This is a genomic window from Mycobacterium noviomagense (genome assembly GCF_010731635.1).
In the GTDB taxonomy this organism is placed as follows: domain Bacteria; phylum Actinomycetota; class Actinomycetes; order Mycobacteriales; family Mycobacteriaceae; genus Mycobacterium; species Mycobacterium noviomagense.
Genome location: NZ_AP022583.1, coordinates 1085769 through 1310723, shown reverse-complemented (window position 1 = coordinate 1310723; position 224955 = coordinate 1085769). Strand labels below are relative to the sequence as shown.

Sequence of the window (224955 nt, the reverse complement as noted above, 5' to 3'; positions counted from 1 at the left end):
GCCTGCCGACAAGTTCACCAGGTCGCCGTGAGTGCGCTGGCGTTCGGCGGCTGCCAGCCAGACATCCATCACGTAGAACGGCGGTATCCCCGCCCGTAGTGCGACAGAAGGGTTCACGTGTTGCTATTCAACACTTCCGGCTCGAGCCGGCGCAGGTGTTCGCGCGGCGGCCCGAGCAGCTGGGAAGTGCCGTGTGCGCGTTTGAAGTACAGGTGCATGTCGTGTTCCCACGTGATCGCGATCCCGCCGTGCAGCTGGATGGCCTCGGCGGCCACCGTGCTGAACGCTTCGCTGGCAGCAACACGGGCCAGAGCTGCTGCAGTCGCCGACGGTTCAGCGATTGCGTCGTTGACCACTGCGCGGGCGGCCTGCAGCGCGACGTACAGGTCCGCCATCCGGTGCTTGAGCGCCTGGAAGCTGCCGATCGGCCGCCCGAACTGCACCCGCTCCTTGGTGTAGTCGACGGTCAGCTCCAGGCAGCGGCCGGCCGCGCCGATCTGTTCGGCGGCCAGCAGGATCGCCGCAATGTCGCTGATGCCCGGATCATCCCCCAGGGGCACTGTGCTCTGCGGGGCTACTCGTCCCAGCCGTCGGGTCGGGTCCAAGGTGTGAACGGGCTCGGCGCTGAACTGCGTCCACCGAACGAGCTTGTCACCGTCGGCCGCCACGACGATATCGGCGACGTCGCCATTGATCACGTAGTCGGGGTCGAACACCACTGCGCCGATCGCGGTGCCCTCGGCCAGCGCCGCGAGCACGTCGGCGTCGGGTTCGTCGGCGGCCAGCAGCGCCACCTCGGCCAGCGTGGTGCCCAGTAGCGGCGTGGGCACCAGCCCCTTGCCGAGTTCCTCGATCACGACGGCGGCATCGCCGAGATCGCCGCTGGCGCCGCCGAGTTCTTCCGGTATTACCAGCGCAGCCGCGCCCACCTGCTCGCAGAGCAGCCGCCACAGCGATTCGTCGTAACCGCGCTCGGATTCCATCGCCGTCCGCACGGCCTCTGGACCGGCGTGCTTGGCCACCAGCGCGGCGACCGTCTCCCGCAGTAGTTCCCGTTCGTCTGTGGTCATGTCAGCGCCTCCAGCACCCGTCTCCGATGCACGGTCGGGTCGCCCCACGCCGGGCGCAGCGCTTGCACGCGCAACAGCCACAGTGACAGGTCGTGTTCGGCAGTGAAGCCGATTGCGCCGTGGGTCTGCAGCGCGGACCGGGCCGCCAACAGAGCGGCGTCGGCGGCGGCCACCTTTGCGGCGCTGACATCTCGGCGCGCGTGCGGGGAATCATCGGCCAGCGACAGCGCGGCCCCGTGGACCAGCGGGCGAGCCAATTCGACAGCGATATGCACGTCCGCCAGTTTGTGCTTGATCGCCTGATACGAGCCGATCACCCGCCCGAACTGGCTGCGCTGCTTGGCGTAGTCGACTGCCGCGTCCAGCAGCGCCTGGCCGGCACCGACCAGTTGCGCAGCGGTGGCCAGCGCGCCGAACTCGTAGGCGCGCGCGACATCGGCGTCCCATCCGTCGCCGGCCGCTTCCACGTCGAACAGGCGTCGGCTCGGATCGATGCACTCGTGACGCGCGCCGACGTCCGCCTCACTGGCCCGGCCATCGCCGGCCAGCAGCACCAGCCCGGCGGCATCGGCATCCACAGCGCGTGGGACCTGCGGCGGCAGCGCGACCGTTGCGATCAATTCACCGGCTGCCAGTGCTGCACACCGTTCATCGTCGGCCAACAGAAGGGGCGCCACCGCAACGGATTCCGTAACAGGCCCCGGCACACACCAGCGGCCGAGCCGCTCCAGCGCGACGACGAGGTCCACCGGGTGTGCGTCGATGCCGTCGAACCGCTCCGGCACCAGCAACGCGGTCACACCCAGATCGGCCAAAACGGCCCAGACCTTGCGGCCGGGCCCGGTGTCGCCAGCGGCCCAGGCGCGCACCGCCCCCGGAACATCGGCCGCCGCCAGCGCGGCGTCGATGCTGGCCGCGAAGTCGCGCTGCTGCGCGTCTAAGTCGAATTTCATCGGCTGTTCTCCCGGGGCAGGCCCAGCAGCCGCTCTGCTATGATGTTGCGCTGAATCTCGTTGGTGCCGGCGTAAATCGGGCCACCGAGTGCGAATAGCAAGCCGTCGCTCCACGCATCGGCCAACTCGCCGTCGGCGCCGCGGATTTCCAGCGCGGTCTGGTGCAGGGCGACGTCGAGATCCGACCAGAACACCTTGGTCACCGACGACTCGGCGCCCAGCTCGCCGCTTTCGGCCAACCGGGTCACCGTGCCGAACGTGTGCAGCCGGTAGGCCTGGGCCTTGATCCACGCGTCGGCAACATGGTCACCGAAGGCACTGTCGCCGTTGTCTTTCCACAACTGGGCGAGGCGTTCAGCGGCAGCCAAGAAGCGGGCCGGGCTGCGCAGTGACATTCCGCGCTCGTTGCTCGACGTGCTCATCGCCGCTCGCCAGCCCTCGTTCACCTGCCCGATCACGTCGCGGTCGGGGACGAAAACGTCGTCGAGGAAGATCTCCCCGAAACCGGTGTCGCCGTTGAGCTGCTTGATCGGGCGCACGGTGATGCCATCGGCACGCAGGTCGAACATGAAGTAGGTCAGGCCGCGGTGCCGCTCCGCAGCCGGATCCGAGCGGAACAACCCGAACGCCCTGTCGCCGAACGGTGCTCGCGAGCTCCAGATCTTCTGACCATTCAACAGCCAGCCGCCCTCGGTCTTCGTGGCGGTCGACCGCAGCGACGCCAGGTCACTGCCGGATTCGGGTTCCGACCAGGCTTGCGCCCAGATCTCCTCACCGCTGGCCATCTTGGGCAACACCCGATCCAGTTGCTCTTCGGTGCCGTGCGCGAACAACGTCGGCGCCAGCATCGACGTGCCGTTGGCGCTGGCCCGGCCCGGGGCGCCCGCGCGGAAGTACTCTTCTTCGAAGACCACCCACTGCAACAGTGTCGCGTCGCGACCGCCGTACTTTCGCGGCCAGGTGATCACTGACAGCCCAGCGTCGAAAAGCACCTTGTCCCACCGTCGGTGCTGTTCGAAACCTTCGGCGGTATCGTACGACTTGGTGGGAAACGACGCCCGGTTGGCCGCCAGGAACTCGTGCACTTCACGCTGGAACGCCAGCGTTTCTTCATCGAAATCAAGGTCCATCTATGGCATCTCTCGCAGTAGGGGCTTGACCACCTTGCCGCCCGCGTTGCGGGGCAGCTCCTCGACAAACCGCACCGAGCGGGGCGTCTTGAAGTTCGCCAACTGCTCACGTGCGTATGTGATTACCGCCGCTTCGTCCAGGCGGGAGTCCGGGCGCTTCACCACAAATGCGCGGCCGACTTCGCCGAGCCGCTCGTCGGGCATGCCGATCACTGCGGCATCCAGCACGCCGTCCAACCGCGCCAGCACCTGCTCGACCTCGGCGGGGTAGACGTTGAAGCCGCCGCAGATGTACATGTCCTTGAGCCGGTCGGTGATCTGCAGATTGCCTGCGGCGTCCAGCTTTCCGACGTCGCCGGTGTGCAGCCAGCCGTCGGCGTCGATGGCCGCCGCGGTGGCCTCCGGGTCGTTGAGGTAGCCCAGCATGACGTTGGGCCCGCGTAGCAACACCTCGTTCTGCTCGCCGATGCGCAGTTCGAAATCGGCGATGGGGCGACCGCAGGTGGTGGCGACTGTGACGGCGTCGTCATCAGCGCGGCACATGGTGCCGAACCCGTTGGATTCGGTCAGGCCGTAGGCGGTCAGCACGATGTCGATGTCCAGCTCGGTCTGCATCCGCTCGATCAACACCACCGGCACCGTGGCCGCACCGGTGACTGCGAAACGCAGTGAGCGCAAGTCGTATTCGCGGCGTGCGGGATGATCGAGCAGCGTTTGATAGATGGTCGGCGGCCCGGGGAGCACCGTGATGCGGTGCTCGGCCACCGCCCGCATCGCCCGCTGCGGGTCGAACGTCAGCAACGGAAATAACGTCGCGCCGGTCTGCAGGCAAGCCAAAATGCCGGCCTTGTAACCGAAGTTGTGGAAAAACGGGTTGATGCAGAGGTAGCGGTCGTCGCTGGTGATCTTGCCGCAGGCCGCCCACGCCGCGGAACCGGCCAGCGATTGTTGGTGTGCGCACAGGACGCCTTTGCTGCGGCCGGTGGTACCTGAGGTGAACAGGATGTCGGAGACGTCGGCGGGGCGCACCGCTGCCGCGCGGGCGTCGGCGGCTTTCAAATCGACGCCGCCTGCCACGAACTCGTCCCACGTGCCGTCGCTGCGGTCCACCGGCACCCGCACGATGTGGCGCAATTCGGGCAGCGCGGCACGGTCGAGGTCGGCGAGCTTGTCGGCGCCGAGGAACTGGCCCATCGCGATCAGCAGTGGAGCGCCAGTGCGCGTCAGGATGTCGGCGGCCTCGGCGGCGGTGTAGCGGGTATTGATCGGCACCATCGTCGCGCCGGCGTAGTGCGTGGCCAGGCACGCCACCACCCAGTGCCAGGTGTTCGGCGACCAGATCGCCACCCGGTCACCGGCTCGAACATCGAGGCTGATCATCGCCGCCGCGGCCTGGCGAACCTCTTGGCGCAGCTGCCCGAAAGTGAGCGTGCGATCGGCCGTGACCAGCGCCGGGTGGTCGGCAAGCTCGCGCGCGATGCGATTTAACACCGCAGGAATGGTCTGCGGATCGCTCGACATCGACGCTCCCGGGCCGCCAGGCTACAAAGCAAGTGCTTGGTAGGTTAGCCTACAGGGATGCAGGACGTCGAGGAGTTCCGGGCTGAGGTCCGCGAGTGGCTCGCCGAGAACCTGGTCGGCGAATTCGCCAAGTTGAAGGGCCTCGGCGGGCCCGGCCGCGAGCACGAGGCCTTCGAGGAGCGGCGCGCCTGGAACCAGCATCTGGCGAAAGCGGGCCTGACCTGTCTGGGCTGGCCGGTCGAGCACGGTGGCCGGGGCCTGTCGGTGGCGCACCGGGTCGCGTTCTACGAGGAGTACGCGATCGCCGATGCGCCCGCCAAGGTCAACCATTTCGGCGAGGAACTGCTCGGGCCGACGCTGATCGCCTACGGCACGCCCGCACAGCAGCAGCGGTTTTTGCCGAAGATTCTCGATGTCACCGAGCTGTGGTGCCAGGGCTATTCGGAGCCGGGCGCGGGCAGCGACCTCGCTAATGTGTCGACCACCGCGGTGCTCGACGGCGATCAGTGGGTGATCAACGGGCAGAAGGTGTGGACCTCGCTGGCGCACTGGGCGCAGTGGTGTTTCGTGTTGGCGCGCACCGAAAAGGGCTCCAAGCGCCACGCCGGGCTGTCGTACCTGTTGGTCCCGCTCGACCAGCCGGGGGTGCAGATCCGTCCGATCGTGCAGTTGACCGGCGATTCGGAGTTCAACGAGGTGTTCTTCCACGACGCCCGCACCGACGCCGACTTGGTGGTTGGCGCACCCGGCGACGGGTGGCGGGTCGCGATGGGCACGTTGACCTTCGAGCGCGGTGTTTCGACGCTGGGCCAGCAGATCGTCTACGCGCGGGAGCTGAACGGCATCGTCGAACTTGCCAAACGGACTGGCGCCGTGGACGACCCGCTGATCCGGGAACGCCTGACCGGCGCCTGGGCGGGCCTGCGAGCGATGCGCTCCTACGCCTTGGCGACCATGGATGTCGAAGGTGGCGGCCAGGCCGCCGGGAAAGATAACGTGTCGAAGTTGTTGTGGGCCAACTGGCATCGCCAACTCGGCGAGATCGCGATGGAGGTGCGCGGCAAGGCCGGCATGGTCCTCAAGGACGACTTCGATGAATGGCAGCGGCTCTACCTGTTCACCCGGGCCGACACCATCTACGGCGGCTCCAACGAGATCCAGCGCAACATCATCGCCGAGCGGGTGCTCGGCCTGCCCCGAGAGGTCAAAGGATGACGCTTGCCGTCCCGCCGAAAGAGGTTGCCGGACACGGTCTTTTGACCGGGAAGGTCGTCGTGGTCACGGCGGCTGCCGGCACTGGGATCGGATCGGCCACCGCACGGCGTGCACTGATGGAGGGCGCCGACGTCGTCGTCTCTGATCACCACGAACGACGCCTGGGTGAGACGGCGCAGGAACTTTCCGCCCTGGGATTGGGCCGCGTCGAGCATGTGCTGTGCGACGTCACCTCCAGCGTGCAGGTCGACGCCCTGATCGCGTCGACCACCGCGCGGATGGGCCGCATGGATGTGCTGGTCAACAACGCCGGCCTTGGCGGGCAGACCCCGGTGGTCGACATGACCGACGAGGAATGGGACCGCGTGCTGGATGTGACGCTGACGTCGGTGTTCCGGGCCACCCGGGCGGCGCTGCGCTATTTCCGCGAGGCCGACCACGGCGGGGTGATCGTCAATAACGCCAGCGTGCTGGGGTGGCGGGCCCAGCACTCCCAAGCTCACTATGCGGCGGCCAAAGCCGGGGTGATGGCGTTGACGCGGTGCAGCGCAATCGAAGCCGTGGAATATGGGGTCCGGATCAACGCGGTATCGCCCAGCATCGCCCGGCACAAGTTCCTCGACAAGACATCCTCGCCCGAGCTGCTGGACCGATTGTCCGCGCAGGAGGCCTTCGGCCGCGCCGCCGAACCGTGGGAAGTGGCGGCCACCATCGCGTTTCTCGCCAGCGACTACTCCAGTTACCTGACTGGAGAAGTGATTTCGGTATCGAGCCAACATCCATGAATCGGCGCGACGAACTGCTGGAGCTGGCGGCGGCGATGTTCGCCGAACGCGGCTTGCGCGCGACCACGGTGCGCGACATCGCCGACGGCGCGGGCATCCTGTCCGGCAGCCTGTATCACCATTTCTCTTCCAAGGAAGAGATGGTCGACGAAGTGCTGCGCGGCTTTTTGGACTGGCTGTTCAACCGCTACCAAGAGATCATCGACACCAAACCCAACCCGCTGGAACGGCTCAAGGGGCTGTTCATGGCGTCGTTCGACGCGATCGAGCACCGGCACTCCCAAGTCGTCATCTACCAGGACGAGGCCAAGCGGCTGTCGTCGCAGCCCCGGTTCTCCTACATCGAGGACCTGAACAAGAAGCAGCGCCAGATGTGGGTCGATGTGCTGCACCAGGGAATAGAGGAGGGGTATTTCCGGCCCGACCTCGACGTCGATCTGGTCTACCGCTTCATCCGTGACACCACCTGGGTGTCGGTGCGCTGGTATCAGCCCGGCGGGCCGCTCACCGCCGAACAGGTCGGTCAGCAGTATCTCGCCATCGTCTTAGGCGGAATCACCGCGAACAGAAAAGGAGTCTGACATGGCTGAAGTTTCCCAGGCGTACGTCGTCGACGCTGTACGTACCGCCGTCGGCAAGCGCAATGGATCGCTGGCCGGCGTACACCCAATCGACCTGGGGGCAACGGCTTTTCACGGCCTGTTCGACCGCGTCGACGTCGACCCAGCGGCTGTCGACGACGTGATCGTGGGCTGTGTGGACGCCATCGGCGGGCAGGCCGGCAACATCGGGCGGCAGGCTTGGCTGGCCGCGGGCTATCCGGAGGAGGTCGCCGGCGTCACCGTCGACCGCCAATGCGGCTCCAGCCAGCAGGCGATTTCCTTTGGGGCGCAAGCCATCATGTCGAGAACCGCGGACCTGATCCTGGCCGGTGGCATCCAGAACATGAGCCAAATCCCGATTGCCGCGGCGATGGAGGTCGGCAAGCAGTTCGGCTTCACCACACCCACCGCGGAGTCGAAGGGATGGCAGCACCGCTACGGCGACGAGGAGATTTCACAGTTCCGCGGCGCGGAATTGATCGCCGAGCGGTGGAATCTGTCGCGGGAGGAGATGGAGCGCTACGCGCTTTCCAGCCACCAAAGGGCACTGTCAGCGATTCGCACCGGGCACTTCGACAACGAGATCGTCGCAGTCGATGATTTCCGGATCGACGAGGGGCCGCGGGAAACGTCGCTGGAGAAAATGGCCGGGTTGGCGCCGCTGCGTGAGGGCGGCCGGCTGACCGCCGCGCTGGCCAGCCAGATCTCCGACGGCGCAAGCGCGGTGCTGCTGGCCTCAGAAAGCGCAGTGCAGGCGCACAAGCTCACACCGCGGGCGCGCATTCACCACATCAGCGCGCGGGGTGCCGATCCGGTGTTGATGCTGACGGGTCCGATTCCGGCCACCCGCTACGCCCTGGAGAAGACTGGGCTGTCGATCGACGACATCGACACCGTCGAGATCAACGAGGCGTTCGCGCCGGTCGTGATGGCCTGGCTCAAGGAGATCAAGGCCGACCCGGAAAAGGTCAACCCCAACGGCGGCGCGATCGCGCTGGGTCATCCGCTGGGCGCCACCGGGGCAAAGCTGTTCGCCACCATGCTCAACCAGCTGGAGCGCACCGGCGGCCGTTACGGCCTGCAGACGATGTGCGAGGGCGGCGGCACCGCCAACGTCACGATCATCGAGCGGCTCTAGTTCTTCTTTCGCCGCGAGCGGGCGTGTTTGTACGTCGACACGCCTGAAATGCCGTACAACTGTGCCCGCTCGCGGTCTACTCCTGCACGAGCGCCGACGCCGACTGCAGTTGCTTGATCGCATCGCTGACGATCGTGTGGATCAACCCCGCGCACGACGGCAGGTCCTCGAGCATGCCGGCTACCTGGCCGGACGCCAGCACCCCGGCTTCGGTGTTGCCCTCAACCAGCCCGGCTTTCAACAGCATCGGCGTGTTGGCCGCCATTACCACCTGCGACCAGGTCATTTCCTTACCGTGGCGCATCGCCAGCCCGTCGCGGATCATCGATCGCCACGTCATGCCCGACAACTTCTTGAACTTGGCGGCATTGCGCACTGCAGCAGCGAAACCCCTTGCCGGCGAGCCGCTTTCCAGCTTCTCGACCAGCTCGGTGCGCAGCACGCGATGCGGCATACCGTCGACCCGGGTGGTGACCACAGTCCCATCCAGGCCCGCTTCGAGATAGCGGCGTTTGACCGCGTCGGGCACGGTCGAATCAGACGTCAGCAAAAACCGGGTGCCCATCGCCACACCCGCTGCGCCATAGCACAATGCGGCGGCCAGCCCGCGACCGTCGAAGAAGCCGCCCGCGGCAACGACCGGGATATCGACGGCGTCGAGCACCGAGGGCAGCAGCAGGGTGGTCGCGATCGGGCCGGTGTGCCCCCCGCCCTCGCCCCCTTGCACGATCACCGCGTCGGCGCCCCACGAGGCCACTTTGCGTGCATGCTTGGCCGCGCCTACGGATGGAATGACCACCGGCCCAGCCTCTTTCAGGCGAGTGATCAACTCCTGCTTGGGTGCTAGAGCAAATGACGCCACCTTCACGCCTTCGCGGATCATCAGCTCAACCCGGTCGCCGGCGTCGGCGGCGTCGGCGCGGATGTTGACGCCGAACGGCTTGTCGGTGGCTGCCTTGACCTTGCTGATGGCGGTCGCCAGCTCGTCGAGCGTCATCGTGGCCGACGCCAAGATTCCCAGTCCGCCCGCATTGGCGGTGGCCGATACCAGCCGAGCGCCGGCTACCCAGCCCATCCCGGTTTGGACCACCGGGTGCTCGACACCGACCAGCTCGGTCAGCGGTGTGCGTAGCCTCATTACCGTACCTCTTTGTCGCGCAGCGACTTCGGATCGAGGACATCTCGAATCAGACGCAACTCGTCGTCGGAGGGCGGCCGAGTTTCCTCGGCGTCGTCCAGCCCGTGTACCTCGAACGATGTTGCGTCACGAACATCGCCAGCTGAGACGCCCGGGTGCAGGCTCAGCGCCCGCATGCTGTGATCCGGTCCCCCGAAGTCGAATACACCCAAGTTGGACACGACCCGATAGACGTTGACGAACCGGAACGCCGGATTGCCGGGATCTACCTTGTCGTAGCCGATCCCGGACACCACGTCGACGGCTTCGCAGAACACCCGCGGCGAGTGGTTGCCCACCCAGTAGCTGGTGGCGTGATTGATGGTGTTGCCGGGCGCGCCGCGCACGCCGAACATCTGTCGCTTCGGCTGCTGCAGCGGCCCGAACGCCGAGATGTTCTGGTTCCCGTAGCGGTCAACCTGATTGGCGCCCATCACCACATGTCGCCGTCCCCACGCCAGCGTCTCGAACACGCGGCCGAAAGGCATCCAGCCCTCGATCGCGCCGGAAGCACCCAGGGCGGGGGTGTCCGCCAGCAGCTGGGCTTCTCCGTCGGTCAGCAGGATGTCGGGCGAAAACGTCAGGCGAGCCAACCGCGCCCCAATCAACGCCACAGTTGCCATCGGGCTGATCAGGATCTCGCCGGCATCGCGAAACAGCTCGGCGCACGCCATGACGCAGACTTCTGCTCGGCTGATCATGAGGGGGCTCCAAACCGGCGTACCGCCGCTTGATAGTCGGATTCACTGCCGGACAAATAAGTCGCCACGAACTCCCGCCAGCTCTCTTCCGACCCGGCGGCCTCGACGTAATGCCGCTGGAACTTCTCGTCGCGGCCGTAATCCGGTGCAGCGGTCGTGAAGTGGGCACCACCCGGGGCTTCGACGACGGCGTCGACCATCATCCGGTTCACGAGCAGCGCTTGCGGTGGCACCGCCTTGACCAGCTCCTCGGTGCTAACCACGCGCTCCACCGACATGAAGCGTTTCTCTGCGGCCATCAAGTACAGGTCGTCGAAGTACGGATCGATGCCGGTGTAGGCCGCATTGCCTTGGGCATCACCCAGATTGAGATGTGCGAACGCGGCGTCTAGCCGCAAGGCCGGCATCGCGATCAACGTCTCGTGCCCGCCGCCCGGCGCCGGATAGGGGGAGGTGACGGTTGCGAGCTCGCCCTCCCAGAAGTCGACGACCGAGCTACCCAGCCCGGCGCGGATCGGCAGGAACGGCAGCCGCTGTGCAGCCGCTTGCAGCCCGCAGCGCAGCATGCCCTCGTCCATCTCGCGGGCCTCGATCGAACCGCTGGTGCGGGCTTTAGCGAACCACGGGTCGTAGAACGGCGGCGAATCCAGCGACACGAAGCCGTAGTAAACGCGGCGCACCTTGCCCGCCGAACACAGCAGCCCGATGTCCGGTCCGCCGTATGTGACCACCGTCAAGTCGGTGACATCGGTGCGCAAGATCGCCCGCACGAACGCCATCGGCTTGCGCCGCGATCCCCAGCCGCCGATACCGATCGTCATGCCGCTGCGCAATTCCGATACGGCCTCGTCGAGTGTGGTCAATTTATTGCTCATGACTTCTTGTCCGCCTTGGCCGTGCCGGCAAACGCGTCGCGATGCTCGTCGGAGACCCCCGCGAGGTTGAGCTCGAACGTGAAGCCTTGCTCCATACGGTAACTGGAGTTCACCCGCTGCACGTCGATGAAGTTCAGCGCCTCTTTGGCGGCCCGGATCACCCGGGTGTCCTTGGCCGCGATGTCGCGGGCGACTCGTAACGCGGCCTCGTCCAACTCCTCTCGAGGCACCACCTCGTGCACCGAACCGAAGTGGTGCAAGGTTGCGGCGTCGACTGTGGCGGCGGTGAAGAAGAGTCGGCGCATCATGTGCTGCGGCACCAGCCGCGACAGATGTGTCGCCGCCCCCAGCGCGCCCCGTTCCACTTCTGGGAGCCCGAACGTGGCGTCATCGGAGGCCACGATGACATCCGAGTTGCCGACCAGCCCGATACCGCCGCCGACACAGAATCCGTTGACGGCGGCAACTACCGGGACCGCGCATTCGTAGACGGCCTTGAACGCCGCGAAGCAGCCGCGGTTGGCGTCGATCAGCGCGGTGAATCCCTCAGTGCGCTGCATCTCCTTGATGTCGACCCCGGCATTGAAGCCGCGGCCTTCGGCGCGCAGGATCACCACGTGGGTGTCCGGGCCGCGGCCCGCAGCCGTCACAGCATCGGCGAGTTCGAACCAGCCGCGCGACGGGATGGCGTTGACCGGCGGATAGTCGACCGTGACGGCGACTATGCCCGGCTCGGTTTTCATGGACGTGATCGGCATGGCACTTCCCGGGGGTCGACTACCTAAGCAAGCACTTGCTTGGTACGCTAGCACAGTGACCCCCGCCAAAGGAGACCCCGAGTTCAACTTGGGACTGGCCGGGCGGGTGGTGCTGGTGACCGGCGGGGTCCGAGGAGTGGGCGCCGGAGTCAGCGCCGTCTTCGCCGAACAGGGTGCGACCGTGGTGGCCTGCGCGCGCCGTGCGGTCGAGGGCTTGCCCTATGAGTTCCATGCCTGCGATGTGCGTGACGAAGATGCGGTCGCCCGGTTGATCGAGGCGATCGGCGAACGGCACGGGCGTCTCGACGTCCTGGTCAACAACGCCGGCGGCTCGCCGTACGTGCTGGCTGCCGATGCGACGCACACCTTTCATCGCAAGATCATCGAGCTGAACCTCCTTGCACCGCTGCTCGTTTCGCAACGTGCCAATTCGCTGATGCAGCAGCAGCCCAACGGCGGCTCGGTCGTCAACATCTCGTCGGTCAGCGGACGCCGGCCGTCACCGGGCACCGCGGCCTACGGCGCGGCCAAGGCGGGCGTCGAAAACCTCACTGCCACATTGGCGGTCGAGTGGGCGCCGAAGGTGCGGGTGAATGCACTCGTGGGAGGCATGGTCGAGACCGAGCAGTCGGAATTGTTCTACGGCGACGCCGAGTCGATCGCCCGGGTCGCGGCCACCGTGCCTTTGGGCCGGTTGGCGCAGCCTGCCGATATCGGTTGGGCTGCAGCATTTCTGGCATCGGATCTGGCGTCGTACATCAGCGGGACGACGATGGCGGTCCATGGCGGCGGTGAGCCGCCGCCATACCTCGCCGCGTCGAGTGCCAACAAGTAAAGGAGCAGACGGGTATGGGTTTGGTCGACGGCCGAGTGGTCATCGTCACGGGAGCGGGCCGCGGTATCGGGCGTGCCCATGCGTTGGCGTTCGCCGCCGAGGGTGCTCGCGTGGTGGTCAACGACATCGGGGTCGGGCTCGACGGCACGGCTGTGGGTGACAGCAGCCCGGCGTACGCCGTTGTGGAGGAGATCAAGGCGGGCGGTGGGGAGGCCGTCGTCAACGGCGACAACGTGGCGGACTGGGACGGTGCGGCCAACCTCATCCAGACCACGGTCGACACCTTCGGCAGGCTCGATGTGTTGGTGAACAACGCCGGCATCGTGCGCGACAGGATGATCGCGAACACCAGCGAGGAGGAGTTCGACGCCGTCATCGCCGTGCACCTCAAGGGCCACTTCGCCACGATGCGGCACGCCGCTTCCTATTGGCGCGGGCTGGCCAAAGAGGGCCAACCCGTTGACGCGCGGATCATCAACACCAGCTCGGGTGCCGGCCTGCAAGGCAGTGTCGGGCAAGGCAACTACAGCGCCGCCAAAGCCGGTATCGCGGCGCTGACGCTCGTGGCCGCCGCGGAATTGGCCCGCTACGGCGTCACGGTGAACGCCATCGCCCCGGCCGCCCGCACCCGGATGACCGAAAAGGTGTTCGCCCAGACCATGGCCAAGCCCGAGGACGGATTCGACGCGATGGCGCCGGAAAACGTTTCGCCGCTGGTGGTCTGGCTGGGCAGCGCCGAATCGAAAGACGTCACCGGCAAAGTCTTCGAGGTCGAAGGCGGCCTCGTCAGGGTGGCTGAGGGCTGGGCGCATGGGCCGCAGGTCGACAAGGGCGCGCGGTGGGATCCCGCCGAACTCGGTCCGGTGGTCAGGGATCTATTGGCCAAGTCCCGGCCGCCGGTGCCGGTATACGGCGCTTAGCCGCCAACCTCAGCTGGCTACCTCAGCCGGCTCGCAGACCACCAGGGGGATCACCCGGTCGGTGGCCTCCCGGTATCCCTTATACGGCGGATACATCCTGATCAGCGGCGGCCAGTAGCGATCCCGCTCTTCGTCGGTGGCGTCACGTGCCACCAGCTTCAACTGCTCGTCGCGAATCTGGACTTCTACCTTGGGGTTTGACTTCAAGTTCAGATACCAGCCAGGATTCTCGGCGCGGCCGCCGAAAGTGGCCGGCACGATCACCCGGTCACCGTCGCGCAGGTACAGCGTCGCGGTGGTCCGCGGCTGGCCGGACTTGCGACCGATCGTCGTCAGCAGTGCCGCGGGGAACCACAGCAGCTTTGCGCCGAGCTTGCCGTTGGTGCGCCGATACACCCAGATGTGGGCGCGAGCGAAGTACTTCATCAACAGCGCCAGCAACTTTGAGTTGCGTATCCACCGTCGCTGGGTCATGTGGCAAGCGTAGTTAGGGCTCGCAGATGACTATCGGGATTTTCCGGTCGGTCCAGGACTGGTAGTCCTCGTAGGACGAGTACATCTCGACCAGCCGCGGCCAGTATTTGGCGCGTTCTTCTTCGGTGGCGTCGCGCGCGGTCAGGTTGAGCACTTCTTTCTTGATCTGAACTTGCACTCGGGGATTCGCCTTGAGGTTGAGGTACCACATCGGGTTCTTCTCGCGTCCGCCATGCGATGCCACCACTACCACGCGGTCGCCGTCCCGCAAGTACAGCAGCGGACTGACCCGCGGCTGACCCGTCTTGCGGCCGGTGGTCGTCAACAGCGCCACCGGTGCACCCTGCAGGAACTTGCCGCCGATCCTGCCGCCGCTCGCCTTGTACAGCCACGTGTTGATCCGTGACATCCATTTGATGACGACGCCCGTGCCGGCGGAGTTGAGCGCGCGTGGGGGATTGGTCATTGGTGATCCCTCTGTCGATGGCCCGGCTCCTCCTCGGGCCTATTGGTCCAAATCGTCACCGGGCGCGCTTGATACTCGGGCGCAGCTGCGCGCGGATGTGGTGGATCTTGCCATCACTGGCCGGGATCAGAAAAGTCTCGTCGACGTGCGCGCACACCCGCCGGCCACCGAGCGACGGTTTGGTGATCACGTCGAACCGCGCCCGCACCAGGTCGCCGTCGACGCTGAACTCCGGCGTCGTCGTCGCCGCAATGATCCGGAACTGCGGCCCGCGATTCAGGCTGCGCCGCAGGTGATTTCCAGAAAAACCGGTCCGCACACCCTGCTCGATGCGCACACAATCGGGAGCGAACGGAACCGAGTCTGCGTCATGGCTGACCAGCGCGTCGATATAGGCTTGCGCGGCCGCGATGCGGTCCTCGTCCGAAACCGAGGCCACTAGATTCGCTCGATGATGGTGCCCGTCGACAGTGCACCGCCGGCGCACATGGTGATCAGCGCGGTGCTCTGGTCGCTGCGCTCCAACTCGTGCAGCGCGGTTGTGATCAGCCTGCTGCCGGTGCAGCCCACCGGGTGACCCAGCGCGATCGCGCCGCCGTTGACGTTGACGCGTGCCATGTCGGGGTTGTGCACCCGCGCCCAGGACAGCACCACCGAGGCGAACGCCTCGTTGATCTCGACCAGGTCGATGTCGCCCATTTTCATGCCGGCCTTCTCGAGCACCTTCGCAGTCGACTGGACCGGGCCGTCCAGGTGGTAGTACGGCTCGGCACCCACCAACGCCTGGCTCACGATCCGCGCCCGGGGCCGCAAACCCAGCGCATTGGCCTTATCTTCGTCCATCCACAGCACCGCGGCCGCACCGTCAGAAATCTGCGACGACGTGCCCGCAGTGTGAATGCCGCCCTCCAGCACCGGCTTCAGCTGGCTCAAGCCCTCCAGCGTGGTGTCGCGCAGCCCTTGGTCGCGCGACACCATATGCCGGTCGCTGGTGGGTTGCTTGTTCTCGTCGAGCACCGGCGCCTCGATCGGGCTGATCTCCCGGTCGAAGCGGCCCTCCTCCCAGGCCTGCTTGGCCTTCTGCTGAGACGCCAGGCCGAACTCGTCGATGTCTTGGCGGGTGATGCCGCGCCGCTTGGCGATCCGCTCGGCGGCCTCGAACTGGTTGGGCAGGTCGATGTCCCACGACTCGGCCCGCCAGTTGCGGTCCGGGCCGGCATTGGCGCCCAGCCCCACCCGGCTCATCGCCTCGATACCGCAGGCGATGCCGATGTCGATGGCGCCGGCGGCAATCAGCCCCGCGACCAGATGGTTGGCCTGTTGCCCGCTGCCGCACTGACAGTCGACCGTGGTGGCGCCGACGTGCTCGGGCAGGCCCACCGTCAGCCACGCCGTGCGGCTGATGTTGTTGGACTGCTCGGCGAACTGAGTGACGCAGCCGCCGACGACCTGCTCGACGTCGCCGGCGGCAAAGTCGGTCTCCAAGCCGGCTTTCTCGACCAGAGCCTTCTGTACCGCCCCCAGCAACTCGGTGGCGTGCAGCCCCGACAACCATCCATTGCGTTTGCCGATCGGGCTGCGGGTGGCTTCAACGATTACCGGGTTACCCATGCGGTCAGGCTAGAACACGTTTCATTACTCTGACAAGCGACGATGCTTTCGCGCCTTTCGTCTGCGGTAGAGGCATGTTTTACTGGCACTAGAACACGTTGTAACGAGGAGCTCAGCGATGCCTAACGTCAATCTAGCCCCCGGGTTCGACTTCCTTGACCCCGACCTGAACCTGCGGGGTCTGCCGGTCAAGGAGTTCGCCGAGCTACGCAAGGCTGAGCCGATCCGCTGGATCGAGCAGCCCCCCGGTAAGGGCGGCGGCTTCCACGACGGGGGCTACTGGGCGGTCACCAAGCACAAGGACGTCAAGGAGGTGTCCCTGCGCAGCGACATCTTCTCCAGCTACGAGAACTGCGTCATTCCGCGCTTCCCCGATGACATGCCGCGCGACGGCATCGACGTACAGCGGTTCGTCATGCTGAACATGGACGCGCCGCACCACACCCGGCTGCGCAAGATCATCTCCCGCGGGTTCACCCCGCGCGCCATCGGCCAGCTGCGCGATGAGCTCGACCGGCGCGCCCAGAACATCGCCGAGACCGCCGCCGCCCAGGGGCAGGGCGATTTCGTCGAGCAGGTGTCGTGCGAGCTGCCGCTGCAGGCCATCGCCGACCTGCTCGGGGTGCCGCAGGACGACCGCGACAAGCTGTTCCGCTGGTCCAACGAGATGACCGGCAACGAGGATCCGGAATACGCCGACATCGACCCCAGGGCATCGTCATTCGAGTTGATCCAGTACGCCATGCAGCTGGCAGCCCAGAAGGCCAAAGACCCCGGCGAGGACATCGTCACCACGCTGATCAACGCCGACATCGAAGGCGAGAAGCTGTCCGACGACGAGTTCGGCTTCTTCGTGGTGATGCTCGCGGTGGCCGGCAACGAGACCACCCGCAACTCCATCACCCACGGGATGATCGCGTTCTCCGAACACCCCGACCAGTGGGAGCTGTTCAAGAAGGAACGCCCCGAGACGGCCGTCGACGAGATCGTCCGCTGGGCCACCCCGGTGACCTGTTTCCAGCGCACCGCGTTGGAGGACTACGAACTGTCCGGAGTTCAGATCAAGAAGGGCCAGCGGGTGGTGATGTTCTACCGCTCAGCCAATTTCGACGAGGAGGTCTTCGAAGACCCCTACACCTTCAACATCCTCCGGGATCCCAACCCGCACGTGGGTTTCGGCGGCACCGGTGCGCACTACTGCATCGGCGCGAACCTGGCGCGCATGACGATCAGCCTGATCTTCAACGCGGTCGCCGACCACATGCCCGAGCTCAAACCGATCTCCGCACCCGAGCGGCTGCGCTCGGGGTGGCTGAACGGCATCAAGCACTGGCAGGTCGACTACACCGGCAAGTGCCCGGTCGCCCACTGATGGACTTCACCCTGGACTCGGCACAGCAGGCTGTCGCCGACGTCGTCACCTCTGTCCTCGAACGCAATTTAACCTGGGAGGCGCTGGTCGACGGCGGTGTGACCGCGCTGCCGGTGCCGGAACGCCTCGGCGGTGACGGTGTCGGCCTGGCCGAAGTCGCGACGGCGTTGACCGAGCTCGGCCGACGTGCCGCCGTCACTCCGGCCTTGGCCACCTTGGGATTTGGTGTGGTGCCGCTGCTGGACCTGGCGTCCGACGAGCAGCAGAACCGCTATCTGGCGGGCGTGGCCAAGGGTGCGGTGCTGACCGCCGCATTGAACGAACCGGGCGCGGCCTTACCCGAACGTCCGGCGACGACGTTCGTGCACAGCCGGCTCTCGGGGACCAAGGTGGGCGTCGCATATGCCGACCAAGCGCAGTGGATGCTCGTCACCGCTGACAGCGCCGTGGTCGTGGTGTCGCCGAAGGCCGACGGTGTTCAGCTCGTCCGGACCCCGACCTCCAACGGCAGCGACGAGTACGCCGTCACGTTCGCCGACGTCCAGATTCCGGACGACGATGTGTTGACCGGTGCGACCAGCCGCCGGGTCAACCAACTGGCGTTGGCGATGATCGGCGCCTACGCCGACGGGCTGGTGGCCGGGGCACTGCGGCTGACCGCCGACTATGTGGCCAATCGGCACCAGTTCGGCAAGCCGCTGTCGACGTTTCAGACTGTCGCCGCACAACTCGCCGAGGTTTACATTGCCTCGCGCACAATCGATTTGGCCGCCAAGTCGGCTGTTTGGCGGCTGGCCCAAGGGCGTGACGCCGACGACGACCTCGACGTGCTCGGGTACTGGGTGACGTCGCAGGCGCCGCCGGTGATGCAGATCTGCCACCACTTGCACGGCGGCATGGGCATGGACATCACCTACCCGATGCCGCGGTACTACTCGACGATCAAGGATCTGACCCGGCTGCTAGGTGGGCCGTCGCATCGTCTCGATCTCGTGGGAGCCCAATGTTCATCGACCTGACGCCCGAGCAGCGGCAGTTGCAAGCCGAGATACGGCAATACTTTTCCAATTTGATCTCGCCCGAAGAGCGTAAGGAGATGGAGGCCGACCGCCACGGGAAGGCCTACCGCGCGGTGATCCGGCGGATGGGTCAGGACGGCAAGCTCGGTGTCGGATGGCCGAAGGAGTTCGGCGGGCTGGGCTTCGGTCCGATCGAGCAGCAGATCTTCGTCAACGAAGCTCATCGCGCCGACGTGCCCTTGCCCGCCGTGACGCTGCAGACAGTGGGTCCCACCCTGCAGGTATACGGCAGCGAGATGCAGAAGAAGAAGTTCCTGCCCGCGATCCTGGCGGGCGAGGTGCATTTCGCTATCGGCTACACCGAGCCCGAGGCGGGTACGGACCTTGCGTCGTTGCGCACCACCGCAGTTCGGCATGGCGACGAGTACATCGTCAATGGGCAGAAGATCTTCACCACCGGCGCCCACGACGCCGACTACATCTGGCTTGCGTGCCGCACGGACCCTGAAGCGGTTAAGCACAAGGGAATTTCGATCCTGATCGTCGACACGAAGGATCCGGGCTACTCGTGGACACCGATCATTCTGTCCGACGGTGCACACCACACCAACGCGACGTACTACAACGACGTCCGTGTGCCGGTGGACATGCTGGTCGGCAAAGAGAACGACGGGTGGCGGCTGATCACCACGCAGCTCAACAACGAGAGAGTGATGCTCGGCCCGGCCGGTCGGTTCGCCGCCATCTACGACCGCGTGCACGCGTGGGCGTCCAAGCCGGGTGGTGACGGTGTCACGCCGATCGATCACGGCGACGTGAAACGCGCGCTGGGTGAGATCCATGCAATCTGGCGGATCAACGAGCTGCTGAACTGGCAGGTAGCGGCCGCAGGTGAGGACATCAACGTGGCCGACGCTGCCGCGACCAAAGTCTTTGGCACCGAGCGGGTTCAGTACGTCGGCCGGCTCGCCGAGGAGATCGTCGGCCGGTTCGGCAACCCCGCGGAGCCCGAGACCGCCGAGCTGCTGGAGTGGCTGGATGTGCAGACCAAACGCAACCTGGTCATCACGTTCGGTGGCGGAGTCAACGAGGTAATGCGCGAAATGATCGCAGCTGCCGGTCTCAAGGTTCCGAGGGTCCCGCGATGACCGGGGTGAGCGACATCCAGGAAGCGGTCGCGCAAGTCAAAGCCGCCGGACGCAGCAAGCCGCGGGCGGGCCGCGATCCGGTGAACCAGCCGATGATCAACAACTGGGTGGAGGCCATCGGCGACCGCAACCCCATCTACGTCGACGAAGCGGCCGCGCGCGCCGCCGGCCATCCCGGAATCGTGGCCCCGCCGGCCATGATCCAGGTCTGGACGATGATGGGCCTGGGCGGTGTTCGTCCCGACGACGACCCGCTGGGCCGGATCATCCAGCTCTTCGACGACGCCGGCTATATCGGCGTGGTGGCCACCAACTGCGAGCAGACCTATCACCGCTACCTGCAGCCCGGTGAAGAAGTCAGCGTCAGCGCCGAACTCGGCGACGTGGTCGGGCCCAAGCAGACCGCGCTCGGCGAGGGCTGGTTCATCAACCAGCACATCGTTTGGCAGGTCGGCGACGAGGACGTCGCCGAAATGAACTGGCGCATCCTCAAATTCCGGCCCAAGGACAGCGACAAACCGGCAGTGCCAGACGACTTGGATCCCGACACGATGATGCGGCCGGCGGCATCACGCGACACCAAGTTCTTCTGGGACGGCGTCAACGCCCACGAGCTGCGCATCCAGCGCCGACCCGACGGCAGCCTGCAGCACCCACCGGTGCCCGCGGTATGGCAGGACAAAGAAGCTCCGATCGACTACGTGGTGGCCAGCGGCAAGGGCACGGTGTTCAGCTTCGTGGTGCACCACGCACCCAAAGTGCCCGGTCGCACCCTGCCGTTCGTCATCGCGCTGGTCGAGCTCGAGGAAGGTGTGCGCATGCTCGGCGAGCTGCGCAACGTCGACCCCGCGAAGGTTGAGGTCGGAATGCCCGTTCGCGCAATCTATATCGACTTCCCCCAGAGCCCGAGCGGTCCGGCGTGGACCCTGTATGCGTGGGAGCCCGACGCATGAGCGCGCCAACTGTGGAAGTCGGGACCAAACTGCCCGAGCTGTCAATCTACGGCGATCCCACCTTCATCATCTCAACGGCCTTGGCCACGCGCGATTTTCAGGACGTGCACCACGACCGCGACAAGGCGCAAGCCAAAGGCTCGAAGGACATCTTCGTCAACATCCTGACCGACACCGGGCTGGTGCAGCGGTATGTCACCGATTGGGCCGGCCCGTCGGCGTTGCTCAGGTCCATTTCACTGCGGCTCGGTGTGCCGTGGTATGCGTACGACACGGTGACCTTCTCCGGAGAAGTGACCGCGATCGAAGACGGGCTGGTCACTGTGAAAGTAGTGGGTAGCAATAGTCTTGGCGATCATGTGGTCGCGACGGCGACGCTGACGATGGGGGATGCGTAGTGCTGTCCGGTAAAGCTGCGATTGTCGGCATCGGCGCGACCGACTTCTCGAAGAACTCCGGTCGCAGCGAATTACGGCTAGCCGCTGAGGCGGTGCAGGATGCGCTCGACGATGCGGGGCTCAGTCCGTCGGACGTCGACGGACTGACCACGTTCACGATGGACACCAACACCGAGATCGCCGTCGCGCGCGCGGCCGGTATCGGCGAGCTGACGTTCTTCTCGAAGGTGCACTACGGCGGCGGCGCGGCGTGCGCGATCGTCCAGCAGGCCGCGATGGCCGTCGCCACCGGGATCGCGAATATTGTTGTGGCGTACCGGGCGTTCAACGAGCGCTCCGGCATGCGATTCGGTCAGGTGCAGACCCGGCTCACCGAGAACGCCGATTCCACCGGCGTCGACAACTCGTTCTCGTACCCACACGGCCTTTCGACACCGGCGGCGCAGGTCGCGATGATCGCGAAGCGCTACATGCACTTGTCCGGTGCCACCAGCCGGGACTTCGGCGCCATCTCGGTCGCGGACCGCAAGCACGCCGCCAAGAACCCGAAGGCCTACTTCTACGAAAAGCCGATAACGATTGAGGACCACCAGAACTCGCGATGGATCGCCGAGCCGCTGCGGTTGCTGGACTGCTGTCAGGAGACCGACGGCGCGGTCGCGATCGTGGTGACTTCGGCCGAGCGGGCCAAGGACCTCAAGCACCGGCCGGCTGTCGTCGAGGCCGCGGCGCAGGGCTCTAGCCCCGACCAGTACACGATGGTCAGCTACTACCGGCCCGAGCTCGACGGCCTGCCCGAGATGGGCTTGGTCGGCCGGCAATTGTGGCAACAATCGGGCCTGAACCCGGCCGATATCCAGACCGCCGTTCTCTACGACCACTTCACGCCGTTCACGCTGATCCAGTTGGAGGAGTTGGGTTTCTGCGGTAAAGGCGAGGCCAAGGACTTCATCGCCGATGGTGCCATCGAGCTCGGCGGGCGGTTACCCATCAACACCCACGGCGGCCAGCTCGGCGAGGCCTACATCCACGGCATGAACGGCATCGCGGAGGGTGTTCGTCAACTGCGCGGCAGCTCGGTGAACCAGGTGCCGAACGTCGAGCACGTCCTCGTTACCGCCGGCACCGGGGTCCCCACGTCGGGCCTGATCCTGGGCTAGCCCAGCTCGCGGAGCACGCACGTCGCCCAGCGTGAAGTTAGGTGCACTCTCGGCGCCCCGCGGTGAACGTAGCTTCATGCTTGCGCGGGGGACCGTCGGTGAAGTGACGTAATTGCCCAGTCGTGCCAGCCTTCGCACATGGGGGAGCCATTCATCGGCAGCGAAGCCCTCGCTGCAGGCGCGCTGACCAAGGGCCAGTTGGCCACGTACCACACGCGGTTGTTTCGCGACGTCTACATATCGCACCACAGCGAGGTCACCGCCGTCCACCGCGCCACGGCCGCGTGGCTATGGTCAGGTCGTCGCGGTGTAGTTGCCGGATTCTCCGCCGCGGCGCTGCACGGCAGCAAATGGGTAGAGGTGACGCGGCCAGCCGAGCTCATCCACGACAATCGGCATCGCCTCAGCGGTCTGGCGGTACATACCACCGCGTTCGAGCCTGATGAGACCCAGACCATTGCCGGCGTGTCAGTGACTATCCCGCCCCGCACGGCACTTGACCTGGCCTGCTGGTACCCCACCATGGTGGCTGTACCCGCGATGGACGCACTGGCCCGCGCAACCGACCTCAAACTCGCCGACGTGGAGTTGCTGATGCAGCGGTACAAGGGCCGCCGTGGCCTACGCCGCGCGAGGGTATCGCTGGACCTGGTCGATGCGGGAGCAGAGTCTCCGAAAGAAAGCTGGCTGCGGCTCATCCTGATTCGTGCCGGACTGCCCAAGCCAAAGACGCAGATCCGGGTCTATGACGAGCTCACCGGTAGGGTGGCCTATCTCGACATGGGGTGGGAGGATCTCAAGGTCGCGGTCGAATACGACGGCGAACACCATCAAAGTGACCCACGCCAATACCGGTACGACGCCAAACGCCATGAGATGCTCCAACGTCTTGGCTGGATCGTCGTCCGAGTGCTCGCAGGCGACCGGGAACCTGACATCATTCGCCGCCTCCGGGCCGCGCGGGCTCGACATACCCCACTGCCAACGCGACAGTGAAGTTAGGTTCACCCGCGGGCGTCCGCAGTGAACCTAATTTCACACCCGGCGGTTCGGCCGCAAGGACGTTAGGCGGCGACCAACTCCACGCCGCTGAGCACCACCGCGTTGTCGCGGGTGGGCACCGTGACGCTGGCCACGATGCGGCCGTCGTCGCGCCACATGCGCGCCAGTAATGTCTCGCCGGGAAAGACCACACCGGCAAAACGTGCACCGTATGAGGCGACGCGGCTCACGTCGCTATCCAGGCAGGCGTCGACGATCGCCTTGCAAGTAATCCCGAAGGTGCACAAACCGTGCAGGATCGGTCGCGGAAACCCTGCCGCCGCAGCGAATTCGGGATCCGAGTGCAGCGGGTTGCGGTCGCCGCAGAGCCGATACAGCAGCGCCTGCTGCGGCAACGTGGGCAACTGCACCTCTACGTCGGGATCCCGCTCCGGCGCCTCGACCGACGTCGACGGGCCGCGCTCGCCGCCGAATCCGCCTTCCCCGCGGGCGAAGATCGACCGCCGCTGCGTCCACAACGGAGTGCCGTCGGGCGCCGTCACCGACGTTTCGAGGACGACGACCGCGGCCTTGCCTTTGTCCCAGACCTCGACGATGCGGCTCGAAGCATGAGCGCTGCCGGACGGCGGCAGCGGCGCGGGCACGCTGATTTGCTCGGAGGCATGCAGAATTTTCGCCAGGTCGATCTCCACACCTGGCCAGCTGACGCTCGGCGGTTCGATCTGGTGAAACGATGCCGCCACACAGCCGAACGTGGGCAGCACCTGCGGCTTGTGGTCGATGACGTAGCTGAGCTCACGCGGACTCACCGGGTCGGCGCCGGCTCCCAGTGCCAAGTTGTAGAGCTGCACATCGGTTGCAGTCCAGGAAAATTCGACAGCACCGAACTCGGCACCGAGCGCGACGTCTGGGTTGATCGGCATCTCAGTTCTCCCCTGCGACGTGTAGAGCAGCGAGGTAACCAAATGTCATCGCCGGGCCGATGGTTCCGCCCGGGCCCGGATAGGTGTGTCCCATTACCGGGGCGCTGACGTTGCCCGCGGCGTAAAGCCCTTCGATGACGCTGCCGTCGTCGCGCAGCGCACGCCCATGGACGTCGGTGCGAATACCACCTTTGGTACCCAGGTCGCCGGGAACCATTTTGGCGGCGTAGTACGGCGGATGCCTGATCTCGCCCAGGTTCGGGTTGGGCTTGTTGGTCGGGTCGCCGTAATAGCGGTCGTAGGCGCTTTCGCCGCGGTGGAAGTCCTCGTCGATGCCCGACCGCGCAAAGCCGTTGAAACGCTGCACGGTTGGAAGGAAAGCGTCGACCGGCAGCCCGGCCTTGGCGGCCAGCGCCTCCAACGTGTCCGCCTGGATGATCACACCCGAATCCAGCCATTTACGCGGAATACGTTGCCCAGGCTGCAGTCCCGCGAAAATGTAGCGGTTCCGGTATTGCTGGTCGAACACCAGCCACGCCGGGATGTTCTCGCCCGGCCCGGGGCCTTGGCCATATTCCCCGCCGTACATGTGGTGGACGGCCTCGACGTAGGGCATCGATTCGTTCATGAACCGCTTGCCCGACATGTTGACGATGATCGACCCCGGTGAATTGCGCTCCGACAACGCGAACCATGGTGCACCCACGAGGGGAACGGTCGGGCCCCACCAGGCGTCTTCCATCAGATCCAAGGTGGCGCCGAGCTTTTCGGCTGCAACAATGCCGTCACCCGTGTTGGCTTTGGCCCCAACGGTCCATTCCGTGGTGATGGGAGCCCGCTGGTATTTGACCCGCATCTGCTCGTTGTGCTCGAATCCGCCGCAGGCCAAAATCACTCCGCGTCGGGCCCTGATCAGGTGCGGCTCGGATGCCTCCGAAGTGCTGTCCACGACGTACACGCCGCGAACCGCGCCGTCCTCGACGTAAAGGTCTGTCAACGCGGTGTTGAGCTGCACCGGAACGTCGGCCTGCCGCAGCCCGATGCGCAGCGGGCCGATCAGTGCGCGCCCCATGCCGACCAGGTTCTTGCCGGTCGCCTTGGCCCACATCGTGCGTGCGCCTACCTTCAGGCTGCGCAGCACACCGCGCGGGTGGCGCTTGAGCATGTTCAAGCGTACGTAGTCCTGTTGCATCACAACGACATTCAGCGGCACCTTGCCGTACGGCGGCTCCAGCCCCGGCAGGTCGGGCCCGAGTTTTTTGGCGTCGAACGGCTTCGGCTCGATCGAACGGCCACTCGGGCGCCCGCCCGGCGCCTCGGGGTAATAGTCCGAATAGCCGGGCACCCAGCACATCTTCAATGGGGTGTGCTTGAGCACGAACGACAGCATCTCCGGCCCGCGCTCCAGATAGGTGTCGATGCGCTGCGGTTCGACGATGTCGCCGATGATGCTGTGCAAATAGGTCCGGGCGGCCTCCGGGGTATCCCGAACGCCGTCGCGCTTGAGGACCTCGTTGTTCGGAATCCAGACGCCGCCGCCGGAGCGCGCCGTCGACCCGCCGTAATGCGGAGCCTTCTCGATAACTATTGTCGAGAGGCCCCGGTGAGCGGCGGTAAGGGCGGCAACCATGCCGGCGCCGCCGCTCCCGACCACGACGACGTCGAACTCCTGAGCTGTCATGTAGAACACGTTATAGAATTGCCAGGGGCGGGCGCTACTGCCCCGGTCACACCCACGAGGGGACTTCGGTAAATGCTTCCACCCGCCACCCGCGAGGCGCTGGCCGCCGACCTGGCGCAGGCCGAGCGCAGCCGTCAGCCGATCCCACCGTTGACCGCTGCCCACCCGGAGATCGACGTTGTTGACGCCTACGAGATCCAGCTGATCAATATCCGTCAGCGGGTGGCCGCCGGTGCGCGGGTGCTCGGGCACAAGGTAGGCCTCTCGTCGCTGGCGATGCAGCAGATGATGGGTGTCGACGAGCCCGACTACGGCCATTTGCTCGACGACATGCAGGTGTTCGAAGACACCCCGGTCCAGGCGGCGAAATACCTGTATCCGCGGGTCGAAGTGGAAGTCGGATTCATCCTGGCCGCCGACCTGCCCGGTGCGGAGTGCACCGAGCACGACGTGCTGGAGGCGACCGCCGCCTTCGCCCCGGCGATCGAGTTGATCGACACCCGGATCACCGACTGGACGATCGCGTTGTGCGACACCATCGCCGACAACGCCTCCTCGGCGGGCTTCGTCCTCGGCGAGGCACGGGTGGCGCCGGCAGATATCGACATCACCGGAATCGAAGCGGTGCTGTCCCGCAACGGTGAGGTGGTGGCCAAGGGCCGCAGTGACGCCGTGTTGGGCAATCCGGTCACCGCGGTGGCGTGGCTGGCGCGCAAGGTGGAGAGTTTTGGTGTGCGGCTCAAGGCCGGCGACATCGTCTTACCCGGCTCGTGTACCCGAGCCATCGACGTCCGGCCCGGCGATCATTTCGTCGCCGAGTTCGGCGGGCTCGGCTCGGTGCGGTTGACTTTCAAATAGAGGAGCGTTCATGCCATCCAAAGCTTCCGTGGCGATCGTCGGGTCGGGCAATATCAGCACCGACTTGCTGTACAAACTGCTGCGCTCGGAATGGTTGGAGCCGCGCTGGATGGTCGGCATCGACCCGGAAAGCGAAGGCCTGGCCCGAGCCCGCAAGCTCGGACTGGAGACCACCCACGAGGGCGTGGACTGGCTGCTGGCCCAACCGGAGAAACCGGACCTGCTGTTCGAGGCCACCAGCGCCTACGTGCACAAGGCGGCAGCTCCGAAGTACGCCGAAGCCGGCATCCGGGCGGTCGACTTGACGCCGGCCGCGGTCGGCCCGGCGGTGGTGCCCCCCGCCAACCTGCGTGAGCACCTCGACGCGCCCAACGTCAACATGATCACCTGCGGCGGCCAGGCCACGATCCCGGTCGTGTACGCGGTATCCCGGGCCACCGAAGTGCCCTACGCCGAGATCGTCGCATCGGTTGCGTCCGTGTCGGCCGGACCCGGCACCCGGGCCAACATCGACGAGTTCACCAAAACCACGGCCCGCGGTGTCGAGACCATCGGCGGGGCGCAGCGCGGTAAGGCGATCATCATCTTGAACCCCGCCGACCCGCCAATGATCATGCGCGACACCATCTTCTGCGCGATCCCCGAGGACGCCGACCGCGACGCGATCGCCAAATCCATCCATGACGTCGTCGCCGAGGTGCAGACCTACGTGCCGGGATACCGGTTGCTCAACGAGCCGCAGTTCGACGAGCCGTCGCTGAACTCCGGCGGTCAAGCTTTGGTCACCACCTTCATCGAGGTGGAGGGCGCCGGCGATTACCTGCCCCCCTATGCGGGCAACCTGGACATCATGACCGCGGCGGCCACGAAGGTCGGCGAGGAGATCGCGAAGGAGACGCTGTCGGTCGCAGGAGGCACACGATGAGTACCCGCGCCATCGACGATGCAGAGCGAAGCGATGAGGAGGAGTGACGCCCATGAGTGAGGTCTTCTTCAATCCGGTGTGGGACATCCGAATCACGGACACCTCGCTGCGGGACGGTTCCCACCACAAACGCCACCAGTTCACCAAAGACGAAGTCCACTCGATCGTGGCGGCCCTGGACGCTGCCGGGGTGCCGGTGATCGAGGTGACCCACGGCGACGGCTTGGGCGGATCGTCGTTCAACTACGGCTTCTCCAAAACCCCTGAGCAGGAACTGATCAAACTCGCCGCCGAGACCGCAAAAGAGGCCAAGATCGCGTTCTTGATGCTGCCCGGGGTCGGCACCAAAGACGACATCAAAGAAGCCCAGGACAACGGTGGGTCGATCTGCCGGATCGCCACCCACTGCACCGAGGCCGACGTGTCCATCCAGCACTTCGGGCTGGCCCGCGAACTGGGCCTGGAAACCGTCGGGTTCCTGATGATGGCCCACACGATTCCGCCGGAGAAACTGGCCCAACAAGCCCGGATCATGGCGGACGCCGGCTGCCAGTGCGTCTACGTCGTCGACTCCGCGGGCGCCCTGGTCCTCGAAGGCGTGCGCGACCGGGTCGCCGCTTTGATCGCCGAGCTCGGCGACCACGCCCAGGTCGGTTTCCACGGGCACGAGAACCTCGGGTTGGGGGTGGCCAATTCGGTGGAGGCCGTGCGCGCGGGCGCCAAGCAGATCGACGGCTCGTGCCGGCGCTTCGGCGCGGGGGCGGGCAACGCTCCGGTCGAGGCGTTGATCGGGGTCTTCGACAAGATCGGCGTGAAAACCGGCATCGACTTCTTCGACATCGCCGATGCCGCCGAGGACGTCGTGCGCCCGGCCATGCCGGCCGAATGCCTGCTGGACCGCAACGCGCTGATCATGGGCTACTCCGGGGTGTACTCCAGCTTCCTCAAGCATGCCGTCCGCCAGTCCGAGCGCTACGGAGTGCCGGCGCATCAACTGTTGCACCGCGCGGGTCAGCGCAAGCTCATCGGCGGCCAAGAAGACCAGCTCATCGACATCGCGCTTGAGATCAAGCGCGAGCAGACCCAGGATCGGGCCGTCGCCCCTTAGTCCGCTGCTGGCTATCCTCGAGGGCAGTGGCAACGGTGCACCAACCGGCTAAGAGGAGTAGTCCCATGACCAGTCTTCCCCGCAGACGCCCCGGCCTGCTTGCCGCGGCGCTGTTGAGCCTCATCGCCCCTGCTGTGATCGCGTTGCCAGTGGCCGGCGCCGATCCTGCGCAGCCGTGCAACCAGACCGTCGGCGATTCGATCGACCAGTACCTGCAAAAGCACCCGGCCCTCCACCAGCAGCTGCAGGCCAGGGCGCAGGCGGAAGACGGCAACGGCAACGTCATCGACTACCTGAACCGGCATCCGGATGTGCGGCAGCATCTGATCGATCTGTCGCAGCAGTGCGCGCCGTAGTGAGTCGGTCTCGTCGGTGAGCGCTGTGGCGGACACCCGGGAATGTTCGCCCATTGACGAAAACTAGAACACGTTCTAGCGTCTAGTCGTGTCCGCTCGCCTCTTCTCTGAGCCGCTTGCCTCCGCGATCGCCGAGGCCGAGGAACTTGTCGCCGCCGCCCCGCACATCGAGACCGAAGCCGACCTGCTCGAGGGACTGCAGTACCTGGCGGGCTGTGTCGAGGCCTGCACGCATATGGCGTTCAACTACGAGCGCGATCATCCGTTTCTGCTGTCGGGTACCGGCCCGTTCACCAAGATGGGCCTGGACAACCCGGACACCCTGTACTTCGGCACCCGCGTGCTTCCCGACCACGACTATGTGATCACCGGCAAGCGCGGCACCACAACCGACTTGAGCTTTCAGCTGCTCGGCGGCGAGTACACCGATGACAACGTGCCCGGTAGCCAGGTCGCCTTCGACGACCGCGAGCTCGACATCGCCGAGGACGGCAGCTTCGGGTGGCGGCTGCGCCCAACCACGCCGGGGCAACTGGTGATCCGTGAGGTGTACGGCGACTGGTCGCAGCAGCGCGGCACGGTGGCGATCGCCAGACTCGACACCGCCGGAACCGCACCACCGCCGTTGACCCGCCAAACCATCGAAAAGCGCTATGCCACAGCGGGAAAGCAACTGGTCCAACGGGTGAAGACTTGGCTGCAGTTCCCGCAGTGGTTCTATCTCAACATCCCGGTCAATACCATGGTGGCGCCCCGGCTGACGCCCGGCGGGCTGGCCACGCAGTACTCCTCGGCCGGGCATTTCGACTTGCAGCCCGGTCAGGCGCTGGTCATCACGGTGCCGGTGAGCGACGCACCCTATCTGGGCTTCCAGCTGGGCAGCATGTGGTACATCTCGCTGGACTACATCAACCACCAGACGTCGCTGAACGCCACTCAGGCCCAAGCCGATTCGGACGGCAAGATCCGCATCGTGGTTGCCGACCAGAATCCGGGCGTCACCAATTGGGTGGAGACACTCGGGCATCGCCGCGGTTTCCTGCAGTTCCGCTGGCAGCGCGTGTCACGTGAGCTCACCGAGGCCGACGGGCCCACCGTCGACCTCATCGACTTCGACGCGATACCGGCCGCGCTGCCGTACTACGAGCACAACAAGATCTCCCAAGAAGACTGGCGCTCACGAATTGCCTTGCGCCAACAGCAAATCGCCAACAGGATGCTGGGGTAACGATGGCCGGAATGCTCGACGGCAAGGTAGTGGTGATCAGCGGTGTGGGTCCCGCGCTCGGCAGCACGCTGGCACGCCGATGTGCCCGCGACGGCGCGGACCTTGTGCTGGCGGCCCGTACCGCCGAACGCCTGGACGATGTTGCCAAGCAGATCACCGACACCGGGCACCGCGCGGTAGCGGTGGCCACCGATATCACCGACGACGAGCAGGTGAAAAACCTCGTTGACTCCGCGCTGGCCGCCTACGGCAAGGTCGACGTGCTGATCAACAACGCGTTTCGGGTGCCGTCGATGAAACCGTTGGCGGGCACGTCGTTTCAGCACATCCGCGACGCGATCGAGCTCACCGTGCTGGGTGCGCTGCGGCTGATCCAGGGTTTCACCCCGGCGCTGGCGGATTCCCAAGGCGCGATCATCAATGTCAACTCCATGGTGATCCGGCATTCGCAGCCGAAGTACGGCGCTTACAAGATGGCGAAGTCCGCCCTGCTTGCCATGTCGCAGTCGCTGGCCAGCGAACTCGGCGAGCAAGGCATCCGCGTTAATTCCGTTGCGCCCGGCTACATCTGGGGGGAAACGCTCAAGGGCTACTTCGAGCACCAGGCTGGCAAGTACGGCACCACAGTGGAGCAGATCTACACCGCCACCGCGGCCAACTCCGACCTCAAGCGCCTGCCTACCGAAGACGAAGTTGCTTCAGCCATCGTGTTTTTGGCGAGCGATCTGTCCAGCGGCATCACCGGGCAGACCCTGGACGTCAACTGCGGGGAGTACAAGGCGTGACTGAGCGCACCGACGTCGGCACGGTCGACGAGCTGCACGCCTCGGCCACCAAGATGACCGGGCTCGACGATTTCGGCAGCGACGACGACAACTACCGTGAAGCGCTGGCGGTATTGCTCGACTCCTATCGGCGCGAGGCGGACCTGACGCCGTTGGGCAGCAAAATGAACCGCTACTTCCTGCGCGGTGCGCTCGTGGCCAGGCTGCTGTCGGAGGCGGCCTGGAAGCAGTACCCCGAGCACGCCGACGTCGTGATCGAGCGGCCGATCTTCGTCACCGGTTTGGTGCGCACCGGCACCACCGCGCTGCACCGGCTGCTGGGCGCCGACCCTGCCCATCAGGGTCTGCAGATGTGGCTGGCCGAGTACCCGCAGCCTCGCCCGCCGCGCGACAGTTGGGAATCGAATCCGGTGTATCGCGAGCTCGATGCGCAGTACACCCGGCATCACGAGGAGAATCCCGGCTACACCGGGCTGCATTTCATGGCCGCCGCCGAACTCGAGGAGTGCTGGCAGCTGCTGAGGCAGTCGTTTCATTCGGTGTCGTATGAAACGCTGGCCCACCTGCCCAGCTATGCGCGATGGCTGTCCGAGCAGGACTGGACGCCGGCATATCGCCGGCACCGCAAGAACCTTCAGCTGATCGGTCTCAACGACGCCGACAAGCGGTGGGTGCTCAAAAACCCCAGCCATCTGTTTGCGCTGGACGCGTTGATGGCGACCTACCCCGACGCGCTCGTGATCCAGACCCATCGGCCGGTCGAGACGATCATGGCTTCGATGTGCTCGTTGGCGCAGCACACCACCGAAGGATGGTCGAACACCTTCGTCGGCGCCCAGATCGGCTACGACTCAATGGAAACCTGGTCGCGAGGTTTGGAGCGGTTCAACGCCGCGCGCGCCAAATACGATCCGGCCCAGTTCTACGACGTCGACTACGCCGATTTCATCGCCGATCCTATTGGCACCGTGGAGGCGACCTACCGACACTTCGGGCTGACGCTCACCGACGAGGCGCGGGCCGCCATGGAAAAAAGCCACGCCGAAAGCAAGAGCGGCCCGCGGGCGCCGAAACACACGTATTCGCTTGGCGATTACGGGCTGACCGCGGAGTCCGTTAAGGAGCGCTTCGCCGGCCTGTAGCGGACGACGGCGAGCAGACGCAAAAGCCCCTATTTCCCTCGGAAATTAGGAGCTTTTGCGTCTTCTCACGCACGCAACTAGCCGTCGCCCGGAGGCGGAGCGGACGGCGCCGGCTCCAAAATGCCCTCGGCGATCGCATGATCGATGCTGTCGGCCAGCTTCGGGCACGTCGGAATGCGCGCGGTATCACCACCGGTTTCCCGTACTTCGGCGAAGTAGGCACAGCGCTCGGCAGCATGCGAATTCCATTGCACCGATGTATGTCCTGGCCCGAGCTTCCTGACGAGCACCGAGACGTGGCAGTAGCGGCAATCAACGGGTTGCAGACCCCAGCTGAGATACCGCTCCCGGTCGCGCTGGGTGGCTTCGCGCAGCGCCGCAGCATGTTTCGGGTCGGTGGGGACGGCGGGCGCCGTCGAGCCGCTGCTACCGGGCTGCGGCGCCGGTTGTTCATCGCCGTGGGCGCCATGCAGGGCAAGCATCGACCGTGCCAGCTGATCGACGTCGGGAACGTTCGGCTCGTTGTCCGGGGTCATCGTGACGGCTCGGTCGCTTGCCCTTTCGCTTCTTCTTCGGCCCTGCGCCGCAGGTTCTCCTCGACCTCGGCGTGCCAGAACTCGTTCGCCTTGGTGGTGTCCACCTCGATCTCGAACCGGTCGGTCATATCCGGTGTGACATCGGCGACGTCGACGTAGAACTGCTGATACCACCGACGCATCTGGTAAACCGCGCCGTCTTCCTCGACAAGCAGCGGGTTGTCGATGCGGGTCTTGTGCTTCCAGATCTCGACATCCTGCAGGAAGCCCTTGCTGACACCCTCGGTGAACGCCGCCGCAAGCTTGTCGGTGGTCGCGTCGTCGAGGCCTTTGGGCTTTTCGACGATGACACCCCACTGCAACACGAACGAGTTCTGGGTCACCGGGTAGTGGCAGTTGATCAGGATCGACTCGGCCTTGTAATCACCGTAGGTGTTGTGCAGCCAGTTGATCATGAACGACGGCCCGAAGTAGGACGCCTCCGAATCCAGGTGCGCCTCGCCGTAAGTGGTGCCCATGTCGTCGACGTCGGGGCGACCGACATTGTGCAGATACTGCGACGCGATGTGACCCTCGAAGACGTTCTTGAAATACGTTGGCAGACCGAAATGGATGTAGAAGAAGTGCGCCATATCGGTGACGTTGTCGATGATGTCGCGGCAGTTGCTGCCCTCGATCAGAATCGAGTTCCACCGCCAGCCGGTCCACTCGTCGCTGTGCGCCTCCGGGATCTCCGGAATTCGCACCTCGGGCTGCGGCGGGTTGCGCTCGTGGTCGTGCCAGACAAAAAGCAGGCCGCCGCGCACATCGGTGTGCCAGGACCGGGTGCGGGCCAGCTTCGGGGTGCGCTTGGCGTAAGGCACCAGCTTGCACCTGCCGTCGCCACCCCAGCGCCAGTCGTGGAACGGGCAGGCGACCTCGTCGCCCTTGATCGTGCCCTGGGCGAGGTTCCCGCCCATGTGCCGGCAGTAGCCGTCGAGGACGTGCAACTCGCCCTGTGAGTCGGCGAACACGACCAGATGGGTTCCGAACGCCTCGATGCCGTGCGGCTTGCCGTCCAGATAGTCCTTGACCGGGCCGAGGCAATGCCAGCCGCGGGCGTACCGGCCGGGCAGGGCCCCGGCGTCAATCTCGCGGATGGCGGCCGTCTCGGTAGCCATGACACCTCCAACATTCTGAGCTTCTAACTAGAACACGTTACAGTTTTGGCCCCGGATCGTGCAATGACGGTGGCCGCCCGGCGACGACGCTCACCACGGGCGGTCTGAGGAGGAGATGGGCAATAACACCGGGTCTGCGGCTATATCCGGCCTGCGGTATATGTGAACGATGCCGCTGTTTGCCTTCGAGGGCCGATCGCCGAAAGTCGATCCGACCGCATTCGTCGCCCCGACCGCGTCGCTGATTGGCGACGTCACGATCGAGGCGGGGGCGTCGGTGTGGTTCAACACCGTGCTGCGGGGCGACTACGCGCCGATTGTGGTGCGCGAAGGCGCAAATGTCCAAGACGGATCGGTGCTGCACGCGCCCCCTGGCATCCCGGTCGACATCGGTCCAGGGGCGACGGTGGCGCACATGTGCGTGCTGCACGGCGTGCATGTGGGTGCTGAGGCGCTGATCGCCAACCACGCCACGATCCTCGACGGCGCAGTCATTGGGCCTCGCAGCATGGTCGCAGCCGGAGCGCTGGTGCTGGCCGGTACGCAGATTCCCGCCGACGTGCTGGTGGTGGGATCACCTGCCAGCGTCAAAGGCCCGCTCGCCGGGACCAGCGCTGAGACATGGGTGAAGGTGAACCCGCAGGCTTACCAGGACCTGGGCCGCCGCTATCTGACCGGTCTGGAGCCGATTTAGCTTGGCGAGCAGACGCAAAAGCACCCATTTCGGCACGAAATAGGGTGCTTTTGCGTCTGCTCGGCCTACACGGGCCGCGCGGTGGCGGCGGCGCGGTCCATCTCCCAGTAGGCGCGCAACGCGACCAGCTTGCCGTCGTCATTGGCCTTATAGGTGAAGACTCCTTCGGCGGTGATCTGGTGTCCGCCCATGGTGATGACGATGTTGCCGACGTTGGCTTCTTCGTTGCCGCACTGGAAGGTGTCGAGGAAGTCAAACTCGATCTTGTCGGTGGGGGCAATCGCCTTGTCCCAGAACGCCGAGATCGCGTCGCGGCCTCGGTGGCCTTTTCCTTCGGGGTCGTAAGCCGAGGGGCCGATCGGGTCTTCGACGATGGCGTCGTCGGCGAATACCTCCAGCCAGGCCTGTTTGTCCTTGGCCTGCACCGCTTCTCGTGAGCGGCGGCCGGCCGCGTGCGCGGGATGCTCGGTCTTGGTCTGCGTGTCGGTCATAGTCAGTCCTGCCAGCCGGAGTGGATGTAAGTGTCGGCGAAGCGCTTCAAGGAGTCGCGTTTCTTGTCCAGCGGTGCATTGAAGCCCAGGCCCTCGAGAACCCAGGGGATGACGATGTTGTCGGTGACGCCGATCTGCGCGAGCTCTCGGTGCCCGTCAACGCCGAACTTATCGATGCACACCGCTTGGTACTCGAATGGCTGGTCGGCGCGACCGTATTCGGAGCGCAACTCGCCCAGCCGGCCGATGGTTTGGGCGAGTTGCTCGGCAGTCATCATCGCGCTGGTCCAGCCGTCGCCGACCCGTGCCGCGCGCTTCAAAGCGACCTCGGTGTGTCCGCCGACATAGAACGGCACCGGCTGACTGGGCGCCGGGCTCATCTGCAGCCTGTCGAAGTCGTAAAACTCGCCGTGGAATTCAACCATGCCGCCGCCGAGCACCAGCTTGATGACCTCGATCATCTCGTCGACCCGGGCCCCGCGACGCTTGTACGGCTGCCCACACCATTCGAATTCCTCTGGTGCCCAACCTATGCCGACTCCGAAACCGAACCTGTTGTTGGTCAGGTTGGCGACCGAGCCGACTTGGCGGGCCAGCAGCAGCGGGTTGCGGGAGCCGAGCTTCATCACGTTGGTGTAGAACCGCAGCCGTGTAGTCACCGCTCCCATCGCGGCGGCGGCGATCAACGGGTCGACCCACGGAGTGTTCTCGTCCCACATCCGCGACCCGTCGGCGGTGTAGGGGTAGTCGGCGGCCGCCTTTTCCATGTAGAACAGCGAATCCGGCAACGCGATCGCGTCGAAGCCGACTTCCTCAGCGATGCGGGCGATGTCGAGCAGTTCGTCGATCGGCCCCATCGCGATACTGCAGGTGTACTTCATGTGACCGGTCACGGCTTGTCGGCCCCTACCACCCACATGGAGTAGTACTGGGAGCCGCCGCCATAGGCGTGGCCCAGGGCTTTTCGTGCACCGGGGACTTGGTGCGCCTCGCCCTTGCCCATCACCTGGATGGCCGCCTCGGCGAACCGGATCAGGCCCGAGGCGCCGATCGGGTTGGACGACAGCACGCCGCCAGAAGGGTTCACCGGCAGCCGCCCGCCGATGGCGGTCTCGCCGGCCTCGGTGAGCTTCCAGCCTTCGCCCTCGGGGGTAAATCCCAGATTCTCCAGCCACATCGGCTCGAACCACGAGAACGGCACGTAGATCTCGGCGGCATCGATCTCGTCGATCGGGCTGGTAATGCCGGCCGCTTTCCACAGCGCGGCCGCGCAGTCCCGGCCGGCCTGCGGGTTGACCTGGTCGCGCCCGGCGTATGCGAGCGGCTCGGTGCGCAGCGCGGTGGCGTGAATCCATGCCACTGGGTGACCCTCGGCGACACGCTGATCGGCGATCTCCTCGTTGCCGATGACAAGCGCGCAGGCGCCGTCTGACGAAGGACAGGTCTCGTCGAATCGGATTGGATCCCAGAGCATTTGGGACGACAGCACCTTCTCCAGGGTGATGTCGGGCTGCTGCACGTGCGCCAGCGGGTTCTTGGCGCCGTTGAGGCGGTCTTTGACCGCGACCATGGCGCCGATATGGGTCGGGGCCCCCGAGCGGCGGATGTATGCCCGGACGTGCGGAGCGAAGTAACCACCTGCTCCTGCGCCGACGGGTTTGGTGAACGGCACCGGAATCGACAGCGCCCACATCGCGTTGGATTCCGACTGCTTTTCCCAGGCCATCGCCAGCACGCGACGGTACTTGCCTGACTGCACAAGGCTGGCCGCGACGACGCCGGTCGAACCACCCACCGAACCGGCGGTGTGCACACGGATCAGCGGCTTTCCGCTAGCGCCAACGGCGTCGGCCATGAACAGTTCGGGCATCATGACGCCCTCGAAGAAGTCGGGTGCCTTGCCCACCACGACGGCGTCGATGTCGTCGAACGTGACGCCGGAATCGGCCAGTGCCCGGTCGATGGCCTCGCGCACCATGCCGTTCATCGAGACATCCCGGCGCTCTTTGACGTATTTCGTCTGCCCGGTGCCGAGGACGGCGGCGACTTGCTTAGTCATCCGCGCCACTCCTCCTCATCGCGCTCCGCGCTCTGCATCGTCGTTGGCGCGCCATCAGTTCTTCCTTTCCATCACCGCGACCAAATTCTGTTGCAGCGCAGGGCCGCTGGTGGCGTGTGCCAGCACCCGCCGCGCCGAGCCGTTCCAGATGTGTTGTGCGGCGAACCCGATTCGCTCAAGGCCGGCGACGAACATCGGATTGGCCGCCAGCGCACCGCCCGACGGGTTCACCTGGGCCGACGCCGGTATCCGCATGGCCTCAGTGAGGATGAGGTGCTGGTGGGTGAACGGGGCATGGATTTCGGCGACGTCGATCGTGCGCATCGTGCCGCCGGTAGCGATCCTGGTCGCCGCCCTTGTCGACGGCGACTCCGTGAGGTCACGGGCACCGAGTACGGGAGATTCGATGCGGTGCTCGAAACCGGTGATCCAGGCGGGGTTTTCGCGTAGCTCACGAGCGCGGTCGTCGGCGGCGAGCACGATCGCCGCGGCGCCATCGGTGATCGGTGCGACGTCGTGTCGGCGCAGCGGCTCGGCGAAGAACGGTTCGTTCAGCAGGTCATCCAGACTCTTGGCTGGCAAGCGGTCCACCCGCTGCGCAGCCGCGAACGAGTCGTAGGCTACCCGGGCCATCTGGTCGTAGCTCCACTTTTCAGCCTCAAGGCCGAGCCGGGCCTGCAGACCGGCGATCGACACGGAATCCGGCCAGAGCGGCGCAACCGTGTACGGATCGGTCTGCCTCGACAGGATGCGGCGCAATATTCCCGCCGATGACTTGCCGAACCCGTAGACCAGCGCGGTGTCGACCTCGCCGGTCAGCAGCTTGATGTAGGCCTCGTAGGCCGCCCATGCCGCGTCCATCTCGACATGTGATTCGTTGATGGGCGGCACCGCGCCGATCGAGTCGACCGCGGAGATGAACGAAAATGCCCGGCCGGCAAGGTAATCGGAGGATCCGGAGCACCAGAAGCCGATATCTGCCTTGGTGATGCCGAGCTCGTCGTACAGCTGGGCGAAGCACGGCATCAGCATCTCGACGCCGTTGGTGGTGCCGTCGGTGCGGCGGACATGCGGGGCGTGGGCGAAGCCGACCACCGCAACATTGCGAGCGCTCATAGGTAACGAAGCCCTTTACAGGTGGTGCTTGTAGGTGTCGTAGTCGGCGTCGGGTTCGCCCGTCGGCCGGAAATGCGAAATGTTGTCGATGCCCAGCCCCCATTCCTCGCGGGGCCGCCACACCGCTTCGACGCGCATGCCCATCCGCACCTCCGAGGCGTCGATCTCGGTCACCAGGTGCAAAAACGGAATGTCGGCCCCGTCGAGCAGCACATAGGCCGCGACATAGGGCGGCTTGATGCGCTGCCCGGCGAACGGGATGTTGATGATCGCGAACGTGGTGATCGTGCCCTTGTCCGACACCTCAACGTAGTTGTCGAGAGGTAATCCGGTGGCCGGATCGGCTTCTCGCGCAGGGAAATAGACCTTTCCGTTCTCGCCGGTCCGGGCGCCGAGCAACTTGCCTTCCTGCAGCGCCCGTAGATACGCGCTTTCCGGATGCGAAGCGGTGTGCTGGATCTCCATGTGGATCGGGGTGACGATCATCGTGACCGGATCCCGGTCGTCGCCGGATTGCGAAGATTCGGTTTGCGGTTCCCCCTCGCCGACAGCGAAATACGCGATGTCGGTGATGGCGCCGACCGGCTCGTCAACCCAGTGCGCGTGCACTCGCATGCCGGTGCGCATTGCTTTGGCCCCGTCGGCTCCGGCATCGACGGCGTGCAGCAGGGTGGTGTCGGCGCCGTCGAGCTTGATCAGCGCCCACGCGAACGGGCGGTCCAGTGGCTGGCCCTCCAGCGGTTCGGGTTGCCACGTCCAGGACTCGACGGTGCCGACGCTGGACACCGGTACCATCTCGCCCAGCGGTTCGTAGGTGACCGGGTCGTATTCGGCCGGCGGCACATGCACCCGGCCATCGGACCCGCGCACCCCGACGATGCGTCGGTCACGTAAAGCGGTGAAGAACTTACCGAGCGTCGGACCCACCGAACGGGTGTAGTCGAAGGACAACGTCAGCGGTGCCGAAAGAGGCGGCTCGGGTTGATCGATCAGGGTCAGGCGACTTGAGCTGGCTGTCACGGCTTCGAGTAGAACAGGTTCTAACAATCGTGGCAAGAATCGGTCGAAAGGTAATCTAATGAAGCTCGGCTTGCAGCTCGGATATTGGGGCGCTCAACCGCCGGACAACGCCGGCGACCTGGTGGCTGCGGCCGAGGACGCCGGCTTCGACGCGGTGTTCACCGCCGAGGCGTGGGGCTCGGATGCCTACACGCCGCTGGCCTGGTGGGGCGCCTCCACCCACCGCGTGCGACTGGGTACGTCGGTGGTGCAACTGTCCGCGCGCACCCCGACCGCATGCGCGATGGCCGCGCTGACGTTGGATCACCTCTCGGGCGGCCGGCACATTCTCGGACTCGGCGTCTCCGGGCCGCAGGTGGTGGAGGGCTGGTATGGCCAGCGCTTTCCCAAGCCGCTGGCACGCACCCGCGAATACGTCGACATCATCCGCCAGGTGTGGGCCCGGGAAAAGCCGGTGACCAGCGCCGGTCCGCACTACCCGCTGCCGCTGACCGGCGAGGGCACTACCGGATTGGGCAAGGCGCTCAAGCCGATCACGCATCCGCTGCGCGCCGACATCCCCATCATGTTGGGCGCCGAGGGGCCCAAGAACGTGGCGTTGGCCGCCGAGATCTGCGACGGCTGGTTGCCCATCTTCTACGCCCCGCGGCTGGCCGGCATGTACAACGAATGGCTCGACGAAGGCTTCGCCCGACCGGGTGCACGCCGCACGCGGGAGGACTTCGAGATCTGCGCGACCGCGCAGGTGGTGATCACCGACGACCGCGCCGCCGCGTTCGCCGGCATCAAGCCATATCTGGCCCTCTACATGGGCGGCATGGGCGCCGAGGACACCAACTTCCATGCCGACGTCTACCGCCGGATGGGCTACTCCGAGGTGGTCGACGACGTCACCAGGCTGTTCCGCAGCAACCGCAAGGACGAGGCCGCGAAGGTCATTCCCGACGAGCTGGTCGACGACGCCGTGATCGTCGGCGACATCGACTACGTGCGTAAGCAGATCACCGTGTGGGCGGCCGCGGGCGTCACCATGATGGTGGTCTCCGCGCGCAGCCCAGAGCAGGTCCGCGAGCTTGCCGCCCTGGTGTGACTAGTCCTTGCCAGGCGATTAGAACACGTTCTAGATTGACCGGGTGACCTGGTCAGATCGCGCGGGCGTCGCCGAAGGTCATCTCGACGTTGCGCACCGATCCCGACACCAGCGCGCGCTTGGGCAGCCCCAACGACGCCAGCTCCTTGGCGTAGGTGTGATCGCCGAGCCGCAGCGTGGCGCCCCCGATGCGGCCACGCACGCCGGTCGTGTTCATCTCCCAGGGCACTTCGCGGGTGTTGCCCTCGGCGTAGGTGTAGGTCTTCAGCACTTGTGGCCGCGAGGTGAACACCGCCGGCACCGGCAGGCCGGGGCTGAAGTCGATGTGCGCGATGTGCGAGCCGTCGGCGCTGACGTCGAATCCGAAGTGGCGCTCCTCCCGCACGGTGAAGTCGGCCATGATTTTCGGGAAGCCCCAGATGCGGCGGCCGGCTTCCAACGTGAACGACTGGTCGACCGGCAGGTGATGGATGAACGCTGCGGCCGATCCCAGTGCCCGCAGCCCGCGCGCATGCGAGCCCGGCGGGTTGACCATGACCGCGGTACCGAATTCGTGATACTGCCCGAGGTCGCCGTCGAAGTAGCGGGCCAGCATCAGGTTGACCACGGCGCGTCCGGGCCGATACTGGCAGACCTCCAGGCCGCTGTAGTCGATGAGCCGCTGCGCGGCATCGGCGGCGACCGAGAACATCGCGCTATGCACATCGGCTTTGCGGATGCGGACCGGCATGGTCAACACCGTGCCGGCGATGGTGTGTTGCGAGGCAGACATGACGCTCACTGTAGTGGGGAGGGTGGCGATGACTGAAGCGATCGCAGTTCCTGACGTAGACCTGACCGACGGCACGTTTTATGCCAGTGGAGGGGCCCGGGCTGCATATCGCTGGATGCGGACCAACCAGCCCGTGTTTCGCGACCGCAACGGTCTGGCCGCCGCATCGACGTATCAGGCCATCATCGACGCCGAGCGCAATCCCGAACTGTTCTCCAACACCGGCGGGATCCGGCCCGACCAGGACGCGCTGCCGATGATGATCGACATGGACGATCCGCCACATCTGTTGCGGCGCAAGCTTGTCAACGCCGGCTTTACCCGCAAGCAGGTGAAGGACAAAGAACGGTCGATCGCTGAGCTTTGTGACACGCTGATCGACGCCGTGTGTGAACGCGGCGAGTGTGACTTTGTCCGAGACCTCGCCGCTCCGCTGCCGATGGCGGTCATCGGCGACATGCTCGGAGTGCGCCCGGAACAGCGCGACATGTTCCTCAAGTGGTCCGACGATCTGGTGGCGTTCCTCAGTTCCCATGTTTCGCAAGAGGATTTCCAGGTCACCATGGACGCCTTCGCCGCCTACAACGAGTTCACCAGGGCCACTATTGCCGCGCGCCGGCAAGAGCCGACCGAAGACCTGGTCAGTGTGTTGGTGAGTTCTGAAGTCGACGGCGAGCGGCTCTCCGACGACGAGCTCGTCATGGAAACACTGCTGATCCTCATCGGCGGCGACGAGACCACCCGGCACACGCTCTCCGGCGGCACTGAGCAGCTCCTGCGTAACCGTGACCAGTGGGAGATGCTGCAACGCGATCCGGATCAGTTGCTGCCCAGCGCAATTGAGGAGATGCTGCGCTGGACCTCGCCGGTGAAGAACATGTGCCGCACCCTAACGGCGGACACCGAATTCCACGGCACCCAGCTGTACAAGGGCGAGAAGATGATGCTGCTCTTCGAGTCCGCCAACTTCGACGAAGCGGAGTTCGACGAGCCTGAGCGCTTCGATATCACCCGAAACCCCAACAGCCACTTAGCGTTCGGTTTTGGTACGCATTTCTGTCTGGGTAATCAGCTGGCCCGGCTGGAGTTGACGCTGATGACCAGGCGAATCGTGGAGCGGCTGCCGGACCTGCGACTGGCCTCCGACGACAGGCTGCCACTGCGGCCCGCGAACTTCGTCAGCGGCTTGGAGTCGATGCCCGTGGTGTTCACCCCGACGGCCCCTCGACGGCGCTCGTGAACGGGTTGCGCATTGCGGTAACGGGCGGAACTGGATATGTGGGCGCTCACACCGTCAGCGCGCTGCTCGACGCCGGCCATGAGGTGAGGTTGCTGGTACATCCGGCGGAGGCCGACGCCGCCGTCATCGACCGGTTGCGGGGCCTCGGACCGGTCACAGTAATGGTCGGTGACCTGCGAGCCGCGCCGACGATCAGCAATCTGCTCGCCGATGTCGACGCGGTGCTGCACGCCGCGGGAGTAGTCGGCACAAGCGAGCGCCACAAACGGTTGATGTGGGAGATCAACGCCTACGCGACCGAAGCTGTGCTGACGCGTGCGGTTGATCTCGGGCTCGACCCGGTGGTGTTGGTGAGCAGTTACAGCGCGCTGTTCCCGCCGCCGGATGGCGTGATTTCCGAGAAGTCCCCAACGGCGTCTGGCCGCAGCGCCTATGCCCAGACCAAGGGTTATGCCGACCACGTCGCGCGCCGGCTGCAGGCCGCCGGCGCACCGGTTGTGGTGACCTATCCCTCCAGCGTGGTCGGCCCGGCGTTTGGTACGGCCCCCGGTGTAACCGAACGCGGCTGGGCGCCGATCGTGCGCTGGTCGGTTGCACCGTCCGTGCGCGGCGGCATGCAGATGGTCGACGTACGTGATGTCGCCGAGGTGCACGTGCGCCTGATGGAACGCGGCCGCGGCCCGCGTCGCTACGTCTGCGGTGGGCTGATGCTCACCTTCGACGAGGTGGTGGACGCGCTCGAAGAGGGCCTCGGGCGTCCGGTGCGCCGGATCCGGCTCTCGCCGCGAACTTTCCGCGTTCTGGGTCGCGCCGCCGATGTCGCCAACCGCTACGTTTCGCTGGCCGACGGACTGAGCTACGAGGCAGCGATGCTGCTCACCGCCGCCACACCGACCGACGACAGCACAACGCTGAAGGAACTCGGTATGACGTGGCGATGCCCGAAGGCTGCCATCGTCGAGTCAGTGCGCGCGATGCACGGGTCGACGCCCTCAACCGGTTTGATTCCGAAACCGCCGGAGGTAGCCCACTAGCCGGCGGGTGGGTACCGGCCGCGGCCAGTCGTCGGGGCGGAAGTGGGCGTCGGTGCCGCCGTCGACGAACACCACGCTGCCGCACATAAAGTCGGCGGCGTCGGAGAGCATGAAACACACCCATTCGCTGAGCTGTCCGGCGTCGCCGAAACCGCCGACAGGGACCGGGAACCGCCGGACTGCCTTGCCCTGCCGCGGATCCGACAGCTGCTCTTCCAGAAGTGGCGTCATCACCGCACCCGGAGCCAACGCGTTGAGACGAATACCGGCGCCGGCCCACTCCGGCCGAATCGCGTGGCGGCGCACCCACCGGCTGACCGCAATTTTCGATGCGGCATACATGATCGCCGGGCGCGCCGGCCCCAACACGCGCATGCTGCGCACCGCCTTGTCGACGTCGCCCGACAACAGCGCTCGCACCGTACGCGCCGGAACTGCGGGCGTTGTCGTCGTCGAATTACTGGACAGCACAACCACTTTCGCCTGGTTCGTCGCTGCGAGTGCCGATAGCCACCGCTCGAGCAGCTCCACCACACCCAGGTAGTTCACCTCAGCGATGCGGCGCAGACGATCGGCACCGCGGCTTGGACCGAGCCCGGCAGCCAGCACGGCTCCGTCAAGCCGGCCGTCGGCGGCGGCGAGCACACGCGAAGCGGCCTGCGTGCGACCGTCGGGTGTCGACAGGTCCGCGACCACGTCGGCGTCCTTGATATCCACGCCGATGACAGCGTGACCTCGCTCGCGCAGCCGCTGCGCGGTCGCCCGGCCCATTCCCGACGCCGATCCGGTGACTGCATAGGTGCCCATAGGGTGCCTTCCAGATCGGAAATCGGCGAAGTCAGCGACCTTTGAACTGCGGGGTGCGTTTCTCCTTGAACGCCAAGGGGCCTTCCTTGGCGTCGTCGGACAGGAACACCTTGATCCCGAGCTGGGTGTCGATCTTGAACGCCTTGTTTTCTGGCAGGCCTTCGGTATCCCGGATGGACCGCAGGATCGCCTGCACGGCCAGCGGACCGTTGTTCGAGATGACCTCCGCGATCTCCAGCGCCTTGGTCAGCGCCTGCCCGTCGGGCACCACATAGCCGATCAGCCCAATCTCCTTGGCCTCGGTGGCTGTGATGTGCCGGCCGGTCAGCAGCAGGTCGCAGGCCACGGTGTAGGGGATCTGCCGCACCAGGCGCACCGCCGAGCCGCCCATTGGATACAGGCTCCACTTGGCCTCGGAGATGCCGAACTTGGCGCTCTCACCGGCGACCCGGATGTCGGTGCCTTGCAGGATCTCAGTCCCGCCGGCGATGGCCGGGCCCTCGACCGCGGCGATCAGCGGTTTGTTCAGCCGACGGCCCTTGAGCAGCGCGTCGATGCGCGACGGGTCGTAGCTGCCGTCCTTGAACGAGTCGCCCGGTGGCCTGGCGGTCGCGGCTTTGAGGTCCATGCCCGCGCAGAAGTAGCCGCCGGCGCCGGTCAGGATGCAGCAGCGGATGTCGGGATCGTTGTCGACGCGGTCCCACGCCTCGACCATGATTTGCATCATTTCGGTGCTCAGCGCGTTGCGAGCCTCGGGCCGGTTCAGCGTGACGACGAGGGTGTGTCCGCGCTGCTCAACGAGGGCGTCGGGTTGTTTTTCAGGCTCGCTCACCGGTGTCTGCCTTCCTGCATGTCGACCCCAGACTTGTCAGGAAATGTAACACGTTCTAATTTGGGGGCCGTGGCCCTGAATATCGCCGACCTCGCCGAGCACGCCATCGACGCCGTGCCTGACCGCGTCGCCCTGATTTGCGGCGACGACCAGCTGACCTACGCGCAGCTGGAGGACAAGGCCAACCGTCTGGCCCACTACCTGATCGACCAGGGTGTCAAGAAAGACGACAAGGTCGGCTTGTACTGCCGAAACCGCAACGAGATCGTGATCGCGATGCTGGGCATCGTGAAGGCGGGCGCGATCCTCGTCAACGTCAACTTCCGCTATGTCGAGAGCGAACTGCGCTACCTGTTCGACAACTCCGACATGGTGGCGCTGGTGCATGAGCGTCAGTACGCCGACCGTGTCGCCAACGTGCTGCCGGAGACTCCGAACGTCAAGACGGTACTGGTCGTCGAGGACGGCAGTGACAAGGACTACCAGCGCTACGGCGGCGTCGAGTTCTACACCGCGCTCGAGCAGGGCTCACCCGAGCGCGATTTTGGCCCCCGCAGCGCGGACGACATCTACCTGCTCTACACCGGCGGCACCACCGGCTTCCCCAAGGGCGTGATGTGGCGCCACGAAGACATCTACCGGGTGCTGCTCGGCGGAACCGACTTCGCCACCGGCGAATACGTCAAGGACGAATACGACCTGGCCAAGCAGGCCATCGCCGGGCCGCCCATGGTGCGGTTCCCGATCCCGCCGATGATCCACGGCGCAACGCAGTCCGCTACCTGGATGGCGCTGTTCTCCGGCGGAACCATCGTCCTCGCACCGGAATTCGACGCCGAAGAAGTCTGGCGGACAATTCACAAGCACAAGGTCAACCTGCTGTTCTTCACCGGCGATGCGATGGCGCGACCGCTGCTCGACGCTTTGAGCAAGGACAACGACTACGACCTGTCCTCGCTGTATCTGCTCGCCAGCACCGCGGCGCTGTTCTCGCCGAGCATTAAGGAGAAACTGCTCGAGCTGCTGCCCAATCGGGTTATCACCGACTCTATCGGCTCCTCGGAAACCGGCTTCGGCGGGATCAGTGTCGTCGCCAAAGGCGAGGCACACACCGGCGGGCCGCGGGTCACGATCGACAAGTGGACCGTGGTGCTCGACGAGGACGGCAACGAGGTCAAGCCAGGGTCCGGTGTGCGGGGCGTCATCGCGAAGCGCGGTCATGTCCCGGTCGGCTACTACAGGGACCCAGAGAAGTCCGCGGCGACGTTCAAGGAGATCAACGGCGTGCGCTACGCGATCCCCGGCGACTATGCGACCGTCGAGGAAGACGGCACGGTGACCCTGTTGGGCCGCGGCTCGCAGTCCATCAACAGCGGTGGGGAGAAGATCTATCCCGAAGAAGTCGAGGCCGCTCTGAAAGGCCACCCCGACGTGTTCGACGCCCTGGTGGTCGGCGTGCCTGACGAGCGCTACGGCCAATGTGTGGCCGCCGTCGTGCAACCACGACCCGGGAACCGCCCGACCTTGGCCGAACTGGACCAGTTCGTGCGCAGCGAGATCGCGGGATACAAAGTGCCGCGCAAGCTTTGGTACTTCGATGAGATCAAGCGATCACCGGCGGGCAAACCGGACTACCGCTGGGCCAAGGAGCAGACCGAAGCCCGGCCCGCCGACGAGGTGCATGCCAACCACGTAAGTGCCTGAGGGCGGCACTCGCGACAGCTAGCCTGCGTCTACAGTCGAGGCGACATGACCATCGACGTGTGGATGCAGCACCCGACTCTGCGGTTCTTGGGCAGCGACATGCTCGCCTCGCTTCGGCGCTGGACGGGCGGCGCGATACCCGATGCTGAGGTCCCGATCCAGGCCACCATCGCCTCCATGGATGCGGGGGGAGTGGATCTCGGTCTGCTGTCGGCGTGGCGTGGCCCCAACGGCCACGACCTGATCAGCAACGACGAGGTCGCCAACTGGGTCAGGTTGCACCCCAACAGGTTTGCGGGCCTGACCACTGTCGACTTGGATCGCCCGATGGATGCGGTGCGCGAATTGCGCCGACGAGTGCGCGACGACGGGTTCGTCGGCCTGCGGGTGGTGCCTTGGCTGTGGAACGCGCCGCCCACGGATCGTCGCTACTATCCGTTGCTCGCCGAATGCGTGCAGTTGGGTGTGCCGTTCTGCACCCAGGTCGGCCACACCGGCCCGCTGCGGCCCTCGGAGACCGGGCGGCCCATTCCCTATATCGACCAGGTCGCCCTCGACTTTCCCGAGCTTGTCATTGTGTGCGGTCACGTCGGCTATCCGTGGACCGAAGAAATGGTCGCCGTCGCCCGCAAGCACGAGAACGTCTACATCGACACCTCGGCCTACACCACCAAACGGCTGCCCGACGAACTCGTCCGGTTCATGAAAACCGGGACCGGACAACGGAAAGTGTTGTTCGGCACCAACTATCCGATGATTGCGCACGCGCATGCCTTGGACGGGCTCGACGAACTCGGGCTCGACGACGAAGCCCGCCGCCAGTATCTGCACCGCAATGCCGAACGCGTCTTCAAGCTTTCGGTGAAGGAGCCCCGATGAACGGCGCCCACGCCTTGATCAACACCCTGGTCGACGGCGGAGTCGACGTGTGCTTCGCCAATCCGGGCACTTCGGAAATGCACTTTGTGGCAGCGCTGGACAGCGTGCCGAGGATGCGTGGCGTGCTGGGCCTATTCGAGGGTGTGGCTACCGGTGCCGCCGACGGCTATGCCCGCATCGCCGGTCGGCCCGCCGCGGTGCTGCTGCACCTCGGGCCGGGGCTGGCCAACGGGTTGGCCAACCTGCACAACGCGCGTCGCGCCCGGGTACCAATGGTGGTGGTTGTCGGTGACCACGCCACTTATCACAAGAAATACGACGCCCCACTGGAATCCGACATCGACGCGTTGGCCGGCAGCGTGTCCGGCTGGGTACGGCGAACCGGTGCCACCGCCGACGTCGTGGCCGACACGGCGGAGGCGATCGCGAAAAGCCGAGCGGGGAGCCAGATCTCGACGTTGATCTTGCCGGCGGATGTTTCGTGGTCAGACGGGGCCACAACCACTGTGGCGGCGCCGAGGCAACCGCGCCCGTCCACCGTCGACACCGACGCTGTCGCGCTCGCCGCCAAGGTGCTGCGATCCGGAGAGCCCGCGGTGATCCTCGTCGGCGGTGACGCCACCCGCGCGCCCGGATTGAGCGCGGCCGCCCGTGTCGCCGCGGGTACCGGCGCCCGCTGGTACTGCGAAACCTTCCCCGCGGTGCTGCAGCGCGGCGCTGGCGTCCCCGCGGTCGATCGCCTCGCCTACTTCGCCGAAGCCGTCGCCGGCCAGTTGGAGGGTGCCAGACACTTGCTGCTCGCCGGGGCCGCATCACCGGTGTCGTTCTTCGCTTACCCGGGAAAGCCCAGCGATCTGGTGCCGGAGGGTTGCCAGGTCCACCAGCTCGCCGGCCCCGCCGGCGCCGCCGATGCGTTGGCTGTCTTGGCCGACGAGCTGGCGCCGGGTCTACCGGCACCGCTGGCTGCGCCGTCGCTTCCGACACTGCCGACCGGTGCCCTGACCGCCTTGTCGGCCGCCGACGTGGTCGGCGCGCTGATGCCCGAAGACGTGATCGTCGTCGACGAGTCCAACACCTCCGGTCTGCTGTTGGCGCAGGCCACCGCTGGCGCGCCGGCGCACGACTGGCTGACGCTGACGGGCGGCGCGATCGGCTATGGCATCCCCGCCGCGGTGGGCGCAGCGATTGCCGCCCCGGATCGCCGGGTGCTGTGCCTGGAATCGGACGGCTCGGCGATGTACACGATTTCGGGGTTGTGGACGCAGGCGCGGGAGAACCTCGACGTCACCACCGTGATCTACAACAACGGCGCCTACGACATCCTGCGGCTGGAGCTAAAGCGCGTCGGCGCCGAAAGCACACCCGGCCCCAAGGCACGCGAACTGCTCGACTTGACCCGTCCCGCAATCGATTTCGTCAAGCTAGCCGAGGGAATGGGCGTCCCGGCGCGCCGCGTTACCACTGCCGAGGAATTCGCCGACGCGCTACAAGCCAGCTTCGCAGAGCCCGGCCCGCATCTAATCGAGGCAGTGGTCCCCTCGATGTTCGGCTAATCCCGGCCGAGCAGACGCAAAAGTCCCCGACGCGCCGGGCGAGTTGGGGCTTTTACGTCTGCTCGCGCAGTTGGGCCATGCCGCTGACCGGCTACTGGATCGGCTCGTCGCCGAGCACCGTGGTGCGCAACATCTCTCGCGGCGAATTCGGATCGTAGGGCGCCGCCCGGTGCAGCACACCGCGGTTGTCCCAGATCACCGTGTCGCCGACCGACCAGCGGTGGCTGTAGACCTTGTCCGGCACGGTGGCGCGCTCAAGCAGCTCCGCCAGCAGCGCGCGGCCCTCGTCGCGGTCCATGCCCACCACATAGTCGGCTGAGGCGCCCAGCACCAGCGACTTTCGGCCGTCGTTGTGCGTCCACACCAGCGGGTGTTCGTGGACAGGCCGCGCGCGCCACTGCGCCAACTGCTCGGGCGTCGGATCGGGGGTGACGCGCCGCTGCGAAGCTTCCAGGGAGTGAACGACTTTCAGTGATGCGAACCGCTGCTTCTCGTCGTCGCTCAACGCGTCGTAGGCCGCGTACGTGCTGGCGAACTCGGTTTCGCCGCCCTGCTCGGCGACCTGCACCGCCGACAGCACGGTGGCCTTCTGCGGGCATTCGTCGCCCATCGGGGTGCAGCCGTCGATATGCCAGTCGAAGGTCGCGCGCAGATAAGTCGCCGACGAGTTCTTCGCCGGGTCCAGCGTGATCGGGTAGATTCCCGGCACCGGGTGATGGCCGTCGGAGGAGTGGTCGACCTCGCCGAGCCGACCGCAAAACGCCACCTGCGCGTGAGGATCCAGGTGCAGATCGGGGAAGACCACCACGCCGTTGTCTTCCAGCGCCTCGAGGACGGCTTGGGCGAGCGCGTCGTCGGTGGCCAGCCGCTCGGGGTCGAGACCGTTGACTTCGGCGCCCACCGACGAGGTGAGTTTGTTGACGGTAAGCAGACTCATGGCATCTCCTTTCACGGCACCGGTTCGCTGATGCGAGTCATGACTGCGTCGGCGGCGTCAGTGGGTCTGACTTGATGCATGATCTCCACCGACATCGCAACCATGATCAGCGAATAGACCAGGTGCAGCAGGTTCAGTGCGTCCTCGGGAAGGTCGTCAAGGGAGAACTTGTCGCAGTATTCGATGGCCTCTTCCAACCGGGGGAAGAATGCGTCGTAGAACTCCCGCATCTCTGCCATGCTGCTGGCCATCCGCCGGTCCCACCGCTCGGCTTCGGTTGGCAGGCACCAAATTTGGGCGAACGGCTCGAGTTCGGCGAAAGCGCTTGGCAGCAAAGTGTCAGCCATGGCTGGCCCCCACCGGTGTGCGTTCGGCCTGATAGTCGGCCACCCAGTCGCAGACCACCTTGTGCAGATGGCGAACCAGGATCTCCTGGTCGCTCAGCGGAAATTCCTCGACGATGCCGGTTTCCAGCGCGGCCTGGGTACCGCCCAGCATGCCGGCGTCCTGCAGCGCGAACTCTTTGAGCACCACCGCGGCGACCTCGTGCTCGATGCGTTCTCGCACGCTGCGGGCGGGAGAGAAATAGGTGTAGGCCTCGAACCGGTGTGTGTTGTGTGACGTCGGCCAATACCGGTACAGCAGATACCAGCCGCCGTAGATCAGGATCTCCAGGTTCGGGAAGATCTGGAAGTTGCTGATACCCCACGACTCGATGCCACCCGGGTTGAGCCCTGCCGGCAGCTCGCCGATGTCGGGGGTGCGCCACGGCCCGACAAGTCCACTGCGCGTTACCCGTTCGATCGGGTACATGTACTCCGGCGCCAGCAGCCAGCGGCGGGTGCCGGCCGTCGACACCAGGCGGTGCGGCCCATCGATCTGGAAATGCGCGCATTCGAAGCCGGCGTTGGGATCGCGCACCTCGGGCGGAACCTGCTGCGGGTGCAGCGACGGCACGTGGTAGTACTCCTGGAACGCGTCAGCGAAGATCTTCCAGTTGCTGTTGTTGTCAGCGACCCACTCGTAGCGCTCGGTCAGCTTGTCGAACGGGTAGCCGTCCAGCCCAGTGATCATCGGGCCGAGGAACTCCCGCAGAGTCTGCCGTGGCTCATCGTCGAAGTTGACGAAGATGAAGCCGTTCCAAACGTCACAGTGCACCGGACGCAGACCGTAATCGGCGCGATCGAAGTCGAAGAACTCCGCCTCCTGCTGCACGAACGTCAGCGCGCCGTCGAGGTCGTAACGCCAGCCGTGGTATTTGCAGGTGAACTGCCGGCAGGCCCCTTTGGTTTCCTCGTCGGGAAAATCGTTCCACACCAATTTGTTTCCGCGATGCCGACAGATGTTGTGGAAAGCCCGGATCGTCTGGTCCTTGCCCTTGACCACGATGATCGACGTACCGGCCGCCGCGATGTCTTTGGTGAAGTAGCTACCCACCCGGGGGAGTTCTTCGACTCGGCCGACATTGAGCCAGGCGCGTTTGAAGATTGCCTCGCGCTCCAGTTCGTAGAACTCCGGCGACGTCGAGTCCCGGAACGATACCGGTCCCGTGCCCAGATCCGAATAGTGTTGCGTCCAGCTGCCTTCTGCTGGTTTAGGCCATCGCGCCACCTGAACCTCCTGTCACATCACTGCTCCGCCGTTGACGCCCAGCACCTGGCCGGTGATGAAGCCGGCCTCCTCTGAGCACAAAAACCCGACCGCGGCCGCGATATCGTCGCCGGTGCCGAGGTGGCCCACCGGAATTCGGCTGGCCAACACCTCATTGGATGCCAGCTTGCCCGCGGCCTGCGATTGGTGTTGCATCGGGGTTTCGATGCCTGACGGCGGGATGTTGTTGACCGTAATGCCCGCCGAGGCGTATTCGTGCGCCAGCGATTTGGTCAACGTGATCACCGCGCCCTTGGATGCGGCGTAGTGGGCCATGCCGGGGGAGCCGCGCTGGGCGGACGACGACGAGATCATCACGATGCGGCCCCAGCCTGCGGCCACCATGTCGGGTATCGCGACCTGGCAGCAGTGGAACGTGCCGGTGAGGTTGACGTCGATGATCCGCTGCCACGCCTCCGGGGTGATCTCGGTGAATGGGGCGAAACCCACCATGCCCGCGCTGGTCACCAAAATGCCCACCGGGCCGAGCTCGCTGCGCACTTTGGCGAATGCCTCCTCGACCGCGCGCCGGTCGGTCACGTCCACCTCGGCCGCCACCGCGGTCACTCCTTCGCCACGCAGCTCGTCGCAAACACGCTGCGCGGCTGGGCCATTGATGTCGAGAACCGCGACCTTGTTTCCGCGCCGGCCCAGCTCGTGGCAGGTCGCCTCACCCATGCCCGATGCGCCACCGGTCACCACCGCCACCCGCTCGGTCACTCGTACACCACCTTCAGTGTCCGAGTAATCGGCAGCGATTGGCACGTCAGCACCCAGCCCTCGGCGACCTCCTCCTCGGTGAGCGCGTCGTTGTTGATCATCCGCACACTGCCCTCCACAAGTCTCGCCATACATGTTCCGCACGAACCGGTTTCACACGACGACGGCGGTTGCAGCCCGGCCAGGCGCGCGGTCTGCAGCACGGTGTTGCCCGCCCGGTACGGCACCGCCGTTGTGCGCCGGTCCAGCCGGATCGTCACTTCTTCGGTGACCGTCGCTGCCGCAACTGATGCGTCGACGACGTCGAACCGCTCCAGATGGATTCGGTCGGTAGCCACCCCGGTTCGGAGCACCGTGTCTTCCACGGTGTCCATGAACTCCCGTGGCCCGCAGAGGTAGAACTCGGCGTCACCGGCGTCGGCGACGAACGACTTGATCTCCTCCGGTTGCACTACGCCGCTGTCCTCGTCGAGATGATGGTGGATGAGCAGCCGATCCGGGTGCTGCTCGGCCAGCCGGGCCAGCGAGTCGGCGAATATCACCGAGTCGCTGCTGCGGTTGGCGTAGAACAGCCGCACCCGCCGCGGGGTCACCGCCAAGGCCGAGCGGATCAACGAGTACACCGGGGTGATCCGGCTGCCTCCGGCGAATGCGACCAGCTCCCGATCGGAATCGCCGAGGACGAAGCGGCCCTCCGGCGGAGCGGCATGGATCTCGTCGCCGGGGGAGGCGGTGTCGTTCAGCCAGTTCGACACGACACCACCCGGGTCGCGCTTGACGGTGATGCGCAGGTCATCGGCGACCATCGGCGATGACGACATCGAATAGCAGCGCCGATGCTCCTGGCCGTCCACCTGCACCCGCAGGGTGAGGAACTGCCCCGGCTGGTAATGGAAACGCTGTGAAAGCGGTTCCGGCACATCGAAAACCAGCGAGACAGCATCGGCGGTCTCGCGTACCACTCGTTTGACCCGAAGCGGCGCGAAGCCGTCCACTGTCTGGTCCATCGCAAGGCAGAATATCAAGTACTTGCGATAGGTATCAAGTACTTGACTCATCGTGATCCGTGAACAGTGGGTTGCCGGTGCCTTCTTCGACGACGCGGGCCAGGAGATCGTGCAGCAGCTGCCGCTCGTCGGTGTCCAGCACGCCGAACACCCGCTCGTGGGCGGCCAGCGCGTCGGCGAGCACCGCGGAAACCACCGCGCGGCCCTGGTCGGTGAGGTAGGCCTGCAAGATCCGGCCGTGCTGGGGGTCTTGCTTGCGCTCCACCAGACCGCGGCGCTCCAGTGCGGTGATTGCCAACTGCACGCCCTGCGGACTGATCATCAGCCGGCGGGCCAACTCCGCGCCGGATAGGCCCGGCTCGTTGGCCAGCTGGCGCATCAGACCGATCTGTGCGGTGGTCACCCCGTGGCTGCTGATCGCGTCGTTGACGGTTTTCAACGAGAAGTGGAAGGCCTGCTTGAGCAGCCACAGGATGTTGTCGGTGAGTTCCATGCCTGTCCTAGGGACGCTTGTACACGTGGCCGTCTTTCATCACGAACCGCACGTCCAGTGTGGTCGCGATGTCGTGCGACGGGTCGCCGGGGACGGCGATGATGTCGGCGAGGTAACCGGGGGCCAGCCGGCCCAGTTCGTGGTCGGCTTCGATGAGTTCGGCGCTGGTGACCGTGGCTGCGCGAATCGCCTGCATCGGCGTCATGCCGCGGTCCACCAGCGCGCACAGTTCCTTGGCGTTCTGGCCGTGCGGGACCGCCGGCGCGTCGGTGCCGCAGGCGATCCGGACTCCGGCTGCAATCGCCTTGGGCAGCATGGCTTTTGCTCGTGGGAACACCTCGGCTGCTTTCTTGCGCAGCTCGGGTGCCACCCGGTCGACGGCCATGGCGTCGGTCAGATACGTCGTGGAGACCAGGAAGGTCCCGTGGTCGACCATCATCTGGATGGTGTCGTCGGTGGCGAGGAAGCCGTGCTCGATGCAGTCGATTCCGGCTTTGATGCAGGCGCGGATCGCGCTGTCGCCGATGGCGTGGGCGGCCACCCGGATCCCGGCGCGGTGGGCCTCGTCGGCGATCGCGGCGAACTCCTCGTCGGAGTACTGCTGAGAACCCGGCGACGTGCTGTGCGACATCACCCCACCCGACGCGGACACCTTGATCACCTTGGCGCCGTGGCGGATCTGGTAACGCACGCAGGCGCGCACGTCGGGCACTCCATTGGCGATGCCTTCGGCCACCGACAGCGGCATGATGCCCGGCGCCAGCCGCTGGAACACGGTCGGGTCCAGGTGCCCGCCGTAGGGTGTGACGGCATGTCCGGCCGGCACGATCCGGGGACCGATGTGCCAACCCTGGTCGATCGCGCGCTGCAGCGCGACGTCGAGCAGATATCCGCCGGTCTTGACCATCAGGCCTAGGTTGCGCACCGTGGTGAAACCGGCCTCCAAGGTGGTACGGGCGTTGACCGCGCCGCGCAGGGTGCGATACGCCGGGTCGTCCTGCACGCCGTGGATGGGGCTCGGTAGTCCTTCCGGCCCACCGGGACCGCCGATGAGCAGGTTCAACTCCATGTCCATCAGCCCGGGCAGCAGCGTCACATCGCCAAGGTCGATCTCGGTTTCCGAATTCATAACCGGCTCAGAGGGATTCACTGCTGCGATCCGGTCGCCCTCGGCCACGACCAGCGCCGGTGATCGGACCTCTCCGGAGTCGACGTCCGCCCAGCGGGCGGCCCGCAGCACGATCACGGCACCGGTTCGCTAACGCAATCCAATGTCGATGCACCCGAATCGGGGATACGGGGCTGCTTCCAGCACTCGATCGGGAAGGACACCATGATCATCGAATAGAGCAGGTGCATCAGGTTCAGGACATCGTCGGGCAGGTCGTCGAGGCTGAACTTGTCGCAGTAGGCCAGCGCATCTTCCGCCCGCGGGGTGATCGCGTCGTAAAAGGCTTGCATTTCGGCCATCGAGCTGGCGAGCCGCTTCTGATAGCGCTGCGGCTCGGTGGATAGGCACCAATCGGAAAACGGCTCCAGGTCGGCGAATTCGGGCGGCAGCTTGGCGGTCATCGAATCAGACCCCCACGGTCTTTCGCTGATATTCGTCGACCCAGTTCGCCGTCTCTTTGTGCAGGTGCCGGATCAGCACCTCCTGGTCGTTGAGGAGGAACTTGTCAACCGCACGCGTTTCGATCATCGATTGGGTGGCCTCGAGTGTGTTGGCGTCCTGCATGCCGTATTCCTTGAACGTCACCGCCGCCAACTCCTGGGCGACCCGCTCGCGCGGAGTGCGCGGCGGCGGGAAGTACAGCGTGCCTTCGAAGATGTGGCTGTTGTAGGACGTCGGCCAGTAGTGGTAGGTCAGGTACCAGCCCTGCCCCCAGATCAGGATCACGAAGTTGGGGAAGAGCTGAAACGAGTCCAGCCCCCACGGGTCGCACTTGGCCGGGTTGACGCCAGCGGGCAGCTCGCCGAGGTCAGGACTGTCCCACGGCCCGAAAAGCCCGCTGCGACAGATGTCTTCCATCGGCTTGCGCATCTCGGCGTCCATCTCCCACGCTCGCACACCCGAGGTGCTGACCAGCCGGTGTGGCCCGTCGATGCGGTAGTGCGGCGCCTCGAAACCGGCTTCGGCCGCCGCCTTGGAGTAAGTGGTCGGGGACTGGTTCGCGTGCAACACCGGCGCATGGTAGAACTCCTGGAACGCGTCCAGGTAGAGCTTCCAGTTCGCCTTGACCTCCGAGCGGTAATACCACCGCGACGTCAGCTGCCCGAACGGATAGCCTTCCAGCGCAGTGATCATCGGGCCGAGGAACTCTCGCAGCGACTGTTCGGGCTCTTTGGTGAAGTTGACGAAGATGAAGCCTTCCCACACGTCGCAGTGCACCGGCACTAGCCCGTAGCGGTTCTTGTCGAGGTCGAAGAACTCGCTTTCCTGCGGGACATGGGTCAGGTGGCCGTCAAGGTCGTAGCGCCAGGCGTGGTACTTGCAGCGGAACTGCCGGCAAAAGCCACTGGTCTCTTCGGCCGGCATGTCGTTCCACACCAGCTTGTTGCCACGGTGCCGGCAGATGTTGTGGAACGCTTTGATCTCGCCGTTCGTGTTGCGCACCACGACGATCGAGGTGTTGACGACCTTCAGTTCCTTGGTGAAGTAGCTGCCCTTGCGTGGAAGTTGCTCTGCGCGACCGACATTCAGCCACGCCCGTTTGAAGATTGCAGCCCGCTCCAGTTCGTAGAACTCCGGGGAAATGGAGTCCTCGTAGGACACCGGGCCGGTTCCCAGCTCGGGGTAGTGCTGGGTCCAGCTGCCTTCCGGTGGCTTGGGAAAACGAGGCACCTCTACTCCTGTCGAAAACGACCACTGCCCGCAGCGCTGACGGTATATGCTCGAAGGCACAATCGCAAGTAGTTGATATTCAGCGTGGAGGTTGGCGTGCAGCGGCGAGACGAGCTCTTCATCGGCGGGACGTGGGCGGCGCCCAGCAGCGACGCCGTCATCGAAGTGATCTCACCGTCCACCGAAGAACTGGTCGCGCAGGTCGCCGCCGCCGGACCAGCCGACGTCGACGCCGCGGTCGCGTCCGCGCGAAAGGCGTTCGACGACGGTCCTTGGCCGCGGCTCGATCCGTCCGAGTGCATCGATGCGGTGCGGCGGCTGGCCGCACTCTATGACCAGCGGCGCTCAGATATTGCTGAGCTGATCACCGCCGAGATCGGTGCTCCGATCAGTTTCGCCCAGCGCGCCCAGGTCGGTCTGCCGTGGATGATGATGACCGCGTTTTGCTCGCTGGCCGAAGGGTTTCCATGGGAGGAAACTCGCCGCGGTTGCTACGGCGCCGATATCCGGATCCGCCGCGAACCGGTGGGCGTGGTCGCCGCGATCGTGCCGTGGAACATGCCGCAGTTCCTGATCGTCACCAAGCTGGTGCCCGCGCTGCTGGCCGGCTGTTGCGTGGTGCTCAAGCCGGCACCGGAATCGCCGCTTGACGCGCTGCTGCTCGCCGAACTGATCGAACAGCTCGAGCTGCCGCCCGGTGTGGTCAGCGTGCTGCCCGGCGGTGCCGACGTCGGCGCGTATCTGGTCGGGCACCCGGGCGTGGACAAGGTGTCGTTCACCGGATCCACCGCCGCCGGAAAGCGCGTGGCTGAGGCGTGCGCGGCCGGCTTGAAGCGGGTGAGCCTGGAGCTCGGCGGCAAGTCCGCGGCAATCGTCCTCGACGACGCCGATCCGGCGGCGGTGGCTACGGGTGTCCGATCGGCCAGCCTGTCCAACAGCGGGCAAATCTGCAATGCGCTCACCCGAATCCTGGTGCCCGCCAACCGAAGCGACGAGTTCGTTGATGCGCTATCAACAGAAATGCACGCGCTTCGGGTTGGTGACCCGAGCGATCCGGCTACCCAGCTGGGTCCGCTGGTGTCGCAGCGGCAGCAGCAGCGGGTGCTCGGCTACATCGACAAAGGCCAACAGGAGGGTGCGCGCTTGGTTACCGGCGGCGCCGGCATGCCCGACGGCCTCGAACGCGGATGGTACGTGCGGCCGACACTTTTCGCCGACGTCGACAACAGCATGCGCATCGCGCGCGAAGAGATCTTCGGCCCAGTGCTGACCGTCATCGTCTACCGCGACGACGACGAGGCGATCAGCATCGCCAATGACTCCGACTACGGGCTGGCCGGCTCGGTGTGGACCGGCGACACCGAGCGCGGGGTGGCGCTGGCCGCACGTGTCCGCACCGGCACGTTCGGGGTGAACCAGGGCTACACCATGGACCCCTTCGCGCCGTTCGGCGGCGTCAAAGGCAGCGGCTACGGCAGGGAATTGGGCCGCGAAGGCATCGAAAGCTACCTCGACACCAAATCGATTTCGGTGGCCGGCGGCTGAGCCGCCGTGCTGCTAGCTGAAGTCAACGACAGCACCGGAGGTTGGCATGGCAACCTTGACGATCCGCGACTTGGATGACGAACTCAAAGCGGCGCTACGTGTGCGTGCCGCGAAGAAGGGCCGATCCATGGAAGCAGAGGTGCGCGAGATCTTGCGAGCAGTGCTGACGCGTCCGTCGTCCGGCATCGGGATGGGAACTCGGATTCGGCAGCGGTTCTCCGGCGGCGAGAACGCGGAGATTGAACTTCCCGCGCGCACTGAGCTTCCGCGAGCCGCGGAGCTTCGTGGTTGATCGTTCTCGACACCAACGTTGTATCCGAATTGATGCGCAAGGCACCAGACCCTGGTGTGGTGCAATGGGTGGACGCATTTGACGCGTCGGACGTGTTCATAACCGCAGTGACGGCGGCAGAACTGATGTACGGCGTCTCATGGCTGCCAGAAGGGCGCCGCAAGCGGGACTTGTTCTCCAAAGTTGGTGCGCTGCTGGTGGAAGATTTTGCCGAGCAGATTCTGCCCTTCGATGGGCCGGCAGCAGTCCACTATGCCGACATCGTCGCGTCAAGGGAATTGGCTGGACGGCCGATCAGTATGGCGGATGCACAGACCGCGGCAATTTGTCGGCAGTGGAGTGCTGGCGTAGCGACGCGCAACGCCGCCGACTTCGAAGGCACAGGCATCCAAGTGGTCAACCCGTGGGGTGGCACGTAGCAGTAGAAGTCGGCATCACGCGAAAACCTTCGGCAACGGGCCGCGAAGTTATCGAAAGCTACCTCGACACCAAACCGATTTTGGTGGCCGGCCCGGCAGCGCGCAAGTCGTAGTTTTCAAGCTTCGGCTTGGCGAGCATGGCGCGGTGTCGAGCCGGTGTGAACGGCCACACTTCGGGCAGACCGTTCTTGCCGAGATACCAGCTGTCGCAACCGGTGGTCCATACGGTGTCGGGCATCGCCGCCGTCAATGCGTCGTTGAACGCCTGGGTCGCCGCTTGCGTCGGCTCCACAGTGTCGAAGTCTCCACGCTGCCAACGCTTTAGCCAACCCAGGATGTGATCGGCCTGCGATTCAGCGACTGCGGTCAACGGGAAGTTGCCGACGGGGCTGTGCGGGCCCAGCAGCATGAAGAAGTTTGGGAACCCCGGTAGGGCAACGGTTTCGAATGCGCGCGGCCCGTCGCGCCAGGCATCTTCGAGGCGAAGGCCGTCGCGGCCGATTACCCGCATGGGGCGCATGTAGGCGTGGGCGTCGAATCCTGTTGCCAGCACGATGACGTCGGTGTCGTGCAGGACGCCGTCGTCGGTGACGATACCGCGCGATTCAACGTGATCGATCCGAGCAGTGACGAGCTCGACGTCGTCGCGCTGCATCGCCCGGTAGAAACCGTTGGAGATCACCAGCCGCTTGCACATGGGTGTGTAGGTCGGGGTCAATGCCTCTCGAAGTTGCGGGTCCCGCACCGTGCGCAGGTTCGCCCGGCATAGGGCTGCCACGAACCGTCGACGCCAGCCCGGTTTGACCAATGCGGCCGAAAAGATCTCCATCGGTATCCGGTATCCGTGGTAGCCAAGACGATCCAGCAACGGAAACGCCCGATGGGTGCGGTGCGTCAGCCGCGGGTAGCGGGGATTCGGCATCGGCATGATCCACTGCGGGGTGCGCTGGAACAGGGTGAGCCGGGCCGGGGTGCCCGCGAGCCGGCTGACGATCTGCACTCCGGTCGAGCCGGTCCCAATCACCGCGACCCGGCGGCTCCGCAGCTCGACGCTGTGGTCCCACCGCGCGGAGTGAAACACCGAACCCGAAAAGTCGCCGAGTCCGCGAATGTCCGGAATCTTCGGGTGGTGCAGCACACCTGTCGCCGATATCAGGAAGTCAACTCGAGATTTCTCCGCGTTGCTGGTGTGCACAACCCAGCCCCGCCCGTCGAACTCGGCGCTGACGACTTCGGTACCGAACCGGATCCGCTCGTAGACGCCGGTTCTTTTGGCCACGTCGGTGAAGTACTGCTGTATCTCGCCGCCGGGTGAAAACAGGTGGCTCCAGCCCGGATTCGGCGCGAAGCTGAACTGGTAGAAACGCGACGGCACGTCGCAGGTCAGGCCGGGATAGGTGTTCTCCCGCCAGGTGCCGCCGACCTGGCCGGCCTTCTCATACAGGGTGACGTCGTCAATGCCGGCCCGCTGCAGGATGATTGCAGCGCACAATCCGGACATCCCGGCTCCCACTATCGCGACTGTCGGCTGGCGCTTCGTCATTCGACCCCGCCTCCCACGTCGGCAAGCTATCGCCGAATCTGCCACACCGGGTCGGCGCAGTCGAGACCCTGGGCCGAGAGCTCGCGTTTGACCACCTTGAACGTTGCGGTACGCGGCAGTGCCGTGCAAATCCGCACATACGCCGGCCACTGCTTGGGTCCGAGGTCGGGCTGCTCGGCCAAAAACGCGCGGAACTTGTCGGGATCGAACTCCGCACCCGGCGCCATCACCAGTGCCGCCATCACCTGGTCGCCGACGGCAGGGTCGGGCACCGCGTACACCGCCACCTCGGTCACTTCGGGATAGCGGGCCAGCACCCGCTCGATGGGCGCGGTGCCCAGGTTCTCACCGTCGACCCGCAACCAGTCACCGAGTCGGCCGGCGAAGTACACGTATCCGTTCTCGTCGCGGTAGGCCAGGTCGCCGCTGTGGTAGGCGCCGCCGGCCATGCGCTGCGCATTGGCCTCGGGATCGTTGTAGTAACCCTCGAAACGACCGGCGCCGGCGGTGTTGACCAGTTCACCCACCACTCCCGGTGGGCAGGGTTTACCGGTATCGACGTCGACGATCTCGACACCGTCGGGCAGCGGGCCCAGCGCGCCCGGGGGCGTGTCCGGGGTTCGACCGATTGCCACCCCGCCTTCGGTCGAGCCGAACCCGTCGATGACCACGCACCCGAATCGGCGGGCGAAGCGCTCGATGTCGGCGGGTGCGCCTTCGTTGCCGTACACGGCCCGCAGCGGGTTGTCGGCATCGTCGGGCCGCTCCGGGGTGGCCAGCACATACGACAACGGCTTGCCCACGTAATTGGCATACGTGGCGCCGTACTTGCGGACGTCGGGCAAAAATTGCGACGCAGAAAACTTGCGCCGCAACACCATTGACCCGCGACAGGCCAACGCCACCGACCAGCCGACCAGCACTGCGTTGGAATGAAACAGCGGCATCGACACGTAGCACACGTCATCGCGGCCCAGGGAAAACCGCTCGGTCATCGTCACACCGGCGATCCCGACCTTGCCGTGACTGCACATCACCGCCTTGGGATCACCGCTGGTGCCGGAAGTGAAGATCAGCATGAACAGGTCGTCGGGACGCGCCTGCGCAAACCGCACCTTTGCGTCGCGATGGGCGGCGACCTCGTCGGCCCACTCGGGCGAGTCGGCATTGACATGCTCGATATCACCGAGGGCCGCAGCAGACTTCGAGTCGGCCAGCACGAGTTGGCAGTCGGCGTGGCGGATGTCGCGGGCCAGCGCCGCACCGCGGCGCACCGGGTTCAGGCCCACCGGCACGATGCCCGACATCCCGGCCGCGGCCAGCACCGCGGAAAAGAACGGAGTGTTCTCCAGCAGTACGCCCACGTGCGGCGGCTTGTCCGGATCCAGGCGTGTGCGCAACGCAGCCGCTATCGCCGCCCCGTGCCGAATGTGGTCACGCCAGCTGACAAACGATTCCTCGAAGTAGACGCCCCGGTCCTCGACGTCGACCAGCGGTCTGAGCAAGTCGACGACGGTGGGCAGCACCTCGGCCATCAGTTAAACGGGTGTGTCGGCCAGTTCCCGGCCGATCTTGCGCAGCGCTCCGGTGGCGCTCCCCAACGCGAACTCGGTCTGCTTGGCCGCCAAGAAGTACCGGTGCACTGGGTGGTCGATGTCGATACCGACACCTCCGTGCACATGGACGATGGTGTGCGCCACCCGATGCCCGGCATCGGCGGCCCAGAACGCCGAGGTCGCGACTTCAGTGCCCGCCGGTAAGTCCTCGGACAGCCGCCACGCCGCCTGCGTCAGTGTCAACCTCAGCCCCTTGACGTCGATGTAGCCATCGGCGAGCCGCTGCGACACCGCTTGGAAACTGCCGATCGGCCGGTCGAACTGCTCACGGGTGCGGGCGTACTCGGCGGTCAACTGCAACCCGCGGTCGAGCACGCCGAGTTGAAAAGCGCTGCGTCCCAAGGCGGCAAGCGCGGAAAGCCAATCGATGACTTCGTGGCCGCCGACCACCCGTTCGTCGCTGACTTCGACGCCCGACAGTTCGAGATGCCCGACACTGCCCAGACCGGTCGTCTCCAGAGCGGTCACCGACACGCCGGGGTCATCGGTACTGATCAGGAAAACTACGGTGCCCGAATCGTCGGCGGGCACCAAAAAGGCATCCGCCACCGGTCCGTAACCGACCTGGGTGCGCGTGCCGGTCAGACGATAGCCGTCACCGGAGCGGGTGGCCTGCACCGGCCCTTCACCCATGTCGCCGTCCAGCGCGGCGGTGACAACCTTCTGACCGCTGACCGCCGGTGCGCCCCACTGCTGCTGAAGCTCCTCGGAGCCGAAGCGGCCCAGCGCCCCGGCGGCCAACACCACCGACTCCAGATACGGCACGGCGGCCAGCCCCCGGCCCAACGCAACCAGCACCGCGGTCTGCTCGAGCACCCCATACCCGCCGCCGCCCAGCGACTCCGGTGCCGCGGTACTCAAAATGTCGGCGTCGATCAGCTTGTCCCACAGTGAGCGGTCGAAGCGCTGTTCAAGCCCGTCGAGCTCGCGCTGATGTTCCGGTGTGCACACCGCGGCCACAATGGTGTCGACCAGACCGCCGAGGTCCTGTGCTGCTTCGGTTGTCGAGAAGTCCATCAGTACGTCCTTTGCGGGTCAGCGGTTGGCTCGAGGCAGGCCCAGCGCCACCATGCCGATGATGTCGCGCTGGACTTCATTGGTGCCGCCGCCGAAGGTCAAGATCAAGCACGCGCGGTGCATCCGCTCGATCCGGCCGCGCAGCACCGCTCCGGGCGAATCCTGGCGCACGGTGGCGCCCGTGCCCAGCACCTCCATCAGCAGCCGGTAGGCCTCGGTGGCCAGCTCGGTGCCAAACACCTTGGCCGCCGACGCATCCGCCGGCGACGGGGCGGCTTCGTTCGACGAGGCCAGCTCCCAGTTGATCAGCTTGAGCACCTCAACTTTCGCGTGCACCCGCGCCAGATTGAGCTGCACCCACTCCGAGTCGATGAGCCGCGCACCCGAGGCATCCTTGGTGTTCTGCGCCCATTCCCGAACCTGGTTGAGCGCCAAGATGATCGGCTGTGCGGACACCAATGCCACGCGCTCGTGGTTGAGCTGGTTGGTGACCAGCTTCCAGCCGCCGTTTTCTTCACCGACGCGGTTAGCCACCGGAACACGAACATCGGAGTAATAGGTGGCGCTGGTGTCGGGACCGGCCATGGTGTGCACCGGAGTCCACGAAAAACCTTCGGCCGTGGTCGGCACGATCAACACCGAGATGCCGCGGTGCTTCTTGACTTCGGGGTTGGTGCGCACCGCCAGCCACACGTAGTCGGCGTACTGGATCAGGCTCGTCCACATCTTCTGCCCGTTGACGATGTAGTCGTCGCCGTCGCGCACCGCGGTGGTGCGCAGGTTCGCCAGATCGGTGCCTGCCCCGGGCTCGGAGTAGCCGATCGAAAAATGGATCTCGCCGGCGGCGATCTTGGGCAGGTAGAACTTCTTCTGCTCCTCGGTGCCGAACGCCATGATCGTCGGCGCGACGCTGTTGATGGTCAAGAACGGTACCGGCGCACCGGCGATGGCGGCTTCGTCGGTGAAGATCAGCTGGTCCATCGCCGAACGGGCCTGTCCGCCGTACTCCTTGGGCCAGCCCAGCGCCAGCCAACCGTCACGGCCCATCTCGGCGACCGTCTCCCGGTAGACGTTGCCGCTGCCGATCTCGCCCGACGTCGAGCTCAGCGCTTCCCGGCGTTCCGGAGTGATCAGCTTGGCGAAGTACGACCGCAGTTCGCGACGCAGCTCTTCCTGCTCAGGGGTGTAACTGATGCGCATTGGCCGTCCCTTCGCAATCCGGTCTACCTCCCCGGTTGTAACACGTTCTAGTCTGGGGGTCCAGCGAGCCGTCGTCGTATGGTGGTGCTACCGGCAGTCGGACAAGGCCAAGCAGGCTTGGCAGCTGAAGGGAGAGAGCCGTGCGAGTGATAGTGGACCGCGATCGGTGTGAGGGCAACGCGGTGTGCATGGGAATCGCGCCGGATATCTTCGAGCTGGATGACGAGGACTACGCCGTGGTCAAAACCGACCCGATTCCACCCGACCGGGAGGAGCTCGCCGAGCAAGCGATCGCCGAATGCCCGCGGGCGGCGTTGAGCCGCGAAGACTAGAGGTATTCATAAATTGACTAGCAACGTGAACGCGACCGATCTGTCCGGGAAGGTCGCGGTGGTCACCGGTGCGGCCGCGGGGCTGGGCCGCGCCGAGGCCATCGGTTTGGCACGCGCCGGCGCCACCGTCGTCGTCAACGACATCGCCACCGCGCTGGACGCCTCCGACGTCATCGACGAGATCACTGCCGCCGGTTCGAAGGCCGTCGCGGTCACGGGCGACATCAGCCAGCGCGCCACCGCCGACGAGCTCATCACCTGCGCCGACGGGCTGGGCGGCTTGAGCATCGTGGTCAACAATGCGGGGATCACCCGCGACCGGATGCTGTTCAACATGTCCGACGACGAGTGGGACGCCGTCATCGCCGTGCATCTGCGCGGCCACTTCCTGCTGACACGCAACGCGGCGACCTACTGGCGGTCCAAGGCGAAGGAATCCGGCGGCTCTATCTACGGCCGCCTCATCAACACCTCGTCGGAGGCGGGGCTTGTCGGCCCCGTGGGGCAGGCCAACTATGCCGCAGCAAAGGCGGGCATCACCACATTGACGCTGTCGGCGGCGCGGGCGCTGGGCCGCTACGGGGTCTGCGCCAACGTGATCTGCCCGCGGGCCCGCACCGCGATGACGGCCGAGGTCTTCGGCGAGGCACCCGAGACCGGCGAGATCGATCCGCTTTCGCCCGAGCATGTGGTCACCCTGGTCCGCTTCCTCGCCTCCCCGGCTGCCGAGGCGGTCAACGGCCAGCTTTTCATCGTCTACGGCCCGCGCGTGACGCTGGTGGCAGCGCCCACGGTGGAGCGTCAGTTCTCGGCGGACACGCCCGCCTGGGACCCCGAAGCGCTCAGCACCACGCTGCACGACTACTTTGCTGGACGCGACCCGGAGCTGGGCTTCGCAGCGACCGGGCTGATGGGTTCGTAAACTGCTCGATGCGCAGCGGATAGCAAGGTGAGAAGCAATAGCAAGCGGTCGCACAATTGCGTTCGTCAGAAGCGGTGATCGCGCGGGGAACGCCAAGACACTCCGATCCTGCCGTCACGCTTATCGAGCCCGTTATACGCCGCGTCTCATCGGCGTTTGCCCCGGACCCATTGAATAGTACCGACATTTTTAGTCCGCACGCTGACGAAGCCATGGTCTTCAAGGATGTCGCCCAGTTCGTCGTTGCCGAACGCACGGGACCCGGCGATCGGCAGTAGCTTCCCCGAATACCGGAAAGCACGCCCGGCGGTGGGCACCATCACGGCCAGTCGTCCGCCCGGTCGCAGCACCCGCGCCATTTCCGCCAGCGCCGCCACCGGATCCGGTATCAGCATCAGCACGGCGATCGAGACAACCGCGTCCACGGTCTCATCGCGTAGGGGAAGCCGCTGCGCATCCGCCCGCATGAAGCCGACTTGAGGGCCAGCTTGGGCCTGCACCGCCCGTGCCAGCATGGGCTCGGAGACGTCCACGCCTAAGGCCAATCCGCCTGGACCCGTGGCGTGGGCCAGCGATGCGGTGACATTACCGGGGCCGCAGCCGACGTCCAGAACGATGCCGCCCTGCGGGATGTTCAACCACTCGGTGGGCTGCTGCCATGCGACAAGCAGCCTGCGCATCACGGCTTGGGTGCGGTCCCACAGCATCGACCCGACCGCTGAGGCCCATAAGGCTTGGATCGCGCCGGTGTTCTTCGGCATAACATCGTGCTCGACCGGTCCAGTGCCCAGTAGATCTAGATAGCCCTTACTGACATCTGGTTGCGCCGGCGGATGGGCGAGGAGCTCGAGCGCGCGGCGCAACGCGGGGGGTAACGTGGTGTCCAGATCGGTCATGCGAATTCCTTCGAGCAAATCAGATCAACGGGGTAGGGAGCCGGGAAAAGGCGCACTGATCGCCAATGGTATGGAATACCTAACCATTTGGGCCAAAGCCCTGCGACACCGAAGGTCCCGCCTCTTTCCGGCATTCGTCACATCATCAGCTGACCTGACTCGCAGGAAGATCTACGGAGCCGACCGGGTCAGCCGCGATCCCCATCGTCGCGCCTTTCCGTGTCAATTGACGTCTGCGCGGCTCCGGGTAGCCCAGGTGATGGGCAGCGACAGATAGCCGCGGATGGGGCCGGATCGCAGCCGCACGGCGGAGTCATAGTCGATCTCCCAGTCCGGCACCCGCGTCAGAAACGCGCGCAGCGCGATCCTCGCCTCCATGCGCGCTAGTCCCGCCCCGAGACAAAAGTGGATTCCCCGACCGAACGCGACCTGGTGCTCGGGTTTTCGGTCGATGTCGAAGACGTCAGGATTGCTGAACACGCGTTCGTCACGGTTGGCTGACCCGAACAACAGCAAAATGGAATCGCCATGCGACATTGTGGTGCCATGCAGTGTCACGTCGCGGGACAGGGTTCGCCCCAACCCTTGGACTGGGGAATCATAACGAAGCAGCTCCTCGATGGCGGCGCCCAGCATGGTGTGCTCAACGAGCAGCCGATGGCGACTGTCAGGGTGGTTTGCCAGCACCACCGCGGCGTTGCCGAGGAGGTTGGTGGTGGTTTCATGGCCGGCGATCAGCAGCAGCAGGCAAAACCCGAGCAGCTCGTCATCAGATAGCTTGCTGCCGTCGATCTCAGCCTCTACCAGCGCCGACATCAGATCGTCGCGTTGCTTACATCGACGTTCGGCCAGGAAATCGGCGAAGTACGCATATACCGCGGCTGCGGCCGCCAGTCCTGCCCTCGAGTGGCCGCGAGTGGGGTTGGCCTGGATCAGCGCAGTGGACCACTGCCTGAAAAGCTCTCGGTCGCCACGCGGGATGCCCAGCAGATCGGCGATAACCATCGCGGGCAGTACGCCGGCGAAATCGGTTACGAAATCCGCGGCGCCTTCACTCTGCTCGAGCCGCCGGCTTAGGTCGCCGGCCACCTCCTCGATGCCGTCGTTGAGTGCGGCGATGCGCCGCGCGGTGAATGCTTTGCTGACGAGGGCGCGCAGCTGATCGTGGCGGGGCGGGTCCATCGCAATGATCATGGGCAGGAACCACTCGCCGAAGCTTCTTCCGGGTGGAGTCGGGAAGATTCCGTTCGCCGAAGAGTAACTGTGGTGATCCAACAGGGCGGCGGTGACGTCATCATGGCGGCTGAGCACCCACGCGTTGCAGTTTTCCGCTCGATACACCGGGGCCTCATCGCGCAGCAGCCGGTAGGTGGGGTAGGGATCATCGATGATGTCGGCGTCGAATGGGTCGTAGCGAATCCGCACCTTCGGCATCGGCGTCTCCCTACGTTCGGACCTCTGGTTTAAACTGAAAGTTTAAACCGGTCTACAGGGAGCGGCAATGCGCGAAATCCCGGCTTCTATCGCCGAACGGTTGCCTGCGGCAGCTCAGCTCTTCGCCGAGCGCGGCCTCAACGACACCAAGATCGAAGACGTCGCGGCGGCCACCGGCATCGCAAAAGCCACCCTCTATTACTACTTCGCCGGCAAAGACGAGATCTTGGCGTTCCTGCTTGAAGACGTCCTGCAACAGATCGCCAACGTGGTCAACGAGATCGTGCGTGCCGGCGGCAGCGGCGCAGACCGTCTGCGGCTAGTCATCGCCGCGCAGCTACGGGTCATGGCCCAGCGCCCTGCGGCGTGCCGCGCACTGATTGGAGAGTTGGGCCGCGCCGCGCGAATGCCTCTTGTCGCCGGTATGATCAGCGCCGCCTATGTTCAGCCAGTCGAGGCCTTGCTTCTCGACGGCGCCGCTGACGGCTCTTTGGTGACTGTTGGCAACGCCAGGGCCGCGGCCGTCGCACTCTTTGGTGCCGTTACTACCAGCGCATTGAGTTATCTCACCACCCGTGACGCGCTTGATGAAGACCTCGTAGCGCGCACCATCGACGACATGCTGTTCATCGGCCTACGGCCGCGAGACTGCGGTAACGGAGCCCGGCCATGACGACCTACGGCATCGCTGTCGTCGCTCCTGACTTGCCCGCGCTTGCGGCCACCGCCGCAGCGGCGGACCGTGCCGGCTTTGATGCCGTGTGGGCCTCGGAGTTCTATTCGCGCTCCGGTTCGATCTCGATGGCGGCAATGGCACTCTCTACCAAGTCCTGCCGAATCGGATCTTCGATTCTCTATGGGGTTGGCCGCAGCCCGTTGGTACTGGCCAGCGAAGCGCGGGACCTCGATGAACTGTCCCATGGTCGCGTTGTGTTGGGCATCGGAAACGGCACCAAACGGATGATGAGCGACTGGCATGGCATCGCCGACACATCGGCACCGGCGCTGCGGATGGAAGAACTCGTCCCGCTGGTGCGGCGCATCTGGAACTTGCACGAAGGCCCGATCCGCCATGAGGGCCGGTTCTATCGGATGAACCTGGTGCCAACCGGCGAGGTCGCCCCGCCGACACGGGACATCCCGATCATCACCGCCGGCGTGCGGCCCCGGATGTGTGAGGCTGCCGGCCGCGTCGCCGACGGACTGGCCGGGCACCCTCTGTTCACGACCACCTATGTTGAGGAGGTCGTCCGCCCCGCCATCGCCAAGGGAGCCGCCCACGCCGGGCGACCCCCGAGCGACATCGAGGTCATCTCTATGGTCATGTGTTCCATTCACGACGATCCTGACGTGGCACGCCGGGAACTTGCCCAACAGATTGCGTTCTACGCATCGGTGAAGACCTACGAGCCGGTACTCGACGTCAACGGTTTTGTGAAGCAAGGTCAGGTTATTCGCGAAGCGTTCGCGCGTCGCGACTTGACCGCCATGTTCGACGCCGTGTCCGACGACATGATCGACACCATGGGCGTCGCCGGCACCGCGAGCCAGGTTCGAGACGGCCTGCGCCGCTACGAAGGCGTCCTCGACCATGTCATGTTGTATCCACCGTCCATCGCAATCGCGCCCGAACGCGTCCAAGAGAACCTCGACTCCCTCATCGCGATCCACCCTGCGGGCGCTCAGTAGCCAGGACTTGCTCGTGCGTAGATTCCCCGGTTCGGACAGCAAGCCGCCGCCGATCGGTCAGGTGACGCGTTGAAGGAATTCGGTGACGGCGGCGGTGAAGGCGTCGTTGTCGTCGCCGGCGACCATGTGGCCGGCGTCGGACACGTCGACGGTTTCGGCGTGGGGGACGAGGTCCAGGAACTCAGCGACGGTCTCATGCGAGACGACGTCGGAGAGGACCCCGCGCACCAGGAGGGTCGGGGCGGTGATGCGGCGTGCTCCCTCGACGAGCGGCTGGACTAGGTTGTCGAAGTGTTCGGCACCGGTAGTGGGGTCGAGGTGGAGGGATTGCAGTTTGGAGGTGATGAACGCCGGATCCCAGCGCCAGATCCATCGGCCGTCGCTGCGTCGTTGTAGCACCTTGTGTAGGCCCTCCAGGTTGTCGGGTCGCGCACGGTGCGGGTTGTATGCGGCGATGACGTCGGCGGCGTCCTCGAGTGAGGCGAACCCGTCGGGGTGGGCTGCCATGAACGAGATGACGCGGCGGGCTCCGTCGAATTCCATGCGCGGGGTGATGTCGACTAGGACGACGCCTGCCCAAAGCTCGGCCGGCGCGAGTAGGTGGGTGGCCAGGATCGTCATCCCGCCCAGTGAGGCACCGACGACGACGGGTGGGCGCTGGGGGCTGAATCGGTCCTTGACTGCGATCAGATCGGCGGCAAGCTGTTCGATGTCGTATCGCCCGCTGGGGTCCCAGTCGCTGTCGCCGTGGCCGCGGGTGTCGTAGGCGACGACGCTGTAGCCGTGGGTGTGGAGTCGGCGGGCCGAGGTGGCCCAGGCGTGACGGTTCTGGCCGCCGCCGTGTAGCAGCAGCACCACGGGCCGCGCACGGTCTTGGGTGTAGCAGTCGGCGGCCAGGGTGATGCCGTCAGTGGTGGGGATGCGCTCGTGGATCAGCGTCATGCGACTACCGGGGCCGTGGCCCGACGCCGGGGTCTGTTTCGCATTTCGCGCGCTTGCACAACACCCGGTGCGCGTCGACAAACGCCCCGCGCCAGTCGGGACGGCCAGCTACCGGCAGGGCTGGATTGCAGTGGGGCGCGCTCGACCAAGGCCGGGGTGATGTTCACGACGCACCGGCTTTGGGGCTGACAATCGTGACTGTGCCTTGAGCGACGCAGACGGGGTTGCCGTGGTTGGTGACGTCGATGCGTGCCACACCGCTGCGTTTGCTCAGTGCGATGATGTCGGCAACGGCCACGCACACACCGTCGGACACCGGCCGCAACAGGTTCAGCTTGAACTCTGTTGTGGCGACCCAGGAACCGGACGGGATGACGGGGTAGAAAAGCACACCCAAGCAGTGGTCGACCATCGCCGCCAGGCACCCTCCGTGCAGGTTGCCGAAGGGCGTCAACAGCTCTGCCCGGGCATCCATCTCGGCGATCAGCCGACCGGCACTCAACTCGGTGTGACGAAAGCCGAGATACTTCGATAATGCGCCGCCTGCAGCAGCTGCACCCAGCATCTGCTGAGCGATCCGCTCGTCGAAGTGCGCAAAGTCCACAGGCTATCCCGCTCGCTGGTCGACATGATGTATGAGACGTTACTACGAGTTTGTATCACACTCTGCCGAGGCCCACCAGATTGCACGTCGCAGTGCCCGACGCAGATCAGCGTGGTGTGACGATGGCGGGCAGCAAAAACCGCCGCAGAAAGGTGTCAAGACCCTCACGGCTGCGCTGCCGCGGCCCGCGCACCGTCAGCAGGCTCAGGATCGTGCGCAAGATCCACTCGGCGGCATCATCGACTGAAAGCCCGGGCCGAAAATCGTCAAAGTGGGCGGCGAAGACCGGACGCAAAAACTCGGTGACAATCTCGAACAACGCCACCGACGTGCCCTCGGCCAGCCCGACCCCGGCCAGATGCTCATCGCTGCCGAATAGGAGACCTATCGTCTCCTCGCGGGTCGCAGCACGCACTGTCACCTCGACGAATTCCAGTACCGCTGAGCCCAAATCGGGTTGACCGGCGATCCGGGTGCGTACCCGCTCCAGGTAGCGTTCGGTGGCGCGCAGGATGACGCCGGACACCACGGCCTCGCGGCTGGCGAAGTAGCGGTACACCGTCGCTCGCGATACGCCCGCCTGCCTGGCGATGTCTTCCATCGTGGTGGCGGATAGACCGTTTGCATCGAAGCAGGCCTGCGCCGCATCCAGCAATAAATCCCGCGCAGTGTCCCGCGTAGCCGGCGATGTCGATTTCCAGCGTAACGATTTATTCGTCACGACGAAAAGTATGCAGCTTCGCCGGACACGCCGCTCACCCGGTCAACATCGTCGCGCGTCGCATTGCCGGACCCGGGCCGATGTGACATGATACGCGTCATGTCTCATCCGAACAGTTGCGCGGGTGGAGTGCGCAGAGATTCTCTGACTCTGCGTATGCCCCCCCGCCGTCCGGCATGACAGGCAACTGATGCCGGTCGGCCGGCCGCCGCGGCTGTGACCGTCGCGCCGCGCATACCCGTTGTCGTGGCGGGCGGCGAGATCACCCATCGCGACGACGACGTGGTCGACCCGGTCCAGTTGGCTGCGGAGGCCGCTCGCCGAGCCCTCGATGACGCCGGTGTCCGGATCCGACATCGGGTCGACGCCGTGGCGACGCCGGGAATCTTGCTGATTCCGCGTGATCATCCCGCTTCCCGAATCACGGAGGCGGTCGGTCTGGCCCCTCGCCGGCGGATCAGCTGCCCAGTGGGCGGCAACACCCCGCAGTACCTCGTCGAGGCACTCGGCAACGACATCAGGCGCGGCGCTCTCGACGTCGCGCTTATCGTCGGCGCCGAGAGTGGCAACTCTGCCCGCCGGGTAAAAGCGGGGCGTTGGCTCGCCGATCCCCAACCCGTGGGTTGTGAAGACGAGTCGCTGGGTGACCCGCGTCCCGGGCTGAGTCCGGTCGAGTTAGGTGCGGGCTTGCATTGGCCGCATGAGGTCTACCCGATTTTCGAGTCGGCGATCGCGGCACGGTCGGGCCGTACCCTCGACGAGCAGCGAAGGTGGCTGGGGGAGCTGATGGCCCCCTTCACCGCTGAGGCGGCAAGCCATCCTGACCAGGCGTGGTTCCCAATCCAGCGCACGCCGGAAGAGCTGTCCACAGTGACACCGGAAAACCGGATGGTGTGTGAGCCTTACCCCAAGTTGATGAACAGCATCATCACCGTCGACATGGCAGCCGCGTTCGTGATCACGGCGGCCGAGGTGGCTCAAGAGCTGGGCATTCCCCGCGATCGGTGGGTGTTCCCGTGGTCTGCGGCGAGTTGCAACGACGTATACTTCCCCGCCCAGCGGCCCGATCTCAGCCGATCAGCGGGAATCCGTGCCGCAGGCCGCGCCGTGCTCGACGCGTCCGAAATCTCCGTCGACGACGTCAAGTGGTTCGACCTTTACTCGTGCTTCCCCGCAGCCGTCGAGGTGGCGATCGAGGCATTGGGCCTTGATCCGTACGACGCGCGTGGGTTTTCCATCACCGGCGGCCTGCCGTACCACGGCGGTCCGGGCAACAACTACGTCAGCCACGCGATCGTAGAGATGGTGCGGCGATGCCGAGAAGAACCTGAGGGGATCGGGCTCATCTCGGGAATGGGCTGGTACATCAGCAAGCACTCGCTGGGGCTGTGGTCCGCGACGCCACCGCCGCTGGGATGGCAAACGCCGGCCATGGCGGCAAGCCAAGCATCGATCGACGCGACTGGTCTGCCCGTTGCTGTACCCGCTGAGGCGAAGGGAACAGCAAGGATCGACGGCTATACCGTTGTGTATGGTCGCGGCGGCCAACCGTCATGGGTACCGGTATTCGCCCGCATGCCCGACGGCAGACGTGTGGTGGCGCGCAGTGACGACCACGAGTTGGCGGCGGCCATGTCGGGCGGGATGTTCGTCGGTCACAGGATTGACCTGCAGCCCGGTGGGGGTCATGCGAGGTTCGAACTGCGATGAACGGCGACGCACGCGTCGTCCCGCGAGTGGTCGCATTCGGCCGAACGCCTCGCTGCTTTACGCGCCCGCGAGCGGCGGACGACCCCACGCCACCGCCAGACAGTGTCTCCGTACCTACACTTCACGCGCCCGACGTGATGGCATCGGGCCACTCGATTTCGAAGGAATAGACCATGGCCAATGGAGAGCGGATCCCGATGCTTGACACCGAAGAGGCCCGCCGACGCGCTACCGAACGTGGCCTTCCGCAAGCCATCGCCGAACTCTCGGTTTTCCGGATCGCCTTGCATCAGCCGGGCGTCGCCGCGGCGCTGAACGGCATGCTCAATGAGCTGTTGTGGACTGGAACGCTCGACGCCCGCCTACGCGAGCTGATCATTATGCGCATAGCCTGGGCGACCGGCTCAGTTTACGAATGGACGCAGCACTGGAGAGTTGCACGCGCTGTCGCTGTACCCGAACGTGACCTGCTTGCGGTGCGCGACTGGCGAAATGCCGATCACTTTGGCGCGGTGGAACGGGCCGTGCTGGCCGCGACCGACGAGACGCTGCGTGACGGCATGATCTCCGATGAGACCTGGCAAGCGTGTCGGACTGTGCTCGGCGACGACCCGGCCGTGCTGGTAGAACTCGTGGCCGCGATCGGAAACTGGCGGCTGTTCTCGGCGCTTCTTCGGTCGCTGGACGTGCCGTTGGAAGGCGGCATGACCCCATGGCCTCCCGACGGCGCGTCACCCTACTAGGCGGGAAAACGCGCACCTCCGCGCCATTTCGGAGAACAGGAGATCGGCGGGTTCGGTCCACTATTGAGGGCCGTGGTGATTGCCGCCATCGCGCGCCGTCGATGGTGGATGAGGCGGGGGACGCAGTTTATGTCGGCAGGCGACCGGTTTCACAAGAACCTTCGCCGTGGCGCCTGTGCCCGTTCGTATCAGCGAGCGCTGCGTCGCCTATCGCAGCCGGGGAAGCGGCGAGGTCACCGTTTCAGCGCCTGCCGAATTGGGCCTCGGCGAGCGCGTCGAGAAACGATCTTGCCCAGCGGTCGACGTCATGGGTGAGCACCTGGCGTCGCAGCGCGCGCATCCGTCGGCGCCCTTCCTCGACAGGCTGGTTGAGCGCCGCCTCGATCGCGTCCTTGACGCGCTCGGTGTCATGCGGGTTGACGAGGTAGGCGTGGTGCAATTCGGCTGCGGCGCCGGTGAATTCGCTCAACACCAGCGCGCCGCCCAGGTCGCTGCGGCAGGCGACGTATTCCTTGGCCACCAGGTTCATGCCGTCGCGCAGCGGTGTGACCAGCATGACGTCGGCGGCGACGAAAAACGCAACCAGCTCGTCGCGAGGGACGGGACGGTGGATGTAGTGCACCACCGGATGGCCGACTTCGCCGTATTCACCGTTGATGTGGCCGACTTGGCGTTCGATGTCGCTGCGCAGGATCTGGTAGCTCTCAACGCGCTCGCGGCTCGGGGTCGCCAGCTGGACCAGCACGGTGTCGTCGCGCTTGGCGCGGCCTTCGGCGAGCAGCTCGTTGAAAGCCTTCAGCCGAACGTCGATGCCCTTGGTGTAGTCGAGCCGGTCGACACCGAGCAGGACCTTGCGGGGGTTGCCGAGTTCGGCCCGGATTTCGCGGGCCCGTCGCCTGATACTGCGGTTCCGGGCCTTGTGGTCCAGTTCAGCTGAGTCGATGGAGATGGGGAAGGCGCCCACCCGGACGGTGCGCGAGCCCAGCTCGACTTCACCGAACCGCGAGCGGACACCCACCGCGCCGCGGGAGGTGTTGGCCCCGACGAGTCGCCGCGACAAGAACAAGAAGTTCTGAGCGCCGCCGGGCAAATGAAAGCCCACCAAGTCGGCGCCGAGCAGTCCTTCGATGATCTCGGTGCGCCACGGCAGCTGCATGAACAGCTCGACCGGCGGAAACGGAATGTGCAGGAAGAAACCGATGGTCAGATCCGGACGCAGCTCGCGCAGCATCTTCGGGACCAGTTGCAGCTGGTAATCCTGCACCCACACGGTTGCGCCGCGAGCGGCGGCGCGTGACGTCGCTTCGGCGAAGCGGTGGTTGACCTCGGCATAGCGGTCCCACCATTGGCGGTGGTAGATCGGCTTGACGATGACGTCGTGGTACAGCGGCCACAGGGTCGCATTGGAGAACCCCTCGTAATACTGGGCGACGTCGTCGGCGGACAGCCGCACGGGATGCAGCCGTAGATCCTCCGCCACGATGGGCTCTTCGTCGGCATCGACGATTCCGGGCCAACCGATCCAGGCTCCGCGGCGACGGCGCAGCAGCGGCTCTAACGCTGTGACCAGCCCACCGGGGCTGCGCTTCCAGGTGGTGGACCCGTCGGCGAGCCGCTCCATATCGATCGGCAGTCGGTTGGCGACCACCACGAAGTCGGAGTCCCCGGGGCCCGAACCTTTGTGGCCCCGGCGTTCCCCGGGAGCCACTTACGTCTCGTTTTTCGTGGGTCCAATGCCGAGCATCGACAGGAACATCCGGCACTCGTCGGCGTCGTTTGCGTAGGCGGCAACGACGCGCCTGGCCTGGCTTGCGGTGCTGTCAGTCAACGGTTCCACGTCGCCGATTTCGCCGGGGTCAGACTTGGAAGGCATGACATCACTGTAGGCGAAGTGCGCTTTGGGCCGCAGGCGCCTCGCCTCAACCCGCCAACGGACGCGTTACGTGGTAGCCGTAATCTGTAAGGATCTGACGACCCAGGTGAGGTGGCGAATGGCAGTCCACGACGATGTGGGCACCGGCGCGGTCAACAGTGAATCCGCTGAGCTGGTGACCTACGAGACGCTCGACGAGGGCCGCATCGCCCGGGTCTGGCTCAACCGGCCCGAGGCGCACAACGCCCAGAACCGCACCCTGCTGGTCCAGCTCGACGAGGCATTCTTACGCGCCGAGGCCGATGACGAAGTCCGGGTGGTAATCCTGGCGGCGCGCGGCAGGAACTTCTCCGCCGGCCACGACCTGGGCTCCGAGGCCGCGCTGGCCGAACGCAAGCCCGGTCCGGCCCAGCATCCGACGTTTCGCGGGTATGGCGCCACCCGCGATCCGATCGCCGAGAAAACGTTTTTGCAGGAATGGCACTTCTATTTCCAGAACACCTGCCGCTGGCGGGACCTGCGCAAGATCACCATCGCTCAGGTGCAGGGCAATGCAATATCCGCAGGTCTGATGCTGATCTGGGCATGCGACCTCATTGTCGCCGCCGACAACGCGAAGTTTTCCGACGTAGTCGGCGTCCGCATGGGTATGCCGGGCGTCGAATACTACGCTCACCCTTGGGAATTCGGCCCGCGTAAAGCGAAAGAACTGCTGTTGACCGGTGATTCGTTGGACGCCGACGAGGCGTACCGGCTCGGCATGGTGTCCAAGGTCTTTCCGCTCGACCAGCTCGAGGAGAAGACGTTGGAATTCGCGCGGCGCATTGCCGAGCGGCCGACGATGGCGGCGCTGCTGATCAAAGACTCGGTGAACGCCGCGTCCGATGCGATGGGATTCACCGAGGCGCTGCGGCACGCGTTCCATGTTCACGAGCTCGGACATGCGCACTGGGCGGCGCGCAACGAAAACCGCTATCCCGTGGGGCTGCCGCCCGATGTGGAGGACTGGCGCAACGCAAAGCCGTCAAAGATCGCCCGCCGCGACGAGCCATAATCGGGGACGAGCAGACGCAAAAGCACCCATTTTGGGCCAAAATGAGGTGCTTTTGCGTCTGCTCGCGCAACCTGGCCAGAGGAGTCGGCGTGCAGCTTTCGTTCGAAAACCGGACATACCTGGTCACCGGCGGTGGCAGCGGGATCGGCAAGGCGGTGGCCGCCGGGCTGGTTGCGTCGGGAGCGTCGGTGATGATCGTCGGGCGCGATGCCTACAAGTTGCAGTCCGCCGCCAAGGAAATCGAGAAGGCCGGCGCCGGTGCCATCCGCTTGGAACCGGCCGACGTCACCGATGAGAACGAGATCGCACAGGTCGTCGGCGCCGCGACCGCATGGCACGGTCGGCTGCACGGTGTGGTGCATTGTGCGGGTGGGTCGGAGACCATCGGCCCGATCACCCAGGTCGATTCGGAGGCGTGGCGGCGCACCGTCGACCTGAACGTCAACGGCACCATGTATGTCCTCAAGCATTCCGCGCGTGAGTTGGTTCACGGCGGCGGCGGATCGTTCGTCGGGATCTCCTCGATCGCAGCCAGCAACACCCACCGGTGGTTCGGCGCCTACGGAGTGACCAAATCGGCGGTCGACCACTTGATGATGTTGGCCGCCGACGAGCTGGGCCCGTCGTGGGTGCGCGTCAACGGCATCCGGCCGGGGCTGATCCGCACCGACCTGGTCTCGGCGATCACCGAGTCGCCGGAATTGAGCGAGGACTACCGGGTCTGCACCCCGCTGCCGCGGGTGGGTGAGGTCGAAGACGTCGCGAACCTCGCGATGTTCCTGCTCAGCGATGCCGCCAGCTGGATTACCGGGCAGGTCATAAACGTCGACGGCGGGCACGCGTTGCGGCGCGGCCCGGATTTCAGCGCGATGCTGGAGCCGGTGTTCGGGGCCGACGGGCTACGCGGAGTGGTCTGAGCCGCTGCCGGCGTCGCGGCCCGCGAGCGCGGCGATCGCCGACCAGTCGAGATCGCCGTGGCCGTTGGCCACCAGGGTCAGGAACCGGTCGCGCAGCAGGCTGCCCAGCGGCAGTGGGACGCGAAGCTCGTCGCCGGCGGCCAGTGCCAGCTTGATGTCTTTGAGCCCCAGCGTGGCTGCGAAGCCGGCGGGTTCGAATTCTTTGCGCGCGATCAACCCGCCATAGGTCTGGTAGGCGGGCGCGCTGAACAGCGTCGAAGTGAGGATGTCGACATAATGCAGCGGATCCACACCGCCCTTGCCGACCAGCGCGATTGCCTCACCCAGTGACTCGATGACCGACGCGATCAGAAAGTTGCCGGAAAGCTTGACCAGATTGGCGGTGTGCGGTTGCTCGGAGACCACGAAGGTGCGTTGCCCGATCGTGTCGAACAGCGGTGTCAAGGGGTCAAGCGTTTGCGGTTCGCCCGCCGCGACGACGAAAAGCTTTGCGCCAGCAGCGGCTTCGGGTCGGCCGAACACCGGCGCGGCGACATAGTGTTGACCGGCGCTGGTGTGCGCGGCGGCCAGGCGCTTGGACAGGCCGACGCTGATGGTGCTCGACGAGACGTGGGTGGCACCGGCCGCCAGCGACGCGAGGATGCCATGCTCGCCGTAGGTGACCTCTTCGACCGCCTCGTCGCCGGCCAGCATCGTGACTACGGCCTGTCCGCGGCAGGCGTCCGCCACGGTGTGAGCGGGGATAGCGCCCTGCTGGGCAAGGGCTTCCGCCTTGGCGGCGGTGCGGTTGTACACGGTGACGTGGTGGCCCGCTTTAACGAGGTTGGCGGCCATGCCGCGGCCCATGTTGCCCAGGCCGATGAATCCAATTTCCATGACATCCACCATGCCCGCTTCTGCGGCTGAGCTTCCGCTCAATGAGATGACGATCTTGCGATCGCCGGCCCAGCCGGGAGACTAGCCTGGGATAGCAACAACGCCGGAGGATCCGATGGCTGCAACCTGGGACACGATCGATCGGTACGTCGTCATCTCGACGGACACCCACGCCGGGGCCGATCTCTACGACTACAAGCAGTATCTGCCCGCACATCTGCACGACGAGTTCGACGCCTGGGCCAAAACTTACGTCAGCCCGTTCGACGACCTGATCATCGCGACGGCCAACCGGAACTGGGACCACGAGCTCCGGATCTCCGAAATGGACGCCGACGGGGTCGCGGGAGAGGTGTTGCTGCCCAACACCGTTCCGCCGTTCTTCCCAACCACCCCTAACATCACGATCAGCCTGCCCCGCACCCGCGACGAGTTCGAGAAGCGTTGGGCCGGCGTCCAGGCGCACAATCGCTGGCAGGTCGACTTCTGCTCGCTGGCTCCCACGCGGCGTCGCGGCCTGATTCAGATCTTCCCCAACGACATCGACCTGGCCGTTGAAGAGGTCCGGTGGGGTGCCGGGCAAGAGTGCTTCGGTGGGGTGCTCATCCCGCCGGTCTCACCGGGCGATCCGCACGTCGCCCCGCTGTTCCATACCCGCTATGAACCGCTCTGGGCGCTGTGCGCGGAGCTGGACCTGACGGTGGTACAGCACGCGGGCGCAGGCAGCCCTGAGATGCCGATGGACCAGCCGGCGTCCAACGCGGTGCTGATCACCGAGATGGCACTGTGGGCCCAGCGCACGCTGGGCCACCTGATACTGGCCGGCGTGTTCGAGCGCTACCCGACGCTGCGGTTCGTGCCGACCGAGCAGGGCACGCTGTGGGTCCAGCAGCAACTGGCGGTACTTGACGCGATGGTGCCGACCATGAAATCCGAAGCGCACAACCGCACCTACGGGATGTTCGGCGGGTCGTCGGTCGACGCGCTGACCATGAGCCCGAGCGAATACGCAAGGCGCAACCTCTATCTGGCAAGCGAGCTGGCGCCCTTCGACGCGGGGATGATCGATTTCATGGGGGCCGACCACATCATGTGGGGCAGTGACTATCCGCACGAGGAGGGCTTCACCCCGCACTCAAGGTTGGCCATCCGCTGGGCGCTGCACAACAGGTCGGAAGACGAATGCCGAAAGATATTGGGCGGCAACGCAGGCCGGCTGTACCGCTTCGACCTTGATGCGTTGGCACCGGTTGCCGCCAAGATCGGGCCGACGGTCGACGAGGTGCACACTCCGCTCGAGGACACCGGCTACCACGCCCCGGCTGCTTTCGGCTACCGGCCATTCGAAGGCGGATTGGCGCTCAAGCGTCTGGCGCCTGCGCGCGGTTAACCTAGTCGAATGGCAGGCAGCGATCCGCCGGAGTGGCCGAATCTCGCGGCGACCAGCTGGGCACTGCTCGGCATACTGTCCTACGAACACGAGCTTTCGGGTTACGACATCCGAAAGTGGATCGACTGGAGTATGCGCTTCTACTACGGCAGCCCGGCTTACAGCCAGATCTACTCTGAGCTCAAAAAGCTGGAGCAGCTGGGACTGGTGACTTCTCGTGTCGAGAACACTGGTGGCGCACGTAATCGCCGGCTGTACAAGATCACTGAAGCCGGGCTGGACGCGGTGACTCGTTGGGCTAACGAGGCACCGGTCGATCCACCGACGCTCAAGCATGGGCCGCTGCTGCGGGTGACCTTGGCGCATCTCACCAGCCCGGGACGGCTCAAAGAGGTGCTGCAAGAACACGTGGAGTATGCCGACGAAATGCAGCGCAAGGCCGCGAAGGATGCTAGGTGGGCCGCTGCGGATCCGTCGTGGGCATATGCCCGCGTCGCGTTACAGTGGGCCGAGCGGTATTACGCCAACGAACGGGAACTAGCGCTGAAGATGATCAAAGAGCTCGACGAAGCTGAAGCCAGGTTCCCCCGAGCCAAGGAAGGCGGGCCCACGAAAACTCCTTGGCCCTCACCCGAATTCTGGTACGAGATCGAGAAGAAAGCCAACGCCGAGGAACCGGACTGATCACACTCCGGCCGCAGCGCGGGCGGCAATGTAGCCGTACACCAATCCCTGGGCGATCGTGGCGCCGGCGCCGGGATAAGTGGTCCCGAATGCGTTCGCTGCGGTATTGCCAATCGCGTATAGGCCTTCGATCACACTGCCGTCTTCGCGCAGCACCCGCGCATGGTCGTCGGCGCGCAGACCGCCACAGGTGCCCAGGTCGCTGAGCACCATCTTCACCGCATAGAACGGGCCCTTGTCGAGGGCGCGCAGATTCGGGTTCGGAGCGATGGTCGGATCGCCGTAGTAGCGGTCGTAGGCGCTGCTGCCGCGGTGGAACTCCGCGTCATACCCCGCTCGCGACATCTCGTTGAACCGCGTCACGGTAGCGGTGAACTCTGATCGGGGAACACCAATCATGTCGGGAAGTTCAGCGAGCTCGTCCGACCGATGGGCAATCCCCGCCTGGAACCACGCCCGCGGAATCGGCATCCGCGGAAACAGCTTGCCGGCAAAGACATAGCTGTTGCGGTACTGCTGGTCGAAGACGATCCACATGGATCCGACCGGATCACCCGAGCGTTCCCGCTCCAGGACACGTTGCCCGAATGACATGTAATCCGTTGCCTCATTGACGAACCGTGTCCCGTGCTGATCGATAATCAGCGAGCCGGGCAGGGACCGCTCGGCCAGCATCACGGGAGGTGCCGCGCCCGGCAGCGGTGCCACGGCCGGAAACCACCATGCCTGATCCATGAGATCGGTTGCCGCGCCGACGTCTTGAGCGGACCGGATTGCGTCGCCGGTATTCGTTTCGGCGCCCAGGCTCATGTGCTCGCCGAGGGACTCGGACTGGAACTTCCATCGCATGTCCATGCTGTGATCGAACCCGCCGGCGGCAAGCACCACGCCTCGCCGCGCGCCGACAGTGATTTCGTGGCCGTTGTGGCCCACCACTGCGCCGGTGACCCGCGCGCCGTCCATGGTCAAGCGATGAAGTGCGGTGTTAGTCCAAATCGGGATCTCCGCGCGCAGAACACCGGCGAACAGTCCTGCGGCCAGGGCCTGCCCTCCCGCGGCGTAACGCCGGCCCAGCAGCAGTCCGCCCACCCCTTGGGCGAGGCGTTTGGCTATGGTCGGCATGCCTTTTCGCGGAACCCGGACCATCAGGTTCATCCACCGATAGTCAGCGGTGGTGGTGGGCATGGGAACCTTGGGCTCCATGAGCCCGGGGCGCAGCCGGGTCCGGTACTCGCCGAGGATCTTCGTGTTCAGCGGTCGGCATTCGCAGGTCCGACCCTGCGCGGTGCCACCCGGCGCCTCGGGGTGGTAGTCCGAATAGTCCTTGGCCCATGCCAGCTTGAGCCGGGTGGTGCGGCGCAGCATGTCAGCCGTCCCGGTCACGTTGCGCAGGTAACCGGCGGATCGTTTGCCCGGTGCGGTGCCTGCCACCGCCGAGGCGAGGTACGTTTGGGCACGCTCCACGGTGTCTACAGCGCCGTGTTCCTCGAGGATCGGGCTGGCGGGCAACCACAATGCGCCGCCGGAACGGGCGGTCGAGCCGCCGACATAAGACGACTTCTCCACGATCAATACGTTCAATCCGCACTCGCGCGCTGTCAAAGCCGCTGCCATTCCCGTCCCGGAGCCGATGACGAGAAGGTCGACCACCGTGTCGCGCAAGGGCATTCCGGCCGGGATGGTGGCAGGTTGCGCAGTCGTCACGGAAGCCTCATGCGTATTGCAGCGCAGCCGATTCGCGGGCGCGACCAAGTGCGAGGCCGGCGCACAACGGCCGCAGCGGCTGCAGCGTCGGCGCCACGCGCTGCGGACCGTCTTCGAGATTGCGCCAAATGTTCATTGCCGTCATGCGCACCGGCGCGGCCATGCGCCGGTCGAACATGATCCGGCTCATCGGTCCGCATATCGACACGGCTGCGATGGCCTCACCCGGATCGCCGATCGGCGCTGCAACACAACCGAATCCGGGCAAGGACTCTTCCCGGTCGAATGCGATTCCGCGGGCGCGAACCTTGGCCAGTTCGGCGGTCAACTGCGCCAGGCTGCTGATCGAGTATCTGGTTTTGCGGCCGGCGAAATCGATCGCGTCGGCGCCGTCGCTGTACGCGAGGATCGCTTTGCCCACCGCTGTGCAGTGTGCCGGCTGGCGTCCACCAACCCGGCTGGGGATCGCCGCGACCATCTGATCGCCGACCTTCTCGAGGTACACCACATCGGCGCCGTCGAGGACGGCCAGGTGGGCGACCATCCCGGTGGCCCGGTGGAGATCATGCAGCAGTGGTGACGCAGCCCGGTGCAGCCGATCTTGGTGTACCGCAAGGGATCCCAGTTCGACCAGTCGCATGCCGAGTTCATAGTCGCGACCGCTTCGGCGAAGCCAGCGCAGTTGCACCAGCCGCTCGAGCATGCGGTGTGCGGAGGAGCGCGGCAGGCCGGTGCGCCGCACAATCTGGGCCAGCGTCAACCGGCCCGGACCGTCGAAAGCGTCGAGCACCAACGACACCCGGTCGATGACGGCACTTGGGGTGGTGGATTCGGCGGTCACGGCACGTCCTCCTGATATTTCTAATAGAAATATGCCTGTTTGTACCATACAGGTGTGGTCGTTGTCACACGCACGCCACAAATCGAAGCAGTCCACGCCGCTGACCTCGATGAATAGCGGAAGGCTCAGCCCTTGGCCGCGGCACGACCGGCGCGGCGGCCGTAGAAGCTGCCGTCGCCAAGCGAGATCCCGCTGGCGTACCCCCACGCGGCCAGCCCAGCCGTACAGCGGCCTGCCGCATACAGACCGGGGATCTGCTCCCCGCTGACATGCAGCACCTCGGAATCCAGCGTGGTCTTCAACCCCCCGAGCGTGAACCCGCCGGTGCTTTCGCGCAGATCGATCGCACCGACCGGTGACCCGATCGGGCGCAACCACTCGGACTTCTTGTGCAGCAACGGATCCTCGCCGCGGGTCGCGCCGTCGTTGTAGGCGGCCACGGTGGCCTGCAGTGAGCCGGGCGCCAAACCGATCTCGCCCTCGAGCTCGGCAACGGTTTCGCACACCCACGTCGGCTGGCGCAGCATCAACCGAGGCGACCACGATGCCATCGCTTCTTCCTGCGCGGCCTCGTCGACGATCAGGTACGCGGTGTTGTCCTGATGGTAGAGGGTGAGCTGCCCGACGCGCCCCGGGTAGGTGTCCTCGGGGACATAACGTTGGCCGCGGCCATTGACCAGGATGCCCCGCACCAACTGCTGCGGGTCGATGAAGATCGCCACCTCGGTGGCGTCCATATGGGCCAGATCGGCGCCCAGCGCCTGCGCCATCCTGATCGCCTGACCGTCGTGCTGCTCGATCGACGCGGCCGGTCGCCCGGCGATCCGCGGCGCGTACTGGGCGACCATTGTGTCGTTGTAGGCGAAGCTGCCCATCGCCAGCACCACTCCGCGGCGCGCACGGATCGTCACCTCATCGCCGTACTGGCGGGCGCACAGTCCCACGACCCGGCCGTCGGATTCGACGACCAGTCGCTGCCCCCGAACGTCATAGATGGCCCGCGCGCCAGCGCCGGTGGCGGTGTCCACGAGCGGTTTCATCAGCATGTAGCCGGCGCTCGCTTCGCCCTGCTTCTTGTTCGACATCTGCGGCACGTGTCCGCGCGGCGCAGGAGTCGTGATGGTGTTGAACGGGTAGGAGTTTTCTCCGCCGCTGTACATCAGGCCCTGGTCGCCCATCGGCTCCCAGCCGGGCTCGGAAAAGTACTCCGCCTTGAAAGGCACGCCGCAGTCGACCAGCCAGTTGAAGTGCTCCACGCTGCCGGCGCAGTAGTCGGCAATTCGGTTCTCGTCGGCGCCGGGCCCCATCGCGACATTAAGGAAGGCCGCCATGTTGTCGACGGAATCGTCGAAACCGCAAGCCTTTTGCAACGGTGTGCCACCGCCCAGATAGATGAACCCGCCGGCCATGGCCGCCGCCCCGCCCCACGAGCCGGTGCGTTCAAGCACCAGGACGTCGGCACCGGATCTGGCGGCCTCGACCGCCGCGGCCGCGCCGGCGACCCCGTATCCGGCGATGACGACGTCGGCCTCGTAGTCCCACGTGCCGATCGACGACGCCGAGACGGGGTGCACGTCGGCGCCGAGTGTCACGGGCGCATCGCCACCGGGAGGTCGCTCACCCACTGATGACCCCAGTAGCTGTCGGCTGTGATTTCTTCTGCGGTGTAATAGGTTTCGTCGACTCGCATACCGTCGGTGCCGAACTCGATGTCCCAGCCGCCGGGCGCGCGTACGTAGAACGACACCATTTTGTCGTTGGTGTGCCGCCCGAGCGTCGAGGACAGCTGGAAACCCTCGGCATTGACGCGGTCCAGCGCCTGCCCCACCGTGTCGAGGCTGTCCACTTCCACCATGATGTGGACGAGGCGCGGGTCGCGCTGGTGTGCGGCTGGGACAATGGCCAGGCTGTGGTGGCGCTCGTTGATGCCGAGGAAGCGCACCCGCACCGGACCGAACTCTTTGGGCAGCGGTACGCGGAATGCGCCGCGGGACCGGAAACCCAGCAAATCGGTGTAGAAGTCGAACAGCGCATTGGGGTCGGTCGCCGGCACGACGACGTGGCCCATGCCTTGGTCGCCGGTGACGAACTTCGCCCCGAACGGGGTGACGACAGGGCTGTGGTCGAGCACCGCACCGTGAAACACCTCGAGCGTGGTACCGGCCGGATCCTCGAAGGTGATCACCTCTTCCACCCGGCGGGCCTCGGCCTCGTCGGTGGACAACTGCTTGAACGCAAGCCCGGCGCCGTCGAGGGCTGCTTTAACCCGCTGCAGGGCCGGGTGGTCGCGCACTTCCCAGCCGACGGTGAGCACCCGGTCGGTTTCGCCGGGCACCACGATGAGCCGGGCCGCGCGCTCATCCATCCGCAGGTACAGCGCCGACGCGTCAGGACCCTTGCCTTCGGCGAACCCCAAGACACCGAAGGCGAAATGCCGCCAGCGTTCGATGTCGTTGGTGGAGATGGTGATGTAGCCCAGGCTTTTCAGATCGCTCACGGTCGCCTCCTAGATCAATGCCCGCAGCGGACCCTCGGGCGGATCGATGCCCAGCGAACTCAGTGCAGATGCGTGGTAGGCGGTGCCGGGGACATGGATGGCGTGCAGGTGGCCGACGTGCACGTCACGCCAATAGCGTTGCAGCGGTTTATCCATCCGCGCCGCGTTCCCGCCCGAGCGCGCGAAGATCTCGTCGACCGCCGACACCGCACGCCACACCGCGCGGATCTGCGTGCGCCGACCGGCCGCGCGGTCCGCGAACGACACCTCCTGGCCTGAAGCGACGATGTCGTAGATGCGGTCGACGTTGGCAAGCAGCTCCTGGCGGGCGGCGTTGATGTCGGCTGCTGCTTCGCCGATGGCATACATGACGTAGGGGTCGTCCTTGATGGCGGTTCCGGTGGCGCTGACGCGCTCGCGTTGGTAGTCCAAGTGTGCGGCGAGCGCTCCTTCGGCGATGCCGATGGTCGCCGCGGAAATGCCCAGCGGGAACATCGTCGACCACGGCATCAGATACAGCGGCTCGGTCATGCCAGCCTCGCGCTGGGCGGTGCCGTCCATCACTTTGGTCGCATCCATCGTCCGGTAGGTCGGGACGAACGCGTCCTTGACGATGACGTCCTTGGAACCGGTTCCGCGCAGCCCCACAACATTCCACGAGTCTTCGACGATCTCGTAATCCTTGCGCGGCAGGATCATGTGCAGCATCTGGGGCGGCATCAACGGCACACCCTTGTCGTCGCCGAGCATCGCGCCCAGGATGATCCAGTCGCAATGATCGGTGCCCGAGCTGAACTGCCAGCGACCGTTGAAGATGTAGCCGCCGTCGACAGGCTTGGCCACACCCTGCGGCGCGTAGGGGGAGGCCATCCAGGTATCGACGTCGTCGGCCCAGATTTCGGCGGGCACCTTCGGGTCGGCATAGGCCAGTTGGTAGGGGTGCACCCCTACGACGCCGACGATCCAGCCGGCGGCCGGATCCAGGGCTGCGGTTGCCATCACCGTCTCGGCCCACTCGCGGGGATGGGCCTCAAACCCTTGGTACTGCTTGGTTTGCAACAGCCGGATCAGGCCGGCCCCCTTCATCAGCTTGACGGTATCGTCGGTCAGCCGGCCAATTTTTTCGGCTTCTGCGGCCTGGCTGCGCAACTGATCCGCCATTGCCATTACCCGGTCGATTACCCGCTCGCTCATATCGTTCATCCTTACGTGGGTGGGCCCTAGTAATGGTCTACCGCAGTCCGTGCCGAACCGAAGGCGATCCCGGTGAGCGGAAACTTCTGCGTGCTGTGGTCGTCGGGGCGCTCGCGCCTCGGCAATCAACGCGTTGTGCGGGTGAAGCTATTCAAGACCGCGCCAAACCAACGTTTTGCAGGAAAAGTGCGAGAGCCGGTCTGTAAAACGTGCATCTCGCCGCGGGCGGGGCCGTCGTAGATGCCCACCAATCCGGGCCGACGAGGCAAGGCGTCCGGTGACCGGGAAGCAACTCGTTGGGGGCCGACGTAGAGGTCTACCGTCCCGTCGTGCCCCTTGATGCCGTGGTTGTCGGCGCCGGATTCGCCGGCCTGTACGCCCTGCACAAACTGCGCTCGCAGGGGTTGTCGGTGCGCGTGTTCGAAGCCGCTCCCGACGTCGGCGGCACCTGGTACTTCAACCGGTATCCCGGTTGCCGCTGCGACGTCGAAAGTATCGACTACTGCTACTCGTTCTCCGACGAACTGCAGCAGCAGTGGAACTGGACCGAGAAGTATGCCACACAAGCCGAGATCCTGCGCTACATCAACTGGGTCACCGACAAACTCGATCTTCGCAAGGACATCACCTTCAACACCCGGGTCACCTCAGCGGTCTTCGACGAGAAAACGCTGCACTGGACAGTGACCACCGACAACGGCGACGTCGTCACCGCCCGGTTCTGCCTGATGGCCACCGGCTCACTGTCTGTTGCGCTGACACCCGATTTCCCTGGACTGGACAGCTTTGCCGGCGAGGTGTACCACACCGCCCATTGGCCCCATGAACCTGTTGATTTCAGCGGGAAGCGCGTCGCGGTGATCGGCACAGGTTCCTCGGGCATCCAATCGATTCCGGTAATCGCAGAACAGGCGGCACAACTCTATGTTTTCCAGCGCACGCCCAACTTCAGCGTTCCGGCCGGCAACAAGCCGCTGACCGCTGCGGACATGGCGCAGATCAAAGCGAATTACGCGGAGCGGCGCCGGCTTTCGTGGCGCAGTGGTGGCGGCTCACCGCATGTTCCTCATCACCAGAAGACGATGGAAGCATCGCCCGAGGAGCGTCGAGCGGCGTTCGAAAAACGTTGGCAGCTGGGCGGTGTCCTATTCTCCAAGACCTTCGCCGACCAGATGATCGACCCGGCCGCCAACGAGGAAGCGAGGAAGTTCTACGAGGAGAAAGTCCGCGCGGTCATCGATGATCCTGAGGTGGCCGATCTGCTGATCCCCAACGACCACCCGATCGGCACTAAGCGTATCTGCACGGACACCAACTACTTTCAGACCTTCAACAAGTCGCACGTCGAGCTGATCAGCGTCCGCCAGACCCCGATCGAATCTGTCGACGCCACCGGAATCAACACCAGCAGCGCCCACTACGACGTGGACATGATTGTCTTGGCCACCGGCTTCGACGCGATGACGGGCGCATTAGCCAACATCGACATCGTCGGCCGTGGTCGCGAACTGCTGCGCGAGGACTGGAAGGACGGGCCCCGCACATATTTGGGTCTCGCCGTGGACGGGTTCCCCAACCTGTTCATCGTCACCGGGCCGGGCGCGCCGGGCGTCTTGGCCAACATGGTGCTGCATGCCGAGGCGCACGTGAACTGGATTGCCGACTGCATCGCCTATCTCGACGAGCACGGTTACACCGCCATCGAGGCCACCCCGGAAGCCGTGGACAACTGGATCGCCGAGTGCGTCCAGCGCGCCGAGGCAACGCTCTTCCCCAAGGCGAACTCCTGGTACATGGGTGCCAACGTTCCCGGCAAGCCGCGGGTCTTTATGTTGTTCGTCGGTGGGTTCGCCGTCTACAACGACATCTGCGCCGAGGTGGCCGGGGCCGGCTACAAGGGGTTCACAATGATCAAATCATCCTGAAGTGGCCAGACGGGAGTAGAGATGAAGCGACTTGAGGGAAACCGCATCCTCATAACCGGCGCGGCTTCGGGCATCGGGCAGGCCACCGTGCTGCGGCTGCTGGACGAGGGCGCGGCGGTGGTCGGCGCCGACATCGCGGTGGACGGTTTGGAGAAGACCCGCGCCCAGGCTCAGGAAGCCGGGTCGGGTGAGCGCCTCACCACGGTGGAGATGAACGTCGGCGACGAGAAGTCGGTAGTGCAGGGCGTGCAGCAGGCCGTCGAGGCCCTGGGCGGCCTGGACTCACTGGTCAACGCGGCCGGCATGCTGCGAGCCTCACACACGCACCAGACCAGCACGGAACTGTGGAACCAGATCATCAACGTCAACCTGACCGGAACCTTCCTCGTGGTGCGCGAGTCGCTTCCGGCGCTGCTGAAAAACCCGCGCAGTACCATCGTGAACTTCAGCTCCACGTCAGCGTCTTTCGCGCACCCTTACATGGCGGCCTACGCCGCGAGCAAGGGCGGCATCCAGTCGTTCACCCATGCGCTCGCACTCGAGTACGCCAGTAAAGGGCTGCGTGCGGTGTCCGTGGCGCCGGGCAGCATCAAGTCCGGAATCACCGACGCCACAGCGGGATACCTCCCCGCTGACTCGGACTGGTCACTGTTCGGCCGGCTCTCGCCGATTTTGGCGACCACTCTGGAATCCAGTGGAGCCCCGATGGCCGCTCCGGCAGCTGTGGCCGGAGTGGTCGCCATGTTGGTGTCCGAGGACGGCGCGTTTATCACCGGCACCGAAATCCGGATCGACGGTGGTACCCACGCATGAGCGTGGATGTGGACTATGACGCCACGCTTCGCGAGATCGCCACTGAACCTGGCACGTTGCGCTATCACGAAGCCGGCGATGGGCCGCCGCTGTTGATGCTGCACGGATCTGGCCCGGGCGTGACGGGGTGGCGCAACTTTCGTGGAGTGCTCGGCGAGTTCGCCGAGCAATTCCGCTGCCTGGTCTTGGAATTCCCTGGCTTTGGGGTCAGCGACGACTTCGGTGGGCATCCCATGCTCACCGCGTTCGATGCGGTGGTGCGGTTCGTCGATGCACTGGGGCTTGACGCGCTCGACATTGTCGGCAACTCGATGGGTGGCGCGGTCGCGATCAACTATGCGATCGCCAACCCCGAGCGGGTGCGGCGTCTGGTGACCATCGGCGGCATCGGCCGCAACGTCTTCAGTCCCGGCCCGCCCGAAGGCATTCGGCTGCTACAGGAGTTCACCGAGGATCCCAGCCGCGAGCGGCTGATCCGCTGGCTGCATTCGATGGTGTATGACCCGGCGGTGGTCACCGAGGAACTGATCGAGGAGCGCTGGCGCCACGCCACCGACCCCGCGACTCTGGGCGCCGCCCGGCGGATGTACTCCAAGGACTCATTCGCTCAGATGACCAAGGCCATGGAAGCGTCGAAGGCACCGCAACCCTGGGCCATCATGCATCGGCTCAAGGCGCCGACGTTGATCACCTGGGGCCGCGACGACAGGGTGAGTCCGCTGGACATGGCGCTGATTCCGATGCAGACCATCCCGAATGCGGAGCTACACGTATTTCCCAACTGCGGGCACTGGACGATGATCGAAGCGAAAGACGCGTTCGTCAGCGTCGTTCTGGGCTTTTTGACCCGTAAGGCTGCTTAGTTCACGCAGGGCACGCCACCGCCGTCGATCGGTGCGCCCCGATCCGGCGTCGGCTCGGTCGAGGTGGCGGCGTGTGACTTGTAATAAGAGCCGGAAAGCGTTGAGCTTGTTGTCGTCTCATCGGAGGGTGACGACGACGGCAGCGTGTAGTCGTCCCCGAGAATCACACGTATCCGGTTGGGACTCAATGTTTTATCGGCGTGGTCTGGCGCGTCGATGCCCAGTAGCTCGGCGACGGTGTGCGCGTCGGTTGCCGCGCCCGCACCGTAAGTGAGTGTGGTGTCGGTAGGTTCGCCGCGGGCCCGGTCGCGTACCTGGCCGGCGGTGTAGCCGTGTTGGCGCAGGGTGCGCGACACCTTGCTGGCCGTTCCGGAGACACTGCCCGCGTTGACGACGTCGACGACGGTGGCCGGGTTCGGCGTGCTGGTGGTAGGAGTGGTGGACTCACTGGTGCCGAACGCCGCCGCCACCTCGCGCTTGATCGCGGCCGGGTCGACGATGTTGACGTCTTGACCGTCGATGTTGTCGTAACGCACCACGGGCAGGGTCCGGTATTCGACGTTGCTGCCGGCAAGCGCGGCTACGCGGCGGAACTGGTTCTCGTCCCAGCCGGCGGACAGCACGATGTCTTTACGGGCCACCGCGATCAAGCTCTTGAGCTTGCTCAGGTCGGTGAGGGTGCCGGAATCCTGCAGCTGGCGCACAACCGCGGACAAGAATGCCTGCTGGCGATGCGTGCGGTCGAGGTCACCGTTTTCCAGGCCGTGGCGCTGCCTGACAAACGACAGTGCCTGCTCGGCGTTGAGCGTCTGGCGGCCCGCGGGGAAGTCGGCGCCGGAATACTCGTCGTAGACGGCGTGCTTGAGGCACACCCGTACGCCGCCCAAGCTCTGGGTGAGGTCGTAGAAGCCAGCCAGGTTGACCTCGGCGAAGTAGTCGATCGGTACACCGGTGAGGTTGCGCACCGCCCGTAAGGTCGCCGCCCGGCCGGCTTCGCGGCCTTTGGTCTCGAGTTCCTTTTGGTCGCCGAATCCTTTGTCGACGAGCTTCTGCTCGACGTATTGCTTGGTGAGCCCGTACGCCTCCTTGATCTTGATGTGGTTGTATCCCGGCACCCCGCTGAACGGCACCCAGTCGTCGCGGGGGATCGAGAAGGCGACCACTCGGTCATCGGCGCCGACGTGAACCAGGATCAAGGTGTTGGTGTTGTAGCCGCCGGCATCGGAATCTCCGGCATGCAGGTGCTTCAATATCGCCCACGGCAGGTCGTTGCCGTCCTGGTCTTTCCGCGAGTCCAGTCCGATGAGCAGGATGTTCATCGCCCCGCCGCTGGAGCGAGGGTCCTCAGAACCCAGCGCCTGCGAAACAGTGATCCCGCCCAGCGCGCCGTGAGCCACCCACCAGCCCGCACCGGTCAGCAGCACCGCTGCGACGGAGACCAGCGCCAGGCAGCCACGGGCCAGCCTCCGGCGCAGCTGGGAGCGCACCGGAGTCGCACGATGGCGAGCTCTACCGCCCGCTCGTTTGGCCACGACAACCTCGACTCTGCCCGGAGCGTCCCGCCGGTCCGGCGGCCGCGACTGCGATGATGACGCTCGCTTCTTGACCTCCAGTATGGGGCAGCGTGCGGCGAAGCCTGTGCTCACAGGGAGCCGCAGCGTCAATAACCCGGTGCCAACCAGCCAGCGAGTACGTAACCCAGCGTGCCGATGAGGACGCCGAATTTGACCAGGGCGGCAGCTTTGGCCCGACGCGCGTTATCCGCGACAGCGGACTCCGAGAGGACGTTAAGCAACGACACGCCCTCGACCGCATCTGCGGCAACGGCCGGGACAACCAGCAGGGGTAGTGCGGCGCTGTGGGCGCGTCGGCGACGTGCACCGTCGACCAGCAGCGCCGTCATCGCGCCGTAGGTCAGCATGTAGCCGAAGTCGAGCCACAACGACCACCGGGCGGCGCGCCGCCCGTCCTCGCCCCAGGCGGACATGATCCGCTCGGCGCGCTGCGCGTTGCCTGCCAACTCGAACGGGATGATGCCGGGCCCACCGGTGCGGCGCATGCGCCGCTCCAGCACCAGCATCACGGCGCTATAGCAGGCGAAGCCCGTCGTGGCTAATGCCAATGGAGTCCAGCGCCGGCTGCCGCGCATCATGCGTTCACATTATCGGCCCGGACGGAACGAGGTCAGCGCAGCGGGATGTCGTACCCGGGTCCGCGTTCGTCGGCGGGGCGAGGGCCGAAGTAGCGGCGCTCCGACTCCTCGATGGGAACGTCGTTGATGCTGGCTTCGCGGCGGAGCATCAACCCGTTGTCGTCGAACTCCCACAGTTCGTTGCCGTAGCTGCGCCACCACTGGTCGGTGGCGTCGTGACATTCGTACTGGAATCGCACCGCGATGCGGTTGCCGCGGAAGTCCCACAGGCTTTTGCGTAGCGCGTAGTCGAGTTCTCGTTGCCACTTGGCGGTGAGGAATTCGACGATCTGGTCACGGCCGGTGACGAACACGTCCCGGTTACGCCACACGCTGTCGCGGGTGTAGGCCAGGCTGACCTTGTGGGGGTCGCGGGTATTCCAGGCGTCTTCTGCGGCTTGGACTTTCTCGGTGGCGCTGTGTAGGTCGAAGGGCGGAAACGGTGGCCGCTGTTCATCCATCGGCTCACTCCTTTTCTCGATGACGTGCGGTTGCACCAAGCCTCATTTTGTTACCATCGCGCGGTGCACGATTCGACCGCGCCATTTGGACGCGGCGGACAGCGATCCGTTTCCCGACGCGAGGTCCTCAAATATGCCTCGGCCGCACCAGTTTTGCTTGGCGTAGGCACGCTGGCCGCGACACTCGACGGACACAAGGCGGCAGCCGCCAACGGTAAATTGATCGACTTCACCGAGCACTTGGTGCCCGCGGATCAGATCAAAGCGGCGGGCTACGACGGGGCAGTGGTCTATGTGGCTGAGTCGCGGCCCGGGGCGAACTTCGACTTCAAACCCGTCACCCGCCAATACGCGGACGCGCTGCGCGCAGCGGGACTTCACATCGTCAGCAATTACCAATACGGCAAGCCCGGTTGGCCTGACCCGTCGGACTACACCCGCGGATACCAAGGCGGGGTGGCAGACGCACAGACCGCGCAAGGGCTGCACGCTGCAGCCGGCGGTGGTGATTCAGCACCGATCTTCTTCAGCATTGACGAGGATATCGACTCCAACACCTGGAAAAGCATTGGCGCCGAATGGTTTCGGGGGATCAACTCGGTAATCGGTGTGGGACGCACCGGCATCTATGGGCATTCCCGGGTATGTGGGTGGGCGATCAAAGACGGCGTCGTGGGCCGCTCGACCACTGCGGGACATTCGTGGGCATGGCAGACGACCGCATGGTCTCATGGTGAGCGCGAACCGGCCGCGGTGCTTTACCAGTCGGTGGTCAACACCCCGTCGAGCCCTGGCCCGTTGCTGGGCGGCACCCACGTGGATGTTGACGACGTCCTGGCGACCGATTTCGGGCAGTGGGATTTGGACCGTCGGTAGCCAGCGTGATCGCAATGCGTCAAGACACTTGGCTTCGACGCCGAAAGTGTCGTCTACCTGCAACTAAGAGCTCGCTAAAACGGCCACACCGATTCGAACACGACAGTAAGGTGCTGTCCGTGAGCAGAGACCTGCTAGCCAACGGCCGAGGGCGCTGGTTGGCATTCGCGGCCTCCCTTGCTGTCTCGGCCACCATTTTCATCGCTCAAGGCGCGAAGCATCCTTGCTGCGTTGCCATCCCGCCGGGCCAGGCGGCTGCGCCAACCAGCGCGGCTGGAATCCCGGCAACAACGCCGAAAGATCCGAAACCTGTGCCGGCCGGCGCGCCGCACATCGCCACTGCCGCGGAGAGAGAAATGCTGGCAGCAAGTGCGCCAACCACCGCCCAGCAGTTCCTGTTTGCCTTACCAGCCGGCATTGCGCCGGAGCAGGGGTTACAGGTCCACACTATTCGCGTGGCGCGTGCAATTAGCGTGCTGTTTCCCCAGATCACGACCATCGGCGGGTACCGGCAAGATCCCTTGCCGTGGCACCCCAACGGGTTGGCGATCGATGTGATGATCCCGAACTTCCACAGCCCCGACGGGATTGAGCTGGGTAACCAGATCGCTGGCCTTGCCTTGGCGAATGCGAAACGCTGGGGAGTGATCCACGTGATCTGGAGGCAGGCCTTCTACCCGGGGATCGGTGCGCCGAATTGGACACCGGACTCCGGCTCGGAAACCGCCAACCACTACGACCACGTTCATATCGCCACCGACGGCGGCGGCTATCCGACCGGGCACGAGACCTACTACATCTGAGTCACCAACGGCTATTTGGCATCTGTCCAAGGAATACCGACGCACCGTCCAAATGGTGGCGGCGATAGCCGAAGCGGCCCATGAAGTGACGTGTGCGTTGACGCGCCTGCGATGATTGGCGTCGTGGCCGAAGGCGCGGGGAACCGGTCGGTCGAGAACCGGGCGGTAGCCGATTTCCTGATTGCAGCGGCGGCGCAGCCGTCGGTTTTGGTCATTGACGGTGAGGCCGGCATCGGCAAGACGACGCTGTGGCTCGCCGCGATCGAGCGGGCCCGTGAGCGCGGGTTTCGGGTGCTCTCAGCCGCGGCAGGCCAGGTGGAGTCGATATTGGCCTACGCAGCGGTAGCCGATCTGCTGAGCGACGTCGAATCAGCTCTTTTGACAGCACTTCCCGATGTGCAGCGCATCGCGCTGGAGCGGGTTCTATTGCGGTCCAACGGTGATGGCCCTGCCACCGACCAGCGGGTGGTGGCGGCGGCCTTCTTGAACGTGGTCGAGGGCCTCGCGGCAGCAACCCCGGTGCTGATAGCCATCGACGATGTGCAGTGGCTGGATTCGTCGAGCAAAAACGTGGTCGCCTTCGCCATACGGCGGCTGCGAGGACCGGTTGGGGCGTTGCTGACCGAGCGGATCGAGTCGGACATCGAAAACGCATCGTGGCTGCAGCTGAACAAACCGAACGGGGTCGAGCGAATCCGTGTGCGTCCGTTGACGCTTGGCGGACTACACACGCTGTTCCTGGAGAAGCTAGGTCGGTCGTTTCCGCGGCCCACGATGGTGCGCATCGCGGAGTTATCCGGGGGCAACCCGTTTTACGCACTAGAACTGGCGCGTGCGATAGGCAACCGGTCGCCGGAGTCTGACGCGGCGTTGCCCGCCACATTGGCCGGACTGGTGCGTGCCCGGATCGGACGCCTGGAAGAAGATGCCCGAGACGTGTTGCTGGCTGCAGCCTGTACGGCCGAGCCGACGGTGGACTTGCTGGCGCGGGCCACCGGCGCAGGTGTCGAGCGGACGGTCGAGTTACTCGAAGAGCCCGAAAGTCACGACATCATCAGGATTGACGGCAATCGGGTGCACTTTTCTCACCCGTTGTTGGCGAGGAGTGTGTACACCGACGCTGGTCCAGCCCGCCGCCGCAGAATGCATCGGGCGCTAGCCGACGTGGTGACCCTGCCCGAGCTGAGAGCCAGGCACCTCGGGCTAGCAACCACCCGTGCGGATCCGGAAACGCTTCGGGCTCTTGACGAAGCCGCCGATGCAGCGCTGGCGCGGGGAGCACCCGCAGCCGCGGCAGAGTTGATCGAGCTGGCCATCCGGCTCGGTGGTGACACGTCATCGCGTCGCATCCGGGCGGCCCAGCACCGTTTCCAGGCCGGTGATACCGAGCGAGCCCAAGCGGTGCTCGCACCGACCATCGATGCGATGGAGCCGGGTCCGCTTCGGGCGATCGCCTTCGATCTACTTGCCGGAATGCGGATGTACGACAATAGTTTCCTGCAGGCCGCTGATCGACTCGAGGCTGCGCTCGACGACGCCAAAAGCAATCCTGTGGTGCTGGTACAGACTCTGCTGATGTTGTCGTTTGTCCAACTCAATTCCAACGAGTACGGCGAATCACTGCAACACGCGCGGCAAGCGGTGACAGTTGCCGAGGGATTGGATATTTCGACGCTGACCAGTCAGGCGCTCGCGATGTGGGTGCGCGCGAGCTTCACGTACGGCCAAGGGTTCGACGAAGCCGCGCTACGGCGCGCGCTGGAACTGGAAGATCCTCACATTGACGTGCCGATTCCATTCCGCGCCAGCGCGATTAATGCGCTGATACTGGCCTGCACGGGTCGGCTAGAAGAAGCCGCCGCCCAGATGCGTGCCATACGGCAGCACTGCGTCGAACGCGGCGCCGAGGGCGACATCGTGGCCATTGCCGGATACAGCGTATGGGCCGACATATGGCAGGGGCGCTTCGGCGACGCGGCAAAAGCTGCCGACGACGCCGTGGAGCGAGCCGAGCAACTTGGCGGTGACCACGTGCTCGTGATTCCGTTGAGCGTGCGGGCGGCAGTCGCCGCCTACACCGGGCGTGAGCGCGACGCTCGCGCCGACGCTCGTGCAGCCTTGACCGCCCAGCGAGGCGGCTCGCCCCGGCTGCCCGGTTACTGGCCCGCCATGGCGTTGGCGTTCCTTGAGGTTTCGCTTGGTCGCTACGCCGAAGCGCTGACCACCTTGCAGCCGGTCTTGTCGGTCTTCATCACCATTCCCGGCACCGAGATCCTCAGCGCCTGGTACATCCCGGACGCGGTCGAGGCGATGATCGCGCTCGGAAAGTTTGACGATGCCGAGCCGCTGATCGAGGCGCTGGAACGTAATGGTCGTCGGCTCGACCGTGCCTGGATGCTGGCTGTCGGTGCGCGCTGCCGCAGTATGTCGTTGGCTGCCCGTGGTGATGTCGTCGCCGCCGAACAGATTGCCCAGCAAGCGATGACCGAGCACCAACGGCTGCCGATGCCGTTCGAACGGGCCCGCACCCAGTTGCTGCTCGGCCAACTCCAGCGTCGCCGGCGCAGGAAAGAGGCCGCCGCGGCGACCCTGCACGAGGCGTTGAGCGCATTCGAAGCCATGGGCACCCCGTTGTGGGGCGAACGTGCCCGCGCGGAGCTCGCACGCACCAAAGTCAGCCACGCCCGCGACCCTGGGCTGACACCCACCGAGCAGCGGGTGGCCGAACTCGCGGCCTCCGGCATGACCAACCGCGATGTCGCAGCCGCTTTGTTCATCAGTCCCAAAACCGTTGAACACAACCTGTCGCGCGTCTACCGCAAACTCGGCATCCGCTCCCGCGCAGAACTCGGCCAGTGGATAAAGCAACGCAACGTTAGGGAAATCCCCGATTCGCCAGGCGCCTCGGCCCACTAATGTCCGCTGGGTGGGCAGCGCAGCGCCGCCGGTCGCGTGTTATCTCGCGGAGTGGTATCGGCCGGAGGTCACCCATCATCCGCTGGACGACACTGTCGCCAAACTCGATGCCGTCGCAGCCACCATGCGTGTGGAGGGCTCGCTGGTGGAATTGCTTGTGACACTGGCGGTGCCTACCGACGAGGTCATCTACGGCGTCTTTGCTGCACCGTCGCCAGACATTGTCGTCCAGGTTTGCCGGCGCGCTGGTATTCCCCTCGAACGGCTTAGCTCCGACGTGGCGGCTCACATCATGCGGCTTGCGCGGGATTGAGAGCCGGGGCCAACCCTTAGGGAAACCCCCGATTCCTCAGTAACCGCAACTTGAAAAACTAGGTCGGACAAGTAAACGAAAGCGACCGTAATGGTTAGCGACAGGGGAGGAGCGATGGTCTTACTACAACAGCCCTCCGATCCGACCGCGGGGCTGTCGACACAGGAAATCCCGACCCAATTAGTGGCGACCGTCGATTGCCTTACGTCAGGCGCAATGAACCACAGCTACTCGATCGTCGAGGATGAGGACGGTCCGGGCCATCCGCGGATAAGTGCCGTTGACGTGTCGGATGTGGAGATCGCAGGGGCGTTTCAACCACCTGAGCGGCCGTATTGGTTGCTCTATGTGACCCCATTGCTGGCCGCCGCCGCCGGGATTGCCTTTTGTCCCGACCCTCTTCCGTTGGGTAGCCGGAAAGAAGCCAGGCAATGGGTGAGTCTGGTCGCCCAGCTGTACGCGAAAGCGGCGTCGTGATGTACGCACCGGAGCGCCCGGCTCGCACCTTGATCCACGACTCGGAGGCTGAACCTCGAACTGCCTGGGTGTCCAGGGCCCGCTGCCGTTTCAGCGACCCCGACGAGTTGTTCGTGCGCGGTGCTGCTCAGCGCAAAGCCGCGGTGATCTGCCGTCAGTGTCCGGTGAACCTCCAGTGCGCCGCCGAGGCGCTGGACAACCGGATCGAGTTCGGTGTCTGGGGCGGGCTGACCGAGCGTCAGCGCCGCTCGCTGCTCAAGCAGCACCCGGAGGTGGTCTCGTGGGCCGACTACTTCGGTGCCCAGCGCAAAGACCGGAGTGCGTAGCCGTCGGGTCGGTAAATCTGCGGACGGGGCGCTTCCAAAGCGTCTCGATCCAAAAGTCGCCTCGATTTCTGTTAAGCAGGTGGCTCAGAATGGATCTGCATCGCGGAGAGGCTCATTGACGAGGCGCTCGTCTTGAGTGCCGGCGCGCTTCGCGGACGGGGTACTCGACGGTTGGCCTGTACCGATACTCGTCGGGAATGGCTGACAATCGCTCTGGCGGGATGTCTTTCAGCGGAAAGCCGCACCACAGGGTTGTGTCTGGTTCCCGTGCTTGGCGGAAGGAGCGCCGGGCCTGCGCTCGACGAGGTCGAAGGCACGGGCAACCAGTGTCCATGCGACGGTGCGCTAGCTTTTCTCTGGGAGGATCTTTCTGCAGGGAGAGGGGACAAAGATCGTGGTGGAAGCTCTGGATCACTCGAACGGTTCCGGTGCGATGAAGGAAGAGTGGCGTCAAATAGACGCTGACTCCGAAGACGCGCAAATAGACGAGTATGACCTGACGACGTCCCCCAATGATTTCAATGTCCTTACCATTTATAATTTCGTCAAATCCGGCTCAGTGATTATTCCCGGTTTTCAACGTAACTATGTTTGGGATAAGAAGCGCGCATCAAGGCTGATCGAATCGCTAATTATTGGCCTGCCGGTACCCCAAGTCTTCCTCTATGAGGAGGATCGGAACAAATTCCTTGTAATAGATGGCCAACAACGGTTAATGACTGTCTATTACTTTATGTCTGGACGATTTCCGCGGCGGGATAAACGTTCTGAGCTTCGGGCTGTCTTCGATCAATACGGTGAAATTCCCGACAATATTTTGCACGACGACGCATATTTCGAGCCCTTCAATCTACAACTGCCAGAGAGTGGTCAAGGCGTCGTGAATAAATTCAGTCGGCTAAACTACCAGACGCTTGGCGATTACAAGATGCAATTTGAAATGCGCACTATCCGAAACATGATAGTGAAGCAATTGCGACCCAGTGGCGATGCATCTTCGATCTACGAAATGTTTAACCGCTTGAATACCGGCGGTGTCAACCTCACCCCACAAGAAATACGATCCAGCCTGTTCCACTCCAAATTTTATGACAGCTTGTACCAATGGAATATGGACCGTCGGTGGCGCGAATTGATTGGTCAAGAACATCCCGACTTGCACATGCGGGATATAGAAGTGATGCTCCGCGCTTTCGCGATGGCGCGGAATGTCGACACGTACGCCCCTTCGATGGTGAAGTTTCTCAACCGATTCTCGAAAGCTGCTCAGCAAGAGAAACCCGAAGGAATCGCTGAGTTCTGGGAAAATCTCGACTGGTTTCTATCCGAAGTAAGCACTGTACCGCGGAGCGTCTGGCTCACGAGACAACAAAAGTTTCTAGTGAATTTGTTTGAGTCAGTTTTCGCGGCCGCTGTACGCGCCCGGGCGGCGGGCAAGCTCACACGGCTCGACGCCGACGCAATAATGGCGATTCGCGAAAGCCAGGACTATATAAGGCACTCGCAGGAGCGGACCACGGACACCGAAAATGTGAAAGGAAGGTACCGCGCTGCTTACGGGACCCTGACATCGTGACCGCTTGCGCGCCGGATCCCGACATCGTCCAGGCAGTTTTCGACGATCACGCAGCCATAGTTGCGCATTTGCAGAACGCAGGAGAGCTATCGTATTCAACGACTCTCGAATCGACTTTTCCGAAAGTCATGCTGCTCGCGGCTGCCAGTAATCTTGAAGAGCAAATAAAGGCCGCCGTCATCGCTTTTGTAAGGAAAACCGCTGGCGATTCCGAGGAAGTTGTGAACTTCCTGCGTAACAAAGCGATTGAGCGACAGTATCATACATTTTTTCAATGGGATGGCAAGAATGCCAACCAATTCTTCAGTCTGTTCGGCGAAAACTTCAAAAAACGTATGAAAGAGATAGTTGACGCTGATCCCGAACTTAGGCAGTCGATTAGAGATTTCTTGGATCTAGGAAATGCGCGGAATAGCCTGGTCCATGGGGATTATGCCGCCGCCGCAATGGATAAGTCCGCACTTGACGTTCTTTCCCAGTATCACAGCGCCTGCGTATTCGTGCGGCGCTTGGAAGCGACTTTCAGCGCTTGCGCTGCGGAGCGATAGCTTATTTCCCGACAACACGAATGCCATCAATCATTCGAACCGTAGGTCGAAACATGTCTGACAGCGCAGTCACGAATTACCCTAGCCAAGTCCGCTGCCTACTGGCGGGAGATCTGAGAGTACAACGTTGGGTCGGCCGCCGCCCCCTCGCTGGCGATCTCAGCTAGCCCAATTCGCAGGTGGTGCACACTGGGGTACACGAAGCGCCGCGATAACACTGGCGCCGACTGTTCGAGTCCGATCTGGACCCGTCGCGGAGAATGTCGCCAATTGTGGCCAGCACAGCCGATTCGACGTGTGTTCGGCACCGGCGCAATGCATTCCGATTATCCGCCGGATGGGCTGCACCTCTTGACTGACGACCGCTCGCTTACCAAGGTGCCTTCTGCTTCCGGCTGACCGGACACCGACGGCGCCGGCTCGCACCTGCGACGGCTCGAGTCGGCGCGCATCTCCGGCGCCGCATCACCCCGTCGTAGAATCGTCACGGCTCATCGAGCCGGCCTAGGCCGCGTTAGCTCAGTTGGTAGAGCATCGCCCTTGTAAGGCGAATGTCGAGAGTTCGAGTCTCTCACGCGGCTCCATTCCTGTCGGCACTCACCGATAGCGTCGTCTTGTGTCAACGACCTGTCTCGGGTTCGGAGTCGATTCCGGCGGCCGTCGGCCAAAAGTTTGTGCAGCAAAGCATGCCAAACAGCAACAGGTCGCTTTACCGACGACAGCTAGCGTAGCGGCTTACTCGTCGTGCTCGATGATCCGCCGCGAACGGACGGTCTGCGGTGCCGAGCGGCGCGTCGGCCGGCGTCCGGGAAACGGGATGCGCTCGGCGATATTGCTCAGCGGGTTGACCACCATGGTCAGCGAGATGACGGCGTCCTGCAGGGTGGCGATGGCCGGTTCCAGTGCCTCCATCCCCGGCGCCAGCCGGCTGAGCGTGTCGGCAACGTCGGCGAGCTGCTCGAGTGGTCCATGCTTGGCGGTCAGCTTGTCAACGACACCGCCCTCGGCAAGCAGCCGGTCGACCACCCCGTCCTCACCCAGCAACCGCTCGGCCACCCCGTCCTCGCCCAGTAACCTCTCGACCAGCCCGTCGTCGGCGAGCAGCTGATCGACCAGCCCACCCGGCTGCAGCGCGCGCTCCAAAGCACCGCCCTCGGCCGTCAAGCGGTCAAGCAAACCGTCAGGCGCGGTCAATCTGTCGACTACACCTCCGGGACGCAATAGCCGCTCGACCGGCCCGTCAGGCGCCAACGCCCGCCCAAGCGGGGCGTCGTCGTCGAGCAACCTGGCCATCCGGTTGGCGCGCAGGATCGCGTCGTCGATACCGAGCATGTGGGCCACCGAAGCTGGCTGCCCCCCGGCCTCGCCTATGACTCGTTTGGCCAGGCCGACACCTGTGGCCGCTATGTCGAGGCTGGCGTCGGCCGCTGCCAACCCGATTCGCGCCGGTGCCGTGGCGAGTGTGGCCAGGCTTTTGCCGAGGTTCATCCCCTGAGTGTATTCGCGCAGCATCCCCGGCGGTGGGCACCAGCAAAACAACTCGCTGGCACCAAACTCACAGCAAGTACACAGTTTGTTTGGAGGTTAAGCTCAATCAAGTACGAAGGAATTGAGGGCATGGTATCGGGCGCCGCACAGGAAACCACACCGGAAGCACGCGTCCTTGTCGTCGACGACGAGGACAACATCGTCGAACTTCTCTCGGTGAGCCTGAAGTTCCAAGGCTTCGAGGTCCACACCGCCACCAACGGCCCGGCGGCCCTCGACCGCGCCCGCGAAGTCCGTCCCGACGCGGTGATCCTCGACGTGATGATGCCCGGAATGGACGGCTTCGGGGTGCTGCGACGGTTGCGCGCCGACGGCATCGACGCGCCGGCGCTGTTTTTGACCGCACGCGACTCGCTGCAGGACAAGATCGCCGGCCTGACCCTGGGCGGCGACGACTACGTCACCAAGCCGTTCAGCCTGGAAGAGGTGGTGGCGCGGCTGCGGGTGATCTTGCGCCGCGCCGGCAAAGGAACTACCCAGCCGCGCACCTCTCGTCTGAAGTTCGCCGACATCGAACTCGACGAGGACACCCGCGAAGTGTGGAAGGCCGGCGAACCGGTGTCGTTGTCTCCCACCGAGTTCACCCTGCTGCGGTACTTCGTGATCAACGCCGGCACAGTGTTGAGCAAACCGAAAATCCTCGACCACGTCTGGCGCTACGACTTCGGCGGTGACGTCAACGTCGTCGAGTCCTACGTTTCCTATCTGCGCCGCAAGATCGACACCGGCGAAAAGCGGCTACTCCATACCCTTCGCGGGGTGGGATATGTGCTGCGGGAGCCCCGATAAGGATGGGGCCGACTCTCGCGGCTGACTAGTGCGCGGGAGGCGAAGAATACGGGGATGGGCAGATTTCACCGACGAGGACTGCCGCTGAGGGTCGGCCTGGTGGCCGCCACCCTTGTGCTGGTGGCGTGTGGGCTGGCGGTTTCGGGGGTCGCGGTCACCTCGATCTTGCGGCACAGCCTGCTCAACCGGGCCGACCAGACTTTGCTCGACGCGTCGCGTAGCTGGGTGCAGGCTCCCCGACGGATTTCGCAGTTGCCCTATGAGGGGCCCAACGCCGACCGCCCGCCGTCGAAGTTCTACGTCCGCGTGTTAGCCCGAGACGGCCGCAGTTGGCAGGCCATCAACGACTCCCACGCCGAGCCTGCGCTGCCTGCCGACGACGACGTCGGGCCTGAGCCGGTAACGGTGGGCTCCGTCAACGGTTCCAACGTCCAGTGGCGGGCGGTGTCGGTGCGCGGTCCGCAAGGCCGCTTGATCACGGTCGCCTTCGACCTCTCCGATGTGCAGCACACGTTGCGCGCGCTGATCTGGCTGCAGGTCGGCATCGGGGCGGCCGTGCTGCTGGTCCTCGGCATCGCCGGCTACGCGGTGGTGCACCGCAGCTTGCGGCCGCTACTGGAAGTGGAACGAACCGCCGCGGCGATCGCCGCCGGGCAGCTGGATCGCCGTGTGCCCGAACGCGATCCGCGAACCGAAGTGGGCCGACTTTCGTTGGCGCTCAACGGGATGCTCGCGCAAATTCAACAGGCAGTGGCCTCCTCCGAGTCCTCGGCGGAAAAGGCCCGCACGTCCGAAGACCGGATGCGACGCTTCATCACCGACGCCAGCCACGAACTGCGCACGCCGCTGACCACCATCCGCGGCTTCGCGGAGCTGTATCGCCAGGGCGCCGCCCGCGACGTCGAGATGCTGATGTCGCGGATCGAAAGCGAGTCACGCCGGATGGGCCTGTTGGTGGAGGATCTGCTGCTATTGGCGCGCCTGGATGCGCAACGCCCGCTCGAACGGCGCCGGGTGGACCTGCTTGCCCTGGCCAGCGACGCCGTGCACGACGCGCAGTCGATCGCCCCCAAGCGCCGGATCGCCATGGAAGTGCTCGACGGTCCTGGCACACCGGAAGTGCTCGGCGATGAGGCGCGCCTGCGCCAGGTGCTGAGCAACCTGGTGACCAACGCGCTGCAGCACACCCCGGAAACCGCCGACATCACCGTGCGGGTCGGCACAGACGGAGACAACGCTGTGCTCGAAGTCGCCGACAAGGGGCCCGGCATGAGCCAGCAGGATGCGCTGCGGGTGTTCGAGCGCTTCTATCGCACCGACTCGTCTCGAACTCGAAGCAGCGGCGGCACCGGGCTCGGGCTATCGATCGTCGACTCGCTGGTGTACGCCCACGGTGGCAAGGTCACCGTGACCACAGCGCCGGGGCAGGGCTGCTGCTTCCATGTCAGCCTGCCGCGAATCACCGACGTGCCCGCCCAGGTGGCAGACCCTGTCTAGGCTGCACCCAATTCGGCCAGCGCCGCTTTGATCTTGGCTTGCGCCTCGTCCAGGGACTGCGGGGACGGGTTGCGCTCCACATTGGCGAAACCGAAGTCGCTGAGATGGCGGGTGGGAAAGACGTGCACGTGCAGATGAGGCACCTCGAGCCCGGCAATAATCAACCCGGCACGCAGTGTGTCGAATGCCCGGCACACCGCCTTACCGATGAGCTGCGCCACCGCCATCACCCGGGCGAACACCTCGCGGTCAACGTCTTGCCATTGATCGATCTCCGCGCGCGGCACCACCAACGTGTGCCCTTGCGTCATCGGCTCGATGGACAGGAAAGCGGCGATCTCGTCGTCCTCGTACACGAACCTGCCCGGCAGTTCCCGGTTGATGATCTTGGTGAAGACAGTGGCCATGCGCCTGAGCATGGTGGGCTGCGCTATCACGCGTCAAGCGTGGAGACCGTCGTGTCGGAACGGCACTCAACCACTGACCCGCTGCCGCATCAACTCGGCCAGCTCGGATACGGACCACGGCGGCGAGTCGTGATGGTCGCGGTAGCCGATGACGGCAGGAGTCGGCCGTGGGAGCTGCCCGACGAATCCGCCTGCGGCGACGAAGGTTTCGCCGGTTATGTGCTCGGCGAGGTCACTGGCGAGATACGCGTACATCGGTGCTACATACTCCGGTGGCGCGGCATCCAGAGAGGCGTGCATGCTGGCGTCATCCAGCATTCCGCGCCGGTTCAGCTCTCTGACGTGGGCCTCGTAATCCGGCCCGCTGGACAGCCGGGTCTTGGCGCCCGGGCATACGACATTGGCGCGGACCCGGTGCTCCTTGAGCTCGGCGGCGATCGCCAGCGTCAGGCTGTTGACCGCACCCTTGCCGGCGGGATAGCCGCTGCCGCCATAATCGCCCAGAAACGCTACCGATCCGGTGTTGACGATGCTGCCGCCGCCCTGCTCGACCATCCTCGGTGCCGCCGCGCGGCAAGTGGCGAACACCGTGCCCAGGTGCGCATCGAGCAGCTCACGAAAATCGGCCGGGGTGATATTGAGGATCGATGAGCCAACCGGCTCGGCGATCCCGGCGCAGTTCACCAAAATGTGGATTCCGCCGAAATCGTCAATACACCTGTCGATCAACGATTCTGCGGTCGGCTGATCGGACGGTGAGCCCGCGTGTGCCACCGCGGTACGGCCAGCCGCAGTGATGCCTGCGGCGGTCTCCTCGGCGGCCTCGCGATCGCGGCCGTTGACCACCACCGCGGCACCATGCCTCGCCAGCTGGACGGCGACGGCGGCCCCGATACCGCGCGACCCGCCGACGACCACCGCGGCGCGGCCCGCTAGTAGCGGCTCAGCTGAGGTCACTCGGCCTTGCCGAAGGTCATCATGTCGAGGTTCCAGTAGCCGCGCATATTGGTGATCAGCCCGGCGTCGTTGACCCGGTAGGTGAACACCCCGCGCACGGTGCTGGTGACGCCGTTGTCGAACTTGCTGCGCAGCACCAGGATATGAGCGATCTCGTTGGGCGAACTCGACGGGAAAGTCTCCTCGCAGGTGATGGTGAGCTGGTTGGCGGCGATGTTGGCGTCGTAGAACGCAGCGACGCCGTCCTTGCCGCGCACGCCGGTGCCGTCCGGGTTGGTGGGTGCCTCGCCGATCGGGTCTTCGACCACGACGTCGTCGGCCATCAGCGCCAGCCAACCCTCCCGGTCATGGGCCTGCACGCACCGCCACGACGACTGCGACGCCGTCAAAGCTGGCGACTGTTGAATGGTTTCCTGCGACATGGGTTTCACTCCTTCTTGTTAGATGGCACACGCGATTCGGGCGCCGTCTTCGGTGGCTTTGCGAATCAGGCCGAGGCCGCTGCAGTCTCCGGCGGCATGGACCTCGGCGTCGGGCATGCTGGCCACCAGGGTGTCGAAGAGCTCAGTGTCGGGTTCGGGCGTTCCGGCGAGAACGACGCCGTCGGCAGGCAATTGCCGGGTTGTGCCGCCGGACGGGGTGAAAATGACACTGTCCGTGGTGATCTGCTCGACCGTTGCCCGGACATGCACGGTGACACCGAGCCGGTCCAGGCGATCCATGTGTTCGGTCTTGCGCTTGTTGCCAACCTCCGGCGCGATGGCCTTGCCCGACTCGAGAATCGACACGAACCGGCCACGGCTGGCGAGGAACTCGGCCAATTCCAATGCGACCAGGTCACCGCCGATGATCGTGACGCGCCGGCCCAGCGGCATCCACGCCCGGGTCGCCAATCGAACCGCCGCGGGTTGTACCAGCCGCTGTCGCCATCCCGACAGCAGCCGGGAACTGAGCCGCTGCCATGCCGGATCCGCGGAGTCAGCGTGCCCAGCGAGCGATTCACGCAGGCCGGGACCGGTATGCACATGGGGGAGTGTGGCGCCGGAAATCGAGGGAACGGCGATGCGCCCGCCGGTAGCGACCACGACGACATCGGGGTCCAGGGCGATGACGTCGTCGGCCGAAACAGCTTGGTCCACATGCACCTCCGCGGTGCTGCGGCCGATCTCGTCGCGCAGGTAGCGCAGGAACGGTTCGTTCTCCGGGTGCAGAACCGACGCCCAGCGCAACGCGCCGCCCAACTGGCGATGGCGTTCGAACAGTTTGACGTGGTGTCCGCGTTCGGCGGCGACGCGAGCCGCTTCCAGTCCGGCCGGGCCTCCGCCGATCACCACGACTTGCTTGGGATGTGCCGCGCGACCCGCAGCCAGTTCGCGTTCCTTGCCGGTGCGGGGGTTGACCGCGCAGTCGACGGAGAAGCGCAGCTCCATCGCGTCGATGCAGTTTTCACACGAGATGCACTTGCGCACCCGGTGTGCTTGTCCGGCAAGCAGTTTGTGCGGGAGCTCGGCGTCGGCGAGCAGCGGCCGGCCCATGGCGATGAAGTCGGCGCGCCCGTCGGCCAAGATTTGTTCGGCCCGCTGGGGGTCGTGGATGCGGCCGACGGCGATCACCGGCACGTCGACCACCTCCTTGACCGCGGCCGCGGCGCCGACGTTGAGCGCGTCGCCGTCGTCGGCGCCGTTGACCATCCGGGTGACCAGCCGGTCGATCACGCCGCCGCTGACGTGGAAGGCGTCCACGCCCGCGGCTACCAACTGTGGGGCCACCTGCGCGGTTTCGTAGATCGGGCGGCCGCCGGCGACCCGTTCGTAGCCGGAGATACGCAACGTGATCGGCAGCGCGTCGCCGATCTCGGAGCGGACCGCAGCCAGCGTCTCCAGCACCACGCGCAGCCGGCCCCGCATGGAATCGCCGCGATACTCGTCGGTGCGCCGGTTGCGTTGCGGCGCAAGGAATGATCCCAGCAGCATGTAGCCGTGGGCGGCGTGCAGCTCGATGCCGTCGTATCCGGCTTCCGCGGCGCGGCGCACCGCGGCCTTGAACAAGTCGAACACCTCAGTGAGTTGTTCTTTGGTGATCTCCGCCGACGGACGGCCGGTCAAATACGAGGGAATCACCGACGGACCCAGTGCCGCGACACCGTGCATCTCCGGGCCCAGGCTGTCGGGGCCGGCGTGCACGATCTGCGGTTGAATCTTGGCGCCGTGCTCGTGCACCGCCTCCACCAGTGCCCGGTGGGCGGGCACCGATTCGTCGGTGCCCAAGTGCAGGCTTCCAGGGGTTTCGAGGTGGCGATGGTCGATCCCGGTGGCGCCCACGGTAATCAGGCCGACGCCACCCTTGGCGCGGGCGGCAAAGTAGTCGCGGGTGCGCTGCGAAGGCAGCCCGTCCGGGGTGCCGTACATCGTTTCCATCGGGGACATCACCAGCCGGTTGCGCACCGACATGGTGCCGATCCGTCCGGGCTGAAGCAGGTGTGGGAACGTTTTCACTGCGGCGGTAGGGCGAAACGGCCGGCGAACGCACGTAGCGGCAGGTCGGCGCTGGTGGCGATGCCCGGCGGCGCGTCGACCACTGCGCGGATGGAGTTGAGTGCGGGCATACCGGTGACGGTCATCCCGATCGCCGCGAACGACTCCGGGGTCGAGAAGTCTGTGCCCGGCTTGGGCAGGATCAGATGCTTGCTGTAGACGCAGGGATCGCCCTGGATCTTGGTGATGTAGCAGCCCTGAATATCCCAGTGCGGCTTGGTGTGTGGTGTCATCTGCCATTCCAGGCGCAGCTCCACTCGCGGCACCCCGCCGGTGGTGCCGACGTACTGGAACGCCGCACCGCCCACTGAGCCGGCGGGCAAGGAATACCAGCCGAGGTCGACGTCCTTCGTGCAGGCACCGAGCTGGTAGGAGAACGTGACTTCATCCAGTGCGATATCGAGGCAGTCGGCCATCATCCGCACGCCGTCTTCGAACACCCGGGTGCCCAGCTCGAGCAAACGCGGCACTTCGGGATTGTCGACGGGGCGGCCGAATCCGCAGTTGGCCCATGTCGGAGCCGAGTGGTGACACGAGACGTCCACGGACTCGATGCAGGTGACGTTCTCGATGTCGGCGACGTCGGCGCTGTGCACGATCGTCAGGATCTGCGCGAGCCCGGGATTCATGCCCGTTCCGTAGAACGTCGAGTTCCCGCGAAGGCAGGCGGCCTGCAGCACTTCGGCTTCGGTTCGGCCGTCGGGTAGCCGGTGATTGGTGTTGCGATGATGGCCCGTGACCCAGTCCGCGGTCGTGACGATATTGATGCCAGCTTCTAGGACGCGTTCGTACAGGTCGAGGTCGGGCCACACGCCGAGAAAGGTCACGCAGTCCGGGCCGGCCGCGATGATCTCGTCCACCGTCCCCGTGGCCGTCACACCGATCGGGCTGATACCGGCGATCTCACCGGCGTCGCGGCCCACTTTGTCGGGTGAATAGCAGTGCAGCCCGATGAGTTCCAGGTCAGGATGGCGGGCGATCCGTTTGATCATCTCGCTGCCGACATTCCCGGAGGCTACCTGGAACACCCGCACCGGTTGAGTCACGGTCGCTACCTGTCGGCGTCGGTATAGCGGATGATGCCGCGAATGTTCTTGCCGTCCAACATGTCTTGATAGCCGTCGTTGATCTGCTCAAGCTTGTACTGCCGGGTGATCATGTCGTCGAGGTTGAGCTTGCCCGCTTTGTACATCGACAGCAGCTGGGGAATGTCGTACTGCGGGTTTCCGCCACCGAAGATGGTGCCCTGTAGGTTCTTTTGCATCAGGGTCAGCATCGCGAGGTTCAGCGTCACGTCGGTGTCCAGCAGGCTGCCGATGGCGGTCAGCACGCAGGTGCCGCCCTTGGCGGTGATGTTGATATAGCTATCGATGTCGGCGCCCTTGAGCTCGCCGACGGTGACGATCACTTTTTTGGCCATCAGACCGTAAGTGACCTCGGCGATGCCCATCAGCGCGGCCTCGATGTCCGGATACACATGGGTGGCACCGAATTTGAGTGCCTGGTCACGCTTCCACTCCACCGGCTCGACGACGAAGATGTAGCGGGCGCCGGCGTTGACCGCGCCCTGCAGCGCCGCCATGCCGACCCCGCCCACACCGACGATCGCGACGTCGTCCCCGGGGCGGATGTCGGCGGTCCGCGTCGCCGAACCGTAGCCGGTGGTGACACCGCAGCCGACCAGGCAGGCCACCTCGAACGGCACCGACGGGTCGATCTTCACCACCGAGCTCTCGTGCACCACCATGTAGGGCGAGAACGTGCCCAGCAGCGTCATCGGGTAGACGTTCTGGCCGCGGGCCTGAATGCGGAACGTGCCGTCGGACACCGCGGCGCCGTTGAGCAGCCCGGCGCCCAGATCGCACAGGTTACGCATCCCTGCCTGACAGGACTGACATTTTCCGCACGACGGGATGAACGACAACACCACATGGTCGCCTTCGGCGAGGTCCTCGACGCCGGGCCCGACTTCGGTGACGATGCCCGCACCCTCGTGTCCCCCTAGCACCGGAAAGCCCGCCATCGGGATGCCGCCGGTCACCAGATGGTGGTCGGAGTGGCACATGCCCGCCGCTTCCATCTGAATCTTGACCTCGTGCTTACGTGGTTCGCCGATCTCGATTTCCTCGACCGACCACGGCTGATTGAACTCCCAGATCAGCGCGCCTTTTGTCTTCACGGTGAACCTCCACTAGCAAGCCCTGACCCGACTGGTCGGCGAAAGAGGGCGGGACGGCAATTTAGAACGTGTTCTCGTTCCTAGCCCATTATGACCTGCGTCACTAGGCGGTAAACAGCGGGGCTGCTACCAGAGAGGCACCGGGGCTTTGCCCAGCGGGTAGTAGCCGGGCAGCTTCTCACCGGCGAGGCTGCGCTCGATCCGCTTCTGCATGCCCGTCGACAGCTTGCCCGCCTTCATCAAATCCATGTAGAGGGCCTGGACGTGGCCGAAGTCGAAAAAGTCGCGCTGCCACTCGATGAGCTTGTCGGCGTTGAGCCGAAACCAGCTGCCGCCGATTCCGTAGATCTCCTGCCGACCGCCGTCCTTGTCGACGACGACCTGCTTCCAGAACCCGACGATCTCGCCTTGGCGGTCGTCGATGATGACCTTCTGGTATGGGTACTGCCAGTTCTCCAGACCCTCCATTTCGAGGCCGAGCGCGATGTCCCGGATCTCGTCGATCCCGACGCACATCACGTCCTCCTTGGGGCCGATGTTCCAGCCGTAGGTGGCGTCGGGGGCATAGAAGTCGGCCAGCGGCTTCCAGTCGCCCGACCGCTCACACTCCTTGTTGGCCCTCAGCCAGGACTGCACCCATTGCTCGAGTTCCTCGCGCGGAAATGCGGCCACGGTTAGCCTTCTTTCTCTTGGATTGACAGCGCCTGGGTGGGACAGGCCCACACGGCTTGCTCGATCTGTTTGCGGGCTTCCTCGGGCGGCTCGTCGTCGAGGATTTCGACCTGGCCGCGTTTGGGCACCCGGAAATAGTCGGGCGCCTCCAGTTCGCACATCGCATGCCCCTGACACAGATCCAGGTCGGCTTTCACCGTGTACCCCATGGTCAACCTCCTCCCGCGGAACGGCGGCGGTAGCGCACTTTGGCGGGCTGGGCCAGTTGCACCACCATCTTGGAGTGGTCGTTGCGGTAACTGTCCGGTGGTTGCGTCATCTCAAACTCATACTCGCGCAACAGCACCGAGAAGATAGCCTTGATCTGCATGGTGGCGAACGCAGCTCCCACGCAGCGATGCCGGCCGGCGCCGAACGGAATCCACGTCCACCGGTTGATCAAGTCTTCCTGACGCGGCTCGTCGTAACGCTCCGGCACGAAGTCGTCGGGGTCCGGGAAATCCTCGGGAATCCGGTTGGACACCGCCGGCGACGCTGCCACCAGATCGCCCGCATGGATGGGATAGCCCTTGACTTCGAATTCGCCTTTGGCCACCCGCATCAGGATGATCAGTGGTGGGTGCAGCCGCAGCGTTTCTTTCAGCACGTTCTCCAGCCGCGGGATCTGACGCAGCGCATGGAAGTTCACCGGCTGGCCGTCGCCGTAGAGCTCGTCGAGTTCTTTGATCACCCCGGCGTAGACGTCGGGGTGGCGCATCAACTCAATCAGCGTCCAAGCGGCGGTGCCCGAGCTGGTGTGATGCCCGGCGAACATCATCGAGATGAACATCCCAGTGATCTCGTCGGCGCTAAATCGCGGATTGCCGTCGTCGTCTTTGACCGTGACCAGCACGTCGAGCATGTCGCGGTCGCTCTTGTCCGCCGGTGGGTTGGCGATCCGGTTGTCCATGATCTCTTGCACCAGCGCCACCAAGGCTTTTCGCGCCTCGTCGCGCCGCCGGAAGCTCTCGATCGGCAGATAGGGGTCGACGTAGCACAACGGGTCGGTGCCCCGCTCGAGCTCGTGGTAAAGGCGCGCGAAGCGGTGATCGAGCTCTTCGCGGAACTTCCTGCCGATCAGGCACGCCGTCGAGGTGTAGATGGTCAGCTCGGCGAAGAAGTCCAGCAGGTCGATCTCACCGGTGTCGCCCCAGCCGGCGATCATCCGGCGGACCTCCCGCTCGATGGTGGTGGCGTGACCTTTCATCTGCTCGCCGCGCAGTGCCGCGTTGTGCAGCATCTCTTTTCGCCGATCAGGGCTGGCGTCGAACACCACGCCCTTGCCGAAGATCGGCGTCATGAACGGATACGCCTCGGCCTGGTCGAGATCGTCGTCGCTGGCGCGGAAGAAGAACTCGTTGGCTTCGGCGCCCGACAACAACACAACCTGCTTGCCGGCCAACTGAAACCAACCGACGTCGCCACACTCCTCGCGGACGCGTCTCATCAGCCCGATGGGATCGGTGCGGAACTCCTCGAGGTGCCCATGCTCCTCGTGTCCGCCAGAGACCCGCGGAACTTCTTTCAGTTCTTGACTTGTCACGACTCCTCCGGGTACTTCAGTTGCTTGCGTTCGGCCGGCGCGTTCGACAGCGGCGCCTCGGGTTGTATTTCCATCGACGTGATGAAGCCGCCGCGCGGTGTTTCGGCGACGAACGCGATCGCCCGGGCCAGGTCTGATGGACGCAGGAAATAGTTGTGGCGGGCTTGTCCCCACTTGGCCCAGTCTTCGAGCATCGGGCCGATCGATTCGGGCGGCAGGCTCCAGCCCATGCCGGTTTTCGTCGGGCCTGGATGCACGATCGAGGCGCGCACACCGGTTCCTTCGAGTTCCATTTGCAGGTTGGTGACCATGGCCACCAGCGCGGCTTTTGCCGCGCCGTAGGCGCCCATGTGCGGCCGCTGGCGCAGCGCGACGTCGGAGCCCACGAAGATGAGGTCGCCGCGTTGGCGCTCCAGCATGCCGGGCAGCACCGCGGTGGCCAACCGGTTGGCGCCGATCAGGTGGATTTGCACTTGGGATTCGAAGACGTCGGTGCTGATTTCGTGCAAGCGGCCGAAATAGGTGTCTCCGGCGCCGGCGACGAGTAGCTCGATGTCGCCGAGTTGTTCCGTGGCGCGGTGCACGAAGCCCGTGACCGACTCCGGATCGGTGACGTCGAGGTGGAGCGCGACGGCCTCACCACCCTCGGCTCGGATCTGGCCGGCAATCTCCTCGCATTTCTCGACCCGACGGGCTCCCAGCGCGACCGGAAAGCCGCGAGCGGCAAGTTCCACCGCGGTGGCTGCCCCAATGCCCGACGAAGCACCGGCCACGATGGCGGGGCGTCGGTCAGGATGCGGTTCGAAGCGCGGCATTTACGCAACCTCCACGCTGATCGGCAAGTAGGCGAACCCGCGCACGTTGCTGGAATGCACTCGCACCGCGTTGTGTTCGTCGACCACATAGCCGCGGATGCGGTTCAGCAGTTCTTCCAGCGCCACCCGGCCCTCCATCCGCGCCAAATGCGCTCCCAGGCAGAAATGCGCGCCGCTGCCGAAACTGACCAGCTTCGAACCGATTTCGCGGCCGATGCGGTAGTCGTCGGGGTCAGGGAAAACCCGGTCGTCGCGGTTGGCCGAACCCGGCAACAACAACAGCACGTCTCCTTCGGGGACCGTGGTGCCGTACATCGTAAGGTCGTGCGCCACAGTGCGGGCCAGGATCTGGCTAGAGGTGTCGTAGCGCAGAGTCTCTTCCACCCACAGCGGAATTTTGGTGTGGTCGGCGAACACCTGCGCCAACTGGTCGGGGTTGCGTGCTGCCCAGTAGACGGCGTTGCCGAGCAGCTTGGTGGTCGTCTCGTTGCCGGCAATCACCATCAGGAACAGGAACCCCAGGATCTCCTCGTCGGTGAGCCGGTCGCCGTCGATCTCGGCCTCCAGCAGCGCCGAAGTCAGGTTGTCAGCGGGGATTTTCTTGAATTCGGCGATCAGCTCGGTGTAGTAGGCCATCAAATCGATCGACGCCTGCATCGCGCTTTGCGGAACGTCAGCCAGGCCCTCCTCGCGGTGCAGCACTCCGTCGGCCAACGCACGGATGCGGGGCCGGTCGGGCTCGGGCACGCCCATCAGCTCCGAGATCACGTCCATTGGCAGCTTGCCGGCGAATTCGGCGATGAAATCGAAACTGTCGGATTGCAGGGCACCGTCGAGATGGGTCTTGGCAAGCTCGCGTACCCGTGGCTCGAGTTCGCGGATCCGCCGCGGCGTGAAGCCCTTCGACACAAGGGTGCGCAGCCGAAGGTGGCCGGGGTCGTCCATGGCCAGGAACGACATCACCTTGTGCGCATCGGCGGTGCGGGAAACGGGATCCAGGGATACGCCGTACGCGTTCGACAGCGCGGTGCTGTTGCGGAAGCCCTGCAGCACGTCGTGATGACGCGACAGCGCCCAGAACTTCAGCTCGTCGTTGCGGTACAGCGGAGCCTCGTCGCGCAGCCGCCGGTAGTACGGGTACGGGTCCTCGTGGAAGTGGTAGTCGTAGGGGTCGAGCAACAGTTCGTCCGGGCGGTCGCCCACCTGTACGGTCATCGATCTTCTCCATTGGATTGCCCGGGCAGGATCATGCCGACCACGTAGGCGAGCCGGTCCGCAATCTGGTGGTATGTGAAGGCGCCGCTGCCGGCCTGAACGAGCGCCCCGAAGAACGTCATCTCGAGTGCGGCCACGGTCCGCGGGTCGGCGTCGGGTCCGATGGCCGAGGTGATCCGGCGATGAATCTCCGCGCCGATCCGGTCGCGCACCTTACGCACGGCCGGGTCAGCGCCGCCTCCCAGCAGCGCCGTCGTGCAGGCGGCGGCGACTTCCGGTTCGTCGGCGACCACCAGCGCCAAGTGCCGCAACGCCTTGTCGACCCGGACCGGCATCGGCTCGTTCACGTCGGTGAAGTAGGGCACCTGCCGCACCAAGTCCAGATACACCTCGGCGATCAGATGGTTCTTCGACGAGAAATACGTGTACGCGGTCGCCGGGGCCACTTTGGCCCGAGCGGCCACTGCACGCACTGTCAGGTCCGCGTAGGACTTCTCCCGCAGCGTTTCGATACCAGCGGCCAGCACCTTGCGGTAGGTCTCCTCCTGGCGACGGTTGCGCGGCGCTTCCCCGGGCTGGCCATCCGGCTGGGAAGTGATCGCGACCACTGCATCGCTGGACACCTGTCCAAGCTATCCGATAGGTGCGCGGCTAAGCAAGTGGCATCGGATAAACCCTCGATAACAGGCGTATTTGTCTCCGGACCTTGCACCGGCGCCCGCGCGGCGGCTATCGTTCGAGTGGATCATTCCGGACAGCTGTCCATTATTGTGGCGAGGCGGGAGCGTGCGATGGCGTTGTTGGCAGATGGGGTAAGTGCCGTACTCATCGACGGCAAACTCTCGGCCGGCAGCGCCGGAACGTTCCCGACCATCAATCCGGCGACCGAGGAAGTGCTCGGCGGCGCCGCCGACGCCAGCGCCGAGGACATGAGCCGCGCCATCGACGCGGCGCGGCGGGCCTTCGACGAAACCAACTGGTCACGTAACACCGAGCTGCGGGTGCGATGTGTGCGCCAGCTGCGCGACGCACTGCGCTCGCATGTGGAGGAGCTCCGCGAGATCACCATCGCCGAGGTCGGCGCGCCGCGGATGCTCACCGCCAGCGCTCAGCTCGAGGGTCCCATCAACGACCTGGCTTTCTCCGCGGACACCGCCGAGGCATACCAGTGGAACCAGGATCTCGGTGAGGCTGCGCCGCTGGGCATCCCGACCCGGCGCACCATCGCACGCGAAGCCGTCGGCGTGGTCGGGGCAATCACCCCGTGGAACTTCCCGCACCAGATCAACCTGGCCAAGCTAGGGCCGGCGTTGGCGGCGGGCAACACCGTCGTCCTCAAACCGGCACCCGACACACCGTGGTGCGCGGGCGTGCTCGCCGAGATCATTGTCGAGCACACCGATTTTCCGCCCGGCGTGGTCAATATCGTCACCTCCAGCGATCACAGCTTGGGGGCGTTGCTGGCCAAAGACCCTCGGGTGGACATGATTTCGTTCACCGGATCGACCGCCACCGGCCGCAGCGTGATGGCCGACGCCGCCGCCAACATCAAGAAAGTGTTTTTGGAACTGGGCGGCAAGTCGGCGTTCGTGGTGCTCGACGACGCCGATATGGCGGGCGCCTGTTCGGTGTCGGCGTTCGCGGCCTCCATGCACGCCGGTCAGGGTTGCGCGATCACCACCCGGCTGGTGGTGCCGCGGGCCCGCTACGACGAGGCGGTGGAAATTGCGGCCGCCACGATGGGTTCGATCAAACCCGGCGACCCGAACGATCCCGGCACGGTGTGCGGGCCGCTGATCTCGGCGCGGCAGCGTGATCGGGTGCAGGGATACCTGGATCTGGCTGTGGCAGAAGGTGGTTCGTTCGCCTGCGGCGGCGGCCGGCCGGCGGACAAGGCGAGCGGATTTTTCATCGAGCCGACGGTGATCGTCGGGCTCACCAACGACGCCCGGCCTGCCCGCGAGGAGATTTTCGGCCCGGTGCTCACGGTGATCGCCCATGACGGCGACGACGACGCGGTGCGCATCGCCAACGATTCGCCATACGGCTTGTCCGGGACCGTCTACAGTGGCGATGCGGAACGCGCGGCCAACGTCGCGGCGCGGCTGCGGGTCGGCACCGTCAACGTCAACGGCGGCGTGTGGTACTCCGCCGATGCGCCATTCGGCGGTTACAAGCAATCCGGCATCGGCCGCGAGATGGGGCTGGCCGGGTTCGAGGAGTACCTCGAGACCAAAGTCGTTGCCACAGCGATTTAGTCGCGAGCGGCCAGTTATGACACGGCTTTTCGCGAAAAGCGTGCGATAAGTGGCCGCTCGGCCGGAAAGGAACACAATGCGATTCGACAACAAGGTGGCCATCGTCACCGGCGCCGCGCAGGGCATCGGCCAGGCATACGCCCAAGCGCTGGCCCGCGAAGGCGCCGCCGTGGTGGTCGCCGACATCAACGCCGACGCCGCCCAGGCGGCGGCCAAGCAGATCGTCGCCGACGGCGGCAAGGCGATCCATGTGCCGGTCGACGTCTCGGACCCGGATTCGGCCAAGGCCATGGCCGATGCCACGGTCGCGGAGTTCGGCGGCATCGATTATCTGGTCAACAACGCCGCCATCTACGGCGGCATGAAACTCGACCTGCTGCTGACCGTGCCGTGGGATTACTACAAGAAGTTCATGAGCGTCAACCTCGACGGCGCGCTGGTCTGCACCCGCGCGGTTTACAAGAAGATGGCCAAACGCGGCGGCGGTGCGATCGTCAACCAATCCTCGACGGCGGCATGGCTGTACTCGAATTTCTACGGCTTGGCCAAGGTCGGCATCAACGGGCTGACCCAGCAGTTGTCGCGCGAGCTCGGTGGTATGAACATCCGCATCAACGCGATCGCACCGGGGCCGATCGACACCGAGGCCACCAAGACCGTCACGCCCGGTGAGATTGTCAAGGATATGGTCAAGCAGATTCCGTTGTCGCGCATGGGAACACCGGACGATCTGGTGGGGATGTGTCTTTTCCTGCTGTCCGACCAGGCGTCCTGGATCACCGGCCAGATCTTCAATGTCGACGGCGGACAGATCATCCGGCCATGAGCCACCATCCGAAGCTGGGCTACATCGGGCTGGGCAACATGGGTGCGCCGATGGCCAAGCGGCTGGTCGACTGGCCCGGCGGCCTGACGGTTTTCGACGTGCGCACCGAGGCTATGACGCCGCTGGCCGAAGCCGGCGCCCTGTTGGCCGACAGCGTCGCCGACGTAGCCGCCGCCGACATCATCAGCGTCACTGTGCTCGACGACGCCCAAGTGCGTGACGTGGTCGCCCAACTGGCCGCCAACGCAAAGCCGGGCACCGTGATCGCGATCCACTCCACGATCAGCGACACCACGGCAGTCGAACTGGCCGACCAGCTCAAACCGCAAGGCATCCACGTCGTCGACGCGCCGGTCAGTGGCGGAGGCGGTGCCGCCGAAAAGGGCGAATTGGCCACCATGGTGGGTGCCGAGCGGGAAGTCTATGAACGGATCAAGCCCGCGTTCAAACAGTGGGCATCGCTGGTCATCCACGCAGGCGGCCCCGGCGCCGGCACGCGGATGAAGTTGGCGCGCAACATGTTGACGTTCACCTCTTATGCCGCTGCGTGCGAAGCCATGAAACTGGCCGAGGCCGCCGGGCTGGACCTGCAAGCGCTTGGCCGGGTAGTGCGTCACACCGATGCTCTCACCGGCGGACCCGGGGCGATCATGGTGCGAGACGACATGAAACCCCTTGAGCCCGAACACTTCTTGTATCAACCATTCCTGCACACCCGCGGGCTGGGTGAGAAGGACCTGAGCCTGGCGCTGGGGCTGGGTGAGGCGCTGTCGGTGGAGCTACCACTGGCCAACGTGGCGTTGCAGCGGCTGGCGGACGGGCTTGGCGTACCGCATACGTCGGATTGAGTGGAGACGCGATGGACGAACTGCGCCGCAAAGGCCTCGAGAAAATGAACGAGGTATACGGCTGGGAGATGCGCAACGTCGAGGGCGACGCGTACTTCGACCTGACCGTCGACCACCTGTTCGGCACCATCTGGACTCGACCGGGACTGTCGATGCGCGACAAGCGCATCATGACGCTGACGGCGGTGACTGCACTCGGGAACCGCGACCTGGCCGAGATCCAAATCAACGCCGCGCTGCTCAACGGCGAACTCACCGAGACCGAACTCAAAGAGATGGCCGTCTTCATCACCCACTATCTCGGCTTCCCGCTGGGCTCGATGCTCAACGGGGCGGTCGATACCGTCGTGGCTAAGCGTAAGAAGGCCGCGGCGAAGGGCAGCGGAGAGGACAAGAAAGCCAACGTGGATGCGGCGTTGAAGATGCACAAGGGTAAACCGGCGGAATAGTGCGCTACGGGGTCACCGCTGCGCCGACCCAACGACGCAGGTAGTTGCGCAGGGTCTTTCCGCGGCGGGGCGGCCGGCCCGGATCGATCACGAACGACTGGACGATGCGCAGCAAGTGCTCGGCCAGATCGGCCAGGTCATCGTCGGTCAAACCCGCTGCAGCCCAGTCGACGTCGAACCGGCGCAACATCGAGTCGGCGAATTTCAGGGCGACGTCAGACGTGACGTCCGGGGTGTATGCGTTAGCGCGGTCAGGCGCCAGCAGCAGGCTGATGTGCTTGTCGGAGGGCAACCACTCCAGGGTGGTGGCGATGGCTTCGGTGACCGCTTCCACAGGATCGGTGATGCCTGACAAGTGGGCAGCCAACCGGTCGAGAAAGCCCGTCGCCGCATGGGTTGCCGCCGCCTGTAGTAGGGCATCGGTGCTGGGGAAGTACCGGTAGACCGTCTGCCGGGTGACTCCTAGCGCACGCGCCACGTCGGCGATGCTGAAGTCGGCGCCGCGGCTGTCGATCGCGTTACTGGCGGCGGCCAGGATCCGGGAAACGGCCTCGTCGTCAGTGGCCGGCGCTGCGCCGGCCCACCCGTGGGTACGCACGCCGGAATCCTATGGTGCGGCTACCCGTGGTAGGCGACCTGCAGGTCCTTGATGCCGTTGATCCACCCGGACCGAAGCCGCGTCGGCTCGGCAAGCTTGGTGATGTTCGGCAACTGGTCGGCGATCTCGTTGAAGATCAGCTTGATCTCCATGCGCGCCAGGTTGGCGCCGATGCAAAAGTGGGCGCCGTTTCCGCCGAAACCCAAGTGCGGGTTGGGATCGCGCAGCACGTTGAACTCGAAGGGGCGGTCGAAAACCTCTTCATCGAAGTTGGCTGAGCTGTAGAACAACCCGGCTCGCTGGCCCTTGCGGATCGTGACGTCCCCGACCTCGACGTCCTTGCGGGCGGTGCGTTGGAAACAATGCACCGGCGTTGCCCAACGCACGATCTCGTCGACGGCAGTGTCGGGTCGTTCCCGCTTGTAAAGCTCCCACTGGTCGGGGTAGTCGGAAAATGCGTTGACGCCGTGCGTCATGGCATTGCGAGTGGTCTCGTTCCCGGCGACGGCCAGCAAGATGACGAAGAACGCGAACTCGGTGTCACCCAGCGATTCACCGTCAACGTCGGCCTGCACCAGCCTGGTGACGATGTCGTCAGCCGGACAGCGGCGACGCTCCTCGGCCATGGTGTATGCGTAGCCCATCAGCTCGGCATTGGCAGTCGTAGGGTCGCTGTCGAAGTCGGGGTCGTCGGTGTTCATCACGGAATTGGTCCAGTGGAACAGCTTTTCGCGGTCGGCCTCGGGAACCCCAATGAGGTCGGCGATCGCCAGCAACGGGAGCTTCATCGCGATGTCGTCAACGAAATTGCCGGTTTCCTTCTCGGCCGCGGCCCGCACGATCTCATGGGCGGCGTGGGCCAGCTTTTCCTCCAATCCGGCCACTGACCGCGGCGTGAAGAGCCGGGAGACCAGCTTGCGCAGCCGGGTGTGCTCGGGTGGATCGTGATTGATCAACAACGCCTTGGTCAGTTCGAGTTGCTCAGCGGTCATTCCCTCGGGGAACCGCATGACGACGCCCTTGTCGTTGGTTGACCACAGCTCGTTGTCGCGCGAGATCTCTTTGATGTCGCGGTGGCGGGTGATCACCCAGTAGCCGCCGTCGTCGAAGACGGTTGCGCCGGGAGGCTGCTCGTTCCACCACACGGGCGCGGTCTTGCGCAGCTGCGCGAACTCGGCGACGGGCATCCCGCGCTTCAGAAGGTCGGGATCCGTGAAGTCGAAGCCGGCTCCGAACGGACAGACCTTGCTTGCTGTTGTCACGACACTCCTCCCAGGGCGACGTGGGTCACACCTTGCCTTGACCATACACCTAGCTGTCAAGTGTATGGCCGTTGGCGGCCCGGTGCGGGCGTGAGGCCGATAGGGTGACGTCGTGCGCGTCCTGGTGATCGGTTCCGGTGCCCGTGAACATGCCCTGCTGCTGGCCCTGCAAAAAGATCCGCAGGTCGAGGCGCTCGCCATTGCTCCCGGCAACGCCGGCACCGCATTGATCGCCGACCAGCACCAGGTCGACATCACCTCCGGCGACGACGTCGCCGACCTGGCGCGGCGGGTGCGGGCCGATCTGGTGGTCATCGGCCCGGAGATTCCGCTGGTGCTCGGCGTGGCCGACGCGGTGCGCGAGGCCGGCATCGCGTGCTTCGGGCCCTCCAAAGAAGCCGCCCAGATCGAAGGCTCGAAGGCATTCGCCAAGGAGGTGATGGCCGCGGCCGGGGTGCGTACCGCTGCCAGCGAGATCGTCGACAACCCGGCACGCTTGGATGCGGCCCTGGGCCGCTTCGGAGTGGCCGCAGGCGATCCGGCCTGGGTGGTGAAAGACGACCGGCTGGCGGCGGGCAAGGGCGTGGTCGTGACACCCGACCGCGATGTCGCGCGCGCCCATGCGGCTGGACTGCTGGAGGCCGGTCACCCCGTGCTGTTGGAGTCCTACCTCGATGGCCCCGAGGTTTCTTTGTTCAGCGTGGTCGACGGCCCCACCGTGGTTCCCATGATGGCCGCGCAGGACTTCAAGCGGGTGGGCGACGGCGACACCGGACCCAACACCGGTGGCATGGGCGCCTACGCGCCACTGCCCTGGTTGCCCCCCGACGTTTTCCGCGAGATGGTCAGCAAGATCGTCGAACCGGTTGCCGCCGAACTGGTCCGACGCGGCAGCCCGTTTAGCGGACTGCTCTACACCGGCCTGGCGATCACCGCCAAAGGACCGGCGGTGGTCGAATTCAACTGCCGCTTCGGTGATCCCGAAACCCAGTCGGTGCTGGCGCTGCTGGAAACGCCGCTGGGACAACTCCTTTACGCGGCGGCCACTGGCAAGCTGGCCGGCGTCGGCGATCTGCGGTGGCGCGACGGTGCGGCGGTGACGGTGGTGCTGGCAGCGGAAAACTACCCGGGCCGGCCACGGCTTGGCGACGTGGTCGTCGGGGCGGACGCCGACGGGGTGTTACACGCTGGCACGGCCCGCCGCGACGACGGTGCGATCGTGTCATCGGGCGGCCGGGTGCTCTCCGTGGTGGGCACCGGGCCTGACCTGTCAGCCGCTCGCGAGGCGGCCTATCACACACTCGAGTCAATCAAGTTGCCGGGCGGACACTTCCGCCGCGACATCGCCTTGGCCGCCGCAGAGGGCAAGATTCACGTTTAGTCGCGGATCGCCTCGGCTGGAGATCTGTCTGCATGTGATCTGGCCCATGGAGCCGACGGCCGATTCACATCCGCCACATGGGTCTCCGCAGGAAAGGTGGTGCACAGTTCGCCCGCCTACGAGCGATTAGCCAGGCTAATCGCTGTGAGGTGGGCAACTGTATGTCCTTGCCGGCCAAGGACATATGTGGCAAGCGGGGCCGCTGCGTGTCTGCGAGCGTCAGAAACCCGCGGCTTGGCCGTCGCGGCGTGGGTCGCTCACCGCGAGGTAGCCGTCATCTAGCCGCCAGATGGCCTGGCAGCTGCCGAACTGGTTGTAGTCGTCCACCGTGACGAGCTCATGGCCGCGGCGGCGCAGCTCGTCGAGCGTTGACTCCGAAAAACCATGCTCGCAGCAGACCTGCATGCCCTGCACCCAGCGGAATCGCGGTGCGTCACAAGCCGCCTGCGGATTCTGGCCGTGGTCGACGATGCGGACTACCACCTGCACATGGCCCTGCGGCTGCATCGGGCCACCCATCACGCCGAAGCTCATCACCGGCGCGCCCTCCTTGGTGACAAAAGCCGGGATGATCGTGTGATACGGCCGCTTGTTCGGTCCCACTCGATTCGGATGGCCGGGTGTCGCAACGAAATTCGCGCCGCGATTTTGCAACGCGATTCCGGTGCCCGGCACCACGACACCCGAGCCGAAACCCATGTAGTTCGACTGAATCATCGACACCATCATGCCGGACGCGTCGGCCGCAGCGAGATATACGGTGCCGCCATGCGGACTCCCGGCCGATGCCGGCTTGGCCTGTTTGGGATCGATAAGCGCCGCCCGCTGCTTCAGGTATTCCTTGTCCAGCAGCTGCTCCGCAGGCAGTGGCATGTGGTCGATGTCGGCGATGTAGGCGTGCGCGTCGGCGAAAGCCAGCTTCAGCGCCTCAATCTGCAGATGCACACTGTCGGCGGAATCCGCAGGCGCAGAATCGACCTCGAAGTACTCGAGGATGCCCAGCGCGATCAGCGCGACGATTCCCTGGCCGTTGGGCGGGATCTCGTGGATGGTGTAGCCGCGGTAGACACTGCTGATTGTGTCGACCCAGTCGGCGCGATGAGCGGCGAGGTCGCTGGCCCGCATGACAGCGCCATTGGCCGCCGCATGCGCCTCCATTTGCGCCGCCAGTTCTCCGCGATAAAACGCGGCCCCGTTGGTGGCAGCGATCTTCTCGAGCGTGGCCGCGTGGTCGGGAAGAACGACGAGTTCGCCGGCTCTCGGCGCCCGACCGCCGGGCATGAACGCATCGGCAAACCCGGGTTGGTCCTTGAACAGCGGCACCTGATCTGCCCACTGTGCCGCGACCGTCGGCGAAGCCTGAAAACCATTGCGGGCGTAGGTTATTGCAGGCTCAAAAAGCCGCGCAAACGGTAGCCGACCGAACTTGGAGTGCAGTTCCACCCAACCCGACACGGCGCCCGGAACGGTGACCGAGTTCCAGCCAAAGGGCGGAACACCCTTGTCGCCGAAGTACTCCGGCGTCCACTCCGAAGGGGACCGGCCCGACGCGTTGAGCCCATGCAGGCGGTGGCCATCCCAGACGATGGCAAAGGCGTCCGAGCCGATGCCGTTGGACACCGGTTCCACCACCGTGAGGGTGATCGCGGCGGTGACCGCCGCATCGACCGCGCTGCCACCCTCAGCCAGCATCCGCAGCCCCGCTTGAGCGGCAAGCGGTTGCGACGTGCACACCACATTGCCGGCCAGCACCGGCTTCCGCGGCCAACCGTACGGAAACTCCCACGCAAACGGTGCAGTCACTGCCCGAACCGTTCGGCCACTGCGCGACGGTCCACAGAGCCTTTCGCCGTGTGCGGCAGCTCCTCCGCAACGTGAAAGCGCGCGGGGATTTCGAAGGGAGCCAGCCGCTCCCGGCAGGATTCGGTAAGTTCTTCGACGTTCACGGAGCTCGAGGAACGCGGCACCACCACCGCGGCGACCGTCTCCCCGTAGAGCGGATCGGCGACGCCGAACACCGCCGACTCGACAACATCCGGGTGACTGGACAGCACCGCCTCCACACGTTCGGGCGAGATCTTCTCGCCGGCCCGGTTGATCAGCTCCTTGATCCGGCCGCGAAGCGTCAGCTCTCCCGCCTCCGATAGCGATCCCAGGTCGCCGGTGTGCAGCCAGCCGTCGGTGAAGGTCGCGGCAGTTGCTTCGGGATTGGCGAGGTAGCCGCGCACCACGGTGGGGCCGCGCAGCCAGACCTCCCCGACGCCCTCGGGCGGGCAGGTCCGGCCGTCGTCGCCGACGATGCGGATCTCCGCGCCGCTGGACTGGCCGACCAGGCCCGTCGTCACAGGCTGATCTTCGCGGGTGCTCGACACCTGGTGTGTGGCCTCGGTCATGCCGTAGGCACTGAACACCGGTGCGGCGAACTCCGTGCGCAACGCCTGTGCGATCTCGGCGCTGAGCGCTGCACTGCAGCTGCGCACAAACCGCAGGTGCACACCGTCACGCGGACTGTCAGTCCCAGTGCGCTCCAACAAGATTTGGTGAATGGTCGGCACCGCGGTGAACCAGGTGGCTCCAGCAGCGTGGACGTCGTCCCAGAAGGTGTGCGCGGAAAACCGCCCGGCAGCGGGAATCAGCACCGTGCCACCAGACGCCAAAGTCGAGAGCAGCGCGGCAATCAGCCCGTGTCCGTGAAACAGCGGCATCACCGCGACCGTCGCATCCTGCGGCCCGAGCCCGTACGTGCCGACCACGCCGCGCACCGAGCTGGCGATGTTGTCGTGCGTCCAGGGGACCATCTTCGGCAAACCGGTGGTGCCGCCGGTGAACATGATCATGGCGTCATCGGGCCGCAATCCCTCCGGCGAGGCGGCGTCCGCGGAAGCCGCTGCGGTGCTGTCGAGGCGCACCCCGGTATCGCTCACGGAGATGGGCCAACACGGGAACGGCGAGCCCCCGGTGTCACCGGCTTCGACCAGCGCAACCCGCGCTCCCGCCGCCGTGATCCTGGCGCGCTGATCTTCGACAGGAAGCGCCGGGTCCAGCGGCACCGCCACCAGCCCAGCACGGGAAGCCCCCAGTAGCCCGACGACGAATTCGGCGCTGCTTTGCGCGCGCAGCGTCACCCGATCGCCCGGCCGCAATCCACCGCCTGCCAGCTGTCCGGCCGCGTCGTCGACCAGCCCCAGCAGCTCGCGATAGGTGATCGGGATGCGCTCGGCGGTGACGACGAGCGCGCGCGCCTGCGGGTGGCGACTTGCCGCCGCCTGCAGCAGATCAATGATGCGGGGTGTTTCGGCGGTGGAAGTCATCGATCACACGCTAGTCGTTTGCGCGAATGCAACAGTGGAGCCATGACCACCGGATCGGCACCCGACCTCACCGACGGCTTTCACCTGCTTGTCGACGCCCTCAAGCTCAACGGCGTCGAGACTATCTACGGGCTCGTCGGCATCCCGATCACCGACCTGGCCCGCCTCGCGCAGGCATCCGGAATCCGCTTCATCGGCTTCCGACACGAAACCTCCGCCGGCAATGCCGCAGCCGCCGCAGGGTTTCTCACCGGACGGCCCGGCGTCTGCTTGACAGTCTCTGCGCCCGGATTCCTCAACGGCCTCGTCGCGCTGGCGAACGCCACCACGAACTGCTTCCCGATGATCCAGATCTCGGGATCGAGCGAGCGGGAGTTGGTGGATCTGCAACGCGGGGACTACGAGGAACTCGACCAGCTGAACGCGGCCAGGCCGTTCGCCAAAGCGGCATACCGGATCGGGCGCGTGCAAGACATTGGGCTGGGCGTTGCCCGCGCCATCCGCACCGCCGTCTCGGGCCGCCCGGGCGGCGTCTACCTTGACATCCCGGGCGCCGTGCTGGCCGAGGCGATCGACACCGCCACCGCCGCCGATACCCTGTGGCGGGTCGTCGATCCCGCTCCGCGGCAACTTCCGGCGCCCGAGGCGGTCGATCGCGCTGTGCGGCTGCTCGCCCAGGCGCAACGGCCCTTGATCGTGCTCGGCAAAGGAGCGGCATATGCCCGGTGCGACAACGTCATTCGACAATTCGTCGAGACTACCGAGATTCCTTTCTTGCCGATGTCGATGGCCAAGGGGATACTGCCGGATACTCATCCGCAGTCCGTCGCGGCCGCGCGCTCAGTGGCGCTGGCCCGCGCGGATGTGGTCATGCTGGTCGGTGCCCGGTTGAATTGGCTGCTGGGCCACGGCGAGCCGCCGCGATGGTCGACCGACGCAAAGTTCATCCAGGTCGATATCGAGGCGTCCGAGTTCGACAGCAACCGGCCGATCGCGGCGCCGCTGGCCGGTGACATCGGCTCGGTCATGGCGGCGCTGCTCGGCCGCGTGCGGGAACTTCCGATCATCGCGCCCACGACGTGGACGGGAGAACTCACCGAGCGCAGGGCCCACAACGACGCCGCCATGCGCAAGCGCCTGGCCGAAGATCCCCACCCGATGCAATTCCACAACGCGCTGCGCGCCATCCGCGATGTGCTGGTGCAGCATCCGCAGGTCTATCTGGTCAACGAAGGCGCCAACGCATTGGACGTTGCCCGCAACGTCATCGACATGCCCGCGCCGCGGCACCGGCTCGACAGCGGAACGTGGGGGGTGATGGGCGTCGGCATGGGGTACGCCATCGCAGCAGCCGTCGAAACAGGGGAGCGCGTGGTCGCCATCGAGGGGGATAGCGCATTTGGGTTCAGCGCCATGGAATTCGAGACCATCTGCCGCTACCGACTGCCGATCACGGTCGTCGTCCTCAACAACGGCGGCGTCTACCGCGGCGACGAGGCTCCGACAAGCGGCACCGACCCCGCACCCACCGTCCTCAGCGCCCACGCCCGTCATGAACTGATCGCTGAAGCCTTCGGCGGCAAGGGATATCACGTCACCACCTCGGCCGAGCTGCAGTCGGCGCTGACCGAGGCGCTGGCTTCCAATGGTCCGGCGATCGTGGACTGCGAACTCGACCCCGCTGCGGGCACCGAAAGCGGGCATTTGACCAGCCTGAACCCCAAAAGCGCAGTCACACCGCCCGGCTGATACCCACTTATCGTCGCCGCTACGGTAGTTGTTACCATTGCTGTTTCTAAGCCGTCTCGAGCGAAGGTGAGGACATGCCCAAGCCCGTCATCGTGAGCGCAGTGCGGACCGCAATCGGGACGTCGTTCAAAGGCTCACTGGTCAACACGCCTGCGGAAGTGCTCGCGACCACCGTGCTGCAGGAAGCAGTCCGGCGATCCCGGGTGGAGCCCACCGACATCGACGACGTGATCTTCGCCGAGTCCCATTACGGCGGTGGCGACTTGGCGCGGTACGCAGCTGCGGCCTCGGATCTGGTGTCGGTGCCCGGGCAGGCGGTGAACAGGCATTGCGCGGGCAGCCTGACCGCGGTCGCCGACGCCGCAGCCCAGATCGGCTGCGGCGTAGAGCGCGTCGTGGTGGCCGGGGGAGTGCAGTCGTTGTCGATGGGGCCGCTGATGAACTGGCGCATCCCGGGACCGAACCTGGAGTTCGAGGAGCGCTGGATGCCGCCCTCGCATCCGGAAACCCCCGACGCGCCCACCCGCGACATGTCCATCACCGTGGGCTGGAACACCGCCAAAGCGGTCGGGATCACGCGCGAAGAGATGGATGCGTGGGCGTTGCGGTCGCACCAGCGCGCGATCGTGGCGATCGACAACGGCGCATTCCTCGATGAGATCGTCCCGCTGAAGATCCAAGGCCGCGACGGTGCGCTGACTGAGTTCAGCGTCGACGAACATCCCCGCCGCGACACCAGCACGGAAAAGTTGGCCTCGCTCAAGGTGTTACACCCGGAAATCGACGGGTTTTCGATCACCGCGGGCAACAGCAGCGGCACGAACGACGCCGCTGCAGCCCTGACCCTGGCCGACGAAGACTTCGCGCGCCAGGCCGGGCTCACCGTATTGGGCAGCGTCAAGACCTGGGCGGCGGTCGGCGTCGAACCGCGAGACACCGGGCTAGGAGCGGTGCGGGTGATCGGCAAGGTGCTGGATCGAGCCGGCTTGTCCCCCAACGATGTCACGCTGTGGGAGATCAACGAGGCGTTCGCCTCGGTTCCCATCGCCGCCTGCCGTGAGTACGGGATCGACGAGGACCGGGTCAACGTCTATGGCAGCGGCTGCAGTTTGGGCCATCCCATTGCCGCGACCGGGGCACGCATGCTCACCACGCTGGTACACGAGCTGGGCCGCCGCGGCGGCGGGGTTGGTGTGGCCGCGATGTGTGCGGGCGGCGGCCAAGGCGGGGCGGTCGTCGTCGAGGTCTAGCTGGACGCCCGGCGCTTCGAATTCGCCTTTCTGCCAGGAGCTTTCGAGTTCTGCTCGATGAGACGGCTGGCGTGGTCGAGAATGCAGTTGAGGCCGTATTCGAAGTTGATATCGTCGGGCACGCCGATGCGGTGACCCTTTCGGGTCAGTTCGGCGATGAGCGGCATAGTTGTTGGGTCGATGACGCGCGCCGTGCTGTCGTGCTGTGGCGTGTCGCCGGCCGACTTTGCTTGCAGGCGTTCGAGTACCACCGAACCCCGGGTGTGCACGGAGATCGAGGCGTAGGTGTCGAAAGCGTCCTCCGGCGACAGCCCAGCCTCGACCAGGGTGGCGACCGCCTTCTCCAACTTCTGGAAAGCCGCCTGGGTGGCTTCTTTTCCGAAGGTTCCCCGAATCAGGATGAGATCGCAGAGGATCGGATTGTTCCGGAACGTCTGACGCATCTTGTGGGCGTGGTCGTGCAACGATTCGCGCCAGTCCCGGCCTTCTACGAACGGGGTGGCGAAGTCGTACTGGCCGAGCGCGCGGTCGGTCATCGCGTTCAGCAGATCGTCTTTTTTGCGGAAGTACCAGTAGATGCTGGTCACCCCGACGTCAAGGTGCTTGGCCAGCAGCGGCATGCTCAGATTGTCGATCGACACCTGCTCGGCGACTTCGAAAGCGCCGTTGAGGATTTCGTCGACGGTGATGGAACCGCGTTCGCGCCGTTGGCGTTTCTCGGCGACTGCCTGCTTAGCCAATTGGGGCCTCCCTGGACGGGCGTCAGCCGCTTATCGTATCAGCTATGGTAAGCCTTCTGATAACGGCTGCCCCGCGCGGCTCAGCGCAGCGGCAACCCGGTGATCGCCCTGCTCATGACCAACCGTTGGATTTCGCTGGTGCCCTCGAAGATCGTGAAGATCTTGGCGTCTCGGCGCATGCGCTCCACCGGGTATTCGCGGGTGTAGCCGTTGCCGCCGAGTATTTGCACCGCTTCGTCGGTGACGTACACCGCGGTCTCGCTGGCGACGAGTTTGGCCATCGAACCCTCGGCCGCGACGAAGCGCTTGTTGTTGCGGGCCATCCACCCGGCCCGCCACACCAGCAGCCGCGACGCGTCGATCCTGGCCTTCATGTCCGCCAGCTTGAACGCGATGGCCTGGAAATCGCCGATCTTCCGGCCGAACTGCTCGCGCTGTTGCGCGTAGTCCAAGGCGTATTCGTAGGCCGCACGCGCCACTCCCAACGCCATCGCACCCACTGCCGGCCGGGTCCGCTCGAACGTCATCAGGGCCGCATGGCGACCGGCGCTCTTCCCCTCTCGCGCGCGCGCAATGCGTTCGTCGAACTTGTCCTTGCCGCCGACGATCAACCGGCCCGGGATCCGCACTTCCTCCAAAATCACCTCGGCAGTGTGCGACGCGCGGATGCCATGCTTGGAGAACTTCTGTCCCTGCCGAAAACCGGGCGTATCCGGCGGGATGATGAAGGTAGCCTGCCCGCGCGTACCCAACTCGGGATACACCGAGGCCACCACGATGTGCACGTTGGCGATACCACCGTTGGTGGCCCAGGTCTTCGTGCCGTTGAGAACCCACTCGTCGCTCGCCTCGTCATAGCGCGCCCGGGTCGCGATCGCACCGACGTCGGAGCCGGCGTCCGGTTCCGACGAACAAAACGACGCCAGCTTCGGCTCGTCGACCGTGCCGAACATCTGCGGCAGCCACTCGGCGAGCTGCTCTTGGGTTCCGGTCGCGGCCAGTGACGCCGCGGCCAGCCCGGTGCCCAGAATCGACAACGCGATTCCGGCGTCACCCCAGAACATCTCCTCGAACACCGTCAGCATGCCCAGCCCGGTCGGTTCGGCCGCCTGGGTGGCGAACAGGTCAATGGAGTACAGGCCGACCTTGGCCGCTTCCTGGATGATCGGCCACGGGGTCTCTTCGCGTTCGTCCCATTCGGCGGCTGCCGGCCGCACCACGTCGGCGGCGAACTCGTGAACCCAATCGCGGACGTGAATCACGTCGTCGGAGAGGTCGAGCGAAAACGACATAGTTGTTCCTTACCTGTGCTGGTGCTGTCGGCCCGTCGGGAGCACCGAACGGCCGTCCACGTTCTTAGTGAACAGTTGTACACCACACGACGTGCCGCGCGACACGCGGGTTCCTAGGCGACCAGCAGCGGCGCGATCCAGCTGAGCTCGCCGGGCAGCTGAGAGCTCCAGAATCCGGCGTCGTGTCCACCGGGCGAGAAGCCGCCTGCCGGCGGGTTGGGTAGCTGCGCGACGAATTGCCGGGTCGCGGTGTAGAAGGGGTCGCTGTTGCCGCAATCCACTCGGACGGGGATCGACGCCAAGGCCGGCTGGCCGAACACCGAATTGGCCGACCAGTCGTCAGCCCCGTCGAACGCGCCCGGTGCCGTGGCACCCGGCGACAGCCACAGCGCCGGGCTCACCGCACAGATGGCCGCGGTGCGCGCCGGCCCGAGCCGGCTGCCCAGCAACAGCGCGCCATAACCGCCCATCGACCAGCCCAGAAACGCCACACGCGAGGTGTCCAAGCCCTGCGTGTTGAGCATGGGAATGAGCTCGTTCAGCACCATGGCGCCCGAATCCTCGCCGGAAGCCCTTTTGTGCCAATAGCTTCCGCCGCCGTCGACGGCGACCACCGCAAACGGCGGCAGACCGGCTTTGACCGCCTGGGCGAGGCCCGGCTCGACGCCGCCGGCCATCACCGTGGCCGCATCCGAGCCCTTGCCGTGCAGCGCAATGACCGGCCGCAGTGGTTTGGTCTGGCCTGGCGGACGGGCGATCGCCCAATTGGTTGGTATGCCGCCGCGCGCTGCTGACACAAAGGAGCCGGTGGCCATCGTCGGAGCCGCAGCCGGCGCCGGAGCCGGTTCCAGTGGTGGGACCGGCGCCAGCGGAATGCCGGTGGCCGCCATCGACACCGGCGCGGCCAGCGAACGCCGCGGATGCAGCTGCCCGCCGAGCGCGTAAGCGCCCACCGCTCCGGCGACCGCGCCGGCTCCGAGGCGCAGCACGCTACGACGGGTCAAGTCGGGCATGCGGGCATCATAGGCGCCGCCGCTACTTCCCACCGCATCGCTCTGCGTCGCCGACGGCATGCCCGCGCCACGGCGTTTGTCCGAAAGGCCAATGCGGTACCTGGCTGGCTGGCAGCATGACGGGAGTGACCGCAGCTGTTACTCCGAAGGGAGAACGCCGACGGTACGCGCTGGTCAGCGCGGCCGCCGAGCTGCTGTGCGAGGGCGGGTTCGAGGCGGTGCGGCACCGGGCAGTCGCGCGCCGGGCCGCTCTGCCGTTGGCTTCGACCACCTACTATTTCTCGTCTCTGGACGATCTGATCGCCAGCGCGGTCGAACACATCGGGATGTTGGAGATCGCGCAGCTGCGAGCTGGGGTCGCCGCCCTGTCCCGTCGCCGCCGCGGCCCGGAAACCACCGCCGATGCGCTGGTCGAACTGTTGGTGAGCGAGAAACCGGGTCCCGGTCTGCGAGATCAGTTGATCTCTCGCTACGAGCGCTACATCGCGTGCGCGCGTCTTCCCGCATTGCGTGATATTCAGCGCCGGATCGTGCGCCAGCGTGCTGACGCCATCGCCGAAGCCATCGAGCGATCGGGTCGCTTGGTGCGCATGGAACTGGTTTCCACCCTGATCTGCGCGGTGGACGGCGCGGTCATCTGCGCACTGGTGGACGACCGCCAGGACCCGCGAAATGTCGCACGCTCCACGCTGATCGAGATCATCGACGCGCTGGCGCCGGTTGAGCAGCCGCCGATTGCGATTTAGCGCCGCCCACGTGCAAGCGCGCCTAATACCGGCGCGTTCATTGACCGGCTGATTCAAGCATTCGCGGCCGGGTAACAATCCGCGCCGGATTAGTTCCCTTCTGGCCGCGAAAGGATCCGCTGCCGAAGCGCGTCGAGCTCGAGCTGGGCGTCGCGCAAAAGTGCCGTGAGGCGGGCGAGCCGCTGCTCCACTTCGTCGGGGTCGCGCTGGTCGACCTGCGGCGCGGCCAAATCAGTTGGAAGCGACGGAGTGACGATGTAGCCGGTCGCGAAGTCGCCATAGATCGCCATGTCGTCGCGACGGTGATACCAGTACAGCGCTATGTAGGCGCACAGCACGGCGTCGACGGGGTCCTCGGCGCCGTCCAGCTGGACCGGTCGGGTCGCCGCGGTCACCCTGTTGCGCAGCTCGACCCAGGCCACGTTGTGGTTCACCCGCAGTCGCGGTGTTGCCTCGTCCAGTCGCTCGATCAGCGTCATCAACCGCAGCAGCTCACGCTGGCGCGTCCCTAGCGGGCCGCGCTTGTACTTCAGCGTGCGATCCAGGCCGAACAGCACCACGGCGGCAGGATGTGGGTAGACTTCGATGGCTCGCCTGCGCGCCTGGGAATGCGGGTCCATGTCGAGTCCGAGCGCGCCGGCCAGTCTGGCCCCTCGCGGGATGTCCGCAAACTCAGGTCTGCCCGTATATGCCGGGCGTGCGCCGGCTTCGAACTTGGCGAAATCGCGGTTAAGCGCCGTTTCGCAGGGCCGATACCCAGTCGGGTTCTTCACAATCAGCGGTGCGTCGAGCGCGACCAGGCAGTCGTCGCGGACGTATGGAGACAGTGCGTTCAGGATGCTCGCGTCGTCGTGCGCCGTACCGACATGCACCAATCGACCGTCGGCGTCGACTACCGCAACACCGCTTTGGTTGATTTCGCCCCAAGCAAGATCCACGCCAACGAAGTACATTCGCCCAGCTTGCCGCACCCGACCGTAAGCTGTGTCTTCGTGAGGACCAAGTGAGCATGCCCAACGTGCTGGCCGACCGGTATGCCAGCGCCGATATGGTGGCGATCTGGTCGCCGCAGGCCAAAGTCGTCGCGGAACGGCGGCTGTGGCTGGCGGTGCTGCGCGCGCAGGCCGAGCTAGGTGTCGGCGTATCCCCGGAAGTGATCGCCGACTACGAACGGGTTCTCGAGGACGTCGATCTCGCCTCGATCGCCGCGCGTGAGCGCGTGCTGCGCCACGACGTCAAGGCCCGCATCGAGGAGTTCAATGCGCTGGCCGGCCACGAGCACATCCACAAAGGCATGACCAGCCGCGACCTCACCGAGAACGTCGAGCAGCTGCAAATCCGCCGCTCGTTGGAACTGGTGTTCTCTCACGGGGTCGCTGTAGTGGCCCGGCTGGCCGAACGGGCGGTTGCCTACCGGGATCTGGTGATGGCCGGACGCAGCCACAACGTCGCCGCCCAGGCCACCACATTGGGCAAACGGTTCGCCTCGGCGGCTCAGGAGACGCTGCTCGCACTGACCAGGCTGCGCGAGTTGATCGACCGCTATCCGCTGCGCGGCATCAAGGGCCCGATGGGCACCGCCCAAGACATGCTCGACCTGCTCGGCGGCGATGTGGCCAAGTTGGCCCGATTGGAGGGCCTCATCGCTGAATTTCTGGGGTTCTCAACGGTTTTGACCAGCGTCGGACAGGTCTATCCGCGCTCGCTGGACCACGATGTGGTGTCGGCACTGGTGCAGTTGGGCGCCGGACCGTCGTCGCTGGCGCACACCATCCGCCTGATGGCCGGCCATGAGCTTGTGACCGAAGGGTTTGCGCCGGGACAGGTCGGTTCGTCGGCAATGCCGCACAAGATGAACACCCGCAGCTGCGAACGGGTCAACGGCCTGCAGGTGGTGCTGCGCGGTTATGCGGCGATGACGGCCGAACTCGCCGGCGCGCAGTGGAACGAGGGTGACGTGTTCTGCTCGGTGGTGCGCCGAGTGGCGTTGCCGGACAGCTTCTTTGCCATCGACGGGCAGATCGAGACCTTCTTGACCGTGCTCGACGAGTTCGGTGCCTACCCCGCGGTGATCCAGCGCGAACTGGACCGGTATCTGCCGTTTTTGGCCACCACCAAGGTGCTGATTGCCGCGGTTCGCGCCGGCATGGGTCGCGAGGCGGCGCACGAGGTGATCCGCGAACATGCGGTTGCGACAGCGCTGGCGATGCGAGAAGGCGCCGAGCCGGATCTTTTGCAGCGGCTGGCCGATGACCCGCGGCTGCCGCTGGACCACGCCGCGTTGGACGCTGTGCTGGCCGACAAAGAGGCGTTCGTCGGAGCTGCCGGCGACCAGGTCGACGCCGTGGTAGCCGAGGTCGACGCGCTGGTTGCCCGCTATCCGGATGCGGCCAAGTACACCCCGGGGGCCATCCTGTGACGGCCACCCGTGCCCTGGCCGGCATCGACTTCACCGATCTGGACAACTTCGCCAACGGGTTTCCGCATGAGCTGTTCGCCATCCACCGCCGCGAGGCCCCGGTGTTCTGGCACGAGCCCACAGAGCACACGCCCGACGGCGAAGGATTCTGGTCGGTAGCCACCTACCCGGAAACGTTTGCGGTACTGCGTGATCCGGTGACGTTCTCGTCCGTCACCGGCGGTAAGCGGCCGTTCGGCGGCACGCTGCTGCAAGACCTGGCCATCGCCGGTCAAGTGCTGAACATGATGGACGACCCGCGGCATTCGCAGATCCGGCGACTGGTCAGCTCCGGGCTCACCCCCCGAATGATCCGTCGTGTCGAGGACGACCTGCGGGCCCGGGCGCGCCGCCTGCTCGATGCGGTGGTGCCGGATGAACCGTTCGACTTCCTGGTCGACGTCGCCACCGAACTGCCGATGCAGATGACCTGCATCCTGTTGGGAGTGCCCGAGTCCGAACGGCATTGGCTGTTCGAGGCTATCGAGCCGCAGTTCGACTTCGGCGGTTCCCGCAAGGCATCGCTGTCGCAGCTCTCGGTCGAGGAGGCGAGCTCGCGGATGTATGCCTACGGCCAGGAGTTGATCGCCGCCAAGCGTGCGAAGCCGACCGACGACATGCTGTCGATCGTCGCCAACGCCACGGTCGACGAGGCGCCGGGGTTGTCGGATGTGGAGTTGTACCTGTTCTTCAGCCTGCTGTTCAGCGCCGGCGCGGAGACGACCCGCAACGCGGTCGCCGGCGGGCTGTTGGTGCTGGCCGAGCATCCGGGCCAATTGAAGGCGCTGCGCAGCGATCTCGGCATGCTGCCGACCGCGATCGAAGAGATCGTCCGCTGGACCTCGCCGTCGCCGTCAAAGCGGCGCACCGCCACCCGCGACGTCACGCTCGGCGGCCAATCGATCAAGGCCGGGCAGAAGGTTCAGATCTGGGAGGGCTCGGCCAACCGGGACGAAACCGTGTTCGACCGCGCCGACGAGTTCGACATCACCCGGAAACCCAATCCGCACTTAGGTTTCGGCCACGGTGTGCACTATTGCCTCGGCGCCAACCTGGCGCGACTGGAGCTGCGCGTGCTTTTCGAGGAGCTGCTGTCGCGCTTCGATAGCGTGTGCGTCGCGGCACCTGTCGAATGGGCGCGCAGCAACCGGCACACCGGGATCCGGCATCTGATCGTAAAGCTGCTCGGCCCGTCGTGAGGCTGCGGTTCAGCGACATCGAGCCGGCACCAGATGTTTTCGCGGCGGTCATGGCGACCGGAATCTTGTCGATCGCCGCCCGCAATCATCAGTACACCTGGATCAGTCAGATACTCGATGCGCTGGCCATGCTCGCTCTGCTGGTTCTGGTGGCTTTGGTGATCACTACCGCCGCCGTAAAGCGCCGGATCGCCGTGTGGGACGTGTCGGATCCTGACGTCACGTTGCGTTTGTTCACGTTCGTCGCCGCGTGTGCGGTGTTGGGCAGTCGGCTGGCCTCGCAGGTGGTCGTCGCCCACGTCCTCGGTGCAATAGCGTTGTCCGTTTGGCTGGTGTTGATCCTGACCACCGCGCGCAACATGTCGGCCAGGCCATGGCCGGCTCTGCGAGACCGTTCCCACGGCGCTTGGGAACTGGCCAGCGTCGCCACCTCCGGTCTGGTGATCATGATGGTGCTGCTTGCCTATTACACCGGACACCGCTGGTGGCTGGTGGTCGCCGTACCGCTTTGGGCGGTGGCGTTGTGCATCTACGGCTTGATGACGGCGCTGATCCTGTGGCGCGCCGTCGCAGAGCGAAAGGACCGCGACGGATTCGAGCCGGATACCTGGATTCTGATGGGCGCATTGGCCATTGCCACGCTGGCCGGCGACTACATCCACCTACTGGCTCCCCACTGGCTGGCCGGCACTGTGCGCGAGATAACCCAGGTGACCTGGTTGGTGGCCACCCTGTGGATACCTCCGCTGATATCTTTCGGGCTGCGCACCATCAGCCGGCGGCCGACGGTCCTGCAGTTCGCCGGTGTGTGGTGGGCGATGGTGTTCCCGCTCGGCATGTACTCTGCGGCAACCTATGCCATGGCGGTCGAGCTCAATGTGCACGCATTGCAGACGGTTTCGCTGGTGTTCTTCTGGAACGCGCTGGCGGTATGGCTGATCGTGGTGGTGGCCGGGCTGCTGCACGTGCCCCGCGTGCTGGTGCGCTGACCCCGCGTGCGATATGTGAAACAGCCGCCCCTTGCGTCCCTCGCCGGTCTAGCGCACCCGAACTCCGGCCGACCGCAGTTCAAGAGCGGCCAGGCCATGGATGGTGACCGGATCCTCGCGCCGCCACGCCGCGACCGGATCGGCGTTGACCGCGGTCAACTTGCGCAGCGGCCGGTTCGCCAACGCCCGCAGTGCCAGCAGCTGTTCGCCGGCCGGCGTGGCGGCCAGGGCGGTCACCGTCCACTTGCGTCGGAAGAACCTGAGCCGCAAGAAAAGCCACGGCATCATCACGGCCAGGATCGGCGGGCCAGCCACCGCGAGCGCAAGTAGCACGGCCAACCAGGTGGCGGTGGTGTCTAGGTTGTGGCCGGCGCCGGCGATGTCGAGAGCGGCCTCGCTGGCCGCGGTCAGCGGCTTGCTGACCGCGCCGCCCACTAGCGGGAGGTGTTCCGCGCTGCGGCCCGCCGACTCCAAGTTGGTGGCGATGCCATGTGCGCCGTTGTGGACATCCCGGCCGACTGTGGCGATGGTCGAGACGGCGGTGTGAACTGCCATGCCGACGAGCACCCATGCGAACGTCCACACGACGACGAGGATGTCGCTGAGCAGTTGGCCCAGCAGCCGGCCGGGTCGGGTGGCGTAGGGCAGGTAGCGCGATCTCATAGCGTTGATCCCAGCACAGTGTTGGTTCATGGGGCCGCCGGATAGGCTGACCCGATGGTGTGTCCCGCTCTGTCCGACTACCGGCACCTGGCCAGCGGTAAGGTCCGCGAGCTGTACCGCATCGACGACGAGCACCTGCTGTTCGTCGCGACCGACCGGATCTCGGCGTTCGACTATGTGCTGGACAGCACGATCCCAGATAAGGGCCGCATTCTGACCGCAATGAGCGTGTTCTTCTTCAACCTTGTCGAGGCGCCCAACCATCTGGCTGGGCCGCCAGACGACCCGCGGATTCCCGACGAAGTACTTGGGCGCGCGCTGGTGGTGCGCGAGCTGGAGATGGTGCCGGTGGAGTGCGTGGCACGCGGATATCTGACCGGCTCGGGGCTATTGGACTACCAAAAGACCGGCAAACTCTGCGGCATCCCGTTGCCACCGGGTTTGGCGGAAGCAAGCAGGTTGTCAACGCCGTTGTTCACTCCTGCCACCAAAGCCGAACTCGGACACCACGATGAGAACATTCCGTTCGCCCGCGTGATCGAGATGGTGGGAGCGGTGCGCGCCAACCAGTTGCGCGATCGTACGCTGCAAACGTATGTACAGGCCGCCGACCACGCTCTGACGAAGGGGATCATCATCGCAGACACCAAGTTTGAGTTCGGCCTCGATGCCCACGGCAACCTGGTGCTGGCCGACGAGGTTTTCACACCGGACTCCTCGCGATACTGGCTGGCCGAAAACTACCGCGAGGGGGTCGTTCAGCACAGCTTCGACAAGCAGTTCGTGCGCAATTGGCTCACCAGCCCGGAATCAGGCTGGGACCGTAGCGGCTCACAGCCGCCGCCTCCGCTGCCCGAGGACGTGATCGAGGCCACCCGCGCTCGCTACATCGAAGCCTACGAACGGATTTCCGGGTTGCGCTTCGACGACTGGATCGGCCCCGGCCAATGAGCAACAACTCACCGGTATCGCCAGTGGCCAAACGGGTGGAGAGCCGCCGCGTGTACCACGACGACGTCTTCGTCGATCCGTATGAATGGCTGCGCGACAAGGCAAACCCCGAAGTCGTCGCGCATCTCGAAGCGGAAAACGAGTACGCCGATGCGATGACGGCCCATCTGGAGCCGTTGCGGCAGCAGATCTTCGATGAGATCAAGGCGCGCACCAAGGAAACCGATCTCTCGGTGCCGATCCGGCGTGGCGACTGGTGGTATTACGCCCGCAGCTTCCAAGGCAAGCAGTATGGTGTGCACTGTCGTTGCCCGGTACGAGATGCGGGCGACTGGAATCCGCCGATTTTCGATGAGCACACCGAGATCCCGGGCGAGCAGGTGCTGCTCGACGAGAATGTCGAAGCCGAGGGTCACGACTTCTTCGCGCTGGGCGCTGCCAGTGTGAGCCCAGACGGCAACGTGCTCGCGTACTCAGTCGACTACGCCGGCGATGAGCGATACACCTTGCGGTTCAAAGACTTGCGCACCGAACAGCGGTACCCCGACGAGATCACGGGCATCGGCGCGGGCGTGACGTGGGCGACCGACAACCGCACCGTGTACTACGTGACGGTGGATGCCGCGTGGCGCCCGGACACGGTCTGGCGGCATCGGCTCGGCTCCGGTTTGCCGAGCGAGAAGGTGTACCACGAAGCCGACGAACGGTTCTGGTTGGCGGTGGGGCGCACCCGCAGCGACGCCTACGTGCTGATCGTGTCCGGCTCGGCGATCACCTCGGAGGTCCGTTATGTCGATGCCGCCGACCCGCACGGCCAGTTTGTCACCGTCTTGCCGCGGCGTGACGGCGTCGAGTATTCGGTGGAACATGCGGTCGTCGGCGGCCAAGACCGGTTTCTGATCCTGCACAACGACGGCGCAGTCAACTTCACGCTTGTCGAGGCACCGGTCAGCGACCCCACCGCCCAGCGCACATTGATCGCACACCGCGACGACATGCGGCTCGACGCGGTGGATGCCTTCGCCGGCCATCTCGTCGTCAGCTACCGGCGGGAGGCATTGCCGCGAATCCAGCTGTGGCCCCTCCTCGCTGAGGGCGGCTACGGGGTACCGGAGGAGATCACCTTCGACTCCGAGCTGATGTCCACTGGACTGGGCCCCAACCCGACTTGGGACTCACCGAAGCTGCGGATCGGAGCGGGATCTTTCCTTACCCCCGTGCAGATCTACGACGTCGACTTCGTCACCGGTGAGCGCACGTTGCTCCGTGAGCAGCCAGTGCTAGGCGGCTACCGCCGCGAGGACTATGTCGAACGCCGGGATTGGGCCCACGCGGCCGACGGAACCCGCATCCCGGTGTCCATCGTCTACCGCGAAGGTGTCGAATTCCCGGCGCCGACACTGTTATACGGCTACGGCGCTTACGAGATCTGCGAGGACCCGCGATTTTCCATCGCGCGACTGTCGCTGCTGGATCGCGGCATGGTGTTCGTCATCGCGCACGTCCGCGGCGGCGGTGAAATGGGGCGGCTGTGGTACGAGCACGGCAAGCTGCTGGAGAAGAAGAACACTTTCACCGACTTCGTCGCCGTCGCCAAGCATTTGGTGGAGGCGGGGCTGACGCGACCGCAGAAGCTGGTCGCCCTGGGCGGCAGCGCAGGTGGGCTGCTGGTGGGTGCGGTCGCCAATATGGCGCCGGAACTCTTCGCCGGCATCCTGGCGCAGGTGCCGTTCGTCGACCCGCTGACCACGCTGCTTGATCCGTCGCTACCGCTCACGGTCACCGAGTGGGACGAATGGGGAAACCCGCTGCGCGACAAGGATGTCTACTTCTACGTGAAATCGTATGCGCCGTACGAAAACGTCGCTGCCCAGCAGTATCCGGCGATTCTGGCGATGACGTCACTCAACGACACCAGGGTGTACTACGTCGAGCCTGCGAAGTGGGTGGCGGCGTTGCGGCACACCAAGACCGACCCCAACCCGGTGTTGTTGAAGACCCAGATGAGCGCCGGCCATGGCGGTATCAGCGGACGTTACGAGCGCTGGAAAGAGGTGGCCTTCCAGTACGCCTGGCTGCTAGCTGCTGCCGATCGCGACCACTACGGCAGCGGTCAGGTAGACGACCTCGTGAGCGGCGCGCAAGGATAGCCGCGTCGTCATCGACTTGGGCGGATCGGGCATTCGCGATGCATAGATATTGGCCGGAAACATCGCCAGCATCAGCGCGAGCAGGCACGCCGCGGCAACGAGCCGAGTCGCGGGCACCAACAGACCGGCGGCGCCCAGGAACTCCAGCACGCCGGTGACGCTGACCAGCAGCCCGGGCGCGGGCAGGCTGGGCGGCACGATCGCGATCAGGTCGCGGCGCAGCGGCGGTGCGAAATGCGCCACGCCGGTCAGCACGAACATGGCCGCCAAGCCAACAGCGATCGCTTTGGGCCAACTGTCCACATAGCCGACGCCGGCCCAGCCGACGACGCGGGGGATGACGCTGGCCAGCACCAGGGTGAGCAACGGGGCCATCTCTTCTCCAATCTAGACAGCGACAAGTTCGGGAGTCCGACGAGCATAAGCCCGCGATCTAGCCACTGTCAAGATGCTCGGCTATGGTGGTGGATGTGAGCCGTCCCAGCTACCACCACGGAGACTTGCGGGCCGTGATCTTGACGCAGGCCGCACGCCTGGTGGCCGAGCGCGGCGCCGACCGGGTGTCGTTGCGGGAGTTGGCCCGCGAGGCCGGCGTCTCGCATGCCGCGCCGGCGCACCACTTCACCGATCGGCGCGGCTTGTTCACCGCGCTGGCCACCGAGGGTTTTCGCATGCTGGCCGCAGCCCTGACCGACGCGCGGCCGCAGTTCATCGACGCGGCTTCCGCGTATGTGCGGTTTGCCCTGGAGCATCCCGGCCATTACCGGGTGATGTTCGACAAGTCGCTCGTCGACGCCTCTGACACCGAATTGGCAGCCGCGGAAAATGCTGCGGGAGCGGAGCTTTCGCGCGGTGTGGCGACGCTGGCCGACGCCAAGGCCCGCGCCGACCCGGGTGGCGCCGAACTGGCGGCATGGTCTTTGGTGCACGGATTTGCGACGCTGTGGCTCAACGATGCGGTGAATCCGCGCGTGAAGTCCGTCGATCCGATGACCACCGTCGAGCGGATCGCCAGGATGCTCTTCGAGGGTTAGTGGGTCGCCGCCACCGACCAGGGGGTCGCCGCCATCGACCAGCGGCGATCGCAAGCGCGGCGAAGCCGGGCGCAGCGGGTCGCCGCCATCGACCAGCGGCGATCGCAAGCGCGGCGAAGCCGGGCGCAGCGGGTCGCCGCCATCGACCAGCGGCGATCGCAAGCGCGGCGAAGCCGGGCGCAGCGGGTCGCCGCCATCGACTAAGGGGTCACTACAGGCGGCAGCCCCGGTGGGGCGGCCACCGGTTTCTTCGGCAGGAATGCCGCGGGGACATAGGCCAGCACCGCCAAGACGGCGGCCACCACGAACACCACGGTGTAGGCGTGCTCTTTGCTGTGGTCGAGCTGGCTGGTCAAGATCACCGACATCAACGCTGTGCTAATTGACGCTGCGACCTGCAGGTTGACATGGACCAGCGCCGAGCCGCGGGCGATTTGATGCGGCGCAACTGACTGCACCGCCGCAGCGATCAGTGGCATCGTCGTGCAACCCAGGCCCATACCCATGAGCAGCAGCCCCGCCAAGAGCACTGGCAGGTATCCCGCATGGGTTGCGACACCGTAGGCGAAGGTCGCCATGCCGGCGCTCACCAGCGTGATGCCGGCCAGGACCACCTTGCTCGGGCCGCGCTTGTCCAGCACGACGCCGGCGATCGGCATCGTCAGCAGCGCGCCGATCCGCTCGGGCATCATGTGCACTCCGGACTGCAGCGCCGTCTGCTGGAGCAGTTGCTGAAAGCAGCTCGGGATGAGCAACGCAGCCCCGAAAAACGCTGCCGCGGAAAGCAAGAGCGTCGAGTTGGCCGCGGTGACTTCCCAGTTCGTGAACAGCCGCAAGTCGATCAGCGGGTCATCCTTGCCCAGGGCGTGCAACACGAACCCGCCGATCAGCGTCAGCCCGATGGCCGCCGTTACCCACACATGAGGATCGGCGACGGTCCCGTACGCGGGAAGGGATGACACCCCGTAAAGGAACGCCGCCACGCCGGGCGACAGCAGCAGCATGCCGACGAAGTCGAAGGTCTCCGACGGCGTCGGGCGATCTCTCGGGAACGTAACGGCGGCAAGGACAACCGCGGTCAACCCGATCGGCAGGTTGATCCGGAAGATCCACTCCCAGCCGTAGGCGTCGATCAGCCAGCCGCCCAGGATCGGTCCTGCGATCGGGCCCAGCATCATCGGGATGCCCAGCAGCGCCATAAGCCGGCCGATCCGCTTGGGGCCAGCCTCGCGGGTCAAGATGGTGACCGTCAGCGGCATCAGCATTCCGCCACCGAGGCCCTGTATCACTCGAAAGGTGATCAGCAGCCCGACGTTTGGCGCCATCGCGCACAGCAGCGAGCCGACCGTAAACGCCAGCACCGAGCCGATGAACAGCCGCTTGGTGCCGAACCGGTCGGCGGCCCAACCCGCCACCGGGATCACGGTTGCCAGCGCGAGCGTATAGCCGGTCATCGTCCATGCGACGACGGCCTGGGTGGAGTGGAATTCCGCAATGAACGTGCGTTGCGCGACACCGACAACCGTGGTGTCGACGATCGCCATCACCACGGCCAACGCGCACACCCCGGCGATCCGCAGCAGTCCCGCGTCGAGCTTGTCCGGGTAGACCCGTTCGTCGGTAGGCGGCTGGCGGCTGGGCGCGACGGCGCGATGCACCACACGAGCGTAACGGCACTTAGCTGATCAAGCTAGTTTGCGCTGCGGTAGCCTGCTGGCATGTCCGCTGTCACCGAGATCGAGTTGACCACCCTAGACGGCCGCCCGACTTCGCTGGCCGATTACGCCGACGGTGCCGTGCTGGTGGTCAACGTCGCGTCGAAATGCGGTCTGACCCCCCAATACGGCGCGCTGCAGCAGCTCGCGCAGGAATACGCCGATCGCGGGCTGACGGTCATCGGGGTGCCGTGCAACCAGTTCATGGGCCAGGAACCCGGCAGCGCCGAGGAAATCCAGACATTCTGCTCCACCATCTACGGGGTGACGTTTCCGCTGCTGGCGAAAACCGAGGTCAACGGGCCGGGCCGGCACCCGCTGTATGTGGAACTGACCAAGACGCCCGACGCAAGCGGCCAGGCCGGCGACGTGCAATGGAACTTCGAGAAATTCCTCATCGCCCCCGGTGGACGGGTGGTCAACCGGTTCCGGCCCCGCACTGAACCGGACGCACCGGAGGTGCTCGCGGCAATCGAGGCCGTGCTGCCGAACTAGCTGGGCACGGGGTCCGTTAGACGCCCGCTGTCTGCGTGTATGTCACCGTTTGGACACCTGCGATCGGCACACTAGCGGTGTGTCTGGCAAATTGATCGTTTCCGTGTCCGGGATCGGCGAGCACACCCTGGCCGACGTCGACGCGTTCTGCGCGCAGATGGATGCCCGCGGCGTGCCCGTGTCGTTGCTGGTGGCGCCGCGGCTCAAGGGCGGCTACCGTCTCGACCGCGATCCGCGCACCGTCGAGTGGTTGGCCGCCCGTCGCGCCGGTGGCGACGCGATCCTGTTGCACGGCTATGACGAAGCGGCGACCAAAAAGCGTCGCGGCGAGTTCGCCGGGCTGCCGGCCCACGAAGCGAACCTGCGGCTGATGGCCGCCGACCGGGTCCTCGAGCACCTCGGGCTGCGCACCAGGTTGTTCGCGGCGCCCGGCTGGGCCGCGTCGCCGGGGACAGTGAAAGCATTGCCTCGCAATGGTTTTCGACTACTGGCCGATCTTCACGGCATCACCGACCTGGTCCGCCACACCACTGTGCGCGCACGGGTGCTCGGCATCGGAGAAGGCTTTCTGACCGAGCCGTGGTGGTGTCGGATGCTGGTGCTCTCGGCGGAACGGGTTGCCCGTCGCGGCGGCATCGTCCGAGTGGCGGTCGCCGCGCGTCACTTGCGCAAACCTGGGCCGTTGCAGGCGATGCTCGACGCCGTGGACCTGGCATTGCTGCACGGCTGCACGCCGACCGTGTACGAGTGGCGGCCCGATCAGGCGGTTCGCAAGGCAGCCTGACCGCAGGGGTCACTACCCTGTAGCGGCATGAGCGAAACCGCAGCCGGGTCGGTGGGGCACGCCGCCGACGTCATCATCGTCGGGGCGGGGCTTGCTGGCCTGGTGGCCGCCTGCGAAGTCGCAGACCGCGGGCGGCGGGTGTTGATCCTCGACCAGGAGAACGCCGCCAACCTGGGCGGGCAGGCCTTCTGGTCCTTCGGCGGATTGTTCTTCGTCGACAGTCCCGAACAACGCCGCCTCGGCGTGCGCGACAGTCACGAACTGGCACTGCAGGATTGGCTCGGCACGGCGGGCTTCGATCGCCCGGAGGACTACTGGCCACGCCAATGGGCGTATGCCTACGTCGATTTCGCGGCTGGGGAGAAGCGCAGCTGGCTTCGCGCCCGCGGCCTGCAAATCTTCCCGCTGGTCGGTTGGGCCGAGCGCGGTGGATACGACGCGCGCGGGCACGGTAACTCGGTGCCGCGCTTCCACATCACCTGGGGCACAGGACCGGCGCTTGTCGAGATCTTCGCGCGCCAACTGCGGGACCGCTCGACCGTGCGCTTCGCGCATCGTCATCGGGTCGACGAGCTGATCGTCGAAGGAGACGCGGTGGTCGGGGTGCGCGGCAGCGTACTGGAGCCCTCTGATCAGCCACGCGGTGTGCCGTCGTCGCGAAAAGTGATCCGTGACTTCGAGTTTCGGTCGTCTGCGGTGATCGTGACCAGCGGCGGCATTGGCGGCAACCACGACCTGGTCCGGCAGAACTGGCCGCAGCGGATGGGCCGGGTGCCCGAGCAACTGCTCAGCGGGGTGCCCGCCCACGTCGACGGCAGGATGATCGGCATCGCCGAAAAAGCCGGTGCCCGAGTGATCAACCGCGACCGGATGTGGCATTACACCGAGGGCATCACCAACTACGACCCGATCTGGCCGCTGCACGGTATCCGAATCATCCCGGGTCCGTCGTCACTGTGGCTGGACGCCAACGGCAAGCGGCTGCCGGCCCCGTTGTACCCGGGCTTCGACACACTCGGCACGTTGGAGTACATCGCCAAGACGGGTCAGGACTACACGTGGTTTGTGCTCAACTCGAGAATCATCGAAAAGGAGTTCGCGCTGTCGGGTCAGGAGCAAAATCCCGACCTCACCGGACGCAGTGTGCGCCAACTGCTGGCCTCGCGCGCCGGGTCGGGGCCGCCGGCTCCAGTGCAAGCGTTCGTCGACCGCGGTGTGGACTTCGTCAGCGCTGATTCGTTGCGCGAGTTGGTCACCGCGATGAACAAGATTCCTGACGTCGTGCCCTTGGATTACTCGACGGTCGCGGCCGAGGTCACCGCACGCGATCGCGAAGTGGCGAACCGGTTCTGCAAGGACAGCCAGATCACCGCCATCCACGCCGCCCGCATCTATTGGGGTGACCGGTTGGGCCGTGTGGTGGCTCCGCACCGGTTGACCGATACCAAGGCCGGCCCGCTGATCGCGGTCAAACTTCACATCCTGACTCGAAAAACCTTGGGCGGACTGGAAACCGATCTGGACGCCAGGGTTCTCAAAGCCGACGGCACCCCGTTCGACGGGCTCTACGCCGCCGGCGAGGTGGCCGGGTTCGGCGGCGGCGGTGTGCACGGTTACCGGGCGCTGGAGGGAACATTTCTGGGAGGATGCATCTTTTCCGGACGCGCCGCCGGCCGCGGCGCCGCCGCCGACATCGCCTAGTTCGGCGGGCCCTGCCCGGCCACCAGACGCAAAAGTCCCTCATTTCGGCACGAAATGGGGACTTTTGCGTCTGCTCGCCCTTAGAAGGCGATCGCGTTTTCTTCCGGGAGTACCTGGAAGTCGGTGGTGGTCATTTCGCTGAGCCGGCCGAAGTAGATACCGCGCGCGTCGGGGGCGATGATGCCGTGGTGGATGGGCACCGCGCGTTGCGGCGACACCGCGCGCAGGTAGTCGACGGCCTCCGAGATTTTCATCCACGGCGCCGCCGCCGGAGTGGCCAGCACATCCACCGGCTCGTCCGGGACGAACAGGGCGTCGCCGGGATGCATCAGCCGGGCCGGATGCTCACCGTCGCCGACGAGGTAGGAGATGTTCTCTATTACTGGGAGTTCGGGGTGGATGACGGCATGCCGGCCGCCGACGGCCCGGATGGTCAGCGTGCCGACGGCCAGCTCGTCGCCCACTTGCACCGCCCGACACGGGGCGCCGAGCTGGGCGGCGGTCTGCGGATCGGCGTACACCGCAGCATCCGGGTTGGCGTCGATCAGCGCGGGCAGCCGCGCAGTGTCGACGTGGTCCGGGTGCTGATGGGTGATCAGGATCGCCGACAGCCCCGTGATGCCCTCGAAACCGTGCGAGAAATTTCCGGGGTCGAACAGCACGGCGGTGTGGTCGAATTCAGCAAGTAGGCAGGAATGGCCGAAATGCGTCAGTTGCATGTCTACGATTGTGCGCTCATGGGGGTGTGCCGATGCGGGTAATCGTGGCGGCGATGCTGCTGGCTGGGGGCCTGGCGGTAGCACCGTTGTCCGCGACGCCTGCGCTGGCGGACCCCGAGAACTGTCCACCGGTGTGCGACCGGATCCCCGATTCTGCCTGGATCAATGCGGGTGCTGTGCCGCTGAACTCGGTGTACCGGTGGCCGGCATTGTCTGGTGTGGCGACGGCGTTGACCGGCACCGGAACGACCCCGCGGTTCCGCTTCGAGGAGCTTTGCGCCACACCGCCGTTCACACACGACTCCCGCGACTCTGCCGTCGCGAGCCGCGCGACCGTGGCCAACCCTCAAGGCCAGTGGCAGTTGCAGGCCCAGCTGCTGCACTGGCGCGGCGACACCGCGAACGGCGGCCAAAACGCGGCCAGCGTGTTCAGCATCGCCGCCGCCGCGCTACGCGGCTGCCAACTCGGCGCACCGAATCAGTCGCCGTCGCTCACCGTCGACGAACCCAACCGGCTGGCCGCGGTGGTCAGCGGGCCGGTGATCCTGCACACCTACCTGGTCGCCCAGCCTCAAAACAGCAGCATCAGCGAACTGAGCCTGTGGTCGACCGCACCGCCACAGATGCCGTGGCCGACGCTCTCCGACGCGCAGGTTCTCGACGCGATGAGCGGCCCGCTCTGCGCGGCCTACATCGGCTCTTGCCCATGACCGGCCCGACGCTCGTTCACCGGTAAAGTTGCCACCGAGCAGTCAGGTCCCGACAGCGAGGAGCGCCCGTGGCCCGGGTGGTTGTGCACGTGATGCCCAAGGCCGAGATTCTCGACCCGCAGGGTCAGGCGATCGTCGGCGCGCTGGGACGGCTCGGCCATGCCGGAATCTCGGATGTGCGGCAGGGCAAGCGGTTTGAGTTGGAGGTCGACGACACCGTCGACGATTCCGAGCTCGCCGAGATCGCGGAATCGCTGCTGGCGAATACCGTAATCGAAGACTGGACCATAAGCCGGGAACCGCAATGACGGCCCGCATCGGCGTTATCACGTTTCCCGGCACACTGGACGATGTCGACGCTGCCCGGGCGGTGCGTTTCGTCGGCGCAGACGCTGTCGGTCTGTGGCATGCCGACGCTGACCTCAAGGGTGTCGACGCGGTGGTGGTGCCGGGCGGATTCTCTTATGGCGACTACCTGCGCGCCGGCGCGATCGCCAGGTTCGCTCCGGTGATGAGCGAAGTGATCGATGCTGCAAGCCACGGACTGCCAGTACTGGGGATTTGCAACGGTTTTCAGGTGTTGTGTGAAGCCGGGTTGTTGCCCGGCGCGCTGACCCGCAATGCGGGCTTGCATTTCATCTGCCGTGATGTATGGCTGCGGGTGGCGTCGACGGCGACGGCGTGGACATCGCGGTTCGAGCCCGACGCCGACCTGCTGGTGCCGCTGAAGTCCGGCGAAGGCCGCTACGTCGCCCCCCAGCAGGTGCTCGACGAACTGGAAGGCGAAGGCCGGGTGGTATTTCGCTACCACGACAACCCCAATGGCTCGATGGGTGGCATCGCCGGCATCAGTTCGGCCAATGGCCGTGTGGTCGGGTTGATGCCGCATCCCGAGCATGCCATCGAAGCCCTGACCGGTCCGTCCGACGACGGCCTTGGCCTGTTCTACTCTGCGTTGGATTCGGTTCTGGCCGTTTGATTTTCAGGGCCGTGCTGCCGACTACCAGGTGGGCGCGGACCAATGTCAGCGCAAGGGATAGTTTGTTGCCCCGAAAAGGTCTGCAGCCGAGAGAGTTTGGCTGTCGAATACGGGTTTGTCGGTGAGCAAGCTATCTGCATCTAATGAGCTGGCCTTGGTATGCACTCCGCTATCGAGTGCCGGAAACCCAGCGCATTGACCCGCAGAAATCGGCAGCACGCGCACGTGGCGTCGACAAGAGCGTGAGCTGGCCGAGGATGGGTACATGTTCGAAAGTAGTAGCCGGATGTGGTGAAGTTGCGCGATGCTAGAACTTGAGGGCCGCAATCTCCAGAACCGGGATATGTGGGCGCCCGTAACGCACCTCGTGTGGCCGCGGTGACGACCGCTGGCGGCGTGCCGGCCGGCCCAATACAGGAACGACGGAAGGATGGCTGTGAACGAAGAGCAACGCAACGTGATGGCGTCGGGAAATGGCTTTATCGCTGCGCTGGACCAAAGCGGCGGCAGCACACCAAAAGCCCTCAAGCTTTACGGGATTCCCCAGGACGCATACGGCAGCGACGAGGAAATGTTTGATCTTATCCACCAGATGCGCGAGCGCCTCATGTCGAGTCCCAGTTTTTCCGGCGACAAAATACTCGGGACCATCCTCTTCGAGCAGACGATGGACCGAACCATTAACGGCGAGGACACTGCGGCATTTTTGTGGAAGCAGAAGCACATCGTGCCGTTTGTCAAGGTCGACCAAGGACTCGCTGAGGCCGAAAATGGTGTGCAGCTGATGAAACCGATGACCAAACTCGACTCGTTGTTGGACCGGGCCGTAGACAAGGGTGTTTTCGGCACCAAGATGCGTTCGTTTATCCAAGAGCCGAACGATGAGGGCATCAAAGCCATCGTCGACCAGCAGTTCGCCTATGCGCACAAAATCGCCGAGCGTGGACTCATGCCGATTATTGAACCCGAGGTCAGCATTAAGTGCCCCGACAAGCCCAAAGCGGACAGTGCGCTGGTGGCGGCGCTCAGCACGAAGCTCGACGAACTCACCGAAGGCACGCAGGTCATGCTCAAGCTGACATTGCCCGACGAAGACGACCTCTATGCGCCGCTGATCGACCATCCCCGCGTCATGCGTGTGGTCGCCTTGTCTGGCGGCTACAGCCTCGCCGAAAGCTGTGAAATCCTGGCCCGTAACCACCGCCTGATCGCGAGTTTTTCACGGGCTTTGACCGAGGGGCTGACAGTTGACCAAACCGATGCGGAATTCAACGAGAAGCTCCGTTCGAACATCGAGGCAATTTACGACGCTTCGGTGACGTAAACCGACGGTCTAAAAGTTCGCCGAACGCTGGCGCGGGGTTATTACCAACAATGCGGTGAGAAGTAATGCTCCCATCGCCGTCAGCGGAATGGTCCAGGTGCGGCGCATCGTTATGGCTGATTGGCATTGATCGACAAAGTTGCTGCCCGCCGCGTCGGCGATACCAGCCTGGGCCAAACTTCCGTGGAAAGCGCTTCCGCAGTTGATTTGGAAGCCCCACTGGTCGAAGTCGGCGAGGAAGATGGGGAAGCGAAGTGCCAACAGGCCAACCATCAGCAGCGCGACGCCAGCCCCGAGGACGACGAAGCGCTGAGTTGACATATTCAGAAGTGCGGTCGTAATCGACAGCGCTGACTTCTGACTCCGCCGGGAACGCTGGCCGATTTCTCGTGCCATTTCCCGATCCATACGCGCAGACTCGAGGAAACCGAGGTTCGGCACAGAGTGCGGCCGCCCGTCAACCTCCAGCGACGAGGCCGGGCCGAGGCGTGCGGCTTCAACACGGTTGGAACGGGTGTTGTGTTCGGCGGCTGGTTCGGCCCGGGCTGCCGCGGCGCTTGAAACGGCCTGGTCGTCGGCGACCTCAGCCGGCGCCGTCCCAGCAACGTCGACGGGCATCGGCATCCGATCGACAATGACATTTTGGACGGGCGGTGTCGCTACGCACACGGACATCGGGGCCTCCTCCAGCGACAGTTAGTTCAATAATGATACTCAGTACGGTAGCAGGTTGAGTTCAATAGAGCAACTGACTACACTGGGGAATGTGCGTCAGACCAGCTTCGCCGATTTCCACTGCTCACTGGCCCGGAGCCTCGACCTGATCGGGGACTGGTGGACACCGCTGATAATCCGCGACCTGGCTCTCGGGTTGGAACGGTTCGATGACCTGGCGGCAAACCTCGGCATCTCGCGCAACCTGCTGACAAACCGCCTGAAGGGTCTGGTCGAGGCAAACATCGTGGAGCGTGTTCGCTACTCTGAACGCCCGCCGCGCGACCGCTACCGGCTTACCGCGGCTGGTCGCGACCTGGTCCCGATCTTGATCGCGCTCACTGCGTGGGGTGACCGCTGGGCGGCGCCACCGGACGGACCGCCCATGCTGTTCAGTCACGAAGGACACCCCTGCACACCGACGGTGTGCTGCTCGACTTGCGGGCAACCGCTGTCCCGCGACACCCTCGAGGTTGCCCTCGGGCCGGGCGCCGCCCCCGGGCCGGGAACCCACCTGATCACCCGCCTTCTGCAGCAGGAGTCGAACGATCCGCAGGGCTCAAGCACATAGCTAGTCAGGCATCAGCCGGATACGTGACGCGGACGCTCAATTGCCGCGGCACTTGTGAATGCTGAATGCTTCTGGCAGTCGCGCGAACTACATAGCCGTCATTGCATTGATCTCAAACGGTCCGATAGGAAAGACTCGCTGCGGGCCGCCCACTGATAGCCACATGAATTGAGGCATCGACGGAAGTGAACACAGTGAGCCGTAATCGTGTACTCGCGTCTCCGCCGGGGCCGGCTGCCGCCAGTGTCCGCTCGATGCGTCGTGCCGCGCCGCTGGCGATTGGCATGATCATGCTCGCAGTTGTCGGCTGTACAGGTTCGACAGCGCCGCCGACCACTCCGGCGGCTGCCTCGACCGCAAGGACGGCGCCCGCCACGCCGCTTGCGTCAACAACGGTGGCCGCCAGGCCGAGCGCGCCTGAGGGCGCCCAGCCGAGGCTGGCACCAGACCCCGGTCAGCTAGCCGATGACCTCGTCGCCGACGAACTCGCGGTGCGTGACCCGTCGACGGGCGAGGCAGCGCTGGTGGCGGCGGCGCGCCGCCAGCAGGCCGCCTATCGCGCCATCGGGCGACACCCCGAATGGGACGCGATCACGCGAGCGCGCATCCCGCCGGCGTTACTCGACGACTACGACCGCAACGTCGACGCCCGTCGGCAGCTCACCGCGATTGCACAGGTGAAGGACACGCTGCCTGCGTGGCGCATCGAGCCTCCGCCTCCGGCCGACGAGCTGCTGAGCTACTACCACGAGGCGGAGTCGCAATCCGGCGTCGGCTGGAATTACCTGGCCGCGATCAACCTGATCGAGACCCGCTTCGGCAGCATCAACGGCGTAAGCACCGCCGGCGCGCAAGGTCCCATGCAGTTCTTGCCCTCGACGTTCGCTGCCTACGGCGAGGGCGGCGATATCCACTCACCCCGCGACAGCATCATGGCAGCGGGCCGCTTCCTCGCCGCGAATGGCTTTGCCGACAACCATAATCAGGCCATCTACCGGTACAACCACGCCAACGAATACGTGCGGGCGGTCAACCAATACGCGGCAGTGCTTGCAGCCGATCCCATCACGTTCGCCGGCTACTACCGGTGGGACGTCTACTACTACACGACCGCGGGCGACGTGTTGTTGCCCATCGGTTACGCTGCGGCGTCACCGATACCGGTCGGAGATTACCTGGCAAGCCACCCGCAGTAATTCGTCGCGACAGCGGCGATTGTGCGAAGTCTGGCGCAATTCACGTCGATCGACGTTACGGGCACATGGCGCAAGGTAAGCCTGTCATCACCGGTGAACACTTAGGATTCGCGCATGGAACATGCGGTTACCCCCGACGACGCGATCGAGGCGATCCGAGGCGCCGGGGGAGCGCGGCCGGGTTATCGGGCGCTGCACGCGAAAGGAACCCTCTATCGCGGCACGTTCACCGCTACTCCCGAGGCGCCCCGACTGTCCCGCGCAAAGTACCTCGACGGATCAGCCGTCCCGGCGCTGATTCGATTCTCCAACGGATCAGGCAACCCGGCGCAGCGTGACGGCCTGCCCCAGGTGCGCGGGATGGCGGTGAAGTTCACCCTGCCCGACGGATCGACCACCGACATCTCGACGCAGACGGCGCGGTTGTTCACCTCGAGCACGCCCGGCGGGTTCGTCGATCTGCTACGCGCGTTACGGCCCGGACTCACCGCACCTGGGCGCATCGCGAAATACGTTGCGACCCACCCCCGGATGCTCGGCGCGTTGCCGGTGTTGCTGTCCGCCAACAAAGTCCCGGCAAGCTACGCCACCGTCGAGTATCACGGGTTGCACGCCTACCGCTGGGTCGACGCCGACGGTGGCGCGAGATTCGTTCGCTACCACCTGTCTCCGGCGGCCGGTGAAAGCTTTCTGTCCTTGCGGGCTGCCCGGGCGAAGGACCCTGACTTCCTCACCGGCGAACTGAATACCCGCCTCGCGACCGGCCCGGCGCGGTTTAACCTCCGCGTCCAGATCGCGGGACCGAACGACTCGACCGTCGATCCCTCTGCGGCATGGCACAGCACCGACTTCGTCACCGTGGGCACGCTCGAAATCGTCGGCCTCGACCACGAGCGCGAAAAGGGTAACGACATAGTGGTATTCGACCCAATGCGCGTTACCGATGGGATTGAACCCTCGGATGACCGCGTGCTTCGCTTCCGCACTCACGCCTATTCGGCGTCGGTCAAGCTACGCACCGGAGTCGATCGCGGTCCCGAGGCACCTCGCACCTAACTGTGAAGCGCTGTTCGGAAGGTCGCGTTGGGGCAACGATTCCTGGACGCTCCTGGAAGGTAACGCGCCACGCGCTCAACGCGACTGACGCCTCAGCGGTGTAGCACAGGAACGTGATCGTCTCCTGCAGATAAAGTTGCAGCGTCTCCGGCGGCCGAGTTGACAGGATTCCAGTCGGCGTCCTGCGAGCCGCGCTCCACATCGTCGATTTCCAACCGGGACAGCGTAAATGGGACCCGTCCGACTGAGGTCAATGCGTGCTGGAGTGCTCTAGGTATGCGGCTAGGGCGTTGGTCAACGTCTGTCGGGCGGCCTCGAGATCGGCGTAGGAACCCAATTGGCGCTCTGAGACCAGGCCACGCATGGCGCCCGGGATGAGGGCGGCCACGCCGTGTACGCGGTCAGGATCGACATCGAGGCCGGAGAATGCTTTCTGGCAGGTCTCAAGCCAACTTTGGCCCCAGGAATGCAGCTCGGCGGCGGTACGTGGGTAGAGCCGCTCGAGTTCTGTGTGGTCGCGAGGCAGCGCCGCGCGCAGGTGTTCGATGGCCCGTGAATCCGGTGAGGATAGGCCGTGATACAGGGTGTCGATGATGCGACCGATGCGCTCGTGCAAGGAGCCGTCGGAATCGGTGGTCATTGACAGTGCGGCAGCGCGCCGCTCGGCGGTACGGTGCAAAACCGCGGCCCAGAAACCGTCGATGTCGCCGAATTGATACTTCACTGCGCCCCACGTGGCGCCGATGTCTTTGGCGATGCGGTTGGCGGACACCGATCCCGACTCTCCGGAGGCCAAGGACTTCAACGCGGCTTCGAGCATGTTTTCGCGGGTCGCGAGGCCCCGTCGATTAGTGCGTCGGCTGACTGTCCCCGCCTCGGTCATCCGTCGATGATATCGACCTTTGCCATCGGCGCGAGCTTTTCGCAGAACCCTCTGTTATTTTTTGATAGAGCCGTCTACGATTCGTACTAGCCGAATGCATGGGGAGGGCAGCTGGGATGGCGAAGCCGCCGTTGTCGATGAAACCGACGGGATGGTTTCAGGTCGCATGGTCTGACGAGATCGGTGTGGGTTGCGTTCACCCGATGAAGTATTTCGGCGAGGAGCTGGTGGCCTGGCGTGCTGAGTCAGGACAGCTGACCGTTATGAATGCCTACTGTGAACATCTCGGTGCCCACCTCGGTTTCGGCGGCACAGTCGTGGGTGAGGTGCTGCAGTGTCCGTTTCACGGTTGGCAGTGGAGCCAGCAGGGTCGCAACGTGTGCATCCCGTATGAGAATCGGCCCAATCGCGGTCGCCGGATCAAGACCTACCCGGTGATCGAACGCAACGAGTCCATCTACATCTGGCACGACATCGAAGGACGCGAGCCGTTCTTCGACGCCCCGGACGTCTTCGCCAGCTTCGAGGACGGCAGCGGTCCGGACGACTACTACCCGCAGCAGCGACTGTTCGAGCACGGGCTGGAACTGCACCCGCAGTATGTCCTCGAAAACGGCGTGGACTTCGCCCATTTCAAGTACGTACACAACACGCCGATCGTGCCGGTGTTCACTCGCCACGACTTCGACGACGTGGTGTCCTACGTCGACTTCACTATCACCTTCGAAGGTGACGACGGGCAATCGATCGAGGATGTCAACAGCGGAGTACAGGCCATCAACGGTGGGTTGGGAATCGCGGTGACCAAGAGCTGGGGCATGGTTGACAACCGCACCATCTCGGCGGTCACTCCGGTCGACGAATTCACCTCCGACGTGCGCTTTATGGTCTACATCGGCCGCACGCCGGGGGAGGACTCCGAGAAAGCCGAAGCCAAAGCACGCACGTTCGGCCAAGAGATCATTCGGCAGTTCACTCAGGACGTCTCCATCTGGGCCCACCAGCGCTATTCCGATCCGCCTGCCCTGGCGGGCTCGGAACAGCAGGGATTTACCGCAATTCGCAAGTGGGCCACCCAGTTCTACCCCGACGGTAAGGGCGGCAGCGCCGCAGCGCTGGCGGCCGCCGCCCAATCCTGACCCACCCATCCCCAACAAAGGACCAAGTTCATGACCACATCCGTCAGCCTGCCGATCAGGGTGTTCCAGGTTGCCACCGGCAACGTGGGCAGCGAGATGATCAAGCGGATCCAGACACAGCCTGACCTGGAGCTGATCGGGGTGCATTGTTACTCGCCCCAAAAGATCGGCAGGGATGCCGGTGAGCTGGCTGGCATCGGCCCCATCGGCGTGAGCGCCACCGGCAGCATCGAGGAAATCCTCGCTGCCAAGCCCGATGTGCTGACGTTTCACGGTGTATTCCCCGACGAGGACCTCTACGTTAAGGTGCTCGAAGCCGGTATCGACATCGTCACGACCGCGGACTGGATCACCGGGTGGCACCGCGATACCAACCACCCCCACCCCTCGGGCAAGCCGGTCACGGTCTTGCTGCAGGAGGCCTGTGAGCAGGGCGGCTCGACCTTCTACGGCACCGGCATGAATCCGGGCCTCAACCAGATCCTCGGTGTCGTGTGTTCGGCCGATGTCGCCGAGATCGAGAACATCATCACCATCGAGTCCGTCGACGTCTCGTGTCACCACAGCAAGGACACCTGGATCGAGGTCGGCTACGGACTGCCCATCGACGACCCCGAGATCCCGGGCAAGCTAGAAAAATACACCCGCGTCTTCGCCGACAGCGTGTTGATGATGGCCGACTGCTTCGGACTGGACCTCGACGAAGTGAGATTCAGCTACGAGCTCGGTGCCTGTACCAAGGACGTCGACCTGGGCTGGTATCAACTCCCCAAGGGATCCCTTGGCGCAAACTACATCAAATACCAGGGCATGGTGGACGGTGTAGCCCGCGTCGAGACCCACCTGGAATGGCAGATGACCCCGTACACCGACCCCAGTTGGGACATCAAGGGCTGCTACATCACTCAGATCAAGGGTGATCCCTGCATCTACAACAAACACATGATCTTTCCGAAACCCGGTGTAGACCTGTCCAACCCGGACAACTTCGCCTCCATCGGAATGACGGTCACCGGCATGCCCGCCATCAACGCGATCAAGTCGGTAGTTGCGGCACCGCCTGGCATTCTCACCAGCGCCGACCTTCCGTTGCGCGGATTCGCCGGCCGATTCAACCCGGGAATCCGGAGAGTCGACCGGGGACGGCATTGACATATGCATCTCTGCTCTAATGCGACGCGGTTACGCGGTCAACGCGACTGACGCCTCGGCGGTGTAGCACAGGAACGTCATTGTCTCCTGCAGGTAGAGCTGCACGGTTTCGGCGTCGTGGGACAGATAACCGATCGCCACGTCGGTGCCCAGCTGCAGGTCGAAGTCACCGCCACGGGTGGTCAGTACGAAGGCGCCGTCGATTGCCGGCGCCCAGATGATGTCGCCGTCGACCAGCCGGCGCAGATGTTCGCGGATCGGATACCCGTGTTCGGTGGTCTCGCTGACCTTGGTATAGGCGTCGGCCGACAGCAGCACCGAATATGGGCCGTCCACCCCGGCCAACCGCAAGCCGGACAGCGCCTGGCTGATCACGTCGGGGAAGTCGCGGACATCGGCGGGCAGCTTCAGCGCGGGGTTGGAGCTCGCGCTTCGGATGCCTTCGATCGATGCTGCGTCGTAGCCCTCGAAGATGGCCCGGTCTTCGACGAACGCCAGCTTCTTGGCCGCGGTCTTGACGGGATCCCAGTCGGCATCCTGTGAGCCGCGCTCAACATCGTCGATCTCCGACCGGGACAGTGTAAACGGAACCCGCAGCCGCACAAGCGGTTTGCTTGCCCGCAGATGGGCGACGACCCCGTCGCCGGGCGGTGTCACATCGGTCAGCCGGCCGGTGCCAACCGCCGCCATCGTGGGTCCGCCGGGGCCGCTCAGGTCGACCACCCGACGCCCGGCGATGTGGCGCTTGAATGTTCGCGTCGCCTCCAATTCGATCTCAGCCCAGGCTGCTTCGGTGATCGGTGCCAGATCGCGGTACAGGTTGTTCATCGGGCGTTTCCTTTCAAACTGCCGATCGCCAGAGAGCCGTCGGAGTCGGAATCCGCTGCGGCAGCGGGTAATCCAGGAAGTGGCGGCGGATCGTCGAGGAAGTCGACGGTGGGTGTGAAGAACAGTCCACCGGTGAGAGCGGTGGAAAACTCCAGGATCCGGTCGGTGTTGCCGGGCGGATCGCCGAGGAACATGTTGCGCAACATCTGTTCGGTGACGGCGGGACTGCGAGAGTAGCCGATGTAGTAGGTGCCGTACTCGCCCTTGCCGACCTCTCCGAACGGCATGTTGTGCCGCACGATCTTGAGCTCATTGCCTTCGTCGTCTTCGATCTTGTTCAGCGCGATGTGTGAGTTGGCCGGTAAGGCAGCGTCGTCAAACTCGATGTCCTCCAGCTTGGTTCGGCCGAACGCACGCTCCTGCTCCGCCACCGACAGAGAATTCCAGCCCGCCATGTCATGGACGTACTTTTGGACGTGGACGTAGCACGAGCCGGCGAAATCGGGGTCCTCGTCACCGATCTGCGTGGAGCTGACCGCCAGCGGCTCGTCAGGATTCTCGGTGCCGTCGACGAATCCGAGCAGATCGCGGTTGTCGAAGAACCGGAAACCGTGCACCTCGTCGACCACCGTCACAGCGCCGGCCATCGCGTCGATCAGCCGGGTGGCCAGTTCGAAGCAGACATCCATGGACTCGGCACGAATGTGGAACAACACGTCGCCGGGCGTGGCCGGTGCGATGTGCCGCGGGCCTTCCAGCGGGACAAACGGATGCAGCTCTGCCGGTCGCGGGCCGGAGAACAACCGATCCCAGGCGTCCGAGCCGATCGAGGTGACCGCCGACAAGCGTTTGGCCGGGTCACGAAATCCGATCGCGCGGACTAGCCCAGAGATGTCGGGCAGTGCGTCGTGCACCGTTGCCTCGCCGCCGTCGTTGATGGTGACGACCAGGAAGATGGCGGCCGGCGTCAACGGCTCCAGAACCGGTTGGGGCGCAGCAGCGGGCACGGGTTCGACCCTAACGCCCTTGAGGATGAAAGGATGAGCGCATGGCGGCCACGGCAGCGGGTCTGTGCGAATTCATCGACGCGTCCCCGTCGCCGTTCCACGTGTGCGCCACGGTGGCAGAAGCGCTGCGCGCGGCCGGATATACCGAATTGGCGGAGACGGAAGCCTGGCCCGCCGCAGGCAAGTTCTTCACCGTGCGCGCGGGCTCGCTGGTGACATGGGACAGCACCGGTGATTCTCATCAGCCATTTCGGGTGATCGGCGCCCACACCGACAGCCCGAACCTGCGGGTCAAGCAGCATCCGGATCGCGTCGTCGCGGGTTGGCAGGTGGTGGCGCTGCAGCCCTACGGGGGCGCGTGGTTGAACTCGTGGCTGGACCGCGACCTGGGTGTCAGCGGACGCCTATCCGTGCGTGACGGTGTCGGCGTCAGTCACCGGCTGGTCCGGATCGACGAACCGATCCTGCGGGTGCCGCAGTTGGCCATCCACTTGGCCGAGGACCGCAAGTCGGTCACGTTGGACCCGCAGCGCCATGTCAACGCGGTGTGGGCGGCCGGCGAGGGCTGCGGCTCGTTTGTCGGCTACGTCGCGAAACGCGCCGGCGTCGCGGCAGACGACGTGCTCGGCTTCGATCTGATGACCCATGACTTGGCTCCCTCCAGGCTGGCCGGGCTCGACGACCAGTTCGTCAGCGCGCCGCGGCTGGACAACCAGACCAGCTGCTACGCAGGCGTGGATGCGCTCCTAGCGGCCGGACCCCGCGGCCATCTGCCGGTGCTGGCGTTGTTCGACCACGAAGAAGTCGGTTCGAGCTCCGATCACGGCGCGCAGTCCGAGCTACTGCTGACCACGCTGGAGCGGATCGTGCTGGCCGCCGGCGGTGACCGCGAGGATTTCCTGCGGCGGATGGCCGGATCGATGGTGGCCTCGGCGGACATGGCGCACGCCACCCACCCCAACTACCCGGACCGGCACGAGCCCGGGCACCCGATCGCGATCAACGGCGGCCCGGTGCTCAAGACGCAACCCAACCTGCGGTATGCCACCGACGGGCGCACCGCTGCGGCCTTCGCGCTCGCCTGCCGGCAGGCCGGCGTGGCGTTGCAGCGATACGAACACCGCGCCGACCTACCGTGCGGTTCGACGATCGGCCCGATCACCTCGGCACGAACCGGCATCGCGACCGTCGACGTTGGCGCACCGCAATTGGCGATGCACTCGGCCCGCGAACTGATGGGGGCCGCCGACGTCGCCGCGTATTCTGCGGCGCTGCAGGCGTTTTTGGCGCCGCAGTGACCCCCGGGTTCAGCGCGCGCCGAGGATGCCGGTTCGTAGCGGACTACGTTTTCCACCACCATGCCGTTGCGGTTGCGGACCCGGTCAAGCCCGCGGATCGGGAACGGTCCGGCCCTACCCCGGCATCGTCATCGACCGGTGCTGGAACATCGTCGGGACCAACGCTGCGGCGGCCGCGCTGACCGCCGGCCTACCGCAGGACTTGCTCGGGCCGCCCGCCAACGTCTACCGCCTGTCACTGCACCCCGACGGCCTCGCCGGACGAACACTGAATTTCGAGGAATGGGCGGGCTACTTGCTCCACCAGCTCCGGCGCACCATCGCGCTCGCCGGCGACCCGGCATTACAGGAACTCCACGAGGAGGTGCGCGGCTATCCGGGCGTCACGACTGCTGCGGCGGCATGGAACACGCCGCACGGCAATGCGTCGCTGCTGGTTCCGTTGGAGCTCGAAACACCTGGCGGACAACGGCTTTCGATGTTCACAACGTTGACGACGTTCGGCACACCGCTCGACGTCACCCTCGCCGAACTTGCCGTCGAGTTGTTCTATCCCGCCGATGCGGCGAGCGCCGATCTGCTGCGCACCGCAGGTGTCGGGTCTGTCGCGTGAGCACTGCTCGAGTCCAGTAACTTCGCAGCATGGCGCTCACGTTGAGATGGTGACCTTCAACTGCTTCGACCCGGCTCGCTTGGAAGGCTGGTGGGCGGCTCAGTTCGACGGTACGACGCAGGAATTGATCCCCGGCGAGTTCGTCGTGGTGGCTCGCCCGCAGGGACCACGGCTGGGATTTCAGAAGGTCCCTGACCGCACGCCGGGCAAGAACCGGCTGCACCTGGATTTCAGCGCCGCCGACGTGGACGCCGAAGTGAGTCGGCTGGAAGCCGCCGGGGCCAGCCGCATCGGCCAGCACAGAATCGGAGACAACTTTCGCTGGGTCGTGTTGGCCGATCCCGACGGCAACGCGTTTTGCGTCGCCGGGCGCTAGGCCCGGAACGCCTCCTCGAGCCGCCTGGCGAGCAGCTGCTCGGCCATCCGCGCGCCCTTACGGCTGTCGGCCTGCGCCTTGCGGAACAGGTCGGCCACTTCGTTGTCGCCGTCGCGCTCGGCGTCCTGAATGTAGGTTTCCAGCCGGAGCGCGTTTTCCAGGCACTGCTCGGTGTACCAAATCAGGTTGTAGTTCTTGTCTTTGGTGCCGGTGACTTGTCCAGCCTCAGCAGTCATTGTCATCCTCCCGGTCGCTTGTTTCGGACTCGGTCTTTACAGTCCGGCTCCTCCTCGAGGATCCCGCGTCCCGCATCGTCGCCGGACTCTGTGCGGCTACCCATCCCTCACCGATGCAAACGTCCAGCGAGGCGTCCGCGCCGCGGGAATCTAGACTGTCCCCGTGACGTTCGGGCTCACGCACGCGGTCGATACCGTCGAGCGGGCCGCCACCACCCCTGATCAGCCGCAACCCTTCCGCGAGCTGGGTCTCAAAGGCGACGAATACCAGCGCATCCGCGAGATCCTGGGCCGGCGGCCAACCGACGTCGAACTGGCCATGTATTCGGTGATGTGGAGCGAGCACTGCTCCTACAAGTCCTCCAAGGTGCATCTGCGCTACTTCGGCGAGACCACCACCGACGCGATGCGGGGCGGCTTGCTGGCCGGCATCGGGGAGAACGCCGGCGTCGTCGACATCGGCGACGGCTGGGCCGTCACCTTCAAGGTCGAGTCGCATAATCACCCCTCCTACGTCGAGCCCTACCAGGGCGCGGCCACCGGTGTCGGCGGCATCGTGCGCGACATCATGGCCATGGGGGCGCGACCGGTCGCCGTCATGGACCAGTTGCGTTTCGGCCCCGCCGACGCCCCGGACACCCGCCGCGTGGTCGACGGCGTGGTCCGCGGGATCGGGGGCTACGGCAATTCCCTGGGCCTGCCAAACATCGGCGGCGAGACGGTCTTTGACGCCTGCTACGCGGGCAACCCGTTGGTCAACGCGTTGTGTGTCGGCGTGCTGCGCAAGGAGGACCTGCATCGGGCCTTCGCATCCGGGGCCGGGAACAAGATCATCCTGTTCGGCGCGCGCACCGGGCTCGACGGCATCGGCGGGGTGTCGGTACTGGCGTCGGACACCTTCGGCGGTGACGAGGCCGGACCGGGACGCAAGAAGCTGCCGTCGGTTCAGGTCGGTGACCCGTTCATGGAAAAGGTGCTCATCGAATGCTGCCTCGAGCTGTACGCGGGCGGCCTGGTGATCGGTATCCAGGATCTCGGCGGGGCCGGATTGGCCTGTGCCACTTCGGAACTGGCCTCGGCAGGCGACGGCGGCATGGCCATCGAACTGGACACCGTGCCGCTGCGCACCAAGGGAATGACGCCCGCCGAGGTGCTGTGCAGCGAGTCTCAGGAGCGGATGTGCGCGGTGGTGGCGCCGGAGAACGTGGAAGCTTTCCTGGCGGTGTGCCGCAAATGGGAGATGCTGGCCACCGTCATCGGTGAAGTAACCGACGGCGACAGGCTACGCATCACCTGGCGCGGCGACACGGTTGTCGACGTGCCGCCGCGCACGGTGGCCCATGAAGGACCGGTGTACCAGCGTCCGCTCGCCCGGCCGGAGTCGCAGGACCAACTCAACACCGACCGGTCTACCCGGTTGCCGCGGCCCGCCACCGGCGACGAGCTGCGAGCGACTTTGCTTGCGCTGCTTGGCAGTCCGCACTTGTGCAGCCGCGCGTTCATCACCGAACAGTACGACCGCTACGTGCGCGGCAACACCGTGCTGGCCCAGCACGCCGATGGGGGCATGCTGCGCGTCGACGAATCCACGGGCCGCGGCATCGCGGTGTCCACCGACGCATCGGGCCGCTACACGGCGCTGGATCCCTACGCCGGGGCCCAGCTCGCGTTGGCCGAGGCGTATCGCAACGTCGCCGTCACCGGGGCCGCCCCGGTCGCGGTCACCAACTGCCTCAACTTCGGCTCGCCGGAAGACCCGGCGGTGATGTGGCAGTTCGCGCAGGCGGTGCGCGGCCTCGCGGATGGCTGTGCCGCTCTTGGTATTCCGGTGACCGGCGGCAACGTCAGCTTCTACAACCAGACGGGATCCACCCCGATCTTGCCCACCCCGGTGGTCGGTGTGCTCGGCGTCATCGACGACGTGCACCGGCGCATCCAGACCGCGATGGGCACCGAGGCGGGGGAGACGCTGATACTGCTCGGCGACACCCGCGACGAATTCGACGGCTCGGTGTGGGCGCAGGTGACCGCCGACCACCTCGGCGGGCTGCCACCCGAAGTCGATTTGGCCCGCGAGAAGCTGCTGGCCGACGTGTTGACCGCGGCATCACGCGACGGGCTGGTCGCCGCGGCCCACGACCTGTCCGAGGGGGGCTTGGCCATCACGGTGGTGGAGTCGGCGCTGGCGGGCGAAACCGGTTGCCGCATCGTGCTTCCCGAAGATGCTGACCCGTTTGTCATGTTGTTCTCCGAATCGCCGGGACGGGTGCTGGTCGCGGTGTCGCGCACCGAAGAAAGCCGGTTCCGTTCGCTGTGCGAGGTGCGCGGGCTACCAGCCACGCGCATCGGGGTCGTCGACCCGGCATCGGATGCGGTGGAAGTTCAGGGTCTGTTCACCGTGTCCCTGACCGAGCTGCGCGGCACCTCTGAAAGAGTGCTGCCTGCACTGTTCGGATGAGGATCCGGGCATGAGTACCCCTGTAGGCGACACCACCACCGAGCCGGTCGCCGAACCGGCAGGGGCCGACGGACGGCACCCACTGGTGGTGTGGGCGTGGAGCTTGTTGCGGCTTCGATTCAGTGGGGTGGCATTCGGCGCGCTGTTTTTCTGCTTGTCGCTGACCCCGTCGCTGCTGCCGCGAACCTGGCTGTTCCAGGGCCTGATCGGCGGCATCAACGCCGCCTTCGGTTACGGGCTGGGTGTGCTGCTGGAAAAAGCCGCGCAGCGTTTCGTGCTGCGGACCGCGCGTTGGTGGCCGCCACCACCGCGAGTGTTGTTCTGGATCAAGGCAGCAGTCGTGGTGATCGCGCCGACCGCCGCTGTACTGATGCTCATCCCGGCGGCCGCCTGGCAGCGGGATGTCTCCGCGTTGATGGGCATCAAGGGGCCAACCACGTTGGGCTACATGCGAACGCTGATCGTCGCGGCGGTGGTCAGCGCTCTGCTCGTGGCGACCTGCCGGGTGCTCATCGATGCCGTCAAGCTGCTGGCCCGCATGCTGATCAGGCGCTGGCATCTGCACAACGAGGTGGCGCTGTTCATCGGGACCACGATCGTCGTGGTACTGCTGGTCACCTTGATCAACGGTGTCTTGGTGCGCGGCTTCTTCATCGGGATGAATGCCCTCTCCGAGCCGCGGAACAACACCACCGGCGCCGACATACATCAGCCGCTGCTGCCCGAAAGATCCGGTAGCCCAGCGTCGTTGGCGCCCTGGGAAACGCTCGGCTTCCAGGGCCGCAACTTCGTCGCGACCGGACCGCACGCCGACGAGCTCACCCGGCTCAACGGTCGGCCCGCCAAGGAACCGATCCGGGTGTATGCCGGGTTGGAGACCGCCGACGACGACAACGCCCGGATGCAGGTGATTCTCGGCGAGCTCGAGCGCACCGGCGCGTTCAACCGAAAGCTGCTGGTTCTCGTCCCCACCACGGGTACCGGTTGGATCAACCCGGTGGCGGCGCGTTCGCTGGAGATGATGTACAACGGCGACACGGCGATGGCCGGGGTGCAGTACTCGTATCTGCCCAGCTGGGTTTCTTTTCTGGCCGACCGGCAGAAGTCGATGGATTCCGGCAGGACGTTGATCGACACCATTCATGACCGCTGGCAGCAGCTGCCACCGGATCATCGGCCGAAGTTGGTGCTCTACGGCGAGAGCTTGGGTTCGATGGCCGGACAGGCAGCCTTCGGGTTCCTGCCCGACATCGCCAAGATGGGTTTCGAGGCGGTGCTGTGGGTGGGACCACCACACGAAAGTCCGTTGTGGCACGCGCTGATCGTGCGCCGCGACCCGGGGACCACCGAGGTGCGGCCGCGCTACGACAACGGGCGGACGGTGCGGTTCTCTGAGGCCGTCGATCCTGCGGAAATCGACCGGCTCGCGGCGCGACCGTGGGACGGTCCCCGCGTGCTGTTTCTGCAGCACCCGTCTGACCCGGTGGTCTGGTGGTCCCCCGATTTGCTGTTCAGCCGGCCGGACTGGCTTGTCGAACCGCCGGGCCGCGACCGCACCGCATTGATGCGTTGGTATCCCGTCGTCACCTTCTGGCAGGTCAGCGCCGACCTGCCGGAAGCCGAGGCGATGCCGGGCGGGCATGGGCACAATTACGCCAACACGGTTTTGGACGGCTGGGCTGCGGTAGTGCCCCCGGACGGTTGGACACTGGCCGATACCGAACGCATGCGTGTCGCGCTCAAGCAATCGGAAGGCGCTGACGGGTCCGAGAATTGATGCGCGACAGCATGTTTGAGCGGTTACGGGCGCTATCGCTGGCCGCCGTGCTGGTCGGCTCGAGCTTCGTCGTGCCGCGGATACCCCCGCGGTGGCGAGTTCCGGTACAAGCCGGCGGGAGCGCGCTGCTGGTGCTGCAAACCGGTTCACGGATCGGATTGTCTCCGCCGCGGTTGTGGATCGGGATGCGGTGGGGCTTCTCGACCGGGGCTGCTGCGGCGACCGCAATCGCAGCGACGGCGCCTGTGCCGGTGGTGCGGCTGTCGATGTCCACCCGCCCGTTGCCGCAGTCGGTGCCGTCCTGGTTGGCGTTGCGGATACCTCTGGGCACTGTCTGGGCTGAGGAGGCCGCATTCCGCGCGGCACTGACCACCGTCGCCAAGAGAGGGTTCGGCGAATCCGGCGGGCGGCTGGTGCAGGGCGCCGCGTTCGGGCTCTCCCACATCGCCGACGCGCGCGCGACGGGCGAGCCGGTGCCGGCGACTGTCCTGGTCACCGGCGTCGCGGGCTGGCTGTTCGGCTGGCTGGCCGACCGTTCCGGCAGTCTGGCCGCGCCGATGCTGGCACACCTGGCGATCAACGAAACCGCGGCGGTGGCCGCGCTCACCATCCAGCGGCGGTCGCGCAGCTAGCGGATGACCGCCCGTCACAGCACCGATCCGGCGACAACGCGCCGGGCTGTCTTGGCGCTCGCCGACTGGCTGCGCGACGACACCCGCCCGGCCCCCGACCGGGCAGATCTGGCCGCCGCTGTTCGGCTCACTGCACGGACGTTGGCCGCACAAGCGCCCGGCGCCAGCGTCGAAGTCCGGATTCCGCCGTTCGTCGCGGTGCAGTGCATCCCCGGTCCGCGGCATACCCGCGGCACACCACCCAATGTCGTCGAGACCGATCCGCGCACCTGGCTGCTGCTGGCTACCGGAATGCTGCAGGTAGCAGCGGCTAAGGCCGCTGGGACGCTGCAGCTGTCCGGTTCGCGCGCCGGTGAGATCGAACGATGGCTGCCGGTGGTGAGCCTGCCGAGTTGAGCGACCAACCCAACACGCGAGCTGGATTCTGCGACTGGGCCGTCCTCCCCGTAGACTCCGTTACGTCACCAACCTTCGGGAGCCGCCAAATCGTGACCGCCCAGCAGCCCCTGCCCGAGGAGAATCCGCCCCGCGAAGAATGCGGTGTCTTCGGGGTATGGGCCCCCGGCGAGGAAGTCGCCAAACTCACCTATTACGGCCTATATGCGCTACAGCACCGCGGCCAGGAAGCCGCCGGCATCGCCGTCGCGGATGGGTCGCAAGTGCTGGTATTCAAAGATCTCGGCCTGGTCAGCCAGGTGTTCGACGAGCAGACGCTGGGGGCCATGCCCGGCCACGTCGCCGTCGGGCACTGCCGCTACTCCACCAGTGGGCAAACCACCTGGGAGAACGCCCAGCCGGTGTTCCGGACCACCGCGGCCGGCACCGGCGTGGCGCTGGGACACAACGGCAACCTGGTCAACAGCACCGATCTGGTCGCCCGCGCCCGCGAAGCCGGGCTGATCAACCCGCGGCTGCCCGGCGCGGCCACCACCGACTCCGACATTCTGGGCGCACTGCTGGCCCACGCAGCCGCCGACTCCACCCTGGAACAAGCGGCAATGGAACTGCTGCCGACGGTCCGCGGTGCGTTCTGCCTGACGTTCATGGACGAGAACACCCTGTATGCCGCCCGCGACCCGCATGGGGTGCGGCCGCTGTGCCTGGGACGACTAGATCGCGGTTGGGTAGTGGCCTCCGAAACCGCCGCGCTGGACATCGTCGGCGCATCGTTCGTCCGCGACATCGAGCCCGGCGAGCTGCTCGCGATCGACGCCGACGGTGTGCGGTCCAGCCGTTTCGCTGACCCCACGCCCAAGGGCTGTGTCTTCGAATATGTCTACCTGGCACGGCCGGACAGCATGATCGCCGGCCGCTCGGTGCACGCCGCCCGGCTGGAGATCGGTCGCCGGCTGGCCCGCGAATGCTCGATCGACGCCGACTTGGTGATCGGGGTACCGGAATCGGGAACACCCGCCGCGGTCGGCTACGCGCAGGAATCCGGTATTCCCTACGGGCAGGGGCTGATGAAGAACGCCTACGTCGGGCGCACCTTCATCCAGCCGTCGCAAACCATCCGCCAGCTCGGTATCCGGCTCAAGCTGAACCCGCTCAAGGAGGTCATCCGCGGCAAGCGGCTGATCGTCGTCGACGACTCGATCGTGCGGGGCAACACCCAGCGCGCGCTGGTGCGGATGTTGCGCGAGGCCGGCGCGGCCGAAGTGCACGTGCGCATCGCATCACCGCCGGTGAAGTGGCCGTGCTTCTACGGCATCGACTTTCCGTCGCCGGCGGAGTTGATCGCCAACGCCGTCGACGACGAGGAGGAGATGCTGGACGCGGTGCGCCACGCCATCGGCGCCGACACGCTTGGCTACATCTCACAGCAGGGCATGATCGCGGCCACCGAACAGTCCGCTTCGCGGCTGTGCACGGCCTGCTTCGACGGCAGATACCCGATTGAGCTGTCCAGCGAGTCTGCCTTGGGCAAGAACGTCATCGAGCAGATGCTTACCACCGCGGCGCGTGGCACTGTCCCGGCCGATATTGCGGGCGACGAGGCCGCCCTTGCCGAAGAAGCGTTACGGCGCCCCTGACCGGGCAATCGGACCACAGCTTGGCGCTGAACGGTAGCCTTTATCGGCGATGGCGGACCGTAGGAAAGACACCAGAAAACCTCCCGGCGATCAAGGCATCACGTATGCAGCGGCCGGGGTGGACATCGAAGCCGGTGACCGCGCCGTCGAACTGTTCAAGCCGTTGGCGTCAAAGGCCACTCGGCCCGAGGTCCGCAGCAAGCTCGGTGGATTCGCCGGGCTGTTCGCCCTGCGCGGCGACTACCGCGAGCCGATACTGGCCGCGTCCAGCGACGGCGTAGGTACCAAGCTGGCCATCGCGCAGGCGATGGACAAGCACGACACGGTCGGGCTGGACCTGGTGGCGATGGTGGTCGACGACTTGGTGGTGTGCGGCGCCGAGCCGCTGTTCCTCTTGGACTACATCGCCTTAGGGCGCATCGTGCCGGAGCGGCTCAACGCGATCGTCGCCGGCATCGCCGACGGGTGCATCCGCGCGGGATGCGCGCTGCTCGGCGGCGAGACCGCTGAGCACCCCGGGCTGATCGAGCCCGACCACTACGACCTCTCGGCCACCGCGGTCGGGGTCATCGAGGCCGACGATGTGTTGGGTCCCGAGCGCGTCAAACCCGGTGACGTCATCATCGCGATGGGTTCCTCAGGGCTGCACTCCAACGGGTACTCGCTGGTCCGCACCGTCCTGTTGGAGATCGACCGGATGAACCTGGAGGGCTACGTCGAGGAGTTCGGCCGCACCCTGGGCGAAGAATTGCTCGAACCGACGCTGATCTACGCCAAAGACTGCTTGGCGCTGGCTGCCGAAACCCAAGTCCGGACGTTCTGCCACATCACCGGCGGCGGGCTGGCCGGCAACCTGGAACGCGTCATCCCGCATGGCCTGGTGGCCGAGGTCGACCGCGGTACGTGGACACCGGCGCCGGTGTTCGCGATGATCGCCCAGCGCGGCCGCGTCAGCCGCGCGGAGATGGAGAAGACGTTCAACATGGGCGTCGGCATGGTCGCCGTCGTGGCGCCGGAGGACACCGACCGGGCGTTGGCCATCTTGACTGCCCGGCATTTGGATTGCTGGGTCTTGGGCACCGTGAACAAGGGCGGTAAGGAAGGCCCGCGCGCGGAGCTCGTCGGGCAACACCCGAGATTTTAAGGCTGGCTTAGCGCCTAACCATCAGCGGCGCCAGTCGTCCGCGTCGTCCCATGGGTCGTCGGAGAACCGGTCGTCGCCGTCTAGCCGGTTGGAGTCGTCTGCACCCGAACCGGATAGCTCGCGCTGAAGCCGCTCGAAATCGGTCTGCGGGGAGCTGTATTTCAGTTCTCGAGCAACCTTGGTCTGCTTCGCCTTCGCCCGGCCGCGGCCCATGGGGGAACCCCCTCGCGCAATAACGGAGCGGCCCAACAAGTAGGCGGCTCCGATCTGTCGGTGTCGTTATTGTCCTGTCGAGTAGTTTACCGTGCCCTGCGATGGTGCGCTGGCGTGCCCTGCCAGGCCTCGTGCAGCTATCGGTTGGTGCCGCGCAGCCGTTCGAGGGCAACCCGTCCCGCGCCGGCCACGTCGGCAGGCGGCAGCGAATCGGGCTCGATGACGGCAGCGACTTGACCGTCTGCTCCGGTGACGAGCGCGGTGTCCGCGGGCAGCCCGCGCTTGAGCAGAGCCAGCGCTATCGGCCCAAGATCCGCATGGTCGACGACGGTTCCCAGCCGGCCCACTGGGCGTCCGCCGGCGAGCACGGGATCGCCCGTCGATGGGCGATCGACCGATCCGTCGAGGTGCAACAGCACCAGCATCCGGGGCGGCTTGCCCAGGTTGTGCACCCGGGCAACGGTCTCCTGGCCGCGATAGCAGCCTTTGTCCAGATGGACTGCGCCCACTCCCGGGCCGCCGATCCAGCCCACTTCGTGAGGAATGGTGCGCTCGTCGGTGTCGACACCGAGCCGCGGGCGAAGCGCAGCCACCCGGTGGGCTTCGTAGGTCCAAATCCCGGCGGCACGCACCCCAGCTTTGATAAGCCGCTGGACCCGGTCAGCCGAATCCGCCTGCGGCACCAGCACATCCAGCTCGATGTGGTCCACTCGCGCACCAGCCATCCTGCGCAGGAACCCGCCATCAGGCAGTGGCACGGCCGTCATCTCGGCGGGCAGCACGTTCACGCCCAGCGCGTCGAGCACCGGCGGTTCGCCCAGCCGGGGTCCGAGCAGTGACAACACCGCCATGTCGGCGGCAGCGGGCGTCACATTCGACCAGAACACCATCTTGCGCAAATAATCGAGCAGCGGCTCACCGCGCCACGCTTCGGTGTCGAGGTAGGTGACGCCGCCCAGTTCGGTCTGGATCCAGTGATCCTCGACCCGGCCTTGTCCGTCCAGGCTGAGGTTTTCGGTGCTGGCTCCCTCAGGCAGTTCACTGACGTGCTGAGTCGAGATGTTGTGCAACCAGCTCTGCCGGTCCGCGCCGGTCAGCGTGAGCACCGCGCGGTGTGAGCGGTCGATCAGCACGGCGTCGGTTTCGGCCGCGCGCTGCTCACCGAGCGGGTCGCCGTAATGCCAGACGGCTCCGGCGTCAGGTCCGGTTTCGGGAGCGGGAACTGCGGCCACACACCAACTCTACGGACCTAGCCGGGACCGCCGGGTCGATGACCGTGACTCCGGCTTCACGCCGGCAAACCATTAGGCTGAACGTCCATGGCTAGCCAGACGGGCGTGATCGTCACGCTCGACGGCGAGATACTGGCCCCGGATACGCCGCTGATATGCGCCGACGACCTCGCCGTCGTGCGAGGCGACGGCATCTTCGAAACACTGTTGGTCCGCGACGGCCGAGCATGCCTGGTGGAAGCGCATCTGGGGCGGCTGAGCCACTCGGCCAAGTTGATGGACCTGCCCGAGCCCGACCTACCGGCATGGCGGCGGGCGATCGATGTGGCGGCGCGGCGCTGGGCGGCCGTCAGCGCCGACGAGGGCGCGATGCGACTGGTCTACAGCCGCGGCCGCGAGAGCGGGTCGGCGCCGACGGCCTACGTCACCGTCAACCCGCTCGCCGACCGGATCGCCGCCGCCCGCCGCGACGGTGTGGCCGCGGTGACACTGCCGCGCGGACTGCCTGCCAGCGGCACCGACGCGATGCCGTGGCTGCTGGCCGGTGCCAAGACACTGTCCTACGCGGTCAATATGGCGGCCCTGCGCCACGCCGCTCGGCTGGGCGCCGGCGACGTCATCTTTGTCAGCTCCGACGGCTACGTCTTGGAAGGCCCGCGCTCGACGGTGGTGATCGCCGCCGACGGTGAAGGAGGTGCTGGTTCCACAGCTTTCTTCACGCCGCCGCCGTGGTATCCGATCCTGCGCGGCACCACCCAGCAGGCGCTGTTCGAAGTTGCCCGGGCCAAAGGCTACGACTGCGACTACCGCGCCTTGCGGGTATCGGATCTGCTTGCCGCCCAAGGCATTTGGCTTGTATCGAGCATGACGTTGGCGGCGCGGGTGCACACGCTCGACGGGCGACCGCTGCCGCGTGCACCGATGGCCGCGGAGTTCGCCGAACTCGTCGATGCGGCCATCGTCAGCGACCGCTGAATTGAAGTTGTCGGTCCGCCGCTGGGCGCGTACGGTCAGCCGTACACAGGAAAGGAGGTGGTCCGAGAATTGATTGGCTTATGGACATGTGAGGTGGCTGCGCGCTAAGCAGCGCCAGGCAGGAAAGAGCTGGCATCGCTTGCTAGTGAATTCCCCGCAGTCACCCGGCCCCCGAGCCCCCGGTCTGTCCAACCAGGAACTTAGGCTCGGGGGCTGTCCATTTCTGGGGGCCCCGACCCAGTCAGCCGGCGTAGCGGGACAGGCGCGCCGACAGATGCGGCACCAACCCCCCGTCAGCGTCCACGCGTTCTTCGACATAGGCCAAGTCGCCGCCTTCGACGATGCCGTAAAGCCGTTTGGCTCCGCCGACGAGAACACCGGATTTGCTTCGGGCGAGCGCGTCGGTGACCAACTCCCACGACGACTGGGTGCGCGGGCGCCCGTAGAACAACTCCACGTAGCCCGCCGAGTGCGCCAGCAGCAGCTCGATGGCCTGCGACTCGGTCGGGTCGGTCGGGTCGTTGACGAAGCGCCAAAAACCCGTCTCGCGCAGCGTGAGTCCCTCGTACTCGCCCGACTCGGTCAGCCGCCAGGACCGCGCCTCCCAGTTCAGATAGTCGCCGCCGTCGTGGCTGACGATGATCTGCTGGCCGAACCGGTAGTCGCCGTGAGCGCCGCGGCCCTCTCCTTCCCCGCGCCACACGCCGACCAGCGGCAGCAACGCCAGCAGCGCGTCATTCAGGTTGGCGCCTTGTCGCAGGTTCGCGGTGTCGGCGGGGATGGGCAGGTCGTCGAAGACCGGAATGTTGCGGCCCGCAGTCACTTTGGCGCGTTCGGCCGCCTCGGCCAGGGCCCGCTCGCCGGAGCCGATCCGACCCGCGAATCGGTCACGGTCTTCCGCAGAACTCACGAGTCGTCGCTGATGAGGCGATACAGCGTGTACAGCGCGAACCAGGCGATGACCACGACGCACGCGACCAGCATGATCTCGAAGAACAGGACCACGGCCACGAGTCTAGTTCGCGCACCCCCTCACCCCCGTTGCCGGGCGCGGGCCGGTCTCAGGCGACCTTGATGTCGACCTCGTGGATACCCGCGCCCGACGGCTGCACCACGGCGTCGCCGTTACCGGCGGGCGACAACGCGCGCACCGTCCAGGACCCCGGCGCCGCGAAGAACCGGAAGTCACCGGTGGCTGACGCGACGACTTCGGCGGTGAACTCGTCAGAGGAGTCCAACAGCCGCACGAACGCCCCGCCCACAGCCTGGCCGGAGCTGTCCACGACGCGACCGGTGATCACCGTCTCCTTCTCCAGGTCGACGCTGGCCGGCAACGTCTGTCCTTGCTTGGGTGGTGTGCACATATTCAGCTTCCCAACTCGATCGGGACTCCCACCAGGGAGCCGTATTCCGTCCAACTTCCGTCGTAGTTTTTGACGTTTTGATGTCCGAGGAGCTCGCGCAGCACAAACCAGGTGTGCGACGAGCGCTCACCGATCCGGCAGTAGGCGATGGTCTCCTTCGATCCGTCCAAGCCGGCGTCGGCGTAGAGCTTGGCCAGCTCGTCGTCGGACTTGAAGGTGCCGTCTTCGTTGGCGGCCTTGCTCCAGGGCACGTTGATGGCGCTCGGGATGTGGCCGGGCCGCTGGCTTTGTTCCTGCGGCAGATGCGCCGGCGCCAGGATCTTGCCGGAGAACTCGTCGGGGGAGCGCACGTCGACCAGGTTGTTCACCCCGATGGCGTCGATGACCTCGTCGCGGAACGCGCGGATGGAGTTGTCGGGCTGCTTGGCGCTGTAGGAGGTCGTCGGGCGCCTGGCCGGGTCGGTGGACAGCGGTCGGCCGTCCAGCTCCCACTTCTTGCGTCCGCCGTCGAGCAGCTTGACCTTGTCGTGGCCGTACAGCTTGAAATACCAGTAGGCGTAGGCGGCGAACCAGTTGTTGTTGCCGCCGTAGAGGATCACGGTGTCGTCGTTGGAGATGCCGCGGTCGGACAGCAGCTTCGAGAATTGCTCGGCGTCAACGAAATCGCGGCGGACAGGGTCCTGCAGATCGTCGCGCCAATCCAGTTTGACGGCGCCGCGGATGTGGCCGGTGTCGTAGGCGCTGGTGTCCTCGTCCACTTCGACGAAGACGACGCCAGGTGTGTCGAGATTGCTCTCGGCCCAGTCTGCCGAGACTAGGACGTCGGAGCGTGCCATGGTGTGGATCCTTTCGGTTGCTTAGACGAAACGTTCGAGGGACGCAGGCGGGCGACGAACGGGTAGAGCTGGCAGCCCAGGCAGATCCCGAATGCCGCGTTGAGGAAGGCCGCCGCCAGCGCGGCTGCGGTCGCGATGATGCCCAGCAACGTCGCTCCGTCGGCGAATCCGATCACCCCGATTACGGCGAAGACCAAACCAACCAGCTGCGCGAACTTCAACGGTGGTACCGGTTCTCGCTCGGTGACCGGACCCAGCCGCGGCGCCACGAGTTTGGCGTACAGCAGCCCGTAGGGATGCAGCCGGGGCCCCCGCGCGGCGCCGACGGCAAAGACGACCGCCTGCACGCCCAACACAGCAGCGGCTGCCTGGGCGCTGTGCCCTGACACGATCAACGTTGTCACCAAAACCGCGGTCGTGACCCAGGCAACGAACCGGGGGCCGCGGACGTCCACGCCGTCTGCCTGGGCGGTGGTGTTGGTTCTCGACACAGACCTGCTCCTGTTGACAACTGGAAGGGTGGGGGCACGCCAGAATGGCTGCTCCGAGAGCGGCGCTAATCGGCGCGCTACTCAGCAGCTACAACAACAGCAGCAGCCCGCAATGCGGCACAGATCGACTGCGCGGCGCTTGGTGAGCATGGGCTCAAGGCGGGCGAACACGTCGGACAGCTTACCTAATGACACGATGGTCAAGCCAATAGCGGTACCAGCGCCGACCGCAGCTCGGCAACCGAGGGGACGCCTGCTGCGCGGTAACGCTGACGGCCATCGGCATCGAAGATCAGCGTCGTCGGCAGCGACAGCACCGAAAGCCGCCGCGCCGCCACCGGATTAGCGTCCAAGTCGACCTCCAGATGCGCCACGTCGCCGAGGTCGCCGCAGACCTCGTTGACCACTCGACGCACCCGCTCGCAGGGACCGCACCAGGGGGCGCTGAAGTGCACGACGGTCGGTCCGGTGGGGGACAGATCCAAGCCTGCGCTATGCGCGTCGGCCGCTTCGTGGGAAGCCGACTGCGTTGCGCGGACGGCTCCGGAACGCCGATTCAGGACCCCGCCGATGAGCCCTGCCAGCGCTAAGGCGCAGGCGATCGCCACGACTGCGGCAGTCACTGTTTGGCCTCCGGTCGAGGCCCGATTGGTAGGCGGGGGGTAGTCACGACTGTTTAAACCCTTCGAGCGTGATCGTTACTCCCTCGGTGATGCCCTCGATGATGACGTCCGAGCCGCGCGCACCCTGGCTGGTCGGCGCAACGCCGAAGGGCAGCTTCTGATCAGGCAGCCGCTTGCTGAAGGCGCTGAGCACGGCGGCTCGTTTGTCGTCGGGAACCTTCTGGTTGGCGGTGTCGGGCCCGGTCAAGATCCTCGTGGGGGTGAACACCAGCGTCGTCTTGTCCGCGCCGGCGATCGACAGGTCCACCGAAACACTGACCCGCTTGTCGAAGTGGGCCGATTTCGGGGTGCCGGTGAACACCAGCCCGCGGCTGCCGGAGATCCCCGATTCGGTGGTGCCTCCAGTGGCGTCATTGGTCTCTTCGGGCGGCGCCTCGACCATCAGGTCCGTGATGCCCATGTATCGGCCGAGGTGTACCGAGTCGATGATGATGCGGCTTTCGAGCTTGCCGACCGGCAGCTTGGCGTTCGGCCGGATCAGCCACGACGAGTTGGTCAACCCGATCGAGTGCATGGTGGCTTCCAGCGTGGCCTTGCCGACCATCGCGTGGTCGACGGTGTTGGCTTTGATCTCCAGCTCGTCGTAGTGGTCGCGCATCGCCTGCGGGATGAACGGGAAGCCGAGGATGGCCACGAACGGATCCGAGCCCAGGACAGCTGCGTCCCGCACGGCCCGAGACAGCCGGTACTCGGCATAGATGCTGGCCCCGAAGTCCACGCCGACGGCACCGACAATCACCACCACGACCGCGGCCGCAGCACTGACCACACCGATCAGCACCTTGCGCATCCGCATATTGTGGCCTACGCCCGCCACCGGCTCGCCGCCTCGCCGCTGCCAGGCTCCGTCCTCATCGCGCTGCGCGCTCTGCATCGTCGCCGGGCTGGGGCTGGATTGCCCGGCTCGCCCCCTCGCCGCTGCGCGGCTGGGGGTGCCCCCGCCTCATCGCGCTGCGCGCTCTGCATCGTCGCCGGGCTAACGACCAGGTAGCACGTTATCGTTAGATGACCCGGCCGCTAATTACACATTTCGCCATCAGTCTGGGAGAGGCCTTTCCCACGACGCTGGAGGGGCTTTTTGGACCTACTGCTACTGACCGCGGACCCGCACGCCGACTCGGTCCTGCCGTCGCTGTCGCTGCTCGCCCACACTGTGCGGACGGCGCCGGCGGACGTGTCGTCGCTGCTGGAGGCAGGCACTTCCGACGTCGTGATCGTCGACGCTCGCAACGACCTGCCCGCCGCGCGCAGCCTGTGCCGTCTGCTCGCCTCGACGGGCAGACCGGTCCCGCTGGTGGCGGTGGTAACCGAAGGCGGGCTGGTTGCGGTCAGTTTCGAATGGGGACTCGACGACATCCTGCTGCCCGGCACCGGACCGGCCGAGATCGATGCCCGGCTGCGGCTGGTTGTCGGTCGGCGTGGCGGACAGGCCGACCAAGAGACCGCCGGCAAGGTGACCCTCGGCGAGCTGGTGATCGACGAGGGGACTTACACCGCGCGATTGCGCGGCCGCCCGCTCGACCTCACCTATAAGGAGTTCGAGCTGCTGAAGTACCTGGCGCAGCACGCCGGCCGGGTGTTCACGCGGGCTCAGCTGCTGCACGAGGTCTGGGGATACGACTTCTTCGGCGGTACCCGAACCGTCGACGTACACGTGCGGCGACTACGCGCCAAACTCGGCCCCGAACACGAGGCGCTGATCGGCACCGTCCGCAACGTCGGGTACAAGGCGGTGCGGCCCGCGCGCGGCCGGCCGCCCAACCCCGAGCCGGAGAACACCGACGACGTCGAGCCGGACCAGGGCGGTCTGCAAGGTCCGCTGGCCGACCCGCTGCGCAGTCAGTGACGACTGAAGAGTGGACAGCGGCGCTCGCCGCGCACGAGCAGCAACAAGTGCGCGAAATCATCTCCGCTGCAACAGATTTCGACGGAGTCCCACCGGTCGGTGAGCAGGTATTGCGCGAGCTCGCGCATCAGCGCACCGAGCATCTGGTCGTCAAAGGCCAACAACCGGGCGACCCCGGTGCGGCGATCATCGGCTATCTGAACCTCACCCCCGGCCACGACGGGACCGCCCCGATGGCGGAGTTGGTGGTTCACCCACACGCCCGCCGGCGCGGCGTCGGCACGGCGATGGCGCGCGCCGCCCTGGCTAAAACTGCCGGCCAGACCCGCTTCTGGGCGCACGGCACGCTCGAGCCGGCACGCGCGACAGCGTCGGCGTTGGGCTTGGTGGCGGTGCGTGAACTGTGGCAGATGCGCCGCTCGCTACGCGACGTGCCCGAACCCGACGTTCCGGAGGGCGTGCAGGTGCGCACCTACGCCGGCACGCCCGACGACGCCGAGCTGTTGCGGGTCAACAACGCCGCGTTCGCCGGGCACCCGGAGCAAAGCGGCTGGACACCGGCCGATCTGGACGAACGTCGGGCCGAACCATGGTTCGACCCGCACGGGCTGTTTCTGGCTTTCGACGCCGCGACCGAGAAGCTGCTCGGTTTCCACTGGACCAAGGTGCATCCCGACCAGCCCGGCTTGGGCGAGGTGTACGTCGTCGGCGTCGATCCGTCGGCGCACGGGCGCGGGCTGGGCGGTGCGCTGACGGCGATCGGTGTGGCATCGCTGGCCCGCCGGCTGGCCGACGCCGCGGATCCCCGGGTGATGCTCTACGTCGAATCCGACAACCTCGCCGCGGTACGCACCTATCAGCGCCTGGGCTTCACCCTGCACAGCGTCGACACCGCCTACGCGGCTCCACGCAGCTGAGCGCGATCCGGCTGCGTTCACCGTGCGTTCACTTCTCTTGTGAATTTTGGCCATTACCGGCGCATACCGTCCGGGTGGCCCGGCGACCTCCTACCGGGATCACGAAGCGACGCTAGGAGAGCACGACTAGGTGAAGCTCGAGATGGTTCGCAGGGCACTGGGCATCACGGTATCCGCGGCAACGATCGCGGCGCTGGCGTTGACGAGCTGCGGCAGCGACAACAATATGACCGGCGGCTCCGAAAAATCGGCCCAGCACGTCGATTGTGGTGGCAAGGACGACTTGACCGCCGAGGGGTCGACCGCTCAGCAGAACGCGATCGCGTTGTTCAACCGAGCCTGGGGCCAGGCCTGCCCCGGCAAAAACCTCGCCTACAACCCGACCGGTTCGGGCGCCGGCCGCGAGCAGTTCATCGCCGGCCATGTCGACTTCGCCGGGTCGGACTCGCCGCTGACCGCCGCGCAGATCGAGCCGGCCGCCAAGCGCTGCAACGGCAATCCGGCTTGGGACCTGCCGGTGGTATTCGGGCCCGTCGCACTGATCTACAACCTGCCCGGCGTCGACTCGCTCGTGCTCAACGCCGACGTGCTGGGCAAGATCTTCAGCGGAATGGTCACCAGCTGGAACGACCCGGCGATCGCGGCGCTAAACCGTGGGGCCGCGTTGCCGGAGACCAAGATCACGCCGGTCTACCGGTCGGATTCCTCGGGTACCACCGACAACTTCCAGAAGTACCTGACCGCGGCCGCACCGGAGAGCTGGACCAAAGGGGTCGGCAGTGAGTTCCAGGGCGGCTTCGGTGAGGGCGCGCAGAAGTCGGCGGGCGTCGTGCAGGCCGTGCACGCCACGCCCGGCGCTATCGGGTATGTCGAGAAGGGCTTCGCCGATCAGGCAGGTGTCCCGTTCGCGCAGATCGACAACGGCAGCGGCGCCGTCAAGCTCACCGACGACGCGGCCCGCAACGCCATTGACGACGCCAAGTTCGAGGGCCAGGGCAATGACTTGATGCTGAACCTGAACTCGCTGTATGCCACCAAAGAGCACGGTGCGTACCCGTTGGTGTTGGCGACCTACGAAATCGTGTGCTCGAAGGGCTACGACCGGGCCACGTCGGCCGCGGTCAAGTCGTTTCTGACGGTTGCGGCCAACAACGGCCAGAGCGGGCTGTCCTCGGCCGGCTACGTTCCGCTGCCCGATAAGTTCAAGGCGCGCCTTACCGCCGCGATTAACGCGATCCAGTAACAGCGATAATTGCTCGATCAGCGGCGGCGTCTGCGGTGAAGATGGATGCCAGGACCGATAGCGACCGATCGATGGGACAAGGGTGAGCACGCCAAATCCAGCCGGCGCCGGCTCGGGGGAAGTCGTCGCTGCGCCCTTTCCCGAACCGCCGCTCACCCCTACCCGACCATGGGGAAGCACCACACCCCGCCTAGGGGACCGGCTGTTTCGCGGGCTCTCCCAGGGTTCCGGTCTCCTGATCGTCGGCGTGGTCGGCGCGATCGGGCTGTTCCTGTTGTGGCGGGCGATACCGGGGCTGGCACGCGACAAGGAGAACTTCTTAACCTACGGCGGCAACTGGGTCACCACCGACACCTCAGCGATGCACTTCGGCATCCGCGACCTGTTCGAGGTGACGGTGTTCGTTTCGCTGTTCGCACTGGTCCTGGCGATGCCAATCGCGCTGGGCATCGCGATCTATCTCACCCAGTACGCCCCGCGGCGGGCGGTCGGGCCGCTGGCCTACATGGTCGATCTGCTGGCAGCGGTTCCCTCGATCATCTACGGCGTTTGGGGCCTGTATGTGCTGGCGCCGCAGCTGCGGCCGGTCGCGACATGGCTTAACCAGCACTTGGGCTGGTGTTTTCTGTTCGCCACCGGCAACGCTTCGGTGGCCGGCGGCGGCACCGTCTTCACCGGCGGGATCGTGCTGGCGGTGATGATCCTGCCGATCATCACCGCCGTCACCCGCGAGGTCTTCGTGCAGACCCCGCAAGGAGAGATCGAAGCCGCGCTGGCATTGGGCGCGACCCGATGGGAGGTGGTCAAGACCACCGTGCTGCCGTTCGGCCGCTCCGGCTACATCAGCGGTTCGATGCTGGGCTTGGGCCGTGCGCTGGGCGAGACGGTGGCGCTGCTGATCATCCTGCGCGGTACCCAGTCGGCGTTCGGCTGGTCGCTGTTCGACGGGGGGTATACCTTCGCCACGAAGATCGCGGCCACCGCCTCGGAGTTCAACGACCAGTTCAAGGCCGGCGCCTACATCGCCGCAGGGCTGGTGCTTTTTCTGCTGACGTTCGTGGTCAACGCGCTGGCGCGAGCCGCGGTCGCCGGAAACGGGCGCCGATGACCTCGATGCTGGACCGGCCGGTCAAGGCACGCACATTCGCGGGTGTCAGTGTGCGCCGGCGGGTCGCAGACAAACTCGCCACCGTGTTGGTGACGCTGTCGGTGACGGTCGCCCTGGTGCCGTTGCTGTGGCTGCTGTGCTCGGTGCTGATCAAGGGATTCCAGGCGATCACGTCGAGTGTGTGGTGGACGCACTCGCAAGCCGGTATGACGGCGTTCGTCACCGGTGGCGGTGCCTACCACGCAATCGTCGGCACCGTGCTGCAGGGGCTGGTCTGCGCGGTCATTTCCATCCCGATCGGCGTCTTTCTCGCCGTTTATCTGGTCGAATACGCGGGCGGCACCTGGATGGGCAAGCTGACCACGTTCATGGTGGACATCCTGACGGGGGTGCCCTCGATCGTGGCGGCATTGTTCATCTATGCGCTGTTCGTGGCCACCTTCGGCTTTCCCCGCTCCGGGTTCGCGGTGTCGTTGGCGCTGGTCCTGCTGATGATCCCGGTGATCGTGCGGGCGACCGAGGAGATGCTGCGGATCGTTCCCGTGGATTTGCGTGAGGCCGCCTACGCGCTGGGCGTCCCGAAGTGGAAAACCATTGTGCGAATTGTGATTCCGGCGGGGCTGTCCGGGATCCTCACCGGCGTCATGCTGGCTTTGGCTAGGGTGATGGGTGAGACGGCCCCGTTGCTGATCCTCGTCGGCTACTCGCAGGCCATGAACTTCAACATGTTCACGGGGTTCATGGGGTCGCTGCCCGGCATGATGTACGACCAGACATCGGCGGGCGCGGGCGCCAACTCGGTGCCCACCGATCGGCTGTGGGGCGCCGCGTTGACGCTGATCCTGCTCATCGGGGTCATCAATGTCGGGGCCAGAGTGGTCGCGAAAATATTTGCGCCTGAGAAGTTATAGGAGTTTCGGTGGCCAAGCGGTTGGACCTCAAAGAGGTCAACATCTACTACGGGTCGTTTCAGGCGGTCGCCGACGTGTCGTTATCGATCCTGCCGCGCAGCGTCACTGCGTTCATCGGTCCGTCCGGCTGCGGCAAGACGACAGTGTTGCGCACATTGAACCGGATGCATGAGGTCATCGCCGGCGCGCGGGTCGAGGGCATAGTGCTGCTCGACGATGACGATATCTATGCGCCCGGCATCGATCCCGTCGGTGTGCGCCGGGCCATCGGCATGGTTTTCCAGCGACCGAATCCTTTCCCCACCATGTCAATTCGCGACAACGTGGTGGCGGGGCTGAAGCTGCAAGGCGTCCGCAATCGCAAGGTGCTCGACGAGACCGCGGAATACTCGTTGCGGGGTGCGAACCTGTGGGACGAGGTCAAGGACCGGTTGGACAAGCCCGGCGGCGGGTTGTCCGGAGGCCAGCAGCAACGGTTGTGCATCGCGCGGGCCATCGCCGTGCAGCCTGATGTGTTGTTGATGGACGAGCCGTGCTCGTCGCTGGATCCGATCTCGACGATGGCGATCGAAGAGCTGATCGCGGAATTGAAGCAGGACTACACCATTGTGATCGTCACCCACAACATGCAGCAGGCTGCGCGGGTCAGCGATCAAACCGCGTTCTTCAACCTCGAATCCGTCGGAAAACCGGGCCGGCTGGTGGAGATTGACGACACCGAGAGAATCTTCTCCAACCCGACCCAGAAGGCGACCGAGGACTACATCTCCGGCCGGTTCGGCTAGTTAGAGGAGGTTAGCGAGTCGTCGTCGGAGAACTTGCCGTCGGGAATTTCGCCGGTGGCCTGGAAGATAACCCGACGGGCGACCTCGACCGCATGGTCGGCGAAGCGTTCGTAGAACCGGCCAAGCAGCGTCACGTCCACAGCCGCGGCCACGCCGTACTTCCAATCGCGATCCATGAGCACTGTGAACAGGTGCCGGTGCAGATCGTCCATCGCGTCGTCTTCTTCGCGGATGCGGGCGGCCTTTTCCGGGTCGCGAGACAACAGCACCTCCTGCGCGCTGTTGGCCAATTCGCATGCGAGCCTGCCCATTTCGGCGAAGTATCCGTTGACTTCTTCGGGCAGCACGTGTTGGGGATGACGTCTGCGCGCGATCTTCGCGACATGCAGTGCAAGCGCGCCCATCCGGTCGATGTCGGCGACCATCTGGATGGCGCTGACGATCGCCCTCAAGTCACCGGCGACAGGCGCCTGCAACGCTAATAGCACGAAAGCGCTTTCCTCGGCTTGCGCGCTTAGCGCCGCGATCTTTTCGTGGTCGGAAATCACTTGTTCGGCCAGCACCAAGTCGGCTTGCAGCAGGGCTTGTGTCGCGCGTTCCATGGCAGCCCCGGCCAGCTCGCACATCTCGCCTAGGCGATCCGATAAGCGTGAAAGTTGTGCATGGTACGCAGTGCGCATGGGACAAGCGTACGTGCTCGATGCCGCGATCGGCCGCAAGGACGACATGAATTGGCGGTGAATGCCGGCAGTGCGGATTCGGTTCGCCCGAATCTTCCTGTGGTTACTTGCAGCTGGTATCGGCGGCGTTGGTGACGCTCAAGTCGTCGGGCAGTTTGGTCGGTGTGCTGTTGGTGCCGCGGTCGATTTGAACACTGACCGACGAGCCGCTGGGCGGCGGAGTCGAGACAACCCGGAAGTCAGGGCCGAGCACCACCTGCACGACTTGCCCGATGCCGGTGACTCGCTCGACCTTCGAATTGGGGAAGGTCGATGCGACGGTCGCGGCCGCCTGCTCGTTGCCCGGTGAGAAAAACACCGTGGTGCCTTTCAGCGAGCTGGGGTAGTCGTCTGGTGCCATCACCTTGAAGCCGTGATGCTGTAGCTGGGTGGTGGCGGTGGCGGCCAGCCCGTTCTTGCCGGTCGAGTTCGACACCTGAACGGTGATCTCTTGCGGCGCGGTGGTCACAGCTTGGACCCGCTCAGCGCGGGCCTCGGTGGCCGGGCTGGGCTGCGGCGGTTTGCTGGTCGTGGACTTGGTGGTCGGTGTCGAGGTCGCGTTCTGGTCGTTTTCTTTGGGCAGCGGGTCGTCGTTGATGATGGCGTCGAACAGCGCGCGTACGTCGGCGGTGCGTGGCGGCTCGTTGCCGTCCTCGTCGGTTTCGCCGGTCGTCGGCACGGTCACGAAGGTGATGTGTCCCGCGGTCAGGCCCTGCACCGACTGTCCGAGGTCGACCAGATCCTTGGTTTTGACGTTGTCGACGTAGCTGTCGCTAATGAACATGTTGACGACGTTGTTCAGCCTCGACAGCGACAAGAAAGTGTCCTTGGAGATCAGCGAACGCAACAGCGACGACAAGAAGCGCTGCTGGCGCTTGATGCGGCCGTAGTCGCCGTTGTCCTCGGTGGTGATCTTGCGGGCGCGGACATAGTTCAGCGCGGTTTTCCCGTCGATGACTTGGCGTCCGGCGTGGGCGAGCACCGTGCCCAATTCGTCGTCCTTGAGCGGCGTGGTGCTGCACACCTCCACACCGCCCAGCGCGTCGACCATGTTCGCGAAGCCGACGAAGTCGATGGCGATGAACCGGTTGATGGACAGACCGGACAGTTTCTGAATGACCTTGACCAGGCACTTCGGCCCGCCGAACGCGTACGCCGAGTTCAGCTTGGTCTCGGTGTACACGTACTTGGGCCCATACGTTCCCGTCTTGTCGTCGTAGAGGGGGCCGTAGGCGCCGGTGTCGGGGTTCCAGGCCTCGCACTGGACGGGGGTGATGGCCAGGTCGCGCGGGAACGACACCGCGACCACGCGCTTGCGGCTCGCCGGAATGTTGACCAGCATCACGGTGTCCGATCGGGCACCCCCGGCGTCTTCCGTGTCGCCGGCGCCCATCTGGCTGTTTGCCCCAGCGCGGGAGTCGACGCCGACGATCAGGAAGTTCTCGTCACCGTATTGGCCGCCGGGGTCGAGGATGTCGCGGGAATGCGGGTCGAGGGCGCTGACGGTGTTGAGGCGGTTGTTTTTCGACGTGCTCCATTGCCAGGCGCCGCCGGTGAGCGCAAGCGCGAGCAGGGCCATCAGCGCGGCGACCGATCGCGCCGCCAGCAACATCGGGCGGTGGTTGGGTTTGGGTGCCGGGGCCGGATCTTCTGTGGTTGACGTGCCGATCCGCGTCGGCGGCCCGCTGTCCGACGCTTTCGGCAGCACGGTGGTTTGTTCGGCAGGCGTTTCCGCGGCGATGGCGGCGGGTTGGCTGCTCGCCAGCTGGTAATCGGCAAGCTGATCGGCGTATGCCGACCAGGGGTTGTGCGCGGTGTCTGGTTCAGGAGGCCACTCGGCGACGCCGTCGGACGGTTCATCCTCTGCGGCGGCGTGATGATGCCGGGGCTTTTGGGCGGATGCGCCGCCGAGCTTGGCGATCAGCTCGGCGACCGTCAGCGCCCCGTCGGTGTGGCATCCGGTCGGCTCGGCGTGCTCCGCTTGGTCTTGGCCCGGCTCTGCCGGCGGGGCCGACCATTGCCGTGTACCAGTGAACGGACGGATGCCGACAGCGTGGCGTGACGGCCCCGAGAAGCGCTCCCACGGGGCGGCGCCTAATGGTGTTGGCCGTAATCCGGTAATGCTTGCCTCGTCGGCCTCCGAATGGCGCGGACGGTCAGGAGTGGCGCCGCAGTCGCCGTCACTCATGTCCTACCGGCCTTTCGAACTCTGGTGAGGGGCCCAGTCAGTGCGCACACGTTTAGGCAGCGCTGATGGACACAGCACTGCAAAGTCACGCGCCATTTCGTAAGGTCGCGCCGTTTTCGTAGCCGTCGTGCACCGGCGCCCGAACGGTCCGCCGCCGGGCGCGATACACCAAGGTCCATATCGTACTGAGACATCCGCGCTCGCGCGATGTGGAGGCTGCCTCGATCAACCACCCGAGTGCATGATGTCCGCACCGGCCGGCACGGTGCAGTCGTCGCGGTCGGTGAGCCAGCCGTCGGGCAGCGCCACCCGCGCGGGCGATCCTTGCCGGCCCCGCGGGCCGGTCGCGGCTGGCGGGAACGGAACCTCGGGATCGAGTCGGCCCAGCAGGGCGTCGAGCTCGTCAAACGCCTTGACCAGTGCCAACGCGCGCCGCAGCTCTGAGCCGGCGGGAAAGCCGTGCAGATACCAGCCGATGTGTTTGCGCAGATCACGCATTCCCTTGTCTTCGCCGAAGTGAGCGGCCAACAGCTTGGCGTGCCGACGGATGATGTCGGCGACCTCGCCCAGCGTCGGCGGGGGCGGGGCGGGACGGCCGGTGAACGCAGCCGAGAGCTCGGCGAACAGCCACGGCCGGCCCAGGCAGCCGCGCCCGATGACCACGCCGTCGCACCCGGTGGCCGCCATCATGGTCAGCGCGTCGCTGGCGTCGAAGATGTCCCCGTTGCCGAGTACCGGGATCGTGCGTACCTGCTCCTTGAGCCGCGCAATCTGCTCCCAGTCCGCAGCGCCCGAGTAGCGCTGCGCCGCGGTACGGGCGTGCAATGCGACCGCGGCGGCGCCTTCACTCTCGGCGATGCGGCCGGCATCCAGGTGGGTGTGGTGCTCGTCGTCGATACCGATGCGGAACTTGACTGTCACCGGTATGCGGGTGCCTTCGGTGGCGCGCACAGCCGCGGCCACGATCTGGCCGAACAGCCGCCGCTTGAACGGCAGCGCCGCCCCGCCGCCGCGTCGGGTGACCTTGGGCACCGGGCAGCCGAAGTTCATGTCGACGTGGTCGGCCAGATCCTCCGCAGCGATCATCCGGACGGCCTCGTAGGTGGTGACCGGGTCGACGGTGTAGAGCTGCAGCGAGCGGGGTGACTCGTCGTCGGCGAAGGTCACCATGTGCATGGTGGCCGGATGGCGTTCGACGAGCGCGCGTGCCGTCACCATCTCGCAGACGTAGAGGCCGCTGACCGTGCCGACCTTGGATTGCTCCAGCTTCCGGCACAGAGTCCGGAACGCGACGTTGGTCACACCCGCCATCGGGGCCAGCACCACCGGGCTGGCGAGAGTGAAAGGACCGATCCGCACCGGCTACCGCCGGCTCATCGCCAGCTTGCCTTCGGTTTTATGCAGCTCGAGGGCGGTCACCCTCTTGCCCGTCCGGGCTTCCCGCTCAAGTTGACGTTGCTTGGACACCTCGAACTTGTCGCAGGCCACCTCAAGCTCGCCCATCAGCACGGCAAGGTCGTCGCGCAACCGGGCGGCCTCGCCGGTGAAGTCATCGCGCTCGAAGATGCGCCACTTCTTCAACACCGGCATCACGACATGGTCGAGGTGGATGCGCGGATCGTAGACGCCGCCGACTGCGATCATCACGGCCTTGCGCCGAAACTCCGGCACGGTGAACCCGGGCATCTTGAAGTTACGCAAAACCCGGTGCAACGATTTCATCGCCTTGTTCGGCTCGAGCTCCATGCCGGCTTCGGACAGGTCGCGGTAGAAGATCATGTGCAGGTTCTCGTCGGCCGAGATTCTGGCCAGCAGCTGGTCAGCGATCGGATCGTCACAGGCCTTGCCGGTGTTGCGGTGCGAGATGCGGGTGGCCAACTCCTGGAACGTGACGTAGAGAATCGAGTCGAAGATGTTCTCGCAGAACAGGTCGCCCTGGTGGTTCTGGCCCGGGCTGAAGCCCCGGTTCACCACCTCAATGCGCAGCAGTTCCAATTCGACTGGGTCGACCGCGCGGGTAACCACCAGGTAGTCGCGCAGCGCGATGCCGTGCCGGTTCTCCTCGGCGGTCCAGCGGTTGACCCACTGGCCCCAGGCGCCGTCCATGCCCATGCTCATCGCGATCTCGCGGTGATACGACGGCAGGTTGTCCTCGGTCATCAAGTTTTGAACCATTGCCACCTGGGCGACATCGGAAAGCTTGGACTGCTCTGGTGACCAGTCTTGCCCGCCCAGGGCGTAGAAGTTCTTGCCGTCCGACCACGGGATGTAGTCGTGCGGATTCCACTCCTTATGCATGCTCAGATGCCGGTTGAGGTTCTTCTCGACGACCGGCTCGAGTTCACGCAACAGGTTCAGGTCCTTAGGATCCGGCACAGCGCCTCCCGGGTATCTGTGTCTGTTGGTTGCAGTCAATATATCTGTGTACGTCAGTAGCATCAAGTTTGGCTGCCACCACGGCATGTCTACCGTCTATGTCGAGCAGACGCAAAAGCCCCCGACACGCAGACGCAAAAGGGGCTTTTGCGTCTCACTCGAAAATGAGGCGACCCCTTGCTGATGAGTCGCTGGCATTAGGTGTTAGGCGGCTTGGGTGGGTGGCTCGAGGGTGACTTTGTATCCCAGGCTCTCCAATTGCTTGATGGCTCGTGCCTTGGCTTTGCCGGGCTGGTGTCGGGTGTAGTAGTCGGGGCCGGGATCGCGGTAGAAGGCGCCGTTGGTCAGCATGTTCCAGGCGTCGGTGAGCATCTTGTGTTCGATGGAGACTAGGGCGATCTGGCCGGCGATCGACATACCGGCGGTTTTGTCTCTGCGCGATTGGGCGGCCCGGCGCCGGCCGGCGATGCGCCGGTAGCGGATGCTGTAGTAGGTGCCTTTGGTGCGAGCGGCCGACAGGGCTGCCACGCCGAGCGCGGCTTTAAGGTGACGGTTGCCCGGGCGGGTGGCGCCCGATTTGACCCGGCCTGCTGACTCGTCGCAGCCCGGCACCACCCGGCCCACGACGCCAGGTGCGCGGCGGTGGGAAATACGCTCATGTCCGCACCGGTTTCGGCGATGAACACATCGGCCACCAGCCGCGACCAGCCCGGGATGCTCATCAGCAACTCCCGGATGGGTCGAAGGAGCGATCGCCTCCTCGATGCGTGCATCCAGGCGGGCGATATCGGCGGTGTGGGCATCGATGCGATCCAAATACAACCGCACCATAAAGGCGTGATGCTCGGTGAACCGTCCGCGCAGCGCCTCGGTGAGCGCTGGGATCTTTTGACGCATCCGTTGTTTGGCCAGATCAGCGAGGACCACCGAATCGCGTTGGCCGGCGATCAGCGCTTCTAGCATTGCCCGCCCGGAGACTCCGACGATGTTGGAGGCCACCGCGGAGAGTTTGATTCCGGTGTCTTCGAGCAGCTTCTCCAGCCGCTGAATCTCTTTGGTGCGCGCCCGGGTGATGGTGGTGCGAGCCCGGGTCAGATCGCGTAACACCCGAATCGGCTCCGGCGGCACAAACGAGGCGCGCAGCAGCCCGTGGGCGCCAGATCGGCCAGCCACGCCGCATCCGAGACATCGGTCTTGCGCCCGGGCACATTGCGCGCCGCCTTGGCATTGACCAGCATCACGTTCAGCTGGCCTTCGAGTAGGTAGTAAAACGGCTTCCAGTAATCGGAGGTGGATTCGATCACCACACAGGAGACCCGCTCAGCGAGCAGATGCTCGCGTAACGCCAGGATCTCGCCGGTGGTCGACCCCCACGTACTGACCGTTGTCGACGTGCCACGCCGCCCTCGGCCCTGAACCCGAACGCAGACCTTCGCGTCTTTCTTCGACACATCAATGCCCGCGCACCGCGGATGGATCACCTCCATGGCCGATCACACCCTTTCCGTCCAGATATCTTGTGGTGGAGCGTGTTTCGGAGAGGGCGAAAACAAAACAGGAGTCTCACTCACGTGCTCACAGGCAACAATCCACCGCCCCCGCACAACCACCAGGGGGTGCCCTCCAGCCACCAAGCTGCTCGCCGTGCTCACCGGCAACACAGACGCAACGGGGTCACCGAAACACCCCTAAAGCGTCAACCCGCACCGGCCCGCGAAGCAACCACCCACCCAGCCGAACGGCCAGTGCTAATTTTCATCTTCCACCGCGGGGCGAAGCCCCCCTGGCAGCTGCTCGCGCTAGTGGGCGGCGGCCCTGCTCAGCAGCATGTCGACGCAGTAGTCGATGAATTGCGCGCGGGTGGCGGTCAACCGGCCGTCGAGGTACGCAGTGAACAGCGCGGTCAGCCCGCCGATCAAGCTCGTGGCGACCATGTTTTGCCGCACCGGATCGCTGATCCGGGTCAGCTTGCGCTGGAGCAATTCGATGAAGCTGGGCATCCATTCCGCCCCGGAGCGGGTGAGCACCGGCTCGACTCCAGGCGCCAGCAAGAGCACGCGGCCGCGCACCGGGTCGTCGACCATCAACGCGACGAATTGTTCGACGGCTTCCCGGGGTGTGGTCGCCGACATCAGCGTCGACATGGCGCGGGTACAGACGTCGTCGTAGACCGCGCGGACGAATTCGTCTCGGTCGGCGAAGCTTTCGTAGAAGTAGCGTTCGGTGAGCCCGGCTTTGCGGCACACCGCGCGCACAGTTACCGCTGGTCCGCTTTCGTCGCCGAGCAGCTGTACTCCGGCGGCGATGAGTCTGTCGCGGCGCAGGGCATGGCGATCTTCCAGGGGCACACCCGACCAGCGGCCCCGTCGTTGACCGGAAGGCACATCTCTCCTAGTGTGGAAACTGACAACGCATGTAGTCAGAATTGCTGACCGCGACAGGAACTGCCACAGTGACTCAACATACGTCTGCGGCGGCGCCGCTGACCAGCGAAAGCGGGGTCGCCACCGGGTGTCCGGTGTCGGCGCTGGGATACGACGCCCCGCCAAAGCCGCTGGGCCCGGAGTCGCTGACCTGGCGGTTCTTCGGCGACTGGCGCGGCATGCTGCAAGGGCCCTGGGCCGGATCCATGCAGAACATGCACCCGCAACTGGGAGCGGCAGTCGAAGAGCACTCCACGTTCTTCCGGGAACGCTGGCCGCGACTGCTGCGCTCGCTGTACCCGATCGGCGGCGTGGTTTTCGACGGTGACCGGGCCCCGACGACGGGCGCGGAAGTGCGCGACTACCACATCGACATCAAGGGCGTCGACGGCCAGGGCCGCCGCTATCACGCACTGAACCCCGATGTCTTCTATTGGGCGCATGCCACCTTCTTTGTCGGCACTTTGATTGTGGCCGAACGTTTTTGCGGCGGAATCACGGAGGCGCAAAAACGCCAGCTGTTCGACGAACACGTCGAGTGGTACCGGATGTATGGCATGAGCATGCGGCCGGTGCCGAAGAGCTGGGAGGAATTCCAGGTCTATTGGGATCACATGTGCCGCGAAGTGCTGGAGAACAATTGGGCCGCCCGTGAAGTGCTTAACCTTACCGAATTGCCCAAACCGCCGTTTGCGCAATGGCTTCCGGACTGGCTGTGGGCCATGCAGCGAAAACTATTGGCGCCGTTCTTTGTTTGGCTGACCGTGGGACTCTACGATCCGCCGGTGCGCGAGCTGATGGGCTACACCTGGTCGCGCCGCGACGAGTGGCTGCACCGGCGATTTGGTGACCTGGTGCGGCTGGTATTCGCGCTAGTTCCTCCGCGTTACCGCAAGCACCCACGGGCCCGGGCCGGTTGGGACCGGGCCACCGGCCGGATTCCGGCCGACACCCCGCTGGTGCACACACCCGCCCGTAATCTGCCGCCGCTGGACGAGCGCGACAACCCGAAGCACTACTGCCCCAACGTCTGACGTCAGGCGTGGCCGTGGTTGTGCGCTTCCTCCAGCCCTGACTGGTGCACGTGTTGGTGGGTGTGCTCGGTTCCGTCGTCGTGGGTGTGGGGGTGCTCGTGCTCGACGTGCTCGTGCTCGTGCGTGGTGTGCGCGTGGGCGTGACTCACGTCCCCGTGCTGGTGCTCGTGCGAATGCGGCGCCTCATGGGTGTGCTCGTGGTGCGGCATAGTTTTCCTCCTTTATGAGTTTTCGGTAATCACCTGCAGCCCGTCGCTGCCGCGGTGGTGCCGCGGAACGCCCGGGCCGGCATGCTCGGCGTTGAAGACGGCGTCGACGACCAGTCGGCGCACATGCTCGTTTTCCAGGCTGTAGAAGATCGTGGTTCCAACGCGGCGGGTGCGCACCAGCCGGGCCATGCGCAGCTTCGCCAAGTGCTGGGATACGGACGGCGCGGGTTTGCCGACGTGCTCGGCGAGTTCGTTGACCGACATCTCGCGATCGGCCAGCGACCACAGCACCTGCACGCGGGTGGCGTCAGCCAGCATGCGGAACACCTCGACGACCAGACTGACCTGGTCTTCAGGCAACCGGCCATTCTGGTTACCTGCATGCATACGCAGATAGTAGCCCAACAACATCCGGTCCCGTCAAGGTCGGTCACTGGGTCTTGCGCGAGCCGCTATCTAGTCCGCCTCTCCGGGCGCAGCGGCGGCTGTGGTAGTAAATAGGCTAACTATATTGCTGGAACGTCGGGATGAGGCCGAGATGGTGCGCACCGAAAGCGATAGTTGGGATCTCGCGACGAGCGTGGGCGCGACGGCCACGATGGTTGCCGCGCAGCGGGCACTGTCCTCCGAGAGGGGGCTGATCGACGACCCGTTTGCCGCGCCGCTGGTGCGCGCGGTCGGCATCGACGTCTACACCCGGCTGGTCAACGGGGAGATTCCGGTCGGCGAGGGCTCCGACTTCGATCCCGACCGCATGGCGCGCGGCATGGCGGTCCGCACCCGGTTTTATGACCGGCACTTCCTCGACGCGGTGGAAAGCGGCGTGCGGCAGGTGGTCATCCTCGCTGCGGGGCTGGATGCGCGGGCCTACCGTTTGCCGTGGCCGGCCGGCACCGTCGTCTACGAGGTCGACCTGCCGGAGGTCATCGACTTCAAGACCTCAACATTGCGAAAGCTGGGCGCCGAGCCGAAAGTCGAGCGGCGGACCGTGGCCGTCGACTTGCGCGACGACTGGCCGGCGGCGCTTCGAGAAGCCGGATTCGATTCCGGTGCGCCCGCGGCGTGGAGCGCCGAGGGATTGGTGGTCTACCTGCCATCGGACGCTCAGGACGCCCTGTTCGACCACATCACCGCGCTGAGTGCGCGCTGCAGTCGGCTGGCACTCGAATTCGTGCCCGACACTGCGATTTTCGCCGACGAGCGCTGGCGCGCCCATCACGAGCGGATGGTCGAGCTCGGGTTCGACGTCGTCGACTTCAACGAGCTCGTCTACCACGGCGAGCGCAGCCACATCGTCGAGTACCTGAGCCGCAGCGGCTGGCAGGTTAGTCACCGCCCCGTCGCGCAGATGCACGCCGACAACGACTTCGACTATCCCGATGACGACGTCGCCGCCGCTTTCGCCGATGTGACTTATCTGAGCGCGGTGCTGCACTAGCGCTCAATGCAGGTGCGCTAGCACATTGGTGCGGTAGAAGTCGATCGCGGCGATCGGGTCGCGCTGGGCAAAGTGCATGAACGGCGTCGCGCCGGCATCGAGTACGGCTTGGACTGCTTTGATGTGTGTGGCCGCATCCGTGCCGGTGGTCCAGCCCTTGATCACCTTGTCGAGTGGATTACGTTCTGCCGCTTGCTGGATGTCGACCGGGTTGGGCTGGTCGACGGCCCCGCCGGTGAACCGCCACAGCTCGGCGGCGCGGTTGATCTCGTTCTGGTCGCCGACGACGGCGAACATTTCGGCTCGCTTGCCCATCGTGGCCGGATCGCGGCCGGAGGTGTGTGCTCCCTGGTTGAACGCGTCGACGAGTTTCTGGTTCTTGACGTCGCCGGCTTGGGTGATCCAGCCGTCGCCGTACTGGCCGGCCAGCTGGGCGCTTTTCGGACCGCCTGCGGCGACGTAGATCGGCGGCGGCGACGGCGGCACGTCGTAGATCTTGAGCTGGTTGGTCTGAAAATAGCGGCCCTGGAACGAGATTCGCTGGCCGCTCCACAGTTGCCGGATCAGTTGGATCGCTTCGATCAACCGGTCGTGGCGCTCTTGGTAGCTGCCGAACTGGGTGGTGGCCGCTTGCTCGTTGAGCCGCTCGCCGGTACCCAGACCGAGGAACACCCGCCCGGGGAAGACGATCGCGAGCGACGCGAAGGCGTGCGCGACGGTCGTGGGGTGATAGCGCCAGATCGGGCAAGTGACGCCGGTACCGAACGGGACATGTTTAGTCCGTTGACCCACCAATGCCAGCGTGATCCACGGGAACATGGCATGGCCTTCGTTGTCCTGCCATGGCTGGATGTGGTCGCTGGCCCACAGGTAACGGAACCCCGCATCCTCGGCTGCGTGCGCCTGGTCCACCAGCTGAGCCGTCGGGAATTGCTCATGGGACAGCACGAAGCCCACACCCGGGCCAGCGGGGGGTGGCGGCGCCGCGGGCGTGGAGGGTTTCGTCTCGGGTTTCGAGCGGCATGCGGCTGCCACGCTGGTAGCGGCCATCACGCTGACTCCCGCGAACAACTGGCCCAATCCGCGCCGCGACATTGCGTTCATGGGCCGGGAGTACCCGGAAGTGGGGCCGGTGTCAATGCCGCAGCCCGCGTCGGCGCAGGTCATAAGCGCACAGTGCCCCCACCAGGACTCGAACCTGGGACCTGCGGATTAAAAGTCCGTAGCTCTACCAACTGAGCTATAGGGGCGCGAGGCACAGGATACTGCGTTTGCGGATGCGGCTCGTTTGAGGATTCGGTCGGCGGTAACCTAAGCTGGCGTGGCTCCCAACGAAACCACGTTGCGAGTACCCCGGAGAGATTCGGTTCTGGCCCCCTTCGTCTAGACGGCCTAGGACGCCGCCCTTTCAAGGCGGTAACGCGGGTTCGAATCCCGTAGGGGGTACCGCTACGCGGCGACGCGGAGCACACAACACAACAAGGCCCTGTGGCGCAGTTGGTTAGCGCGCCGCCCTGTCACGGCGGAGGTCGCGGGTTCGAGTCCCGTCAGGGTCGCCATCACGGCGAGACACACGCTGTCTTCCGGCCAGGTAGCTCAGTCGGTATGAGCGTCCGCCTGAAAAGCGGAAGGTCGGCGGTTCGATCCCGCCCCTGGCCACCAAGCACCGCCACGGGTTCAATCTCATTGACACATCGAGTCGCTGGCTGTCCTCATAAATCGGAGACCCGGCACAATGCGGACATGATTGCGCGACAGTTCCTCGTCGCTGTGCTGCTGGTGATGTGCAGCGTCAGCTGGACCCCACATGCCAGCGCGGACGTGCCGCCCCTGACCCCCCAGGCGCAAGCGGCAGGTTTCGTCGACGTCAGGAGCGTCGTTCCGGATGCGATCATCGACTTGCGTTACGCAACACCAAACAATTTCACCGGCGCGCCGCTGTATCCCGCCGATGCTCGCTGTCTGGTCCACCAGTCCATGGCCTCCGGCCTGGCGACCGCCGCCGACATACTGCGTCGAGAGGGACAGGCGCTGGTCTTCTGGGACTGCTACCGCCCGCATGACGTCCAGGTCAGGATGTTTCAGGTGGTGCCCAACCCGGCGTGGGTGGCTCGACCAGGCCAGTATGCGCACAGCCACGAATCCGGACGCTCCGTCGATGTGACCCTTGCCAGCGCGCAGTATCCGCGAGGTGGCCAACGCCGCCTCGTCGATATGGGGACCGACTTCGACGACTTCACGGCCCGCGCCAACGCTTTCGCCACCGACGGCGTCAGCGCGGACGCGCAGGCGAACCGGGCCCGGCTGCGCAACGCGATGACCTCCGGCGGGCTAACCGTGTACTCCGGCGAGTGGTGGCATTTCGACGGTCCCGGCGCCGCGGCCGATCGTCCCATCCTCGACGTCCCGCTCGACTGAAAAGCGAGGAGCTCAGCTGTGAACACCTACACCCACGGCCACCACGAGTCGGTGCTGCGTTCGCATCGTCAGCGCACCGCAGGGAATTCTGCCGGCTATCTGTTGCCGTATCTTCGCTCTGGCATGTCGCTGCTGGACGTCGGTTGCGGGCCCGGGACGATCACCGTCGACCTCGCCGCCCGGGTGGCGCCCGGTCACGTCACCGCAGTCGACGCAACCGACGAGGCCCTCGAGGTCGCTCGTGCCGAGGCGCGAGCGGGCAACGTGTCGAACGTCGCGTTCGCCCTGGCCGACGTCCACGCGCTCGAATTTCCCGACGGCACTTTCGATGTCGTGCATGCGCATCAGGTGCTGCAGCACGTCGCGGACCCGGTGCAGGCGCTGCGCGAGATGCGGCGCGTGTGCGTGCCCGGCGGCTTCGTCGCCGCGCGTGACAGCGACTATGCGGGCTTCATCTGGTATCCACAGCTTCCCGCTCTAGATCGGTGGCGCGATCTCTACGAACAGGCGGCCCGAGCAAACGGCGGCGAACCCGACGCCGGGCGACGCCTGCTGTCGTGGGCTCAGGACGCAGGATTCGACGAGATCGTTCCAACTGGCGGAATCTGGTGTTTTGCAACGCCTCAGGACCGCGATTGGTGGGGCGGCATGTGGGCGGACCGGATTCTGCAGTCGGCGCTCGCCGACCAGCTCCTGGCATCGGGGTGGGCGACTGCGGCCGAGCTGGCCGAAATCGCCTCGGCATGGCGAGCCTGGGCCGCTGCGCCTAACGGCTGGCTGGCGATCCCGCATGGCGAGATCCTCTGCCGGGCATAGGAAACCCGGCGCACAGCTGCTCGAAGGCATGCGCGACGTTGAGCACCGTCGCGTCGTCGAATCGCTTGCCCATGATCATCATTCCGACGGGGAGGCCGTCGAGAAGGCCGGCCGGCACCGAGATCGCGGGGTGACCGGTGATGTCCATGGGTGCGGTATTGATCGCTTTACCGTGCGCGTTCGCCAGGAACGCAAGGTCTTGCGGGCCGCCGACCGGAAGTGTTTCCGCCGTGCCGGGGACCGTGGGCATCACCAGCACTTCGTAGTGATCGAGCGCATCGTCATAGGCGGCGCGCACCTGCGGCAGCAGATTGCGCGCCTTCGCATACACGGCGCCGCCGAGCGTGGTCTGTCCGTAGTGGCCGCACAGCACCGCGGCTTTGATGGTGCTGGAAAACTGGTCGGCTGTGGCCAGGCGCTGCCGGGCGAAGTGCGCCATGAGCTCTGGGTCGTAAAGCCCGTCCACACCGATCCCATAACCGTTGCCGTCAAGCATCTGAGCGGCGGCACCGTCGGTGATGATGACAGTGAAGAGGTGGAACGCCGTCCGGTGCCACGGCACACTGACCTCGGCGACGCTGCAACCGATTTCGCTGAACCGCTGTGCCGCCGACCGAACCAGCTCGTCCACTTCGGGACGCGAGCCCGGCTGGCCGAAGCCCTCCGAGAGCAGCCCCACCCGCAGACCGGCGACGTCGCCGGTGAGGGCGGCCCGGTAGTCGAGGACAGGAACGTCGTCGCGCTGCCGTGGATCTCGCCCGTCCGGTCCGGCCAGCACGCTGAGCAACAGCGCGGTGTCGGCGACAGTGCGCGCCATCGGACCGATGTGATCGATGGTCCGCTCGATCGGGAAGGCGCCCGTGTAGGGCACCAGCCCGTGGGTGGGCTTGTGCCCTACGATGCCGCACAGCGCCGCCGGGATCCGCACAGAACCGCCTTGGTCTGCGCCCAGCGCCAAGTCGACCACGCCGGCGGCGACCAGCGCCGCACTGCCGCTGGACGATCCGCCCGCTTCACGGGTGGGATCCCACGGGTTGCGCACCGGACCGCACGCGGAGGTGAAGCTGGACCCCGAGCAGCACAGGTCCTCGCAGACGCTTTTGCCGGCAATGACCGCCCCGGCATCCAGCAGACGCTCGACGACGGTCGCGTCGCGGCTCGAGATGAATCCCTCCAGTGCGGCCGACCCGTTCATCATCGGGATACCTGCGACGGCGATGTTGTCCTTGATCGCCACGGTCCTGCCCGACAGCGGTCCCTGTGCGCCGGAGCTGATCTCGGCGGTGACATACCAGGCGCCGAGCGGATTGTCGGCCGGCTTCGGGAATCGGTAAGCGCGCTCGGGCACTTGTGGGCGCGCCAGCTGGTCGTACAACTCGTCAACGGCGTCGTAGGACGTGAGCGTGTACCCGGCGATCGCGGTGTAGGCCGCCAACGCATCGGCGTCAAGACGGAAGCCGAAATGACTCGCCGCCGCAGCGATATCCGTTGTCGACGGCCGAGGAACCGCCATGTCCACCTCCGTGCGGCCTAGTAGTCAGATTTTCAGGGTCGAGGTGAGCGCTGCGCGAATTATCCGAGTGTCGCTGGTGGCGATGGTCAGGTTTCGCCGCGCGGCCTGCGCCACGATCATCCGGTCAAACGGATCCCGGTGTTGCCACGGGAGGCGGCCGGCCAGGATTGCATCGCCTGCGTCGATCGGCAACTCGATAGCGGTCATGTCGCCGAGTACGTCGGACCACGCGGACAGCAACGGATCACCGTCAAGGCGGCACAACCTGGTCTTGATCGCTATCTCCCACGCCGAAGCGGCCGACACCATGACCTCTGTATTCGGTTCGCTCAACACTTCTCTCGCCGACTCAGACACCCTCTCCGGCGCGGAAACAAGCCACAACAGGGCGTTGGTATCGAGCAGCACTGCGGCCGGTGTGGACGACCGCCGCCGCGGATTCACAAACTACCTTCCCAGTGAGCCATCTCGTCGTCGGGAAGTGCATCATCGAAGTCATTTGGCACGGCCAGCGTTGGCAGCTGGCCGAATCGGCGCGGACGTTGACGGGCCGGTGTAAGCACGGCAACCGGGCGGCCGTGATTAGTGATCGTTACCGATATGCCGGTTTCCTCAACCTCGGCCAGGATCGCGTTGAGCTTTGCCTTGGCCTGCGTGCTGGTCACCGTCCTCACGCGACCAATGTACTACCACCGGACTAGTCCGACTAGTCATATCTACATGCCGTATCTGGCGATCGGTGCGGTACTTTCAAGCATCTCGGGGCGCGGCCTGTCCGGCCAGGTCAGCGCGCGGTATTGGCATTCTCTTTTTTTGCAAGTACGTTATCGTCTTAATGGGAACGATGGATAACGCAGCTCAGACCTCAGCCGGTATTCCGCTCGCGCCGGCCTACGGGCCGGAGGACCGTAGCAGCGAACCGCCGCCCCCGGGGACCTACCCGTTCACCCGGGGCAACTTCGCGTCTGGATACCGCGGCAAGCTGTGGACATTTCGGCAGTACTCGGGGTTCGGCACCGCCGAGGAGTCCAATCGCCGGTACCGCTACCTGCTCGATCAGGGCGGCACGGGGCTCTCAGTTGCGCTCGACCTGCCGACGCAGTGCGGCTTCGATTCCGACGATCCCGAGGTCAGCGAAGAAGTTGGCCGGGTCGGCGTGGCGGTCGACAGCCTGGCCGACGCCGAGATCCTGTTCGACGGCATCCCGCTGGACAAGATCAGCACCAGCATGACCATCAACGGCACCGCGGCGATCCTGCTGGCGTTCTACGTTGCCGCCGCCGAGAAAAAGGGGATACCGCGGGCCAACCTTACCGGCACCATCCAAAACGACATCCTCAAGGAGTACGCCTCCCGCGGCACCTGGATCTGGCCGCCCGAGCCGTCGCTGCGGCTGATCGCCGACACGATCGAGTTCTGTGCGGCCGAAGTCCCCAAATTCAATGCGATCTCGGTGGCCGGAGCGCATTTCCGCGACGCTGGGGCCAACGCGGTGCAGGAGATGGCTTTCACCCTGGCCGACGGCGTCACCTACTGCGACACCGTGGTCGAGCGGGGCCGGATGACCATCGACGAGTTCGCTCCGCAGATCTCGTTCTTCTTCTACACCCATGGCGACTTCTTCGAAGAGATCGCCAAATACCGTGCGGGACGGCGCCGTTGGGCCACGATCGTGCGAGAACGCTACGGCGCGAAAACTGACAAGGCGTCGATGTTCCGGTTCGGCTGCGTCTGCGGCGGCGCTTCGCTGTATGCGCCGCAGGCGCACAACAACATCGTGCGGGTGGCCTATGAAGCGTTGGCGGCGGTGCTCGGCGGGGTGCAGTCGATGTTCACCGCCGCGTGGGACGAGCCGTTCGCGCTGCCCACCGAGGAGTCCACCACGCTGGCCTTGCGCACCCAGCAGATCCTGGCCTACGAAAGCGGCGTTCCCCGGGTCGCCGACCCACTCGGCGGCTCCTACTTCGTCGAGTCGCTCACCGATGCCACCGAGGCCCGCATCATCGAGATCATGCACGACCTCGAGCAGCACGGCGGCATGGTGCGGGCCATCGAAGACGGTTACCTGCAGGGGCTGATCGCCGACGAAGCCTACCGGATGCATCAGGAAATCGAATCCGGTGAGCGGCCGATCGTCGGGGTCAACCGGTTTGTCACCGAGGAGCCGCCGCCGGAGGTCGCCACCTACGAACTCGACGCCGAAGGACGCGATCTTCAGCTCAAGCGCCTGTCCAAGGTTCGGGCCGAAAGAGACTCTGCTGCAGCGCAATCCAGCCTCACAGCGCTGTCCCGCGCCGCTGAGGGCACCGACAATCTGATGCCCAAGCTGATCGACTGCGCCAACGCGTATTGCACGGTCGGTGAAATGGTGTCGGCGCTCAAAGCGGTGTGGGGCGAATTCCAGCAGCCGGTGGTGTTCTAAATGGCCGTACGGATTCTGGTCGCCAAGCCCGGCCTCGACGGCCACGACCGCGGCGCCAAGATCGTCGCGCGCACCTTGCGTGACGCGGGCTTCGAGGTGATCTACACCGGCATCCGGCAGCGCATCGAAGACATCGCCTCGATCGCGGTGCAAGAAGACGTGGCACTGGTGGGGTTGAGCATCCTGTCGGGTGCGCACTTGGCGCTGACGGCCCGCACGATCGAAGCGCTGCGCGCGGCGGACGCCGCCGACATCGGCGTCGTCGTCGGCGGCACGATCCCCGAGTCCGACGTGCCCAAGCTGCTGGATGCCGGTGCGGCGGCGGTCTTTCCGACCGGGACGCCCCTGGATGTCCTGGTGCGGGAGATCCGCAAGCTGACCGGCGTCCCCGAACCTACCGTGGAGGAATCGTGCGCCTCGGAGTGATGATCGGTGCCGAGCGCGGCGATTCCGCGCGCAAGGTCACCAAGCTGCTGGACGACATCGAGTGGGCCGAGGCCGCCGGCATGGACACCGCGTGGATTCCGCAGGTGCCCAACGACTTCGACGCGCTGACGGCGGTCGCACTGATGGCCACCCGAACGACGCGCATCGAACTCGGCACCGCTGTGGTGCCGTTGCAGGCTCAACATCCCATTGCCTTGGCGCGTCAGGCGCTGTCTGTGCATGCCGCTGCCGGCGGCAGGCTGGCTCTGGGCGTCGGACCGTCGCATCACTGGATCGTTCGCGACATGCTCGGCCTGCCCTACGAGCGGCCAGCCGCGTTCACCCGCGACTACCTCGAGGTGCTGGCCGTCGCTTTCCGCGGGCCCGGCCCGGTGGACGTCGAGAACGAGACCTTCACCGTGCACAACCCTCTGGATCTCGCCCCCGTGGCGCCGCTGTCGGTGCTCGTCGCCGCGCTCGGACCGGTGATGCTGACGCTGGCGGGGGAGCGGGCCGACGGTACGGTGTTGTGGATGGCCGATGAACGCGCGTGCGCCGAGCACGTGGTCCCGCGGATCACCAAGGCTGCCGACAATGCGGGCCGACCGGCTCCGCGCATCGTCGCAGGTATACCTGTATGCCTTTGCGGGCCAAGCGAAGTCGATGCCGCCCGCGAGCGGGCCAACCGGATTCTGGGCGAGGCCGAAGTCTCGCCGAACTATCAGCGGCTGCTGGAGTACGGCGACGCCCGCAACGTCGGCGACATCTGCGCGGCCGGCGACGAGGAGGCCATCCTGGCGCGGTTCCGTCGCTTCGCCGACGCCGGGGTGACCGACCTGTCGGTGCGGTTGCTGCCGATCGGCAACAACCGCGACGAGCTCGTCGCCTCCAAACGCCGTACCCGGGAAGTCATCGCGGCGCTCGGCGCCGAAGTGCGATGACGGCACCGCTGGCGGGTATCCGGATCCTCGAGGTCGGCACCATGCTGGCCGGGCCGTATGCCACGATGCTGCTGGCCGACCTCGGTGCGGAGGTCATCAAAATCGAGCCGCCCGGCGGGGAGATCTCCCGTCAGGTCTCCGACAGCTACTTCGCCAGCCTCAACCGCAACAAGAAGAGCATCTGTCTGGACCTGAACTCGAAAGAGGCGCAAGCAAATTTAGGCGAGCTCGTCGCGCAATCCCATGCCCTGCTGGTGAATCTGAAACCGTCGGCGATCCGCCGGCTCGGGCTGACCTATGATGCGCTGCGCCGCTTCAACGAACGGATCGTCTGTGTGGCGATCACTGGGTTCGGGCTGGACGGCGGCGACGAGCCCGCGTTCGACTATGTCATCCAAGCGACCACCGGCGTGGCAGCGCTTACCGGCGAGCCCGACGGACCGCCGATCCTGCCCGGCTACTCGTCGGCCGACAACTCCACTGGATTGGCCGCCGCACTTGGACTGCTGGCGCAAATCACGTCGGGCCGCGGCGGCCAGGTCGATGTGTCACTGCGCGACGTGATGCTTTCCCAGCTCAATTATCACGCATCAGCCTATCTCAACGACGGCGTCGAGCCGCAACGCCGACCGTTCGGCGCCCACTCGTATTACGTTCCGGCCCAGATTTTTCCGACGGCAGACGGGTATCTCGCGCTGTTCGTGACCCATGACGGGTTCTGGAAATCGTTTGCGGCCGAAGCCAATATCGATGGCTTTGAAACGATGGTGGAACGGGTGGCTCGTCGCGACGAGGTGCTGGCCGTCGTGAGCGCTGCCCTGGCCGAAGACACCGCCACCAACTGGGAGGCACGGCTACGGCCGCTCGGAGTGCCCGCGGCGGCGGTCCGAACGCTGCCCGAAGCGCTGAACGCTACTCCCGAGATGGTCGTTACCGCAGGGGATTTCCGTCTGGTCGGCAGTCCCGTCCGCATTGCGGGTTACCAGCCGGACTACCGTCCGCCGCCGGAACTGGACTAACGGCTCCGACGCTCGGTCGTCAGCTCGAGGAGCCGCATCGTGGGCGGCGGGTCCAACTGCAAAGCGTCGGACAGCTGCAAGTCGCCCGCATGGGCAAGCATGTTGTCCAGGATCGCCTGCAAGTCGTCGCCCTCGATCTCGTAGAGCGCGACATAGGGCCCGTCGTCGGCGACCGGTCGCAGCCTCCGCGCCGCGACGAACCCGTCGAGCGAAAGCAGCTGGGGCAGATGGATATCGTCGTACCAGGAGTTGTACTCGGCATCGCGATCCGGCGAGCTGGGCCGACTTTCGACGTGGAGCACACCTTTGGGCACCGTTGTCGCCTTTCTTCAGCACTACTCGTAGCGCACCGTGACCGACGGCGTGTCCGGTACGGCCTGGCAGGTCAGAATGTAGCCCTCGTCCACCTCGTCGTCGTCGAGCGCTTCGTTGTTCCGCATCGTCGCACGGCCTTCGACAAGCAGGGCCATGCACGTTCCGCAGTTACCCTGCTCGCAGCTGAACGGCGGCGACAGCCCGGCGCGCCGCGCGCTGTCCAGCAGCGTCTCTCCGGGGACGCGCGGAACCGACGCCTTCTTACGCTCGAGGAAAATCGTCACCGTGCCCTGCGCCTCGGTTTCGGCAACGGGCATCGGCTCTGAAGGCGCCTTGATCGTCGGCGCGAGGTCGAAATCCTCGACGAAGACCCGCCCTGGCCCGGGCAGCGCCGAGCGCACCACGGCCATGAACCCCTCCGGGCCGCACACATAGTTGTGCGCGTCGACGTCCGAGCCCACGAACTCCCGGACGGCGTCCGCGTCGATCAATCCCTGCTCGACGTCGATATGGCGCACCACCGACAGCCGGCCCGAATACCGCGCCACGAGCTCGTCGAGCGCTGCCTCGAAGATCACCGACTCGCGGTCCCGGTCGGCGCACAGCAGCCGCACCACCCGATCCGTCGTGGCGAGCGCGCTTTTGGTCAACGAAAGGATCGGCGTGACGCCGCTGCCGCCGGCGAACGCCAGCAACGGCGCCGAGGTCGCTTGCAGGCAGAAGGTTCCTGCGGCTCTGGTCATCGTCAGTTCGTCGCCTTCGGCCACGTTGTCGACCAGCCAGTTGGAGACCTTGCCGCCGGGCACCCGCTTGACGGTGGTCGTCAGCTCGGAATCGGTCTCGGGCGCGCTGGACATCGAATACGACCGATACAGCTCCTCGCCGTCCACGTGGACGCGGAACGTGCAGTACTGCCCGGCCCGGTAATGGAATGGTTGCTGGTGGGGAGCCAGCACGAAGGTGCGGGTGTCGGCGGTTTCCTTGATCACCCGGGTCACTGTCGCCTGTTGGAACACGTGCAGTTCCGCCATGGCCGCACCTTCCGCATCTTGCGTTCTTCGATATAGAGAATACTATTCTCTCAAAAGGATAGGATCATCTCAACGTGATGGCGAAAACCGTGACCGAGCCGGCGGCGCTCGTGTACGAGGAGCGGCAGTACAGCATGCCGCAGCTCGACACATTGGCCGGCGGCGTGGCGTCGCTCCTCGCCAAGCGTGGTGTCACGGCCGGTCAACGTGTCGCGTTGATGTCGTCCAACCGACCCGAATTCGTGGCCGCGCTGCGTGCCATCTGGCAGTTGGGTGCGACGGTGGTGCTGATCAGCCCCGCCTGGAAGCGCGCAGAAGTGGGGCACGCGCTCGCGCTGACGCAACCGGCCCACGCAGTCGGAGACCATCCCGTGCTGGCCGAGCTAATGCCGATGCTGCATCTCGACGAGCCGATCACGCCGGGCGACCTGCCCAGCGACCGCCCGGTTGCAGATACCGATGCGGTGTTGGTGTTCAGCTCTGGCACCACCGACCTTCCCAAAGCGGTCCGGCACACCCATGCCTCGCTGTGCGCCGCGGTCGGGCACTGGCGCGACGCGCTACAGCTGACCTCTCGTGACCGGATCCAAATCGCCACGCCGCCGTCGCACATCCTGGGTCTGCTCAACATCGTTACCGCGCTGCAGACAGGGGTCTGGCTGCGGCTGCATCGCCGCTTCGACGTCGAGGCCGTGTTGCACCACATCGAATCCGATCGCATCACCGTTGAAATGGCCGTTGCCCCAATAGCAATGGCCATCGCATCGCACCCAGAGCTGGAATCCTATGACCTGTCGTCGCTGCGGTTCATCATGTGGGGCGCGACGCCGGTCAGCCAAAGCGTCGCCGAAACCGTCGCCCGGCGCACCGGCGTCGGTTGGGTTCCCGCCTACGGGACCACCGAATTGCCGGTCATTGCGTGCAACCCGCTCGACGGGGCCCGGCTCGACTCGGTCGGGCGGGCGGTGCCGGGCGTACAGCTGCGGGTGGTGTCGCTGCAGACCGGCGAGCCGGTCGGACCGGGCGAGGTCGGCGAGATTCAAGCGCGCTCGCCGTCGCTGATGGCCGGCTACTTACCAGAAGACGCGGAAGCGTTCTGCGACGGGTGGTTTCGCACCGGCGATGTCGGCTACCTGGATTCCGGCGGCTGGCTGCGGATTACCGACCGGCACAAAGAGATGATCAAAGTGCGCGGATTCCAGGTCGCGCCCGCCGAAATCGAGGCGGTGTTGCACGGTCATCCCGCGGTCAAAGACTGTGCGGTGTTCGGTGTCCCGGACGGCGTCAACGGGGAAGCGGTCGTTGCTGCGGTCGCGGCGCAGTCCCCGGTCGATGCCGCCGAGCTCAGCGATCGAGTCGCCGAGCGGCTGGCCTCGTACAAGCGGTTGAGCCGCGTGGTATTCGTGTCCGACATTCCTCGGCTGCCTTCCGGCAAGGTGCTGCGCCGAGTTCTCAAGGAGCGCTATGGATGTCCGTCTGACAGCTGAACAGCAGCAACTGCGCGACGCCGCCGCCAAGCTCGCCGACGACCTTGGCCCGGGATCGGTGCAGGCTCTCGACGACGAGGCTCGAATCACCAGGCTGGACAAGCAGATCGAGGCGACGGGCTGGCGGTCGCTTCGCAGTGACGGCGCGTCGGGCATCGAGGTGGCCGTCGTGGCCGAGGAGTTCGGTCGAGGTCTTGTGGACGCCCCGTTCCTCGGCCCGGTCCTCGCGGACGACCTGACCCGCCACGTCGGCGTGGGCGAGCGTGCCACGGTGGCGGTCGACGGCCGCGCCTTCGACGCCCGCGGATATCGACGTGCTCTGCTGCTCGACGGGACGAGGGTGCTGGCCGCTGATCTCGATACCGCCTGTGGCGGCGCCGATCTCACCAGAGCCGATGCGAGCATCCTGGGATCCCCTGCGATCGTGGGCGAAATCAATGACGACATCGCCGGGCGATGGCTGGCGCTCGCGCTGGTCACCACCACCGCCGACCTGGTCGGCACCGCCCGCGGCGCGCACACCCTGGCGTGTGACTACGCGCAAATCCGTGAGCAGTATGGGAAACCGATCGGGTCGTACCAGGCCGTCGCGCACCTGCTGGCCGAAAGCCTCGCCCTGATCGAGGGCTCGGTGAGCGTGCTGCGCCACGCCGCCTGGGCGGTCGACGAACTCGACCCGGCCAAGGCGATACGGGCCGCCCGCGTCGCGAAAATCTACTGCGCCCGCGCCGCGCGGACGGTGTGTGAGACCGCCGTCCAGGTGCACGGCGGCATCGGCAACACCTGGGAATGCCTGGCGCATGTTTTTCTGCGCCGCGCGCTGACATCCACCGAGCTGTGGCCCGTGAAGCTGGAGGAGATCGACATTGGACTTTCGTGACTCACCGGAGGAAGCGGCCTTCCGCGACCGGCTGCGCTCGTGGCTTGCGGTGCACGCCAAGGAGTTTCCGAGTTCGGGCGACGAGTACTGGGCGCGCCAGGGCGAGTGGCACCGCGCGCTGTATCAGGCCGGCTTCTTCGGGCTGTCGTGGCCGCGCGAATACGGCGGCCAAGAGCTGCCGCCGGTGTACGACGTCATCCTCGACGAAGAACTGGCCCGCGCCGGCGCTCCGCCGCGGCCCAGCTTGGGCTACCTGGTCGCCGGCCTGACCCGGCACGCCAGTTTGGAACTGCAGCAGCGCTTTCTGCCCGGCATGATCAACGGCACCGAGCGATGGTGCCAAGGCTTCAGCGAGCCCGGCGCCGGTTCGGACCTGGCGTCGCTGAAGACCACCGCCGCCCGCGACGGCGACAACTACGTCGTGCACGGACACAAGATCTGGACCAGCTACTCCGACGTCGCCGACTGGTGTCTGCTGCTGGCCCGCACCGACCCGGACGCCCCGCGGCACAAAGGCATTTCGGCGTTCATCATCTCGATGAAACAGCCTGGCGTCCAACAACGTCCGCTGCGCATGATGAACGGCGTCACCACCGAGTTCGGCCAGGTGTTCTTCGACGGCGCGACGGTGCCCGCCGACCAGCTGATCGGCGCTCCCGGCGAAGGCTGGGCGCTGGCCATGACCGTCGTCGGACACGAACGCGAACCGTCCACGCTCGGCTACGCCGCCCGATACGGCAAGCTCGTCCGGCAACTCGCCGCCCGCAGTGACGGTCCTCCGTCTGACGAACTCGCCTGGGCCGCAGTGCAAACCGAAATGCTGACCCATCACGTGCGGCGGCGGTTGTCCGAACAGCTCGACGGCGTGCGGCACGGGCCGGAAGGGTCGCTGGACAAGCTGCTGATGACCTGGGTCGAGCAGTCGGTCGGCCACGCCGCGCTGGCCGTCGGCGGAACCCGCGACCCTGACCTGTTGAGCGCCTACCTGTACAGCCGCGCGCAAAGCGTCATGGGCGGCACCTCGCAGATCCAGAAAAACATCATCGCCTCACGCATCTTGGGATTGCAGGAGTGATCGCGAACGCGGGCGAAGCCCGGGTGAAGCGGGTCACGACCATCGAAGTAGGAGTGATCGCGAACGCGGGCGAAGCCCGGGTGAAGCGGGTCACGACCATCGAAGTAGGAGTGATCGCGAACGCGGGCGAAGCCCGGGTGAAGCGGGTCACGACCATCAAAGGAGTCTGACGTGTACGACATGCCGGAGGAAATCGACGTCCAAGCAGACGGGCCGCTGCGCATCATCACACTGAACCGCCCGGATGCGCTCAACGCGGTCAATGACAGCCTGCACACCGGGCTGGCGCAGCTGTGGCCGCGGCTCAGCGACGACCGCACCGCTCGCGCCGCGGTGCTTACCGGCAGCGGCCGCGCGTTCTCGGCGGGCGGCGACTTTCACTACCTGGCCGAGCTGGCCCAGGACGCCGGTCTGCGCGCCAAAACCATTGCCCACGGCCGCGAGATCGTGCTGGGCATGGCCCGCTGCCGAATTCCGGTGGTGGCGGCCGTCAATGGGCCGGCCGTGGGGTTGGGTTGCAGCCTGGTGGCGCTCAGCGACATCGTCTACATCGCCGAGGAGGCCTATCTCGCCGATCCGCACGTGCAGGTGGGGCTGGTCGCCGCCGATGGTGGACCGATTACCTGGCCGCTGCACATCAGTCTTCTGCTGGCCAAGGAATACGCCTTGACCGGTGCGCGGATTCCCGCGGCGCGGGCCGTGGAACTCGGGCTGGCCAACCATGTCGTCGCCGATCCAATGGCCGAGGCGGTTGCCGCAGCCAAGCGGACGATGGAACTGCCCCAACAGGCCGTCGAGAGCACCAAGCGGGTGCTCAACGTGCACCTCGAACGCGCGGTGTTGGCCACGCTCGACTTCGCCCTGACCGCCGAGAATCAGTCCTTCCAGACCGAGGACTTCCGCTCGATCGTCACCAAGCTGACCGCCGGCAAGAACTGACGCCCGGGTGCGCGCCGAGCGTGAAGCTGGGCTCACGCTCGATGCCCCAGCGTGGAGCTAACTTCACGCTCGGCGCAACAAGGGCGCCTACTTCGGCGGGAAGCGCAATGCGCCGTCGAGTCGGATGACTTCGCCGTTGAGGTAGTCGTTTTCGACGATGCTCTGCACGAACGCCGCGTACTCCGCCGGTTGGCCCATCCGCTTCGGGAACGGTACCTGCGGGCCCCAGTACGCCTCCAACTGGTCGCCGGCTTGGCCGTAGGCGGGCGTCAAGAATGTGCCGGGAGCGATGGTCACGACGCGGATGCCCAGCGGCGAGAGATCTCGTGCCGCCACCAGGGTCATGGAGACGACGCCGCCTTTGGCCGCCGCGTAGGGCAGCTGGCCGATCTGTCCCTCATACGCCGCGATCGATGCGGTGTTGACGATGACGCCGCGGGCGCCGTCGACTGGTTCCTGGCGCGCCATGGCGGCAGCGGCCAACCGCATCACGTTGAACACACCGGTTAAGTAGACGTCGATCGTCGTCTTGAACCCGTCGAGGTCCAACGGGCTGCCGTCCTTGCCGACCAGCCGTCCGCCACTGGCCGGACCGCCATGCGCATCCACCGAAATCCGCAGCGGGCCAAGCGATTCCGCCTCAGCCAACGCTGCCTGAACATCGTCAGTGTTGGTGGCGTCGGTCCGCACATAGCGGGCACCGAGCTCGCTCGCCAATTCCTTGCCTTTGTCGTCGGCCAGATCGGCGACAACCACCTTCGCGCCCGCGGCATGCAGCCGACGAACGGTGGCTTCGCCGAGACCGCCGGCACCGCCGACGACGAGCGCGGAGCTACCACTTATCTGCATACGGCTCCCCTTCTTGCGACGCGTACTCTCGTATTGAGAGAATAATGTTCTCATATCGCTGCGAATGGAGACTCCCGTGCCTGAAGCCGTCATAGTGTCCGCCCTGCGAACTCCCATCGGCACCGCCAAGAAAGGGACGCTGCGCGACACCAGCGCCTACGACCTGGCCCACCTCGTGGTGTCGGAAGCAGCCGCCGGCCTGGAGTCAGCCCAGGTGGACGACGTGATTTTCGGCGAGGGCCTCTACGGCGGCGGCGTGCTGGCCAGGCACGCGGCGATGACCGCAGGGCTCACTTCAGTGCCCGGTCTGGCCAACAACCGGCACTGCGCGGCCGGGCAGGCGGCAGTGCAAAGCGCCGCGGCCAGCATTCGCGCCGGCATGGACCAGCTGATCATCGCCGGGGGCGTGAACTCGGCGTCGACGTCGCCGCGCTCGCGCATCCAGGTAGACGGTGAGTGGGTCGACTGGTTCCCACCGACCCACCCCGACCGGCCCGACGCCCCCAACCTCGACATGTCGATCACTGTCGGGTGGAACGCCGCCGTCAAAGCGGGCATCAGCCGCGAGGAGATGGACGCCTGGGCGCTACGGTCGCATCGCAACGCCATCTCGGCAATCGACGAGGGCCGCTTGAAAGAAGAGACCATTCCTATCGAAACCCCGCACGGGCTCTTCGCGGTCGACGAGCATCCGCGCCGCGACACCAGCATGGAGAAGCTGGCCGCGCTGAAGCCGCTGCACCCCGAGATCGAGGGATTCTCGATCACCGCCGGAAATGCCTGTGGCGCCAACGACGGCGCTGCCGTGCTGACGATCGCCAGCGACCGCCTGGGGCTGCCGGCATTGGCCACCGTGCGGTCGTGGGCGTCGGTCGGTGTCGATCCTGCTTCCACCGGCTTGGCGCCTGTCGAGGTGATCCCGAAAGCCCTTGCCCGCGCCCACCTTTCGCTCTCCGATGTCGACCTGTTCGAAGTCAACGAGGCGTTCGCGTCGATGTGCGTGGCCACGGTCAAGCTGCTCGACCTCGATCCCGACCGCGTCAACGTCAACGGCAGCGGCTGCTCGCTGGGGCATCCGGTCGCGGCCACCGGCGCAAGGATGCTGGTCACGCTGGTCCACGAACTGCGCCGGCGCGGCGGCGGCCTCGGCGTCGCGGCCATGTGCGCCGGCGGCGGGATGGGTTCTGCCACCGTCATCGAGGTTCCGGCGCCATGATGTTCAGGTGAACATCCCCGAGCTGATCGCCGCCGCGCGCAACGGCTCCCCACGCGCCGCCGGTCGATTGCTCAGCCTGGTCGAAAGTGACCGGCGCGATGAAGTTCTGGCAAGTATCGAACCGTCGCCGGCACGGGTCGTCGGGATCACCGGACCGCCGGGCGCAGGCAAGTCGACGACGATCGCGGCCCTCGTCGGGGCCTACCGGCAGCGCGAATTTCGGGTGGCCGTGCTCGCTGTCGACCCGTCGTCGCCGTTCAGTGGCGGCGCGCTGCTCGGCGATCGGATCCGAATGACCAGGCATATTAACGACTCTCACGTCTTGATCCGTTCGCTGGCCACCCGCGGCCATCTGGGCGGTTTGGCCGCCGCCGTTCCCGCGGCCATCCGGCTGCTGGGAGCGCTGCGCTACGACGTGATCTTGCTGGAGACGGTAGGTGTGGGCCAGTCGGAGATCGAGATCGCCGCTGTCGCCGACCCAACCGTCGTCATCCTCAACCCCGGAGCGGGCGACGCAGTGCAGGCCGCCAAAGCGGGCCTGCTGGAGGTCGCCGACATCGTCGTGGTCAACAAGGCCGACCGCGACGGCGCCGAGCAGACCGTGAGAGACCTGCGCGCTGAGACCAAGGCCCCGATCCTGATGCTCGTCGCCGCGAAAGGGGAAGGTGTCCCGGAGTTGGTGGAGGCCATTGACGACCACCACCGCACCGACAACCGGGCACGCCGGATCGCCCGCGCACGCGCTCAGATCCTGTCGCTGGCGCAAACCCGGCTGCGCACTCGTCCCGACCTCGACCGGCTTGCCGAGTCCGTCGCCGACGGGCGCGACGATCCCTACACCGCCGCCGAGCGCCTTGTCTCACCGGAATCTGCGAGCACCCGCGGCTAGCTCGGCGGTCGGTAGCCGATCGACTACCCTCTTTGTGTGGCCGCTACCCGGGCGGAAAGCCGATTCCGTGACATCACGCGCAGCGCCGCTCAGACGCGCATTCTCGACGCCGCGCTGAAGCTGATCGGGGAGAACGGCGTGAGCGGGACGTCGTTGCAGATGATCGCCGACGAGATCGGCGTTACCAAAGCGGCTGTCTATCACCAGTTCAAAACGAAGGAAGAGATCGTCATTGCGCTCACCGAGCGCGAACTCGGTGGATTAGAGGAAGCGCTGGAGGCTGCCGAGGTCGAGCAAAGCCAGCCGCGGGCCCGCGAATTGCTGCTCGAGCGGGTCATCGACGTGGCCATCGAGCGGCGCGGCGCTGCCAGCACCCTGCAGTTCGACCCCGTCATCGTTCGGCTACTCGCCGAGCACCAGCCCTTTCAGCAGTTCATCCAGCGGCTCTACAGCGTGCTGGTCGGCGACGCCGGCGATGACGCCCAGGCGACGGCGGCGATGCTTTCGGGCGCCATCGCTGTCGGCGTCATGCATCCACTGGTCGCCGACGTCGACGATGACGCGCTGCGTTCTCAGCTGCTTCGGCTGACGCGTCGCTTCATGGAAATCTCGTAGCCGACAGAGGAAGGCACATGGCAGCCCGATCGAATGACAAAGAGGTCTTGGTCGTCATCGGTTCCGGTGGGATGGGGCTGGCGATCGCCCGCCGTATCGGTGCGGGTCACGCAATCGTGTTGGCGGACATCGACAAATCGCGCCTCGATGCTGCAGCAGATGCACTCAGCCGCGACGGGAACCAGGTCTTGACCCGCGAAGTCGACGTCACCTCACGAAGCTCGGTCGCCGCCCTGGCGGAGGCGGCCACGGCAGCCGGACGAGTCACGGCGGTGGTCCACACCGCCGGCCTTTCGCCGCAACAGGCCTCCGCTGACAGGGTTTTGGCGGTCGACCTGCTCGGCGTCGCGCTGGTTCTCGACGAGTTCGGCCGGATCATCGCCCCTGGCGGGGCCGGTGTCGTGATAGCCAGCATGGCCGGTCACATGTACCCAGCGCTTGATCCCCAGCTGCAGCATCAACTGGCCAATACGCCCGCCGACGACCTGCTCAGCCTGGACGCCTGCACGTCGATCACTGACAGCCGCCTGGCCTATCCGTTTGCCAAGCGCGCCAACCAAATCCGGGTAGCTGCCGCAGCGATCACCTGGGGCGGGCGCGGCGCTCGGATCAACTGCGTCAGCCCGGGCGTCATCTCCACGGAGATGGGGCGGCTGGAACTAAGCGGCGAATCCGGGCCGCTCATGCAGGCCATGGTCGACAACGCCGGGCTGCGGCGCATCGGCACGCCCGATGACATCGCTGCCGCTACCGAGTTCCTCCTCGGACACTCGGCGAGCTTCATCACCGGCACAGACCTGCTCGTCGACGGTGGTGTCATTGCTGGGATCCACACGGGGACAGTGGAACTCGGTTCTGTCGCAAAGTAAACGAGCGCGTCACTCAGCGCCGGGCGTCGACTGCATCAGGCAAGACCCTCAGCAGCTTGGCGTCTGCGGTGAGTAGCGTGAGTCGTTCTGTCTTTGCTTGGGCGACAAGAAGCGCATCGATGGGATCCTTGTGCGGTAGTGCGGTGAGGTCGGACGCCAGGGTGTGGTGACGTGTGACGGGCAGATCGCGCAACGCGGATCGGTCGATCGCCTCGTCGAGGTCGTCAGGCAGGGTCAGCTTGCCGATGGCCGCCTTGATGGCCAGCTCCGATGTGCTCGCAGCGGAGACGTAGACGGCCGCACTCGCCGCGATCCGTTTTCGTGCATCAGCGCCGAGCCGCGGGTTGTCGTCGAGCAGCCACAGCAGGACATGGGTGTCTAGCAACAGGCCGCTCATGCGATGCCGAACAGGGCCTGGAGATCGCGGTCGACATCGTCGAAGTGATCGGCGTCGTAATCGAGTCGGCCGGCGAGCGCGCCGAAGACGATATCGGTGCGCAGGTGTGGGACGAGGTCGGCGACGGGCTTCCCGGCGCGTGCGATCGTGACAGTCTCGCCGTTCTCGACCCGGGCGAGCAATTGGGATAAGTGGGTCTTCGCCTCGTGAATGTTGACTGTCGGCATATCCACCAGACTACTGGACTTAGTCCAGTCGGACTAGGCGTCGCGGACCCTTGACCGGAGCTAGCCGATCGGCTAGCTTCCCCCATAGCCGATCGGCAAGCGTTCCTGTGAGGATCCGAGATCATGAGACGAACCAATGGTGAGTTGATTCTGTTTTGGACGCTGCCCGCAGTGGCGATCATCTGGATCTCCGCGTTCTTCTTATTCCCGGGCTTCGTCCATCCGATGTCGCCAACGATGCCGGCGGAGCAGGTTGCCGCTTTCTACCGCGATCCCGCGAATCTCTCGCGCATTCGCTACTGCATGATTTTGTTCAACTGGTTCTGCGTGGGTTTGATCCCGATTGTGATGCTGCTCGTGATGCAGATTCGCCGGATGGCCCACCGGACTCCGATCTTGGCTTATTGCATGCTCGCCTGCGCGGCCGGCGGCCCGGCGATCTTTCTGATTGCCAACCTGTTTTGGCTCCTGGCCGCTTTCCGCCCGGAGCGGCCTCCGGAGCTGACCCAGCTGTTCAACGATCTGGCGTGGGTCACCTTCACCATCCAGGTGCCCTACTTGATCATGCAAAACGTGCTGCTGGCCTTGGCGATCTATTGGGACCGCCAAGAACGCCCGGTATTCAAGCCGTGGGTAGCGCATTTCAATCTTCTCGTCGCAGTCGCGCTGGCGCCTGCGGCGTTCACCGGGCTGGCATTGGCTGGCCCGATGGCCTGGAACGGCTTGCTGCCGTTCTGGGTAAAAAACATCGCGATCGCCATCTGGATCGTCGTCATGGGGGTCGTTATCGGGCAGACGGTGCACCGACAACGGGCCGAGGACGAGGTCACCGCATGAGTGCAGCGGTGAGAGAGACTCCAACCGCACTCGAGCCGCCCTCGGGCTCGCCGCTTAGCCGTTTCGCTTGGCACTGTCGCAACAATCCCAAGCGGGAGCTGTGGTTCGTCTGGTGGACGACGATCGTCTTCTACAACCTGTTCGCCGTGGCGTTCTTCGTGCTGAGCCGCACTCAGCCGCCGCCGAATCCCGGATGGGATGCGCGACGGGTCGTGCAGTGGTTCAACCACAACCACTACGGCATCCTCATCGGCTTCGGCATCATGTTCCTCATCACCGGCATGACGGCGCCACCCAACGCGCTCATCGCCTATTCCATGCGGCGCATGTCGATCAGCCGGGCCTACGGCTATTCCTACCTTGTCCTGTATTCGCTCAGCGCGATTCCCGGCATGCTGCTGATGTGCATCGCGCTGACCGTCGGAGCCATGCGGCCCGACCGCGATCCCGAGCTGATCAGCTGGCTCTACGACTTCGCATTCTTGTCGTTCGTCGGCACCATGGGCGTGTTCCTGATCGGCTCGCTGGTCTGGATGCTGGCGATTCTGATCGACAAGAATCGTGTGTTCCCAAAGTGGTTCGGTTACTTGAATCTTTGCAACGCGCTCACCGAAGTCGTCGTTTCGCCCGCGTGGCTCTTCAAAAGAGGCGTCTTGGCCTGGAACGGTTTGATTGCATGGTGGATCGATATGGTCGTATTCGGCATTTACACAGGTGTTTTCATCTTCCTGCTCAGGCAGATGATCCGGCGCGAGGACTTCGGCACGGGGCCCCTTCCGGACCTGACGACGCGCGAGGAACCCGCTGAAGCGGAGGCGGCACAATGACCGAGCTCGCGGACGCCGGCTCGCGACCCCAAGAGAAACCGGCGAAGTTCGTTCCCGGGCAGCCCGACATGTGGGCCTTCGTTCTCTTCGAGGCGCTGGTCTTCACCAGCTATTTCGTTGTCTACATGATCTTTCGCACGCAGAGCCCCGAGCTCTACCTGAAATCGCAGGCCCAGCTGGATCTGCGTATCGGCGTCTTCGAAACGCTTGTCCTGCTCACGAGTTCCTGGTCCATGGCGCGATGCGTCCAAGCATCCCGTGCCGGAACCTTCCAGTCCGCGTTGGCGAATGCGTTAGCCACCATCGCGTTTGGGCTGGTGTTTATGGTTTCGAAGGTGTCCGAGTGGGTCACATACATCCACCGCGGTTTCGCGTTCTCCACCAACGAGTTCTTCCAACACTATTTCTTCCTAACCGGCATTCACTTTTTGCACCTGCTGATCGGCTTCGTCGCCGTGGGTGTCGTCGTCTACCAGCTCAGCAGCCCGGCACGGCGGTCCCAGCAGCTCGTCGAAACAGGCGCCACCTACTGGCACACCGTCGACTTCCTGTGGATCGTCATCTTCGCGCTGCTCTACGTCGTGAGGTGATCAGTGAAAGCTGGATTCAACAAGAGGCTGCTCGTCGTGTGGCTGGTACTGTCGGCGATCACGCTGGTCTATCTGTGGGTGGGCTCGATCGATCCTGCCCGATCACTTAGGCCCAGCGCTGTCGTCACGGTGAGTGCGATCGTGATGGCGCTCATCAAGGTGCGCATCGTTTTTCGCGAGTTCATGGAAGTCAGGCACGCGCCGGTCTTGCTATGTCGGCTCGCCGACGGGTGGGTACTGCTGATGGCAGTGTGTCTGCTCGGTAGCTACTTCGTCGGCATGGCGGTCAGGTAGCTCAGTCCACCGACTTGCCGGTCGCTGCGGCGTATCCTGCGCGGTAGCCGAAAACCATTGCCGGCCCGATGGTCCCGCCGGCCCCGCCGTAGGCCCGTCCGGTCACTCCGGCCATCGCGTTACCGGCCGCGAACAGGCCGGCAATCGGCTCGCCACTGACATGCAGCACTCGGCCGTCGCGATCGGTGCGCGGCCCACCCTTGGTGCCCATCGCGCCCACGCTCACCGGAACCGCGTAGTAGGGCGGCGTGTCGATCGGGCCGAGTGTCTTGCCCGCGAGTGTGGTGGCGCGTTCGTCACCCCAGTAGCCGTCGTATGCGCTTGAGCCCCGTCCCAAGTCAGGATCGGACCCCGAAGCGACGTTGCGGTTCCAGCGCTCGATCGTGTGGGCCAGCCCGTCGGAGTCGATACCGGTCCTGGTGCCCAGCTCGGCAAGGTCGGCCGAGGCCCAGAACCAGTCCGGAACCGGCTCGCCTGGCGCGACACCCAAAAAGCCGTATCGCTTCAGATGCAGAGCGTCGAAGACGATCCACGCGGGATCGTTGACGTATCCGTCGCGCGGATCGAGGTAGTGGAAGGCGCCGGCCATCGAGTTGTAATCGCACGCCTCGTTGACAAACCGGCGACCGGCACGGTTGACGATGATGCTGCGCGGACGGGTCCGTTCCAGCCGGACGCTGCGGCTGCGTTGCTGTCCGTCGATCGTGTCGCCCGGGATCTGCACGATCGGCACCCACCACGCTTCTCCCATATTGGCCAAGTCGGCGCCGTGCGCCATCGCCATGCGCAGCCCGTCGCCGGTGTTGTTGGGCGGCGAGACCGCCCCGTGCATCGGCCCGCGCAGGAAGGCGTTGACCCGCACAGGATCCCACTCGAAGCCGCCGCACGCCAAGATCACCGCGCGCCGGGCGCGAACGGTCACACTGTCCCCGCCGCAGGCGATCCGCACGCCGGTGATCCGACCCGAGTCGGCAATGAGTTCCTCGGCGCGCGCACCGGTTTGCGGCACAACGCCACAGTCCAGTAATCCCTTGAGCAGTCCGGCCACAAGCGCGGTGCCGGCAACGCACACCTCGCCGGCCTGTTCGTCGACCGATGCGTGCAGGCGGGCACGGGTTTCGGCGTCGAACCCGACGTTCGACCAATCCGCGGGAAACGACGTGATCCGCTCCCGCCAGTCGCCGAGCTGAGTCAGGTCGAACGGGGTGGCGTTCAGCGATCGTCCACCGGAAGGCCGCCCGCCGGGCAGCTCGGGCTTGTAATCGGGGAAGCCGGCGGCTATTTCGAAGTGCAGCGGGCTATGCGCCTCGACGAAGTCGAGCATGGCCGGGCCGGTGCGCACAAATGTTTCGACCAGCACGTCGTCCATCGACCCGAGAGATTGCGCACGCAGGTACCGCAATGCATCGGCCACCGTCAGTTCCCCCTCCGGGCAACGGTTGTGCGCGGGAATCCACACCACACCGCCAGAAACGGCAGTGGTGCCGCCCACGGCCGGCGCCTTCTCGTATAGCGCCACCGACGCGCCGTTGACGGCGGCGGTCAGTGCGGCAGTGAGTCCCGCGCCTCCGCTGCCGAGCACGACGACGTCGAATTCATGGCTCTCTGAAGGCATGCGGTCACAGTCCTTTCAGCTCAGAATCGCCGATAGTTGCTTGGCCGCGTTGATAACTGCATCCTTGCCGCGTATCACCACGTCCTCGCGGTGAGAGATCAGGTTGATGCACGTCGGCGGTGACGGCGCGTCGCGGTGGACGGGAACCGCCAAGCCATAAGTGTTCGGCTCGATCTCTCCGTGCGTGATAACCCAGCCCTGCCTTCGGGCTCGGGTGACCAGGTCGCGTTCGCCCGGGCGCGGGGGCATGCTGGCCAACAATGCGATGCCGGCGGCTCCCCGGTTCAGCGGATACCTGCTGCCCTCGTGAAAGGCGAGCTGGTAGGCGACGTGGGTGGGCACGATCACCGCGATCGCCACCTGCTGATCACCTTCTGCGACGAGCAACGACACCGTGGTGCCCAGGTCGTCGGCGAGCGCGCGCAGGATCGGCAGGCTCAGTTGGCGCAGGTTGCGGTCGAACGATGCACCCAGCACAGCCAGGCCCGCGGCCGGCCGGTAACGGCCGTCTTCCCCTTTTGCGACCAGCCGGAATTCGGCCAGCGTGGTGAGCAGCCGATAGGCGATCGTCCGGTGCACCTCGAGGCCGCCGGCAACCTCCTGCACGTTGAGCCCCGCCGGGGCTGCGGCGACAAGCTGCAATGCAGTCAGGCCCCTGGCCAGGGTCTGCGAACCGTTCATGGCCTCGGCCCATCCTTGACAGACGACGGCTTGAGAGTGATGCTCTTATATATACAGCACACTAATGTGCGATATTAGCACACACTGCTGGCAGAAATCGAGAATCGAATTTCCGCGAAGGCAAGAGAGGACCCGTGGCGGAATACGAGAGCATCTGGAGCGATCTTCAAGGTGTCCCGTTCACACAGGGCTACCTCGACGCCGGCGGGATCCGAACCCGCTACTTGCACGCGGGCGACGCAGATGACAAACCGGTCCTGGTGTTGCTGCACGGATCAGGCGGACACGCCGAAGCTTACGTGCGCAATCTGGAGGCGCACGCCGAACACTTCTCCACCTTGGCCATCGACATGCTGGGGCACGGTTATACCGACAAGCCCGGCCACCCGCTCGAGATTCCGCATTATGTCGAGCATCTGATGGCGGTGCTGGACGCGATCGGGGCCGAACGCGCGAGCCTGTCCGGTGAGTCGCTCGGCGGATGGGTGGCAGCCCGCGCCGCCGTCGATCATCCCGACCGGATCGACCGGCTCGTGCTCAACACAGCCGGCGGTTCCCAGGCCGATCCGCAAGTGATGCAGCGGATCATCACGTTGTCCATGGCCGCAGCCGAAAACCCGACCTGGGAGACCGTGCAGGCGCGCATCAAGTGGTTGATGGCCGACAAGTCGAAGGACTACGACGACCTGGTCGCAAGCCGCCAACGCGTCTACCGCCAGCCAGGTTTCGTTGCCGCTATGCGCGACATCATGGCACTGCAAGACCCCGAGATACGGGCGCGCAATCTGCTCGGCCCGGCCGAGTACGGCTCGATTACCGCGCCGACCCTGGTGCTGTGGACCAGCGACGACCCGACCGCCGACGTCGAGGAAGGCCGCCGCATCGCCTCGATGATCCCTGGCGCGCGCTTCGAGGTGATGCCGGGCTGCGGACACTGGCCGCAATACGAGGACCCCAAGACCTTCAACCGACTCCATCTCGATTTCCTGTTGGGCCGTTGACGTGACCGATGTCGACGTCGTTGTGGTAGGTGCCGGCCCGGTCGGGCTGACATTAGCCAATATCCTTGGCCTGCAAGGCGTGCGGACGCTGATACTCGAAGAGCGGGAAACGCTGATCGACTATCCCCGCGGTGTCGGGCTCGACGACGAAGCCTTGCGCACTTTCCAGGCGATCGGCCTGGTCGATCGCATCCTGCCGCACACGGTGCCCAACCAGATTCTGCGGTTCGTCGACGCCAAGCGCCGGGTCCTCGCCGAGATGGCCCCGGCGGACGCCCGTTTCGGGTGGCCTAAACGCAACGGGTTCGTGCAGCCACTCGTCGACGCCGAATTACTCAGCGGCCTCGACCGATTCGAGCACGTCGAATTGTGGTGGCACCGCCCGATGACCTCGTGTTCGGAAACGGCCGACGATGTCACTGTCGAAGTCGGCGGCGACGGGGAGCCCACTGTGCGGGCGCGCTACGTCGTGGGCTGCGACGGCGGTCGCAGCGCAACGCGGCGGATGATGGGCGTGTCCTTCGACGGGACGACGTCGTCGACGCGCTGGCTGGTCGTGGACATCGCCAACGATCCGCTCGGCCATCCCAACAGCGAGGTCGGCGCCGACCCGCGGCGCCCGTACGCCTCGATCTCCATCGCCCACGGAATCCGGCGCTTCGAGTTCATGATCCACGCCGACGAAACTGACGAAGAGGCCGAGGATCCGGCGTTCCTCGCCCGCATGCTGGCGCCCTTCGTGCCGTACCCGGAGCGCGTCGACGTCATCCGCCACCGGATCTACACCCATCACTCGCGGATTGCGGGCGCTTTTCGTCGCGGCCGTCTGCTGCTGGCCGGCGATGCCGCGCATCTGATGCCGGTGTGGCAGGGCCAGGGTTACAACAGCGGGATCCGCGATGCCGCCAACCTGGGCTGGAAGCTGGCCGCGGTGGTAACTGGACGGGCCGGCGATGCGCTGCTCGACACCTACGACGTGGAGCGGCGCAAGCATGCTCGCGCGATGATCGACCTGTCGACAATGGTGGGGCGGGTCATCTCGCCGACGGATCGCAGGGTCGCCACGGCGCGTGATCTGCTGGTCCGCGCGGCGTCAGTTATGCCGTCGCTCAAACGATATGTGCTGGAGATGCGGTTCAAGCCGATGCCGCGTTATGAGCATGGGGCCGTCGTGCACACCGACCCTCACTCGGACTCGCCGGTCGGCACCCTGTTCATCCAGCCGCGTGTCGATACCCGCGAGTCCCAGAACGTGCTGCTCGACGATGTTCTCGGCGGCTGGTTCGCGGTGCTGTGTTGGAACAACAACCCCCGCGAAATCCTGGGCGCCGCAGCGTTTTCTCAGTGGAAGGCTTTGGGTGCGCGGTTCGTGGCAGCACGTCCGCTGGCCCAACTGCACTGGACCGGTCACGACGACCCCAACGTTGTGGTCGTCGGGGACCGGGACGGTGAACTCAAGAAATGGTTTGACAGCCACCGCGATTCCGTGCTGTTTCTGCGCCCCGATCGGTGCATCGCCGGCGCCTGCATCGCGCAGCGTGCAAGGGAGCTGAGCGCCTCGCTCTTCGACATCCTCACCTTGAGCGGAGGAGGTGATTTCGACGGTGACGCTGGCCCTGTGCTGTACGTCCCACAGCCCGATGCTGAATCTGCCCGGGCCGTCGCAGGACCTTCTTGACGACGTCAACTCCGCGCTCGAGCAGGCCCGGGAATTCGTCCGCGACTACGACCCCGAGCTCGTGGTCATCTTCGCCCCGGACCACTACAACGGGTTCTTCTACAAGGTCATGCCGCCGTTCTGCATCGGCACGCGCGCCCAAGGGGTCGGTGACTACGGAACCTACGCCGGCGAGCTCAATGTCGCCGAAAACGTCGCCACCGACTGCGCCAAAGCTGTTCTCGCCGCGGGTGTCGACATCGCGGTATCGGCCGACATGGATGTCGACCACGGCACCGTGCAACCGCTCGAGAAGCTGTTCGGGGATGCCACTGCGCGCCCGATCGTGCCGATCTTCATCAACGCGGTGGCCACGCCGCTGGGCCCGCTGCAGCGGTCCCGGGCCCTCGGTGCCGCTGTCGGCAACTACCTGGCAACCCTGGATCAGCGGGTGTTGATCGTGGGATCCGGTGGGCTGTCGCATGATCCGCCCATGCCGTCGCTGGCGACCGCGACGCCGGAGGTTGCCGATCGGATCGTGCGCGGCCGTCCCATCACGTCCGAGCAGCGGCTCGCCCGGCAAACGGCGGTGATGGAGGCAGCCCACAAGTTCGCCGTGGGGCGCAGCGACCGCCGGCCGCTGAACCCTGCCTGGGACCACCGCTTCCTGGAAATCCTCGACGGGGGACAGCTGGCCGATCTGGATCACTGGTCCAACTCGTTCATCTCACACGAAGGCGGCGACTCCGCTCACGAAATCCGCACCTGGGTAGCCGCATTCGCCGCTCTGGCTGCCCTGGGCCCATACCGGACCATGGTTCGCTACTACAAGCCGGCTGCCGAGTTGATCGCCGGATTCGCCGTCCGAACGGCGGTGCCGGCGCCGTGAATGTCGACGTGCTCGTGGTCGGGTCTGGTGGCGGTGGAATGACCGCCGCGTTGACCGCTCACGCATCCGGTCTGGACACCCTGGTGGTCGAGAAGTCGCACCACTTCGGCGGTTCCACCGCCCTGTCGGGTGGCGGCATCTGGGTTCCGGGCGCACCGGCGCAACGGCGAGAGGGGTACACCCCGTCGGCCGAGGGCGTCGTGAAGTACTTGCGCCAGATCACCGGAGGTCAGGTCAGCGAGGCGCGGATACGCCAGTACGTCGACTCGGCACCGAAAATGATGGCGTTCCTCGAACAGCTCAGCGACTGGCTGCAATTCGTGTGGAAGCCCGGATACGCCGACTACTACCCGGAATTGCCCGGCGGCTCCGAACTCGGCAGCACCATCAACGTGCCGCCGATCGATTTGCGCGCCCTCGGCGAGGATGAACAGCGCCTGCTGCAACCACTGGCGCTGGCCCCCCGCGGAATCTGGCTGGGCCCAAAGGAGCTTCGATCGTTCTATCAGGTCCGCCAGTCCTGGACGGGCAAGGCGGTGCTGGTCAAGCTGGTGTGGCGGATGATCAGGGCGCGCGTCTTCGACGAACGCGTCGCCGCGATCGGCCAATCCCTGGCCGCGCGGCTGCGGCTGGCGATGAAAGAACGCGGTATCCCGCTGTGGCTGGACGCGCCCATGACGCAGCTGACCACCGATGCCGACGGGTCGGTGACCGGCGCTGTCGTCATCAAAGACGGTGCGGCGCAGCAGATCAACGCCCGGCGCGGGGTCATCCTAGCGACCGGAGGTTTCGACCACGACCTGCCCTACCGCAAAGAGCACCAGTCGGTCGTGGACCACGACTGGAGCTTCGGCAACCCGGCCGCCACCGGCGACGGTATCCGCGCCGGGCAACAAGTCGGCGGGTCCACCGATCTCCTGGACGAGGCCTGGTGGTTTCCCGCGATCCAATGGCCCGACGGCAGGCTGCAATTCATGCTCAACGAGCGCATGATGCCGTCGCAGTTCGTCGTCAACGGTGCCGGGAAGCGCTTCATCAACGAGGCTGCGCCCTACATGGACTTCGGCCACGCCATGATCGAGGGGCAGAAGTCCGGCGTGACCCACATCCCGTGCTGGCTGATCACCGACCACCGGTCCTGGAACCGCTACGTCATCGCCGGGCATCTTCCGCTACCGAAGATCCCCGGCGCACCCGTGCCGACCGGTCGCAAGGTACCCCAAGACTGGCTGGAGTCCGGGGTGGTCAAAGCTGCGAGCAGCTTCGAGGAACTGGCCACCAAAATCGGCGTCCCGCCCGCCCAATTAGGCGACACCGCAGCCCGTTTCAACGAATTGGCCCGCACCGGCCACGACGACGACTTCAACCGCGGCGATTCCGTCTACGACAACTACTACGGCGATCCCACCCTGCCCAATCCCAATCTGCATCCGCTGGGCAAGCCGCCGTACTACGCGTTTCGCATCATCCTCGGCGACCTGGGCACCTCCGGCGGCTTGCGCACCGACGAATATGCCCGCGTCCTGCGCCCCGACGACACAGTGGTGCCCGGTTTGTATGCCGTCGGCAACACCGCAGCCGCTCTGATGGGGCGCAGCTACGCCGGCGCCGGGGCAACAATCGGTCCCGCCATGACGTTCGGCTACGTCGCAGCTCGACACATCGCGAACGAAATCAGGACCGCCCCAAGCGAATCGACGTCACAACGGAGGTAACAGCATATGAAGATTTCGCTCTTGCACGAATTTCCACTGCCGCGCCCGTGGGCACCCGACGACGAGCACAAGCTTTTCCAGGACGGTCTCGACGAGGTCGAGTTGGCCGACAAGGCCGGCTTTTCCACCGTGTGGCTCACCGAACACCACTTCCTCGAGGAGTACTGCCACTCGACGGCGCCGGAGATATTTCTCGCGGCGGCGAGCCAACGAACCAAGAACATCCGGCTTGGCTTCGGCATCATGCACCTTCCGCCGCCGGTCAACCATCCGGCGCGGGTCGCCGAACGCATCGCCACCCTCGACCTGCTCTCCAACGGACGAGTGGAGTTCGGCACGGGCGAGTCGTCGTCGGTCGGTGAATTGGGCGGGTTCGGCATCGATCCCGCCGACAAGCGGGCGATGTGGGAGGAGGCGCTGGACGTCGCAATCCGCTGCATGATCGAGGAGCCGTTTACCGGGTTCAGGGGACGCCACGTCGTCATGCCACCCCGCAACGTTGTTCCCAAGCCGTTGCAGAATCCGCACCCTCCGGTGTGGGTCGCCTGTACGCGGCCCGCCTCAGTGCAGATGGCTGCGCAAAAGTGCATCGGCGCACTGAGTTTCGCGTATACCGGGCCAGGGCCGCTGACCGAACGCGTCAACGGCTACTACAAGGAATTGGAAGAACACGGCGCCCCGGTGACACCGCAGATCAATCCGAACATCCTCGCGATCGGCGGTGACCTGTCCATGATGGTCGCCCCGACCGACGAGCAGGCAGTCGAACGCATCGGAAAAGGCGGCGGGTTCTTCGCGTTCGGCATCATGCACTACTACATGACCGGTATGCACACACCCGGCCGGACCGGCGTCTGGAAGAGATATCTCGAAGAGATCGAAAAGGATCCGACCATCGCCTACGGGCCCGGCCGAGGCCCGATCGGCAGCCCCGCCACAGTCCG

Annotated in this window: 231 protein-coding genes, 5 tRNA genes and 5 pseudogenes (2 of these 241 running past the window's edge); 125 read left to right on the top strand and 116 right to left on the bottom strand. The window is 65.5% G+C overall.

All coding sequences use genetic code 11. The annotated features are described in order from the left end of the window. The 5 genes in view from G6N15_RS06165 to fadD3 are tightly spaced (each overlapping or abutting the next) and all read right to left on the bottom strand, a layout consistent with a single transcriptional unit that may run on beyond the window. Positions 1 to 117, bottom strand: partial view of a pyridoxal phosphate-dependent aminotransferase gene (locus G6N15_RS06165; protein ID WP_139797706.1) — the 5' portion only. 1062 nt of this gene lie to the left of the window's left edge; only the first 117 of its 1179 coding nucleotides appear in the window; the start codon lies at positions 115 to 117; its stop codon lies off the left edge, out of view. Then, positions 114 to 1070 carry an acyl-CoA dehydrogenase IpdE2 gene (gene ipdE2, locus G6N15_RS06160; protein WP_083085510.1) on the bottom strand — a complete coding sequence of 319 codons (957 nt, stop codon included), beginning with the start codon at positions 1068 to 1070 and terminating at the stop codon, positions 114 to 116. Before ipdE2 ends, G6N15_RS06165 begins: the two co-directional genes overlap by 4 nt. Continuing rightward, positions 1067 to 2023: an acyl-CoA dehydrogenase gene (locus G6N15_RS06155; protein ID WP_083085507.1), complete on the bottom strand. Its 957-nt coding sequence runs from the start codon at positions 2021 to 2023 to the stop codon at positions 1067 to 1069. Before G6N15_RS06155 ends, ipdE2 begins: the two co-directional genes overlap by 4 nt. Next, complete coding sequence (locus tag G6N15_RS06150; protein WP_083085506.1) at positions 2020 to 3153, bottom strand: acyl-CoA dehydrogenase family protein; 1134 nt, start codon at positions 3151 to 3153, stop codon at positions 2020 to 2022. The genes G6N15_RS06155 and G6N15_RS06150 overlap by 4 nt, the downstream gene beginning before the upstream one ends. After that, positions 3154 to 4674, bottom strand: coding sequence for a 3-((3aS,4S,7aS)-7a-methyl-1,5-dioxo-octahydro-1H-inden-4-yl)propanoate--CoA ligase FadD3 (fadD3, locus tag G6N15_RS06145; protein WP_083085505.1), 1521 nt, complete (start codon positions 4672 to 4674; stop codon positions 3154 to 3156). 57 nt (positions 4675 to 4731) lie between these two features. Between fadD3 and ipdE1 the strand changes: the two genes are divergently transcribed. From ipdE1 to fadA6, 4 genes are read left to right on the top strand one after another with little or no spacing between them, the layout of a single operon-like run. After that, a complete protein-coding gene (gene ipdE1, locus G6N15_RS06140; RefSeq protein WP_083085499.1) occupies positions 4732 to 5889 on the top strand; it encodes an acyl-CoA dehydrogenase IpdE1 in 1158 nt (385 codons plus the stop codon). Beyond that, complete coding sequence (ipdF, locus tag G6N15_RS06135) at positions 5886 to 6674, top strand: (5R,7aS)-5-hydroxy-7a-methyl-1-oxo-2,3,5,6,7,7a-hexahydro-1H-indene-carboxyl-CoA reductase (RefSeq protein ID WP_083085497.1); 789 nt, start codon at positions 5886 to 5888, stop codon at positions 6672 to 6674. Before ipdE1 ends, ipdF begins: the two co-directional genes overlap by 4 nt. After that, positions 6671 to 7255, top strand: coding sequence for a TetR family transcriptional regulator KstR2 (gene kstR2, locus G6N15_RS06130; RefSeq protein ID WP_083085496.1), 585 nt, complete (start codon positions 6671 to 6673; stop codon positions 7253 to 7255). The genes ipdF and kstR2 overlap by 4 nt, the downstream gene beginning before the upstream one ends. A 1-nt stretch (position 7256) precedes the next feature. Continuing rightward, positions 7257 to 8414, top strand: a complete 1158-nt coding sequence (fadA6, locus tag G6N15_RS06125) for a steroid 3-ketoacyl-CoA thiolase FadA6 (RefSeq protein ID WP_083085495.1) — start codon at positions 7257 to 7259, stop codon at positions 8412 to 8414. Between the two features lie 76 nt (positions 8415 to 8490). Here fadA6 and ipdC read toward each other — a convergent pair whose 3' ends face one another. From ipdC to echA20, 4 genes are read right to left on the bottom strand one after another with little or no spacing between them, the layout of a single operon-like run. Beyond that, positions 8491 to 9552 (bottom strand): (3aS,4S,5R,7aS)-5-hydroxy-7a-methyl-1-oxo-octahydro-1H-indene-4-carboxyl-CoA dehydrogenase, encoded by a 1062-nt coding sequence (ipdC, locus tag G6N15_RS06120; protein WP_083085494.1) that lies wholly within the window; start codon positions 9550 to 9552, stop codon positions 8491 to 8493. Further along, positions 9552 to 10292: a cholesterol ring-cleaving hydrolase subunit IpdB gene (ipdB, locus tag G6N15_RS06115; protein ID WP_083085493.1), complete on the bottom strand. Its 741-nt coding sequence runs from the start codon at positions 10290 to 10292 to the stop codon at positions 9552 to 9554. Before ipdB ends, ipdC begins: the two co-directional genes overlap by 1 nt. Continuing rightward, entirely contained in the window at positions 10289 to 11167 is an 879-nt protein-coding gene (gene ipdA / locus G6N15_RS06110; protein ID WP_083085492.1) for a cholesterol ring-cleaving hydrolase subunit IpdA, read from the bottom strand. Before ipdA ends, ipdB begins: the two co-directional genes overlap by 4 nt. Further along, entirely contained in the window at positions 11164 to 11925 is a 762-nt protein-coding gene (echA20, locus tag G6N15_RS06105; protein ID WP_083085491.1) for a (7aS)-7a-methyl-1,5-dioxo-2,3,5,6,7,7a-hexahydro-1H-indene-carboxyl-CoA hydrolase, read from the bottom strand. Before echA20 ends, ipdA begins: the two co-directional genes overlap by 4 nt. A gap of 55 nt (positions 11926 to 11980) precedes the next feature. Here echA20 and G6N15_RS06100 point away from each other — a divergent pair, with 55 nt between their 5' ends. Both G6N15_RS06100 and G6N15_RS06095 read left to right on the top strand, forming a co-directional pair. After that, the gene (locus G6N15_RS06100; protein WP_232070361.1) at positions 11981 to 12760 is read left to right on the top strand and encodes an SDR family oxidoreductase; all 780 of its coding nucleotides are present in this window, start codon (positions 11981 to 11983) and stop codon (positions 12758 to 12760) included. 14 nt (positions 12761 to 12774) lie between these two features. Further along, positions 12775 to 13680, top strand: a complete 906-nt coding sequence (locus G6N15_RS06095) for an SDR family oxidoreductase (RefSeq protein WP_083085489.1) — start codon at positions 12775 to 12777, stop codon at positions 13678 to 13680. Positions 13681 to 13689: 9 nt separating this feature from the next. On the opposite strand, the gene G6N15_RS06090 is transcribed toward G6N15_RS06095, so the two are convergent. The 4 genes from G6N15_RS06090 to G6N15_RS06075 are packed head-to-tail and all read right to left on the bottom strand — an operon-like array spanning position 13690 to position 16231. After that, positions 13690 to 14154 carry a nitroreductase family deazaflavin-dependent oxidoreductase gene (locus tag G6N15_RS06090; protein ID WP_083085488.1) on the bottom strand — a complete coding sequence of 155 codons (465 nt, stop codon included), beginning with the start codon at positions 14152 to 14154 and terminating at the stop codon, positions 13690 to 13692. 13 nt (positions 14155 to 14167) lie between these two features. Continuing rightward, positions 14168 to 14620 carry a nitroreductase family deazaflavin-dependent oxidoreductase gene (locus tag G6N15_RS06085; protein WP_083085487.1) on the bottom strand — a complete coding sequence of 151 codons (453 nt, stop codon included), beginning with the start codon at positions 14618 to 14620 and terminating at the stop codon, positions 14168 to 14170. A gap of 55 nt (positions 14621 to 14675) precedes the next feature. Next, complete coding sequence (locus tag G6N15_RS06080; RefSeq protein ID WP_083085486.1) at positions 14676 to 15059, bottom strand: nuclear transport factor 2 family protein; 384 nt, start codon at positions 15057 to 15059, stop codon at positions 14676 to 14678. Next, positions 15059 to 16231 carry a steroid 3-ketoacyl-CoA thiolase gene (locus G6N15_RS06075; RefSeq protein ID WP_083085485.1) on the bottom strand — a complete coding sequence of 391 codons (1173 nt, stop codon included), beginning with the start codon at positions 16229 to 16231 and terminating at the stop codon, positions 15059 to 15061. The genes G6N15_RS06080 and G6N15_RS06075 overlap by 1 nt, the downstream gene beginning before the upstream one ends. 118 nt (positions 16232 to 16349) lie before the next feature. Between G6N15_RS06075 and G6N15_RS06070 the strand changes: the two genes are divergently transcribed. The 7 genes from G6N15_RS06070 (at position 16350) to G6N15_RS06040 (ending at position 23277) form a co-directional block, all read left to right on the top strand. Then, the gene (locus G6N15_RS06070) at positions 16350 to 17603 is read left to right on the top strand and encodes a cytochrome P450 (RefSeq protein ID WP_083085484.1); all 1254 of its coding nucleotides are present in this window, start codon (positions 16350 to 16352) and stop codon (positions 17601 to 17603) included. Then, positions 17603 to 18622: an acyl-CoA dehydrogenase family protein gene (locus tag G6N15_RS06065; RefSeq protein WP_083085483.1), complete on the top strand. Its 1020-nt coding sequence runs from the start codon at positions 17603 to 17605 to the stop codon at positions 18620 to 18622. The genes G6N15_RS06070 and G6N15_RS06065 overlap by 1 nt, the downstream gene beginning before the upstream one ends. Next, the gene (fadE29, locus tag G6N15_RS06060; protein ID WP_083085482.1) at positions 18607 to 19770 is read left to right on the top strand and encodes an acyl-CoA dehydrogenase FadE29; all 1164 of its coding nucleotides are present in this window, start codon (positions 18607 to 18609) and stop codon (positions 19768 to 19770) included. The genes G6N15_RS06065 and fadE29 overlap by 16 nt, the downstream gene beginning before the upstream one ends. After that, positions 19767 to 20723, top strand: coding sequence for a bifunctional MaoC family dehydratase N-terminal/OB-fold nucleic acid binding domain-containing protein (locus G6N15_RS06055; RefSeq protein WP_083085479.1), 957 nt, complete (start codon positions 19767 to 19769; stop codon positions 20721 to 20723). The genes fadE29 and G6N15_RS06055 overlap by 4 nt, the downstream gene beginning before the upstream one ends. Further along, a complete protein-coding gene (locus tag G6N15_RS06050; RefSeq protein ID WP_083085477.1) occupies positions 20720 to 21121 on the top strand; it encodes a MaoC family dehydratase in 402 nt (133 codons plus the stop codon). The genes G6N15_RS06055 and G6N15_RS06050 overlap by 4 nt, the downstream gene beginning before the upstream one ends. Next, positions 21121 to 22281, top strand: coding sequence for a lipid-transfer protein (locus tag G6N15_RS06045; protein ID WP_083085475.1), 1161 nt, complete (start codon positions 21121 to 21123; stop codon positions 22279 to 22281). The genes G6N15_RS06050 and G6N15_RS06045 overlap by 1 nt, the downstream gene beginning before the upstream one ends. Positions 22282 to 22419: 138 nt before the next feature. Then, complete coding sequence (locus tag G6N15_RS06040) at positions 22420 to 23277, top strand: DUF559 domain-containing protein (RefSeq protein WP_083085472.1); 858 nt, start codon at positions 22420 to 22422, stop codon at positions 23275 to 23277. Positions 23278 to 23345: 68 nt separating this feature from the next. Here the strand turns inward: G6N15_RS06040 and G6N15_RS06035 are convergent, their stop codons facing one another. Both G6N15_RS06035 and kstD read right to left on the bottom strand, forming a co-directional pair. After that, a complete protein-coding gene (locus tag G6N15_RS06035; RefSeq protein WP_083085470.1) occupies positions 23346 to 24206 on the bottom strand; it encodes a MaoC/PaaZ C-terminal domain-containing protein in 861 nt (286 codons plus the stop codon). Position 24207: 1 nt separating this feature from the next. After that, on the bottom strand, positions 24208 to 25887 hold the full coding sequence (gene kstD / locus G6N15_RS06030; RefSeq protein WP_083085611.1) for a 3-oxosteroid 1-dehydrogenase: 1680 nt from the start codon (positions 25885 to 25887) through the stop codon (positions 24208 to 24210). A gap of 72 nt (positions 25888 to 25959) precedes the next feature. On the opposite strand from kstD, the gene G6N15_RS06025 reads away from it, so the two are divergent. The 7 genes from G6N15_RS06025 to G6N15_RS05995 all read left to right on the top strand — a co-directional run bounded on the left by G6N15_RS06025 (position 25960) and on the right by G6N15_RS05995 (position 32289). Continuing rightward, entirely contained in the window at positions 25960 to 26745 is a 786-nt protein-coding gene (locus G6N15_RS06025) for a 2-keto-4-pentenoate hydratase (protein ID WP_083085469.1), read from the top strand. Between the two features lie 10 nt (positions 26746 to 26755). Beyond that, entirely contained in the window at positions 26756 to 27670 is a 915-nt protein-coding gene (locus G6N15_RS06020; protein WP_083085468.1) for an acetaldehyde dehydrogenase (acetylating), read from the top strand. A 52-nt stretch (positions 27671 to 27722) separates the two neighbouring features. Next, on the top strand, positions 27723 to 28778 hold the full coding sequence (dmpG, locus tag G6N15_RS06015; protein ID WP_083085608.1) for a 4-hydroxy-2-oxovalerate aldolase: 1056 nt from the start codon (positions 27723 to 27725) through the stop codon (positions 28776 to 28778). 65 nt (positions 28779 to 28843) lie between these two features. Next, the gene (locus G6N15_RS06010) at positions 28844 to 29134 is read left to right on the top strand and encodes a hypothetical protein (protein WP_083085467.1); all 291 of its coding nucleotides are present in this window, start codon (positions 28844 to 28846) and stop codon (positions 29132 to 29134) included. 88 nt (positions 29135 to 29222) lie between these two features. Continuing rightward, positions 29223 to 30362, top strand: coding sequence for a hypothetical protein (locus G6N15_RS06005; protein ID WP_083085466.1), 1140 nt, complete (start codon positions 29223 to 29225; stop codon positions 30360 to 30362). Between the two features lie 2 nt (positions 30363 to 30364). Beyond that, positions 30365 to 31147 carry an SDR family oxidoreductase gene (locus G6N15_RS06000; RefSeq protein ID WP_083085465.1) on the top strand — a complete coding sequence of 261 codons (783 nt, stop codon included), beginning with the start codon at positions 30365 to 30367 and terminating at the stop codon, positions 31145 to 31147. A 53-nt stretch (positions 31148 to 31200) separates the two neighbouring features. Next, positions 31201 to 32289 carry a sulfotransferase family protein gene (locus G6N15_RS05995; RefSeq protein ID WP_232070419.1) on the top strand — a complete coding sequence of 363 codons (1089 nt, stop codon included), beginning with the start codon at positions 31201 to 31203 and terminating at the stop codon, positions 32287 to 32289. Between the two features lie 77 nt (positions 32290 to 32366). Here the strand turns inward: G6N15_RS05995 and G6N15_RS05990 are convergent, their stop codons facing one another. Continuing rightward, positions 32367 to 32825, bottom strand: a complete 459-nt coding sequence (locus G6N15_RS05990; RefSeq protein WP_083085462.1) for a hypothetical protein — start codon at positions 32823 to 32825, stop codon at positions 32367 to 32369. Then, entirely contained in the window at positions 32822 to 33985 is a 1164-nt protein-coding gene (locus tag G6N15_RS05985) for a Rieske 2Fe-2S domain-containing protein (RefSeq protein WP_083085461.1), read from the bottom strand. The genes G6N15_RS05990 and G6N15_RS05985 overlap by 4 nt, the downstream gene beginning before the upstream one ends. Positions 33986 to 34154: 169 nt before the next feature. On the opposite strand from G6N15_RS05985, the gene G6N15_RS05980 reads away from it, so the two are divergent. Next, positions 34155 to 34679 (top strand): gamma carbonic anhydrase family protein, encoded by a 525-nt coding sequence (locus tag G6N15_RS05980; RefSeq protein ID WP_083085460.1) that lies wholly within the window; start codon positions 34155 to 34157, stop codon positions 34677 to 34679. A 65-nt stretch (positions 34680 to 34744) separates the two neighbouring features. Here G6N15_RS05980 and G6N15_RS05975 read toward each other — a convergent pair whose 3' ends face one another. From G6N15_RS05975 to G6N15_RS05955, 5 genes are read right to left on the bottom strand one after another with little or no spacing between them, the layout of a single operon-like run. Further along, the gene (locus G6N15_RS05975; RefSeq protein ID WP_083085459.1) at positions 34745 to 35170 is read right to left on the bottom strand and encodes a nuclear transport factor 2 family protein; all 426 of its coding nucleotides are present in this window, start codon (positions 35168 to 35170) and stop codon (positions 34745 to 34747) included. Between the two features lie 2 nt (positions 35171 to 35172). Further along, complete coding sequence (locus G6N15_RS05970; protein ID WP_083085458.1) at positions 35173 to 36051, bottom strand: TIGR03619 family F420-dependent LLM class oxidoreductase; 879 nt, start codon at positions 36049 to 36051, stop codon at positions 35173 to 35175. Between the two features lie 8 nt (positions 36052 to 36059). Continuing rightward, entirely contained in the window at positions 36060 to 37229 is a 1170-nt protein-coding gene (locus G6N15_RS05965; protein ID WP_083085606.1) for a thiolase domain-containing protein, read from the bottom strand. A gap of 54 nt (positions 37230 to 37283) precedes the next feature. Next, positions 37284 to 38345: a thiolase domain-containing protein gene (locus G6N15_RS05960; RefSeq protein WP_083085457.1), complete on the bottom strand. Its 1062-nt coding sequence runs from the start codon at positions 38343 to 38345 to the stop codon at positions 37284 to 37286. 15 nt (positions 38346 to 38360) lie between these two features. Further along, positions 38361 to 39365: a Zn-ribbon domain-containing OB-fold protein gene (locus G6N15_RS05955; RefSeq protein ID WP_083085455.1), complete on the bottom strand. Its 1005-nt coding sequence runs from the start codon at positions 39363 to 39365 to the stop codon at positions 38361 to 38363. 58 nt (positions 39366 to 39423) lie between these two features. Between G6N15_RS05955 and G6N15_RS05950 the strand changes: the two genes are divergently transcribed. Further along, a complete protein-coding gene (locus G6N15_RS05950; protein WP_083085453.1) occupies positions 39424 to 40455 on the top strand; it encodes an LLM class F420-dependent oxidoreductase in 1032 nt (343 codons plus the stop codon). A gap of 52 nt (positions 40456 to 40507) precedes the next feature. On the opposite strand, the gene G6N15_RS05945 is transcribed toward G6N15_RS05950, so the two are convergent. Next, positions 40508 to 41227 (bottom strand): acetoacetate decarboxylase family protein, encoded by a 720-nt coding sequence (locus tag G6N15_RS05945; protein WP_197910681.1) that lies wholly within the window; start codon positions 41225 to 41227, stop codon positions 40508 to 40510. A gap of 28 nt (positions 41228 to 41255) precedes the next feature. On the opposite strand from G6N15_RS05945, the gene G6N15_RS05940 reads away from it, so the two are divergent. Together G6N15_RS05940 and G6N15_RS05935 are read left to right on the top strand one after the other, a co-directional pair. Then, positions 41256 to 42467 carry a cytochrome P450 gene (locus G6N15_RS05940; protein WP_083085600.1) on the top strand — a complete coding sequence of 404 codons (1212 nt, stop codon included), beginning with the start codon at positions 41256 to 41258 and terminating at the stop codon, positions 42465 to 42467. A gap of 5 nt (positions 42468 to 42472) precedes the next feature. Continuing rightward, positions 42473 to 43501 carry an NAD-dependent epimerase/dehydratase family protein gene (locus tag G6N15_RS05935; protein WP_083085598.1) on the top strand — a complete coding sequence of 343 codons (1029 nt, stop codon included), beginning with the start codon at positions 42473 to 42475 and terminating at the stop codon, positions 43499 to 43501. Here the strand turns inward: G6N15_RS05935 and G6N15_RS05930 are convergent. Together G6N15_RS05930 and G6N15_RS05925 are read right to left on the bottom strand one after the other, a co-directional pair. Beyond that, positions 43460 to 44308 (bottom strand): SDR family oxidoreductase, encoded by an 849-nt coding sequence (locus G6N15_RS05930; protein WP_083085451.1) that lies wholly within the window; start codon positions 44306 to 44308, stop codon positions 43460 to 43462. The two genes, G6N15_RS05935 and G6N15_RS05930, sit on opposite strands and share 42 nt — an antisense overlap. Before the next feature lie 31 nt (positions 44309 to 44339). Beyond that, a complete protein-coding gene (locus tag G6N15_RS05925; RefSeq protein WP_083085448.1) occupies positions 44340 to 45140 on the bottom strand; it encodes a crotonase/enoyl-CoA hydratase family protein in 801 nt (266 codons plus the stop codon). An 18-nt stretch (positions 45141 to 45158) separates the two neighbouring features. On the opposite strand from G6N15_RS05925, the gene G6N15_RS05920 reads away from it, so the two are divergent. The 3 genes from G6N15_RS05920 to G6N15_RS05910 are packed head-to-tail and all read left to right on the top strand — an operon-like array spanning position 45159 to position 49276. After that, on the top strand, positions 45159 to 46844 hold the full coding sequence (locus G6N15_RS05920; protein WP_083085446.1) for an acyl-CoA synthetase: 1686 nt from the start codon (positions 45159 to 45161) through the stop codon (positions 46842 to 46844). Positions 46845 to 46889: 45 nt separating this feature from the next. Next, entirely contained in the window at positions 46890 to 47723 is an 834-nt protein-coding gene (locus G6N15_RS05915; protein WP_083085444.1) for an amidohydrolase family protein, read from the top strand. Next, positions 47720 to 49276, top strand: a complete 1557-nt coding sequence (locus G6N15_RS05910; RefSeq protein ID WP_083085442.1) for an acetolactate synthase large subunit — start codon at positions 47720 to 47722, stop codon at positions 49274 to 49276. Before G6N15_RS05915 ends, G6N15_RS05910 begins: the two co-directional genes overlap by 4 nt. 91 nt (positions 49277 to 49367) lie before the next feature. Here the strand turns inward: G6N15_RS05910 and G6N15_RS05905 are convergent, their stop codons facing one another. Genes G6N15_RS05905 through G6N15_RS05865 form a run of 9 tightly spaced genes read right to left on the bottom strand, consistent with a single transcriptional unit; the run spans position 49368 to position 56925 of the window. After that, positions 49368 to 50213 carry a TauD/TfdA dioxygenase family protein gene (locus tag G6N15_RS05905; protein WP_083085440.1) on the bottom strand — a complete coding sequence of 282 codons (846 nt, stop codon included), beginning with the start codon at positions 50211 to 50213 and terminating at the stop codon, positions 49368 to 49370. A gap of 11 nt (positions 50214 to 50224) precedes the next feature. Next, positions 50225 to 50560 carry a hypothetical protein gene (locus G6N15_RS05900; RefSeq protein WP_083085437.1) on the bottom strand — a complete coding sequence of 112 codons (336 nt, stop codon included), beginning with the start codon at positions 50558 to 50560 and terminating at the stop codon, positions 50225 to 50227. Next, the gene (locus tag G6N15_RS05895) at positions 50553 to 51824 is read right to left on the bottom strand and encodes an aromatic ring-hydroxylating oxygenase subunit alpha (RefSeq protein ID WP_083085435.1); all 1272 of its coding nucleotides are present in this window, start codon (positions 51822 to 51824) and stop codon (positions 50553 to 50555) included. Before G6N15_RS05895 ends, G6N15_RS05900 begins: the two co-directional genes overlap by 8 nt. A gap of 12 nt (positions 51825 to 51836) precedes the next feature. Next, positions 51837 to 52583, bottom strand: coding sequence for an SDR family NAD(P)-dependent oxidoreductase (locus G6N15_RS05890; RefSeq protein WP_264019261.1), 747 nt, complete (start codon positions 52581 to 52583; stop codon positions 51837 to 51839). Then, positions 52580 to 53590, bottom strand: a complete 1011-nt coding sequence (locus G6N15_RS05885; protein ID WP_083085434.1) for a ferredoxin--NADP reductase — start codon at positions 53588 to 53590, stop codon at positions 52580 to 52582. The genes G6N15_RS05890 and G6N15_RS05885 overlap by 4 nt, the downstream gene beginning before the upstream one ends. A 34-nt stretch (positions 53591 to 53624) precedes the next feature. Beyond that, a complete protein-coding gene (locus G6N15_RS05880) occupies positions 53625 to 54083 on the bottom strand; it encodes a MarR family winged helix-turn-helix transcriptional regulator (RefSeq protein ID WP_083085433.1) in 459 nt (152 codons plus the stop codon). Between the two features lie 7 nt (positions 54084 to 54090). After that, positions 54091 to 55329 carry a metal-dependent hydrolase family protein gene (locus tag G6N15_RS05875; RefSeq protein WP_083085432.1) on the bottom strand — a complete coding sequence of 413 codons (1239 nt, stop codon included), beginning with the start codon at positions 55327 to 55329 and terminating at the stop codon, positions 54091 to 54093. Next, positions 55326 to 55655, bottom strand: a complete 330-nt coding sequence (locus tag G6N15_RS05870) for a hypothetical protein (RefSeq protein WP_083085431.1) — start codon at positions 55653 to 55655, stop codon at positions 55326 to 55328. Before G6N15_RS05870 ends, G6N15_RS05875 begins: the two co-directional genes overlap by 4 nt. A gap of 4 nt (positions 55656 to 55659) precedes the next feature. Beyond that, the gene (locus G6N15_RS05865; RefSeq protein WP_083085430.1) at positions 55660 to 56925 is read right to left on the bottom strand and encodes an aromatic ring-hydroxylating oxygenase subunit alpha; all 1266 of its coding nucleotides are present in this window, start codon (positions 56923 to 56925) and stop codon (positions 55660 to 55662) included. Between the two features lie 96 nt (positions 56926 to 57021). On the opposite strand from G6N15_RS05865, the gene G6N15_RS05860 reads away from it, so the two are divergent. From G6N15_RS05860 to G6N15_RS05850, 3 genes are read left to right on the top strand one after another with little or no spacing between them, the layout of a single operon-like run. Next, positions 57022 to 58470, top strand: a complete 1449-nt coding sequence (locus G6N15_RS05860) for an aldehyde dehydrogenase (protein ID WP_083085593.1) — start codon at positions 57022 to 57024, stop codon at positions 58468 to 58470. Between the two features lie 46 nt (positions 58471 to 58516). Continuing rightward, positions 58517 to 58762: a FitA-like ribbon-helix-helix domain-containing protein gene (locus G6N15_RS05855; protein WP_083085428.1), complete on the top strand. Its 246-nt coding sequence runs from the start codon at positions 58517 to 58519 to the stop codon at positions 58760 to 58762. Next, positions 58759 to 59181: a type II toxin-antitoxin system VapC family toxin gene (locus G6N15_RS05850; protein WP_083085426.1), complete on the top strand. Its 423-nt coding sequence runs from the start codon at positions 58759 to 58761 to the stop codon at positions 59179 to 59181. Before G6N15_RS05855 ends, G6N15_RS05850 begins: the two co-directional genes overlap by 4 nt. 58 nt (positions 59182 to 59239) lie before the next feature. Here the strand turns inward: G6N15_RS05850 and G6N15_RS05845 are convergent, their stop codons facing one another. From G6N15_RS05845 to G6N15_RS05830, 4 genes are read right to left on the bottom strand one after another with little or no spacing between them, the layout of a single operon-like run. After that, complete coding sequence (locus G6N15_RS05845) at positions 59240 to 60724, bottom strand: flavin-containing monooxygenase (RefSeq protein WP_083085424.1); 1485 nt, start codon at positions 60722 to 60724, stop codon at positions 59240 to 59242. A 26-nt stretch (positions 60725 to 60750) separates the two neighbouring features. Continuing rightward, positions 60751 to 62259, bottom strand: a complete 1509-nt coding sequence (gene fadD17, locus G6N15_RS05840) for a long-chain-fatty-acid--CoA ligase FadD17 (protein ID WP_083085421.1) — start codon at positions 62257 to 62259, stop codon at positions 60751 to 60753. A 3-nt stretch (positions 62260 to 62262) separates the two neighbouring features. Further along, positions 62263 to 63357: an acyl-CoA dehydrogenase family protein gene (locus tag G6N15_RS05835; RefSeq protein ID WP_083085418.1), complete on the bottom strand. Its 1095-nt coding sequence runs from the start codon at positions 63355 to 63357 to the stop codon at positions 62263 to 62265. A gap of 18 nt (positions 63358 to 63375) precedes the next feature. Further along, the gene (locus tag G6N15_RS05830) at positions 63376 to 64557 is read right to left on the bottom strand and encodes an acyl-CoA dehydrogenase (RefSeq protein ID WP_083085415.1); all 1182 of its coding nucleotides are present in this window, start codon (positions 64555 to 64557) and stop codon (positions 63376 to 63378) included. A gap of 140 nt (positions 64558 to 64697) precedes the next feature. On the opposite strand from G6N15_RS05830, the gene G6N15_RS05825 reads away from it, so the two are divergent. Both G6N15_RS05825 and G6N15_RS05820 read left to right on the top strand, forming a co-directional pair. Then, a complete protein-coding gene (locus G6N15_RS05825) occupies positions 64698 to 64889 on the top strand; it encodes a ferredoxin (protein ID WP_083085412.1) in 192 nt (63 codons plus the stop codon). Positions 64890 to 64902: 13 nt separating this feature from the next. Beyond that, positions 64903 to 65811, top strand: a complete 909-nt coding sequence (locus tag G6N15_RS05820) for a 3-oxoacyl-ACP reductase (RefSeq protein ID WP_083085409.1) — start codon at positions 64903 to 64905, stop codon at positions 65809 to 65811. 146 nt (positions 65812 to 65957) lie between these two features. On the opposite strand, the gene G6N15_RS05815 is transcribed toward G6N15_RS05820, so the two are convergent. Together G6N15_RS05815 and G6N15_RS05810 are read right to left on the bottom strand one after the other, a co-directional pair. Then, positions 65958 to 66707, bottom strand: coding sequence for a methyltransferase domain-containing protein (locus tag G6N15_RS05815; protein WP_083085407.1), 750 nt, complete (start codon positions 66705 to 66707; stop codon positions 65958 to 65960). Positions 66708 to 66929: 222 nt separating this feature from the next. Next, on the bottom strand, positions 66930 to 68141 hold the full coding sequence (locus G6N15_RS05810) for a cytochrome P450 (RefSeq protein WP_083085405.1): 1212 nt from the start codon (positions 68139 to 68141) through the stop codon (positions 66930 to 66932). A 67-nt stretch (positions 68142 to 68208) separates the two neighbouring features. Between G6N15_RS05810 and G6N15_RS05805 the strand changes: the two genes are divergently transcribed. Together G6N15_RS05805 and G6N15_RS05800 are read left to right on the top strand one after the other, a co-directional pair. Next, positions 68209 to 68814: a TetR/AcrR family transcriptional regulator gene (locus G6N15_RS05805; RefSeq protein ID WP_083085403.1), complete on the top strand. Its 606-nt coding sequence runs from the start codon at positions 68209 to 68211 to the stop codon at positions 68812 to 68814. Continuing rightward, positions 68811 to 69830 (top strand): LLM class flavin-dependent oxidoreductase, encoded by a 1020-nt coding sequence (locus G6N15_RS05800; RefSeq protein WP_083085401.1) that lies wholly within the window; start codon positions 68811 to 68813, stop codon positions 69828 to 69830. The genes G6N15_RS05805 and G6N15_RS05800 overlap by 4 nt, the downstream gene beginning before the upstream one ends. Before the next feature lie 57 nt (positions 69831 to 69887). On the opposite strand, the gene G6N15_RS05795 is transcribed toward G6N15_RS05800, so the two are convergent. The 3 genes from G6N15_RS05795 to G6N15_RS05785 form a co-directional block, all read right to left on the bottom strand. Continuing rightward, on the bottom strand, positions 69888 to 70772 hold the full coding sequence (locus tag G6N15_RS05795) for an alpha/beta fold hydrolase (RefSeq protein ID WP_083085400.1): 885 nt from the start codon (positions 70770 to 70772) through the stop codon (positions 69888 to 69890). Between the two features lie 163 nt (positions 70773 to 70935). After that, positions 70936 to 71337, bottom strand: a complete 402-nt coding sequence (locus G6N15_RS05790; RefSeq protein WP_083085591.1) for a PaaI family thioesterase — start codon at positions 71335 to 71337, stop codon at positions 70936 to 70938. A gap of 145 nt (positions 71338 to 71482) precedes the next feature. Further along, positions 71483 to 72097, bottom strand: coding sequence for a TetR/AcrR family transcriptional regulator (locus G6N15_RS05785; RefSeq protein ID WP_083085399.1), 615 nt, complete (start codon positions 72095 to 72097; stop codon positions 71483 to 71485). Between the two features lie 216 nt (positions 72098 to 72313). On the opposite strand from G6N15_RS05785, the gene G6N15_RS05780 reads away from it, so the two are divergent. After that, positions 72314 to 73807: an acetyl-CoA acetyltransferase gene (locus G6N15_RS05780; RefSeq protein WP_083085398.1), complete on the top strand. Its 1494-nt coding sequence runs from the start codon at positions 72314 to 72316 to the stop codon at positions 73805 to 73807. 173 nt (positions 73808 to 73980) lie between these two features. Beyond that, positions 73981 to 74550 carry a carboxymuconolactone decarboxylase family protein gene (locus tag G6N15_RS05775; RefSeq protein WP_083085397.1) on the top strand — a complete coding sequence of 190 codons (570 nt, stop codon included), beginning with the start codon at positions 73981 to 73983 and terminating at the stop codon, positions 74548 to 74550. A 241-nt stretch (positions 74551 to 74791) separates the two neighbouring features. Here the strand turns inward: G6N15_RS05775 and G6N15_RS05770 are convergent, their stop codons facing one another. Further along, positions 74792 to 76258, bottom strand: a complete 1467-nt coding sequence (locus G6N15_RS05770) for an alpha,alpha-trehalose-phosphate synthase (UDP-forming) (RefSeq protein ID WP_083085396.1) — start codon at positions 76256 to 76258, stop codon at positions 74792 to 74794. Beyond that, the gene (locus G6N15_RS05765) at positions 76259 to 76423 is read right to left on the bottom strand and encodes a hypothetical protein (RefSeq protein WP_139797705.1); all 165 of its coding nucleotides are present in this window, start codon (positions 76421 to 76423) and stop codon (positions 76259 to 76261) included. Positions 76424 to 76541: 118 nt separating this feature from the next. Here G6N15_RS05765 and G6N15_RS05760 point away from each other — a divergent pair, with 118 nt between their 5' ends. After that, complete coding sequence (locus G6N15_RS05760) at positions 76542 to 77477, top strand: enoyl-CoA hydratase (protein WP_083085395.1); 936 nt, start codon at positions 76542 to 76544, stop codon at positions 77475 to 77477. An 89-nt stretch (positions 77478 to 77566) separates the two neighbouring features. Then, positions 77567 to 78394, top strand: coding sequence for an SDR family oxidoreductase (locus tag G6N15_RS05755; protein WP_083085394.1), 828 nt, complete (start codon positions 77567 to 77569; stop codon positions 78392 to 78394). Here G6N15_RS05755 and G6N15_RS05750 read toward each other — a convergent pair. After that, positions 78377 to 79270, bottom strand: a complete 894-nt coding sequence (locus G6N15_RS05750) for an NAD(P)-dependent oxidoreductase (RefSeq protein WP_083085589.1) — start codon at positions 79268 to 79270, stop codon at positions 78377 to 78379. The genes G6N15_RS05755 and G6N15_RS05750 overlap by 18 nt on opposite strands. 115 nt (positions 79271 to 79385) lie before the next feature. Here G6N15_RS05750 and G6N15_RS05745 point away from each other — a divergent pair, with 115 nt between their 5' ends. Together G6N15_RS05745 and G6N15_RS05740 are read left to right on the top strand one after the other, a co-directional pair. Next, positions 79386 to 80660, top strand: coding sequence for an amidohydrolase family protein (locus G6N15_RS05745; RefSeq protein WP_083085393.1), 1275 nt, complete (start codon positions 79386 to 79388; stop codon positions 80658 to 80660). A 9-nt stretch (positions 80661 to 80669) separates the two neighbouring features. Then, positions 80670 to 81344 carry a PadR family transcriptional regulator gene (locus tag G6N15_RS05740; RefSeq protein WP_083085392.1) on the top strand — a complete coding sequence of 225 codons (675 nt, stop codon included), beginning with the start codon at positions 80670 to 80672 and terminating at the stop codon, positions 81342 to 81344. Here the strand turns inward: G6N15_RS05740 and G6N15_RS05735 are convergent, their stop codons facing one another. From G6N15_RS05735 to G6N15_RS05715, 5 genes are all read right to left on the bottom strand, one after another. Further along, entirely contained in the window at positions 81345 to 83048 is a 1704-nt protein-coding gene (locus G6N15_RS05735; protein WP_083085391.1) for a 3-ketosteroid-delta-1-dehydrogenase, read from the bottom strand. Between the two features lie 7 nt (positions 83049 to 83055). After that, the gene (locus G6N15_RS05730) at positions 83056 to 83889 is read right to left on the bottom strand and encodes an IclR family transcriptional regulator (protein ID WP_232070360.1); all 834 of its coding nucleotides are present in this window, start codon (positions 83887 to 83889) and stop codon (positions 83056 to 83058) included. A 125-nt stretch (positions 83890 to 84014) separates the two neighbouring features. Next, positions 84015 to 85514 carry an FAD-dependent oxidoreductase gene (locus G6N15_RS05725; RefSeq protein WP_408632413.1) on the bottom strand — a complete coding sequence of 500 codons (1500 nt, stop codon included), beginning with the start codon at positions 85512 to 85514 and terminating at the stop codon, positions 84015 to 84017. Further along, positions 85478 to 86386 (bottom strand): biphenyl-2,3-diol 1,2-dioxygenase, encoded by a 909-nt coding sequence (gene bphC, locus G6N15_RS05720; protein WP_083085388.1) that lies wholly within the window; start codon positions 86384 to 86386, stop codon positions 85478 to 85480. The genes G6N15_RS05725 and bphC overlap by 37 nt, the downstream gene beginning before the upstream one ends. Before the next feature lie 9 nt (positions 86387 to 86395). Further along, positions 86396 to 87580 (bottom strand): acyl-CoA dehydrogenase family protein, encoded by a 1185-nt coding sequence (locus G6N15_RS05715; protein ID WP_083085385.1) that lies wholly within the window; start codon positions 87578 to 87580, stop codon positions 86396 to 86398. 329 nt (positions 87581 to 87909) lie between these two features. Here G6N15_RS05715 and G6N15_RS05710 point away from each other — a divergent pair, with 329 nt between their 5' ends. From G6N15_RS05710 to G6N15_RS05700, 3 genes are read left to right on the top strand one after another with little or no spacing between them, the layout of a single operon-like run. After that, positions 87910 to 89505: a flavin-containing monooxygenase gene (locus G6N15_RS05710; RefSeq protein ID WP_232070359.1), complete on the top strand. Its 1596-nt coding sequence runs from the start codon at positions 87910 to 87912 to the stop codon at positions 89503 to 89505. Between the two features lie 21 nt (positions 89506 to 89526). Beyond that, positions 89527 to 90318 (top strand): SDR family NAD(P)-dependent oxidoreductase, encoded by a 792-nt coding sequence (locus G6N15_RS05705; protein ID WP_083085380.1) that lies wholly within the window; start codon positions 89527 to 89529, stop codon positions 90316 to 90318. Next, positions 90315 to 91181: an alpha/beta fold hydrolase gene (locus G6N15_RS05700; protein ID WP_083085378.1), complete on the top strand. Its 867-nt coding sequence runs from the start codon at positions 90315 to 90317 to the stop codon at positions 91179 to 91181. The genes G6N15_RS05705 and G6N15_RS05700 overlap by 4 nt, the downstream gene beginning before the upstream one ends. Here the strand turns inward: G6N15_RS05700 and G6N15_RS05695 are convergent. The 3 genes from G6N15_RS05695 to G6N15_RS05685 form a co-directional block, all read right to left on the bottom strand. Next, positions 91178 to 92713: an LCP family protein gene (locus G6N15_RS05695; RefSeq protein ID WP_083085585.1), complete on the bottom strand. Its 1536-nt coding sequence runs from the start codon at positions 92711 to 92713 to the stop codon at positions 91178 to 91180. The two genes, G6N15_RS05700 and G6N15_RS05695, sit on opposite strands and share 4 nt — an antisense overlap. A gap of 128 nt (positions 92714 to 92841) precedes the next feature. Continuing rightward, positions 92842 to 93333 carry a hypothetical protein gene (locus G6N15_RS05690; protein ID WP_083085375.1) on the bottom strand — a complete coding sequence of 164 codons (492 nt, stop codon included), beginning with the start codon at positions 93331 to 93333 and terminating at the stop codon, positions 92842 to 92844. A 32-nt stretch (positions 93334 to 93365) separates the two neighbouring features. Next, positions 93366 to 93833: a nuclear transport factor 2 family protein gene (locus G6N15_RS05685; protein ID WP_083085374.1), complete on the bottom strand. Its 468-nt coding sequence runs from the start codon at positions 93831 to 93833 to the stop codon at positions 93366 to 93368. Between the two features lie 63 nt (positions 93834 to 93896). Here G6N15_RS05685 and G6N15_RS05680 point away from each other — a divergent pair, with 63 nt between their 5' ends. From G6N15_RS05680 to G6N15_RS05640, 9 genes are all read left to right on the top strand, one after another. Beyond that, positions 93897 to 94709 (top strand): DUF1906 domain-containing protein, encoded by an 813-nt coding sequence (locus tag G6N15_RS05680; protein WP_083085583.1) that lies wholly within the window; start codon positions 93897 to 93899, stop codon positions 94707 to 94709. Between the two features lie 110 nt (positions 94710 to 94819). Then, positions 94820 to 95512 carry a glycoside hydrolase gene (locus G6N15_RS05675; RefSeq protein WP_139797704.1) on the top strand — a complete coding sequence of 231 codons (693 nt, stop codon included), beginning with the start codon at positions 94820 to 94822 and terminating at the stop codon, positions 95510 to 95512. A gap of 111 nt (positions 95513 to 95623) precedes the next feature. After that, positions 95624 to 98428: a helix-turn-helix transcriptional regulator gene (locus G6N15_RS05670; RefSeq protein WP_083085373.1), complete on the top strand. Its 2805-nt coding sequence runs from the start codon at positions 95624 to 95626 to the stop codon at positions 98426 to 98428. Positions 98429 to 98438: 10 nt separating this feature from the next. Further along, positions 98439 to 98741, top strand: a complete 303-nt coding sequence (locus G6N15_RS05665; RefSeq protein ID WP_083085372.1) for a hypothetical protein — start codon at positions 98439 to 98441, stop codon at positions 98739 to 98741. 216 nt (positions 98742 to 98957) lie between these two features. Then, on the top strand, positions 98958 to 99218 hold the full coding sequence (locus tag G6N15_RS05660; RefSeq protein WP_139797703.1) for a hypothetical protein: 261 nt from the start codon (positions 98958 to 98960) through the stop codon (positions 99216 to 99218). Next, a complete protein-coding gene (locus G6N15_RS05655) occupies positions 99218 to 99544 on the top strand; it encodes a WhiB family transcriptional regulator (protein ID WP_139797710.1) in 327 nt (108 codons plus the stop codon). Before G6N15_RS05660 ends, G6N15_RS05655 begins: the two co-directional genes overlap by 1 nt. 394 nt (positions 99545 to 99938) lie before the next feature. After that, positions 99939 to 101120 (top strand): DUF262 domain-containing protein, encoded by a 1182-nt coding sequence (locus tag G6N15_RS05650; RefSeq protein ID WP_197910680.1) that lies wholly within the window; start codon positions 99939 to 99941, stop codon positions 101118 to 101120. Beyond that, the gene (locus G6N15_RS05645) at positions 101117 to 101668 is read left to right on the top strand and encodes a HEPN domain-containing protein (protein WP_139797702.1); all 552 of its coding nucleotides are present in this window, start codon (positions 101117 to 101119) and stop codon (positions 101666 to 101668) included. Before G6N15_RS05650 ends, G6N15_RS05645 begins: the two co-directional genes overlap by 4 nt. A gap of 508 nt (positions 101669 to 102176) precedes the next feature. Then, positions 102177 to 102252: transfer RNA gene (locus G6N15_RS05640), tRNA-Thr, on the top strand. A 151-nt stretch (positions 102253 to 102403) separates the two neighbouring features. On the opposite strand, the gene G6N15_RS05635 is transcribed toward G6N15_RS05640, so the two are convergent. Beyond that, positions 102404 to 103156, bottom strand: a complete 753-nt coding sequence (locus G6N15_RS05635; protein WP_083085581.1) for a hypothetical protein — start codon at positions 103154 to 103156, stop codon at positions 102404 to 102406. 129 nt (positions 103157 to 103285) lie between these two features. Here G6N15_RS05635 and G6N15_RS05630 point away from each other — a divergent pair, with 129 nt between their 5' ends. Both G6N15_RS05630 and G6N15_RS05625 read left to right on the top strand, forming a co-directional pair. Next, positions 103286 to 104005 carry a response regulator transcription factor gene (locus tag G6N15_RS05630; RefSeq protein ID WP_083085359.1) on the top strand — a complete coding sequence of 240 codons (720 nt, stop codon included), beginning with the start codon at positions 103286 to 103288 and terminating at the stop codon, positions 104003 to 104005. 54 nt (positions 104006 to 104059) lie between these two features. Then, on the top strand, positions 104060 to 105502 hold the full coding sequence (locus G6N15_RS05625; RefSeq protein ID WP_083085358.1) for a sensor histidine kinase: 1443 nt from the start codon (positions 104060 to 104062) through the stop codon (positions 105500 to 105502). Here the strand turns inward: G6N15_RS05625 and G6N15_RS05620 are convergent. From G6N15_RS05620 to G6N15_RS05565, 12 genes are all read right to left on the bottom strand, one after another. Then, on the bottom strand, positions 105499 to 105909 hold the full coding sequence (locus G6N15_RS05620) for an HIT family protein (protein ID WP_083085357.1): 411 nt from the start codon (positions 105907 to 105909) through the stop codon (positions 105499 to 105501). The genes G6N15_RS05625 and G6N15_RS05620 overlap by 4 nt on opposite strands. Positions 105910 to 105975: 66 nt before the next feature. Beyond that, positions 105976 to 106827: an SDR family NAD(P)-dependent oxidoreductase gene (locus G6N15_RS05615; protein WP_083085578.1), complete on the bottom strand. Its 852-nt coding sequence runs from the start codon at positions 106825 to 106827 to the stop codon at positions 105976 to 105978. Between the two features lie 35 nt (positions 106828 to 106862). Then, entirely contained in the window at positions 106863 to 107288 is a 426-nt protein-coding gene (locus G6N15_RS05610; RefSeq protein ID WP_083085356.1) for a nuclear transport factor 2 family protein, read from the bottom strand. An 18-nt stretch (positions 107289 to 107306) separates the two neighbouring features. Continuing rightward, positions 107307 to 109361 carry an oxidoreductase gene (locus G6N15_RS05605; protein WP_139797701.1) on the bottom strand — a complete coding sequence of 685 codons (2055 nt, stop codon included), beginning with the start codon at positions 109359 to 109361 and terminating at the stop codon, positions 107307 to 107309. Next, positions 109358 to 110392, bottom strand: a complete 1035-nt coding sequence (locus G6N15_RS05600) for an NAD(P)H-dependent amine dehydrogenase family protein (RefSeq protein WP_179961813.1) — start codon at positions 110390 to 110392, stop codon at positions 109358 to 109360. Before G6N15_RS05600 ends, G6N15_RS05605 begins: the two co-directional genes overlap by 4 nt. 59 nt (positions 110393 to 110451) lie before the next feature. Continuing rightward, positions 110452 to 111579, bottom strand: coding sequence for an NDMA-dependent alcohol dehydrogenase (locus G6N15_RS05595; RefSeq protein ID WP_083085354.1), 1128 nt, complete (start codon positions 111577 to 111579; stop codon positions 110452 to 110454). 126 nt (positions 111580 to 111705) lie between these two features. Further along, positions 111706 to 112251 carry a nuclear transport factor 2-like protein gene (locus G6N15_RS05590; RefSeq protein ID WP_083085352.1) on the bottom strand — a complete coding sequence of 182 codons (546 nt, stop codon included), beginning with the start codon at positions 112249 to 112251 and terminating at the stop codon, positions 111706 to 111708. A gap of 2 nt (positions 112252 to 112253) precedes the next feature. Continuing rightward, entirely contained in the window at positions 112254 to 112460 is a 207-nt protein-coding gene (locus G6N15_RS05585) for a ferredoxin (protein WP_083085350.1), read from the bottom strand. Positions 112461 to 112462: 2 nt separating this feature from the next. Continuing rightward, positions 112463 to 113818, bottom strand: coding sequence for a cytochrome P450 (locus G6N15_RS05580; protein WP_275998702.1), 1356 nt, complete (start codon positions 113816 to 113818; stop codon positions 112463 to 112465). Positions 113819 to 113829: 11 nt separating this feature from the next. Beyond that, complete coding sequence (locus tag G6N15_RS05575) at positions 113830 to 114648, bottom strand: SDR family oxidoreductase (protein WP_083085344.1); 819 nt, start codon at positions 114646 to 114648, stop codon at positions 113830 to 113832. Then, entirely contained in the window at positions 114649 to 115863 is a 1215-nt protein-coding gene (locus G6N15_RS05570) for a cytochrome P450 (protein ID WP_083085341.1), read from the bottom strand. Next, complete coding sequence (locus tag G6N15_RS05565) at positions 115860 to 116486, bottom strand: TetR/AcrR family transcriptional regulator (RefSeq protein WP_083085338.1); 627 nt, start codon at positions 116484 to 116486, stop codon at positions 115860 to 115862. Before G6N15_RS05565 ends, G6N15_RS05570 begins: the two co-directional genes overlap by 4 nt. Positions 116487 to 116654: 168 nt before the next feature. Here G6N15_RS05565 and G6N15_RS05560 point away from each other — a divergent pair, with 168 nt between their 5' ends. From G6N15_RS05560 to G6N15_RS05545, 4 genes are all read left to right on the top strand, one after another. Next, the gene (locus G6N15_RS05560) at positions 116655 to 118121 is read left to right on the top strand and encodes an aldehyde dehydrogenase (protein WP_083085336.1); all 1467 of its coding nucleotides are present in this window, start codon (positions 116655 to 116657) and stop codon (positions 118119 to 118121) included. A 76-nt stretch (positions 118122 to 118197) separates the two neighbouring features. Continuing rightward, positions 118198 to 118947: an SDR family oxidoreductase gene (locus G6N15_RS05555; RefSeq protein WP_083085333.1), complete on the top strand. Its 750-nt coding sequence runs from the start codon at positions 118198 to 118200 to the stop codon at positions 118945 to 118947. Further along, entirely contained in the window at positions 118944 to 119795 is an 852-nt protein-coding gene (locus G6N15_RS05550; RefSeq protein WP_083085330.1) for an NAD(P)-dependent oxidoreductase, read from the top strand. The genes G6N15_RS05555 and G6N15_RS05550 overlap by 4 nt, the downstream gene beginning before the upstream one ends. Before the next feature lie 11 nt (positions 119796 to 119806). Beyond that, complete coding sequence (locus G6N15_RS05545) at positions 119807 to 120244, top strand: carboxymuconolactone decarboxylase family protein (RefSeq protein ID WP_083085328.1); 438 nt, start codon at positions 119807 to 119809, stop codon at positions 120242 to 120244. A gap of 4 nt (positions 120245 to 120248) precedes the next feature. On the opposite strand, the gene G6N15_RS05540 is transcribed toward G6N15_RS05545, so the two are convergent. After that, positions 120249 to 120842: a TetR/AcrR family transcriptional regulator gene (locus G6N15_RS05540; protein ID WP_083085327.1), complete on the bottom strand. Its 594-nt coding sequence runs from the start codon at positions 120840 to 120842 to the stop codon at positions 120249 to 120251. Positions 120843 to 120862: 20 nt separating this feature from the next. Continuing rightward, positions 120863 to 122149 (bottom strand): cytochrome P450, encoded by a 1287-nt coding sequence (locus tag G6N15_RS05535; protein ID WP_083085325.1) that lies wholly within the window; start codon positions 122147 to 122149, stop codon positions 120863 to 120865. A 67-nt stretch (positions 122150 to 122216) separates the two neighbouring features. On the opposite strand from G6N15_RS05535, the gene purD reads away from it, so the two are divergent. Next, positions 122217 to 123485 carry a phosphoribosylamine--glycine ligase gene (gene purD / locus G6N15_RS05530; protein WP_083085323.1) on the top strand — a complete coding sequence of 423 codons (1269 nt, stop codon included), beginning with the start codon at positions 122217 to 122219 and terminating at the stop codon, positions 123483 to 123485. Positions 123486 to 123704: 219 nt separating this feature from the next. Here the strand turns inward: purD and ggt are convergent, their stop codons facing one another. Beyond that, complete coding sequence (gene ggt, locus G6N15_RS05525; protein ID WP_083085320.1) at positions 123705 to 125288, bottom strand: gamma-glutamyltransferase; 1584 nt, start codon at positions 125286 to 125288, stop codon at positions 123705 to 123707. Next, positions 125285 to 126796, bottom strand: a complete 1512-nt coding sequence (locus G6N15_RS05520; RefSeq protein WP_083085318.1) for a FadD7 family fatty acid--CoA ligase — start codon at positions 126794 to 126796, stop codon at positions 125285 to 125287. Before G6N15_RS05520 ends, ggt begins: the two co-directional genes overlap by 4 nt. Before the next feature lie 42 nt (positions 126797 to 126838). On the opposite strand from G6N15_RS05520, the gene oxc reads away from it, so the two are divergent. Together oxc and G6N15_RS05510 are read left to right on the top strand one after the other, a co-directional pair. Continuing rightward, a complete protein-coding gene (gene oxc / locus G6N15_RS05515; RefSeq protein WP_083085317.1) occupies positions 126839 to 128545 on the top strand; it encodes an oxalyl-CoA decarboxylase in 1707 nt (568 codons plus the stop codon). Positions 128546 to 128619: 74 nt separating this feature from the next. After that, on the top strand, positions 128620 to 129795 hold the full coding sequence (locus tag G6N15_RS05510; protein WP_083085311.1) for a thiolase family protein: 1176 nt from the start codon (positions 128620 to 128622) through the stop codon (positions 129793 to 129795). Here the strand turns inward: G6N15_RS05510 and G6N15_RS05505 are convergent. From G6N15_RS05505 to G6N15_RS05495, 3 genes are all read right to left on the bottom strand, one after another. Next, the gene (locus G6N15_RS05505; RefSeq protein WP_083085310.1) at positions 129792 to 130535 is read right to left on the bottom strand and encodes a TetR/AcrR family transcriptional regulator; all 744 of its coding nucleotides are present in this window, start codon (positions 130533 to 130535) and stop codon (positions 129792 to 129794) included. The two genes, G6N15_RS05510 and G6N15_RS05505, sit on opposite strands and share 4 nt — an antisense overlap. An 80-nt stretch (positions 130536 to 130615) precedes the next feature. Next, the gene (locus G6N15_RS05500; RefSeq protein WP_083085309.1) at positions 130616 to 131827 is read right to left on the bottom strand and encodes an acyl-CoA dehydrogenase family protein; all 1212 of its coding nucleotides are present in this window, start codon (positions 131825 to 131827) and stop codon (positions 130616 to 130618) included. Positions 131828 to 131940: 113 nt separating this feature from the next. Further along, positions 131941 to 132900 carry an alpha/beta hydrolase gene (locus G6N15_RS05495; RefSeq protein WP_163747946.1) on the bottom strand — a complete coding sequence of 320 codons (960 nt, stop codon included), beginning with the start codon at positions 132898 to 132900 and terminating at the stop codon, positions 131941 to 131943. 56 nt (positions 132901 to 132956) lie between these two features. Here G6N15_RS05495 and G6N15_RS05490 point away from each other — a divergent pair, with 56 nt between their 5' ends. Beyond that, positions 132957 to 133586 carry a TetR/AcrR family transcriptional regulator gene (locus G6N15_RS05490; RefSeq protein ID WP_083085308.1) on the top strand — a complete coding sequence of 210 codons (630 nt, stop codon included), beginning with the start codon at positions 132957 to 132959 and terminating at the stop codon, positions 133584 to 133586. 89 nt (positions 133587 to 133675) lie between these two features. Here G6N15_RS05490 and G6N15_RS05485 read toward each other — a convergent pair whose 3' ends face one another. Then, complete coding sequence (locus G6N15_RS05485; protein WP_083085307.1) at positions 133676 to 134539, bottom strand: DUF429 domain-containing protein; 864 nt, start codon at positions 134537 to 134539, stop codon at positions 133676 to 133678. A 50-nt stretch (positions 134540 to 134589) separates the two neighbouring features. Between G6N15_RS05485 and purB the strand changes: the two genes are divergently transcribed. From purB to G6N15_RS05470, 3 genes are read left to right on the top strand one after another with little or no spacing between them, the layout of a single operon-like run. Then, positions 134590 to 136005 (top strand): adenylosuccinate lyase, encoded by a 1416-nt coding sequence (gene purB, locus G6N15_RS05480; protein ID WP_083085306.1) that lies wholly within the window; start codon positions 134590 to 134592, stop codon positions 136003 to 136005. Continuing rightward, positions 136002 to 137243 carry a cytochrome P450 gene (locus tag G6N15_RS05475; protein ID WP_083085305.1) on the top strand — a complete coding sequence of 414 codons (1242 nt, stop codon included), beginning with the start codon at positions 136002 to 136004 and terminating at the stop codon, positions 137241 to 137243. Before purB ends, G6N15_RS05475 begins: the two co-directional genes overlap by 4 nt. After that, positions 137240 to 138232 carry a tellurite resistance/C4-dicarboxylate transporter family protein gene (locus tag G6N15_RS05470; protein WP_083085304.1) on the top strand — a complete coding sequence of 331 codons (993 nt, stop codon included), beginning with the start codon at positions 137240 to 137242 and terminating at the stop codon, positions 138230 to 138232. Before G6N15_RS05475 ends, G6N15_RS05470 begins: the two co-directional genes overlap by 4 nt. A 48-nt stretch (positions 138233 to 138280) precedes the next feature. Here G6N15_RS05470 and G6N15_RS05465 read toward each other — a convergent pair whose 3' ends face one another. Further along, the gene (locus tag G6N15_RS05465; protein WP_083085301.1) at positions 138281 to 138895 is read right to left on the bottom strand and encodes a hypothetical protein; all 615 of its coding nucleotides are present in this window, start codon (positions 138893 to 138895) and stop codon (positions 138281 to 138283) included. A 57-nt stretch (positions 138896 to 138952) separates the two neighbouring features. Here G6N15_RS05465 and G6N15_RS05460 point away from each other — a divergent pair, with 57 nt between their 5' ends. Further along, on the top strand, positions 138953 to 139846 hold the full coding sequence (locus G6N15_RS05460; RefSeq protein WP_139797708.1) for a phosphoribosylaminoimidazolesuccinocarboxamide synthase: 894 nt from the start codon (positions 138953 to 138955) through the stop codon (positions 139844 to 139846). Next, positions 139843 to 141996 (top strand): S9 family peptidase, encoded by a 2154-nt coding sequence (locus G6N15_RS05455; RefSeq protein ID WP_083085297.1) that lies wholly within the window; start codon positions 139843 to 139845, stop codon positions 141994 to 141996. Before G6N15_RS05460 ends, G6N15_RS05455 begins: the two co-directional genes overlap by 4 nt. Here the strand turns inward: G6N15_RS05455 and G6N15_RS05450 are convergent. After that, positions 141925 to 142371, bottom strand: coding sequence for a DoxX family protein (locus G6N15_RS05450; protein WP_083085296.1), 447 nt, complete (start codon positions 142369 to 142371; stop codon positions 141925 to 141927). The genes G6N15_RS05455 and G6N15_RS05450 overlap by 72 nt on opposite strands. Positions 142372 to 142466: 95 nt before the next feature. Between G6N15_RS05450 and G6N15_RS05445 the strand changes: the two genes are divergently transcribed. Further along, positions 142467 to 143030, top strand: coding sequence for a TetR/AcrR family transcriptional regulator (locus tag G6N15_RS05445; RefSeq protein ID WP_083085571.1), 564 nt, complete (start codon positions 142467 to 142469; stop codon positions 143028 to 143030). On the opposite strand, the pseudogene G6N15_RS23740 reads toward G6N15_RS05445, so the two are convergent. Both G6N15_RS23740 and G6N15_RS05435 read right to left on the bottom strand, forming a co-directional pair. Beyond that, positions 142959 to 143213: pseudogene (locus G6N15_RS23740) on the bottom strand (gamma-glutamyl-gamma-aminobutyrate hydrolase family protein); the annotation flags it as partial. The gene G6N15_RS05445 and the pseudogene G6N15_RS23740 overlap by 72 nt on opposite strands. Before the next feature lie 17 nt (positions 143214 to 143230). Beyond that, positions 143231 to 144688: a DHA2 family efflux MFS transporter permease subunit gene (locus G6N15_RS05435; protein WP_083085568.1), complete on the bottom strand. Its 1458-nt coding sequence runs from the start codon at positions 144686 to 144688 to the stop codon at positions 143231 to 143233. A gap of 60 nt (positions 144689 to 144748) precedes the next feature. Between G6N15_RS05435 and G6N15_RS05430 the strand changes: the two genes are divergently transcribed. From G6N15_RS05430 to G6N15_RS05420, 3 genes are all read left to right on the top strand, one after another. Next, the gene (locus tag G6N15_RS05430; protein ID WP_083085294.1) at positions 144749 to 145240 is read left to right on the top strand and encodes a glutathione peroxidase; all 492 of its coding nucleotides are present in this window, start codon (positions 144749 to 144751) and stop codon (positions 145238 to 145240) included. A gap of 79 nt (positions 145241 to 145319) precedes the next feature. After that, positions 145320 to 146024, top strand: a complete 705-nt coding sequence (locus tag G6N15_RS05425; RefSeq protein WP_083085291.1) for a DUF2334 domain-containing protein — start codon at positions 145320 to 145322, stop codon at positions 146022 to 146024. Positions 146025 to 146051: 27 nt separating this feature from the next. Next, on the top strand, positions 146052 to 147725 hold the full coding sequence (locus G6N15_RS05420; protein WP_083085288.1) for an FAD-binding dehydrogenase: 1674 nt from the start codon (positions 146052 to 146054) through the stop codon (positions 147723 to 147725). 80 nt (positions 147726 to 147805) lie between these two features. On the opposite strand, the gene G6N15_RS05415 is transcribed toward G6N15_RS05420, so the two are convergent. Then, positions 147806 to 148444 (bottom strand): MBL fold metallo-hydrolase, encoded by a 639-nt coding sequence (locus G6N15_RS05415; RefSeq protein WP_083085287.1) that lies wholly within the window; start codon positions 148442 to 148444, stop codon positions 147806 to 147808. Positions 148445 to 148476: 32 nt separating this feature from the next. Here G6N15_RS05415 and G6N15_RS05410 point away from each other — a divergent pair, with 32 nt between their 5' ends. From G6N15_RS05410 to G6N15_RS05395, 4 genes are all read left to right on the top strand, one after another. Continuing rightward, entirely contained in the window at positions 148477 to 149154 is a 678-nt protein-coding gene (locus tag G6N15_RS05410) for an ATPase (protein WP_083085286.1), read from the top strand. 68 nt (positions 149155 to 149222) lie between these two features. Beyond that, entirely contained in the window at positions 149223 to 149462 is a 240-nt protein-coding gene (gene purS / locus G6N15_RS05405; protein ID WP_003923237.1) for a phosphoribosylformylglycinamidine synthase subunit PurS, read from the top strand. Next, entirely contained in the window at positions 149459 to 150133 is a 675-nt protein-coding gene (gene purQ / locus G6N15_RS05400; protein ID WP_083085285.1) for a phosphoribosylformylglycinamidine synthase subunit PurQ, read from the top strand. Before purS ends, purQ begins: the two co-directional genes overlap by 4 nt. Positions 150134 to 150569: 436 nt before the next feature. Next, positions 150570 to 151457 carry a fructose bisphosphate aldolase gene (locus G6N15_RS05395; protein WP_083085566.1) on the top strand — a complete coding sequence of 296 codons (888 nt, stop codon included), beginning with the start codon at positions 150570 to 150572 and terminating at the stop codon, positions 151455 to 151457. A gap of 9 nt (positions 151458 to 151466) precedes the next feature. Here G6N15_RS05395 and G6N15_RS23095 read toward each other — a convergent pair whose 3' ends face one another. Further along, the gene (locus G6N15_RS23095) at positions 151467 to 152081 is read right to left on the bottom strand and encodes a hypothetical protein (protein WP_232070357.1); all 615 of its coding nucleotides are present in this window, start codon (positions 152079 to 152081) and stop codon (positions 151467 to 151469) included. 142 nt (positions 152082 to 152223) lie between these two features. On the opposite strand from G6N15_RS23095, the gene G6N15_RS05385 reads away from it, so the two are divergent. The 3 genes from G6N15_RS05385 to G6N15_RS05375 all read left to right on the top strand — a co-directional run bounded on the left by G6N15_RS05385 (position 152224) and on the right by G6N15_RS05375 (position 154994). Next, entirely contained in the window at positions 152224 to 152742 is a 519-nt protein-coding gene (locus G6N15_RS05385; protein ID WP_083085284.1) for a winged helix-turn-helix transcriptional regulator, read from the top strand. 254 nt (positions 152743 to 152996) lie between these two features. After that, positions 152997 to 153938 carry a lytic transglycosylase domain-containing protein gene (locus G6N15_RS05380; RefSeq protein ID WP_083085283.1) on the top strand — a complete coding sequence of 314 codons (942 nt, stop codon included), beginning with the start codon at positions 152997 to 152999 and terminating at the stop codon, positions 153936 to 153938. 114 nt (positions 153939 to 154052) lie between these two features. Continuing rightward, positions 154053 to 154994 carry a catalase family peroxidase gene (locus G6N15_RS05375; protein ID WP_083085282.1) on the top strand — a complete coding sequence of 314 codons (942 nt, stop codon included), beginning with the start codon at positions 154053 to 154055 and terminating at the stop codon, positions 154992 to 154994. Between the two features lie 73 nt (positions 154995 to 155067). Here G6N15_RS05375 and G6N15_RS23735 read toward each other — a convergent pair. The 3 genes and pseudogenes from G6N15_RS23735 to G6N15_RS05365 form a co-directional block, all read right to left on the bottom strand. Next, positions 155068 to 155142 (bottom strand): annotated as a pseudogene (locus G6N15_RS23735) (hypothetical protein); the annotation flags it as partial. Between the two features lies 1 nt (position 155143). Next, positions 155144 to 155233, bottom strand: a pseudogene (locus tag G6N15_RS05370) (encapsulin); the annotation flags it as partial. Between the two features lie 11 nt (positions 155234 to 155244). Continuing rightward, entirely contained in the window at positions 155245 to 155877 is a 633-nt protein-coding gene (locus G6N15_RS05365) for a TetR/AcrR family transcriptional regulator (RefSeq protein WP_083085280.1), read from the bottom strand. Between the two features lie 116 nt (positions 155878 to 155993). Here G6N15_RS05365 and G6N15_RS05360 point away from each other — a divergent pair, with 116 nt between their 5' ends. Then, positions 155994 to 157016, top strand: coding sequence for a Rieske 2Fe-2S domain-containing protein (locus G6N15_RS05360; RefSeq protein ID WP_179961783.1), 1023 nt, complete (start codon positions 155994 to 155996; stop codon positions 157014 to 157016). Positions 157017 to 157046: 30 nt separating this feature from the next. Further along, on the top strand, positions 157047 to 158168 hold the full coding sequence (locus tag G6N15_RS05355) for an NAD(P)H-dependent amine dehydrogenase family protein (RefSeq protein WP_083085275.1): 1122 nt from the start codon (positions 157047 to 157049) through the stop codon (positions 158166 to 158168). 30 nt (positions 158169 to 158198) lie between these two features. On the opposite strand, the gene G6N15_RS05350 is transcribed toward G6N15_RS05355, so the two are convergent. Together G6N15_RS05350 and G6N15_RS05345 are read right to left on the bottom strand one after the other, a co-directional pair. Continuing rightward, the gene (locus tag G6N15_RS05350) at positions 158199 to 158996 is read right to left on the bottom strand and encodes a family 1 encapsulin nanocompartment shell protein (RefSeq protein WP_083085272.1); all 798 of its coding nucleotides are present in this window, start codon (positions 158994 to 158996) and stop codon (positions 158199 to 158201) included. Further along, a complete protein-coding gene (locus G6N15_RS05345; protein WP_083085269.1) occupies positions 158993 to 160003 on the bottom strand; it encodes a Dyp-type peroxidase in 1011 nt (336 codons plus the stop codon). Before G6N15_RS05345 ends, G6N15_RS05350 begins: the two co-directional genes overlap by 4 nt. Positions 160004 to 160044: 41 nt before the next feature. Between G6N15_RS05345 and G6N15_RS05340 the strand changes: the two genes are divergently transcribed. From G6N15_RS05340 to G6N15_RS05330, 3 genes are read left to right on the top strand one after another with little or no spacing between them, the layout of a single operon-like run. Next, positions 160045 to 161301: a M18 family aminopeptidase gene (locus G6N15_RS05340; protein WP_083085266.1), complete on the top strand. Its 1257-nt coding sequence runs from the start codon at positions 160045 to 160047 to the stop codon at positions 161299 to 161301. Positions 161302 to 161326: 25 nt separating this feature from the next. Continuing rightward, positions 161327 to 161914 (top strand): MmyB family transcriptional regulator, encoded by a 588-nt coding sequence (locus G6N15_RS05335; RefSeq protein WP_232070356.1) that lies wholly within the window; start codon positions 161327 to 161329, stop codon positions 161912 to 161914. A gap of 46 nt (positions 161915 to 161960) precedes the next feature. Continuing rightward, a complete protein-coding gene (locus tag G6N15_RS05330) occupies positions 161961 to 162290 on the top strand; it encodes a VOC family protein (RefSeq protein WP_083085264.1) in 330 nt (109 codons plus the stop codon). Here G6N15_RS05330 and G6N15_RS05325 read toward each other — a convergent pair. Beyond that, positions 162287 to 162532: a hypothetical protein gene (locus G6N15_RS05325; RefSeq protein ID WP_083085261.1), complete on the bottom strand. Its 246-nt coding sequence runs from the start codon at positions 162530 to 162532 to the stop codon at positions 162287 to 162289. The two genes, G6N15_RS05330 and G6N15_RS05325, sit on opposite strands and share 4 nt — an antisense overlap. Positions 162533 to 162689: 157 nt before the next feature. On the opposite strand from G6N15_RS05325, the gene purL reads away from it, so the two are divergent. The 6 genes from purL (at position 162690) to purM (ending at position 170570) form a co-directional block, all read left to right on the top strand. Further along, the gene (gene purL, locus G6N15_RS05320) at positions 162690 to 164984 is read left to right on the top strand and encodes a phosphoribosylformylglycinamidine synthase subunit PurL (protein WP_083085259.1); all 2295 of its coding nucleotides are present in this window, start codon (positions 162690 to 162692) and stop codon (positions 164982 to 164984) included. 10 nt (positions 164985 to 164994) lie between these two features. After that, positions 164995 to 166761, top strand: coding sequence for an alpha/beta hydrolase (locus G6N15_RS05315; RefSeq protein ID WP_083085256.1), 1767 nt, complete (start codon positions 164995 to 164997; stop codon positions 166759 to 166761). Further along, positions 166761 to 167393, top strand: a complete 633-nt coding sequence (locus G6N15_RS05310; protein WP_083085254.1) for an Rv0804 family intramembrane glutamic endopeptidase — start codon at positions 166761 to 166763, stop codon at positions 167391 to 167393. The genes G6N15_RS05315 and G6N15_RS05310 overlap by 1 nt, the downstream gene beginning before the upstream one ends. 3 nt (positions 167394 to 167396) lie before the next feature. Then, on the top strand, positions 167397 to 167789 hold the full coding sequence (locus tag G6N15_RS05305; RefSeq protein ID WP_083085252.1) for a sterol carrier family protein: 393 nt from the start codon (positions 167397 to 167399) through the stop codon (positions 167787 to 167789). Between the two features lie 92 nt (positions 167790 to 167881). Further along, positions 167882 to 169426: an amidophosphoribosyltransferase gene (gene purF, locus G6N15_RS05300; RefSeq protein ID WP_083085562.1), complete on the top strand. Its 1545-nt coding sequence runs from the start codon at positions 167882 to 167884 to the stop codon at positions 169424 to 169426. Between the two features lie 49 nt (positions 169427 to 169475). After that, complete coding sequence (purM, locus tag G6N15_RS05295) at positions 169476 to 170570, top strand: phosphoribosylformylglycinamidine cyclo-ligase (protein WP_083085249.1); 1095 nt, start codon at positions 169476 to 169478, stop codon at positions 170568 to 170570. A gap of 21 nt (positions 170571 to 170591) precedes the next feature. Here purM and G6N15_RS05290 read toward each other — a convergent pair whose 3' ends face one another. Together G6N15_RS05290 and ygfZ are read right to left on the bottom strand one after the other, a co-directional pair. Continuing rightward, complete coding sequence (locus tag G6N15_RS05290; protein ID WP_083085246.1) at positions 170592 to 170783, bottom strand: DUF3073 domain-containing protein; 192 nt, start codon at positions 170781 to 170783, stop codon at positions 170592 to 170594. 137 nt (positions 170784 to 170920) lie between these two features. After that, positions 170921 to 172015 (bottom strand): CAF17-like 4Fe-4S cluster assembly/insertion protein YgfZ, encoded by a 1095-nt coding sequence (ygfZ, locus tag G6N15_RS05285; RefSeq protein WP_083085244.1) that lies wholly within the window; start codon positions 172013 to 172015, stop codon positions 170921 to 170923. A gap of 105 nt (positions 172016 to 172120) precedes the next feature. On the opposite strand from ygfZ, the gene G6N15_RS05280 reads away from it, so the two are divergent. Beyond that, the gene (locus tag G6N15_RS05280; RefSeq protein ID WP_139797707.1) at positions 172121 to 172990 is read left to right on the top strand and encodes an aminodeoxychorismate lyase; all 870 of its coding nucleotides are present in this window, start codon (positions 172121 to 172123) and stop codon (positions 172988 to 172990) included. 241 nt (positions 172991 to 173231) lie between these two features. Here the strand turns inward: G6N15_RS05280 and G6N15_RS05275 are convergent, their stop codons facing one another. The 7 genes from G6N15_RS05275 to lmeA all read right to left on the bottom strand — a co-directional run bounded on the left by G6N15_RS05275 (position 173232) and on the right by lmeA (position 177160). Beyond that, positions 173232 to 173900, bottom strand: a complete 669-nt coding sequence (locus G6N15_RS05275; RefSeq protein WP_083085239.1) for an FABP family protein — start codon at positions 173898 to 173900, stop codon at positions 173232 to 173234. A 151-nt stretch (positions 173901 to 174051) separates the two neighbouring features. Beyond that, entirely contained in the window at positions 174052 to 174354 is a 303-nt protein-coding gene (locus G6N15_RS05270) for a DUF1416 domain-containing protein (protein ID WP_083085236.1), read from the bottom strand. 2 nt (positions 174355 to 174356) lie between these two features. Then, positions 174357 to 175190 (bottom strand): sulfurtransferase, encoded by an 834-nt coding sequence (locus tag G6N15_RS05265; RefSeq protein ID WP_083085234.1) that lies wholly within the window; start codon positions 175188 to 175190, stop codon positions 174357 to 174359. Further along, entirely contained in the window at positions 175169 to 175681 is a 513-nt protein-coding gene (locus G6N15_RS05260) for a DUF4395 domain-containing protein (RefSeq protein ID WP_083085231.1), read from the bottom strand. The genes G6N15_RS05265 and G6N15_RS05260 overlap by 22 nt, the downstream gene beginning before the upstream one ends. 81 nt (positions 175682 to 175762) lie before the next feature. Beyond that, a complete protein-coding gene (locus G6N15_RS23730; RefSeq protein ID WP_369407273.1) occupies positions 175763 to 175852 on the bottom strand; it encodes an Ms5788A family Cys-rich leader peptide in 90 nt (29 codons plus the stop codon). A 29-nt stretch (positions 175853 to 175881) separates the two neighbouring features. Continuing rightward, complete coding sequence (locus G6N15_RS05255) at positions 175882 to 176304, bottom strand: thioredoxin family protein (protein ID WP_083085229.1); 423 nt, start codon at positions 176302 to 176304, stop codon at positions 175882 to 175884. Positions 176305 to 176347: 43 nt separating this feature from the next. Next, positions 176348 to 177160: a mannan chain length control protein LmeA gene (gene lmeA / locus G6N15_RS05250; RefSeq protein ID WP_083085560.1), complete on the bottom strand. Its 813-nt coding sequence runs from the start codon at positions 177158 to 177160 to the stop codon at positions 176348 to 176350. A 282-nt stretch (positions 177161 to 177442) separates the two neighbouring features. Here lmeA and G6N15_RS05245 point away from each other — a divergent pair, with 282 nt between their 5' ends. The 6 genes from G6N15_RS05245 to pstB all read left to right on the top strand — a co-directional run bounded on the left by G6N15_RS05245 (position 177443) and on the right by pstB (position 183174). Next, on the top strand, positions 177443 to 178210 hold the full coding sequence (locus G6N15_RS05245) for a winged helix-turn-helix transcriptional regulator (RefSeq protein WP_083085226.1): 768 nt from the start codon (positions 177443 to 177445) through the stop codon (positions 178208 to 178210). Further along, complete coding sequence (gene mshD, locus G6N15_RS05240) at positions 178207 to 179127, top strand: mycothiol synthase (protein ID WP_083085224.1); 921 nt, start codon at positions 178207 to 178209, stop codon at positions 179125 to 179127. The genes G6N15_RS05245 and mshD overlap by 4 nt, the downstream gene beginning before the upstream one ends. Before the next feature lie 142 nt (positions 179128 to 179269). After that, positions 179270 to 180370: a phosphate ABC transporter substrate-binding protein PstS gene (gene pstS / locus G6N15_RS05235; RefSeq protein WP_169922492.1), complete on the top strand. Its 1101-nt coding sequence runs from the start codon at positions 179270 to 179272 to the stop codon at positions 180368 to 180370. 82 nt (positions 180371 to 180452) lie between these two features. Next, complete coding sequence (gene pstC, locus G6N15_RS05230) at positions 180453 to 181478, top strand: phosphate ABC transporter permease subunit PstC (protein ID WP_083085220.1); 1026 nt, start codon at positions 180453 to 180455, stop codon at positions 181476 to 181478. Next, a complete protein-coding gene (pstA, locus tag G6N15_RS05225) occupies positions 181475 to 182389 on the top strand; it encodes a phosphate ABC transporter permease PstA (protein WP_083085219.1) in 915 nt (304 codons plus the stop codon). Before pstC ends, pstA begins: the two co-directional genes overlap by 4 nt. Before the next feature lie 8 nt (positions 182390 to 182397). Next, positions 182398 to 183174, top strand: coding sequence for a phosphate ABC transporter ATP-binding protein PstB (pstB, locus tag G6N15_RS05220; protein WP_083085218.1), 777 nt, complete (start codon positions 182398 to 182400; stop codon positions 183172 to 183174). Here pstB and phoU read toward each other — a convergent pair. The 6 genes and pseudogenes from phoU to G6N15_RS05190 all read right to left on the bottom strand — a co-directional run bounded on the left by phoU (position 183171) and on the right by G6N15_RS05190 (position 190841). Continuing rightward, positions 183171 to 183854, bottom strand: a complete 684-nt coding sequence (gene phoU / locus G6N15_RS05215; protein ID WP_083085217.1) for a phosphate signaling complex protein PhoU — start codon at positions 183852 to 183854, stop codon at positions 183171 to 183173. The two genes, pstB and phoU, sit on opposite strands and share 4 nt — an antisense overlap. Before the next feature lie 103 nt (positions 183855 to 183957). Beyond that, positions 183958 to 186081 (bottom strand): LCP family protein, encoded by a 2124-nt coding sequence (locus tag G6N15_RS05210; RefSeq protein ID WP_139797697.1) that lies wholly within the window; start codon positions 186079 to 186081, stop codon positions 183958 to 183960. A 225-nt stretch (positions 186082 to 186306) separates the two neighbouring features. Then, positions 186307 to 187440, bottom strand: a complete 1134-nt coding sequence (gene dusB / locus G6N15_RS05205) for a tRNA dihydrouridine synthase DusB (protein ID WP_083085216.1) — start codon at positions 187438 to 187440, stop codon at positions 186307 to 186309. A 3-nt stretch (positions 187441 to 187443) separates the two neighbouring features. After that, entirely contained in the window at positions 187444 to 188457 is a 1014-nt protein-coding gene (locus G6N15_RS05200; RefSeq protein WP_232070355.1) for an acyl-ACP desaturase, read from the bottom strand. A gap of 204 nt (positions 188458 to 188661) precedes the next feature. Beyond that, positions 188662 to 189944 (bottom strand): annotated as a pseudogene (locus G6N15_RS05195) (IS110 family RNA-guided transposase). A gap of 312 nt (positions 189945 to 190256) precedes the next feature. After that, the gene (locus G6N15_RS05190) at positions 190257 to 190841 is read right to left on the bottom strand and encodes a TetR/AcrR family transcriptional regulator (RefSeq protein ID WP_083089875.1); all 585 of its coding nucleotides are present in this window, start codon (positions 190839 to 190841) and stop codon (positions 190257 to 190259) included. 68 nt (positions 190842 to 190909) lie between these two features. Between G6N15_RS05190 and G6N15_RS05185 the strand changes: the two genes are divergently transcribed. Continuing rightward, a complete protein-coding gene (locus G6N15_RS05185) occupies positions 190910 to 191914 on the top strand; it encodes an oxygenase MpaB family protein (protein WP_083089874.1) in 1005 nt (334 codons plus the stop codon). 2 nt (positions 191915 to 191916) lie between these two features. Here the strand turns inward: G6N15_RS05185 and G6N15_RS05180 are convergent, their stop codons facing one another. Both G6N15_RS05180 and G6N15_RS05175 read right to left on the bottom strand, forming a co-directional pair. Beyond that, a complete protein-coding gene (locus G6N15_RS05180; protein WP_083089873.1) occupies positions 191917 to 192123 on the bottom strand; it encodes a zinc transporter Slc39a7 in 207 nt (68 codons plus the stop codon). Between the two features lie 12 nt (positions 192124 to 192135). Beyond that, positions 192136 to 192510 carry an ArsR/SmtB family transcription factor gene (locus G6N15_RS05175; protein WP_083089879.1) on the bottom strand — a complete coding sequence of 125 codons (375 nt, stop codon included), beginning with the start codon at positions 192508 to 192510 and terminating at the stop codon, positions 192136 to 192138. A gap of 151 nt (positions 192511 to 192661) precedes the next feature. Here G6N15_RS05175 and G6N15_RS05170 point away from each other — a divergent pair, with 151 nt between their 5' ends. Further along, on the top strand, positions 192662 to 193561 hold the full coding sequence (locus tag G6N15_RS05170; protein ID WP_083089872.1) for a class I SAM-dependent methyltransferase: 900 nt from the start codon (positions 192662 to 192664) through the stop codon (positions 193559 to 193561). A 3-nt stretch (positions 193562 to 193564) separates the two neighbouring features. Here the strand turns inward: G6N15_RS05170 and G6N15_RS05165 are convergent, their stop codons facing one another. Both G6N15_RS05165 and G6N15_RS05160 read right to left on the bottom strand, forming a co-directional pair. Continuing rightward, positions 193565 to 194665 carry a F420-dependent hydroxymycolic acid dehydrogenase gene (locus G6N15_RS05165; protein WP_083089871.1) on the bottom strand — a complete coding sequence of 367 codons (1101 nt, stop codon included), beginning with the start codon at positions 194663 to 194665 and terminating at the stop codon, positions 193565 to 193567. A 73-nt stretch (positions 194666 to 194738) separates the two neighbouring features. Beyond that, positions 194739 to 194811 (bottom strand) — tRNA-Lys (locus G6N15_RS05160). 122 nt (positions 194812 to 194933) lie between these two features. Between G6N15_RS05160 and G6N15_RS05155 the strand changes: the two genes are divergently transcribed. The 5 genes and pseudogenes from G6N15_RS05155 (at position 194934) to G6N15_RS05135 (ending at position 196795) form a co-directional block, all read left to right on the top strand. Next, positions 194934 to 195007: transfer RNA gene (locus G6N15_RS05155), tRNA-Glu, on the top strand. Between the two features lie 36 nt (positions 195008 to 195043). Continuing rightward, positions 195044 to 195120, top strand: a tRNA-Asp gene (locus tag G6N15_RS05150). A gap of 26 nt (positions 195121 to 195146) precedes the next feature. After that, positions 195147 to 195223 (top strand) — tRNA-Phe (locus tag G6N15_RS05145). Between the two features lie 150 nt (positions 195224 to 195373). After that, a pseudogene (locus G6N15_RS05140) lies at positions 195374 to 195979 on the top strand (M15 family metallopeptidase); the annotation flags it as partial. An 18-nt stretch (positions 195980 to 195997) separates the two neighbouring features. Continuing rightward, positions 195998 to 196795 carry a class I SAM-dependent methyltransferase gene (locus G6N15_RS05135; RefSeq protein WP_083089869.1) on the top strand — a complete coding sequence of 266 codons (798 nt, stop codon included), beginning with the start codon at positions 195998 to 196000 and terminating at the stop codon, positions 196793 to 196795. Here G6N15_RS05135 and G6N15_RS05130 read toward each other — a convergent pair. From G6N15_RS05130 to G6N15_RS05120, 3 genes are read right to left on the bottom strand one after another with little or no spacing between them, the layout of a single operon-like run. Next, the gene (locus tag G6N15_RS05130) at positions 196746 to 198308 is read right to left on the bottom strand and encodes an amidase (protein WP_083089878.1); all 1563 of its coding nucleotides are present in this window, start codon (positions 198306 to 198308) and stop codon (positions 196746 to 196748) included. The genes G6N15_RS05135 and G6N15_RS05130 overlap by 50 nt on opposite strands. Before the next feature lie 24 nt (positions 198309 to 198332). Beyond that, positions 198333 to 198752, bottom strand: a complete 420-nt coding sequence (locus G6N15_RS05125) for a type II toxin-antitoxin system VapC family toxin (protein ID WP_179961781.1) — start codon at positions 198750 to 198752, stop codon at positions 198333 to 198335. Next, the gene (locus G6N15_RS05120) at positions 198749 to 198982 is read right to left on the bottom strand and encodes a type II toxin-antitoxin system Phd/YefM family antitoxin (RefSeq protein ID WP_083089868.1); all 234 of its coding nucleotides are present in this window, start codon (positions 198980 to 198982) and stop codon (positions 198749 to 198751) included. Before G6N15_RS05120 ends, G6N15_RS05125 begins: the two co-directional genes overlap by 4 nt. A 170-nt stretch (positions 198983 to 199152) precedes the next feature. Here G6N15_RS05120 and G6N15_RS05115 point away from each other — a divergent pair, with 170 nt between their 5' ends. Genes G6N15_RS05115 through G6N15_RS05100 form a run of 4 tightly spaced genes read left to right on the top strand, consistent with a single transcriptional unit; the run spans position 199153 to position 203116 of the window. Next, positions 199153 to 200730, top strand: a complete 1578-nt coding sequence (locus tag G6N15_RS05115; protein ID WP_083089867.1) for a methylmalonyl-CoA mutase family protein — start codon at positions 199153 to 199155, stop codon at positions 200728 to 200730. Then, entirely contained in the window at positions 200731 to 201156 is a 426-nt protein-coding gene (locus tag G6N15_RS05110) for a cobalamin B12-binding domain-containing protein (RefSeq protein ID WP_083089866.1), read from the top strand. Next, on the top strand, positions 201141 to 202097 hold the full coding sequence (locus G6N15_RS05105; protein ID WP_083089865.1) for an LLM class F420-dependent oxidoreductase: 957 nt from the start codon (positions 201141 to 201143) through the stop codon (positions 202095 to 202097). The genes G6N15_RS05110 and G6N15_RS05105 overlap by 16 nt, the downstream gene beginning before the upstream one ends. Beyond that, positions 202094 to 203116 (top strand): CaiB/BaiF CoA transferase family protein, encoded by a 1023-nt coding sequence (locus G6N15_RS05100; RefSeq protein WP_083089864.1) that lies wholly within the window; start codon positions 202094 to 202096, stop codon positions 203114 to 203116. The genes G6N15_RS05105 and G6N15_RS05100 overlap by 4 nt, the downstream gene beginning before the upstream one ends. Here G6N15_RS05100 and G6N15_RS05095 read toward each other — a convergent pair. Both G6N15_RS05095 and G6N15_RS05090 read right to left on the bottom strand, forming a co-directional pair. Then, on the bottom strand, positions 203113 to 203430 hold the full coding sequence (locus G6N15_RS05095; protein ID WP_083089863.1) for a DUF4286 family protein: 318 nt from the start codon (positions 203428 to 203430) through the stop codon (positions 203113 to 203115). The two genes, G6N15_RS05100 and G6N15_RS05095, sit on opposite strands and share 4 nt — an antisense overlap. A gap of 21 nt (positions 203431 to 203451) precedes the next feature. After that, the gene (locus G6N15_RS05090) at positions 203452 to 204462 is read right to left on the bottom strand and encodes a ferredoxin--NADP reductase (protein ID WP_083089862.1); all 1011 of its coding nucleotides are present in this window, start codon (positions 204460 to 204462) and stop codon (positions 203452 to 203454) included. 89 nt (positions 204463 to 204551) lie between these two features. Between G6N15_RS05090 and G6N15_RS05085 the strand changes: the two genes are divergently transcribed. Genes G6N15_RS05085 through G6N15_RS05070 form a run of 5 tightly spaced genes read left to right on the top strand, consistent with a single transcriptional unit; the run spans position 204552 to position 208843 of the window. Continuing rightward, positions 204552 to 205949 carry a class I adenylate-forming enzyme family protein gene (locus tag G6N15_RS05085; protein WP_083089876.1) on the top strand — a complete coding sequence of 466 codons (1398 nt, stop codon included), beginning with the start codon at positions 204552 to 204554 and terminating at the stop codon, positions 205947 to 205949. Then, positions 205927 to 206829 carry an acyl-CoA dehydrogenase family protein gene (locus G6N15_RS05080; RefSeq protein ID WP_083089861.1) on the top strand — a complete coding sequence of 301 codons (903 nt, stop codon included), beginning with the start codon at positions 205927 to 205929 and terminating at the stop codon, positions 206827 to 206829. The genes G6N15_RS05085 and G6N15_RS05080 overlap by 23 nt, the downstream gene beginning before the upstream one ends. Further along, on the top strand, positions 206816 to 207904 hold the full coding sequence (locus G6N15_RS05075) for an acyl-CoA dehydrogenase family protein (protein WP_083089860.1): 1089 nt from the start codon (positions 206816 to 206818) through the stop codon (positions 207902 to 207904). Before G6N15_RS05080 ends, G6N15_RS05075 begins: the two co-directional genes overlap by 14 nt. Further along, positions 207901 to 208074, top strand: a complete 174-nt coding sequence (locus tag G6N15_RS22690; protein ID WP_169922541.1) for a hypothetical protein — start codon at positions 207901 to 207903, stop codon at positions 208072 to 208074. Before G6N15_RS05075 ends, G6N15_RS22690 begins: the two co-directional genes overlap by 4 nt. Before the next feature lies 1 nt (position 208075). Further along, positions 208076 to 208843: an enoyl-CoA hydratase/isomerase family protein gene (locus tag G6N15_RS05070; RefSeq protein WP_083089859.1), complete on the top strand. Its 768-nt coding sequence runs from the start codon at positions 208076 to 208078 to the stop codon at positions 208841 to 208843. Between the two features lie 87 nt (positions 208844 to 208930). On the opposite strand, the gene G6N15_RS05065 is transcribed toward G6N15_RS05070, so the two are convergent. After that, positions 208931 to 209692 (bottom strand): SDR family NAD(P)-dependent oxidoreductase, encoded by a 762-nt coding sequence (locus G6N15_RS05065; RefSeq protein ID WP_083089858.1) that lies wholly within the window; start codon positions 209690 to 209692, stop codon positions 208931 to 208933. 76 nt (positions 209693 to 209768) lie between these two features. Here G6N15_RS05065 and G6N15_RS05060 point away from each other — a divergent pair, with 76 nt between their 5' ends. From G6N15_RS05060 to G6N15_RS05045, 4 genes are read left to right on the top strand one after another with little or no spacing between them, the layout of a single operon-like run. Next, positions 209769 to 210908: a thiolase family protein gene (locus G6N15_RS05060; protein WP_163747944.1), complete on the top strand. Its 1140-nt coding sequence runs from the start codon at positions 209769 to 209771 to the stop codon at positions 210906 to 210908. A gap of 7 nt (positions 210909 to 210915) precedes the next feature. Then, on the top strand, positions 210916 to 211797 hold the full coding sequence (gene meaB / locus G6N15_RS05055; RefSeq protein ID WP_083087502.1) for a methylmalonyl Co-A mutase-associated GTPase MeaB: 882 nt from the start codon (positions 210916 to 210918) through the stop codon (positions 211795 to 211797). Positions 211798 to 211833: 36 nt separating this feature from the next. Further along, positions 211834 to 212412 (top strand): TetR/AcrR family transcriptional regulator, encoded by a 579-nt coding sequence (locus G6N15_RS05050; RefSeq protein ID WP_083087501.1) that lies wholly within the window; start codon positions 211834 to 211836, stop codon positions 212410 to 212412. 17 nt (positions 212413 to 212429) lie between these two features. Further along, positions 212430 to 213281 (top strand): SDR family oxidoreductase, encoded by an 852-nt coding sequence (locus tag G6N15_RS05045; RefSeq protein ID WP_083087500.1) that lies wholly within the window; start codon positions 212430 to 212432, stop codon positions 213279 to 213281. 13 nt (positions 213282 to 213294) lie between these two features. Here the strand turns inward: G6N15_RS05045 and G6N15_RS05040 are convergent, their stop codons facing one another. Together G6N15_RS05040 and G6N15_RS05035 are read right to left on the bottom strand one after the other, a co-directional pair. After that, complete coding sequence (locus tag G6N15_RS05040) at positions 213295 to 213678, bottom strand: type II toxin-antitoxin system VapC family toxin (protein ID WP_083087499.1); 384 nt, start codon at positions 213676 to 213678, stop codon at positions 213295 to 213297. Continuing rightward, positions 213675 to 213905, bottom strand: coding sequence for a type II toxin-antitoxin system Phd/YefM family antitoxin (locus G6N15_RS05035; RefSeq protein ID WP_083087498.1), 231 nt, complete (start codon positions 213903 to 213905; stop codon positions 213675 to 213677). The genes G6N15_RS05040 and G6N15_RS05035 overlap by 4 nt, the downstream gene beginning before the upstream one ends. A 123-nt stretch (positions 213906 to 214028) precedes the next feature. Between G6N15_RS05035 and G6N15_RS05030 the strand changes: the two genes are divergently transcribed. Genes G6N15_RS05030 through G6N15_RS05015 form a run of 4 tightly spaced genes read left to right on the top strand, consistent with a single transcriptional unit; the run spans position 214029 to position 216453 of the window. Continuing rightward, positions 214029 to 214742, top strand: a complete 714-nt coding sequence (locus G6N15_RS05030; RefSeq protein ID WP_083087497.1) for a hypothetical protein — start codon at positions 214029 to 214031, stop codon at positions 214740 to 214742. Continuing rightward, positions 214739 to 215569 carry a hypothetical protein gene (locus G6N15_RS05025; protein ID WP_083087496.1) on the top strand — a complete coding sequence of 277 codons (831 nt, stop codon included), beginning with the start codon at positions 214739 to 214741 and terminating at the stop codon, positions 215567 to 215569. The genes G6N15_RS05030 and G6N15_RS05025 overlap by 4 nt, the downstream gene beginning before the upstream one ends. Beyond that, positions 215566 to 216159: a cytochrome c oxidase subunit 3 gene (locus G6N15_RS05020; RefSeq protein ID WP_083087495.1), complete on the top strand. Its 594-nt coding sequence runs from the start codon at positions 215566 to 215568 to the stop codon at positions 216157 to 216159. Before G6N15_RS05025 ends, G6N15_RS05020 begins: the two co-directional genes overlap by 4 nt. 3 nt (positions 216160 to 216162) lie before the next feature. Then, positions 216163 to 216453: a cytochrome C oxidase subunit IV family protein gene (locus G6N15_RS05015; RefSeq protein ID WP_083087494.1), complete on the top strand. Its 291-nt coding sequence runs from the start codon at positions 216163 to 216165 to the stop codon at positions 216451 to 216453. Between the two features lies 1 nt (position 216454). Here the strand turns inward: G6N15_RS05015 and G6N15_RS05010 are convergent, their stop codons facing one another. Next, complete coding sequence (locus tag G6N15_RS05010; protein WP_083087493.1) at positions 216455 to 218068, bottom strand: FAD-dependent oxidoreductase; 1614 nt, start codon at positions 218066 to 218068, stop codon at positions 216455 to 216457. A gap of 15 nt (positions 218069 to 218083) precedes the next feature. Beyond that, a complete protein-coding gene (locus tag G6N15_RS05005; RefSeq protein ID WP_083087492.1) occupies positions 218084 to 218749 on the bottom strand; it encodes an IclR family transcriptional regulator in 666 nt (221 codons plus the stop codon). Positions 218750 to 218883: 134 nt separating this feature from the next. Here G6N15_RS05005 and G6N15_RS05000 point away from each other — a divergent pair, with 134 nt between their 5' ends. The 5 genes in view from G6N15_RS05000 to G6N15_RS04980 are tightly spaced (at most 6 nt apart) and all read left to right on the top strand, a layout consistent with a single transcriptional unit that may run on beyond the window. Next, entirely contained in the window at positions 218884 to 219750 is an 867-nt protein-coding gene (locus tag G6N15_RS05000; RefSeq protein ID WP_083087491.1) for an alpha/beta fold hydrolase, read from the top strand. Continuing rightward, a complete protein-coding gene (locus G6N15_RS04995; protein ID WP_083087490.1) occupies positions 219725 to 221428 on the top strand; it encodes a bifunctional 3-(3-hydroxy-phenyl)propionate/3-hydroxycinnamic acid hydroxylase in 1704 nt (567 codons plus the stop codon). Before G6N15_RS05000 ends, G6N15_RS04995 begins: the two co-directional genes overlap by 26 nt. Continuing rightward, positions 221391 to 222296, top strand: a complete 906-nt coding sequence (locus G6N15_RS04990) for a 3-carboxyethylcatechol 2,3-dioxygenase (protein ID WP_232070353.1) — start codon at positions 221391 to 221393, stop codon at positions 222294 to 222296. The genes G6N15_RS04995 and G6N15_RS04990 overlap by 38 nt, the downstream gene beginning before the upstream one ends. After that, positions 222293 to 224011, top strand: a complete 1719-nt coding sequence (locus G6N15_RS04985; protein WP_264019268.1) for an FAD-binding protein — start codon at positions 222293 to 222295, stop codon at positions 224009 to 224011. The genes G6N15_RS04990 and G6N15_RS04985 overlap by 4 nt, the downstream gene beginning before the upstream one ends. 6 nt (positions 224012 to 224017) lie before the next feature. Beyond that, positions 224018 to 224955, top strand: the 5' portion of a protein-coding gene (locus tag G6N15_RS04980) for an LLM class flavin-dependent oxidoreductase (protein WP_083087488.1). The gene runs 400 nt beyond the window's last position; 938 of the gene's 1338 nt are visible here — the first part of the coding sequence; it begins with the start codon at positions 224018 to 224020; its stop codon lies beyond the right edge, outside the window.

What these genes read in the sequence shown, in the direction of transcription:
- ipdE2 (WP_083085510.1), bottom strand. Translation starts at nt 1,070, where the DNA reads ATGACCACAGACGAACGGGAACTACTGCGGGAGACGGTCGCCGCGCTG.
- G6N15_RS06155 (WP_083085507.1), bottom strand. Translation starts at nt 2,023, where the DNA reads ATGAAATTCGACTTAGACGCGCAGCAGCGCGACTTCGCGGCCAGCATC.
- G6N15_RS06150 (WP_083085506.1), bottom strand. Translation starts at nt 3,153, where the DNA reads ATGGACCTTGATTTCGATGAAGAAACGCTGGCGTTCCAGCGTGAAGTG.
- fadD3 (WP_083085505.1), bottom strand. Translation starts at nt 4,674, where the DNA reads ATGTCGAGCGATCCGCAGACCATTCCTGCGGTGTTAAATCGCATCGCG.
- ipdE1 (WP_083085499.1), top strand. Translation starts at nt 4,732, where the DNA reads ATGCAGGACGTCGAGGAGTTCCGGGCTGAGGTCCGCGAGTGGCTCGCC.
- ipdF (WP_083085497.1), top strand. Translation starts at nt 5,886, where the DNA reads ATGACGCTTGCCGTCCCGCCGAAAGAGGTTGCCGGACACGGTCTTTTG.
- kstR2 (WP_083085496.1), top strand. Translation starts at nt 6,671, where the DNA reads ATGAATCGGCGCGACGAACTGCTGGAGCTGGCGGCGGCGATGTTCGCC.
- fadA6 (WP_083085495.1), top strand. Translation starts at nt 7,257, where the DNA reads ATGGCTGAAGTTTCCCAGGCGTACGTCGTCGACGCTGTACGTACCGCC.
- ipdC (WP_083085494.1), bottom strand. Translation starts at nt 9,552, where the DNA reads ATGAGGCTACGCACACCGCTGACCGAGCTGGTCGGTGTCGAGCACCCG.
- ipdB (WP_083085493.1), bottom strand. Translation starts at nt 10,292, where the DNA reads ATGATCAGCCGAGCAGAAGTCTGCGTCATGGCGTGCGCCGAGCTGTTT.
- ipdA (WP_083085492.1), bottom strand. Translation starts at nt 11,167, where the DNA reads ATGAGCAATAAATTGACCACACTCGACGAGGCCGTATCGGAATTGCGC.
- echA20 (WP_083085491.1), bottom strand. Translation starts at nt 11,925, where the DNA reads ATGCCGATCACGTCCATGAAAACCGAGCCGGGCATAGTCGCCGTCACG.
- G6N15_RS06095 (WP_083085489.1), top strand. Translation starts at nt 12,775, where the DNA reads ATGGGTTTGGTCGACGGCCGAGTGGTCATCGTCACGGGAGCGGGCCGC.
- G6N15_RS06090 (WP_083085488.1), bottom strand. Translation starts at nt 14,154, where the DNA reads ATGACCCAGCGACGGTGGATACGCAACTCAAAGTTGCTGGCGCTGTTG.
- G6N15_RS06085 (WP_083085487.1), bottom strand. Translation starts at nt 14,620, where the DNA reads ATGACCAATCCCCCACGCGCGCTCAACTCCGCCGGCACGGGCGTCGTC.
- G6N15_RS06075 (WP_083085485.1), bottom strand. Translation starts at nt 16,231, where the DNA reads ATGGGTAACCCGGTAATCGTTGAAGCCACCCGCAGCCCGATCGGCAAA.
- G6N15_RS06070 (WP_083085484.1), top strand. Translation starts at nt 16,350, where the DNA reads ATGCCTAACGTCAATCTAGCCCCCGGGTTCGACTTCCTTGACCCCGAC.
- G6N15_RS06065 (WP_083085483.1), top strand. Translation starts at nt 17,603, where the DNA reads ATGGACTTCACCCTGGACTCGGCACAGCAGGCTGTCGCCGACGTCGTC.
- fadE29 (WP_083085482.1), top strand. Translation starts at nt 18,607, where the DNA reads ATGTTCATCGACCTGACGCCCGAGCAGCGGCAGTTGCAAGCCGAGATA.
- G6N15_RS06055 (WP_083085479.1), top strand. Translation starts at nt 19,767, where the DNA reads ATGACCGGGGTGAGCGACATCCAGGAAGCGGTCGCGCAAGTCAAAGCC.
- G6N15_RS06050 (WP_083085477.1), top strand. Translation starts at nt 20,720, where the DNA reads ATGAGCGCGCCAACTGTGGAAGTCGGGACCAAACTGCCCGAGCTGTCA.
- G6N15_RS06040 (WP_083085472.1), top strand. Translation starts at nt 22,420, where the DNA reads ATGGGGGAGCCATTCATCGGCAGCGAAGCCCTCGCTGCAGGCGCGCTG.
- G6N15_RS06035 (WP_083085470.1), bottom strand. Translation starts at nt 24,206, where the DNA reads ATGCCGATCAACCCAGACGTCGCGCTCGGTGCCGAGTTCGGTGCTGTC.
- kstD (WP_083085611.1), bottom strand. Translation starts at nt 25,887, where the DNA reads ATGACAGCTCAGGAGTTCGACGTCGTCGTGGTCGGGAGCGGCGGCGCC.
- G6N15_RS06025 (WP_083085469.1), top strand. Translation starts at nt 25,960, where the DNA reads ATGCTTCCACCCGCCACCCGCGAGGCGCTGGCCGCCGACCTGGCGCAG.
- G6N15_RS06020 (WP_083085468.1), top strand. Translation starts at nt 26,756, where the DNA reads ATGCCATCCAAAGCTTCCGTGGCGATCGTCGGGTCGGGCAATATCAGC.
- dmpG (WP_083085608.1), top strand. Translation starts at nt 27,723, where the DNA reads ATGAGTGAGGTCTTCTTCAATCCGGTGTGGGACATCCGAATCACGGAC.
- G6N15_RS06010 (WP_083085467.1), top strand. Translation starts at nt 28,844, where the DNA reads ATGACCAGTCTTCCCCGCAGACGCCCCGGCCTGCTTGCCGCGGCGCTG.
- G6N15_RS06000 (WP_083085465.1), top strand. Translation starts at nt 30,365, where the DNA reads ATGGCCGGAATGCTCGACGGCAAGGTAGTGGTGATCAGCGGTGTGGGT.
- G6N15_RS05995 (WP_232070419.1), top strand. Translation starts at nt 31,201, where the DNA reads ATGACCGGGCTCGACGATTTCGGCAGCGACGACGACAACTACCGTGAA.
- G6N15_RS05990 (WP_083085462.1), bottom strand. Translation starts at nt 32,825, where the DNA reads ATGACCCCGGACAACGAGCCGAACGTTCCCGACGTCGATCAGCTGGCA.
- G6N15_RS05985 (WP_083085461.1), bottom strand. Translation starts at nt 33,985, where the DNA reads ATGGCTACCGAGACGGCCGCCATCCGCGAGATTGACGCCGGGGCCCTG.
- G6N15_RS05980 (WP_083085460.1), top strand. Translation starts at nt 34,155, where the DNA reads ATGCCGCTGTTTGCCTTCGAGGGCCGATCGCCGAAAGTCGATCCGACC.
- G6N15_RS05975 (WP_083085459.1), bottom strand. Translation starts at nt 35,170, where the DNA reads ATGACCGACACGCAGACCAAGACCGAGCATCCCGCGCACGCGGCCGGC.
- G6N15_RS05970 (WP_083085458.1), bottom strand. Translation starts at nt 36,051, where the DNA reads ATGAAGTACACCTGCAGTATCGCGATGGGGCCGATCGACGAACTGCTC.
- G6N15_RS05965 (WP_083085606.1), bottom strand. Translation starts at nt 37,229, where the DNA reads ATGACTAAGCAAGTCGCCGCCGTCCTCGGCACCGGGCAGACGAAATAC.
- G6N15_RS05960 (WP_083085457.1), bottom strand. Translation starts at nt 38,345, where the DNA reads ATGAGCGCTCGCAATGTTGCGGTGGTCGGCTTCGCCCACGCCCCGCAT.
- G6N15_RS05950 (WP_083085453.1), top strand. Translation starts at nt 39,424, where the DNA reads ATGAAGCTCGGCTTGCAGCTCGGATATTGGGGCGCTCAACCGCCGGAC.
- G6N15_RS05945 (WP_197910681.1), bottom strand. Translation starts at nt 41,227, where the DNA reads ATGTCTGCCTCGCAACACACCATCGCCGGCACGGTGTTGACCATGCCG.
- G6N15_RS05940 (WP_083085600.1), top strand. Translation starts at nt 41,256, where the DNA reads ATGACTGAAGCGATCGCAGTTCCTGACGTAGACCTGACCGACGGCACG.
- G6N15_RS05930 (WP_083085451.1), bottom strand. Translation starts at nt 44,308, where the DNA reads ATGGGCACCTATGCAGTCACCGGATCGGCGTCGGGAATGGGCCGGGCG.
- G6N15_RS05920 (WP_083085446.1), top strand. Translation starts at nt 45,159, where the DNA reads ATGTCGACCCCAGACTTGTCAGGAAATGTAACACGTTCTAATTTGGGG.
- G6N15_RS05915 (WP_083085444.1), top strand. Translation starts at nt 46,890, where the DNA reads ATGACCATCGACGTGTGGATGCAGCACCCGACTCTGCGGTTCTTGGGC.
- G6N15_RS05910 (WP_083085442.1), top strand. Translation starts at nt 47,720, where the DNA reads ATGAACGGCGCCCACGCCTTGATCAACACCCTGGTCGACGGCGGAGTC.
- G6N15_RS05905 (WP_083085440.1), bottom strand. Translation starts at nt 50,213, where the DNA reads ATGAGTCTGCTTACCGTCAACAAACTCACCTCGTCGGTGGGCGCCGAA.
- G6N15_RS05900 (WP_083085437.1), bottom strand. Translation starts at nt 50,560, where the DNA reads ATGGCTGACACTTTGCTGCCAAGCGCTTTCGCCGAACTCGAGCCGTTC.
- G6N15_RS05885 (WP_083085434.1), bottom strand. Translation starts at nt 53,590, where the DNA reads ATGGACCAGACAGTGGACGGCTTCGCGCCGCTTCGGGTCAAACGAGTG.
- G6N15_RS05880 (WP_083085433.1), bottom strand. Translation starts at nt 54,083, where the DNA reads ATGGAACTCACCGACAACATCCTGTGGCTGCTCAAGCAGGCCTTCCAC.
- G6N15_RS05870 (WP_083085431.1), bottom strand. Translation starts at nt 55,655, where the DNA reads ATGACCGCCAAGCTGCCGCCCGAATTCGCCGACCTGGAGCCGTTTTCC.
- G6N15_RS05855 (WP_083085428.1), top strand. Translation starts at nt 58,517, where the DNA reads ATGGCAACCTTGACGATCCGCGACTTGGATGACGAACTCAAAGCGGCG.
- G6N15_RS05845 (WP_083085424.1), bottom strand. Translation starts at nt 60,724, where the DNA reads ATGACGAAGCGCCAGCCGACAGTCGCGATAGTGGGAGCCGGGATGTCC.
- fadD17 (WP_083085421.1), bottom strand. Translation starts at nt 62,259, where the DNA reads ATGGCCGAGGTGCTGCCCACCGTCGTCGACTTGCTCAGACCGCTGGTC.
- G6N15_RS05835 (WP_083085418.1), bottom strand. Translation starts at nt 63,357, where the DNA reads ATGGACTTCTCGACAACCGAAGCAGCACAGGACCTCGGCGGTCTGGTC.
- G6N15_RS05830 (WP_083085415.1), bottom strand. Translation starts at nt 64,557, where the DNA reads ATGCGCATCAGTTACACCCCTGAGCAGGAAGAGCTGCGTCGCGAACTG.
- G6N15_RS05815 (WP_083085407.1), bottom strand. Translation starts at nt 66,707, where the DNA reads ATGACCGATCTGGACACCACGTTACCCCCCGCGTTGCGCCGCGCGCTC.
- G6N15_RS05810 (WP_083085405.1), bottom strand. Translation starts at nt 68,141, where the DNA reads ATGCCGAAGGTGCGGATTCGCTACGACCCATTCGACGCCGACATCATC.
- G6N15_RS05805 (WP_083085403.1), top strand. Translation starts at nt 68,209, where the DNA reads ATGCGCGAAATCCCGGCTTCTATCGCCGAACGGTTGCCTGCGGCAGCT.
- G6N15_RS05800 (WP_083085401.1), top strand. Translation starts at nt 68,811, where the DNA reads ATGACGACCTACGGCATCGCTGTCGTCGCTCCTGACTTGCCCGCGCTT.
- G6N15_RS05795 (WP_083085400.1), bottom strand. Translation starts at nt 70,772, where the DNA reads ATGACGCTGATCCACGAGCGCATCCCCACCACTGACGGCATCACCCTG.
- G6N15_RS05790 (WP_083085591.1), bottom strand. Translation starts at nt 71,337, where the DNA reads ATGCTGGGTGCAGCTGCTGCAGGCGGCGCATTATCGAAGTATCTCGGC.
- G6N15_RS05775 (WP_083085397.1), top strand. Translation starts at nt 73,981, where the DNA reads ATGGCCAATGGAGAGCGGATCCCGATGCTTGACACCGAAGAGGCCCGC.
- G6N15_RS05765 (WP_139797705.1), bottom strand. Translation starts at nt 76,423, where the DNA reads ATGCCTTCCAAGTCTGACCCCGGCGAAATCGGCGACGTGGAACCGTTG.
- G6N15_RS05760 (WP_083085395.1), top strand. Translation starts at nt 76,542, where the DNA reads ATGGCAGTCCACGACGATGTGGGCACCGGCGCGGTCAACAGTGAATCC.
- G6N15_RS05750 (WP_083085589.1), bottom strand. Translation starts at nt 79,270, where the DNA reads ATGGAAATTGGATTCATCGGCCTGGGCAACATGGGCCGCGGCATGGCC.
- G6N15_RS05745 (WP_083085393.1), top strand. Translation starts at nt 79,386, where the DNA reads ATGGCTGCAACCTGGGACACGATCGATCGGTACGTCGTCATCTCGACG.
- G6N15_RS05740 (WP_083085392.1), top strand. Translation starts at nt 80,670, where the DNA reads ATGGCAGGCAGCGATCCGCCGGAGTGGCCGAATCTCGCGGCGACCAGC.
- G6N15_RS05715 (WP_083085385.1), bottom strand. Translation starts at nt 87,580, where the DNA reads ATGAGCGAGCGGGTAATCGACCGGGTAATGGCAATGGCGGATCAGTTG.
- G6N15_RS05705 (WP_083085380.1), top strand. Translation starts at nt 89,527, where the DNA reads ATGAAGCGACTTGAGGGAAACCGCATCCTCATAACCGGCGCGGCTTCG.
- G6N15_RS05700 (WP_083085378.1), top strand. Translation starts at nt 90,315, where the DNA reads ATGAGCGTGGATGTGGACTATGACGCCACGCTTCGCGAGATCGCCACT.
- G6N15_RS05690 (WP_083085375.1), bottom strand. Translation starts at nt 93,333, where the DNA reads ATGATGCGCGGCAGCCGGCGCTGGACTCCATTGGCATTAGCCACGACG.
- G6N15_RS05685 (WP_083085374.1), bottom strand. Translation starts at nt 93,833, where the DNA reads ATGGATGAACAGCGGCCACCGTTTCCGCCCTTCGACCTACACAGCGCC.
- G6N15_RS05670 (WP_083085373.1), top strand. Translation starts at nt 95,624, where the DNA reads ATGATTGGCGTCGTGGCCGAAGGCGCGGGGAACCGGTCGGTCGAGAAC.
- G6N15_RS05660 (WP_139797703.1), top strand. Translation starts at nt 98,958, where the DNA reads ATGAACCACAGCTACTCGATCGTCGAGGATGAGGACGGTCCGGGCCAT.
- G6N15_RS05655 (WP_139797710.1), top strand. Translation starts at nt 99,218, where the DNA reads ATGTACGCACCGGAGCGCCCGGCTCGCACCTTGATCCACGACTCGGAG.
- G6N15_RS05635 (WP_083085581.1), bottom strand. Translation starts at nt 103,156, where the DNA reads ATGAACCTCGGCAAAAGCCTGGCCACACTCGCCACGGCACCGGCGCGA.
- G6N15_RS05630 (WP_083085359.1), top strand. Translation starts at nt 103,286, where the DNA reads ATGGTATCGGGCGCCGCACAGGAAACCACACCGGAAGCACGCGTCCTT.
- G6N15_RS05625 (WP_083085358.1), top strand. Translation starts at nt 104,060, where the DNA reads ATGGGCAGATTTCACCGACGAGGACTGCCGCTGAGGGTCGGCCTGGTG.
- G6N15_RS05620 (WP_083085357.1), bottom strand. Translation starts at nt 105,909, where the DNA reads ATGGCCACTGTCTTCACCAAGATCATCAACCGGGAACTGCCGGGCAGG.
- G6N15_RS05610 (WP_083085356.1), bottom strand. Translation starts at nt 107,288, where the DNA reads ATGTCGCAGGAAACCATTCAACAGTCGCCAGCTTTGACGGCGTCGCAG.
- G6N15_RS05600 (WP_179961813.1), bottom strand. Translation starts at nt 110,392, where the DNA reads ATGATCAAACGGATCGCCCGCCATCCTGACCTGGAACTCATCGGGCTG.
- G6N15_RS05585 (WP_083085350.1), bottom strand. Translation starts at nt 112,460, where the DNA reads ATGGGGTACACGGTGAAAGCCGACCTGGATCTGTGTCAGGGGCATGCG.
- G6N15_RS05575 (WP_083085344.1), bottom strand. Translation starts at nt 114,648, where the DNA reads ATGCCGCGCTTCGAACCGCATCCTGACCGACGCCCCGCCATCGTGGCC.
- G6N15_RS05570 (WP_083085341.1), bottom strand. Translation starts at nt 115,863, where the DNA reads ATGACCGTACAGGTGGGCGACCGCCCGGACGAACTGTTGCTCGACCCC.
- G6N15_RS05560 (WP_083085336.1), top strand. Translation starts at nt 116,655, where the DNA reads ATGGCGTTGTTGGCAGATGGGGTAAGTGCCGTACTCATCGACGGCAAA.
- G6N15_RS05555 (WP_083085333.1), top strand. Translation starts at nt 118,198, where the DNA reads ATGCGATTCGACAACAAGGTGGCCATCGTCACCGGCGCCGCGCAGGGC.
- G6N15_RS05550 (WP_083085330.1), top strand. Translation starts at nt 118,944, where the DNA reads ATGAGCCACCATCCGAAGCTGGGCTACATCGGGCTGGGCAACATGGGT.
- G6N15_RS05545 (WP_083085328.1), top strand. Translation starts at nt 119,807, where the DNA reads ATGGACGAACTGCGCCGCAAAGGCCTCGAGAAAATGAACGAGGTATAC.
- G6N15_RS05535 (WP_083085325.1), bottom strand. Translation starts at nt 122,149, where the DNA reads ATGGTCAAGGCAAGGTGTGACCCACGTCGCCCTGGGAGGAGTGTCGTG.
- G6N15_RS05520 (WP_083085318.1), bottom strand. Translation starts at nt 126,796, where the DNA reads ATGACTTCCACCGCCGAAACACCCCGCATCATTGATCTGCTGCAGGCG.
- oxc (WP_083085317.1), top strand. Translation starts at nt 126,839, where the DNA reads ATGACCACCGGATCGGCACCCGACCTCACCGACGGCTTTCACCTGCTT.
- G6N15_RS05510 (WP_083085311.1), top strand. Translation starts at nt 128,620, where the DNA reads ATGCCCAAGCCCGTCATCGTGAGCGCAGTGCGGACCGCAATCGGGACG.
- G6N15_RS05500 (WP_083085309.1), bottom strand. Translation starts at nt 131,827, where the DNA reads ATGTCGTTTTCGCTCGACCTCTCCGACGACGTGATTCACGTCCGCGAT.
- G6N15_RS05495 (WP_163747946.1), bottom strand. Translation starts at nt 132,900, where the DNA reads ATGCCGTCGGCGACGCAGAGCGATGCGGTGGGAAGTAGCGGCGGCGCC.
- G6N15_RS05490 (WP_083085308.1), top strand. Translation starts at nt 132,957, where the DNA reads ATGACGGGAGTGACCGCAGCTGTTACTCCGAAGGGAGAACGCCGACGG.
- G6N15_RS05485 (WP_083085307.1), bottom strand. Translation starts at nt 134,539, where the DNA reads ATGTACTTCGTTGGCGTGGATCTTGCTTGGGGCGAAATCAACCAAAGC.
- G6N15_RS05465 (WP_083085301.1), bottom strand. Translation starts at nt 138,895, where the DNA reads ATGAGATCGCGCTACCTGCCCTACGCCACCCGACCCGGCCGGCTGCTG.
- G6N15_RS05455 (WP_083085297.1), top strand. Translation starts at nt 139,843, where the DNA reads ATGAGCAACAACTCACCGGTATCGCCAGTGGCCAAACGGGTGGAGAGC.
- G6N15_RS05450 (WP_083085296.1), bottom strand. Translation starts at nt 142,371, where the DNA reads ATGGCCCCGTTGCTCACCCTGGTGCTGGCCAGCGTCATCCCCCGCGTC.
- G6N15_RS05430 (WP_083085294.1), top strand. Translation starts at nt 144,749, where the DNA reads ATGTCCGCTGTCACCGAGATCGAGTTGACCACCCTAGACGGCCGCCCG.
- G6N15_RS05420 (WP_083085288.1), top strand. Translation starts at nt 146,052, where the DNA reads ATGAGCGAAACCGCAGCCGGGTCGGTGGGGCACGCCGCCGACGTCATC.
- G6N15_RS05415 (WP_083085287.1), bottom strand. Translation starts at nt 148,444, where the DNA reads ATGCAACTGACGCATTTCGGCCATTCCTGCCTACTTGCTGAATTCGAC.
- G6N15_RS05410 (WP_083085286.1), top strand. Translation starts at nt 148,477, where the DNA reads ATGCGGGTAATCGTGGCGGCGATGCTGCTGGCTGGGGGCCTGGCGGTA.
- purQ (WP_083085285.1), top strand. Translation starts at nt 149,459, where the DNA reads ATGACGGCCCGCATCGGCGTTATCACGTTTCCCGGCACACTGGACGAT.
- G6N15_RS23095 (WP_232070357.1), bottom strand. Translation starts at nt 152,081, where the DNA reads ATGCCGATGCCCGTCGACGTTGCTGGGACGGCGCCGGCTGAGGTCGCC.
- G6N15_RS05380 (WP_083085283.1), top strand. Translation starts at nt 152,997, where the DNA reads ATGCGTCGTGCCGCGCCGCTGGCGATTGGCATGATCATGCTCGCAGTT.
- G6N15_RS05375 (WP_083085282.1), top strand. Translation starts at nt 154,053, where the DNA reads ATGGAACATGCGGTTACCCCCGACGACGCGATCGAGGCGATCCGAGGC.
- G6N15_RS05365 (WP_083085280.1), bottom strand. Translation starts at nt 155,877, where the DNA reads ATGACCGAGGCGGGGACAGTCAGCCGACGCACTAATCGACGGGGCCTC.
- G6N15_RS05360 (WP_179961783.1), top strand. Translation starts at nt 155,994, where the DNA reads ATGGCGAAGCCGCCGTTGTCGATGAAACCGACGGGATGGTTTCAGGTC.
- G6N15_RS05355 (WP_083085275.1), top strand. Translation starts at nt 157,047, where the DNA reads ATGACCACATCCGTCAGCCTGCCGATCAGGGTGTTCCAGGTTGCCACC.
- G6N15_RS05350 (WP_083085272.1), bottom strand. Translation starts at nt 158,996, where the DNA reads ATGAACAACCTGTACCGCGATCTGGCACCGATCACCGAAGCAGCCTGG.
- G6N15_RS05340 (WP_083085266.1), top strand. Translation starts at nt 160,045, where the DNA reads ATGGCGGCCACGGCAGCGGGTCTGTGCGAATTCATCGACGCGTCCCCG.
- G6N15_RS05335 (WP_232070356.1), top strand. Translation starts at nt 161,327, where the DNA reads ATGCCGGTTCGTAGCGGACTACGTTTTCCACCACCATGCCGTTGCGGT.
- G6N15_RS05330 (WP_083085264.1), top strand. Translation starts at nt 161,961, where the DNA reads ATGGTGACCTTCAACTGCTTCGACCCGGCTCGCTTGGAAGGCTGGTGG.
- G6N15_RS05325 (WP_083085261.1), bottom strand. Translation starts at nt 162,532, where the DNA reads ATGACAATGACTGCTGAGGCTGGACAAGTCACCGGCACCAAAGACAAG.
- G6N15_RS05315 (WP_083085256.1), top strand. Translation starts at nt 164,995, where the DNA reads ATGAGTACCCCTGTAGGCGACACCACCACCGAGCCGGTCGCCGAACCG.
- G6N15_RS05310 (WP_083085254.1), top strand. Translation starts at nt 166,761, where the DNA reads ATGCGCGACAGCATGTTTGAGCGGTTACGGGCGCTATCGCTGGCCGCC.
- G6N15_RS05305 (WP_083085252.1), top strand. Translation starts at nt 167,397, where the DNA reads ATGACCGCCCGTCACAGCACCGATCCGGCGACAACGCGCCGGGCTGTC.
- purM (WP_083085249.1), top strand. Translation starts at nt 169,476, where the DNA reads ATGGCGGACCGTAGGAAAGACACCAGAAAACCTCCCGGCGATCAAGGC.
- G6N15_RS05290 (WP_083085246.1), bottom strand. Translation starts at nt 170,783, where the DNA reads ATGGGCCGCGGCCGGGCGAAGGCGAAGCAGACCAAGGTTGCTCGAGAA.
- G6N15_RS05270 (WP_083085236.1), bottom strand. Translation starts at nt 174,354, where the DNA reads ATGTGCACACCACCCAAGCAAGGACAGACGTTGCCGGCCAGCGTCGAC.
- G6N15_RS05265 (WP_083085234.1), bottom strand. Translation starts at nt 175,190, where the DNA reads ATGGCACGCTCCGACGTCCTAGTCTCGGCAGACTGGGCCGAGAGCAAT.
- lmeA (WP_083085560.1), bottom strand. Translation starts at nt 177,160, where the DNA reads ATGCGGATGCGCAAGGTGCTGATCGGTGTGGTCAGTGCTGCGGCCGCG.
- pstS (WP_169922492.1), top strand. Translation starts at nt 179,270, where the DNA reads ATGGTTCGCAGGGCACTGGGCATCACGGTATCCGCGGCAACGATCGCG.
- pstA (WP_083085219.1), top strand. Translation starts at nt 181,475, where the DNA reads ATGACCTCGATGCTGGACCGGCCGGTCAAGGCACGCACATTCGCGGGT.
- phoU (WP_083085217.1), bottom strand. Translation starts at nt 183,854, where the DNA reads ATGCGCACTGCGTACCATGCACAACTTTCACGCTTATCGGATCGCCTA.
- G6N15_RS05210 (WP_139797697.1), bottom strand. Translation starts at nt 186,081, where the DNA reads ATGAGTGACGGCGACTGCGGCGCCACTCCTGACCGTCCGCGCCATTCG.
- G6N15_RS05180 (WP_083089873.1), bottom strand. Translation starts at nt 192,123, where the DNA reads ATGCCGCACCACGAGCACACCCATGAGGCGCCGCATTCGCACGAGCAC.
- G6N15_RS05175 (WP_083089879.1), bottom strand. Translation starts at nt 192,510, where the DNA reads ATGCATGCAGGTAACCAGAATGGCCGGTTGCCTGAAGACCAGGTCAGT.
- G6N15_RS05170 (WP_083089872.1), top strand. Translation starts at nt 192,662, where the DNA reads ATGGTGCGCACCGAAAGCGATAGTTGGGATCTCGCGACGAGCGTGGGC.
- G6N15_RS05165 (WP_083089871.1), bottom strand. Translation starts at nt 194,665, where the DNA reads ATGAACGCAATGTCGCGGCGCGGATTGGGCCAGTTGTTCGCGGGAGTC.
- G6N15_RS05130 (WP_083089878.1), bottom strand. Translation starts at nt 198,308, where the DNA reads ATGGCGGTTCCTCGGCCGTCGACAACGGATATCGCTGCGGCGGCGAGT.
- G6N15_RS05115 (WP_083089867.1), top strand. Translation starts at nt 199,153, where the DNA reads ATGGATAACGCAGCTCAGACCTCAGCCGGTATTCCGCTCGCGCCGGCC.
- G6N15_RS05110 (WP_083089866.1), top strand. Translation starts at nt 200,731, where the DNA reads ATGGCCGTACGGATTCTGGTCGCCAAGCCCGGCCTCGACGGCCACGAC.
- G6N15_RS05100 (WP_083089864.1), top strand. Translation starts at nt 202,094, where the DNA reads ATGACGGCACCGCTGGCGGGTATCCGGATCCTCGAGGTCGGCACCATG.
- G6N15_RS05090 (WP_083089862.1), bottom strand. Translation starts at nt 204,462, where the DNA reads ATGGCGGAACTGCACGTGTTCCAACAGGCGACAGTGACCCGGGTGATC.
- G6N15_RS05080 (WP_083089861.1), top strand. Translation starts at nt 205,927, where the DNA reads ATGGATGTCCGTCTGACAGCTGAACAGCAGCAACTGCGCGACGCCGCC.
- G6N15_RS05065 (WP_083089858.1), bottom strand. Translation starts at nt 209,692, where the DNA reads ATGCAGATAAGTGGTAGCTCCGCGCTCGTCGTCGGCGGTGCCGGCGGT.
- G6N15_RS05045 (WP_083087500.1), top strand. Translation starts at nt 212,430, where the DNA reads ATGGCAGCCCGATCGAATGACAAAGAGGTCTTGGTCGTCATCGGTTCC.
- G6N15_RS05040 (WP_083087499.1), bottom strand. Translation starts at nt 213,678, where the DNA reads ATGAGCGGCCTGTTGCTAGACACCCATGTCCTGCTGTGGCTGCTCGAC.
- G6N15_RS05035 (WP_083087498.1), bottom strand. Translation starts at nt 213,905, where the DNA reads ATGCCGACAGTCAACATTCACGAGGCGAAGACCCACTTATCCCAATTG.
- G6N15_RS05030 (WP_083087497.1), top strand. Translation starts at nt 214,029, where the DNA reads ATGAGACGAACCAATGGTGAGTTGATTCTGTTTTGGACGCTGCCCGCA.
- G6N15_RS05025 (WP_083087496.1), top strand. Translation starts at nt 214,739, where the DNA reads ATGAGTGCAGCGGTGAGAGAGACTCCAACCGCACTCGAGCCGCCCTCG.
- G6N15_RS05020 (WP_083087495.1), top strand. Translation starts at nt 215,566, where the DNA reads ATGACCGAGCTCGCGGACGCCGGCTCGCGACCCCAAGAGAAACCGGCG.
- G6N15_RS05010 (WP_083087493.1), bottom strand. Translation starts at nt 218,068, where the DNA reads ATGCCTTCAGAGAGCCATGAATTCGACGTCGTCGTGCTCGGCAGCGGA.
- G6N15_RS05005 (WP_083087492.1), bottom strand. Translation starts at nt 218,749, where the DNA reads ATGAACGGTTCGCAGACCCTGGCCAGGGGCCTGACTGCATTGCAGCTT.
- G6N15_RS04990 (WP_232070353.1), top strand. Translation starts at nt 221,391, where the DNA reads ATGCTGAATCTGCCCGGGCCGTCGCAGGACCTTCTTGACGACGTCAAC.